At 37.0% G+C, this 230686-nt stretch carries 188 protein-coding genes and 1 tRNA gene (1 of these 189 cut by a window edge); 142 read left to right on the top strand and 47 right to left on the bottom strand.

The features are described from left to right. Positions 1–20 precede the first annotated feature (20 nt). From ACFS6I_RS18605 to ACFS6I_RS18570, 8 genes are all read left to right on the top strand, one after another. Positions 21–794 carry a DUF4843 domain-containing protein gene (locus ACFS6I_RS18605; RefSeq protein WP_380922913.1) on the top strand — a complete coding sequence of 258 codons (774 nt, stop codon included), beginning with the start codon at positions 21–23 and terminating at the stop codon, positions 792–794. A gap of 12 nt (positions 795–806) precedes the next feature. Continuing rightward, positions 807–2336, top strand: coding sequence for a PKD-like family lipoprotein (locus tag ACFS6I_RS18600; protein ID WP_380922911.1), 1530 nt, complete (start codon positions 807–809; stop codon positions 2334–2336). Between the two features lie 12 nt (positions 2337–2348). After that, positions 2349–3818 (top strand): aspartyl protease family protein, encoded by a 1470-nt coding sequence (locus ACFS6I_RS18595; protein ID WP_380922909.1) that lies wholly within the window; start codon positions 2349–2351, stop codon positions 3816–3818. 12 nt (positions 3819–3830) lie between these two features. Further along, on the top strand, positions 3831–5060 hold the full coding sequence (locus tag ACFS6I_RS18590; protein ID WP_380922907.1) for a thioredoxin family protein: 1230 nt from the start codon (positions 3831–3833) through the stop codon (positions 5058–5060). 39 nt (positions 5061–5099) lie between these two features. After that, complete coding sequence (locus tag ACFS6I_RS18585; RefSeq protein WP_380922905.1) at positions 5100–6440, top strand: TlpA family protein disulfide reductase; 1341 nt, start codon at positions 5100–5102, stop codon at positions 6438–6440. A gap of 117 nt (positions 6441–6557) precedes the next feature. Further along, positions 6558–7091 carry a 3'-5' exonuclease gene (locus tag ACFS6I_RS18580; protein ID WP_380922903.1) on the top strand — a complete coding sequence of 178 codons (534 nt, stop codon included), beginning with the start codon at positions 6558–6560 and terminating at the stop codon, positions 7089–7091. A gap of 313 nt (positions 7092–7404) precedes the next feature. Further along, complete coding sequence (locus tag ACFS6I_RS18575) at positions 7405–7926, top strand: hypothetical protein (RefSeq protein WP_380922901.1); 522 nt, start codon at positions 7405–7407, stop codon at positions 7924–7926. A gap of 403 nt (positions 7927–8329) precedes the next feature. Beyond that, positions 8330–9829 (top strand): S41 family peptidase, encoded by a 1500-nt coding sequence (locus ACFS6I_RS18570; RefSeq protein ID WP_380922899.1) that lies wholly within the window; start codon positions 8330–8332, stop codon positions 9827–9829. A 165-nt stretch (positions 9830–9994) separates the two neighbouring features. Here ACFS6I_RS18570 and ACFS6I_RS18565 read toward each other — a convergent pair whose 3' ends face one another. From ACFS6I_RS18565 to ACFS6I_RS18545, 5 genes are all read right to left on the bottom strand, one after another. Continuing rightward, positions 9995–10912, bottom strand: coding sequence for a hypothetical protein (locus tag ACFS6I_RS18565; protein ID WP_380922897.1), 918 nt, complete (start codon positions 10910–10912; stop codon positions 9995–9997). Positions 10913–10924: 12 nt separating this feature from the next. After that, positions 10925–12577, bottom strand: a complete 1653-nt coding sequence (locus tag ACFS6I_RS18560) for an ABC transporter ATP-binding protein (RefSeq protein ID WP_380922895.1) — start codon at positions 12575–12577, stop codon at positions 10925–10927. Further along, positions 12578–12847 (bottom strand): PqqD family protein, encoded by a 270-nt coding sequence (locus ACFS6I_RS18555; RefSeq protein WP_380922893.1) that lies wholly within the window; start codon positions 12845–12847, stop codon positions 12578–12580. Between the two features lie 61 nt (positions 12848–12908). Then, positions 12909–13367, bottom strand: a complete 459-nt coding sequence (locus ACFS6I_RS18550; protein ID WP_380922891.1) for a S24 family peptidase — start codon at positions 13365–13367, stop codon at positions 12909–12911. A 10-nt stretch (positions 13368–13377) separates the two neighbouring features. Beyond that, positions 13378–14286 (bottom strand): DUF5106 domain-containing protein, encoded by a 909-nt coding sequence (locus ACFS6I_RS18545; RefSeq protein ID WP_380922889.1) that lies wholly within the window; start codon positions 14284–14286, stop codon positions 13378–13380. A 349-nt stretch (positions 14287–14635) separates the two neighbouring features. On the opposite strand from ACFS6I_RS18545, the gene ACFS6I_RS18540 reads away from it, so the two are divergent. From ACFS6I_RS18540 to ACFS6I_RS18445, 20 genes are all read left to right on the top strand, one after another. After that, the gene (locus tag ACFS6I_RS18540) at positions 14636–15082 is read left to right on the top strand and encodes an adenylyltransferase/cytidyltransferase family protein (protein WP_021188618.1); all 447 of its coding nucleotides are present in this window, start codon (positions 14636–14638) and stop codon (positions 15080–15082) included. A gap of 256 nt (positions 15083–15338) precedes the next feature. After that, positions 15339–15764: an adenylyltransferase/cytidyltransferase family protein gene (locus ACFS6I_RS18535; RefSeq protein ID WP_380922887.1), complete on the top strand. Its 426-nt coding sequence runs from the start codon at positions 15339–15341 to the stop codon at positions 15762–15764. A gap of 140 nt (positions 15765–15904) precedes the next feature. Continuing rightward, the gene (locus ACFS6I_RS18530; RefSeq protein ID WP_380922885.1) at positions 15905–16903 is read left to right on the top strand and encodes a mannose-1-phosphate guanylyltransferase; all 999 of its coding nucleotides are present in this window, start codon (positions 15905–15907) and stop codon (positions 16901–16903) included. 636 nt (positions 16904–17539) lie between these two features. Then, positions 17540–19774, top strand: a complete 2235-nt coding sequence (locus ACFS6I_RS18525) for an LruC domain-containing protein (RefSeq protein WP_380922883.1) — start codon at positions 17540–17542, stop codon at positions 19772–19774. 140 nt (positions 19775–19914) lie between these two features. Then, complete coding sequence (locus ACFS6I_RS18520; RefSeq protein ID WP_380922882.1) at positions 19915–20280, top strand: response regulator; 366 nt, start codon at positions 19915–19917, stop codon at positions 20278–20280. Further along, positions 20280–21470: a sugar transferase gene (locus ACFS6I_RS18515; RefSeq protein ID WP_380922880.1), complete on the top strand. Its 1191-nt coding sequence runs from the start codon at positions 20280–20282 to the stop codon at positions 21468–21470. Before ACFS6I_RS18520 ends, ACFS6I_RS18515 begins: the two co-directional genes overlap by 1 nt. A gap of 24 nt (positions 21471–21494) precedes the next feature. Further along, positions 21495–22235, top strand: coding sequence for a TolC family protein (locus ACFS6I_RS18510; protein ID WP_380922878.1), 741 nt, complete (start codon positions 21495–21497; stop codon positions 22233–22235). A 4-nt stretch (positions 22236–22239) separates the two neighbouring features. After that, entirely contained in the window at positions 22240–24390 is a 2151-nt protein-coding gene (locus tag ACFS6I_RS18505; RefSeq protein ID WP_380922876.1) for a hypothetical protein, read from the top strand. A 12-nt stretch (positions 24391–24402) separates the two neighbouring features. Then, the gene (locus ACFS6I_RS18500) at positions 24403–25854 is read left to right on the top strand and encodes an O-antigen ligase family protein (RefSeq protein ID WP_380922874.1); all 1452 of its coding nucleotides are present in this window, start codon (positions 24403–24405) and stop codon (positions 25852–25854) included. Next, complete coding sequence (locus ACFS6I_RS18495) at positions 25835–26740, top strand: glycosyltransferase family 2 protein (RefSeq protein ID WP_380922872.1); 906 nt, start codon at positions 25835–25837, stop codon at positions 26738–26740. The genes ACFS6I_RS18500 and ACFS6I_RS18495 overlap by 20 nt, the downstream gene beginning before the upstream one ends. Before the next feature lie 8 nt (positions 26741–26748). After that, a complete protein-coding gene (locus ACFS6I_RS18490; protein WP_380922870.1) occupies positions 26749–27930 on the top strand; it encodes a glycosyltransferase in 1182 nt (393 codons plus the stop codon). Continuing rightward, the gene (locus ACFS6I_RS18485) at positions 27899–29038 is read left to right on the top strand and encodes a glycosyltransferase family 4 protein (protein WP_380922868.1); all 1140 of its coding nucleotides are present in this window, start codon (positions 27899–27901) and stop codon (positions 29036–29038) included. The genes ACFS6I_RS18490 and ACFS6I_RS18485 overlap by 32 nt, the downstream gene beginning before the upstream one ends. Further along, positions 29013–29618, top strand: a complete 606-nt coding sequence (locus ACFS6I_RS18480; protein WP_380922866.1) for an acyltransferase — start codon at positions 29013–29015, stop codon at positions 29616–29618. The genes ACFS6I_RS18485 and ACFS6I_RS18480 overlap by 26 nt, the downstream gene beginning before the upstream one ends. Further along, a complete protein-coding gene (locus tag ACFS6I_RS18475) occupies positions 29615–30550 on the top strand; it encodes a glycosyltransferase (protein WP_380922864.1) in 936 nt (311 codons plus the stop codon). The genes ACFS6I_RS18480 and ACFS6I_RS18475 overlap by 4 nt, the downstream gene beginning before the upstream one ends. Then, on the top strand, positions 30551–32002 hold the full coding sequence (locus tag ACFS6I_RS18470) for a lipopolysaccharide biosynthesis protein (protein WP_380922862.1): 1452 nt from the start codon (positions 30551–30553) through the stop codon (positions 32000–32002). Positions 32003–32084: 82 nt separating this feature from the next. Further along, positions 32085–33212 (top strand): hypothetical protein, encoded by a 1128-nt coding sequence (locus tag ACFS6I_RS18465; protein ID WP_380922860.1) that lies wholly within the window; start codon positions 32085–32087, stop codon positions 33210–33212. A 41-nt stretch (positions 33213–33253) separates the two neighbouring features. Continuing rightward, positions 33254–34432 carry a glycosyltransferase family 2 protein gene (locus ACFS6I_RS18460; protein ID WP_380922858.1) on the top strand — a complete coding sequence of 393 codons (1179 nt, stop codon included), beginning with the start codon at positions 33254–33256 and terminating at the stop codon, positions 34430–34432. Positions 34433–34445: 13 nt separating this feature from the next. Continuing rightward, positions 34446–36269 carry a PAS domain-containing sensor histidine kinase gene (locus ACFS6I_RS18455; RefSeq protein WP_380922856.1) on the top strand — a complete coding sequence of 608 codons (1824 nt, stop codon included), beginning with the start codon at positions 34446–34448 and terminating at the stop codon, positions 36267–36269. 8 nt (positions 36270–36277) lie between these two features. Beyond that, positions 36278–37336: an endonuclease/exonuclease/phosphatase family protein gene (locus tag ACFS6I_RS18450; protein ID WP_380922854.1), complete on the top strand. Its 1059-nt coding sequence runs from the start codon at positions 36278–36280 to the stop codon at positions 37334–37336. 166 nt (positions 37337–37502) lie between these two features. Continuing rightward, positions 37503–38621, top strand: a complete 1119-nt coding sequence (locus ACFS6I_RS18445; protein WP_380922852.1) for a hybrid sensor histidine kinase/response regulator — start codon at positions 37503–37505, stop codon at positions 38619–38621. A gap of 65 nt (positions 38622–38686) precedes the next feature. Here ACFS6I_RS18445 and ACFS6I_RS18440 read toward each other — a convergent pair whose 3' ends face one another. Further along, a complete protein-coding gene (locus ACFS6I_RS18440; RefSeq protein ID WP_380922850.1) occupies positions 38687–39622 on the bottom strand; it encodes a UDP-glucuronic acid decarboxylase family protein in 936 nt (311 codons plus the stop codon). Positions 39623–39814: 192 nt separating this feature from the next. On the opposite strand from ACFS6I_RS18440, the gene ACFS6I_RS18435 reads away from it, so the two are divergent. The 44 genes from ACFS6I_RS18435 to ACFS6I_RS18220 all read left to right on the top strand — a co-directional run bounded on the left by ACFS6I_RS18435 (position 39815) and on the right by ACFS6I_RS18220 (position 89476). Beyond that, positions 39815–41197: a nucleotide sugar dehydrogenase gene (locus tag ACFS6I_RS18435; protein WP_380922848.1), complete on the top strand. Its 1383-nt coding sequence runs from the start codon at positions 39815–39817 to the stop codon at positions 41195–41197. A gap of 322 nt (positions 41198–41519) precedes the next feature. Continuing rightward, positions 41520–41999 (top strand): hypothetical protein, encoded by a 480-nt coding sequence (locus ACFS6I_RS18430; RefSeq protein WP_380922846.1) that lies wholly within the window; start codon positions 41520–41522, stop codon positions 41997–41999. Between the two features lie 152 nt (positions 42000–42151). Next, positions 42152–43204, top strand: coding sequence for a dTDP-glucose 4,6-dehydratase (gene rfbB, locus ACFS6I_RS18425; RefSeq protein WP_380922844.1), 1053 nt, complete (start codon positions 42152–42154; stop codon positions 43202–43204). A gap of 117 nt (positions 43205–43321) precedes the next feature. After that, positions 43322–43882 carry a dTDP-4-dehydrorhamnose 3,5-epimerase gene (gene rfbC / locus ACFS6I_RS18420; RefSeq protein WP_380922842.1) on the top strand — a complete coding sequence of 187 codons (561 nt, stop codon included), beginning with the start codon at positions 43322–43324 and terminating at the stop codon, positions 43880–43882. Continuing rightward, positions 43869–44747, top strand: coding sequence for a dTDP-4-dehydrorhamnose reductase (rfbD, locus tag ACFS6I_RS18415; protein WP_380922840.1), 879 nt, complete (start codon positions 43869–43871; stop codon positions 44745–44747). Before rfbC ends, rfbD begins: the two co-directional genes overlap by 14 nt. A 106-nt stretch (positions 44748–44853) precedes the next feature. Then, on the top strand, positions 44854–45207 hold the full coding sequence (locus tag ACFS6I_RS18410) for a four helix bundle protein (RefSeq protein ID WP_380922838.1): 354 nt from the start codon (positions 44854–44856) through the stop codon (positions 45205–45207). Positions 45208–45390: 183 nt separating this feature from the next. Beyond that, entirely contained in the window at positions 45391–46251 is an 861-nt protein-coding gene (rfbA, locus tag ACFS6I_RS18405; protein ID WP_380922836.1) for a glucose-1-phosphate thymidylyltransferase RfbA, read from the top strand. 33 nt (positions 46252–46284) lie between these two features. Further along, positions 46285–48798 carry an SLBB domain-containing protein gene (locus tag ACFS6I_RS18400; protein ID WP_380922834.1) on the top strand — a complete coding sequence of 838 codons (2514 nt, stop codon included), beginning with the start codon at positions 46285–46287 and terminating at the stop codon, positions 48796–48798. A gap of 3 nt (positions 48799–48801) precedes the next feature. Next, positions 48802–49878: a lipopolysaccharide biosynthesis protein gene (locus ACFS6I_RS18395; protein WP_380922832.1), complete on the top strand. Its 1077-nt coding sequence runs from the start codon at positions 48802–48804 to the stop codon at positions 49876–49878. 153 nt (positions 49879–50031) lie between these two features. Continuing rightward, positions 50032–50892, top strand: coding sequence for an ABC transporter permease (locus tag ACFS6I_RS18390; protein ID WP_315401874.1), 861 nt, complete (start codon positions 50032–50034; stop codon positions 50890–50892). 12 nt (positions 50893–50904) lie between these two features. Continuing rightward, a complete protein-coding gene (locus ACFS6I_RS18385) occupies positions 50905–52149 on the top strand; it encodes an ABC transporter ATP-binding protein (protein WP_380922830.1) in 1245 nt (414 codons plus the stop codon). Next, the gene (locus ACFS6I_RS18380; RefSeq protein WP_380922828.1) at positions 52146–53450 is read left to right on the top strand and encodes a glycosyltransferase; all 1305 of its coding nucleotides are present in this window, start codon (positions 52146–52148) and stop codon (positions 53448–53450) included. Before ACFS6I_RS18385 ends, ACFS6I_RS18380 begins: the two co-directional genes overlap by 4 nt. Positions 53451–53560: 110 nt before the next feature. Further along, positions 53561–54688 (top strand): ATP-grasp domain-containing protein, encoded by a 1128-nt coding sequence (locus tag ACFS6I_RS18375; RefSeq protein WP_380922826.1) that lies wholly within the window; start codon positions 53561–53563, stop codon positions 54686–54688. A 2-nt stretch (positions 54689–54690) separates the two neighbouring features. Beyond that, positions 54691–55320 (top strand): acetyltransferase, encoded by a 630-nt coding sequence (locus ACFS6I_RS18370; RefSeq protein WP_380922824.1) that lies wholly within the window; start codon positions 54691–54693, stop codon positions 55318–55320. Positions 55321–55483: 163 nt separating this feature from the next. Then, complete coding sequence (rffA, locus tag ACFS6I_RS18365; protein WP_380922822.1) at positions 55484–56629, top strand: dTDP-4-amino-4,6-dideoxygalactose transaminase; 1146 nt, start codon at positions 55484–55486, stop codon at positions 56627–56629. Positions 56630–56676: 47 nt separating this feature from the next. Further along, positions 56677–57288: a DapH/DapD/GlmU-related protein gene (locus ACFS6I_RS18360; protein WP_380922820.1), complete on the top strand. Its 612-nt coding sequence runs from the start codon at positions 56677–56679 to the stop codon at positions 57286–57288. Between the two features lie 2 nt (positions 57289–57290). After that, positions 57291–58397: a glycosyltransferase WbsX family protein gene (locus tag ACFS6I_RS18355; RefSeq protein WP_380922818.1), complete on the top strand. Its 1107-nt coding sequence runs from the start codon at positions 57291–57293 to the stop codon at positions 58395–58397. Between the two features lie 17 nt (positions 58398–58414). Next, a complete protein-coding gene (locus tag ACFS6I_RS18350; protein ID WP_380922816.1) occupies positions 58415–59335 on the top strand; it encodes a glycosyltransferase family 2 protein in 921 nt (306 codons plus the stop codon). Further along, a complete protein-coding gene (locus ACFS6I_RS18345; RefSeq protein WP_380922814.1) occupies positions 59332–60507 on the top strand; it encodes a glycosyltransferase family 4 protein in 1176 nt (391 codons plus the stop codon). Before ACFS6I_RS18350 ends, ACFS6I_RS18345 begins: the two co-directional genes overlap by 4 nt. 8 nt (positions 60508–60515) lie before the next feature. Further along, complete coding sequence (locus tag ACFS6I_RS18340) at positions 60516–61343, top strand: glycoside hydrolase family 16 protein (protein ID WP_380922812.1); 828 nt, start codon at positions 60516–60518, stop codon at positions 61341–61343. A gap of 8 nt (positions 61344–61351) precedes the next feature. Beyond that, positions 61352–62176 (top strand): glycosyltransferase family 2 protein, encoded by an 825-nt coding sequence (locus tag ACFS6I_RS18335; protein WP_380922810.1) that lies wholly within the window; start codon positions 61352–61354, stop codon positions 62174–62176. Then, positions 62173–63216: a glycosyltransferase family 2 protein gene (locus ACFS6I_RS18330; RefSeq protein WP_380922808.1), complete on the top strand. Its 1044-nt coding sequence runs from the start codon at positions 62173–62175 to the stop codon at positions 63214–63216. Before ACFS6I_RS18335 ends, ACFS6I_RS18330 begins: the two co-directional genes overlap by 4 nt. 49 nt (positions 63217–63265) lie before the next feature. After that, entirely contained in the window at positions 63266–64348 is a 1083-nt protein-coding gene (locus ACFS6I_RS18325; RefSeq protein ID WP_380922806.1) for an EpsG family protein, read from the top strand. A gap of 3 nt (positions 64349–64351) precedes the next feature. Then, positions 64352–65434: a glycosyltransferase gene (locus tag ACFS6I_RS18320; RefSeq protein WP_380922804.1), complete on the top strand. Its 1083-nt coding sequence runs from the start codon at positions 64352–64354 to the stop codon at positions 65432–65434. After that, the gene (locus ACFS6I_RS18315; RefSeq protein WP_380922802.1) at positions 65421–66863 is read left to right on the top strand and encodes a right-handed parallel beta-helix repeat-containing protein; all 1443 of its coding nucleotides are present in this window, start codon (positions 65421–65423) and stop codon (positions 66861–66863) included. Before ACFS6I_RS18320 ends, ACFS6I_RS18315 begins: the two co-directional genes overlap by 14 nt. Further along, a complete protein-coding gene (locus ACFS6I_RS18310; RefSeq protein ID WP_380922800.1) occupies positions 66838–67635 on the top strand; it encodes a glycosyltransferase family 2 protein in 798 nt (265 codons plus the stop codon). Before ACFS6I_RS18315 ends, ACFS6I_RS18310 begins: the two co-directional genes overlap by 26 nt. Before the next feature lie 231 nt (positions 67636–67866). Next, entirely contained in the window at positions 67867–69021 is a 1155-nt protein-coding gene (locus tag ACFS6I_RS18305; protein WP_380922798.1) for a glycosyltransferase family 4 protein, read from the top strand. A gap of 890 nt (positions 69022–69911) precedes the next feature. Next, positions 69912–70859 (top strand): NAD-dependent epimerase/dehydratase family protein, encoded by a 948-nt coding sequence (locus tag ACFS6I_RS18300; protein WP_380922796.1) that lies wholly within the window; start codon positions 69912–69914, stop codon positions 70857–70859. Between the two features lie 183 nt (positions 70860–71042). Beyond that, positions 71043–71597: a winged helix-turn-helix domain-containing protein gene (locus ACFS6I_RS18295; protein WP_380922794.1), complete on the top strand. Its 555-nt coding sequence runs from the start codon at positions 71043–71045 to the stop codon at positions 71595–71597. A gap of 14 nt (positions 71598–71611) precedes the next feature. Next, positions 71612–72580 (top strand): SDR family oxidoreductase, encoded by a 969-nt coding sequence (locus tag ACFS6I_RS18290; protein WP_380922792.1) that lies wholly within the window; start codon positions 71612–71614, stop codon positions 72578–72580. A gap of 53 nt (positions 72581–72633) precedes the next feature. Then, positions 72634–73914 (top strand): nucleotide sugar dehydrogenase, encoded by a 1281-nt coding sequence (locus ACFS6I_RS18285; protein WP_380922791.1) that lies wholly within the window; start codon positions 72634–72636, stop codon positions 73912–73914. After that, on the top strand, positions 73901–75304 hold the full coding sequence (locus ACFS6I_RS18280; protein WP_380922789.1) for a lipopolysaccharide biosynthesis protein: 1404 nt from the start codon (positions 73901–73903) through the stop codon (positions 75302–75304). The genes ACFS6I_RS18285 and ACFS6I_RS18280 overlap by 14 nt, the downstream gene beginning before the upstream one ends. Before the next feature lie 3 nt (positions 75305–75307). After that, positions 75308–76300, top strand: a complete 993-nt coding sequence (locus ACFS6I_RS18275; protein ID WP_380922787.1) for a polysaccharide pyruvyl transferase family protein — start codon at positions 75308–75310, stop codon at positions 76298–76300. 1 nt (position 76301) lies between these two features. Then, positions 76302–77666, top strand: a complete 1365-nt coding sequence (locus ACFS6I_RS18270; RefSeq protein WP_380922785.1) for a hypothetical protein — start codon at positions 76302–76304, stop codon at positions 77664–77666. Then, positions 77663–78757 (top strand): glycosyltransferase, encoded by a 1095-nt coding sequence (locus tag ACFS6I_RS18265; RefSeq protein ID WP_380922783.1) that lies wholly within the window; start codon positions 77663–77665, stop codon positions 78755–78757. The genes ACFS6I_RS18270 and ACFS6I_RS18265 overlap by 4 nt, the downstream gene beginning before the upstream one ends. Further along, entirely contained in the window at positions 78750–80159 is a 1410-nt protein-coding gene (locus ACFS6I_RS18260) for a hypothetical protein (protein ID WP_380922782.1), read from the top strand. Before ACFS6I_RS18265 ends, ACFS6I_RS18260 begins: the two co-directional genes overlap by 8 nt. Beyond that, complete coding sequence (locus tag ACFS6I_RS18255) at positions 80160–81209, top strand: glycosyltransferase family 4 protein (RefSeq protein WP_380922780.1); 1050 nt, start codon at positions 80160–80162, stop codon at positions 81207–81209. It abuts the gene before it with no gap. Position 81210: 1 nt separating this feature from the next. Next, complete coding sequence (wecB, locus tag ACFS6I_RS18250) at positions 81211–82290, top strand: non-hydrolyzing UDP-N-acetylglucosamine 2-epimerase (RefSeq protein ID WP_380922778.1); 1080 nt, start codon at positions 81211–81213, stop codon at positions 82288–82290. Between the two features lie 4 nt (positions 82291–82294). Beyond that, the gene (locus ACFS6I_RS18245) at positions 82295–83497 is read left to right on the top strand and encodes a glycosyltransferase family 4 protein (RefSeq protein WP_380922776.1); all 1203 of its coding nucleotides are present in this window, start codon (positions 82295–82297) and stop codon (positions 83495–83497) included. Beyond that, the gene (locus tag ACFS6I_RS18240; RefSeq protein WP_380922774.1) at positions 83484–84383 is read left to right on the top strand and encodes an NAD-dependent epimerase/dehydratase family protein; all 900 of its coding nucleotides are present in this window, start codon (positions 83484–83486) and stop codon (positions 84381–84383) included. The genes ACFS6I_RS18245 and ACFS6I_RS18240 overlap by 14 nt, the downstream gene beginning before the upstream one ends. A gap of 325 nt (positions 84384–84708) precedes the next feature. Continuing rightward, positions 84709–85491, top strand: coding sequence for a polysaccharide biosynthesis/export family protein (locus tag ACFS6I_RS18235; RefSeq protein ID WP_380922772.1), 783 nt, complete (start codon positions 84709–84711; stop codon positions 85489–85491). A gap of 8 nt (positions 85492–85499) precedes the next feature. Next, a complete protein-coding gene (locus ACFS6I_RS18230) occupies positions 85500–87905 on the top strand; it encodes a GumC family protein (protein WP_380922770.1) in 2406 nt (801 codons plus the stop codon). Positions 87906–88083: 178 nt separating this feature from the next. Beyond that, the gene (locus ACFS6I_RS18225; RefSeq protein WP_380922768.1) at positions 88084–89040 is read left to right on the top strand and encodes an MraY family glycosyltransferase; all 957 of its coding nucleotides are present in this window, start codon (positions 88084–88086) and stop codon (positions 89038–89040) included. After that, positions 89030–89476, top strand: coding sequence for a WxcM-like domain-containing protein (locus ACFS6I_RS18220; RefSeq protein ID WP_380922766.1), 447 nt, complete (start codon positions 89030–89032; stop codon positions 89474–89476). The genes ACFS6I_RS18225 and ACFS6I_RS18220 overlap by 11 nt, the downstream gene beginning before the upstream one ends. A gap of 126 nt (positions 89477–89602) precedes the next feature. Here ACFS6I_RS18220 and ACFS6I_RS18215 read toward each other — a convergent pair whose 3' ends face one another. Beyond that, on the bottom strand, positions 89603–90703 hold the full coding sequence (locus ACFS6I_RS18215) for a nucleotidyltransferase domain-containing protein (protein WP_380922764.1): 1101 nt from the start codon (positions 90701–90703) through the stop codon (positions 89603–89605). A 235-nt stretch (positions 90704–90938) separates the two neighbouring features. On the opposite strand from ACFS6I_RS18215, the gene ACFS6I_RS18210 reads away from it, so the two are divergent. From ACFS6I_RS18210 to porN, 3 genes are all read left to right on the top strand, one after another. Then, positions 90939–91622 (top strand): outer membrane beta-barrel protein, encoded by a 684-nt coding sequence (locus ACFS6I_RS18210; RefSeq protein WP_380922762.1) that lies wholly within the window; start codon positions 90939–90941, stop codon positions 91620–91622. A 172-nt stretch (positions 91623–91794) separates the two neighbouring features. Then, positions 91795–93078, top strand: coding sequence for a T9SS ring complex lipoprotein PorK/GldK (gene porK / locus ACFS6I_RS18205; RefSeq protein WP_380922760.1), 1284 nt, complete (start codon positions 91795–91797; stop codon positions 93076–93078). 13 nt (positions 93079–93091) lie between these two features. After that, positions 93092–94042, top strand: a complete 951-nt coding sequence (porN, locus tag ACFS6I_RS18200) for a type IX secretion system ring subunit PorN/GldN (RefSeq protein ID WP_380922758.1) — start codon at positions 93092–93094, stop codon at positions 94040–94042. Between the two features lie 72 nt (positions 94043–94114). Here porN and ACFS6I_RS18195 read toward each other — a convergent pair whose 3' ends face one another. Continuing rightward, positions 94115–95284, bottom strand: a complete 1170-nt coding sequence (locus ACFS6I_RS18195; RefSeq protein ID WP_380922756.1) for a homing endonuclease associated repeat-containing protein — start codon at positions 95282–95284, stop codon at positions 94115–94117. 454 nt (positions 95285–95738) lie between these two features. Here ACFS6I_RS18195 and ACFS6I_RS18190 point away from each other — a divergent pair, with 454 nt between their 5' ends. Next, the gene (locus ACFS6I_RS18190; RefSeq protein WP_132846113.1) at positions 95739–96128 is read left to right on the top strand and encodes an MmpS family transport accessory protein; all 390 of its coding nucleotides are present in this window, start codon (positions 95739–95741) and stop codon (positions 96126–96128) included. 395 nt (positions 96129–96523) lie between these two features. Here the strand turns inward: ACFS6I_RS18190 and ACFS6I_RS18185 are convergent, their stop codons facing one another. The 3 genes from ACFS6I_RS18185 to ACFS6I_RS18175 form a co-directional block, all read right to left on the bottom strand. Continuing rightward, positions 96524–96664, bottom strand: coding sequence for an ORF6N domain-containing protein (locus ACFS6I_RS18185; RefSeq protein ID WP_380923073.1), 141 nt, complete (start codon positions 96662–96664; stop codon positions 96524–96526). A 128-nt stretch (positions 96665–96792) separates the two neighbouring features. After that, positions 96793–97458, bottom strand: coding sequence for a hypothetical protein (locus ACFS6I_RS18180; RefSeq protein ID WP_380922754.1), 666 nt, complete (start codon positions 97456–97458; stop codon positions 96793–96795). 381 nt (positions 97459–97839) lie between these two features. Beyond that, positions 97840–98472 (bottom strand): TetR/AcrR family transcriptional regulator, encoded by a 633-nt coding sequence (locus ACFS6I_RS18175; RefSeq protein WP_380922753.1) that lies wholly within the window; start codon positions 98470–98472, stop codon positions 97840–97842. Between the two features lie 1559 nt (positions 98473–100031). On the opposite strand from ACFS6I_RS18175, the gene ACFS6I_RS18170 reads away from it, so the two are divergent. The 8 genes from ACFS6I_RS18170 to ACFS6I_RS18135 all read left to right on the top strand — a co-directional run bounded on the left by ACFS6I_RS18170 (position 100032) and on the right by ACFS6I_RS18135 (position 105556). After that, positions 100032–100286 (top strand): hypothetical protein, encoded by a 255-nt coding sequence (locus ACFS6I_RS18170; protein ID WP_380922751.1) that lies wholly within the window; start codon positions 100032–100034, stop codon positions 100284–100286. A gap of 65 nt (positions 100287–100351) precedes the next feature. Then, entirely contained in the window at positions 100352–100609 is a 258-nt protein-coding gene (locus ACFS6I_RS18165) for a hypothetical protein (RefSeq protein ID WP_380922749.1), read from the top strand. Between the two features lie 59 nt (positions 100610–100668). Beyond that, positions 100669–100926: a hypothetical protein gene (locus ACFS6I_RS18160; protein ID WP_380922747.1), complete on the top strand. Its 258-nt coding sequence runs from the start codon at positions 100669–100671 to the stop codon at positions 100924–100926. A 58-nt stretch (positions 100927–100984) separates the two neighbouring features. Continuing rightward, positions 100985–101338 carry a hypothetical protein gene (locus tag ACFS6I_RS18155; RefSeq protein WP_380922745.1) on the top strand — a complete coding sequence of 118 codons (354 nt, stop codon included), beginning with the start codon at positions 100985–100987 and terminating at the stop codon, positions 101336–101338. 7 nt (positions 101339–101345) lie between these two features. Further along, the gene (locus tag ACFS6I_RS18150) at positions 101346–101726 is read left to right on the top strand and encodes a thiol-disulfide oxidoreductase DCC family protein (protein ID WP_380922743.1); all 381 of its coding nucleotides are present in this window, start codon (positions 101346–101348) and stop codon (positions 101724–101726) included. Positions 101727–101730: 4 nt separating this feature from the next. Beyond that, the gene (locus tag ACFS6I_RS18145; RefSeq protein ID WP_380922741.1) at positions 101731–102336 is read left to right on the top strand and encodes a DUF5819 family protein; all 606 of its coding nucleotides are present in this window, start codon (positions 101731–101733) and stop codon (positions 102334–102336) included. Then, positions 102336–103232: a hypothetical protein gene (locus ACFS6I_RS18140; RefSeq protein WP_380922739.1), complete on the top strand. Its 897-nt coding sequence runs from the start codon at positions 102336–102338 to the stop codon at positions 103230–103232. Before ACFS6I_RS18145 ends, ACFS6I_RS18140 begins: the two co-directional genes overlap by 1 nt. Next, positions 103229–105556 carry a TonB-dependent receptor domain-containing protein gene (locus tag ACFS6I_RS18135; protein ID WP_380922737.1) on the top strand — a complete coding sequence of 776 codons (2328 nt, stop codon included), beginning with the start codon at positions 103229–103231 and terminating at the stop codon, positions 105554–105556. Before ACFS6I_RS18140 ends, ACFS6I_RS18135 begins: the two co-directional genes overlap by 4 nt. Positions 105557–105866: 310 nt before the next feature. Here ACFS6I_RS18135 and ACFS6I_RS18130 read toward each other — a convergent pair whose 3' ends face one another. The 6 genes from ACFS6I_RS18130 to ACFS6I_RS18105 all read right to left on the bottom strand — a co-directional run bounded on the left by ACFS6I_RS18130 (position 105867) and on the right by ACFS6I_RS18105 (position 109632). Beyond that, entirely contained in the window at positions 105867–105977 is a 111-nt protein-coding gene (locus tag ACFS6I_RS18130) for a hypothetical protein (RefSeq protein ID WP_380922735.1), read from the bottom strand. Positions 105978–106057: 80 nt separating this feature from the next. Further along, entirely contained in the window at positions 106058–106168 is a 111-nt protein-coding gene (locus tag ACFS6I_RS18125) for an ORF6N domain-containing protein (protein ID WP_380923071.1), read from the bottom strand. Between the two features lie 79 nt (positions 106169–106247). Next, positions 106248–107855, bottom strand: coding sequence for a KGGVGR-motif variant AAA ATPase (locus ACFS6I_RS18120; protein WP_380922733.1), 1608 nt, complete (start codon positions 107853–107855; stop codon positions 106248–106250). Between the two features lie 4 nt (positions 107856–107859). Beyond that, positions 107860–108378: a helix-turn-helix transcriptional regulator gene (locus ACFS6I_RS18115; RefSeq protein ID WP_380922731.1), complete on the bottom strand. Its 519-nt coding sequence runs from the start codon at positions 108376–108378 to the stop codon at positions 107860–107862. Continuing rightward, positions 108375–108842 carry a DUF6932 family protein gene (locus ACFS6I_RS18110; protein ID WP_380922729.1) on the bottom strand — a complete coding sequence of 156 codons (468 nt, stop codon included), beginning with the start codon at positions 108840–108842 and terminating at the stop codon, positions 108375–108377. The genes ACFS6I_RS18115 and ACFS6I_RS18110 overlap by 4 nt, the downstream gene beginning before the upstream one ends. A gap of 382 nt (positions 108843–109224) precedes the next feature. Continuing rightward, entirely contained in the window at positions 109225–109632 is a 408-nt protein-coding gene (locus ACFS6I_RS18105) for a hypothetical protein (protein ID WP_380922727.1), read from the bottom strand. A 210-nt stretch (positions 109633–109842) separates the two neighbouring features. On the opposite strand from ACFS6I_RS18105, the gene ACFS6I_RS18100 reads away from it, so the two are divergent. After that, a complete protein-coding gene (locus ACFS6I_RS18100; protein ID WP_380922725.1) occupies positions 109843–111570 on the top strand; it encodes a hypothetical protein in 1728 nt (575 codons plus the stop codon). A 46-nt stretch (positions 111571–111616) separates the two neighbouring features. Beyond that, positions 111617–112177, top strand: a complete 561-nt coding sequence (locus ACFS6I_RS18095) for a hypothetical protein (RefSeq protein WP_380922723.1) — start codon at positions 111617–111619, stop codon at positions 112175–112177. A gap of 330 nt (positions 112178–112507) precedes the next feature. Here the strand turns inward: ACFS6I_RS18095 and ACFS6I_RS18090 are convergent, their stop codons facing one another. Beyond that, positions 112508–113011 carry a hypothetical protein gene (locus tag ACFS6I_RS18090; protein WP_380922721.1) on the bottom strand — a complete coding sequence of 168 codons (504 nt, stop codon included), beginning with the start codon at positions 113009–113011 and terminating at the stop codon, positions 112508–112510. A 47-nt stretch (positions 113012–113058) separates the two neighbouring features. Beyond that, positions 113059–113316 (bottom strand): hypothetical protein, encoded by a 258-nt coding sequence (locus ACFS6I_RS18085; protein WP_380922719.1) that lies wholly within the window; start codon positions 113314–113316, stop codon positions 113059–113061. Positions 113317–113927: 611 nt separating this feature from the next. Here ACFS6I_RS18085 and ACFS6I_RS18080 point away from each other — a divergent pair. The 4 genes from ACFS6I_RS18080 (at position 113928) to ACFS6I_RS18065 (ending at position 120137) form a co-directional block, all read left to right on the top strand. Next, positions 113928–114596, top strand: a complete 669-nt coding sequence (locus ACFS6I_RS18080) for a hypothetical protein (protein ID WP_380922717.1) — start codon at positions 113928–113930, stop codon at positions 114594–114596. A gap of 112 nt (positions 114597–114708) precedes the next feature. Then, entirely contained in the window at positions 114709–115512 is an 804-nt protein-coding gene (locus ACFS6I_RS18075) for a TlpA family protein disulfide reductase (protein WP_380922715.1), read from the top strand. Positions 115513–115532: 20 nt separating this feature from the next. Then, a complete protein-coding gene (locus ACFS6I_RS18070; RefSeq protein WP_380922713.1) occupies positions 115533–118766 on the top strand; it encodes a SusC/RagA family TonB-linked outer membrane protein in 3234 nt (1077 codons plus the stop codon). Positions 118767–118784: 18 nt separating this feature from the next. Next, positions 118785–120137, top strand: coding sequence for a RagB/SusD family nutrient uptake outer membrane protein (locus ACFS6I_RS18065; RefSeq protein ID WP_380922711.1), 1353 nt, complete (start codon positions 118785–118787; stop codon positions 120135–120137). 51 nt (positions 120138–120188) lie between these two features. On the opposite strand, the gene ACFS6I_RS18060 is transcribed toward ACFS6I_RS18065, so the two are convergent. From ACFS6I_RS18060 to ACFS6I_RS18050, 3 genes are all read right to left on the bottom strand, one after another. After that, complete coding sequence (locus tag ACFS6I_RS18060; RefSeq protein WP_380922709.1) at positions 120189–120656, bottom strand: hypothetical protein; 468 nt, start codon at positions 120654–120656, stop codon at positions 120189–120191. 264 nt (positions 120657–120920) lie between these two features. Beyond that, positions 120921–121526 (bottom strand): Crp/Fnr family transcriptional regulator, encoded by a 606-nt coding sequence (locus ACFS6I_RS18055; protein ID WP_380922707.1) that lies wholly within the window; start codon positions 121524–121526, stop codon positions 120921–120923. Between the two features lie 110 nt (positions 121527–121636). Continuing rightward, positions 121637–121948 carry a hypothetical protein gene (locus ACFS6I_RS18050; RefSeq protein ID WP_380922705.1) on the bottom strand — a complete coding sequence of 104 codons (312 nt, stop codon included), beginning with the start codon at positions 121946–121948 and terminating at the stop codon, positions 121637–121639. 155 nt (positions 121949–122103) lie between these two features. Here ACFS6I_RS18050 and ACFS6I_RS18045 point away from each other — a divergent pair, with 155 nt between their 5' ends. The 8 genes from ACFS6I_RS18045 (at position 122104) to ACFS6I_RS18010 (ending at position 126371) form a co-directional block, all read left to right on the top strand. Continuing rightward, positions 122104–122499, top strand: a complete 396-nt coding sequence (locus tag ACFS6I_RS18045; RefSeq protein ID WP_380922703.1) for a LytTR family transcriptional regulator DNA-binding domain-containing protein — start codon at positions 122104–122106, stop codon at positions 122497–122499. 308 nt (positions 122500–122807) lie between these two features. Beyond that, complete coding sequence (locus tag ACFS6I_RS18040) at positions 122808–123125, top strand: hypothetical protein (protein WP_380922701.1); 318 nt, start codon at positions 122808–122810, stop codon at positions 123123–123125. Between the two features lie 24 nt (positions 123126–123149). Then, positions 123150–123437 carry a hypothetical protein gene (locus ACFS6I_RS18035; protein WP_380922699.1) on the top strand — a complete coding sequence of 96 codons (288 nt, stop codon included), beginning with the start codon at positions 123150–123152 and terminating at the stop codon, positions 123435–123437. Positions 123438–123715: 278 nt separating this feature from the next. After that, entirely contained in the window at positions 123716–124285 is a 570-nt protein-coding gene (locus ACFS6I_RS18030) for a fibronectin type III domain-containing protein (protein WP_380922698.1), read from the top strand. After that, positions 124286–124747, top strand: coding sequence for a DUF5675 family protein (locus tag ACFS6I_RS18025; protein WP_380922696.1), 462 nt, complete (start codon positions 124286–124288; stop codon positions 124745–124747). A 102-nt stretch (positions 124748–124849) separates the two neighbouring features. Next, positions 124850–125146 (top strand): hypothetical protein, encoded by a 297-nt coding sequence (locus ACFS6I_RS18020; RefSeq protein WP_380922694.1) that lies wholly within the window; start codon positions 124850–124852, stop codon positions 125144–125146. After that, a complete protein-coding gene (locus ACFS6I_RS18015; protein WP_380922692.1) occupies positions 125133–125300 on the top strand; it encodes a hypothetical protein in 168 nt (55 codons plus the stop codon). The genes ACFS6I_RS18020 and ACFS6I_RS18015 overlap by 14 nt, the downstream gene beginning before the upstream one ends. 123 nt (positions 125301–125423) lie before the next feature. Next, positions 125424–126371, top strand: coding sequence for an Rpn family recombination-promoting nuclease/putative transposase (locus ACFS6I_RS18010; RefSeq protein ID WP_380922690.1), 948 nt, complete (start codon positions 125424–125426; stop codon positions 126369–126371). A gap of 269 nt (positions 126372–126640) precedes the next feature. Here the strand turns inward: ACFS6I_RS18010 and porM are convergent, their stop codons facing one another. Next, complete coding sequence (gene porM / locus ACFS6I_RS18005; protein ID WP_380922688.1) at positions 126641–128173, bottom strand: type IX secretion system motor protein PorM/GldM; 1533 nt, start codon at positions 128171–128173, stop codon at positions 126641–126643. A 30-nt stretch (positions 128174–128203) separates the two neighbouring features. Further along, the gene (porL, locus tag ACFS6I_RS18000) at positions 128204–129016 is read right to left on the bottom strand and encodes a type IX secretion system motor protein PorL/GldL (protein ID WP_380922686.1); all 813 of its coding nucleotides are present in this window, start codon (positions 129014–129016) and stop codon (positions 128204–128206) included. A gap of 470 nt (positions 129017–129486) precedes the next feature. Between porL and ACFS6I_RS17995 the strand changes: the two genes are divergently transcribed. After that, a complete protein-coding gene (locus tag ACFS6I_RS17995) occupies positions 129487–130584 on the top strand; it encodes a sensor histidine kinase (protein WP_380922684.1) in 1098 nt (365 codons plus the stop codon). A 20-nt stretch (positions 130585–130604) separates the two neighbouring features. On the opposite strand, the gene ACFS6I_RS17990 is transcribed toward ACFS6I_RS17995, so the two are convergent. The 4 genes from ACFS6I_RS17990 to ACFS6I_RS17975 form a co-directional block, all read right to left on the bottom strand. Next, the gene (locus ACFS6I_RS17990; protein ID WP_380922683.1) at positions 130605–131786 is read right to left on the bottom strand and encodes a hypothetical protein; all 1182 of its coding nucleotides are present in this window, start codon (positions 131784–131786) and stop codon (positions 130605–130607) included. 90 nt (positions 131787–131876) lie between these two features. Next, positions 131877–132248 (bottom strand): hypothetical protein, encoded by a 372-nt coding sequence (locus ACFS6I_RS17985; RefSeq protein ID WP_380922681.1) that lies wholly within the window; start codon positions 132246–132248, stop codon positions 131877–131879. A gap of 119 nt (positions 132249–132367) precedes the next feature. Next, a complete protein-coding gene (locus ACFS6I_RS17980; protein ID WP_380922679.1) occupies positions 132368–132754 on the bottom strand; it encodes a response regulator in 387 nt (128 codons plus the stop codon). Positions 132755–132811: 57 nt separating this feature from the next. Further along, complete coding sequence (locus ACFS6I_RS17975; RefSeq protein WP_380922677.1) at positions 132812–133006, bottom strand: hypothetical protein; 195 nt, start codon at positions 133004–133006, stop codon at positions 132812–132814. Positions 133007–133334: 328 nt separating this feature from the next. On the opposite strand from ACFS6I_RS17975, the gene ACFS6I_RS17970 reads away from it, so the two are divergent. Then, positions 133335–134573: a phage integrase SAM-like domain-containing protein gene (locus ACFS6I_RS17970; protein ID WP_380922675.1), complete on the top strand. Its 1239-nt coding sequence runs from the start codon at positions 133335–133337 to the stop codon at positions 134571–134573. Between the two features lie 502 nt (positions 134574–135075). Next, positions 135076–135324 carry a hypothetical protein gene (locus ACFS6I_RS17965; RefSeq protein WP_021190102.1) on the top strand — a complete coding sequence of 83 codons (249 nt, stop codon included), beginning with the start codon at positions 135076–135078 and terminating at the stop codon, positions 135322–135324. 361 nt (positions 135325–135685) lie between these two features. On the opposite strand, the gene ACFS6I_RS17960 is transcribed toward ACFS6I_RS17965, so the two are convergent. Then, positions 135686–136903 carry an enolase C-terminal domain-like protein gene (locus ACFS6I_RS17960; RefSeq protein WP_380922673.1) on the bottom strand — a complete coding sequence of 406 codons (1218 nt, stop codon included), beginning with the start codon at positions 136901–136903 and terminating at the stop codon, positions 135686–135688. A 609-nt stretch (positions 136904–137512) separates the two neighbouring features. Between ACFS6I_RS17960 and ACFS6I_RS17955 the strand changes: the two genes are divergently transcribed. Further along, on the top strand, positions 137513–138016 hold the full coding sequence (locus ACFS6I_RS17955) for a DinB family protein (RefSeq protein WP_380922671.1): 504 nt from the start codon (positions 137513–137515) through the stop codon (positions 138014–138016). Between the two features lie 248 nt (positions 138017–138264). Here ACFS6I_RS17955 and ACFS6I_RS17950 read toward each other — a convergent pair whose 3' ends face one another. From ACFS6I_RS17950 to ACFS6I_RS17930, 5 genes are all read right to left on the bottom strand, one after another. Continuing rightward, the gene (locus ACFS6I_RS17950; protein ID WP_380922669.1) at positions 138265–139497 is read right to left on the bottom strand and encodes a hypothetical protein; all 1233 of its coding nucleotides are present in this window, start codon (positions 139495–139497) and stop codon (positions 138265–138267) included. 11 nt (positions 139498–139508) lie between these two features. Continuing rightward, positions 139509–140750, bottom strand: a complete 1242-nt coding sequence (locus ACFS6I_RS17945; RefSeq protein ID WP_380922667.1) for a DUF4998 domain-containing protein — start codon at positions 140748–140750, stop codon at positions 139509–139511. A 33-nt stretch (positions 140751–140783) separates the two neighbouring features. Beyond that, entirely contained in the window at positions 140784–141980 is a 1197-nt protein-coding gene (locus ACFS6I_RS17940; RefSeq protein WP_183917773.1) for a DUF5000 domain-containing lipoprotein, read from the bottom strand. Positions 141981–142019: 39 nt separating this feature from the next. Beyond that, on the bottom strand, positions 142020–143948 hold the full coding sequence (locus tag ACFS6I_RS17935) for a RagB/SusD family nutrient uptake outer membrane protein (RefSeq protein WP_380922665.1): 1929 nt from the start codon (positions 143946–143948) through the stop codon (positions 142020–142022). Between the two features lie 118 nt (positions 143949–144066). Beyond that, entirely contained in the window at positions 144067–147270 is a 3204-nt protein-coding gene (locus ACFS6I_RS17930; RefSeq protein WP_380922663.1) for a SusC/RagA family TonB-linked outer membrane protein, read from the bottom strand. Between the two features lie 385 nt (positions 147271–147655). Between ACFS6I_RS17930 and ACFS6I_RS17925 the strand changes: the two genes are divergently transcribed. Continuing rightward, complete coding sequence (locus ACFS6I_RS17925) at positions 147656–151684, top strand: hybrid sensor histidine kinase/response regulator transcription factor (RefSeq protein WP_380922661.1); 4029 nt, start codon at positions 147656–147658, stop codon at positions 151682–151684. A 263-nt stretch (positions 151685–151947) separates the two neighbouring features. On the opposite strand, the gene ACFS6I_RS17920 is transcribed toward ACFS6I_RS17925, so the two are convergent. The 4 genes from ACFS6I_RS17920 to ACFS6I_RS17905 form a co-directional block, all read right to left on the bottom strand. Continuing rightward, a complete protein-coding gene (locus tag ACFS6I_RS17920) occupies positions 151948–153942 on the bottom strand; it encodes a RagB/SusD family nutrient uptake outer membrane protein (protein ID WP_380922659.1) in 1995 nt (664 codons plus the stop codon). A gap of 11 nt (positions 153943–153953) precedes the next feature. Then, positions 153954–157376, bottom strand: a complete 3423-nt coding sequence (locus ACFS6I_RS17915; protein ID WP_380922657.1) for a TonB-dependent receptor — start codon at positions 157374–157376, stop codon at positions 153954–153956. 250 nt (positions 157377–157626) lie between these two features. After that, complete coding sequence (locus ACFS6I_RS17910; protein WP_380922655.1) at positions 157627–158772, bottom strand: FecR family protein; 1146 nt, start codon at positions 158770–158772, stop codon at positions 157627–157629. Positions 158773–158838: 66 nt separating this feature from the next. Next, entirely contained in the window at positions 158839–159417 is a 579-nt protein-coding gene (locus tag ACFS6I_RS17905; protein ID WP_380922653.1) for an RNA polymerase sigma-70 factor, read from the bottom strand. 364 nt (positions 159418–159781) lie between these two features. On the opposite strand from ACFS6I_RS17905, the gene ACFS6I_RS17900 reads away from it, so the two are divergent. From ACFS6I_RS17900 to ACFS6I_RS17890, 3 genes are all read left to right on the top strand, one after another. After that, the gene (locus ACFS6I_RS17900; protein ID WP_380922651.1) at positions 159782–163048 is read left to right on the top strand and encodes a SusC/RagA family TonB-linked outer membrane protein; all 3267 of its coding nucleotides are present in this window, start codon (positions 159782–159784) and stop codon (positions 163046–163048) included. A 14-nt stretch (positions 163049–163062) separates the two neighbouring features. Continuing rightward, positions 163063–164511: a SusD/RagB family nutrient-binding outer membrane lipoprotein gene (locus ACFS6I_RS17895; protein ID WP_380922650.1), complete on the top strand. Its 1449-nt coding sequence runs from the start codon at positions 163063–163065 to the stop codon at positions 164509–164511. A gap of 290 nt (positions 164512–164801) precedes the next feature. Then, positions 164802–165980 (top strand): acyloxyacyl hydrolase, encoded by a 1179-nt coding sequence (locus ACFS6I_RS17890; RefSeq protein ID WP_380922648.1) that lies wholly within the window; start codon positions 164802–164804, stop codon positions 165978–165980. A 62-nt stretch (positions 165981–166042) separates the two neighbouring features. Here the strand turns inward: ACFS6I_RS17890 and ACFS6I_RS17885 are convergent. After that, positions 166043–166117, bottom strand: a tRNA-Val gene (locus tag ACFS6I_RS17885). 285 nt (positions 166118–166402) lie between these two features. On the opposite strand from ACFS6I_RS17885, the gene ACFS6I_RS17880 reads away from it, so the two are divergent. From ACFS6I_RS17880 to ACFS6I_RS17855, 6 genes are all read left to right on the top strand, one after another. Beyond that, positions 166403–167059 carry a Pr6Pr family membrane protein gene (locus ACFS6I_RS17880; protein ID WP_380922646.1) on the top strand — a complete coding sequence of 219 codons (657 nt, stop codon included), beginning with the start codon at positions 166403–166405 and terminating at the stop codon, positions 167057–167059. Positions 167060–167445: 386 nt separating this feature from the next. After that, positions 167446–168126, top strand: a complete 681-nt coding sequence (locus ACFS6I_RS17875) for a response regulator transcription factor (RefSeq protein WP_132840715.1) — start codon at positions 167446–167448, stop codon at positions 168124–168126. Further along, positions 168116–169489: a sensor histidine kinase gene (locus ACFS6I_RS17870; protein ID WP_380922643.1), complete on the top strand. Its 1374-nt coding sequence runs from the start codon at positions 168116–168118 to the stop codon at positions 169487–169489. Before ACFS6I_RS17875 ends, ACFS6I_RS17870 begins: the two co-directional genes overlap by 11 nt. A gap of 259 nt (positions 169490–169748) precedes the next feature. After that, a complete protein-coding gene (locus ACFS6I_RS17865; protein WP_380922641.1) occupies positions 169749–172955 on the top strand; it encodes a SusC/RagA family TonB-linked outer membrane protein in 3207 nt (1068 codons plus the stop codon). Between the two features lie 12 nt (positions 172956–172967). Then, positions 172968–174965, top strand: a complete 1998-nt coding sequence (locus ACFS6I_RS17860) for a RagB/SusD family nutrient uptake outer membrane protein (protein ID WP_380922639.1) — start codon at positions 172968–172970, stop codon at positions 174963–174965. A gap of 153 nt (positions 174966–175118) precedes the next feature. After that, positions 175119–176873: a family 16 glycosylhydrolase gene (locus ACFS6I_RS17855; RefSeq protein ID WP_380922637.1), complete on the top strand. Its 1755-nt coding sequence runs from the start codon at positions 175119–175121 to the stop codon at positions 176871–176873. A gap of 154 nt (positions 176874–177027) precedes the next feature. Here the strand turns inward: ACFS6I_RS17855 and ACFS6I_RS17850 are convergent, their stop codons facing one another. Both ACFS6I_RS17850 and ACFS6I_RS17845 read right to left on the bottom strand, forming a co-directional pair. Then, on the bottom strand, positions 177028–181074 hold the full coding sequence (locus tag ACFS6I_RS17850) for a two-component regulator propeller domain-containing protein (protein WP_380922635.1): 4047 nt from the start codon (positions 181072–181074) through the stop codon (positions 177028–177030). A gap of 487 nt (positions 181075–181561) precedes the next feature. Next, positions 181562–184291 carry a DUF5695 domain-containing protein gene (locus tag ACFS6I_RS17845; RefSeq protein WP_380922633.1) on the bottom strand — a complete coding sequence of 910 codons (2730 nt, stop codon included), beginning with the start codon at positions 184289–184291 and terminating at the stop codon, positions 181562–181564. 203 nt (positions 184292–184494) lie between these two features. Here ACFS6I_RS17845 and ACFS6I_RS17840 point away from each other — a divergent pair, with 203 nt between their 5' ends. From ACFS6I_RS17840 to ACFS6I_RS17705, 28 genes are all read left to right on the top strand, one after another. After that, complete coding sequence (locus tag ACFS6I_RS17840) at positions 184495–185358, top strand: AraC family transcriptional regulator (RefSeq protein ID WP_380922631.1); 864 nt, start codon at positions 184495–184497, stop codon at positions 185356–185358. 112 nt (positions 185359–185470) lie between these two features. Next, positions 185471–186373: a dihydrodipicolinate synthase family protein gene (locus ACFS6I_RS17835; RefSeq protein ID WP_380922629.1), complete on the top strand. Its 903-nt coding sequence runs from the start codon at positions 185471–185473 to the stop codon at positions 186371–186373. Between the two features lie 94 nt (positions 186374–186467). Then, a complete protein-coding gene (locus ACFS6I_RS17830; RefSeq protein WP_380922627.1) occupies positions 186468–187955 on the top strand; it encodes an aldehyde dehydrogenase (NADP(+)) in 1488 nt (495 codons plus the stop codon). Between the two features lie 21 nt (positions 187956–187976). Then, positions 187977–188978: a 4-hydroxyproline epimerase gene (locus ACFS6I_RS17825; protein WP_346580812.1), complete on the top strand. Its 1002-nt coding sequence runs from the start codon at positions 187977–187979 to the stop codon at positions 188976–188978. Between the two features lie 22 nt (positions 188979–189000). Then, positions 189001–190260 (top strand): NAD(P)/FAD-dependent oxidoreductase, encoded by a 1260-nt coding sequence (locus ACFS6I_RS17820; protein WP_380922625.1) that lies wholly within the window; start codon positions 189001–189003, stop codon positions 190258–190260. A 16-nt stretch (positions 190261–190276) separates the two neighbouring features. After that, complete coding sequence (locus ACFS6I_RS17815) at positions 190277–192052, top strand: DUF885 family protein (RefSeq protein WP_380922623.1); 1776 nt, start codon at positions 190277–190279, stop codon at positions 192050–192052. Positions 192053–192073: 21 nt separating this feature from the next. Further along, the gene (locus ACFS6I_RS17810) at positions 192074–193495 is read left to right on the top strand and encodes an APC family permease (protein ID WP_380922621.1); all 1422 of its coding nucleotides are present in this window, start codon (positions 192074–192076) and stop codon (positions 193493–193495) included. A gap of 76 nt (positions 193496–193571) precedes the next feature. Next, complete coding sequence (locus tag ACFS6I_RS17805; protein ID WP_380922619.1) at positions 193572–195815, top strand: S9 family peptidase; 2244 nt, start codon at positions 193572–193574, stop codon at positions 195813–195815. Positions 195816–195977: 162 nt separating this feature from the next. Next, positions 195978–199037: a beta-L-arabinofuranosidase domain-containing protein gene (locus ACFS6I_RS17800; protein WP_380922617.1), complete on the top strand. Its 3060-nt coding sequence runs from the start codon at positions 195978–195980 to the stop codon at positions 199035–199037. A gap of 188 nt (positions 199038–199225) precedes the next feature. Next, on the top strand, positions 199226–202363 hold the full coding sequence (locus ACFS6I_RS17795; protein ID WP_380922615.1) for a SusC/RagA family TonB-linked outer membrane protein: 3138 nt from the start codon (positions 199226–199228) through the stop codon (positions 202361–202363). 10 nt (positions 202364–202373) lie between these two features. Beyond that, a complete protein-coding gene (locus ACFS6I_RS17790; RefSeq protein WP_380922613.1) occupies positions 202374–203996 on the top strand; it encodes a RagB/SusD family nutrient uptake outer membrane protein in 1623 nt (540 codons plus the stop codon). Between the two features lie 31 nt (positions 203997–204027). Next, positions 204028–204735 (top strand): hypothetical protein, encoded by a 708-nt coding sequence (locus tag ACFS6I_RS17785; RefSeq protein WP_380922611.1) that lies wholly within the window; start codon positions 204028–204030, stop codon positions 204733–204735. A gap of 35 nt (positions 204736–204770) precedes the next feature. After that, complete coding sequence (locus ACFS6I_RS17780; RefSeq protein WP_380922609.1) at positions 204771–205790, top strand: hypothetical protein; 1020 nt, start codon at positions 204771–204773, stop codon at positions 205788–205790. A gap of 85 nt (positions 205791–205875) precedes the next feature. After that, positions 205876–207243: a DUF6055 domain-containing protein gene (locus ACFS6I_RS17775; RefSeq protein WP_380922608.1), complete on the top strand. Its 1368-nt coding sequence runs from the start codon at positions 205876–205878 to the stop codon at positions 207241–207243. Positions 207244–207421: 178 nt separating this feature from the next. Beyond that, complete coding sequence (locus ACFS6I_RS17770; RefSeq protein ID WP_380922606.1) at positions 207422–208381, top strand: ornithine cyclodeaminase family protein; 960 nt, start codon at positions 207422–207424, stop codon at positions 208379–208381. A 197-nt stretch (positions 208382–208578) separates the two neighbouring features. Beyond that, positions 208579–209541: a glycoside hydrolase family 43 protein gene (locus ACFS6I_RS17765; RefSeq protein ID WP_380922604.1), complete on the top strand. Its 963-nt coding sequence runs from the start codon at positions 208579–208581 to the stop codon at positions 209539–209541. Between the two features lie 337 nt (positions 209542–209878). Beyond that, complete coding sequence (locus tag ACFS6I_RS17760) at positions 209879–211081, top strand: porin (RefSeq protein ID WP_380922603.1); 1203 nt, start codon at positions 209879–209881, stop codon at positions 211079–211081. A gap of 115 nt (positions 211082–211196) precedes the next feature. Next, entirely contained in the window at positions 211197–211499 is a 303-nt protein-coding gene (ureA, locus tag ACFS6I_RS17755; protein WP_132769601.1) for an urease subunit gamma, read from the top strand. A gap of 18 nt (positions 211500–211517) precedes the next feature. Beyond that, positions 211518–211889: an urease subunit beta gene (gene ureB / locus ACFS6I_RS17750; RefSeq protein ID WP_132769599.1), complete on the top strand. Its 372-nt coding sequence runs from the start codon at positions 211518–211520 to the stop codon at positions 211887–211889. 2 nt (positions 211890–211891) lie between these two features. Beyond that, positions 211892–213742 carry an urease subunit alpha gene (gene ureC, locus ACFS6I_RS17745; RefSeq protein ID WP_132769597.1) on the top strand — a complete coding sequence of 617 codons (1851 nt, stop codon included), beginning with the start codon at positions 211892–211894 and terminating at the stop codon, positions 213740–213742. Between the two features lie 14 nt (positions 213743–213756). Beyond that, entirely contained in the window at positions 213757–214242 is a 486-nt protein-coding gene (locus tag ACFS6I_RS17740) for an urease accessory protein UreE (protein ID WP_380922600.1), read from the top strand. Between the two features lie 7 nt (positions 214243–214249). Next, the gene (locus ACFS6I_RS17735; RefSeq protein ID WP_168127706.1) at positions 214250–214936 is read left to right on the top strand and encodes an urease accessory protein UreF; all 687 of its coding nucleotides are present in this window, start codon (positions 214250–214252) and stop codon (positions 214934–214936) included. Between the two features lie 4 nt (positions 214937–214940). Then, the gene (gene ureG, locus ACFS6I_RS17730) at positions 214941–215555 is read left to right on the top strand and encodes an urease accessory protein UreG (RefSeq protein ID WP_132840731.1); all 615 of its coding nucleotides are present in this window, start codon (positions 214941–214943) and stop codon (positions 215553–215555) included. Between the two features lie 7 nt (positions 215556–215562). Then, positions 215563–216516, top strand: a complete 954-nt coding sequence (locus tag ACFS6I_RS17725) for an urease accessory protein UreD (RefSeq protein WP_380922598.1) — start codon at positions 215563–215565, stop codon at positions 216514–216516. Then, on the top strand, positions 216509–216862 hold the full coding sequence (locus ACFS6I_RS17720; protein ID WP_380922596.1) for a hydrogenase maturation nickel metallochaperone HypA/HybF: 354 nt from the start codon (positions 216509–216511) through the stop codon (positions 216860–216862). The genes ACFS6I_RS17725 and ACFS6I_RS17720 overlap by 8 nt, the downstream gene beginning before the upstream one ends. 81 nt (positions 216863–216943) lie before the next feature. Next, positions 216944–217402, top strand: a complete 459-nt coding sequence (locus tag ACFS6I_RS17715; protein WP_380922594.1) for an urease accessory protein UreE — start codon at positions 216944–216946, stop codon at positions 217400–217402. Positions 217403–217792: 390 nt separating this feature from the next. After that, the gene (locus ACFS6I_RS17710) at positions 217793–218410 is read left to right on the top strand and encodes a LuxR C-terminal-related transcriptional regulator (RefSeq protein ID WP_380922592.1); all 618 of its coding nucleotides are present in this window, start codon (positions 217793–217795) and stop codon (positions 218408–218410) included. Between the two features lie 89 nt (positions 218411–218499). Next, positions 218500–221322 carry an MSCRAMM family protein gene (locus ACFS6I_RS17705; protein ID WP_380922590.1) on the top strand — a complete coding sequence of 941 codons (2823 nt, stop codon included), beginning with the start codon at positions 218500–218502 and terminating at the stop codon, positions 221320–221322. On the opposite strand, the gene ACFS6I_RS17700 is transcribed toward ACFS6I_RS17705, so the two are convergent. From ACFS6I_RS17700 to ACFS6I_RS17675, 6 genes are all read right to left on the bottom strand, one after another. Continuing rightward, entirely contained in the window at positions 221319–222731 is a 1413-nt protein-coding gene (locus ACFS6I_RS17700) for a hypothetical protein (RefSeq protein ID WP_380922588.1), read from the bottom strand. The genes ACFS6I_RS17705 and ACFS6I_RS17700 overlap by 4 nt on opposite strands. Beyond that, positions 222706–223503: a hypothetical protein gene (locus ACFS6I_RS17695; RefSeq protein WP_380922586.1), complete on the bottom strand. Its 798-nt coding sequence runs from the start codon at positions 223501–223503 to the stop codon at positions 222706–222708. The genes ACFS6I_RS17700 and ACFS6I_RS17695 overlap by 26 nt, the downstream gene beginning before the upstream one ends. A gap of 25 nt (positions 223504–223528) precedes the next feature. Further along, entirely contained in the window at positions 223529–224065 is a 537-nt protein-coding gene (locus tag ACFS6I_RS17690; RefSeq protein WP_380922584.1) for a hypothetical protein, read from the bottom strand. Positions 224066–224241: 176 nt separating this feature from the next. Then, positions 224242–224877 (bottom strand): TetR/AcrR family transcriptional regulator, encoded by a 636-nt coding sequence (locus tag ACFS6I_RS17685; RefSeq protein WP_380922582.1) that lies wholly within the window; start codon positions 224875–224877, stop codon positions 224242–224244. A gap of 1284 nt (positions 224878–226161) precedes the next feature. Continuing rightward, positions 226162–226614 (bottom strand): carboxymuconolactone decarboxylase family protein, encoded by a 453-nt coding sequence (locus ACFS6I_RS17680; RefSeq protein WP_380922580.1) that lies wholly within the window; start codon positions 226612–226614, stop codon positions 226162–226164. A 73-nt stretch (positions 226615–226687) separates the two neighbouring features. Beyond that, positions 226688–227263 carry a Crp/Fnr family transcriptional regulator gene (locus ACFS6I_RS17675; RefSeq protein ID WP_380922578.1) on the bottom strand — a complete coding sequence of 192 codons (576 nt, stop codon included), beginning with the start codon at positions 227261–227263 and terminating at the stop codon, positions 226688–226690. Between the two features lie 271 nt (positions 227264–227534). Between ACFS6I_RS17675 and ACFS6I_RS17670 the strand changes: the two genes are divergently transcribed. Both ACFS6I_RS17670 and ACFS6I_RS17665 read left to right on the top strand, forming a co-directional pair. Next, entirely contained in the window at positions 227535–230099 is a 2565-nt protein-coding gene (locus ACFS6I_RS17670; protein WP_380922576.1) for a galactose oxidase, read from the top strand. Positions 230100–230345: 246 nt separating this feature from the next. Continuing rightward, on the top strand, positions 230346–230686 hold the 5' end (the start) of the coding sequence (locus ACFS6I_RS17665; RefSeq protein WP_380922574.1) for a SusC/RagA family TonB-linked outer membrane protein. 2857 nt of this gene lie beyond the right edge of the window; 341 of the gene's 3198 nt are visible here — the first part of the coding sequence; the start codon lies at positions 230346–230348; its stop codon lies beyond the right edge, outside the window.

Below are 230686 nucleotides of genomic sequence, written 5' to 3'. Positions count from 1 at the left end.
ATTTACATACAATTTTATGCATGATAACAATTTTGTTTTTGTTTTCATGTAAGCAGGAACCTTTGGAAGTGTACTCCGGAAATCCAGCGATATATTTTCAAGGAGCCATTCGAAATAATATTTATGAACCAAAAGATAACGGCAATTTTTCTTTCGGATATATGGATCCTGCGGAGAAAAATGCTGTTTATTCAATTATTGTAGCTTCTATGGGAGGCATACAGTCTACGGACCGACCCTATAAATTGTCGATCGATCCCAGTAGTGATTTAAAGGAAGGTCGGGATTTTGAATTCCTTGACCGCAGTTTTAACATTAAAGCCGGGCAGATGAATGATACCCTTTTTTTAATGTTAAACCGCACCGTAGAATTAAAAGAGAAAAACCTAACGCTCTTTCTGCAACTGGAAAGTAATGCGCATTTTAAGACGGCGATGAATAGCCAGCTGATTGGAACGGGAGCAAATGAACAAATAAAATATTTTACCACATTCACTTTTTGGGCCAATGATATCGCAGGTACCCCCTGGTTTTGGGATGCTACCCAATCAACGACAGCAAGTATTGTCAATGGCTATCTTGGTAAATTTTCAGGCAAGAAATTGAAATTATTAATCGATCGGTATGGATTGGATCTTGATGAAATAACTGCAATCGGCTATCAGGCTTCAGCATCAGCTATCCTAGCGTGGGGCTATGGGCTCAAATCCTATTTTGAAGAAATGCAGGCAGCAGGTACTCCTGTTCTAGATGAAGATGGTCTCCCGATGACAGTAGGTGTTTATTTACAGTAAAAAGATCGAATTATGAAAAAGAATCTTAAAGCAATATTACTGATGTTCCTATTTACATTCAGTCTTTTATCATGTAATAAGGATTTAGGGAACTATACCTACAGTGAATTAAGTGAAATTCAATTTACGGGTGTCGACTCGACTTATCAAGCTTTCAATCAAAAGGAATTTGTTATTAAACCCGTCATCAAGTTTTCGGATGGTGCTGCATTTAACGCCGATGAATATACTTTTGAATGGTTTACCATAAACGCAGCTTCCAATGTACTTAATGCGGACAAAAAGAAGTTTTTGGGGAATCAGCTCAATTTAGATACGACGATTACATTATCTCCAGGGGAATATGATTTGTATTTCCGTATTCAAAATAAGAAAAATAACTATCGCTATCAACACATCTCCAAGCTCAGTGTTACTTCCGAATTGAGTAATGGCTGGCTCGTGTTAAATGATATAGATGGTAAGGCCCGACTGGATATGCTAAACTACAACAGCATTCAACAAAAATATGTTCCTTATTCCGATATTTTGAGCACATTCAGCGATGTGCAAATGGAAGGAAAGCCAAAGCTGGTTTATTATCTCCATAACCGCGATCCTTTCACAAGTAAGTATTCAAACCGTGTTTATGTTGGGACAGATCAAATGACCTTGAGTTTTAATAATGAGATCCAAACTTGGACGGATTATCGTAACCTGCGTTTTGAAGTCAACCATCCTACATCTGCTACATACCATGCCGAGGTTATTCGATCGCAAAATCCCTTTCTATGCTATATTTTAGGTAGTGATGGCATCTTGATGGGTGAAAATGTCACACAGAACTTCTTATATGGACCGACGTTAAATCGAGTTAGTGGTGGAGCGCGGCTGAATATATCGAAATATATTGCCGAGTTTTACGGCGGATCAAGTGCCTATGCTGTCGTTTTTGATCAGGACAACAAAAGATTTCTCGTGCATTCTGGCACCAATTATACACTACTGCAACCTAGTTCTTCGCAACCAGAGATTTTTACGCCCGATCAAGTTGGTATGGACTTGTTGTACATGGAAAGAGCATTAACCGCTACCAATCAATTTTACGCCTTATTAAAAAATAGCAGTACCAGTCAAATCAAATTATTAAGGTTTGTACACAGCAGCTCCACCTTTACGCCCTTGGCATTTGATGTTGTAAGCAATACCCATCAGATTGATCAAGCGAATAGCTATGCTGTTGATCCCGTATTCGGATCTCTTATTTATACGATCGGAAGTCAAGTATATCAATATGATCCGTTCGGTAAAAAATACACGATGTTACTTGATTTAGGAAATCGGAAAATTAGCCTAATGAAATATCAAAAGTTGGTAAAAAGTAGAGCTGATCCACGGTATATCGATTTTTCAAAGAAATTGATGATCTGCAGCTACGATCCAAGTCAACCCAATACTTCAGGGAAGATGGAGTTTTATGAAATCAGTTTAGGCGGAACGGCAAAATTGACCGAATCCTATAGTGGATTTGGAAAAATTGCAGATGTTTCTTACCGCGAATAAAAAGGAATAGCCATGAAAAAATACATATTAACAATCCTATCCGCCTTCACTATCGGTATAGGATTCGCGCAGCCTAGAAGGCCTTTTGATGAGCAATTGCAGCATGCTTTTCTTAAAAAAGATCATACGGATCTCGTGGCCACATTGGCAGACAATTTCGCTGTGGCTGGGCACACAGGTACAGGTGCCCAATTTAGGTTGCAGCAGATCATTAAAAATTATCCTGCTGAAGCTATTGCTGTAATTTCCAACAAGAAAACGGATAAAGGGCAGCTTTATGCGGTGGAAATAACCGAAAAAGGGGGAAAGAAAACAAAAACGGATGTCTTGCTTAATAGCGAAGGCAAGCTGGTTCATATTACATTATTTGATCAGCTTTATGGAATGAAAAGGGCTACTAATCCCAGATTGCGGGCTGTCATTCCTTTTGAAAATAAAAATGGATCGATCTATCTGCAGGTCAAAATCAATGATTTTCGACGTCCATTAAATCTCCTATTTGATACCGGAGCAGATGGAATGGCTGTTAGCCAGCAACTGGCTGACGAGCTGGGATTAAAAGTAACGCGTGAAAACAATGCGTCGATGGTAGGTGGAAATGCAAAAATCAAAGTTTCGGACCAAAATACGATTCAACTGGACACGCTTCATTTGTCAGGACAGGGGATCGCAATTTTTCCGGAAATGGGGAGGGAAGGCGATGGACTGATCGGCAATAGTTTGATCCGTCAGTACATTACGCATATTGACTACGACAAGAATGTGATTTCACTTTATGATTTCGGCGATTTCGATTACAAAGAGAAAGGAACAACAGTGCCTGTCAGCATGCCTTCGGGTGTGATGATCGTTCCGGGGCAGCTCGATATTGTAGCAGGGAAAAGTCACCCAGGTCAATTTGTTTTTGATACGGGTGCATCTTATGATCTGATTTGTTTTCGACCATTTGTACGAAAAAATAAACTGCTTGTGAGTGGATTTAAACCCGAGGCACAGGCTTCTACCGTAAGCATGGGGATTTCATCGCCTACTTTTATTGGGAGAAGCCATCAGTTTGCAATTTCTCCCTTACCTGCAATGTCTGGATTACCAATCACCTTGATGGGGGGGAGTTCCCAAAATGAAAACTGGAATCCTGGCGCTGATGGTTCTATTGGTGTGCGTCTCATCAGTCGTTATAATATGACGATCAATCTGGCTGCAAATGAAATTCATTTCAGCCCCAATAAACTGCATGGGTTTCCGCAGGATTTTATCCTCAAAACGTATCAGTTCGGTTGGGACAATCAAGGTAAACTAAAGATGCTCGGAACACTTGGAGGGGGGGCGTCCTCCGAATTAAAACCCGGTGCACATATAGTCGCTATCGGGAGTTATTCTGTTGATCAACTTCAAAAAAAACCAGCTTTGATTGCGGAAATACAGGGAAAAGAAAGCGCGATCCATGTACAATTGGAAGATAAAAGTATTATTTCCATCTAAATCTCAACTCATATGAAACCCAATTATAGATTTTTAATGATCATTGTGCTACTGGTCCTTTGTGCACCATGTATCTATGCACAGGAAGTCGCTCCATTTAAGGGAAGTTTTGAGGCATGTAAGGCACAGGCTCAGAAAGAAAATAAATTAATTTTGATCGATCTCTATTTTGTCGGCTGTATGCCCTGCGCAGAGATGGACGAAAAGGTTTTCCCAGACCCTGCAGTTGCGAAGGAGATCGCTTCCAATTACATTGTCTTTAAAACCGATGTCATGAAGGAAATGGATGGTAAAAAACTGGCTCGTAAATATGGTGCGTCCGGCTTCCCAACTTTTGTCCTGTTGAATGGGGCAGGAAAAGCTTTATTGACCGAAGCTGGATATTTTGGAGCTGACCGTTTTGTTTCCTTATTACAAAAAGGGAAAGCATTGGAGAAACAACGTCAGTATTTGGCTTTTGATACCAATCTGGATCATGCTTATCCTGCTGCGTATAGCGAACGCTTTATCAAAACAGGTGAACAACATGATTTTGCGGAATTGGAGTCTTACTTAGCACAACAAAAAGATCTGACATCGGAAACCGCATTTTTAGCCAACACCGTGACCAATTTTCCTAGATATACCAACTGGGTCTATGATCATTTACCGCAATTGATTGATCTCTATGGCGGTTCGCTATTGTTAAATAAAGTGAATACGATCGCTAAACTCAAAAGCAAGCAATTTGGCGGTTTACAACAAGTCGATAGCTTGCGTCAATTGCTCAGCTACATTCGCCCGGTATATAATGAGCGCATGTGGTCTGTCTTTCTTCCCATTATTGTCACTAGCTATTATGAGCAATCCAAAGATGCGGCAAGCTATTTAAAATTAATAGATGAATATGACCTTTACCCGAATTGGGATCTAAGAAGTAATGCCCTGGGGCAGGTAATTTTTAGTCAGAAACAACAGCCAGCGATCTTGAAATCTATTCTAAAAGAATTTTTGGAGCAGCAGAAAAAAGGAGTATTAGATATTCCTGATCAATATAAACTGGTGGCCTTGTATCTGTATCTGCAGGATTTTGATCAAGCTCAAAAAGCGATGGACACCTTATTGAAATCGGACTTCTCAGATCCTTATCTCGCAACCAAGAAGGCTGATATTGAACAATTAAAACAGGCGATTGCGAATAAGAATACACATACCATCCAAATAAAAGACATTAAAAAAAGTATCCCAGTGCGCTTAGGCTAAGGGAATAAAAAACTAATCATAAATCGAAAATACATTTTAATGAAAAAAACAATTTTAATCGTTGCAGCAATAATGACATCCTTATTTGCTCTAGCGCAAAAACCGAGTAATATCAATGGGACTTTAGTCACTCCTGTAACCAAAAAAGTGGGTTTGTTCAAAGTCTTGAATGGACGGCTTGTTGAAATCGCTACGTCAATGACCGACTCCAAGGGGCGCTTTGCCTTTCGTTTCACTCCCGAGTATGAGGGCTTATATGCTGTTGGTGCTGGCAATCCTTTGAGCCAGCAAGGGCTTTACCGTTTTTATTTTAAAGGCGATGAAGTGTTGAATGTACAATTGGAAAAAGATAGTTATGCTTTGGTTGAAAAAAATACCCCTGAAAATGAAGCGCTTTATGCCTGGGATAAGCAGAGCAAAACTTTCCGTGACAAAGGTCTTACAGCTGGTGGAATGAGTACCTATGTGGATTTCTTTCCTGAGGTAGAAGCATTCAAAGTAAAACTTGATGGCATCAAGAAGGGTGTCAAAACTGGGAATGCAAAATTTGACCAATTCTTCCCTGAAATAGTGGATTATGATTTTGCGTATTATGCGACGTCATTTCTGCAGATGCCTCGTACAGCACACCCTAGTAAAGAGGAAATGAGCGACTATTACACCGAATTCAAATCGGATAAATATTTGACGTTAGAACTTTTAAAATTTCCTTATGGGGATCGTTTCTTAGGTAATCTGGTGTTTCGCAAAGTGGATTTAAGCAGTAAGCCTACATTCGATAAAATGGTGGAAGCAATAGGTCCAGATGAGCTGAAGGGGCAGTATGTATTGCAACGTTTGGAAGGCGCTCGTTCTTATCAGGATTTTCAGGAAATGAATACGACGTATAAGAAGTATTTTATATTGCCAGAACAACTGGAACGTGCCAAAACGGTAGAAACAAAATTAGTAGAGACCAAAACAGGTGTCCCTGCATTTCAGTTTAGCTTTCCGGATTTAAAAGGTAAGAATACCAGTTTGAGCGATTTGAAAGGTAAAGTTGTTTTAGTGGATATGTGGGCGACATGGTGTGGCCCATGTCGTGCGGAAGAACCGCATTGGGAACAGTTGAATGAGCTGTATAAGGATAAGGCTGTTGCATTTGTTGGTGTTTCTGTTGATCAGGATAAACCGAAGTGGGAGGAGTACCTTAAAACTAAAAACTTGAAAGGGATCCAATTGCACGCGGGTTCTGGAAATGACCTTTCTACAGCATATAAAATTAATAGTATTCCACGCTATATTTTAATTGATAAGGCGGGTAATTTGATCAATGCAGATAGTCCACGTCCGAGTGATGCAAAGCTGAAAGAATTGATCAATCAGTATTTAGCGAAGTAAATTTTCATCTTTTATACCACAGGCCTTTCCCTAAAACCATGGGGGAAGGCCTGTTTTTATTGCGATATTTTAAATCTCAGCGGATATTGTTTACCTTTGCTCGGATAGGAGTATAGCATGACATCAGATTTAACATTTACAGCGATCGATTTTGAAACAGCAACAGGGCATCAAAATAGTGCCTGTGCAGTTGGTATCGTTACAGTGGAATCGGGTATCATTACGAATGAATTTTATTCCTTGATCCAGCCACCTCGCAATGAATATATGTGGCAGACGACCCGTGTGCATGGCATCAAACCACGTGACACGCAACATTCCCCTACTTTTAAGGAGCTGTTTCCTTCCATTCAATCCCTGTTGACTAATAAATTGATGATTGCTCACAATGAGTTGTTCGATCGCAACGTTTTACGTAAAACAATGTTACATTATGGTTTGTCTTACGAGGAACTGCAGCTTGCCGAGATGTGGGAATGTACTTATAAGATCTATCGTAACAAAGGTTTTAAACCTGCTCGCTTAAATGCTTGCTGTGAAGTACTGGGAATCAATCTCAATCACCATGAGGCATTATCCGACGCGAAAGCCTGTGCTGAATTATATCTGCGCCATCCTTTTGTAGCGACATTGGTGGAGGATGGTAATTAGTACTTAGAAGGTAGTAATTAGATTTGAGAAAATTATTTCGTTACTCCGTCACTACTTTACTCCGCTACTCGATCACTGTGTTACTTAGTCACTACTTTACTCCACTACTCGATCACTATGTCACTCCGTTACTAGTTACTTCGTCACTTCATAACTAGTCCCTTCGTTACTTCTTGATAAATAAGGTTTTATTGCGAGTAGTGAACGATGTCCACCTCTTTGTCCCCCTTTTGTCCCCCCTTAAAACTCGTTCTTGCAGTAGGTAAGATTTATCTTTGCCTTTGTCAATTCAAAAACGCTTAAAAATTGTCTTTTGAAAAGATTTGTCGCAAATGGTTCTTATTTTTTTAATAATATGTTTTACGTCTATCTTTTACTTACTGCTTTAATTTTAGTATCTGGTTTTTATTACTGGCGCAGATCGCGCTTGTCTGCTGAGTTTTTAAAACGTGCTGCTTTACAGGTGCACTATCGGTTTCATCACTTAGAAAATGATGAACGAGAATACGGAAAATCAAAAAATGGAGCATTGTTACTTAAAGTAAAAAGAACAGATCAGGACACCCGTAATATTGTGGTAAAAGATGTGATCATGGATCACGCTTGTCTCAGTGTAAGTTTAGATCAGATCATTATGATCACTTTTCCTGCTGATTCAAACCAAGCCTATGAGGCTTCCGTACGTTTTCGAATACGGGGTGCGGTGCGTAAACCAGATTTCCTAAGCCACCACCATGCGACCGTTATTGGTTATATTACTTCCGAAAAATCAGGACGTGTGCCTTTCCGTATTAAAGTTGGGATGCTTGAGGCGGAGCAGGTTAGTCAAGTTTGATTTTAGTAGTTAGTCGTTAGATTTTAGAAAGTTAGTTTGTCTGTGGGTTAGAAAGTTAGTGCGTTACCGTGTTCGTATCGCATCCGTTACTTCCATCACTACTTTACGCCGTCACTACTTTATAGGTTCGTTTTTTTTGTTACATTCATACTTAAGAGGGGGAGACACACGGTAATGCACGTGCTCCCCACTCTTATTATTTATGGATTGGTAAGTTAGAATTCTTCTCCGTTACTGCTTCACTCCATCACTCGTTACTGCGTCACTACTTTACTCGATCACTTCTTCACTCCGTTACTCCATCACTTCATTAGCCGATTAAATAATTGTATTATATTCAGCATCATGTTATTGTTTATGAGATACTATTTATCTAAGTTTGTTTAATATTATATTAAAAAATATGAAGATAGCGCTACAGCAACCTTTCGGAAAGTGGGTTGTTTTTATTCTGGTTGCATTTTTTTTCGTTAGCTGTAAAAAAAATACACCAGATCCAGAACCGGAGCCTGAACCAATTGTACGAACCACGGATCAAAAGATCCGGGATAGTATCTATTATTATTATAAACTGTACTCGATATGGGAAGAGAAATCCATTCCAAAATATGAGCTTCCATCCGAATTTACAGATAAGTATAATTCTGCTAGTAGTGTTCTCAATGCCTTAAAAGGTATGACTCCTGCCTATGCCAACTATGCACAGTATGGTGGTGTATATGACCGTTTTTCTTTTATCGATGGACTTAATGGTTATAATATCAATGCTACGGCAAAGTTAAAAATGGATCGGAATGATGGTTATGGTTTATATATTTCCATGGGTACGGTCGATTCAAAAGTCGCAAGACCTGTTATCTATTTTGTCGAAGGTGGTTCACCTGCTGATAAAGCTGGGTTAAAGCGATCGGATATGGTAACAGCTATCAATGGCGAGACCGACTTTACTGTTGCGATCAACTGTGATGCTTCAGGATGTAAACCTGTTGATCCCAATGCGCTGACAAACATGAGAAACCGTGTAGCCAATGCGCTGGAAGGTGGTGGTCTTCAGCTCGCGCTTTTGCGTCAGGATGGAACTACTTATAATGTAAGCCTATCTTATGGATCATATACCATCGATCCGATTTATCACGAGGAGGTTTACGAATATCCAAGTAAAAATGTGGGTTATTTTGCCCTTTCTTCATTTGAAGAAATAGAACGTAATAATTATAATCAGCAACGCGTAGATGCTTCTTTTAAAACTTTTGAGGACAAGCATATCGAAGACTTGATCGTTGATCTACGCTATAACACAGGTGGCTATGTTGATGCTGCGGTATATATTGCAAACAAAATTGCGGGAACAAAAGTTCCGGAGAAAAAGCTAATGGTGACCTATATCTGTAACGCTTATATGGAGCGAACTCAGAAAGGTACCAATGGTATGTTCAGAGATACATACTTCAGTCAGACAAGTACCTTGAATCTGCGTAAAGTGTATTTTTTGGTCAGTGAAAAAACGGCTTCAGCGGCAGAGATGCTGATTAATGTCCTTAAACCTTATATGAACGTTCAGATTATCGCGACAGGAACACATACTTATGGGAAACCTGTTGGATTTTTCGAACAGATTATTGAAAACCGTGTTTCTTTCTGGCCAGCATCTTTCCAGTTGAAAAATTCTGCAGGTTTTGCTGATTACTGGGACGGATTAGTGGCAGATAAGCCCAATGTAAATGATTATATCTTTTTGCCGACAGGTGATACACAAGAGACGATGTTAGAGACGGCTTTGGAAGATGCTGTCCCGGGAAGTACAAAGAAAACGTCGGCCCGTGTTCGTGCAAGCCAACATGCCCGTATGTCAATCGGTGGTGCTGTCAATGCTCTTCCTGAAAGGGGTCTTTTGAAGAACTAGACGTGCTGTAACATATAGGGAATGATCGATTGATCATTCCGATTTTTAAAATGAAAAGAGCGGGATCCATATCGATCCCGCTCTTTTTTATAGGGGTGAATCAGATCACCTCATGCAATGTTCAATTGTGATACAGTAAGTTAGACTGCTCTGAGGCATTATGACTTATGACGGTGTCTCAAAAATATGTTGATGACAAAGTTGTGCAGCCGCTTCATCCGGTAAGCATTTTAGAAAACCAACAGGAACCTGGCTGATTACTTTTTCCAATGTACTGTTCATCATGGCAAAAAGATCTTTATTCCATCGAATAGCTGTACAACTTGGCAATACAGCAATGAAACCTTTCACGCCAGATAATGGTTCAAATATATTTTCAGGCCCCTGTTGCAGACGTACAAATGCTCTTAATGGTATCGCTTCATTTTTATAACAAGGCGTTTTACCGCTCCAAGGAGTACCATATATAATCACGCCATTTTCTGTAATCCGGATCGCCGGATTATCATCATTGAGCAATGATGTATCTGGGATATGTTTTAACCACAGACGGCTATGCGTACTTTTTCCTGTGCCGCTTTTACCCAAAAAAGCTATGCCCTGACCATTTCGGTTGATGACCGATCCGTGGATCATAATGACATCGTGCAAGAGAGCAGCTTGACCAAAAAGCATCATCAACATCCAGCAGATAACTGCACTCTGTTCTGTTTCGGTACTTTCTGGGATATAAATGGTTGACTGAGCAAAATCTCTTTCACTGTACAGATACCAAAAGTCGTTCCCCCGATCATTGGCTATTGTCGTGATAAATGTGTTTTCTTTTTCATAAAAACAGAAGCGGTCTCCCCATGATATGGACTGATCACTTAAGAGCTGCCCGAGGTCTTCACCTTGCGGAGCTTGCTCCATACTCAGGTTCACCTGGATGGTCCTGTTTTCTTTCGTTGTATTGTATTGAAAATCACGGAAAGAGGGTAATAATTTTTCCAGATCTAGGCTAGCCGGATAGTTGATCTCCAGTATTAGATCGGCTATTTTATACCATCTTTTCGATATTTCAGTAGGGTTTGTTAAAGTCATAGCGCGTTTTCATTAGTCGAGATAGATACGCTGTACGCATGTATCGGCCAAGTTTAAGTCGTGAGTTACAAAAAGGCATAATTTATCTTGCCCAAAATCTAAAAGTCTTTTGATTAGTGTGTCGGCCGTATTTCTGTCCAGTGCCGAAGTCACTTCATCAAATAACCAGATATCACCATTATGCATCAGCGCTCGGGCAATCGCAATGCGTTGCGCCTGCCCTTCGGATAGGCCCATTCCCGATTCACCGACCACGGTATCGACACCATCAGGCAGTTCCAGTACAAATTCTGCACAGGCAATCCAAAGGGCTTTTTCTAAAGCAATATGCTCTCCTTCTTTAACATGAAGCATCAGGTTTTCCCGAATAGTGCCACTGAAAAGTGAATTTCCTTGTGGAATATAGGCAAAATTGATGCGGTGTGCAGCAGTTAAGGGTCTTGAACCTTCGCGGTCCGTGAGTAATATCTGGCCTTTTTCTGCTTTGATCAGCGATAGCAATAAGCGTATTAGGGTTGTTTTTCCTTTACCGCTGGGACCCACGATCGCGGTAGGTTGACCCGCCATCAGGTTTAAATTCAGGTTATTTAATACCCATTTATCTTCATATCTAAAAGATAGATCCTGGATCTTTAAGACTGTTGTCCCCAATAACCGTTGCTGTTCAATCTGCGGTTCTATTTCACCTTCTTTAAGTTCCAAGAGGCGGTCCGCAGAAACTCTGAATCGGACAAAACCCGGTATATAGGTGATCAGTGCGAGAATCGGTGTTTGTATCCGTGCCACCAATTGCAAAAACGCTGTCATGGTACCAAATGAGATCTGTCCACTATGCAGTCTATAGATCCCCCAGATAAAGGTAAGCAGATAGCCCGCATTAATACAGATTTTCATGGCACTCTGGGTATAGGTCGAAAAATTGAGCTGTCTCATTTTCAACACAAAAAGCTCTTGCTGGCTGGCGGTAAGTTTTTGCCTTCTTTTTGGAAAGATACCCATAGCCCGGATCAAGAGTCGAAAGCGAAGATTTTCTTGCAGAATGTTAGAGAAATTACTCTCTTCACTTTTTACTTCCCGACTCAGCTTGCGCATTTTTTGGAAGTATATTTTCGAAAATAAAAATAGGGGCGATATGGCCAGTATCAGGAGTGCCAGCATCGGATCCATGTACCATAGAAATGCAAGAGATGCCAGTAACTGTATAACGGTAAGCAGAAATGAAAGTGCCGATTTTGCGATCATAGTGGCCACTTCTTCGCAGTCCGTTTGGATTCGTATCTGGATATCGCCTGTATGCCAGTTTTTGATAAGCTTCCAGACGGATAGCATCTGTGCGTCTAGCATATTTCGTTGCAGCTGGAAGGTCATCATCATTTTGATTCGCTCATTTAGCCAGCTGGTATATGCCCGGATACCTATCCCAACAGCAACACTCGTTACAATTCCGATAAGTGTCCACTTCAGCGGAAGGTCTTCCGGAGAGATGGCCATGTCTACCGCTTTTTTGGATAGGTACACAAAAAGTAAGGAGAGCACAATCGCAATGAGCTCCAATATAAAATACAGGAGCAGTTTCGATCGGTATCCCTGGCTTATCGACCAAGCCCAGCGGATATGCTGTTTCAAGTTATTATTATTGGTCACAGCTGATGGTTTTTTTGGCATTTATTTTTCCAGCAAACCCTGTTTTTCGAAATCCTGAATTAGAATTTCAGCGTCAGCTTGTGCCTGTGTTTCCGTTACATCATAGTGTTCGCATAGCAGATCAACAACAGTTGCACTTGAGAACTCAATACCCTGCAACTGCTCCCAAAGCCATGCTGCAGAATCATTTAATGTATATACTGTAGAAAGATCAACCATATCTTGACTAGGATCCACAATCATATGATCCGAACCTATTGTTCTTAAAACTAAATCCGTTCTTAATTTCATTTATGTTAAAGTTAAAAAATTAGTAAATTCAAAGTTAATCAATCCTTCGCATTCTAAGAAATTAGGTCAGAAACCTTCTTTTTAGTGCATTGATTACCCTTCTAACGATTCTTAGCCGGTACCAGCTCATGCCTCTAAACCGTGGCCAGGTGCTGTTGATATCTTTTGCTAAATCACTGTCTCCTGAATAATGTTTTGTGGCAATCGCTATAATATCGGATGATGTTACGTACTCGTGCAATGCGATATTTCCATCGCCGGCTAGAACAATGTTTCCATTCTTTTTACCTACATAGCGATGAAAAACAAACTTGCCTTCATGTTTAGCTAGGATGTTTGCTCCTGAACGTAAAGGAGCTCCTCGATAAGCTTCAAGCAATACTCGGTCTCCATTCTTGATAAAAGGTAACATACTATTGCCCTTTATGCGGATGCAGACCTCTTTTCCTTCATTGAGCAAACGTTGTACTTCCTCAAAATACAGCTCATTCGTGATGATACGTGGTTCTGTTTTATCCATCTTTCCTAAATTAGGTGAGCTGGACCACATATTGGAGTGCCTGTTGCAGATCGGTATCTTTTAATATCACCTTTTTGTCGGCATCTAAAAGATAGATTGTCGGCGAAGCTTTGGTATCGTAAAGTCTTTTTTTCTGAATGACAGATTCGGTATCAAAACCATTGATCCAATTTCCTGCCAGATGCGTTTGAAAGTTTTTCCATTTATTTCGGTCGCCCCAAGGTTCGATGGTTACCATCTGTATTTGTTTCTTTTCAAAAAGATCGACAACTTGTGGTGTATCTTTAAGCGCCGCAATCATTTGCTTACAGTGTGGACATTCGGTGTCGTAGAAAAACAAGAGCGTATATTTTGACTTCACATCCGACAGCTTTTGGGTTTTGCCATCGCTGGTTTCGAAATTAAAATCTTCGGCTAGTTGACCTACTTTATTCCGCTGTACCAATTTATAAACCGGGCGGTAGGCCTCTTTTTCAAGGTCTGTCAGCTGATCGGTTTTTATAAGGTAACGCAGTACAGATTCGTAGCGGTTATCATTACGCATAGGCGAATTACCTTCGTAAAGATAGTGTTCGTATAATTTAATAAAATGATCGAAAGTTACTTTGTTTCCTTTTGCTTTGTCCAACATGCGTGCTACAGCATGATCCGCTACAGTATCTGTTACCGAGTTGAGTGCCGAGATAAAATCAGCTAATTTCTGCTCGCCAATATTGGGATCTTTAATTTTTGCGGTATCCTGCATATCAATTTTGTCCCAGTAGCTCAATACTGCACTGTCCGCACCGGTGTAGACGATGGTTTTCTTGTCTTTATCTGCATTATCCTGTTGATCAGACTTCGGTTTCGGATTGCATGCTATGGACAGCAAAGTGATTGCTCCACCTATACATAGCACTTTAAAGGGTACACATTTCATTATAATTAGCTTAATGATAACAAACTTAGCGATATTGTGATTGATATACAATATTATTGAGGTGAAGTTAAAAACTATTGCTTGATTTTTTTCATCTTTAGCATTAAATTTTAATGTTAGTTAGCGTAACGATCGTAAGCACTCCATGTTTGATGTTTCTGTAATGAATTAATAAAGAGCGTGTTATTTTTCTTGTTGTAAAATGAAAAATTACTTTCTGTCCTGTTATTGTAATTCAATACGTTTTCTTCGAGAACTTTTCACGACAGCTTTTGTTTTATAAATAATCTCTATCTTTGAGATAGTAAAAAAACTGTGCTTAATTCATGTTATTATTATTATTTTAAATATGATTACCATACCTGCTAAAGAAATGCGTATCGGCATTACTTTCAGTGCGTTTGATCTGTTACATGCAGGTCATATCAAAATGCTGGAAGATGCTAAACGTCAGTGTGATTACCTGATCTGCGGACTGCAGACAGATCCTACGTTGGATCGTCCTGAGAAAAATAAACCGACACAAACTGTTGTGGAGCGTTATATTCAACTCAAAGGCTGTAAATATGTGGATCAGATTGTACCTTATGCGACAGAACAGGATCTGCAAGATGTACTGCGTTCGTTTAAGATCGACGTTCGGATTGTTGGTGATGAATACCGGGAACGTGATTTTACGGGGCGCCAATATTGCGAAGAGTCAGGAATCGAGTTGTATTTCAACAGCCGCGATCATCGTTTTTCAAGTTCAGGTCTACGTCGTATCGTTGCCGAACATGAGGTGGAAAAAGGGTAGAAAGTAACAGGTAAAAGAGTAACGAAGTAACCAAGTGAAGAAGTAACCAAGTGAAGAAGTAACGGAGTACTGAAGTAACAGGTTGCATATAACTCGTCACAAAAAAACTAGTCACTAGTTCACTATCGTTACTACGTCACTAAAGAACTCGTCACTCCAAAAAGAAAGAGCTGCGTTACTGATCACTAGTCACTACGTCACTTAAAAACTACGTCACTTAAAAACTACGTCACTAAAAAAAGAAAGAACACATTACATGAAAATAGGAATTACATTTGGTGTATTTGATTTGTTGCATGCCGGACATATCATGATGTTGGAGGAAGCACGCCGCAATTGCGATTATCTGATCGTTGGGCTCAATACCGATCCTTCAGAAGTTTCTCCTGAGAAGAACAAGCCGACACAAACTGTTGTGGAGCGTTATATTCAATTAGAAGGTTGCCGTTATGTGGACGAGATCATTCCTTACGAAACGGAGCAGGACTTGATCGATATGATCAAAGCTTTGCCTATTCAGGTGCGTATCATTGGAGAAGAATACCGTGATATGGATTTCACCGGAAAGAAATATTGTGTGGAAGAAGGTATCGACATCTATTATAATAAACGTAGCCACCGTTTTTCAAGTACAGGTTTACGAAAAGAAGTTGCCGCGAAAGAAGCGAAGAAAGTTAAGTAATCGAATAACGAAGAGAAGGAGTAACAGCGTAACGAAGTTAATAGGTAGCAGGTGACTCGTCACTACATTACTAAGAAAGGACTACGTTACTAATTTACTAGTCACTGCGTCACTAGAAAAAAATAATTTATAAAAATAGAATGAGCAATATCGTACATGTGATTTTATCGGGTGGAGTGGGTAGCCGCTTATGGCCACTGTCGCGTAAAAGTTTTCCTAAACAATATCTATCCTTATTTAAAGAGGGATCTTTGTTTGAGATGACTGTCAATCGTAATCGCGATTTATGCAACCAGGTTATTGTTGTGGGGAATAAAGATAATAATCAATTGAGCCGCGAAGTCATGGAGAACAGCGGGGTGGAGTATATTGATATCGTGGAATCTACTCCTCGTAATACAGCCGCAGCGATTGCATTTGCGGCATTTGCGGCTAATGCCGATGATATTTTAGTTGTTACTCCTTCAGATCATGTTATCGTGGGCGACGAAAGCTACAATAAGGCTATTCAAGAAGGAATTGAAAAGGCAAACCAAGGATATATTGTTACTTTTGGTATTCAGGCAACTAAGCCGGAGACGGGTTATGGTTATATTGAATATAAAGGGGATCAGGTACTGTCTTTTCGTGAGAAACCTAATAAAGAAACTGCAGAAGATTTTATTGAAAGGGGTAATTTCTTATGGAACTCGGGTATGTTCTGTTTTCGTGCGGACACGTTATTGCACGAACTGCAACAGTTTGAGCCCCGGGTTTATGCAACAGCATTAGCGGCATGGCAACATAAGAAAGATGGTATATTAGATGAAGCATTATCTAAAGAGATTCCATCGATCAGTATTGATTATGCTGTGATGGAGCGTTCCAAAAAAATTCGCGTTGTGGCAACACACTTTAACTGGTCCGATCTGGGTTCATTTGAATCGATGTATGATTACCTGAAACATACGGGACATCCTACGGATGAAAATGGTAATATGGTCATCGGAACAGATATTTACAGCGCCTTTGTTGGTTTGAGAAACACAATCTTGGTGTACACCAAAGATGCCATTTTGGTGCTGCAAAAAGAAAGCTCTCAGGATGTGAAGAAAATCTACAATACGCTGGAAAGACACCAGTCCAAATTGATCGATTAAAAATATACAAACTTAAAAAATATAGCGCTTTTTATATTTTTTAAACTTCTAATGGGAATTCTACTTATACAAGGATTCCCATTTTTTTAGCGATAAAATTCTTTCGTGAATGTATGTAAATTTTGTTGCGTGAATTATACATCTATCGCTTATTTTTTAGCATATTATTTCATGCTTATTTTCAGTAAAGTTGGAGTTCGTCCTATTAAAACTAATTTGGCAGATTCACTTTGTTTATGCTGAGATAATAAAAGAAAGGTCCCAAAGAAGAGCTTAACTTAAGCGTTTGAGGAGATCATATTATTAGTGTAATATTTATAATTACGGTAAAAGTTTCTCTTTATAAGATGTTTATTTTTGCTGATTAATGTGTTTTACATTAAATTATTGCCTAACAAAAATGCAGTGAATTGCATGTAACTCTACGATTTGTAGCTGTACAGCTACAAATCTGTAGTAATATAGCTACAACTACCATATTATTGCTCACTATCTTTATTTTTTAAATGTATGTATCTAAAATTAGTTCTATTTTTGTCCTAAATAGGTTGATGTTAAGTGTTTCTCATCAGAGATCAGTTATCTGGATCAGATTTATTATTAGCTGTTAGCCTGTTTATGTTAATCTACTCTATTATGTATAAAGGTAAAAGATTTAATCTTTTTTTAGTTGGTCTAGTTGCAATTTCAGTTATTGCCGCAAGCTGTTCAAAAGTGAAGGACTTGTACGAAGAACCAGAGGGGGACTCTTCAACATTATTTCCAGATGGAGGTAATGTATCAGGCGACTTTAAGTGGAATTCTGCCAAATCTATGGATATTCGCATAGCTGTTGATGATATTTTCAATGGTCAATATTTTTATCGCGTAGAAATCTTCGATAACGATCCGATGCTTGTAGCTGGAGCCAACTTATTAGCAGCAGGTCAGGCAAAAAAAGGTCAGGACTTTGTGGGTAAATTGATGTTACCTACGATGGCTAACTATTTGTATCTGAGAGAAACTTCTCCTTTGGGAGTTGCTTCTGTTACGATGATCGCAGTAGATGCTACAAAAAATAGTATCAATGTGACAGCTAATTCATCGTCAAATAAAGCGAGCGTTATACGAGCATCGTCCAATTCACCAATTTCAAGTACGAAAGCTACTACAGCTAATACTTTTTCGAATCCTACTGTTGTTGTTCCTAATGATGCCATTGCAATCACTGGAAATACCGCTGTTACCGTTGAGGCAAATAAATCTTATGTTATTAAATCTGGAACGACCTTTACAGGGACTATTAATGCAAACAATGGAACAAGTAATGTGAAGATTTATGTTCAGGGTACATGGAAAAACCCGAGCTATGAGTTAAATCTTGGTAACAATAATAATTTGACCATTACACAGACCGGATCCCTTAACCTGATCAATGTGACACAAAATACCACGGGTGGTTTTGTGAACTACGGTGCTACATCTTTATCTAAAATGGAGACCAAAAATAATGCACTTTATGTAAATTATGGGACATTAGATGCAGATAAAGCAGATATTACGAATGGTAGCTTTACTAACTATGGTGTAGCAACGATTCAAAATTTAAGTAGTACAACTAATGGTACAGTTATTCGCAATGAAGGCACACTTACAGTAAAGAATGCAACGTTAACCAATGCGATACTGGAGGCCGTTTGCCATACAACGATTGAATCGCTAACCACTAATGGTGCTAAGATATCGGTATCAACTGGTTCACTATTGAGTCTTGATAAATTGAACGCAGGTGGTACAGCATTTACTTTAGCGGCTTCCGCGATTTTAGATGTAAAAAGTTTAGCTAAATTTAACAGTCAGGCTAGCACCATGACAGGTCCATCATCTGGCCAGGCAGTTGCTCGCCTTAAGAAGGTTGATGTAAACAATCAACATATGGCGATTACCTATTCTGGTAATTTAGAGGTTGCTAGTTCAGATCATACTGCAAATGGACAATGGAATACCTACTACGTACTCAATAGTCCTGCAAAATTAGTTGCTTACGATAAATCTACTGTTGTTATAGCGGGAACCGCTTGTAATGCTGGTGGCAATAATGCCACTGGAGGAAATCCCAATGATCAAACGGTAACAGAAGTTAATCTGGGTACTTACTCCTATGCATTCGAAGACAACTGGCCAAATAAAGGAGATTATGATATGAACGACTTTGTTGTCGATATGAATATCTCCAAATTTCAAAATACCGCCAATAAGGTTACGAAAGTTGTTTTGAAAGGTAAGTTACGCTCTGTAGGTGCATCAAAACGTTTAGCTGCAGCTATTCAGTTGGATGGCGTTCCGGCAGGAAATGTAAAATCTGTTACCTATTCGAAAAAAGAATTGGTTGGCACCAACTTAACTTTAGCAGCCAATGGTACAGAAACTGGACAGGCTAATGCTGTGGTCTCTATCTGTGATGATGCCCATAAAGCTTTCGGCGTTACCGATACTCGTTTTATCTCGACACAAAATGGAGCTTATGCTCCTGTTGATGTGGTCATTACCATCGAATTTACAACGGCATTGGACAATTTTACTTATAGTACATTGAATATGTTCATTGTAAACTATGCACAAAACATTGGTGGCAGAAACGAAATTCATTTGGTGGGTTATGCAGCAACAGACAAGATCAATAAAAGTTTAATTTCGAGAGAAACAGGTAAGCTTTTATCGGCCACAGATCCTTTTAAAACGGGGAATAATGAACCATTTGCTTTAGCAGTTCCTGTTTCATTCCAATATCCGACAGAAGGTCAAAAAATCTCGGATGCTTATCCTAAATTCAAAAATTGGGTACTCAGTGGTGGACTTCAAAATGCGGACTGGTATTTAAATAAAAAATAATTGAAATAAAATTCCCTATATTAATGATTAAGTACTCCCAATTATCAGGAGTACTTAATTTTTTTGTGCCAAAATCTATTCAGATAAGTTCATTTGATAGATCTTAGGAAAATAGATACCTTTATATACTGATATAATTCATGAAAAAGAAGATCCTGATAATTGATGATAAACCGGCTATAGGTCAATTAATAACGTTATACTTAAATGCGGATTACGATTTTCATTATTTTGCAAGTGCGATTGATGCCTATAACTGGTTGAAAGATGGTCATACTGTAGATCTGATACTTTCTGACTATACCATGCCCGAAATGAATGGCTATGAACTGCTGGTCATGGTCAAACAAAATGAATTTTTAAAAAATATTCCTGTAATTATGCTTTCAGGTGAAGATAGTACGAGTACACGGATTAAACTATTAGAAGCAGGTGCTGAGGATTTTATTTTAAAACCCTTTAATCCTTTGGAATTAAAACTCAGAATTAAAAAAGCATTAAAATAATGCCACTATACAGCGATTATATATACTTTGGTAATAGTTTGCAAAATTTTGACTATTTCAAACTCCAGGTGCTTGATACATTGGGAGTGGAGTTAAAGTATTTTAGTTCTTTCGAAAGTATGGATCAGTATTTTCAGGACCATCGCGGGCAATTTCTTTCCGTTATCTTTTACGAACAAAGTCCAAGTTTGATGACTGATTTACGGCAATTAACCAAACTAAATTCATATGGTAAAGAAACGCTTCTTTTTCTAGTGGGTAATGGTTTTACTTTGCTCGAAAAGAAATCTTATCTGGAAGCTGGGGTAACTAATACCATCAGTGCAAATGCCAATAAGGATGTTTTTCAATCGATAAAAAAATATATCCATCTTTATTTTGAAGCTACAGCACAGACCGAAAGGTTCAGTAATCCGGCTTCATCTTTTCCTAAACTTCGTATTCCTATTGGCAAAAGGCTTTTTGACATTGCCGTTTCTTCTTTCTTGATACTGATGTTATCTCCTTTATTGATTACCGTATATCTGGCGATCATTATTGAAAGTAAGGGGCCTGCAGTATATCGGTCTAAACGCATTGGAGCAGGATATTACATGTTTGACTTTTATAAGTTTAGATCCATGTATGCCGATGCCGATAAGCGGCTTAAAGAGTATATGATGCTTAATCAATATGCAAAACAGGAGACAGTCATGTCGAGCAACTCGACATCGTATGCCAATGCAGACATCCCGCAATTTACAATCGATGAACTCAGGGATGTATTGATAGACGATAATACTGTAGTCAAAGGTACAGATGCGGGCGGGAAACAAAAGAAGGCGGCTTTTTTTAAATTAGAGAAAGATCCCCGTGTTACTAAAGTAGGACGGATCCTGAGAAAATATAGTATCGATGAATTACCGCAATTGTTCAATGCTTTGTTTGGCGACATGTCCATTGTTGGTAATAGACCGTTACCTTTGTACGAAGCAGAGATGTTGACAACAGACGACAGTGTGGAGCGATTTATGGCTCCTGCTGGAATTACTGGACTTTGGCAAGTTGAGAAAAGAGGCGATAACGGAAGTATGTCTGATCAGGAACGTATTAAATTGGACATTGATTATGCGAAAAACTATTCCGTATGGATGGATGTTAAGATATTGTTTAAGACATTTTCTGCTTTTATTCAAAAAGCAGATGTATAACTATACCGATAAATAATTATTTCAATGAATAAAGTATATAAAAAAATTTTTTTGTTTAGTTTATTAATGTCTACCGGGATTTTTTCCCAGGCTCAATCCAAGATCGATCACATGGATATGATTGATTTTACACGATTAATCCTTCCCCCGTTGGAAACGCTTTACGAAAATGCAAAGAATAGTCCAAGTGTTGAAATGTATCAGGCAAAAGTCGAAACAGAAGAGAGCAAAGTACTTACGGAAAAAAGAAATTGGTTAAAGTACTTTAAAGTAGGGGGATCGTGGCAATACGGTAATATCGCGATCAACTCTTCCTTTACAAATGAAAATACGCCCTTATTTTTTCAATCGTCTGGGCAATCCCAAAGTTCTTATTATGGTACGGTAGGTGTTAGTGTTCCTATAGATGATATCTTTGATCGTAAGAACAAAGTGAAACGGCAACAAACAGAACAGCGTTTCGCGGAATTAGAAAAAGGGAAATGGCTAGACGAGCAACGAATTCGTATAGTCAACGCTTATGTAAAGGCAAAAACTGCATTAGCGATGTTGAAAAAGAATGTTGAAGACCATAATGTTGCATTAACCAATTATAAGATGACTGAAAATGAGTTTAAAACTGGAAATGCAATTATAAGTGATTTGAATGCTGCAAAGAAATTGGAAACAGAAGCATATGAGTTACTAAAAACGAGTGAAGCAAATATTATAAGTGAGATTCTCACATTAGAGATTTTGAGTAGGACCAAAATAATCAGCCAATAACATTATGAATATTTTCCATTATATTTTTCGTGCTATCTTTAGGATCAAATGGTGGCTTTTGATCTTACCTTTGTTATTTGCGTTACTGGCCATTTACATGACACGTAATTTAGATAGGCGCTATAAAACCGATATCACAATCTATACCGGGGTGATCTCCAGCTATGGAAGCGATCCTGGAGAGTCCAATGCATCTTCAAATTGGAACGTGCTAAATAATTCAATTCAGAATATCATCAATACGATCAATTCGAAAGAGACACTGAAACGGTTATCATTACAATTGTACGCCCGTCTCATGATCCATGGCGATCCGAACAAGGACAATGTCTATATTTCAGCAAAGCATTATAAAGAATTATTGGCCATTACACCACAAGATGTACGTGTATTAATTGATAAAAGCTCGGAAGAAAATACCGTGCGAAATCTGGAAAAATATGAAAAGCCTGATCGTAATAATTTTGTTTATGGCTTGTTCAATTGGAATCATCCTTATTTTAGTTATGGAGCACTACAGGAGAATATTAAAATTTCCCGTATTGATAACAGTGATATCCTTCAGGTCAATTATCAAGCAAATGATCCTGGTATCGCTTATCAGACACTTGAGGTTCTGAGCAAAGTATTTTCTATAGAGTATACCAACCTACAATTTGGAAGTACAAACAATGTTATTCGCTATTTTGAAGCAGAACTTGCCCGTTTAGGAAGCGAATTACGTGGTCAGGAAGATTCATTGACCATGTACAACGTTGAAAATCGGGTCATTAACTACGATAAGCAAACTGAAGCAATTGCCGTATTAGATAAGGAATATGAATTGCGTTATCAAGATGTCGTTTTCGCTTTTAACAGTGCTCAGGCGGCGTTGAAGCAACTGGAGTCCGGTATGGATGCCAATATGCGATCAATCAAAAATAATTCGGAATTCTTATCCAGGATGAACCATATTGCCGATCTCAATTACGATATTTCTAAAATAAAAACATTAGGCAACGATTCTATAAATCGGCAACAGGGTGGAGAATTGAATTCGCTTTCTAACGAACTAAATAAGCAAGAAAAAGAATTTCGGAATTTTATGGACCAGTATTCTTCTGAAAAATATACTCGTAATGGGTATCCCAATGCCAATTATGTTAAGCAATGGGTAGAGGAGCTCCTGAAGTTCAAAAGTGCAGAAGCAGAATTGAATGTAGGGAAAAATTTTAAGCAGGAACTTGATCAAAAATATACGCAATATTCGCCCATAGGTTCAGTATTGAAAAGAAAGGAGAGAAGTATCAACTTCTCCGAACAGAGCTATTTATCAATTTTGACAAGTCTGAATGCAGCACGTCTTCGATTAAAAAGTTTGGAAATGAACTCAGCTACACTGAAAGTCATTAACCCAGCCACATTTCCGCTTAATGCACTTCCTTATGGACGCAAGATGATCGTGATCGGTGTATTTTTAGGCACGATATTCTTTATCTTGGGGATCTTGCTTATTTTAGAACTTTTTGATCGTACCTTACGCGATAAAACGCGTACCGAGCGTATTACCAGAGGAAAGGTAGTGGCGGCTTTTCCAAGATTATCGAAAAGTAAAAACCTTCCTCTCATCGAGGAGCGGGCTGTACATGTACTAGCCAATCGACTTTATGGTTTCTATGATAATGAAAAAGCAGTCAATTTTATCAATGTGATCAAGCTGTCCACTTCGCTAGATACGAGTCGCATCAGCTCGTTATTAACTGATTATTGGTCAAAGATGGGATTAAAAGTTCGCGGATATTATGAAGGACAGGATTTTGAACCTCAATCTCGCGCTTATCTTGTTGGTCAGGAATGGATCAATCAATTGGCCGATTATGATCTTTCCCTCGTGCAGCATGGCTCCATGGCCTTAACACCAATACCCAATGTATTTTTGGAAAAAGGAATGGCTACGTTGTTAGTATTACGTGCGGACACGGTATGGAAGACTGAAGATGAACTGTTATTTTCAGATCTATTGGAGCGGTCAGCGGGCAAACCTATTGTTATCTGTTTAATGAATGCACAAAAATATGTGGTAGAAGAATTTACAGGTATGTTACCTCCATTTACATTTTTACGCCGCTTAGAATATCAATTAGCCAATTTTGGTTTAACTTCTCTGAATAAATAAAAGAAGAGTGGTATGATGAGTTCTGATCATAAAAACTGGTCAACATTGATCACCGAGCGTCATATGTTGCTGCTGTTACTCACATTGGGTGGGTTAGCAGGAGCATACTTATTTGTGTTTGCAGGAACATCATTAGGCATGTTATTTTACATGCTACCACTAACGCTGTTATTTATCATTGTCTGTTTATCTTCACCGGTAAGATGCTTTTTCCTATTGTATCTCGCGTCTTATTTTGTAATGGGCTTAGCACGATACGTAACCTTTCCTATGCCTGCGGGTGTCATATTGGATATTCTTATTTTATTTAATTTTCTCTCTCTTTGTTTACATTATATTCGAGGAAATCCTATAGGAAATCTATACTTCAACCCATTCTTGATCATTTCCATATTTTGGATGCTCTTCTGTTTCTTGGAGATTATCAATCCCATGTCTACTTTTGGCAATTGGATCACAACAGTAAGAAATATTGGTATTCATATCGTTGTATTTCAGCTACTTGTTTTTCTCAATCTAGATAACCTTCCTAAGCTGCGCTTATTTTTTGGCTTTTGGGGTATGTTGATATTACTGGGGGCATTGAAAGCAATTGGACAAAAGTATATTGGTTTTGATCGTTTTGAGTCGGCATGGTTATATACCTTTGGTGCACATACACACGTTATTTATAGTGGTATCCGTTATTTTTCATTCTTCACCGATGCCGCAAATTTTGGCTGTCATATGGGGCTAGGAATTGTTGTTTTTACCATTTTATCTTTTTATGAAAAAGTAGCCAATAGACGTCTATTTTATATTATTGTCGCATTGATTGCTTTTTACGGTTTAATGATCTCCGGTACTCGGGCCGCGGTAGCAGTACCTTTTATTGGTTTTGCTTTTTTTATTCTTTTAGTGAAAGAATGGAAATGGATTGTCATTGGGGTTGCATTATTGGTTCTCGCATTTTCATTTTTTAATCTCACGACAATTGGAAATAGTAACGGTGATATCCGCCGTATGCGAACCGCTTTTTCTTTTTCTGATGACGCCTCCTTTAATGTACGTCTCGAAAATCAAAAGAAGATGCGCAGTTTTATGAGCGACCATCCATTTGGTATAGGACTTGGTGGCTCCAAGCATGCCAATGAAGGGGATCTCATCCATGGTATTGCTACAGATTCTTCTTTTGTCTTTATTTGGGTCGAAACAGGTATCGTCGGTTTGATCTTGTATATCATATTGTGCTTGACCATACTCGGTTTTGGTTCTTACTATGTATTGATTGTATTGAGAGACAATCGGATCAAATCAATTACGGCCGCTGCTACAGCTGGTCTTTCAGGTATTATGGTGGCGGGATATGCCAATGAAGTGCTTCATCAGATGCCTACCGGACAGACAGTTTATATTTTGATGGGTATTATTATGCTATCTCCTATAATTGATAAAAAGTTAGCCAATGACAATCCATCCGTATAAACTTTCTTTTATTACCGTCAATTACAATGGACTAGAAGACACCAGAGCATTTTTAGCGCGTATACAGAGTATTAGTTTCTCCTTTTCATTTGAAGTGATTGTGATTGATAACGGATCACTAAAAGATGAATATGCACTTCTAAAAACCGAATTTCCATTTATTTCAGGCTGTTACAGTACCGCAAATCTCGGCTTTGCAGGGGGCAATAATATTGGGATACGACTTTCCCAGGGCGATTTTTTGTATTTTATAAATAATGATACGCTTCTCCCTATGGAAGCCGATGCACAGATTTTGGCTATGTTTGCTTTTTTAGAGCAACATCCTGAAGTAGGTGGTATTACACCCAAAATTAAATATATGGAACCTCCGGATATGATCCAATTTGCAGGTTGTACACCATTGTCGAAAATTACATTGCGCAATGAGCAGATCGGTTATCGGGAGTTTGAGCATGGGCAATATAACCACAATCTACAAATTCCTTACTTGCATGGTGCGGCGATGTTGCTGCCAAGACATGTTGTCGATCAGGTCGGTCCGATGCCTGAAGCATATTTTTTATATTACGAAGAGCTTGACTGGTGCTGCCAGATCACAAAAGATTATCAGCTGTATTACTTTGCCGAAGCCTGTATCTATCATAAGGAAAGTGCTTCTACAGGTATTGATTCTCCTTTCAAAACTTACTACCTGACACGCAATAGATTGCTGTTTGCCTACCGCAATCGTGCTGGGATCATTCGAATGCTGTCCATACTGTACCTCGTATTTGTGGCAAATACATCAAAAATGTGTAGCTTTATATTGAAAGGGAAGTGGAAACATGTAAATTCTATATGGTCCGGAACTCGTGCAGCTTTTACGCTGTTTAAATCAAAATAATTTGAACTATGGAATTCCTGTTTCACATTCTAGAGGGAATATTTTTTATACCGTTTTTGATCTGGATCATCTATTTTTTGGTGTTTTCCATCGGTTATCGTATTCCCCGAAATCAGAGTTTCAAAAACACGGCTTTTCAACATCGGTTTTTAGTTATTTTTCCGGCTTACAAAGAAGACGCCGTTATTGTGGAAAGCATTCGTTCTTTCCTTAAACAAGATTATCCATCATATTTGTATGAGGTAGTGGTTGTTGCTGATAGCATGCAGGATAATACCAATGCTACCCTCCGACATCTGGGAGTTACAGTACTTATTCCAAAATATGAACATCGATCTAAAGCCGCCGCACTTAATCTCGCCATTAGCGCTACACAGGATAAGCAGTTTGATGCCGTAGTTATTTTGGATGCCGATAATTTGGTGTATCCCGATTTTTTACATCAGGTTAATCGAAGCTTTGCCTCAGGTTGCAAAGCAATACAGGCACACCGTATCGCCAAAAATGCTAATACGGATACGGCCTACTTGGACGGTATAAGTGAAGAGATCAACAATTCGATCTTTCGGAAAGGGCATGTCAATCTTGGACTCCCGGCGGCACTGACCGGTTCGGGTATGCTGTTTGAAATCAATTGGTTTAAACAGGTCATGCCCAAAATTAGTTCGATGGGGGAGGATAAAGAATTGGAATATCATCTCCTTTTAGATGGAATTTTTACCACTTATTTGGAAGAGGTATATGTTCTGGATGAAAAGGTACAGAACCGGAAAGATCTTTCCAATCAGAGAAAACGCTGGATTGCCGCACAGATCGATACATTTTTGCTCACATTTAAGAGTATAGGTACAATTTTCCGTACACGCAATTGGCCCATGCTGGATAAACTAGTACAGTGGTCCATCCCGCCCCGCATTATCCTATTGGGATTCGTTCCGCTCTGGATTTTCGTTTTATATATATTAGCACCTATATTAATATTTAAATGGTTGCTCTTGTATCTGTTATTTCTTATAGCACTTTGTTTAGCAGTTCCCAATCGATTTTACAATAAGCGGACACTGATATCCTTTTTAAAATTGCCGTTTATATTTATGGCTATATTACGTAGTTTTATGGGTATTAAATCAGGCCGCAGTACTTTTGTTCACACACCACATGGCGAAAAAAAAGAAGATTATAGTAATTGAGGCACAACGTATCTTTCGCAAGAATAAGCATGGAATGGACTTTGTTGCATTGGAAATGATTCGTAGCTTACAGCAGTTAGATTGGTTTAATCAGTATATTATTGCAGTCGGTCCAGGAGAAGACCATTGCCTAACAGCGACAGAAAACTTCCGCATTGTTGTATTGGAAAGCTCTAATTATCTGGTATGGGAACAGGTGTTATTGCCCCGTCTGCTTAAAAAAGAGCAGGCCCATCTTTTACACTGTACGTCAAATACAGCACCTTTACGCATGCATATCCCACTTGTACTCACCCTCCATGATATCATCTTTATGGAAAAGAAGATCGGTAACAATGCTTCGACTTACCAGAATCTGGGTCGCATCTATAGACGTTGGATCGTTCCTAGAGTTCTAAAAAGGGTGCACAAGGTGATTACCGTGTCAGATTATGAACAGCAAAATATTAAGGCCGCTTTTCCGCAGTTAAGTCAGCATATCATCACCGTTTACAATGGTGTTAGCCCACGGTTTCGGCAACTCAGCAGTTTTTCCGATTCCCGGTTTTCAGCGTTGGAAAATCGGAGTTATTGGCTTCTTTTAGGAAATACAGATCCTAAAAAGAACCTCAAAAATACATTGTGCGCCTATGCCTATTATTTGCAGGAGAGTGCCTTTAAGAAGAAAATGCTGCTGGCAGATCTGGATCAGGAGCATCTGGATCAGCTACTTGGCGAACTGGATTTACATGCCATAAAAGAGTACCTGATTTTAGAAGAATATATTGCCCATGACCTTCTGGTCGAAGTATATAATAAGGCTTTCGCATTTTTATATCCTTCCATTCGCGAAAGTTTTGGTTTACCGCTTTTGGAAGCGATGGCTTGTGGCACGCCCGTCATTACCTCCAATACTTCCGCTATACCGGAGGTCGCTCAAGATGCGGTTGTTTATATTGACCCCAGCGATATCAGTTCCATTGGCGACGGCATGTTAAAGCTGGAAAATGATGCTATATTATATAAAACTTTAGTTGGTAAAGGATTCGTGAGAAGTGCACAGTTTGACTGGAATCAAACAGCGGCAAAGACATTGGATATTTATGAAGCAGTACATCTATCAAAATAAATCATTAAAACGATTGGTTCACTGGCTCATTATGAGTCCAGTACGGACACGACCACGCTGGTACGTCCGTATGCTACAGTTCCTATATGTCAAAAGAGGTCGTGGTTCTGTTATTTACAACAGTGTACGTCGTGATCTTGTTCCGTTTCGTCAGTGTTCTTTAGGTGCGCGTTCTGTTGTCGAGTCCTTTTCTGTACTCAACAATGCCGTTGGCGATCTTTTTATTGGCGACCATACGCGAATAGGTATCGGTAATACGATCATAGGTCCTGTTACAATTGGAAACGAGGTTAATATTGGACAACATGTCCTCATTTCGGGCCTGAATCATAATTACGAAGATATCCAGAGTACTATTGCATCGCAGGGAGTTACTGTCGCACCGGTATCAATTGGCGATGATGTATGGATCGGTGGAAATGTGGTTATTCTATCTGGAATCAGTATCGGTCAACATGCTGTAATCGGCGCAGGCTCTGTTGTCACCAAAGACATTCCTGCCTATAGCGTAGCCGTAGGCAATCCCGCTAGAGTGGTGAAAGTGTATGATTTTAATTTAAATGCTTGGGTAAAGATATGAGGGAACAGTTGTTGATCAGTATTATTATGCCTGTTTATAATACAGAAGCATATCTTGATATGGCCATTCGAAGTATATTGGAGCAAACCTACAGCAATTATGAGTTGATTATTATCAACGATGGCTCTACCGATGGCAGTCCGTCGATTTTAGCTAAATGGGCAGAAACAGATAGCCGAATTAAGCTTGTTTCACAAAATAATGAAGGTCTTTCCGCCGCTCGAAATAAAGGATTGCAGTATGCCACAGGTGAGTTTATCTATTTTATGGATAGCGATGATTACCTGCGTCCCGATACCTTAAGTTCTTGTGCCCGCAGTGCACAAGATTTTGACTTGGATCTGGTGTTTTTCGATGCCGATATTATTCGCGATGGGAATACCGACAATCCTGTTTTACCGTCATTTCAATATATACGGAAAAATATGCCCCCTCATCAGCTGATGAAAGGGAGTGAGGCTTTGGTCAAGCTGTTGGATCATCATGAGTTTTTTTCTCCAGTATGGATGCTTTTTATCCGAAGAAATCTAATATTGCAAGAAAAGTTGCGTTTTGAGGTCGGAATTATCCATGAGGACGAACTGTTTACCATGATGTCTTTTTTAGTTGCTAAAAAAGTGGTTTACTTACCAGAACGTTTTTTTTCACGTCGTGTTCGAGCCAACTCCATTATGACAAGCACTTTTAAATGGTTCAATATCACATCTTATTTAAAAGTGGCCACGCAATTACAATTGTATGTTGATGTCCATCCCACTTACCGGGCTATTGTTGATCGGTATCTCGAACGCATGCTAAATGCGGCGGTATGGAAGTCCCATGTCTTACCTCGTGGTGAACGATTCAAGCTTTTTTATATACTCTGCTCCCGTTGGCGTCAGTATATCCATGCCCGGACTTATGGCGTGCTCTTATTCAAAAGAAAAAATTAGATGAAAGATATAAAAGGCCAGCTCATTTCAGGTGTATTTTTTACGGCAATTGCTAAATATGCTAATCTGATTATATCTTTAATCGTGACTGCAGTTTTGGCTAGACTCCTTGCACCTGATCAATTTGGGGTTGTCGCCATTGCAACAGTCACCATCGCTTTTCTTAATCTTATCGCTGATATTGGATTGTCTGCCACAGTTATACAGCATAAAGAATTAGACCAAAAAGCACTTAGTGCTTTATTTTCGCTTTCGGTTTATATTACTCTTTTGCTTTCGATCATATTCTTTTTATGTGCGAACGTATTTGCCGACTTTTACGGGCAGCCAGAACTGCAATCCATCTGTCAATGGCTTGCATTAAGTCTGCTCTTTTCAGGAATAACCGTAGTTCCAAATGCCCTTTTCTACAGAGACCGTTTATTTAAGGCGATTGCGCTACGGAGTCTGGCAATACAGCTAATAGGTGGGGCAATATCTGTCGTCGCTGCATACAAGGGATATGGCGTATATGCATTGATTATTAATCCGATTTTCTCTTCCCTATTGATCTTCGCTATTTCTTATGCTAAGTATCCGCTGAAGTTTAGATACCGATTTTCTTTGGAAGCGCTCCGGCCTATCTTTTCTTATTCTTTCTATCAGTTTCTATTTAACCTGATCAATTACTTTAGCCGTAATGCTGACACGCTATTGATCGGAAAATATCTGGGCATGATACCTTTAGGCTATTACGATAAGTCATACCGTCTTATGTCACTCCCACTGCAGAATATTACCCAGGTGATCACGCCGGTTATTCATCCTATCTTAAGTCTTCAGGGCAAAGATCTGGGGTATTTACATAACGTCAACTTTAAGTTAGCCAGTTTTCTGGCGTTGATTGGTTTCCCGCTTTCCATTTTTTTATACTTCTGTTCACAAGAGCTTATCCTACTATTTTTTGGTGACCAATGGGAACGGGCAATACCTACCTTTAAAATATTGAGTCTAACGGTGGGTATTCAATTGGTTCTATCCTCTTCGGGTTCTATATTCCAGACCGCTGGTGATACCCGGAGTTTATTTATTTGTGGATTGTTTTCAGCAGTAATGAATGTGACAGGAATTCTTTTAGGTGTATTTTATTTTGAGAGTATCGAAGCTGTGGCAAAATGTTTACTGCTTTCATTCAGCATCAATTTTTTACAGACTTACTGGCTTATGTACCGCATTATATTTAAAGAAAGCTTACTAGCTTTTTTGAGCTGTCTCTGGAAGCCGATACTTTTTGCAGGTCTTTTGGCGATCCTGTTATATCTGGGTGGTCTATGGCTCTCCTGGGAGCAGCAACTCTATAATTTTCTATTTAAAAGTTTGCTCTTCGTCCCATCATTTGCAGCCCTGGTTTGGTTCGGAGGGTATCAAGCGGCGATTAAACAATTTATCAACAGAAAAAAAACAACGCTGTAAAACTTGACTTTTACTTGCGCAATATGTTTATTTTTTTGTATTTTCTTGCAGTTAAATAAAAACCATTAAAAAAATAGATGTCATGGGTTTGAAGGTACTTTTTTTTATCTTTCATGGTTTTAGTGAACATAACGGTATCAGTAAGAAGATCTGGGGACAGATCCATGGTCTCAAGCAAAATGGAAACCAAGTTACTTTGTGTCACTATCATGTAGAAGCCAATGGCCATCGGGTCTGGAAGATCAATGATGAGGTACTGATCGATCTTGGAAAAGGAACGGGTGCAAAGATTCGTAAACGGATCGATTATAGGGCCATTGCAAAGTTTATCAGCGCAAGTAAATTTTCATTGATATATATCCGTTCCGATCATAATGCCAATCCGTTCACGATCAATTTAGTAAAAGCGATGCGGCAATCTGGAGCTAAAATTGTCATGGAAGTACCTACCTATCCCTATGATCAGGAATATAATACGGCTAAAATGAAGCTGGAGCTTTTCATCGATCGGTTGTATAGAAAACAATTAGCCAGTTATCTGGATGCTGTGGTTACTTTTTCAGATTATAACTTTATTTTTGGTCAAAAAACTATAAAAATTTCAAACGGTATTGACTTTGACGCTATCCCTATTCGTCATCCAAGTGTGGTAGAAAAGGAAGCCATCCATTTGCTTGCTGTAGCCGAGATTCATTACTGGCATGGCTTTGACCGTCTCATTAAAGGTCTGGCACTTTATCAGCAACAGCAACCTAGACGTCAGGTGATTTTTCATCTCGTGGGCCAACTTACTGGTGAACGTGAGCGGACGGATATTTTGTTAACTATTCAAGAGCATGCTCTTCAGCAACAGGTTATCCTACATGGCGCACTTTGGGGGCGAGCACTCGATGAGCTATTTGATTTGGCCGATTTTGCAATCGGAAGTTTAGGTCGGCACCGTACAGGAATTGATGTTATCCGAACTTTGAAAAACCGCGAATATGCTGCCCGCGGTATTCCTTTTATCTATTCAGAATCGGATCCCGATTTTGACCATCGCGATTACATCTTAAAAGCACCAGCAGATGAGTCTCCAATTGCTATTCAGGAGATTCTTAATTTTATAGATCAGGGTCTTAAATCTCCTGATGATATTCGGGCGAGTATTCAGAACCTTTCGTGGAAAGGGCAAATGAATAGCTTGTTACAAGCTGATCTCTTAATGTAAAATTTCTTTGCATATTTTTGTTTTAAACACAACGAATTCCCATGTTACAGTTCTTATTTTGGTGCAGTTTATTATTGGTCTTATATACTTATGTTGGTTATGCTCTGGTTATTTTTCTATTAGCAAAATATAGACCTTATAAAGCGAATGTAGCGTTCGAATCTTGGAAAGAAGACGAACTTCCCGAAGTTAGCCTCTTTATTGCGGCATATAATGAGGCTGATATTATTGCAACAAAGATGTTAAACTGTAGAGCTTTAACTTATCCTGCACATAAATTGACTATTGTTTGGGTTATTGACGGTAGTACAGACAGTAGCGAAAGGATATTGGAGCAGTATCCCGACGTAAAGCTTGTAAGTTCTCCGTTGCGTAAAGGAAAAACCGCTGCGATCAACCATGGCATGGAATACGTCAATACGCCGATTGTTGTCTTCAGTGATGCCAACTGTTTACTGAATACCGATGCATTGATGCTGATGGTCAACCAATTTAACGATCCCAGTATCGGCTGTGTATCGGGTGAAAAAAGGGTTGCCTTTACCGATGGTGATACCATATCCTCCAAAGGCGAGGGGACGTACTGGAAGTATGAATCGCTGTTAAAAAAACTAGATTATGAATATTATTCTACTGTAGGTGCTGCGGGAGAGCTTTTTGCTATTCGTACCTCACTATTTACGGTTATGCCCGAAGATACGCTATTGGACGATTTTATGCTCTCTATGGGGATTGCGAAAAGCGGTTATCGCATTGCCTATACACCTAACGCCTATGCTGTGGAGTCTGGTTCACTCAATATGGAAGAAGAAGCGAAACGGAAACGCAGAATTGCAGCAGGCGGTTGGCAATCGATCAAGAGGCTGTTACCATTACTGAATGTGTTTACTTACGGTAAATTAAGTTTCCAGTATATTTCCCATCGGGTGCTACGCTGGTCGGTGACACCATTTGCATTATTTGCTCTATTGCCATTATCGCTTATTATTGCGGTAGGATATCTGTCACCTTATAATGTGTTTTATGTCATTTTTGTCGCTCAGGTAGTTTTTTACCTTTGCGCGGGCATTGGATATCTGCAGCGCGATCATCCACATGTGTCAAAGTTGTTTTATGTCCCCTATTATTTTATATTTATGAATATAAATGTCCTATTGGGGATTTACTACCTATTGAGTAAGCAACACCGTGGCGGATGGGAAAAATCGCGACGGAAATAAATTAGCGAACATCATGGAGCAAAGAGCATTACATCACTTAAAATATTTGGAAAAGATCTTAGATCTTACCAGCGATACCTTATTCCTGATCGATCAGGACAATGTATGTGCCGATGCTATTATTAAAACTGATAATCCGATCATCAATTCGCGGATCCAGCTGGTTGGGAGTAATTTTCTTGATCTATTACCAGCTTACACCTCGAAGCTTATAGCACATGAATTTGCGAAATGTCGTGAAACGGGAGATACTTCTAACCTGAATTACGATTTACCAACAGAAGATCAGACATATTACTTCAAATTTATCATACATAAATTCGACGAGATGCATCTGCTGTGTCAATACCGTGATATCACACAACGCAGCAATATGAAAAATCGGCTCAAAAGCGCTTTAAAAGCACAGCTTGAAGTGGGGAAAGTTGCGAAGATCGGACATTGGCGCTTTAATTCAAAAGAGCAGGAATTTCTACACACAGGATATTCCAATCTTTTACGGATGAATCTACTCAATACCAAAATTACTTCCATGACGGAGCTTCTAGAGGCTATTCATCCTGATGACCGCAAGAAAATGCGTGATTTTGTGAACCAGGAGCGTACGGAATTCGGTACATTGGAATACCGTATGGTTCTTCCCGATGTGCCGATCACCTATATCCGTGCGACTAAATATGCTCGCTACCTTGAAAATGAACATTGGATTATTGATGGCTTTTCGCAGAATGTGAGTGATTTCATGAAAAACAGAAATGAATTGGAAATGGTGCTGGCTGTTGTTCATAATGCGCCATATAGTATTTTTGCATGCCATATCGATGGCCAATTAGCATTTGCCAATAAGGCCTGTCGCCAGCAGAATGGTCTGGATGAAGATGAAGAAATCGGGCATATGGTGGTCTATGAAAATCTAAAAAACTTTAATTCAAAAGTAGAATGGGAGGGATTTCTGCAAAAAGTACAAGATGCTTCCGGTTATCTGCAGTACAGATGTGATATTCCTTACCCAGAGATGGATATCATTGGTTCAGAATGCAGTTCACTAATTATTAAAAATGGTAATGGCGACAATATTGTCTGGACCATTCAGCGGGATATTTCCGATCAGATCAGGTATGAAGAGCAACTGCTGCGGTCCAAGGAGACAGCAGAAGAGTCTGAAAAATTGAAATCGGCTTTTATTTCCAATATGAATCATGAGATCCGCACGCCATTGAGTGCGATTATTGGCTTCGGAAATATCATTGCTGAAACACCGGATCCCGAATTGCGGAAAGAGTATGGACAGATTTTGACCACCAATAGTAGTCAGCTTTTGAGGCTCGTGTCAGATGTATTGGAAATGTCGCAGATGGAAGCGGGTAAAGTTCGCTTTGAATCCGCCCCCGTCTCGCTTAAAGGAATTTTTAATGAGCTTTCTTTAAGTTTTGTACCTTCCGACGAGCTGCCTGATCTTTTTTTTGATATACCTCAAAAAGAAGTTGTTGCCTATTTAGATCGTGGTCGGGTCATGCAGGTTTTGGTCAATTTGATCAATAACAGCATGAAGTTTACACCTGCAAAAGGTGCCATTCATGTTGGCTATACCCTGCAGGAGGATACTGTCGAATTTTATGTCAGAGACAATGGAATTGGAATTGCCAAAGAATTACAGGAATCGATCTTTAATCGTTTTTTTAAAGTCAATGAATCGGATAAAGGCAGTGGCTTAGGTTTATCGATCTGTAAGGGAATTGTCGAGCAGATGAATGGTACGATCTGGGTAGAGTCTGAAGAAGGGGCAGGAACCACCTTTACTATTAGGCTTCCTTTTAATACCTCAACTGCATTGTAAAAAAATAAATGAAAAACTATTCTGAGCCTCAGCCTGTACCTATAGGTACATTATTTTTCAAAGTTGCCTGTATTTTATTGATGGTCGTTACATCATTGTCTTTTATGGCACTTTATGTCCCTCCGGAGGTTTTTGTTCTTTTCCAATGGATAGGAGTCTTATTGCCACTATTGTTGCTCTGTAATTTATTATTTTTATTAATCTGTTTATATAAAAGGACTTGGTATAGTATTTGTCCGATTATTGCTTTATTGGCAAACTTTCATTATTACCCGCACAAATTTCAGATGCATCATCAGGAAAAAGAAAATGCATCCGAGATTAAGTTTGCGACCTACAATGTTCACGAATTTAAGATGATCTATAATATATCCTCCATTGAACAGATAGCGGCATATTTATTCACCAATAAGGTGAATACCCTATGTTTGCAGGAGGTGCCTGAAGATTATACAATTGCAGAACTTAAGAACAAATTTCCGAGTTTGCCTTATGTGGTTGTAACCGGAGGGAAGAGCAAAGAGCATCAACTTGCCATTTTAAGCAGCTATCCTTTAGATTCTATCGCTACAATATCCTTTCCTGAACGACCTAATTGTGCTTTATTTGCCGATATGACAGTCAATAATGAGAAAATACGTATTGGAAATTTCCATTTGCAGACGACCAATTGGAATCAGGTAAAAGGTAATCTGATAAATCCGAAAAATACATCAAGCAGTTGGGCCGATGCATTAGGTACCATCTCTTCCAACTTTAAATTCCGGGGGCGACAAGTCGATTCTTTAAGACATGTATTGGACCGTTCACCCCATCCTTTGATCATTAGCGGCGATTTTAACAATACTCCCGTTTCCTATGGTTATAAAACCATCAAAGGTGATTTAAAAGATGCTTATCGCGAGGCCGGTAATGGCTATGGATATACTTACCGTTATTTTATGAAGCTTTTTAGAATTGATTTTGTACTTTATTCAGGAACAAAAATTCATGCTGAAAACTATCGTACAGGAAGCATTGACTTTAGTGATCATTTACCTGTTCTAGTGGATTTGGGTATACAATGATCGCAATTATAACATATTTGAGACAATAAAGATTTGTATAATAAATCATAGCAAATTATTATTTAAAAATGATACTTTAACAGTATCGAATTAATGAATCTAAAATTATATTTACAAATGGAATTACGTCTTGATCCGTACTATTGTATTAGTTGCAAATTGACCTATGGAAATTAATTTTTCGCATTATAATATCCTCATTGTAGAGGATTCAGAGATCAACCTTTTGATGTTGAAGCGTATTCTCGAAAGAGAGGGCTTTCGTGTGCTTTCCGCTAAGGATGAATTTGAGGCATTTGAAATTCTGCAGCAGGAAAGAATCGATTTGATATTGATGGATGTGATGTTGGGCGAGTCAAATGGCTATGATCTTACACTGCAGTTAAAATCAGTAGATGATTATCGTCATATTCCGGTGATATTTATTACGCATTTAAATTCCCCAGAAGATGTAGTACGTGGATTTGACAGCGGAGGAGTAGATTATGTTACTAAACCGTTCAATAAAATGGAGCTTTTGCAACGGATTAAACATCAGATCCGGATTCTCGCTTCCAATGAAACGATTAAAAGGCAGACAGAAGAACTTAAGGAGGCTATACAAAATCGGGATCGTATGTATGCAATTTTAGCACATGATCTGCGCAGCCCTATTTCATCGCTTAAAATGATTTTTAATATTTTGACGGTGCAGACTGAATCCGAAACGAACGGATATAGTGCCATGGTCACCACCGGGAACGATATCGCTGAACAACTTTTTAGTGTGCTGGACAATTTGCTGAAATGGACCAAATCAAGCCTTGGCATGCTCAGTTATATTCCCCAGCAACTTGATTTGAATGAGCTAATCTTGGGAGTCGTAGAGACCTTATCGCCAACTGCTAAATTGAAAAATATTGATTTGGATCTCGATTTAGAGGAAGGGTTAGAAATCTTTTTTGATGTGGATATCATGAAAAGCATCTTACGCAATTTATTGATCAATGCTGTCAAATTTAGCCATGATGATGCTATGATAAAATTACGCCTGTTTCAAGATCAGGAATGGGCTGTCGTTGAAGTCATCGATACAGGAGTTGGTATGAGTGCGGAAGTTCAGGAACATTTGCATCGGCAGGTTTCTAGGCAGGGATCAGTAACACCCATGCACGATCAAGGTAAAGGACTTGGTTTATGGGTTGTTTACCATTTTATTCACAGTCACGGTGGTGCATTCTTTTTTGAATCTGAGGAGCACAAGGGATCACGTTTTGGCTTTAAAGTTAAGTTGGTCAACAACTAAAGAAGCACAAGGTTGTTTTCCTGCACATGCACGGTATATCAAAGAATAAACCGTGCATGCAAAAGTTACATAATGCTTTTAAAATAAGCAATGGTCTTTATCAATCCTTCTTCCAATTGGATTTTAGGCTCCCAGTTTAATTTTGCTTTTGCCAGATCAATATCTGGTTTCCTTTGTTTAGGATCATCAGAAGGTAGAGGCTGAAAGATAATTTTAGATTTGGAGCCTGTCAGCGCGATTACCCTTTCCGCCAGTTCACGTATGCTGAATTCATTGGGATTTCCCATGTTAATGGGACCTATCGTTTCAACAGGGCTTTCCATCATTTTGATCATACCATCGATAAGATCATCTACATACTGAAAGCTTCTGGTCTGCGAACCATCTCCATAGAACGTAATATCTTGATTGTTTAGCGCCTGAATGATAAAGTTCGATACCACCCTTCCATCATTCGGATGCATGTTCGGGCCATAGGTATTAAATATTCTAATGATCTTTATTTTAACATCGTTCATGCGGTGATAGTCCATAAACAATGTTTCTGCACATCTTTTGCCTTCATCATAACAGGATCGGATGCCGATGGGGTTGACATTACCCCAGTATGATTCCGTTTGCGGATGGATGATCGGGTCACCGTAGACTTCGCTTGTAGAAGCCTGCAAGATTTTAATGTTTAACCTTTTTGCCAGTCCCAGCATATTGATGGCGCCCATCACTGAAGTCTTGACCGTTTTGATCGCATTAAACTGATAATGTATGGGCGACGCTGGACAAGCTAGATTATAAATTTCGTCCACTTCGATAAAGTAAGGCATAGTCACATCGTGCCTGATCGCTTCAAAGTATGGGTTTGATAATAGTGGCGCTATATTTTCTTTAGATCCCGTAAAATAATTATCCAAAGAAATCACCTCGTTGCCTTCATCCAGCAGTCTTCTGCATAAGTGCGAGCCGATAAAACCCGCCCCACCAGTTATCAATATTCTCTTTTTCATGGATCTCTTTTTTATAAAAAGTTGAACATTACGAAGATATAGATCTCACCGTTGTCTGACAAATTTATTCCTCCTCTTATTGAAATTTAGTAAATAAATGAGTAATTTCGACATCCATATAGCTGCTTTAATATCCTTATATTTTGTTGGTTAGGACTATTATGTCATTGTTGCTGTTTTACATATATATAAATGAGAGAAATTAAGAGAATAGCCTGTGTCGGGGCAGGTTATGTCGGTGGGCCGACGATGTCGGTTATTGCGCAGAAAAATCCACATATCACGATTACAGTTGTGGATTTAAATCAAGCTCGTATCGATGCGTGGAATGATCCAGATTTAAATAATTTACCGATATATGAACCCGGTTTAGATGCGGTTGTTGGTGAAGCCAGAGGGCGCAATCTTTTTTTCTCTACAGATGTGGATAAAGCGATTGCAGAGGCAGATATGATCTTTATTTCGGTCAATACGCCCACCAAAACATATGGTAAAGGAAAAGGACAGGCTGCCGATTTAAAATACATTGAATTGTGTGCCCGTCAGATTGCACGAGTTGCAAAAGACGATAAAATTGTTGTTGAAAAATCTACTTTACCTGTCCGCACGGCAGCAACATTGAAGAGTATATTGGATAATACCGGAAACGGCGTCAATTTTCATATTCTATCCAATCCTGAATTTTTGGCAGAAGGTACCGCAATACCCGATCTGCATCATCCGGACCGTGTACTGATCGGCGGTGAAGATATTAGGGCTATTGAAGCTTTGGTACAGATCTATGAAGCTTGGGTACCCCGGGAACGTATATTGACCACTAACCTGTGGTCATCCGAATTATCCAAATTAGTGGCAAATGCCTTTTTAGCACAGCGCGTCTCTTCCATTAATGCCATTTCCGAATTATGTGAAGTGACAGGGGCCAATGTCGATGAAGTGTCGCGTGCCATTGGTTATGACTCCCGGATTGGATCTAAGTTCTTGAAGGCATCTGTCGGGTTTGGTGGTTCCTGTTTTCAGAAGGATATTTTAAATCTCGTTTATATCGCCCGTTCTTACAACTTAACTGCTGTGGCCGATTATTGGGAACAGGTCATTTTATTAAATGATCATCAGAAAGAACGGTTTGCACAGCATATCATTAAGACCATGTACAATACGGTCAATGGTAAGAAAATCGTGTTTTTAGGCTGGGCCTTTAAAAAAGATACCAATGATACCCGCGAGTCAGCAGCCATTTATGTGGCCGATCATTTATTAGAAGAAGAAGCGGAGATTGTTGTTTACGATCCTAAGGTGTCTGCTGAGCAGATCTACCGTGATTTGGATTACTTGGGCACGCGTTCTCCATCGGAAAACCGTCGGTTATTGACTGTTGTCAGCGATCCTTATGAAGCATTGGCGGAGGCACATGCTGTCGCGATATTGACCGAGTGGGATGAATTTAAGCATTATGATTGGAGTAAAGTAAAAGATAAAATGAAAAAACCATCCTTTGTATTTGATGGACGTAAGATTTTGAATAGTAAAGATTTGCAGGATCTAGGTTTTCAATATTATGCTATTGGCGAGTAATCGTTGCAGTATCAAGTATATCATAGTATTAAAGACGCGTTTATCGCGTCTTTTTTTGTTTATAAGCATTTTCGTCTTGCTAGTTTCATCGAAACTTAATTTTAAAGGAAAGTACAGTTCACTTTTGAGGCCTACATTTGTGCTATTCGAAATGTCGCTTACGTGATTTTAAAAGGGTATCCAAAATTGATCTAATTAATCTGTTAAAATTCATACGATGTGGCTTTTGATTACGTTATTATATGCAAATCATGTTTACTATATGCAAAACCATTTTGAGCATTATGGTGTTACTGTTTACAACCCTTAACCTTTACCCACAATGATTATTGTAATTATTTTAATTGTATTATTTTTATTTGGCAGTTATTACTTTTGGATAGCAAAGCAGGCAAAACAACGACTAGCACAGCACGGAGCTTTATCGGTCAGTTATCTTTTTCAAGAGCGGCCGGGACAGTACAGTGGCGATCGTAGTGTAAAAAGCGGTGTTATTGTGATCCATACCAGCAGCAATGATCAAAAATTAAAGCATGCTACACTAAAAAGTGTCAATTTAAAACACGCTGATATCAATATACAGCTTGATCAGTCTTTATCACTTCCTTTTCAGTATAATAGTTTAACGCAACCTGAGGTATCCATCCGTTATAAAGTATTGGATAAGGATATTAGCGCCTTAGACCTGACCGGGGTACTCACGACTATTTCCGGGAAATTACATTTTGAAGGGGGCAAGACGAAAACTTTTCGAGTGGTGGTGCCTATATCAGGTTTATACCAAGAACAAGTGGAAAATTGATTTTTAATAATAAAATAAGCTGAAAACCTCATTTTAGCTTGTTTTGCTTGGATACTGTGGTTGATTGTTCATAAAATCTTATTACTTTTGATGCTAATCCCTTAATTATCGTTAAGGGGCTTTAAGCTGTTAAGAAATATTTTGCTCATATTATGAATAAAACGATCCTAATTACAGGTGGAGCGGGTTTTATAGGTTCCCATGTAGTACGAAATTTTGTTACGAAATATTCGGATTACCATATTGTCAACTTAGATGCTTTGACCTATGCCGGGAATCTCGAAAACTTACGGGATATCGAAGAAAAATCGAATTATACCTTTGTTAAGGCCGATATTACCGATGCTTTGGATATGTTTCGTGTTTTTGAACAATATAAACCCGATGGTGTCATCCATTTAGCAGCAGAATCCCATGTTGACCGTTCCATTGCAGATCCTACTGCATTTGTGATGACTAATGTGATCGGTACAGTTAATTTATTGAACGCTGCGCGCAAGATCTGGAAAGACGATTTTACGGGTAAACGTTTTCATCATGTTTCTACCGATGAGGTATTTGGTGCATTAGGGGCAGAGGGTCTGTTTACAGAAGAAACGGCTTACGATCCGCATTCACCTTATTCAGCGTCGAAAGCAAGTTCCGATCATTTTGTTCGGGCTTATCATGATACCTATGGTTTACCTATCGTTTTGACCAATTGTTCCAATAACTATGGTCCCAATCATTTTCCTGAGAAATTGATTCCCTTATGTATTCATAATATATTAAACAATCAACCATTACCGATCTATGGTGATGGTAAATATACACGTGACTGGTTATTTGTTATCGATCATGCAACGGCCATTGATCTTGTTTTTCACGAAGGTAAGAATGGTGGTTCATATAATATCGGTGGGTTTAATGAGTGGCAGAATATTGATTTGGTAAAAGAGTTATGTAAACAGGTCGATGAGAAATTAGGCCGTCCAGCAGGTACAGCAGAGCAACTGATTACTTTCGTTAAAGACCGCCCTGGGCATGACCTACGTTATGCTATTGATGCGACTAAGATTAATAAAGAGTTAGGCTGGTACCCTTCTGTAACCTTTGAAGAAGGTCTTTCCAAAACAATCGATTGGTTCTTGAACAACAAGGAATGGTTAGAAAGTGTTACTTCCGGAGATTACCAAAAATATTACGATAAACAGTATAAGGATTAAGAAGTGACCGAGTAACAAGTAACGAAGTAACAAGTAAAGAAGTGACGAGTACTAGGTCACTAAAAATAACGACGTTACTAGTTCACTATCGTTACTATGTCACTAAAAAAATAAACCATGAAATTTACCGAAACTAAATTAAAAGGCTGTTTTATTTTAGAACCGACAGTCTTTGAAGACGAAAGAGGATACTTTTTTGAAGCCTTTAATGATCAAAAGTTCGAACAGATTATAGGATCAAAATCAATTTTTGTTCAAGATAACCAATCCCAATCCCAGTATGGCGTAGTACGTGGACTACATATGCAAACAGGAGAACATGGGCAAGCTAAATTAGTGCGTGTTTTGGAGGGTCGAGTTTTGGATGTTGCAGTCGACGTTCGTCCAGGTTCTGCTACTTATGGTCAGTATGTAGAAGTCGAACTATCTGCTATAAATAAAAGACAACTGTATGTTCCACGTGGATTTTTACATGGATTTTCGGTATTGTCAGAAAATGCTGTGTTTTTCTACAAGTGCGATAATCATTATCATAAAGTAGCAGAAGACGGCGTTCATCCGTTAGATAGAGAGCTAGGTATTGATTGGCAGATACCTCGGGAAGAGATGATTCTTTCTGTGAAAGATGAAGAGGCGCAGTCTTTTATGGTATTTAAAGAAAAAAATGGAATCGGTTAGTCAAAAAAAGCGTATTGTTATTACGGGGGCATCCGGACAGCTAGGTCAAGAATTGAAAGTGCTGTTGGATCAGGATGTATCGAAAGAATGTTTTTTCTTGGATCGAAAACAGCTTCCATTGGATCAGATTTCGATTATTCAGGATATACTAAGTATGTATCAGCCCGATTTGATTATTCATGCGGGAGCATATACTGCCGTCGATCAGGCAGAATCAGATATAGATCTTGCCAATCAGGTTAATCATTTGGCTAGTGAGGAGATTGCGTTGTATTGTCGTTTGCATAGTACAAAATTGATCGCGATTTCAACCGATTATGTCTTTGATGGTAGCTCAAGTGTAGCATTAACAGAGGATGCTGCAGTGAATCCAATTAATGTCTATGGTGCAACAAAGTTAAAAGGAGAGCAGGCCATACAGAAATGGTGTCCCGAGGCGATTATCATTCGAACTTCATGGGTATATTCCTCTTTTGGAAAAAACTTTGTAAAAACCATGCTGCGTCTGCTGTCCGAGCGTGAGTCGATTTCTGTTATTAACGATCAGATCGGTTCTCCGACCTCAGCACAAGATTTAGCACAGGCAATTGTGGATATTGTGAATTCAGATAAATGGAGTGGCGGTGTTTATCACTATAGCAACGAAGGCGAAATCAGCTGGTATGATTTTGCTGTAGCGATCAGGGATATTAAAGGTTTGAACTGTGAGATACAGGCGATACCGACAACAGCATACCCTACACCTGCAAAAAGACCAAGGTATTCGCTATTAGATAAAACGAAAATCAAAGCAACATTCGGAGTCGAAGTGCCATTTTGGAAAGATAGCCTAGTGAGATGTTTGGATAACGAAGAGTTAAAGTAACAAAGTAAACTAGTGACGGAGTAACAGAATTATCAAGTCACGAAAGTAACAATGTGAAGAGGAGGTGAAGAAGTAATCGAAAGATATAATCACTAAAATATAAGAGATGAGAAGTCATAAAGATTTAATTGTGTATCAACGTTCACTTTTATATGTTAAAAGTATATATGATTTATCTCATGATTTTCCTGAGGTGGAAAAATTTGGTTTAACCAGTCAAATTCGAAGAGCTGCCGTTTCAGTTCCAAGTAATATTGCAGAAGGAGCTGCGAGAAGATCTGCTAAAGAATTTCTCCAATTTTTATATATTGCTTTGGGTTCATTGAGTGAAATTGAAACCCAAATTGAAATAGCTAAATTATTAGGGTATACAATTGTCATTGATTCAGCTTTAGAAGAAAATGTTCAGATAAGAAGAATGCTGTTGAAATTAATAGAAAATATTAAAAATAAAATATAAAAGTATTGCGTCACTACTTTACTAGTCACTATGTTACTAAGAAAAACTACGTCACTAAAAAAGACTGCGTCACTACTTTACTAGTCGCTATGTTACTAAGAAAAACTACGTCACTAAAAAAGACTGCGTTACTACTTTACTAGTCACTACGTCACTAATTACTACGTCACTAAAATTAAAAAAATGAAAGGAATTATACTAGCAGGAGGATCAGGAACACGTTTACACCCAATGACATTGGCTGTAAGCAAGCAGTTGATGCCGGTATATGATAAACCGATGATTTATTATCCCTTATCCACTTTAATGTTGGCGGGAATCAATGAGATCTTAATTATTTCGACACCGCAAGATTTACCACAATTCCAAAGACTTTTGGGTGATGGTTCGCAACTTGGATGTAGATTTGAGTATATCGAACAACCTAGCCCAGATGGTTTGGCGCAAGCGTTCATTTTGGGAGAAGGATTTATAGGCAACGATAAAGTGGCGTTAATCTTGGGCGATAATATTTTCTATGGTTCAGGAATGTCTAAATTATTGCAGTCATGTGTTGATATTGAAGGTGGGATGGTCTTTGCCTATCAAGTGAACGATCCCGAGCGTTATGGGGTTGTTGAATTTGATGAGAATAAAAAAGCAATTTCGATAGAGGAGAAACCTGTAGTGCCAAAATCAAATTTTGCTATCCCAGGTTTATATTTCTACGATAATGAGGTGGTAGCAATTGCAAAACAAATTAAACCATCTCCTAGGGGAGAATTAGAAATTACCGATATCAATAAAGTCTATTTGGAGCGTGAGAAACTTAATGTGGCTGTTTTTGATCGGGGTACCGCTTGGTTAGATACGGGAACAATTCAATCCCTTATGCAGGCCGCCCAGTTTGTTCAGGTCATCGAGGAGCGACAGGGGATGAAGATCGGAGCGATTGAAGAAGTAGCTTATCGTATGGGCTATATTGATAAAGAGCAATTATTAAAAATTGCTGAACCGCTGCGTAAATCAGGTTATGGTGAATACCTGTGCCTCTCAATTAAATAAATTTACCTATTTTTGTGAAAATTTCAAATTAGAATGAAAAGAGTGATATTGTTGTTGTGTGTGATGAGTCTTTTGGGATCGATTCATGCACAAACTAATCCAGCAAATATAAAAGTTGACGATTTAACAGATGCGCAAATTGAGCAGTACTTAAAACGAGCTGAACTGATGGGCTATGGTGAAGGTCAGTTGGATGGATTTGCGCGCGCACAAGGTGTTTCTGCGGTTGAAACTCAAAAGCTGAAAGACCGCTTGCAAAAGATTAAAAGAAATAAACAACAACCAAAAGGAGTACAGAATTACCAAAATAACACACGCTTCACTACGAGTCGTCAGGTAAATGGTGTATCCCAAACAGATTCTTTAAAAAGTAATAAAAATAGTCAGGATTCTTTAAAAATTGATGACGGTAAGCTTAAAATTTTTGGCTCCGATTTATTTAGGAACAGTGAAATAACTTTCGAGCCAAATTTAAGAATGGCAACTCCAAGTTCCTATATTATTGGACCTGACGATGAAATTTTATTGGATATTACAGGAGATAATGAGGCATCATATAAATTGCCAGTTAATCCAGACGGAACCATTACAGTTGAATATGTTGGTAAAGTAGCTGTATCGGGATTATCGATTGCGGCAGCAAAAAGTAAAATTCAGCAGCGTTTGAGTGGAACCTATCCGGCCATTCGTTCAGGTCAGACACATGTCGATGTCAACATTGGTAATATCCGTAGCATCCGGATTACACTAACAGGTGCTGTTACAAAACCGGGTACTTATACTTTACCGTCATTAGCAACCGTATTCAATGCGCTATATGCCTCAGGCGGTCCTAGTGAAAAGGGAACTTTCCGTCAGATACAGGTCGTTCGCAACAATCAGGTTGTTACGACTATTGACTTATATGACTTTTTAGCGAATGGCATCCAACGCGGAAATATCCGTTTACAAGATCAGGATATTATCCATATTCCGGTTTATGGTAGCCGGGTACAATTTGAAGGCGAAGTCAAACGTCCAGCTATTTTTGAAACCGTATCTGGTGAATCATTATTGGATTTAGTTAAATATGCTGGTGGATTTAGTGAAAATGCATACACTGCAAAGGTCAAAGTATTGCAAAAGACAAATAGAGAACGTAGTGTCAAAGATATTTATGCCGATCAATTTGCTGATTATAGTCCCAAAGCAGGTGATCAATTTATCGTAGAGCCAATCTTGGAGCGCTTTGCTAACCGTGTTAGTGTTTTAGGAGCAGTCTTTCGTCCAGGCTTATATGGAATGGAACCAGGAATGACTCTGAAGCAATTATTAGAACAAGCAGATGGCGTACGTGAAGATGCCTTTTTGGAAAGAGGAATTATCAATAGATTGAGAGCAGACAATACGGCAGAATTGATTAATTTCAATGTTCGGGAAGTGTTGGCAGGAACAGTAGGTGATATTCCATTAAAAAGAGAAGACAAGATTGAGATTGCCTCAATTTTTGACCTACGGGACGAATATAAATTCACTCTACAGGGAGAAGTTCGTTTACCTGGAGATTTTCCTTTTGCAAGCAATGCGACATTAGGAGATCTGATCCAAAAGGCTGGCGGTCTGAATGAATCCGCTAAAAATGCACGAATTGAAATTGCACGACGGTTAAATAGTCGTGAAGTAGCAGATCCCACTTCGTCACAAACGATTGTGGTTGATATTAATGATGGTATTGTATCGGATTTAAGTATAGCATTGCAACCCTATGATGTGATTACCGTTTTAGGCGATGCCGGTTTCCGAACACAAAGACAGGTGAAGATTGAAGGTGAGGTTTTATTCCCAGGAATTTATACCATTTCGAGAGAAGATGAGCGTATTTCAGATATCATTAAACGCGCTGGTGGATTGACTTCTTATGCGTATACCGAAGGCGCTTCACTGAAGCGTACCGGTGAATCAAAATTAAAAGCCGAAGAAAAGAAAGAGAAAGAACGCTTAGAAAAAGAATTGTATAAGGCGAGTTTGCAAGATGGCGATACTTTAGATAGTTTTAGCAGCGATATTAAACAAGCAAATGTTGATGTTAAAACAAAAAATAAAGCATTAGCGAAAGTTTCACAACAAGGTGTTTCAGCCCCAGATATTGAACCAAGTGATTTAGTCGGAATTGAGTTAAATAAAATTCTGGCAAATCCTTACCAACGAGGAGATTTATTAGTATTAGATGGAGATATTATCACTGTGCCTAAAGAATTGGAAACGGTTAAAGTAATGGGTGAAGTGTTAAATCCCAATAATGTCGTATATGTGAAAGGTAAAAGCTTAAAATACTATGTTAATCAAGCTGGAGGATTTACCGACAATGCCTTAAAGAAACGTGTTTTTGTGCAGTATGCCAATGGAGCAGTTAAAGGAAAAGATGGCGGTTATCCCGAAGTAAAACCAGGAGCAGAGATTGTGGTGCCTAAACGCGCACCACGTGAGAAAATGAATGTACAAGCGTGGGTGGGGTTAGGTACAGGTATTGCTTCTTTAGCAGCCATTATTGTCAGTCTTTTAAGATAAATTATGATTGAGACAAATACTTCGCATGAAATTAGTTTAAAAGAGCTTATTCTAAAAATACAAGATTGGTTTAAGTTTTTATTTTCTAAATGGTATATTTTCCTAATAGCCATTATTTTTGGCTACGGTATAGGTTATTATTATGAAAGTAGGAAACCAATAAAATACACCGCTTCTACATCATTTATTTTGGAGGGTGAAGGTTCCGGGCAATCGAGCTTGCCCGCATTAGGAGCACTTTTAGGAAGTGATTTCTTAGATCGTGGATCTAATAGTTTATTTCAAGGTCAAAGTCTTATTGAATTATATAAATCAAGAGCTATTTTAAAAGAAGTATTATTATCTCCAATGGATGACGATAGCTCAACATTGATAATTCAGAAACTTTTTTTAATAAATGAAAAGTTAAAAGAAAAAGTTTCAGAGCCGAATAAAATCTTATTATCTAAAAAAGATTTTCTATTAAACCCCCAAATTGAAAATTTAAGAACTAGGGATAGTATAATTCAAGGAGCAATTAAAACCATTAATGGTGGTTACTTTTCCGTAGATTATCCTAATTCCCGAGCAAGTATTATTCAGGTAGATGTTCATGCTGAGGATGAAATTTTTGCGAAAACATTCAATCACTATTTAGTTAGTAAGGTGAATGATTTATACATGGAAATTAAAGCTGGTAAATCATATGAAAATGTTAAAGTTTTGCAAAAAAAAGTTGATTCTGTTAGGCATGTAATGGTAAGTTCACTCTCAAGAGTTGCTGTTTCACAAGATCAAACTCCAAATTTGAACCCAACAAAAGTAGCTATTAGAGCTATTCCGACCCAAAGTGCCCAGATGACTATTGAGGCAACAAAGGGAGTATATGCAGAGTTTAACAAGAATCTTGAAATGGCAAAATTAGGACTGAGTAAGGATGCTCCATTAATTAAAGTTATTGATGAGGCGACATATCCTTTAACGAAGAACATTCCTGATAAAAATAAAAAGGGAATCATTTTTTCTTTAGGTTTGTTCTTTTTATCGATAATATTCATGTCTCTATTATATATTTATAGATTATTAATGAAGGAAGTTTAAAGTCATATATTAAAGTTACAAATTGACTGAATTCAAAAGTTATGAGTGACCTACTAGTTATTAAATAATGAAAAGGTCAGGATTTATATTTGATGTCGAAAGATATTAATCAAGAAAAAAAAATGAAAGAGTTGGATTTTAAATATTATAAAATTGGAGAATAGAACTATTGAAAAGGAAACGAAGTGGGATGAAGTTATTAATTCCGATACTCAATTATTTGATCTAAAGTTACGAGAAGTTTGGAATTATAGAGACTTAATAGGACTGCTTGTTAAGCGTGATTTTGTGACTTCATTTAAGCAGACCGTGTTAGGGCCAATTTGGTTTTTTATTAACCCACTCCTAACCTCAGCCATTTATGTGATTATCTTTACAGTTATAGCTCGGATTTCTACAGATGGTATTCCACCCATATTATTTTATTTATCTGGGATTACTTTATGGAATTTTTTTTCATCTGCGTTAACAATTACATCTAATGTATTTACTTCAAATGCCGATGTGTTTGGAAAAGTATATTTTCCTAGGTTGGTTATGCCTTTGTCTATTTTAATTTCGAGGCTAATTCAATTTGGGGTTCAAATGCTCTTATTTTTATGCTTTTGGGTATATTATTGGATGCAAGGAATTGTTGAACCCAATCTTTGGCTTTTGATGCTACCTTATTTTATTCTATTATGTTCTGTAATAGCGATGGGTTTAGGTTTAATTTTTTCTAGTCTAACAACAAAGTACAAGGATATTGCAATGCTTTTAACATTTTGCATCCAATTATGGATGTATGCCACACCTGTTATTTATCCATCCTCCATTATGCCTGCTTCTATTAAACCTTATTTAGAATTAAACCCTTTATTAGGGATTTTTGAGGGATTCAAATATGCATTTTTAAATAATGGATATTTTGATGCTTCCATGCTAATATACCCAAGCTTATTTGCTTTGGTTATTTTAGTTTTTGGAGTATTGATCTTTAATAAGGTTGAAAAATCTTTTATGGATACAGTTTAATAGTAAAGAATAATGAGTAAGAATATAATTTTAGATGTAGAAAACGTTTCCAAGCAATATCGTTTGGGTATGGTGGGAACTGGTACTTTGTCGCATGATCTTAATCGTTGGTGGGCAATTGTTCGAGGTAAAGAAGATCCATATCTAAAAATAGGAGAAACCAATGATCGAACTAAAAAGGGATTTTCTGATTATGTATGGGCATTAAAAGATGTAAATTTCCAGATTGAACAAGGAGATGCAGTAGGTATCATTGGTCGAAATGGTGCAGGAAAGTCAACTTTATTAAAATTATTAAGCCGTGTTACCAAACCCACTACTGGTAGTATTAAATATAAAGGACGAATTGCTTCACTTTTGGAAGTAGGTACAGGATTTCATCCTGAGATGACCGGTCGGGAGAATATTTATTTAAACGGTGCTATTTTAGGAATGACTAAAAAGGAAATCAACCGTAAGTTTGATGAGATTGTTGATTTTTCTGGTGTGGAACGATACATTGACACTCCAGTTAAACGATACTCTTCAGGAATGTACGTACGCTTGGCGTTTGCAGTAGCTGCGCATCTGGAATCTGAAATTTTGATTGTAGATGAGGTGCTAGCTGTTGGAGATGCTGAATTTCAGAGGAAATGTTTGGGAAAGATGAATGATGTTTCTAAAGGGGATGGACGTACTGTCCTTTTCGTAAGTCATAATTTAGCATCAGTAAAGCAACTTTGTAATACAGGTATTCTTATGGGAAATGGTACGATGAAAATGCAAGGTCCGATTCACGAAGTTTTAGGAGCTTATATTTCTTCCGAGAGCAAAGAGAAAGAAAAATTTCGATACATAGAGGATATAAATAAAAAGGCTCAAATTAAGAGCTTTCATTTGAAAAATAGCACTGGTAATGATTCTTTTGAGTTTGCAGACTCTGATTGTCTTCATATAGAAATGGATATTGTAGTTCGTGGTGCGTTGAGCGCGAGAGTTAATTTGGCAGTACTCGACAGATACGATAACGTTTTATTTGTATCGAGAAAACCATTGTATCAAGGTGATAATAATTTTAAAGTCAAATTAGATGGAGATGTGTTAATTCCTGATGACTACGTTATTTCTGTTGCAGTTGATACTCCCGCTGTTGAACTGTATGATGTTATTCCTAAAGGATTTAGTTTTAAAATTATAGATACAGGGAACGAAAGTCTACTATATGGGGATAAAGAAAATGGTATTTTTATTTCTCCATTTAAATGGGAAAATTCATGAAGAATATTTTGCTAATATCAACAGGTGATTCAGGTGGTGCATATGAAGCTATGTATAAATTGAGTCAAATATTGATCGCATCTGGCCAATATGTTAAAATGTTAGTCAAGCATAAAACAAAGGATGATTCTTTTATTGTACCTTATCGTTATCCTGAGAATGTTTGGCATTCGCTTGATCGTGTATTCAATAAAATTGGAAAGCATTTAAATTTTAAGCATGATAAATTTTCAACTGCGGCAACAGATCCAAAGTATAGTTTTATTAGCTTGAATGAGAGTGAAGTAAATCTTGACTGCGTGGAAGTTTTGAAGCAAATAGAATTTGAACCTGATTTTATCTTTACAGGGATGACCAATAATTTTTGTAATTCCACAGATTATTATAATCTCGTGCGAGCTACTGGAGCACAACTTTACAATGTTACAGTTGATATGAATCATTTCACCGGAGGCTGTCATTTTGCTTGGGATTGTATGGGTTATATAACAGGATGTGATACACAATGTCCTGCGATCATTGACAAGCAGTTTGCAGATCAGGCACAAAAAAATTTTGAAGTAAAGTTTAAGAATGCAAAAGCGGGTAATTTTAAGATCCTCAGTGGTTCCGGGCATACTTTAAATCAAGCCCGTCTGTCAAAAATATATAAAAATCAAAGCGAAATTGAGAATATTAACAGTTTAATAGATACAGAGTTACTAAACCCCAAAAATAGGGAACATTCTAAATTTATTTTTGATTTTGACCCAGATAAATTTTACATCCTTACAGGAGCTCAAAATATGAATGATCCACGTAAGGGTTTCTGCTATTTGCTAGAATCTTTGCAGATTTTATCGCAAACGTTACCTTTTGAAATAAAAGAAAGAATTGTAATTGTTGTTGTCGCAAAGAAAAAAACCTCAGACTTTGATAAAATAGATTTTGAAAAGGTTTATCTGGATTATATTAAAGATTACAGATTATTGGCTCAATTATATAAAAGCGTTGATCTATTTGTCAATACCTCGGTTGAAGACTCAGGACCTATGATGGTTTCCGAAGCCTTAGCCTGTGGGACACCTGTTGTAGGATTTGATACTGGAATACTGATAAATATGATTGAAAATGGGAATAATGGTTATAAAGTTGAAGTGAAAGATTCAGATGGGTTGGCACAGGCGATTAAAACAATTGTTTCATTATCAGAAGCCGAGTATCAGCGCATGTCTCAAAATGCCGTATTACAGGTTCAGCGTTATTCTTCTTTCGACTATGCTTCTTTTGTTTTAGAAAAGATATTAAAAGGAAAAAATTGAGATATTAATAATTTTTAAATGTCAATTAGTTTATAATAGTCTTTGTTTTGAATAATACATACGTTACCTATAAGAAGTTTAGTTTCAGATATACAGGATAAGTGATAAATATGAAAAAAATAGCAATTTTAGGCGCAAGCTATCTTCAGTTGCCTATTGTAAAAAAAGCAAAAGAAAATGGTATTGAAGTCCATTGCTTTGCCTGGGATGATGATAAAGCAGTATGTAAAAAAGAAGTTGATTTTTTTTATAATATATCAGTGCTCGAAAAAGAGATGATATTAGAAAAGTGCCGTGAAATAAATATTGATGGAATTACAACCATTGCTACTGATATTTGCATCCCCACCATATCATTTGTTGCTAATCATTTAAATTTGAAAGGAAATTCCCTAAAATGTGCAGAACTCACTACAAATAAATCAAAAATGAGAGCGAGTTTTAACCAAAATAACATTCTTTCACCAAAATTTATTACGGTATCAGGTTTTAACGAATCGGATTTTAAAGATTTCCGGTTTCCTGTAATCGTGAAGCCGATAGACCGTTCGGGAAGTTTAGGAGTGGTTAAAGTAAATCATATCGATGAACTTGCAAGCTCAATAATAAAATCTATAAAATTTTCTTTTTCAAAGCAATGCATCGTAGAAGAATTTGTTTTTGGACGTGAAATCAGTGTCGAAACAGTAAGCTGGAACGGTGCGCACAGGATAATTGCTTTTACTGATAAGATTGTGACAAAGGCACCTTTTTTTGTAGAGTTAGAGCATCATCAACCTGCTGATTTACAGCCAAAATTACAAGGTCATATAGAGGACGTCGTTATTAATGTGTTGCAATCGACACAAGTTGAAAATGGCATTTCGCATGTCGAACTTTTAATAGATCAGAATAATAATATATATGTCATAGAGATCGGAAGCCGAATGGGTGGAGACTTTATAGGATCCGATCTTGTTTCATTATCGACAGGTATCGACTTTCTACAGATATGTTTAGATATTTCTTTGGATCAACTTACTTTTCCGATCAAACCGGGCAAACAGTCTTTTTCAGGTGTTTATTTTTTATCTGAAGAAACAAGCTACCTTTTGCCATATTTTAATGCTTCTAGTCCACCAGCTTTTATCGTTAAGAAAGAAAGGTTTGATCACTTGCTTAAAGCTGTCGAATCAAGTAACGATCGATCTGGATACATGATTTATCAGGCAGATAAGAAAATTATATTAAAAAAGTAATTATGCGGATTGCTATCATTGGATCAGGCGATCTGGGCCGCCAAATAGCCCACCTCATTCATCAAGATACAGATGATCAAGTGATCGGTTTTTTCGATGATTTCGAAACTAAAGGAACTATTATCCGTGGAATCCCTATTTTAGGAAATAGGACAGATGTATGTGTAGCTTTTGACAATGCTGTGTTTGATGCAACTGTAATTGCCATTGGCTACAAGCATCTCCATATTCGAAAAGAGGTTTTTGATGATCTCGAAGGTAAAGTCCAGTTCTACACATTTATACACTCTTCCTGTATTATTGATCCGACCGCCCGAATCGAAGAAGGAACGATACTTTTTCCAGGTTGTTTGATCGATCAGAATGTACATATTCATGCCAATTCGATTTTAAATATAGGTTGCACAGTAGCGCATGACACTATTATCGCATCTCATTGTTTTCTTGCACCTCGAGTTGCAATAGCGGGAGTAGTAAAAGTAGGTTTATGTTGCATTATAGGTATTAATGCGACAATTATAGATAATTTGGAAATAGTTTCATATGTTCAAATTGGTGCTGGTAGCGTCGTCATAAAACCTATAGTAAAGTTCGGGTTATATGTTGGTGTGCCTGCTCGTTTTGTAAAATAATAATATTGTATTAATTGTTCCGTATAATAATGATTTTTTGCTATTTAGTACATATGATAATTTTTTGGATATTTATGAAATATTCGCTGTTTGTAATTAAATAGATTAATTTTGAAAGCCTATTCATTAATTTTGGTATAGGCAAGCATTAATAAATTAGAGTATGATTCCTTTTAACAAGCCATTTATAATTGGCAACGAACTAAAATATATCGAACAAGCCGTTTTAAGCGGAAAGATATCTGGCGATGGATTATTTACGAAGAAATGCCATAGTTTTTTTGAAAAAAAATATGGTTTTCAGAAAGTTTTACTCACTACTTCTTGTACAGATGCCCTTGAAATGGCAGCAATATTATGTGATTTAAAACCAGGAGACGAAGTGATTGTTCCAAGCTATACATTCGTATCATCAGCTAATGCATTTGCCTTGCGGGGAGCTAAAATTGTATTTGCGGACTCTTACGAAGATAATCCAAACGTAGATCCTCAATCGATTGCTTCACTAATTACTACAAAAACAAAAGTAATAGTTCCTGTTCATTATGCAGGAGTGGCTTGTGATATGGAAGCTATTATGAAACTAGCTGGTGATCATAATCTTTTTGTCGTAGAAGATGCTGCTCAAGCTATTGATTCATATTATATATTTGCAGATGGAACAAGAAAAGCTTTAGGTTCTATTGGACACTTTGCGACCTTTTCTTTCCACGAAACCAAAAATATTATTGCCGGAGAAGGCGGTATGCTTGTTATAAATGACTCTTCATTTAATGAGCGTGCAGAAATAATACGTGAAAAAGGTACGAACCGGAGTGCGTTTTTTCGTGGTGAAATTAACAAATATGGTTGGGTAGATATTGGATCATCTTTTCTTCCATCAGAAATTATATCTGCTTTTCTTTATGGCCAATTGGAGCATTTAGACGAAATCCAAGGGAAAAGAATATCTATTTGGAATCGTTATTTGGAAGGTTTGAAAGAAATAGTATCACAAGGGAAAGTGTCTTCTCCGATAATACCCACTTACGGGGACAACAATGCCCATATGTTTTACATAGTCTGCCAGTCAATAGAAGAGAGAAACCAATTAATTGCACATTTGAAAAATAAAGATATACATTCCGTTTTTCATTATCTCAGTTTAAACAAAAGTGAATATTTTTTAAAAAATAACGTCGAGATTGATATCCCTTTTTCCGACAAGTTTACCGATCGTCTTTTGCGTTTACCATTTTATTTTGAGCTTTCAGAATCTGATCAAAATTTGATCATTAATGAAATACTTCAGTTTTATGAAAGTAAATAAAATAGCTTGTTCTGTGAGATAACTAAATTAGAAAAATAAGCTATCAAATGATGAAAAAATATATTGTAAATATTTTAGCACACATATTATTTAAAGTATTAAATAGTGAGAGCTACTCATTGTATGAGAAAAAATATTGGAAGGATTGGGGGAAAAAGTATTTTAAATCTTTCGGTGAAGGGGCAAGTTTACCAAAGCTTCATATTATAAAAAATGCGAAATATATTAAGATAGGAGATAATTTTAGTGCGTTATCAAACTTACGAATCGAAGCCTGGGATTTATTTTATGGGGAAAAGTTCAAACCTGAAATCACCATTGGAAACAATGTATTTTTGAATACAGATGTACATATCGGGGCTATAAATAAAATTTCCATTGGCAATGATGTCCTGATTGCAAGTCGAGTATTTATATCAGACCATTCGCATGGACAATCAACAGCATGTGATTTAGCAATAGCACCATCTCGTCGTCCATTGTATTCGAAAGGACCTGTTATAATTGGCGATAATGTCTGGATTGGCGAGGGTGTCTGTATATTACCAGGGGTAACTATTGGAGATAATTGTATCATAGGAGCAAATTCAGTTGTGAATAAAAGTTTTGCTCCAAATTCAATTATAGCTGGAATTCCAGCAAAGAATATAAAAAAATAACTATGTCTAAAAATATAAAACCACTTGCATTTTATCTACCTCAATTTCATCCAACAGCAGAGAATGATTCTTGGTGGGGAAAAGGATTTACAGAGTGGACGAACGTTGGAAAAGCAAAACCTCTATTTAATGGTCATCAACAACCCATATGTCCTGGTGAATTAGGTTATTATGATTTGAGATTATCCGAGGTTAGGGAGCAACAGGCGCAAATGGCAAAAGAATATGGAGTATATGGATTCATCTATTATCATTATTGGTTTGGAGATGGAAAAATGGTACTTGAACGTATTGCGGAAGAGGTACTACATTCAAAAAAGCCGGATTTTCCGTTTTGCTTTTGTTGGGCAAATGAAACTTGGTCAGGTATCTGGCATGGACTTACCAACAAAATTCTTGCTGAACAGACTTATCCAGGAGAAGCAGATATTAAAAAGCACTTTGCATATTTATTACCGTTCTTTAAGGATGATCGATATATAAAAGTGGATGGCAAACCTCTTTTAATGATATATGAATCTGAGAAATTCCCTAATTCTTCTGAATATTTAGAAATTTACAGAGGATTGGCTAAAGAAAATGGATTTAATGACTTATATATAATTGCAAGCAACAAAGGTGCTGACAATATCGATTACAGTGCTTTAGGCTATGATGCAAAAGTTTCTAATTCGTATAACAAATCTTTTGATGAGTCTAAGGAAACTTGGAATAAATCGCAGATTAGTCAAAGACTTAAGCGTAAATTATATTCTTATCTGGGAAAGAAATGTACCATTAAGGGGCCTGTCAGAATAGATGGTCAACAGGTCTTTGATAAAGTGATATATGAAAGATTGAATGTGGATACATATCCTATGGTTTTGCCCAACTGGGACAATACACCACGATCCGGAGAAAGAGGTGTGGTTCTGGAAAATACCAATGCCGTCATGTTTGAAAAAGAGGTTTGTAAAGCGATCCGGTTTATTAAAGAACAATCCAACACGGAACAATTTTTAATTATTAAATCTTGGAATGAGTGGGCAGAAGGTAATATTTTAGAGCCTGATTATAAAAATGGATTTTCATTTTTGAATGTGATCAAGAAATTGATTAAAGACGCTTAACTGCAGAACATATATATATGACCGAGGAGAAAAAACTATCAATTATTATCCCTTGTTATAATGTTGAAGAACATATTCTAACATTATTACAAACTCTTGTTGATCAATATAATGAGCATCTTGAAATTATACTGATTAATGATGGCTCCACAGATCAAACAGCATATAAGTTAGAAAATTTTATAAGAAACCATGTTGGTAAAAGTATTTATTTGTTTTCCTTTATTAATAGAGGAGCCTCAAAATCACGTACTGCAGGTTTGAGTTATGCTAAAGGTCAATACATAGCTTTTATTGATTCTGATGATTTAATTAGTGATGATTATATTATTAAATTGCTGACGGCCACCGCTCAAAATCCTGATTTAATTTATTATAGTTCTATTCAACAAAAGCGGGGAGAAACGGGTTATAATTATAAGATCAGTTTTGAGGAAAATAGTATTATTAGAGATAGCGATGCATTTTTAAATAATCAGTTAAAAAAGAATTATTGGACTGCTGCTGTCTGGACTTACATTTTTAAGCGAAGCCTTGTTCAGAAAAGTTGTGCTGTTTTTACTGACCGTAGCGCACATGAAGATCACTTGTTTTCTCTATCTTTATTAGCATATGCAAAAAAGATTGTGATCATTAAATCTATATTATATATCCAATTGATTACAAAGGGTTCCCTGACAAACTCAAAGAAAGATATTTCTTATATCCATAGCCGCTATCAAGCCTATCGAGAGTGTAAAAAGTTGGTTGAAGCTAATTTTACTAAACAAACAATTTCAACCTATCAATATTGGTCTCTAGAACAATGTTATGGCATTTGGCGAGAAATTTATTCATTACGAAGTCTGGTTTATAACTGGGAATTCTGGAAAATGTGCTTTAGAAATAAGGATTTTGGTCAATTTGTATTGAATAAAATATTACCGATTGGATTATGAACATATTATTTGTGGTCGGTGTATTTCCGACCTATTCCGAAACGTTTATTATCAACCAGATCAATGATCTTATTGACAGGGGGCATCAGGTATATTTATTATCAATGGTAAAAGGTAGCGCCACTATTTCGGATAGTTATAGCAACAAGTACCAGTTGGTTGAGCATTGTATGTATCAATTTTGTACAGATCACTTGTCTGTTAGGATTTCCAATAAATTAAAACGTTTATTACATCTTGAACCGCAGCTCGCTATAAAAGAGGTAGTCGCTCTTGAAAAGAAAATTGATATTGTCCACTGTCATTTTGGAGATCATGCTGTTCTTTTTCATAAAATATACTTAACAAAATATTTTAAAAGAGCGGCAATAGTCTGTACCTTTCATGGATATGATTTTGAGCCCTATCGTGCCGATTATTATAAAAAATATTATCGACATATAATTACCAGATTTGACGGGTTTTTGTATAATACATTATATTTTGGTCGTATCATTAAAGAAGTAATACCTACATCAAAATGTTATGAATTACCTGTTGGCTTTGATAAGGATTTTTTAGACCCATTTTATCAGAAGAGAAGAAACGTTTTGTACAATAATAAAACTATTTTTACAATAGTATTCTGCGGTCGTTTAATTGGTCTTAAAGGTGTATTATTGTTACCTGAAATTGCTAAGGTTTTAATTCAGAACAATTTGACCAATTTTAATATCGCTATAATTGGTGATGGTGATTTAAGAGAAGAGCTTATTGAAGTAATTCGTAAAAATGATTTTGATAAGTATTTTAAACTATACGGATCCTTAAAGCAGGAGAATGTGTTTGACGTCATGTCTCAGGGAGATATTTTTATTTTACCTGGTATAGACGATCTGGAAACAGGGCGGGCAGAAACACAAGGACTCGTAATTCAAGAGGCTCAATTTCTTGGTCTTCCGGTTATTACATCAAATAGCGGAGGAACTAAATTTGGCATGATCGATGGGGAAACAGGATTTGTCGTTAAGCAGAATGATGTCAATGGTTTTGCAGAAAAAATTATGTCACTAATGTTGAACAATTCGCTATACAATCAATTTTCAGTGGCGGCACACGAATTTGCAGCTCAATATTATACAAGTGATGTCTTAGGCCAGCGGTTAATGGATATTTATAAAAAATTAATGTAATAGGAACTATGTTCAATAAACTATCTTCAGTTTGTGTATTTGCTATACTAATATCGTTTCTGTGTAATTCATGCGGAAAAAAAGGTATTTCTCAATTAGAGAAAAAGGAAAAATTTAGCTTGCCACCGGAAGACTTTGATCTTGTATGGTCTGATGAGTTTGATGGAAATAAGCTTGATTTAACGAAATGGTTTTACAGGGCAAATGGTCCGCGTCGGGATGCGATTAATACCCCCGATGCGATTTCGATAGATACTGTAAACGGTACGTTAAAGATCTCCAATTATCTTAAGGATGATAAAATCTATACAGGGATGATTGGCTCTGTCATTCAGCGGGATCAGCGTTACGGTTATTTTGAATGCAGAGCAAAAATTTACCCTATTAATAAATCATTTTGGCCGGCCTTTTGGTTACAATCTCATAGTTACGGTAAAACAATGGATCCTGTAAAGGACGGTATGGAAATCGATATTATGGAGACATTTTTTGGTGATCCCAAATTTTTAAGTCATGCTATACACTGGAATGGATATGCAGAAAACAAACAATCGGTAGGGCAAAATACGTATTCAGAAACATTTAACGATGATATTTATCATACATTCGCCTTAGAATGGCTTCCCACTGGTTATCGGTTTTTTATTGACAATTATTTGGTTTGGGAATTAAAAAGTACTGATGTTCCTGTTTCGGACGCACTTCAATATATAATCTTGAGTTGTGAGGTTGGTGATAAAGCCGAATTTGTTAAATTATTTGGCAATAAAAGAGTTGATTTTGTGGTGGATTACGTTCGTGTATACCGGTGGAAAGGTACAGATCGTTTAAAATAAAAAGAGTATTGAAAAATAAATTGTTTTCGCTACTAATCGCAAATTATAATAATGGTCAATATATCCATAATGCGATAAATAGTATTCATTGTCAAACCTATTCCGAGTGGGAAATTATCATTGTAGATGACTGTTCTACAGATGATTCTCTTTCTATCATTCAATCCTTTATTGATGAAGGGGTGAGGATAAGATTATTTATCAACCCGGTTAATAGTGGTGTTGCTTATACAAAAAAGCGGTGCATCGATGAGGCTTCTGGCGATATTTTGGGTTTTTTAGATCCTGACGATGCCCTCATGGCGCATGCACTCTCTGTAATGATTTCAGCTCATGAAAAACAACCCGACGCATCCTTAATATCCTCCAATTTTTTCATTTGTGACAGCAATTTGGGTCGCAGACGTAAAATGGTCACCTATTTACCTGACAAAGGAAAGTCATTATTGGACATGTATAATGAGAAACCCTCAATTTCCCATTTTGCCTCATTTAAGCATTCGCTTTATAAGGAAACTATAGGTATGAATACTGATTATAAAAGAGCGGTGGATCAAGATCTCTATTTGCTTATGGAAGAAGTTGGGGAATTGGGACATGTTGACGAGTTTTTATATTTATATCGGGTTCACAGTGGTGGTATATCGTTAGGCAAGAATTACTATAAAGCGCTTGCTTCACATATTGAAATTATCTTGGATACCTGCAAACGTCGAGGAATAGATAAGGAAATGTATTTAGGAGAATTCTTAGAGCGTCGAGATTCATCTTTTAATATGACCTATATCATAAAGAAAAAAATCAAAGCACTTATACACAGAATAGGCTTATGAATAAAATAACTATTATTGTTCCAATCTATCAAGTAGAGGACTATATAGTTGAGTGCGCACGTTCGTTAGTATCGCAGACTAATCAGCAATTTGATGTGATATTTGTGAATGATCAGACTCCTGACCGCTCGATTTTGTTTTTGGAAGAATATTTGCAATCATCTGATCCAAAATTTAATTGGACTATCATTCATAATCAAAAAAATTTAGGCCTTTCTGCGAGTCGTAATAAAGGTATTTCGTTTGCTGATACGGAGTTCGTCATGTTTTTGGACAGTGACGACTTTATTGATCCTGTAATGTTTGAAAAGATATTAGGACAAAACGATCTAATCCATGGAGATATTGATATTATCTGTTATGGATTTCAGTTATTTAATGGTATTCATATTATCAATTCGGGAACTGTAAAGAGTACTGCACCTACTTTTTATACTTCAGACGAGGCGATTTTGGCCATGTTTGGAAATGGAGATATTGATATCAGTGCCTGCTCAAAAATATTTAAAAGTTCGCTATTTAAAAATACAAATATCCAATTTCCCGTAGGTGTTTACTATGAAGATGTGTTAACAGTTTGCAAACTTGTTCAAAAAGCTAATAAAATTGTTGTCATCCCATATAACTTCTACACTTATAGATGTGCTCGAGTAGGTTCAATTATGAATACCTATTCTGAAAAGCATTTAAGAGACAATCTAGGTTTGATGTATGATTTAGAATTGTTTTTCCAGGAAGAATCTTCTATTTTATTGTCGCAAGAATACAATTCAGATAAGTTTATAAATGTTATCGAAGAGTTGTTAAAATTATCGCAATTGTATAAGCAGATAGATAATAATGGTATGACACTTTTCAATCAGCTTCAGGGAGGGTTAGCACTTTACTATAAAAGGCTCGATAGTAATAGATACATTTCTCTTAAATTTACTTTATTTTATTATTATTTTAGGGGATCTCAGAAATTCTTAAAATGGAATTATTTTAGATTGAATTTGTGTTTTAACTTCATAAAGTTAGTTAAAAAGCTTAGAAAATAGATATATGGTTACATATTTAGCATTTTATACTATTTTTTTACTTTTTTGCATGTTGGACTATATTAACATTGACAAAATAACTAAAACAATATTATTGTTTGGATGCTTTGTTATAAGTTCCATTTTTTTAGGAACACGTGTGGTCGGTCCCGATTATCATACCTATAAGAGTTATTATGATATTATACCTGGCTTTCCTGAATTACTTTCTTCTTTCAAATTTAATATGATTCTTTCTCGTTTTGAGCCCTTATTTTTAGTACAAATAGGTGTTTTTAAGACGTTTCAGCTTCCTTTTACTGTCTTTCATTTTGTGTTTACAGCCAGTTTTGTTGCGTTATTTTTCCTAAGGATCGGTAAATATACACCTTACGTCTTTACCGCAACATTTATTTATATTGCATTTGCTTATTTGTCTGGTTGGTCTGCTCTTCGCCAATTTATGGCGACATCAATATTCTTTTATGCACTACAATATTTAGTGGAAGGGAAAAAAATGAAATATATCCTTTACATTTTAATTGCTTGTTTATTTCATGTTTCTGCACTAGTATTATTACCGATTGCCTTTTATGGGAACAGAAGGGTAAGTAATATTGTTGTTATCTTTTTACTATTGTTAGTTTCTTTTTTGAATCTTTCAAATATTTTGGAAAAGACAGCACATGTTTTACTTACAGTCCTACCGATTTTTAATGCGGAAAAAATTTCACTTTCTTTGGCGGGAAGAACCTCATTTATTAACACAATCGTCATATTTTGGTGCGTAATCTTATTTTTTATGATGTATTTCAAAAATATATTACGAAAACGCTATTTGAATTTTGAGCTGTTTTATAATATTTTCTGGATCAGTTTATTTGTCTACATCTTTGCATCGTCATTTGGTAGTTTTAATAGAGTTTTAATGTATTTTAAAATTTTATATCCGATTGTAATACCGATGTGTGTATTTGTTTTCAAAGAAACTTCTGGCCGCATTTTGGTTTTTTGTGGTGTAGCTATGATCAGTTATGTTCTTTTTGTAAGGACAATTAATGAAATGGATGGTTTTCAGATCTTTGATAATGACAAATTTATACCCTATAAAACTTTTCTTAAAGAAGGCTTAGAAGGTATACCCTTTAAATAGCATATGAATTATTATATTTTACATACATCATTCGATAAAATTGCAGGTATAGAGCGGGTTTTGTATTCAAATATGGAATACTTACGTAGTCGTCCCGATACCGAAAACATCTACTTATTGCTTTGTAGTTCACAAACTAATTTGGCATTAGACTTATCCAGATTTTCAGTCCATGTAATATTTTTGGAAATGCCTATTTATCAAGGTATGGGTACTGTCAAAATTGGTTTACAGCATTTAAAGATTGCTAAATTTTTAAAAAAACAAATTGATTTAAGGGGTAAAGCTACTCTTATTGGTACAAACGTTTTATTGGCAACCTGCTTTTATTTAGCTTTTGGCCGCAAAAAGAATGTTAAACAAATTATATCAACTGAGCATTTTTCCATAACGGAGCAGGGAAAATTTTCCAGTTTACTCAGGAAAGTGTTTTATAAGTATTTTACAGTTGTTACGCTTACGGAAGTAGACTTATGCTTTATACGCAAAGCCTATCACCCTAAAAGGCTTTTTTGTATACCAAACGCTATACCATTTGTACCCCGTCCTTATGTTTATGAAGAGACAAAGAAAACGATTATTGCGTTAGGACGATTTACACCACAAAAAGGGTTTGATCTGTTGATTCAATCTTTTGCTTCGATCGCCTTAAGGTATCCAGATTGGAATTTGCTCATCGTTGGGCATGATTATGGAGATAGAACCATGTTAGAAGCTTTGATTGCAGAAAACAAGATTTCGAATGTACAATTAAAATCTGCGGTATCAGATGTAAATTCAATTTATTCTCAGGCTGCATTTTATGTAATGAGCTCGAGATTTGAAGGTTTTCCGATGGTTTTATTAGAAGCGCTAGGATTTGGCCTACCAATTGTTTCATTTGATTGTCCAACCGGTCCTCGTGAGCTTGTAAATGATACGAATGGTATTTTGGTTGAGAATGGAAATATTGTAGCACTCGCAAGTGCAATGGAGCAGTTGATGAGCGACAGAGAGTTATTACAATTAAAATCAAAAGGCGCAGAGAAAGTTGCGCAGAATTATACAAAAGAAGTTATTAATACCTACTGGGATGAAATTATTTAAAATAGTAAATGTGGTATTATTGCTATTCATTTTTACTTCGATATCTGGACAGACGCGTGTAAATGTTCGAGATTTTGGAGCAAAAGGAGATGGTCAACATAATGATGCACCTAGTATTTTGGCGGCATTATCTAAAATTAATAAGTATGGCGGTGTTCTTTACTTTCCAAAAGGTCTGTATCTCACGTCTGTTATTGACATAAAGGCTACGACTACAGAATTGATTACGTTTGAGGGCGAAGATGGAGCTATTTTAAAAAAGGATTCACGAGACCCTGTAAAGGTGGCTGTTATATTTTCAGAAAAACCTAATGCAAACCTTGTCTTCAAAAACTTACAAATTGACGGTAATTATCTGTCAAATCCGAGAACCTGGAAAAGACAAGGGAAAAATGGGATTTTAATTACAAATGAAATCACTGGTATTTTTGTATACAATGCTAATCATGTTACTGTAGAAAAATGTTCCTTTTTCAGGATTCACGGTAATGGCATCGCTGCATTCAATACTAAATCATTTATCACTCGTGATAATAGCGTAAAAGATGTCAGTGGAAGCGGTATCATCGGTCATAAAGTCGATTCCATGTATGTTGAAGGAAATTCCGTAACAAATGCAGGTATTTTAACAGACCAGTTTATTGTAGACGGTACTGTTATCAAAATTGTGTCAAACCCCTATTTTACAATATACGGTGATGGTATCAGTGCATATTCTAATTATACCATTATCCGGAACAATAAAGTTTTCAATGGTGGCCGTTGCGCTATTGTCCATGATCTTGCCAAGGATTTGGGATACAAAAATAGTAAACTGATTGTAGAAGATAATATTGTCGAAGTTAATTCTGGAAAGATTCGTAATAATAACCCTCCATCAGGGATGTGGTTTGAACAGAGTGGTACAGTCGAATTGCACCGAAATCATTTGACATTAATTAAGTCAAATTCTCCGTTAGTTTCTGGAATACGTTTTTACGAAGTATTAAATGGGATCAATATGACGAATAATACAATCATAGCAGAGCAATATGCAAAAGTTTGTGACAATGCTATTGGTATATTTGAATCTAGTTTGTCTTTTTGTAATATCAATAATAACAGTATTACCGGAAATTTTAATTACGGAGTGAGAGTTTCCTATGAGAGGAGTGTCTCGAAAATCAACAATTTTAAAATTATCAACAATTCATTTAAAGGTACTCATAACTTAAAGATTGCACTATATATGACTGTATTTGGTGGAAATGAATTTCCTAAAAAGATGATTATTCAAAAAAATAAGTTTCATCATAACATAATAGAACCCTTAAAAATGGAATATTTTGGGACGGTAACCGCTAAACCAATAGTAAGTGAGCTTATAATTTTAGATCGCAATGTTAAATTAAAAAATTCACTTAATGGTGTTAGAGTCATCAATAAATAATCTTAGCTATTCAGTTGTCATTCCGATGTACAATGCGGAAAAAACAATTTTATCGTGTTTATCATCTGTTACCTGTCAGAATTTACTTCCCTTAGAAGTAATTGTAATTGATGATGGCTCAAGTGATAAGAGTGTACTTTTCGTGCAAAATTTTATCAGAGATCTGCAGAATTCGACGATAGAATTTATTCTTTTGACTCAGCAAAATTCGGGACCATCACAAGCGAGAAATAAGGGCGTTAGAAGAGCGAAAGCACAATATATTGCATTTATAGATGCTGATGATCGATGGGACTGTACAAAAAATTTTCAACAACTTAATTTCATTCAAAATCACTTGGATTATAAGTTAGTTGGTATGAGTGGAGACGATAAAGGTAAAAGATTTAAGCCTATTCTTTTTAAACATTTAATTTATAAAAATTATTTTCAAACGTCAACCGTACTAGCTAGTAGGGATGTTCTCTTAGAGTTTCCGTTTGATGTTGAGCAGAAGTACTCAGAGGATTATAAAGTTTGGTTGCAGATTGTTAAAAAATATCCTGCAGCATTAGTTTTGGGAAGAAGAGCAGAAAATGTAAAAGAACTTGATTTTTATTCAAACGGTGGTTTATCTGCAAACTTACAAATGATGATTATGTTTGAGCTTGCAAATTTTCGTTTTTTAAGATCAATGGGAGCCATGAATTCTTTTCAATTTCTATCGGCATATATATTTTCTCTAATCAAGTACTTAAAACGATTACTTTATAAAAAGTTTGGCAGACAATAATTATTTTATATAATAAAGCCCTTGATGAGCTGGTTGTTTTTGAAATAGTGATTATTAATTATGAAACGTAAATCATGCATATTGAATAAAACAGTTGTTCATTTGTGCTATATATTGTGTATTAATCAAAATAGTCTTTATTTGGAAAGTATTTCAGATAATTTCATAGTTATATTATAAGGTTAAGAGAAATTTTGAGAAAAGTTAATATTGCGTAGTCAACAGTTTTAAATGAGAAAAAAGAAAAGAAAAGAGATTAGACTTCTTCAAGTTGTAAATGATGCTTTTGTTTTACCTTACTTTATTGGAGATCAATTTGAATATTTTAAGAAGCGGGGAGTTATTCAATTTATTGCATGTCATAAGTCTGAATTTTTAGATAAATTTGCCAAAAAAGTTAATATTCCTTATTTTAATATTCCGATAAAAAGGAGCATAAATCCTTTTAAGGATTTGTCAGCTATTTTGAAGCTATTTATTATAATAAGGAAGTATAAGATAAATTATGTCTTTGGCCACACACCCAAAGGAGCTATGGTGGCTATGATTGCTGCGTATTTGGCAGGTGTTGACAATCGTATTTATTTTCGTCATGGTCTTGTTTTTGAAACTTCTAACGGGCTAAAAAAGAGAGTCTTAATGTTTATTGAACGTTTGACCGTGAAAATTGCCACAAAAGTTGTTAATGTAAGTCCATCTGTTTTAGAAAAAGTAAAATCTGAAAAGATAGACGTAAGTAAGGATTTAATCTTATCTAGTGGAACCTGTAACGGTATTGATATAAAAAGATTTAATAATTCAAAAAGTGAGGAAGTTAGTGATTTATTGAAGAAACAATTAAAGATAAACTCTGATCATTTTATTGTAGGATTCGTTGGACGCTTAGTTCGGGATAAAGGTATTGTGGAATTGATTGAAGCTTGGCAAATTCTAAGTATAAGCCATCCGAATATGAAGTTACTGATTGTTGGTCCGTTTGAAAAGCGGGATTCAATTTCAGAATCTTTCCGTAGACAGATCAAAAGTATGGACAGTATTATCCATATAGATTTTACAGAAGATGTAGTACCATACTATCGTTTAATGAGTCTTTTAATTCTGCCTTCTTACCGAGAAGGATTTCCTACAGTTGTTCTAGAGGCAGGTGCTATGGGTATACCGGCGATCGTTACTAAAGTTACAGGCTGTATTGATGCGGTTCGTGATCATATAACTGGATTACATATTGAAAATAGTACTGAAGATATTATAGAAAAAATTGAATTTTATTATTCTCATCCCAAGATATTAGCAATACATGGAAAACAAGCAAAAGACTATATTACAACTTATTTTCCACAGGAAAGGATCTGGAGAGAGATAGAAAACAAATTGTTAGACTCTTAGAGGGAAGTATCTTACAAAATTATATTAGGTTTTTGATTAATTCTTATCTAAAATTACAATTGCAAATCTTATTCTCAAATAATTAAGGCCATTTTTTTAAGACATCTGCTTAATGCTAAGATGCCTTTTAAATGAAAAATTAAAAGCTTTATTTTTTCATCTAAAAGAATTTAGGCTTTGGTTTTATCTTAATTTAAAATGTATATAAAAGTTTTACATATATACATTTTACAAATTGGAGATATTATTAATATTTGATGTAGCACTGGTAATCTAATTAACGTTAAGTAAATAACGTATAAAATAATACTGTAGATCATCTTATTCTTTATATAATATTTGGCAATGCATTTTAAGTAAAATTACATAAAACCTTTAAATAAGATTAAGTAAGCTATTTTTTTTGAATTCCAAATATTTAAAAAATTATAATTTCAAAATAGGGATTTATTAATTTTTACGTTATTAATATATATAAATGGTATGAATAATTGTAAGAAAGTATCAAAAAGCGATTGTACAAAACATAGAGACAATTTTATCATGGATTTTCATGGCCAGATTATTATTGTATTAATATTATAGCAATATCATTGATCCTGTTAGTGATAGGAATTACAATCTTCGATTTATCATTTAGTATTATATATCATAATTTTCCTTATGATTTGAAATTTAATGGATTAATTCGTATTTTCGCAAATATTAATTAACACATTTAAATTTTCTCAAAATTTATTTTTAATTGATTTTAGCTAAATATTAGATGGCTTTGGGGAAATAACTGATTTTTTCAAAATATTATTCATAGCTGAGCGAAGTAGTGTAAAATTTAAAGGGAAAGTTATGTTTAAAGAGTTTAAATTTAGTTTTGTAGTAGTCCATGTCCAATGGTAGAGGTTAATAAATTTACAAAAAAAGTATTCATTACTGGTGCTTCTGGATTCGTCGGTCGAAATCTTAAATCATTTTTAAATGGTACTGGCTGGTTGGTTGCGGGCATTTCTTTGAGAGATCCAAACTGGAAAACTCGAATTGAGGGCGCTTCCGCTAACAGTATCATACATCTGGCAGGAAAGGCGCATGACACTTCCAGTCATATAAAGGCAAAAGATTATTTTAAAATAAATAGAGATTTAACTATTGAACTTTTTGATTTGTTTCTGCAATCAGACATAAAAGATTTTTTTTATTTTAGTTCAGTTAAAGCGGTTGCTGATTCTGTTACAGGTGTTTTAGTGGAGGATATAAAAGGTAAACCCGTTACTGCTTATGGAAGGTCTAAATTTCAAGCGGAACAATATCTTTTAAAAAGTAAATTGCCTGCAGGTAAGCGTCTCTTTATCATCCGGCCATCTATGATACATGGGCCAGGGAATAAAGGGAACCTCAACCTTTTATATAAAGTGATTGAAAGAGGATTGCCTTGGCCTCTTGCCGCATTCCATAATCAGCGCTCCTTTTTGAGCATTGACAATCTTAATTATTTGATAAAGAGAATGATATTAGATCCTGGGATCCCATCAGGAGTTTATAATTTTGCTGATGATGAAGTTGTATCGACTAATGATCTAATTACTTTAATAGCAAAATCTTTGGGAAGACCCCCAAGATTGTGGAATATTCCAAAAAAATTTATTGAAGTTAGTGTTAAACTTGGGAATCTGTTCCCTTTACCATTGAATTCTGATCGCTTAAAGAAATTGACCGAATCATACGTTGTTACCAATCAAAAAATTAAATTGGCCTTAAATGTCAACAGATTGCCAGTTACAGCAAGAGAGGGCCTGGTAAAAACAATTGAATCTTTCGGTCCACTTGACGAAATCGAATTATAAATTAGACGGTATTTGTCCAATGTAAATCGATAATGTATAATTTTATAGTCACTGTTATTGTTGATATACTAATTATTCCTCATAATTAGTTGACAGATTACAAATCTTAGTTGATATATAAGCTAATTATGTGTACAAACTTCATTTTGTTAACAATTTTTTAATTTGGATTTATGATAGTCTATGAGTACTTTTGTTACTCAAACACTAATCAACCGTATGTTGGATTCGATAATTACCTCCAAAACGAGACTAAAACTTCTTATCAAATTCTTTGTTTCGGCAAATAACCAAGGTTATTTACGGGGATTAGCTGAAGAGTTTCAGGAATCAACCAATGCTATTAGAAAAGAGTTAAACCAATTGGAAGATGCGGGTTACCTCGAAAAGAAATCAGAGAAAAATAAAATTTTTTATCGTGCTAATACGCAACACTCTTTATTTAAGCCACTTCAAAAATTAATTCATACTTTTTTAGGCATTGAAGACGTCATTGATCAAGTTTTATCTAGATCTGGTGATGTTCAGTCCGTTAGTTTAATCGGTAATTATGCAAAAGGTCTCGATTCTGGTATAATTGAGGTGTTAATTTTAGGTGATGATTTAAATCAGGCATATTTATTGCAGTTAGCGGCAAAGGTTGCGAAAAAACTGAAGAAGGAAATAACACTTTATTTCAATACGTCTCCATTAGAGGCGCATTGTATTAATTTATACACACGTAACTTAGAATTATAATATTCTTTACACCTATGAGTAAAATATTAATAACAGGGGGAGCCGGATTTATCGGATCCAATTTGACAGAGCATTTCTTGAAAAAGGGTTTTCAGGTCGTTGTTTTAGACAACTTTGAAACTGGTCACCGTCATAACTTGGATCAGCATGTAGATAATCCTAATTTTTTATTAATTGAAGGTGATATTCGCAATATAGCTGATTGCGAGTTGGCTGTAAAAGATGTGAACTATGTTTTGCATCAGGCTGCATTAGGCTCTGTTCCACGTTCTATTAAAGATCCACAAACAACCAATGAGGTTAATGTAACTGGCTTTTTAAATATGCTGGTTGCTGCTCGTGATGCAAAAGTTAAGCGCTTTGTATATGCCGCATCTTCTTCAACATACGGGGATTCCGAAAATCTACCTAAGGTAGAAGATATTATTGGAAAACCCCTATCACCATATGCCATCACAAAATATGTCAACGAGTTATACGCTGATATTTTTTCGAAAACTTATGGGCTAGAAACTATTGGCCTTCGTTATTTTAATGTATTTGGTCGCCGTCAGGATCCAAACGGCGCTTATGCTGCAGTTGTTCCTTTATTTGTTAAGAAGTTTATGAATCATGAAGGTCCAGTTATTAACGGTACTGGTGATTTTTCACGTGATTTTACCTATATCGACAATGTGATTCAGATGAATGAATTGGCAATGTTGACTGAAAATTCAGATGCGATCAATACAGTATATAATACAGCCGTTGGTGATCGTACTACTTTGAATGAATTAGTAGGTTATTTAAAAGAATATTTAACAGAATTTGATTCATCTATTGCACAAGTTGATGTTTTTTATGGCCCGAATCGTCAAGGTGATATTCCACATTCATTAGCATCAATAGAAAAAGCAAAAAATCTGTTAGGTTATGAGCCCACTCATACTATTGATAAGGGCTTGAAGGCAGCTATTCAATGGTATTGGGAAAATTTAAAATAAATATCAAGAGTATTAGTTAATTAAAAATTAGAATACTAAAAATTATAAAATAGATGAAAAAAATTGCAGTTATAGGCTTAGGATACGTAGGATTACCTTTAGCCCGCTTGTTTGCAACAAAATTTCCAGTGGTAGGTTTTGATATCAACCAAAAGCGTATCGATGAATTACGTGCTGGAAAAGATTTGACATTAGAAGTTGAAGATAATATTTTACAGGCTGTTTTGTTAGAGAAAAATCCATTTACAGCTAATAGTAACGGTTTATGGTGTTCAAACCAATTAACTGATATTGATGATGCGAACTTCTATGTAGTAACGGTGCCTACACCGGTCGATAAAAACAATCGTCCTGATTTGACACCTTTATACAAAGCTTCAGAAACTGTTGGTAAAGTATTGAAAAAAGGTGATATCGTTGTTTATGAATCAACAGTGTATCCAGGTGTTACAGAGGAAGAATGCATCCCGGTATTAGAAAAAGTATCAGGTCTTAAATTTAACGTCGATTTCTTTGCTGGATATTCTCCAGAACGTATCAATCCAGGAGACAAGCAACATACGGTTGAAAAAATATTAAAAGTAACTGCAGGTTCAACACCAGAAATTGGTATTGAAGTCGATGAAGTTTATAAAACCGTTATTACAGCGGGTACACATTTAGCACCATGCATTAAAGTTGCTGAAGCGGCTAAAGTAATTGAAAATTCGCAACGCGATATTAATATTGCCTTTGTCAATGAGTTGGCTAAAATTTTCAATATCCTAAATATTGATACACACGCAGTTTTAGAAGCCGCTGGGACAAAATGGAATTTCCTTCCATTTAAACCAGGATTGGTAGGAGGTCACTGTATTGGTGTTGATCCCTATTATTTAGCACAGAAAGCACAAGAACACGGATACCATCCTGAAATTATTTTGGCTGGTCGTCGTTTAAATGATTCTATGGGCGAATATGTTGCTTCACAGGTGATAAAGACCATGATCAAAAAATGTATCAATGTTAATGGGGCTGAGGTTTTAATGTTAGGTGTTACCTTCAAAGAAAACTGTCCAGATGTTCGTAATACAAAAATTGTCGATGTCATTGCTGCCTTGGAAGACTATGGCGTAAAAGTTACTACTTATGATCCATGGGCAAATCCAGCAGAAGTTAAGCATGAGTATGGAATCGAAAGTTTTACATCCTTGCCTGAAGCAAAATTTGATTCAATAGTTTTAGGAGTGGCACATAACGAGTTCTTAAATATTGATCTTGATGCACTGAAAAAAGATTGTGCTGTTGTGTATGATGTAAAAGGAATATTGCCAGTTTCTGATGAAAAGTTATAAAAATAATAAAAGTCTTTTTTTTCTTTCGGCTATTTATGCAATAGGAAACTTTGGATCAAGAGTCTTAAGTTTTTTATTAGTTTTTTTTACGACTTATTATCTCACGAGTAGTGAGGTTGGGGAATTAGATTTAATTCTAATTTCCCTTAATATTTTAATTCCATTATTTTCATTACAAATTTCGGACTCAATTTTTAGATGGTTAATTACAGCAAAGAAATCTTCTGATAACAAATCCATTGTTAGTACTGGAATTATTTTTTATTTTTTTTCATCAGTCTTATTTATTTTCATCTGGCTGGGATTAGATTTTTTTAATCTTGTTTCTCTCCGACAGAGTAATTATTTTTTGGCTTTAGTGATCGTGCAAAGTTTGTATATCCTTCTTCAGCAGACGGTACGGGGGCTAGGATATAATAAGCTTTATGCAGTTAATGGTGTTATTAATTCATTTATTAATGTTGCTCTATCAGTTTATTTTTTAGTATTCACTAATCTAAAAATTGAGGGATTATTGATATCGATAATAACTGCATACTGCTTAACTATAATTCAATTAGTAGTAGTGTCAAAAATTTATAAATCGGTAAATCTAAAATTATTTGATATAAAGCTATTAAAAGAGATGCTTGCATACTCGTGCCCTATGGTTCCTAATTCGTTGAGTTGGTGGGGTATTTCATCATCAAACCGTTATCTAATATTACTTTTTTTAGGGGCTTCTTTTAATGGAATATTTGCTATTGCATTTAAATTGCCGACGATTGTTACTATGATAGTAGGTATATTTACTTTAGCATGGCAGGAGAAGTCTATTTTAACATTTGATGATAAAAATAGAAATGAATACTACACGTCAATTTTTGACAAATATTGTAGTTTATTGATTTGTTTTAGTGCTATTGTTCTTTCATTCAATAATATTTTATTTCATTATTTTATTGATAAGTCATTTAACGAATCAAAGTATCTAGTACCTTTATTAATGTTGTCCACAATACTTAGTTCCTTAGCAAGCTTTTATTCTTCGGGATTTTTGGGAGCTAAAAAGACTTCATCTTTATTTATTAGTACACTGTTGTCTGGGATACTTACGATAATTTTGTCATATCTTTTGATTCCTTATTTAGGTCTATATGGTGCGGCTATCGGAATTTTGGTTGGATATGTTTTTCTGTTGTTATTAAGAATATATCAATCAAAAGATATATTTCGTATACATGTTAATTATCAAAAGCTATGTGGTTTGTTTATGATTTTTTTTATTTCTTTCTTACCAACGTACTTTGATAATATTTTATTGCAAATAAGTGTTGTTGCATTTGTATGTGCAATTTCCTTATATTTTAATTTTAGTACTATTAAAATGTTGAAAAATAAATTTTTATAAATTATGAAGTTTGGATTATTAAATTATGAAGACGGCGCTTCCGGTAAATTTAATGTTGGAGATCATATACAGAGTTTAGCTGCAAAGCAATTCTTGCCACAAGTTGATGATTTGATTTATAGAGATAGATTAAACGAATATGATGGAACTGATGAAATAAAAATGATTATGAATGGCTGGTATACACATAAGCCCCTTAATTGGCCACCTGTTGATAATATCAAACCATTATTTGTTTCTTTTCATCTAAATTCAGCTCATGCCTCAATTTTATTAAGCAAAAAAGAGAATATCGATTATTTAAAAAAGCATTCACCGATTGGCTGTAGAGATTTTGGCACGGTGAAATTTCTTAAAGATAAAGGAATTGATTGCTATTATAGCGCATGTTTAACTACAACTCTGGGTTTAAAATATAAGTCGGAGGAAAAGAATGATAAAATTTATATCGTTGATGTTTTATATAAAGATGATTATAAGCAGCTTTACAAAGATTTCCCAATACGAATTTTAAGCCATCTTATTAAGGGGAAAATTTTTAAAATGTTTGACAGGGATAAAAAAATCGAAAAGATTATTCCCGAGAATATTTTGAATAAAGCGGAGTATTTAACTCACTCATATTGGAATAAAGATTATAACGAATCTGAAAGATTTGAAATAGCAGAAGATTTGTTAAGAAAGTTTTCTAAGGCAAAATTAGTTATTACTTCACGAATACATTGTGCTTTACCCTGTTTAGCGATGGGGACCCCTGTTGTTTTTATTGGAGGTGGAGGATTATCTCATAAACATGAAATGTCAAGACTTAAAGGTACAATCGAATTGTTGAATATTGTATTAACTGATAAAGTAGAATTATCAAAAGAAATTTCTAATAATCTTCATATTTTAGATCCTAAAAAGATGGATTGGGAAAATATAACAAACCCATCTTTTAACGATGAATATACAACGGATCTTATAAATAAATGTAGAAATTTCATTCAATCTTAAAATGTTGAAATTGAATTTAAAGCTGATTTTATCGCTATTATTTTTTTTAGTTGTATCATTTTATTATAACAATATTGCAATAATAGTTATTGCAATATTGTTGAATTTAATGGGAATGTTTTTTAATAACGTCTGTTTCAAAAATAATAAAGATAATTCTTTTGAGATTTTTCAACTTTTTTTTCTCATTTACAGCATATATGCGTTTATAATTAATGAGGTTTACATTGAAAGTGGATATGATGATTACTTTATAGCAATTGATAGTTCTAAATTTTTTGCAAATACGCAAAATCTTCTTGCTTTTAAATCCTATATAAATAGTATTACAAGTATAGAAGGTAATTATTTGTTAACTGAAACTAGGGGATTCTACTATATTAGTGTAACGGTTGGGTATTTAGCAAATTTTATTCAGACGAATACATATTATATTCAATTAATGATAATTACTTTTATAAGTTCATTATTAATTTCTACTGTATATAATTTATTAAATCTTTATATAGATCATAAGCAATCTTATTATTATGCAATTGTTTATGGACTTTTTAGTTTTACATTCGCATATTCTGCTAATATTTTAAGAGATGTTCATATTAGCGTCTTATTTGCTTTGGGATTTTATTATTTTTTAAAATATAAAACTCCAAATAATCTTATTCGATTAGGTATAATACTATATTTATTAAGTCTGTTTCGGCCAGAACATGCCGCTTTTTTTGGTGTAATTATTTTATTATATATTTATATTGTTATTTTCAATAGTAATTTAACCATTACTAAAAAACTTCTGTGGTCAGTTTTCGGAAGCACTATTTTGTTAATTATCTTTTTTAGATTTAACGTATTGTACATTTTGGAGCTTTTTAGCTCAACATCGCAACGTTATAGTGAATTAAATACTGAAGATGCAACACAGGATGGTCTTGGTGCTGCATTATTAAATTTGCCTCCTGGTATTAAACATATTGCTAGAGCTACTTATTCTCAAATCTTACCATTTCCAATTACTTCAGGCTTGAGTACGTCTCGAGGAATAATCAAACTTTTAGCTTTCCCCGTAATGCTTGGAGGTATATTTTGGTTTCTAGTTTGGGTTGTTAGTCTTTCAAGAATTAAAAACTTAAAGTTTTTTACAATTGATTATAAATATCTTTTGCTATTGTCATTATTGTTTTTAGTTTTCGCATCTGCGGCCTCGGGAGATTTTAGAAGGCTTATGGCAGTTTATCCTTTAATTTATTTGTTTGCTGTAAGCACATATATTAGTTTGAGTAAATCTCAAAAATTCAGAATAGTAGGGGGGGGGATAATAATTTATATTAGCCTGCATGTAGTTTATATTTCATTAAAATTTTTATGATAAAGGTTGTACATATAATTCCAAATCTATCAACAGGTGGTGCTGAAAGATTTGTTGTAGATTTAGTAAATGAGGGTGTTCGCAATAACTGGGATTGTAATTTAATTTTATTTGAAAAAAGCAATAATTTTTTTATTAATGAACTTGATCAAAAAGTTAAAATTCATATTTTGGAAAAAAAACGAGGCTTTGATATTTTATTTTTTTTCAAAATATTTAGCTTGTTAAAGAAAATTAAACCAAATATAGTTCAAACCCACTTATCCGCATTCAACTACATGGCTCTGACTTTTATGTTGAGTTCATATAAGTTTTACCATACGATTCATAGTCTGCCTTCAAAAGAGTACAAGAGTTCCTTAGGTAAAAATTTGCGCTTATTATTTTTCAAAGTATTAAAAAAATGTACTCCAATTAGTATATCACCTAAGGTAGATCAAGAGGCACGATCACTTTACGGAGAGGGGGTAAAGATGATTTTTAATGGAAGAAGTATGCCAAACTTGACTGCCCAAGCTGTTGACATAGAATCATATTTTGATAGTTTAAGGATGCAAGGATATAAAATATTTTTAAATATCGGAAGTCTTAAAGAGGCTAAGAACCATGCAAATTTAATTAATGCTGTTAAAGAAGTAAATACATTAGGAAACTATAAAGTTAAATTAATCATCTTGGGAGGAAATAAAAATTCAGATGAATACAATAGTGTGAATGTATTAGCGGATAAAAATATTGAATTAATGGGAAGTGTAACTAATCCACAGGATTACTTAGCCCATACAGACTTTTTTATCTTACCATCATTGTGGGAAGGTATGCCTATTTCTTTAATTGAATCTTTCGCACTTGGTAAAGTTTCATTAGGAACCGATGTCGGTGGTATTTCTTACATGATAAGAAGTGGTGTAAATGGATTTCTTATAGATGGCACAAACGTTGATGATATTAAAAGTGCTATAGAGAATATCTTAATACTTGATACCGATATTTTAAAAGAAATTTCGGAAAATGCTAGAAGTGCATTTGATCAAAAATATAGTATCAATAAATGTTATAATGCTCACAATAATTGTTATCAAGATGCGTAAAATTCATTTTCTCTTTTTAATTTTTTATTTCGGTATCAATGTTGCCAATGCGCAAAAGGCTGATTGGTATTTACCTTGGGAAAATGAAATCTCAAGATTGGCTGTAGATAAGGTCGAAGCGATTCCTATTTTGTTGAAAGGCTCCAATTATCGTATTTTGAAAATATCAGGTACGGATGCCAATAGAATAACTTTTAAATCTAGTTCAAAAAAAGTTAAAATATCTTTTAGCTATTTGCCATCTATTAAAAATTACAATAATCAATCAATTCTGGATGCAGTATTACCACTAGAAATGCAGGATTTATCTAGGGAAAGATTTTTTCTTGTCAAATTTGAAGGAATTTATTCTGGAAGTGAGAATGTATCAATAAGTGTATCAAATACTACCCTAAATTTGTCGAAGACGGTGATGGTGTCAAATTCTAGACCCTCCACTCAATTTGATATAAATGTATGGGCTTATTTCGATTATAATTTGGCCTTAAAGGGAAAAAGAAAGCAAATCGAAGATATGTTACATACTAATGGTGTTAATAACATTGTCATTCCACCTTTCGCTTTGCCAAGTATTAGCAACAAAATAGCAAGTTTTAGTAAATTAGAAAATTACCTTCCAATAGGTGCTGCAAAATTTAAAAGGTATTTTATATTTTTAGATTTAAATAAAAAGGGTGTAAAATTTGATGAAAATTTTAAAATATCTTATAAGAAGTGGGTGGATGGACTACGCGAAGTATTTAAAAGTCGATCAATACCTATTGAAAGTATATATATATATTTAATTGATGAACCCATGCCTGAAGGAATTCAATTTATAAATGATGTTGTTTCGCTAGATCAGGCTTTAGGATTCAATTCAAACTTTTATAGTACTTTTGGATCAAATACTAATCAAGTCTATTCAATTAAAAATAATAAAACTTTTTTAGCACAGATTGTTTCTAAGAAAATCAATTTTAAGCCAAAATTTATAAATAATACATATAATTATTGGACATATGATGTAGTTTCAAACAGTAGAAATGTTAAGCCACTTTATTTCATTTCAAAATCAGCAGAAGCTTATTATTCCAATTCAAATGGAATTGGCGTATGGAATTTTTGTGATATAAGTAAAGCTTACAGTAACGCCGATCTGGCAAAGGCGCTAAATGTTGGTAGCTGGAAAACAAAACCTACAAATCCCACTTATGATTATTCTTTGATTTATTTTGATAAAAATAAAATTTACCCAAGTCTTAGATTATTAGCGTTATCGTCCGCATGTGATGATTATATCTTCCTTAGTGACTTAATGAAAAATGATTTAGTGAGGTCAAAACGTTCTTCTGGAATTGACTTACGGAGCAACTATACAAATTGGGAAGTAAAAAAGTTAAATACTCTAAATGGTAAATAAATGAAAAATAATAAAAAGGTATTATTATATGGTTACCTGGGGTTTTTAACTAATCAGTTGGATGGCCAAACAATCAAAACGAGGTCCATATTGAAACTATTGGAATTAAATAGTAGCAATAATAATATGGTCGTTGACTTTTTTGATACCCAAAATTTCAAAAGTGATAAATTTAGTTTTTTTAAGTCGCTGAAAAAATTGTCAAAAAGTGATATTATATATTATGTTCCAGCTCACAACAATTTAAAGTATTTATTTCCAATTATTTTTTTCGTGAGTAAACTGTTTAATGTAAAGATTCATTATATAGTTGTTGGAGGATGGCTTCATGATTTTCTTAAGCGTTTACCTATTCATAGGTGGATGTTACGAAACATTGATGGTATATATCCGCAAACTGATGAACTAGTGAAACTTTTAATGGATGATTATGCTTTTAATAATGTTGTTAAATTACATAATTTTCGATTCTATGTTCCTGGAAAGAAAAGAGAACTGCATTTTGAAAAAACAACTTTTAATCTTGTATTTATGGCAAGAGTTCATCCTCAAAAGGGTATTAATACTTTAAAAATGCTATCGGATAAATTGTTTGAAAAGTTTGCTAATAAAGTAAGTATTAGTATCTACGGCCCTATTCTTAATGGATATGAAGGTGATTTTGAAAACATATTAAATAGCTCCAACGGAATTTTGACCTATAAAGGTATTCTGCCACCTGAAGATATAGTAGATACATTGAAAGAATATGATTTGTTTCTATTTCCTACTCAATACTATACCGAAGGTTTTCCGGGGTCTATATTAGAATCGTATCTCGCCGAAGTTCCTGTTGTAGTATCAAATTGGAAGTATGCAAAAGAATTTGTGGTAGATGGAAAATCTGGAATTATAGCAGAGTTCAACAATAGTAATGATTTTGTTGAAAAAGTAGTTTTTTGTCTAACAAATTCTTTCGTTTTAAGTACTTTAAAACAAGATGTTAAAAATATAAAAGAATCTTTTAGCCCAGAGGAGGCTTGGAAAATTTTAAGAAATAATATTAAATAATATGAAAATAACAATAGTAGCGGGAGCTAGGCCTAATTTTATGAAAATTGCACCAATTATTCATGCAATTCAAAAAGAAGATAAGTTAAGTTTTAGACTTATTCATACAGGCCAGCACTACGATAAGAAAATGTCGGGTGATTTTTTCGAACAATTAAATATACCGGAACCTAACACTAATTTAGAAGCAGGTGGTGGTAGTCAAGCAGAACAAACTGCAGCTATTATGGTTAAATTCGAAAAAGAGCTATTAGATAATTCTACTGATTTAGTTTTGGTTGTTGGAGATGTTACTTCCACTATGGCATGCGCTATCACTGCGAAAAAATTAAATTTAAAGGTTGCTCATGTTGAGGCGGGAATTAGATCAGGAGATTGGACTATGCCAGAGGAAATAAATCGATTGCTTACAGATAGTATCACAGATTATTTTTTCACAACCTCAAGTGTTGCCAATGAAAATTTATTAAATACTGGTGTATCAGAAAATAGAATCTTTTTTGTAGGAAATACTATGATTGATACTCTATTAAAATTTAAAGATAAATTTGAAAAACCAAAAGTTTGGAATGAGTTGAATTTGAAAGAGCAGAATTATATTGTCATGACTTTGCATAGACCTGGAAATGTTGATGAAGAATCAAAATTGAAAGATTTAATGAAAGAAATAATTTTGCATTCTAAAGATTTACCAATAGTTTTTCCGGTGCATCCACGAACAGCAAAGATGTTAGAACATCTTGGAATTTCAGATGAGCGCTTACATATGGTAGAGCCTTTGAGTTATTTTGAGTTCAATTTTCTAGTGCAGCATGCAAAAGCAGTGATTACTGACTCTGGCGGTATTACTGAAGAAACTAGTGTTATGGGAATTCCTTGTATGACATTAAGAGATAATACAGAAAGACCGGAAACTATTACGATGGGAACAAATGAATTGTTAGGATCAGATCCAAGGGCAATAAAATCTGCTATGGAAAGACTTTTCAATAATCAATGGAAAAAAGGACAAGATATTCCAAAATGGGATGGAAAAACATCTGAAAGAATTGTGGAAGTTTTAAATAGTCTGGCCAATTAATATTATGAAAATACTGTATTTCTATCAATATTTTTCCACCCCGAAAGGGGCGTGGGGAACAAGGGTCTACGAGTTTGCAAAAGAATGGGTGAAGGCAGGCCATGAAGTAACGGTTATTACAAGTGTTTATAGTAAATCGGATCTTAAAGCCAATAAACTTATCGAAGACCAGTTTTTTGATGGTATTCATGTAAAGGTTATAAATGTAAAAATTGATAATAAACAATCTTTTTTTAAAAGAATTTGGTCATTTTTATTATATAGTATAATTTCATCTTACTACGCAGTCAAACTTTCTGCCGATGTCGTCATCGCCTCATCTGGACCAATTACAGTTGGAATTCCGGGCTTAATTGCGAAATATATTAGAGGAAGAAAATTGGTTTTTGAAACGCGAGATTTGTGGCCTGAAGGTGCAATTGAGTTAGGAATTATTAAAAATAATACTTTTCAGAGGTTAGCTTATTGGTTTGAGAAAAAATGTTATAATGCGTCTTCTTTTATCATTACTCTTTCTCCAGGTATGACAAAAAATATTCAAAAGAGATTCGGAATTGAAAAAATTATTGATGTAACAAATGCTGCAAATATTGAACTGTTTAGTGACCTAAAACCGTTTCATGATAATAAATTAATTTCTAAAAGTTATGCAATTTATACAGGTAATATAGGATTAGTAAATAATTCATATTGGTTATATGAAGCTGCTAAAATACTAAAGAATAAGGGAAGAGAAGATATTAAAATTGTTTTGATTGGTGAAGGACAACAACGTGAAGAATTAGAGCAATTAGCAATAAAAGAAAATGTTAGTAATTTTGTTCGATTAAATTTAATGCCGAAAGCTGAACTTGTTTCCTATATCCAAAATTCTTTTGTTTCTCTAGTGCCTCTAAAAGGTACCCCCGTTTTAGACACTTCTTCACCTAATAAATTTTTTGAATCATTAGCGGCTGGTATTCCTGTTATTCAAAATACTCAGGGTTGGATGAAGGATTTTTTAATTGAATATAATGTTGGATATACATTAGATCCAAACAACCCAATTCAATTGGCTGAAACATTGATTTTTATGAAAGATAACTCTATTGAAACAGAATTAATGGGAAAAAATGCAAGTATAGTTGCTAAAGATAACTTTGATAAGGATTTTTTAGCAGGTAAAATGCTAGATGCTTTAAAACAGGTACACAATGATTTTAATTAGCGGATCTTCTGGGTTTATTGGCCAAAGTCTATTAAGTAATCTTAATGATTCTGAAGGTATCTCATTGAGGGAAAATGGTTGGGAAAGAAAAATTCAAATTAATAATCCTGAAGTAATTATTAATCTTATCGGAAAAGCGCATGATCATAATGGGATAGCAACTGAAGAAGAGTACAATTATGCAAATGTTGAACTAACCAAAGAAATATTTCATGAATTTACATCTTCTTCAGCTAAGTTATTAATTCATATTAGTTCATTAGCCGCAATTGAAGAATTTGAATCTAAGATTCCTCTTATTGAGAATGCTACATGTAGACCGTCCTCAATGTACGGTAAATCTAAATGCTTAGCGGAGAAGTGGTTATTGTCTCAAAAGTTGCCAGATGGAAAAAAAGTTATAATTCTTCGTCCACCCATGGTTCATGGTCCTGGGGATAAGGGAAATTTAATGCTACTCTATCGTTTAATATCAAAAGGTATTCCTTATCCATTATCTTCTTTTGATAATAAGCGTTCCTTTATTTGTATTGATAATTTTTCCTTTTTTATTGATAGAATAATTTCTAATTATGCAAGTATAGAATCAGGATTATATCATGTAGCTGATGATGAAGCCTTATCTACAAAAGATATTATTGCAATAATACAAAATACAACAGGAAAGAGAACAATAAATATTGCTATTCCTAAGATACTTATTAAATTTTTAGCAAAAATTGGTGATATCATCCCTTTTCCATTAAATACGAAAAGGTTAAAAAAGATGACAAGTGATTTGTTAGTTTCGAACAAAAAAATTAAAGTGGCATTAGGAATTGAAAAATTGCCTTTGACGGCCACAAAAGGTTTGGAAAAAACAATTCTTTCTTTCATAAATAGTTGATAAAGATATTTTTTTATTGAAGATAGGAATTGGAATTATGGAAAGTGAAATACTTATATGATAGTACGGAAGCTGTCTCTTTTATAAATTTACTATCTTTTTGATTTTTAATCATTTGATGATAAAAATCAAATGATAAATATGTTTAATTTTTTTTATACAATATATATAGTTTAAGAGTTATTAACAAGAATATTTTTTAGGCATTAAATTTGTTAAAATGAAATCGAATTTATGTTATCAATTTTTATGAAAATTAATAGTATAAATTGTTTAAATTAGCATATTTTTGCGCTTAAAATAAATCTATTTTATAATATATAACATGCGATTAATATCAAAGTATGGTTTTACAGTATTGATGCTTACTGTAACCATAATGTTCTTTAGTTCTTGTGGGTCCCGAAAAAATATGGTGTATTTGCAGTCCGATTCAACAAAAATTAATACAATTTACGAAGAGTATATTCCAAAAATACAGAATAATGATATCTTAACGATCGTCGTTACAGCTGCAGACCCTAAGGTGACTGCTCCTTTTAATCCCGTTAGTTCTATGACTACCTCTAATATGACGCAGTCAGTAGACATGGCACTTAGACCAACTTATACAGTTGATAATAAAGGAGAAATTACGTTGCCAATGTTAGGTAAGGTCCATGTAGCTGGATTGACTAGGGTAGAAGCTATTGAAAAAATCAGGAATGAGCTGAGCCAGTATATTAAAGATCCAGGTGTTAATATGAATTTTAATAATTTCAGAGTCTCAGTTCTAGGGGAAGTAGCTAAACCAGGATCTTTTACTTTACCCTCAGAACGTGTTACCGTTTTGGAAGCTTTAAGTATGGCTGGTGATTTAACAATAAGAGGAGTCCGTCATAATGTTTTATTAATTCGTGAAATTGATGGTCAGAAAACTATGCATCGCTTAGATTTGACTCAGCAGAATACATTAAATTCTCCCTATTATTACCTTGCACAAAACGATGTTATTTACGTCGAACCAAATAAATCTCAGATTAACAATTCTAAGCTTGGAGCCAATTCAAACATAATTATTTCTATTGCCAGCTTACTAATCACCGTAATTTCAGTTCTTACCCGTTAATTATATCCATGGAACAACAACATTCTAAACAAATAAAAGAGGAAAAAGAGGAGGAGATTAACCTAAGACAGCTTTTTGAACAATATGCTTACTATTGGAAATGGTTTATATTGTCAGTTGTGTTAATTCTCGGCTTAGCTGTAGTTTATTTACGTTATGCACAGAAAACTTATAGTACAACTGCAAAAGTTTTATTGAAAGATGAGAGAAGTGCTTCCGCTGGTGAATTAGCAGGTATTGCAGAATTGAGTAGTAGTATGGGATTTGGTGGTGGTGCTCGATCTTCGTTTGTTACTGATCAGATCGAAGTATTAAAGTCTCGTCGCTTGATGAGGAAAGTTGTTGATCAACATCATCTGAATATTAATTATGCGGTAAGAGGAAAGATTCGTTCAACTGAACTTTTGGAAAGTGATATGCCTTTTGTAGTATCTCCGCAAGGGGGGCAAGATACAACAAGGCTTAGAATACTGGTACGATTGAAAGATGGAAAAAATTTACAAATTACCAATCTTCCAAAAGGGGATAAGTTTAGTGCTGAATTTGACAAGTCAATTAAGATTGGCAATGATCAGATTATTTTTCGACGTAATCAAAGTAATTTAATTGAAAAAGATGCTGAATATGAGATTACAATTATACCAAAAGATTGGGCAATAGATGCTACACTAGGAACAATAGGTATTCAACCAAATAAAGAGGCCCAATCTTATATTGTAAATTTTGCGATGGTTTCAAGATTGAGCAAAAAAGCTGAACTAATTTTGAATTCTCTGATTGATATTTACAATGCTGATTTGACAAATGATAAAATGCGGATGACAAGAGCCACCTCCGATTTTATAAATAAACGGTTAATGTTGATCTCGAAAGATTTATCAGGAGCTGATGAACAAGTTTCAGATTTTAAATCTGCAAACTCTATGGTCGATATGGCCACTGAAGCGGGTGTGTTTTTACAGAATGCATCTGAAAATGATAAAAAAGTATTGGAATATCGTACCCAGCTACAGCTGGTCGATCATATGAATGATTTTCTTAAAGGAGAGAAACAAGGAAAATTGTTACCTTCTAATATTGGTTTACAGGATGCTTCGATAGGTACAGCAATTGCAGCTTATAATACATTGATATTAGAACGTGATGATTTATTAAAATCTGCTTCTGAATTAAATCCAACAGTCATTGCTCTAAATGAAAATATTGATGAGAGCCGTAATAATATCCGTCGTTCATTAGAGAACTATCAGCAAGTTACCAAATTGGCTCTGAACAGTATTGAAAGCAAATCCAGAGAAATAAAAGGAAGAATTAGTTCTATTCCAAATCAAGAGCAGGGCTTCAAGAAAATATCAAGACAGCAACAGATTGTGGAATCACTTTATTTGCTACTACTGCAAAAACGTGAAGAAAGTGAAGTACGGGCCGCGGCGACACCTGATAATTTGAAAATAATTGACGCCGCTTATGGAAATGGTGTCCCTGTATCTCCTAGAAGTAGTATAGTCTTATTAGGTGCACTTATTTTAGGTATATTAATTCCTTTTATAACTCTATATTTGAAGTTTTTATTAGATAATAAAATTCATTCGCGAAAGGATATTGAAGATGTTGTTAAAATTCCAGTCTTGGGCGAAATACCATCAGCAGAAGATACTATTGTTCATCAAAATGACCGTTCTTCTCTAGCGGAGGCATTTCGTATTTTACGTACAAATATGAACTTTATGTTCGGTTCTGATAAAAAGGACTCTTCCAAAGTGGTATTTGTGACCTCAACAATTTCTGGTGAGGGTAAATCTTTTGTAACTACCAATCTTGCTCAGATTTTATCTATGTCCGATAAACGTGTTCTTTTGATCGGTGCGGATATTCGGAGTCCTAAAGTTTTGGATTACTTAGGTCTATCGCATTTACAGCATACTAATGTAGGTATTACGCAGTTTTTGATCAATCCAGAAATGGATGTTGATAATATTATTATTAAGAAACCTGGAAACTATGATTTTGATGTGGTTTACTCAGGGTATATTGCTCCGAATCCTGCAGAATTATTAATGAATGGTCATTTTGATGATGTGATTAAGTATGCTCGTGATCACTATGACTATATCTTGGTTGATACAGCGCCAGTGAGTTTAGTGACCGATACATTATTGATCGCTCATAATGCTGATTTGACATTATACGTATCACGAGTGAATTATTTGGATAAGCGCTTACTTCAGGTACCTCGTGAATTGTATGTCGAAGGAAAATTGAAAAATTTAGCTTCTGTAGTCAATGATGTTGACTTTGCTCGTGGGTATGGTTATGGTTACGGCTATGGTTATGGCTACGGAGACAAAGGTCAAAAGAAAACGGGCTTGAGTAAATTGTGGTATGATTTACAAAGCAAGTTTAAAAAGAAATAAATCGTAAATAAATATCAATTGGCGCATTTCTTTATAGAAGTGCGCCAATTTTTTTGAAAGTGCAATTGTGTTAACCGTAATTTCGGATAATCATGATTTAAAAGAATAATAGATTGCAAGTTGCACTAAAACCAGATTTTTATATAATTGTACCGCTAATAAATATATTGCATAACAAATGACTTATATTATCGTATTCATTGTCTTAATAATCCTCGAGCTTCTTTATTTTAAAATAGCCGATCGTTTTAATATTATTGATAAACCTAATGAGCGCTCTTCACACACTACTATTACTTTACGTGGTGGTGGTATTATTTTTTATTTTGGCGCACTCATCTTCTTTATACTTTCGGGTTTTCAATATCCCTGGTTTTTTCTAGGCTTAACGTTAATGACGGCAGTTTCTTTTTTGGATGATGTCTTTACATTATCGAACAAAATCCGACTTCTGATTCACTTTAGCTCAGTGTTGCTAATGACCTATCAGCTTGATCTGTTTAATATGCCATGGTATTATCTGCTAATTACATTTATTATAGTAGTTGGCGTGATCAATGCCTATAATTTTATGGATGGTATCAATGGCATTACAGCCTGTTATAGCTTGGCTGTTGGTGTACTGTTGATGATTGTTAACGATAAAATCCATTTCATAGAACAAGATCTACTTATTTACTCTTTAATGGGCGTTCTTGTCTTTGCATTTTTTAATTTTCGAACCAAAGCAAAATGTTTTGCTGGAGATGTAGGAGCAGTGGCTATTGCTTTCATTTTATTATTTGCCTTAGGTGCCCTAATTATTAAAACAGGTAATGTCATCTATATATTATTTTTATCGATATATGGTATTGACGCAGTCTGGACAATCGTTCGTCGTTTAATAAAAAAAGAGAATATCTTTGAAGCACATCGTTCTCATCTTTATCAGTTTCTAGGTAATGAAGCGAAAGCTAATAAATTGGTGGTTTCTTTCTGTTATGGACTCATCCAATTTTTAATTGGATTATTAGTTATTCAATTCTCAAATCAGAATGTCACAGCTCAAATCATCTTTTCAGTAAGCTTACTTATTGGGTTGAGTGCAATTTATCTTATTTTGAAAACCTACATTATAAAAACCTATGTCAAATAGTATAGCGTCTATACAAAAAATACAAGGAGGGATAGCTCAAGATCAACGCGGGCATATCCGTTTTGTCAATGATTTTGATATGTCTCTGGTAAAACGGTTCTATATGATTAAAAATGCCGATGTGCAATTAGTGCGTGGTTGGCGGGCACATCGTATTGAACAACGCTGGTTTTATGTTACAGCTGGTGCCTTTGAAGTTGAGCTGATTCAGATTGATAACTGGGACGAACCGGCAAAGGATCTTCCTATTGAAAGAGTAAATTTAGATTCTGCTAACATGGAAGTTTTGCACGTTCCTAAAGGATATGGCACTACTTTTCGAGCTTTGCAGCCAGAGAGTGAGTTACTGGTATTTGCCGATCATGAAATAGAGCATGCTCCTTTGGATGATTATACCTGGCCTTTGGAATATTTTATAGGAAGGTTAGATCGTTAGACTGTTAGTTAGTTAGTTAGTTAGTTAGTTAGTTAGTTAGTTAGTTAGTTAGTTAGTTAGTTAGTTAGTTAGACCATTCTCACTTTCTAACCATTATCTAACCATTATCTAACCTTCTAACTCTAATTAATCTTTATCAATTCCTAGAAATTTAGAATAGGTATGAACAATAGGAAAAAAGAGTACTTCCTGCGGAGCATATCTTAAATAGCGTTTAAAATTTAACCACATACGAAGTCCTCCTTCTGGACGAGCAGATATCGCGGTAATTTTAGCGCCTTCGTATCGTTCATCATGTTGACCAAAGTTGCCTGAGTACCAAATTTCGTCCATCATCCACTGTGCATTCCAAGCTGGCGGATATGGAAAAGGAAGTAATTCTTTTTTTAAGCCTAAATTTTCGACTAATAGGATATGTAATAGATGGGTCCAATTGAGTATTCCTGTCTTTTTATAAATCTCTTTTAAAATCTTTGAATCAATTTGTGATGCGACATGATGATATAATCGTGCTGAATCACATATTTGTCTTAAACCGATTCCAAAATTAATTAAATGTTTTAAGATATGGGCATTGACCTGTAATAATTGCAGTTCAGGAGCGAGTAGTCTGATCGGTACACCATTAATAATCAGCTCCTTTTGTTTATTCTGATAACTTTTTTGAATTTCTTTAAGATAAGTAGATTTAAACGGACTTCGGATATCAAAAAGTCGTTTATGATGTTCGATATGGATGCCTTTCCAGTCATATTCTAAGCTGAAACCATGGGTGTCTTTAAAAGCTAAATTTTTATCCTTAAGCATCTGACGTGCTTTAGCATATCTGTCTTCTTCGAAATACCAATCGATATCTCCAGAAATACGATGTTGTGGTATTTCATAACAAGCTGCTACTCCTTGTCCTTTTTGTAGAATAGGCTGAAGCCCCTGTTTGATGAATGCTGTATATTGTGATGCGATTACTTCATTCATCTTGGCATTATGGCGTTCGATCTGATCAATTCGAATAGTCCATTTCAACCTTAGCGCCTGTGGTGGCAATTGGTTCTCCTCCAGATATTTAAAACTATCGTAGATAAGACCTTCGACGGTATGATGGATGGCATAAGACCTTATTTTCGACCAATCACTTTCTGATAATGGTGTTGTAAGTTGTAATGACTCTTTACCCCATAATCCGATACGCAATAATTGAAAAAAAACATCCCTAAGTCTAATGTCCATGTATTTTTATAAATATAGTGTCTATCCAAAAATAGGTTTTTTTATTGATTTTTGCTTTTTTTAAGACTGATGATTTTGCAAAATTTTGAAATTAAAAATTTTGCAATCACTTGTATGGCTTAAAAATTGCTAGGAACCTTCATGAAAAACAAAAGCTTGGTCTGCATAGGATTTTTGCAATTGCAACAACAATGTTACCAATAATTTCGTTTCTAATAACAAATCAACTTATACAATGAAAAAACTATTTTTTACCCTTATTATGTCAGGCTGTCTTGCGACTGCTTCAGCCCAGTTTTCTCGTCCTATTAGTATAGGAGCAGGGGCAGGAGTTTCTTATGGTTTGACAGATCTGAAAAATTCGAAAGTAAATTTTGCATGGTACGGAGAAGGGGATTATTTACTGACCCCATTTGTATCTGTCGGATTGCAGGCGCAAAAAGGTGAATTAACAGGTGAGAGTAATGATAATTCTTACAAGAATAGCTACTATGCAGGTAACGTGAACGCAAAGTTAAGATTAGGTCAATTTATGGATCTGCCCGATAATTACAGTTATTATACTTTGGGAGCAAGTACGTTTCAACGTATTTTATCGAATGTTTATATTGGAGCGGGAGCTGGATTGATGAAAAATCGTATTTCAACTGATTTTACAACGACCTATAGAGAAGCTATAGCTAATGTTGGTGGCGAAATTGCAGATGATCGTTCTGGCATTCATTTCGTCGTTCCCGTAAATATAGGTGTAGATATCCCTTTTGGAAGGACATTATACGGTCCAAAATGGGCGGTAAATGTGAACTACCAACATGGTCTAAGCTTTAATGATAATCTGGATGGCGTAATTAATAAAAATAATGACCAATATGGCGTGATGACTGTTGGTGTGAAATATGCCTTTTTCAACCGGAACTAATTTGATAATAAAAGATACTATTCTATAAATAATTAACAACCGCAATTATGAAATATCCATGTAGTACAGAATTCACAAATACGAATGCATATAGTTTGGATATTCCATATGACCTATTAAAAATCTAACCGAGCTTGCGAGCTCATGTAATAATTATATGCATATGAATAAAATGAGAAAACACTATCCGACATTTACATTCGGGCTGTTTATTTTAACAGTTTTAGTGTCTATGCAGGCTTGTAAATCAAGCTCATCTATATATAAAGCGCCTAAAGTTGCCGCATTTCGTGCTGGCAAAATGCCAGCGCCTCCGGGAATGGTGTATGTACCTTCTGGAACTATCCTTTTTAAGAGCTCTCTTGACACTGCTGATACAGGTAAAAACGTAAGCTTAAGTGCTTTCTTTATCGACGAAACAGAAGTGACCAATAAACAATACCGTGAATTTATCAACTGGGTAGCGGATTCAATTGCCGTAACAGATTACCTGAATGATGATCAGTACTTTCTAAATACTGGTGAACAGGGAGAGGAAAGAAGAATTGACTGGAAAAAGGTAAAGAAGGCTTCTCCAATTTGGAAAAGCAATGATCCTACTATCCGTGAGCGCTTAGCACCAATGCTCGAAATGAGAGGCTCTCAGCGCACTTTAAATCCAGAGGTGTTACGCTACCGTTTCTCTTATCAAAAGACAAAAGGTAATATTAATAAGGTCTATGTGACCGATACGGTTCCAGTGATGCCGGTAGAAGAAATCTGGTCTTCTGATTTTCCAAATGCACAACTCGCTTCGCTTGATGTCAACTATTTTACACATCAATCTTTTGATTATTACCCAGTAGTGGGTGTAACCTGGAGACAGGCACGTGCTTTTACAGACTGGAGAGGTAAAGAGATCATGGCGACTTTAATGAAAAACTCTTATTTGAGCGGTTACCAATTAACTTTGAGCCTGCCTACTGAAGCGCAATGGCAGTATGCCGCTGAAGGTAAATTGGATCCACGTGATACTTCTTCTACAAAACGCATGACAATCGATGGATCTGAAGGTAAAGAAAAGTTAGCAGTAAACTTTAAGCAGGGCGATGGTACCTATTCTCGTGATGGAGCAACTTTTACGCTTCCCGTGAAGTCTTATACTCCAAATGCTTTTGGAATATATAATATGGCAGGGAATGTTTCTGAATGGACATTGGATGCTTTTAGTCCTTCTGCAATGGTTTTTGTGAACGATTTAAATCCTGCTCTTTTGTATGATGCAGATGAAAAAGATGCGGATGCATTGAAAAGAAAAGTAGTTCGTGGTGGTTCATGGAAAGATAATGGTGAGCAATTGAATACCGATACCCGTAATTATTCGGTGGATTATGAGCCGCACTCTTACATCGGTTTCCGTTGCGTGATGTCGGCATTTGAGATGCCAACAATCCAAAGTAAGACTAGAAAATTTTAAAATATAAATTCAGATGAAGATATTTATAACAATGGCAATGGCTTTAGGATTTGTACCAGTCTTTGCGCAACAAGAAATACCGGATAGTTTGAAATCGCAACAGGTTACAACTGCCGTACAAGGAGACGTTTTAATGGATACCATACCGACAACGGATGGTTTTTATCAGGCCAATAATCTAGAGGATGCAGTTCCTTTCGCATATCCAGAGATTAACATGAAAAATATCCGCTTTTATAAGAGGGTATGGCGTGATATTGATCTGAAAGATGAAAAAAATGCGCTTCTCGCTACTCCTGGAAATTCATTAATGGAAATCATTATGAAATCTATCGAAACAGGTAAATTGTCTCTATATAGTCCTGATGATGATTCTTTTAAAGGTAGAATGAGTGCCAACGAAGGTATGGCCCGTTTTACGGATAGTGTATTGGTTCCAATTTTTGATGATGAGGGAAACCAGATCGATTCAAAGATGACTTTAAATGAATTTGATCCAACCCGCGTAACGAAATTCCGCATTAAAGAAGATATCTTCTTTGATAAACAGCGTAGCCGTTTGGAAAGCCGTATTATCGGCGTTGCTCCGCTAATGAATATTACAACTTCTGCTGAATTAGCGGAATCGGTTGGTTCTAGTCCTGCATTTTGGTTATATTTCCCGCAGTTACGTTACAGTCTGGTTAAAGTGGATATTACAGATCCGGATAAAGGTTTATACGATATGACAATGGATGATTTATTCGTTCAAAAGAAGTATGCAAGTACTATCATCCGTGAATCATCTGCCGGAGCGTTGAAATTGGGTGATGAAGCACAGCAAGCGCAAGATGCACAGCAGATCGAACAAAAGATCGATGCATATAAGAAGAAACTGTGGACAAGTCCTAAAGGGGTGAAAGAAGAAAACTTGGAAGAGTTTATTCCCAATGCTCAGAAACAGAAAAAAATAAAGAAAAAATAAGCGTAGCTTAATATTGCTATCATAAAAAAAGCATTCTCAATTTTTGAGGATGCTTTTTTTTATGTCTTGTCTTTAACGTTGTCTGACATATTTAGGTTTTTTCAATATGTTGCGTAATTCTTCTTCGGTATAGTGGCGTAGACCTACGGTGCTTAATTTAAAACCGCAAACTAGGCGTATGCCGTTCATGCAATGAAAACGCTTTTCATAAACTTCTCTGGAGTATCCTGTCAGTTCTAGCAGCTTACTACGGGGGATACCATTTTCAAAGCCATGTAAGATACTTTCTGTCTTGTAATGCTCGGCCAATTGTTTTTTACTGAGCTTGCAGCGCTCAGGTGTTTTGTTGCTTGGAATTTGGCCGATGGAGTGAATAAAATCATTTAAAGGTTGATTAAGCTTCCAGGTCATAGCTCCTGAAGTTACGCCCATTTTAGCTTCTAGTTCTTTTACAGTGGGCGTTCTTCCTAATTTCTTGGTCAAAAGGAGGTAATGATCTTTTATACTGAATTTCGTTAATGGGATTTTCGTTCCAGCTATATAGCATAGGTTATTCCACCCGAATTTTTCCTTAACGTACCATGCCGAAGGATAGTTTTCCGGTTTTAAACGTTGATAATCTTTTATAAATTTAATACGATGCTTTTTGATCAGTTTTATAACCTTTTCTTTAGCTTCTTCCTCGGTCAGCGTAGTGATCCTGAAGTATGGCGGTAACCCGACATATTCCAATACATCAGCCCAAGTGCTGACATTGAAATGGGTCAAATAAGATCGATCATTATAAAGCCCATTACTTTTTAGACATTCTGAGATCGCAGGCGACCGCTGGTGCTTGATGTAATAACGGACTAAGGAGTTTTTTAGTTTCCCTTTCGAAGGGATACGTCTGTCATTTGCATCGTATCCTGCTGCAATGATAAATTTATTCCAGGATCCGAAATACTTGTGGATACTTCCTGATTTTGAAGAAAATTCTCTACGCATGGGTATGCGCTTATTCGTTTGATAGAAATCATGTAATTGGGCAAATAGTTCAGCTTTGACGATTGCTTCTGTTTTTTGGATATGAGGCTGTAGTCCTGCAGCTGCAATAAAATTGTTCCAGGTACCGAAATAGCGTCGGGCTATGGTATTGATATGTTCCATTTCACGGCGAACAGGCGTTCTGCCAGTTTTATTGTAAAACTCTTTTACGATCGAAAATGCATTTGCAATGATTGCTTCTTGTGTAGGATTCAAATCGTCTAAAAATATTAGTTGTTAGAATTGGAAGATAATTGTAAATATTAAAGATAATATTTTTCTTTATTAAAATGAAATGTTGCTGTGAAATGGTTAGAAGGTTAGATAGTTAAAAAGTTAGTTGGTTACTCTAAAGTAATTAGATATTAGTATTTAGTAATTAGGCAAGGTAGACTTTTCCGTTACGGCAAAGTTGAGATAACTAAAAGGTGAGATGGTTAGAAGATTACGAGATGCTTTGGCAGGAATGCCACCAAACTGCGTTTTTTTTAAACACTTTTTTTGGAGGTTTGCGCAAAGGCGATATTAACGATTATCTAACGACAGGATATTTCCCTTATCATCCCTACTGTAGTGGATCAGTAATCTTAACAGCTAAATATGACTTTAAAAAGATAGTAAAATCTCCTAGGCACGAAAATTGTAAAAGCCTAGATTTAAAATTAAATATATGAAAAATCTTAAAAATTTATTTTTGCTAACGCTATTGGTTGGTGCTACAACATTTTCTTTAACAGGCTGTAGTGATAAAGATGATCCTGCTCCAGAAGGTGGGAAAGCGAAAGTTCAGTACAAGCTGGTTGCTTCAGAGGGAGTTAATATTTCAACAATTGTCTATTATTCTGATAATTCTGTTGTGACTAAAACAGGTGATTTTGGTTCTACATGGACAAGCGAAATTGTGACAAACAATGAAGAAACTACGATGATCAGTGCAAATGCTGTTGGACCATCTGACCAATCTACTTTAAAAGCGCAGATATTAATTGATGGAAAAGTGGTCAAAGAAAACCCAGTGTCAACAGGGAAGATATTGACAACTAATGTATCATTGAAATAAATTTCGCACAAAAACTATTATTCACCTTATCTAAGGTATAATAAGTTTGATATAGTATGATAATAAGAAGACCGAATGTTTCACCCATTTGGTCTTCTTTATGTTAGGGTATTCAATTTCGATACTTGTATGTTAAAAAAATGCTTAAAAACTTTTCTCCCATGCCTAAAAAATTTCTTTTTTATTACAGTTATGAAAGTTCATGCTATTATGTTCAGCTAAATGTTATCTTATTTTAGCAAAAATTATTATGATTTATATACTTACCTGAATTGATTGTTCATTGTTCATTACGCTAGATAAAATAAGAACACCCAATTCAGTAAATACATTTTGGTGCAGATCTTCTTCCTCCCCAACTTACTGTCGCATTTTGCGACTTCAAGTTCAAATTCTTAAATAATTAATGTGCACATGAAATCCTCAATGAATCTGATTAAGTTGAACCGTACATATTCATTTAATCTTTTCTTTTCAACCCCATGTAATTCTGTGAGATCCCTATCCAGCATTACTTCATGCCCAAGGAATAAAATATATCGCCTTTCGCATATTACGCGAACCTTATTCCCTCACTTTCCTTTCCCACATCTGCGACAGGTAATCCTATAACTGGCGTTCGCAAGTTTTGAACAGGTAGGAATGTTATCATACTGCGTTTTTTTTAAATACTATTTTTTAGTTTTGATTTTTTTTCGATGTTGGCGCTAGGGCGATAGTAAAGATTATCTAACGACAGGATATTTCCATTTTCATCCCTACTGTAGTAGATCACCATTTTTAGTAGGTATACCCTCGGGCTTCCTGCCTGCAGTGCGGGCCTCCAAACGCAGGCGTTTTTTTTTATAGCATGTAGTATGACTCCGTGGCCAGGGTTAGGGGTATTTGGTTCTCTGCTTGTTAAAGCAGCGATCCAACCATTCTGGAATATAAGAAATTGAACACTGATTGAGTCAGATTTTAGCCCTATATTGGGTTTAACTGCAGGCAGGCCCATTGTTGTAGCTAATTGCTGGAGGTAAACTTTTATTCCCTTATTTGGTGCGGGTGGTATCGTTGTGATTGTAAAAACACCCTCCTCCTCTTCAGGATCAATATTTAAAACATAACAGGGAGAAATCGAATCAATAATTAAAGGTCTTATAGAACGCTTCTTTTTCGTCTCAGTGGGGCGAGTGGAGAAAACTATACTCTTGGGTTGTTTAGCCTGTGGTAATGCCCGCAATCTGGATACATCCATTTTAATGACAGATGGAGCGACTGGGCTGTTGGATTGTCTAGCCTGTGGTAAAGCTGGTAATCCAAATTGCATCAAAAGTAAAAGTAGCAAATAGCCACGTATGGCAAACCTGTTGCACAGTGATTCTCTTTTCAAAATTGTAGGACGATCGTTAATTTTAGCAGTTTACAATAAAATTAAATTAAAAAAAATTATCTGTAATCTGTTGATATATTCTTGTGCTTCTTTAAGATAACTATCTTTCCTAAATTACATACAATCACCCCAATTTAAATGATTTCCACAATTTTAAATGGTGCATTTAACGAGCTTGGTGAATATTTTTATTAATGTATTTTATGTAATGCTTAAATAGAACTCAAATAAAAAGGATTCAGTAATAAAGGAGGCTCTCTATTAAATAAAAAATAAGTGGTTTATATCTTATCTTTTTGATATGCTAGAATTATAATTTAAACATACTTTCTAAAACTATACTTCATTATATAGTAAATCTATTATATTTTGAATGGCCTTTTTTATTCTTTTTGATCCATCAGATTTCGATATATCTATTTCGCAAAAATTTCCTCCTGTAGAATTGGAATGGAGAGATAAATAATATACCCCTGCTAGTAAAATGGAATAACAAGCACGTAAGTCTACTTCAGAATTCTCAAAGAAATAATCTGTTCTTTGAAATAGTTCTTTTCCTAATAATTCTCTTTCAAGGCTCAATTTTTTAAAATTATCATTACTTTCAGAAATTTCCCAAAGCAATATTTTTCTAGTGTCCTCTTGATGTTGTAGATATTCAAATAAATTAATTAAAGAACTAGATGCTATATTTTTTCCATGATCATTAAAAATGGTATTTATGTTTTCAAATACTCTTTCATTATGTCTAGTCCAAAAATCTCTTTCTCTAAAGTATCTACTAATAAGCCCATCAAAATTTCCAAAATATCTATAAATTAATTTTTTATCCACCCCAGCTAATTTAACAACTTTGCGCATATTCAATCCTGAATAGCCTTCTTCTTTTATAAGATCTCCTACTGCATTTATTAGTTTCTCTTCTGTTCTTTTTCTGTTTCGTATTTCACCATCTACTACTTTTCTCATCTAGTCTTATTTATTCTTAAAATAGTTTCTAAAGTATAATCAAATTGCTCCCTAATGTGTAATGAGGATAAACTCATTCTAATTCTAGCATCACTTTTAGCAACAGCTAGGTAGAAGATCGGGTTTGTATAATTTCCTTGTTCCATAAGTTCCTTGTTAAACTTTTATGTTTGAACCGTATTTCGAATTTTTATTGGAAATATTGCAGATTCCCCATTGCTAAAATTTACATTTAACTTATTTAAGCCTTTATTAAAATAGTGAATATTAATTTTTAATAATTCTAACCAAATTGGCTCTTCATCTATAAGTTCAATCGCTTAACGATATTCTGATAAATATATACAACAAAACTATTTTCTAGCCAACCAAAAAATCTGAGATTTTTTCCTCTAATAATTTATGATAGTCAGAAAAAACACCAATAAGTGGAGAGGCTCCTGCTCCATGTTTTACTATACCTTTAATTGCAACGTGTTTTATTTTTGAATGGTGAGTTAATCATAAGTAATCATTTGAAACATAACTTGTAAATTCTTTTACACACTTACTATCTAATATCATTTGTGATTAACAACCACCTTTTGCAATAATTCTATGACTTTCGTGATTATCATATCCTATATGTTTGAGATATTTTGAAAATAAATTTGACCAGCCATTTATATCAAGATAAGGAATGTTCTCAAAGTCTCTAAAAGATTTCTCATAAAATTTCATAATTCCTTTATCATTAAATACATATCAATTAAGTTAAGTTGTTGTTCCTTGTGTGCAATATAATTTAAATAAATAATTTTACAAATAATATTAGTATTATTTATTGAACATTTTTTATGCTATTTATTTTTCTTCTTGAAATTGCAAAATTTAGCATTCACAATTGATTAATAGGTGCAACTTAAAAAGCTGGTCTTAAATTAGTATTTAGAGTTGCTATATTTTAGTGGAAATTAAGTTAAGAGAAACAAAAAAGTATGCATAAGAATTCTAGTTTATAATTGTTGAATTGGTAATAAACGAACACGTCTGATTGATTTAGCAAATTAATTAGATATTAAATCATCATTATTATTCAGATTTTAAAAGAGTATTTTGAAAAAGCAAGCTTCCATCTTCATCAGTCCCATTAATCAATTTACCTTGAGGTAAGGTATGTAGTGGAGTTTAACTTTCTTGAATTTTAGGAATTTCCGACTGGTCTGACTTTTAATCCACTTAAATCTTCTTAGCTCTCCCTTTTAATAATCTAGCCCTTCTATTTTATAACTATTGCTAAATATCTTTTTATGTAATTTTAGTCTTGATAATTAGTGTTTTAACTCTAATTATTCGCTATAGTTACACAAATTATTTTCTTATCATAAGACAATATCCTTTTATAATGTTCATTAACACTAGGGTATAAGATGGTGCCCATATATTTGTTATGAAAAAAAATGGATTGTCATGGGAAAGTCATTACTAATTATTTCTTTTAAGAATATAAATATGTCACCATTTATATTAAAAAAATGCTTTACCTTTAAAATATTATAAATTACTTAAATATAAAAATTATGAAAAAAACTATTTTAGGAGTGGGTGCTATGGCATTTTTTTTAGGTTCAATATTTATGGCTAATGCTAATCAAAATTATTCAGTAAAAGCAGATACCAAAGACATATCAGTAATCTCACTCCCATTGACTAGTAATCTTTATAATGATGATGATGATGATAATGATGTTCCAGAAACTCGCTCGACTTCAACTGCTGATGTCACAACAAAAGTAAGGATGACTACAGGCTCTAAATCGCTAGCAAATTTATAGTTACTTTTCTTTTAGTGAAAAAACATACACCTTTATTTGTTCTAAATTACTTAAATATAAAAATTATGAAAAAAGCATTTTTTGGAATCGGAGCCATGACTCTTGTTTTAGGTTCGGTATTTATGGCCAACGCAAATCAAACCTATTCAGTAAAAGTTGATCCAACAGCAGTATCAATAATCTCTCTGCCATTGACTAGTAATCTTTATGACAATGATGATAATGATGAATATTCACCAGAGCCGGGGACAACTACGACTACAACCACTACGAGAACCACAACGAAAAGAACTACAACTACGCAATCATTAGCCAGTTTGTAATCGTTCAATTACTTTAAAATACACTTTTATTTATTATAAATAACTTAAATATAAAAATTATGAAAAAAGCAATTTTTGGAATTTCAGCTATGGCTCTTGTTTTAGGCTCTGTATTTATGGCTAACGCTAATCAAACTTATTCAGTAAAAGCTGATCCAACAGTAACATCATTAATCTCACTCCCATTGACTAGTAATCTTTATGATAATGATGATGATGATAATGATACATCAGAACCTGGAACAACTACGACTACGACTACTACGAGGACGACAACGAAAAGAACTACAACGACTCAATCATTAGCTAGTTTATAATCGTTCAATTACCGTATTGAGCCTATAATTAATATTATAGGCTCAATTTATTTTTATTATGAAACAGCAAATAAAATTTATATATATCTTAATTGGACTTTTAGTGTCGTGCATAGATAGGCCCGCTCAAAATAATCATCAGAAAGATTTTCACTTTACTTATGAAGTAAATTTAGAATTACCAGAAAAAAAAGATAAAAAAATTAAAGTATTTCTAGACAGTATTTTTCCAAACGCTTTTTCTAATACAAAGGAGCAAATTATATATCAAACAAAGGATTTTTGTAAAGAAGAATTTAAACCTGAAATAATTAAATCAAAGCGTACGTTGCATATTAAATATATGTATAATGAAGAAGATCGCTGCCTTAAAACATTAAAATCTATAGTAGCAAAAATATCTAAAATATAAACTAATTATGTATTATATCCTTTTTGATGGCGTTTGTGGTTTTTGCAATAAAAGTATGATTTGGATCGCAAAAAAAGATTATCAAGATAAATTTTATTTTATTTCATATCAATCTATGAAGGGCAAAGAGCTTATGGAGCAGTACGATCTAAGCACTGCTTCTATATCGCTTATAAAACAGCAAAAAGTGTATGTAAAAAGTGATGCAGTAATAGAAATACTTAGGCAAATAAAGAAACCCTTTTGTTATTTCACTTTTATCAAAATAATTCCATCATTCATAAGAAATTTTTTATATGACTTAATTGCTAGAAATCGTTTACACATTTCAAAACAAATAAACTATTGTGAGATTCCTGCGAAAGACATCAAAAGAAAATTTCTGTAATAGTATGAAAAAAGCATCGTTTTTTATAATTAGGATTGCGTTAATTATCCACTTATCTATAATTGGCTTGTATTTATCACAAAATTATATAAAGGGAATTATAAATCCTAAATTTTCTAATAAATATGTTGAGCCTATTTTTGAACAAAATTGGGGAATGTTTTCTAACGTACCTACAGGGAATATAAACTGTCTTATTAGATTTAGTAATAAAACTGACACTACAAGTTGGTACAACATAACCACCCCTCTATATGAAAGAAATGCTTTTTTATTATCGATAGATCAAAGACTTTCAAAATATTTAGATGGGGTATCAAATGAAATTATCGCTAAACACAGTACTGCAATAATAAATTCTAAAGATATTAAAGACTCAACTAAAAGAGTAACATATATTGATAATTATATAAAGAATAGCTTTTGTTTTAAATCTTTAATAAATTATAGTAAAAATATATATTACACTACGACGAAACATAAAGAAAACAGTGATAAAGTTCAGATTATGTTCATATATGAACCCATTCAACCCTACGACAAAAGAGAAAAGGCATACAGTGAAGAAGTTAAACAAATTATTTTGCCTCCAACTTATCTTTTTAAATAATGTATAAATACAGTTTAGGCACAACTATAACAAGGGTTATTATTGGCTTCCTTCTATTAAAAGATTTTTCAGTTTATTTACTATTTAGGGAAAAGCTATTTGGAAATATGTCCATTGTGCCCCAAGATATGTATACATCTATCCTGAAATGGTACAATATCTCTTTTTTGGAAATAAATTTCAGGAACGATTTATTGTTAACGTCAGTATTATTGACTTCCATTTTAGCTACATTTTTTTTTATTTTAGGTAAATATAAGACTATATCTGGCTTTTATATTTTCTATATACTTCTTCATTTAAAATTTAAAAATGTATATATACTCGATGGAGCGGATACAGTGATATCTGTACTCTTGCCTTTTTTAAGCTTATCCTATTCTAATCCCATATTTGGATTAAAAATGAGCAAATTTAATCTCGGATATAGATTAAATTATTTAAGGAGAATAGTACAATTAAACTGCTTACTAGGATTAAAGGTACAATTTGCCATAATCTACTTCTTTGCCGCATTAGATAAAATATTTAGCCCGGCTTGGCAGAAAGGTATTGCTTTATACTATGCTTTACAACTAAAAGATTTTTTAATTAGTGACATAAGTTTAGTGATTGCAAAAAATACCTTTTTAGTTAAGTTAGGAACATATGTAACTATTATATGGGAAATTCTTTTCCCTGTTCTAATTTGGTCTAGAAAATATAAAAAATGCATTATTATAATAAGTGTTATAATGCATTTAGGTATTTTATTCCTAATGAGGATTGATAATTATTCCATTTTAATGATTTCAGTTTACCCTATTTATCTCACAAATAATGAGATTTATTCCATTAAGAATACATTAAACTTTCGATTCTCAAAATTTTTTAATTTCCAAAAAGAACTACAATGAAAATTAGATTACTATTAGCATTAATTTTCAGTATTCATTCTTTTGAGATATTTTCTCAGCATTACAATATATTCAAGGGAATAATCCTTTCTGATAAAAATATTCCGTTGAATGGAGCAATCATTGAATTGTCTCCCGAAATTAAAACAACAACGAATAAAGATGGATCTTTTTACATTAATAATAATAATAAATACTCGAATAAAACCATTAAAATATCTTATATCGGATATATCGATTCATTAATAAACATCAGTAAATTAACAAAGACAGATAGCATTCTTGATATTGGAATTATAAGGTTAAAATACAAACAAATTTATATTGATACGGTTAGTGTAGAAAGAAATAGTATTACTTTTAAACGGGAGGCTGGAAAGATAACTATGAATTTAAATGATGCTATAACTCTGCCCGGGCAATCTGTAATGGACTTATTTAGAATCACGCCATTTATTAATATAGATATAAAAGAAAATATAAAAATAATAGGAAAAAGTGGTCTACAGCTTATGATAAATGGAAATTTAGAAAAAATGTCTTCCTCAGAGGTCCAAAATTTCATTAAAACATTATCTGTCGAAGATATTAAGAAAATAGAATTCATCACGTCACCATCATCTAAATTTGACGCTGAAGGAAATGCAGGAATTATAAATATAATATTTAAAGAAAAAATAAAAGGTCATAAAACTTCATTCAGAAGTAATTATACCCAAGGAAAGACTAGTTCTTACACATTAAATGGTAGTTTTAATTATGACAATAATAATTTTTCGTATTATTTGCTGCCTTACTATATGAATAATAAATCAATTGATTATACGAAGGAAAAAAGATCTCATAATAATCTCACGGTATTAGATGATTTAGAGCAACTAGTTGATCCTAAGGTATATAGTTTGAAAACGGGTCTTCGCTACACAAAAAACCTAAGTACATTTCATGCTTCACTGAATGGTAGTTATTTTGATGAGAGAATTAATCAAAACAATTCCTCATTGACAAAGAATTATTCCCTTAATGGATTAAACGTTAGCAAAAATTTTTTTAGTTCATTATCTGGCACCATACACTACACTTTGGACATAGATAGCATTAAAAAAGAGAATTTAAAGTTATCCATAAATAAAAGCAAATTTTCTGATAATCCTACTTCTTACAATTCTTATATATACAAATTTCCGCTATATGAGATTAATGAAAATAAAACTATAAAAACTCCTTATGCTATTCACGTTACTTCGTTTAATATAAACTATTCGAAATTACTTCTTTCTAAAATAGAATTTGAAACAGGTATAAAAGCCAATTTCATGAAATCCAATAGTGAAACAACGATCATAAAGCCCGACGATTATTCTAATAATATATTTAATTTTACTGAAAATATAGGGGCTGCTTATTTTTCCTTTAATACTAACATTACACCTAAATTAGATATCCAAGCTGGTATTAGGTCAGAGTTAACGTCAATTAATAATATATTTAATGATAGTCTTTATCTAAATATCTTCCCAAATATTAACACTAACTATTTATTTAATGATAAGTTGTCTATGTATTTTTCTTACGGAAAAAGAATAAATAGACCAAATTATAACAACCTTAATCCTTACGTTTTTGAAATTACACCTAATTACTTTTTAAAAGGGAATCCTTTATTAAAACCTGAAATAAGTGATAATTATGAAGTAGGAGTATCATTCAAGAGTAAATTCAATATAACTTATTACAACTCATTTACAAATGATTTTATTCTTGATTTTCCTATAATTCAAGATAGTGCGACGGTAATATTTAAAAAAAATTCAGGAACTCAGCAAACCCAAACACTTTCATTTATAGCCCCTATAAAAATAAATAGATTTCTTACTACAAACTTGTACTTAGGCTTAAGTTATTCTAGTTATAATCTACGTGAGAACAACATAAATAGTGACAACAAGAATTATAATTTCAATATTAATAACCTTGTAAAAATAAGTAATAACTTAAATACGAATTTTTCATTTTCATACAATTCTCCGACAAATAATGGTATTTATTCCACGAGTAAATATTATTGGTGTTACTTTTCTACTAATTACTCTTTTGGAAAAGACAAAGCATTTAAAACTAGCATATCACTAGATGACGTATTTAGAACATTTAAACAAGAAATAAATAGTAATTATATGCAACAGGAGATAACAACAAATTATTATAGAGATAGCCGACGATTTGGAATAAGTTTATCTTATACAATAAAAAAAGGAAAGCAAAAAACTACACAAAGAATGAAAGAACCAAATGAAGAAGAACAATTAAGGAGTAGTAAATAATAAAAAAAATATCCCTAAATCTTGTGCAATATTGTAGTCTTTCCATTTTGGCAGACTTCCCTATTTTTGAAGCCTTCCCTGTTTAATGGTAAGGCTTCACTCTCAAAGAAATTATAAAGTGTTTAGTAAATTTGACAATTTACTAAACACTTTATAATTAATGAATTAATTGGTTTTTTTAATTTGTATAGTTTTTTGTGTTCATAACGATCAAGAATTTTATATTCACTCATTTCCGTTACCTCGTATCGGTAATAAACCAATAATTGGACGCTCACCATCACCGTTGAATTGTCGTTGTGAAGACAGGTCAGTCTACCATGTCGCTTTTTAACACGGAAGATAGCATTGCGACTCCCTGTTCAGTGAACATCATTGGCAAATATCGACTACCACCTCTATTATCTGTTTTTGAGGTCACAAATTGTGACCTCAAAAGTTCAAATTCATTTTCTAATAACTAAACATAAATTCCTAACGGAATCAATTTCACAATAAATTTCAAGCAATTAAAATTAAATCATCAGGGAAACGGGGTATATTTTTTCGCACGTCCTGTTTTAAGACCTTAGTTCCAATGCCATATAATTTTTCGAGATCACTATCAAGCATTACTTTATGCCCTCGAAATACATATATTTTATTCATGACCACCTCTTCGGGAAGTATTGATAGCGTTTCCTGTTGCGGTTTAGTCTTTTAAAATTTCGTTTATATCTAATTGATATTTTTCTAATAGTTCAAGGAAACGTTCATCATCTTTTAGTTTGGCATACAGATCTTTTGCTGAGCGGAGCTGGGATTCATTTATGTTTTTAGATAATGCAAGGTTAAAGTTGAGATAGAACTCCTCCTTTTTGCCCATATTCAATAATATTTCAGCAAGTGTGGCAAACCAGATGCCTTTGTCGGGTGCTAGTTCGATGGCTTTGTAGATATCTATTAATGCATCTTCATAATTACCCTTTCGTCTGAGGATATCTGCACGGGCATTCCGAAGTTCAGGATCCTCAGGATTGTGCTGAATTCCTTCGGTAAAACATTCTTCAGCTTTTTGTGGATTTCCCTGGTTATTATAGGCCATACCGAGTAGAAGTGATTTCCATGCTAGTTGATAATCGATTTGTGTTAGGTATTCAATTGCTTTTTGATAATCCTGTTTATTGTAAAATAGATTTCCCAAATACAGCAAACAAATGGTGTCTCCGGGTTTTATTTCTAGCGCTCTGCTAAAATCGCCAATAGCTTGATCTATTTGTCTTGATAAGAAATAAGTAAAACCTCTTTCCTTAAAGTATTCGTATCGTGATGGATCTAGCAGTATTGCTTTATTTAATAGTTCTAATTTTAGCAAAGAGTCTTTTTCTACTAAAGCTTTATTAAACAGATGCTCGGCCTCAAATTTTGTTTCATTCTCAGAAGAGAGATTTCCATCAATTAATTTTTCAAATAAATTCAGATAATCATACGTAATTGTATTGACTTTGGCCTTGTCTCCAATTTTTACAATTTCTTTATGATTTACCTGTTTATCTGTATGTATAATAGAAACGTCCTGTATTTTTCCGTTACTACTTTTGAATATTTCTTTTTCCCAGCGCTTCAATATGGTAAATTCCTGTGCCTTTTCCTCAGGCTCCTTCGGAAAGGGCAGTCGAGTTAAGACAAAATGTATTTTGGGACTGTGATTTAACAGCTCATTTTCCGATGATGTTAAGCTTGTAATAATTTTATTTGTGCCAAATAAGTTCTCTGTATTATTGACCGCAAGGATTACGATCTCATCGGCAAATATTTTTAAAGTAATACCCGATATATCTGTAATTCCGGTTCTAGAATCTATTAAAAGATAGTCAGGATTATATTCTTTCTCAATTTTTGCTTTAAGGTCTAAAAAGAAACGTATACCGTACGAGTTTTTAGAATAAAATAGTTGAGACCACTTTGTCGTAGCCAGTTTTCTCCAATAATCATTCTGTTCAAAATTGCCTGCGGATAAGAATTGAATATTAGTATCGTTTATGTTCTTTGCCCTTAATTCGCATGTATAATCTTCGAGAGATTCTGGCAATATATTTTCATTAGCAAAACCATGGATATAATCTACGAGCCCAAGCTGGCACTTATTTTTTAAGTGCTCGTAATCTTCTTCAAATTTAAATTGAAGGCCAGGAGCTTCTAAGTCAAAGTCGATGACAAAGACTTTCTTGTTTAATTGAGAAAGCTTGATGGCCATATTACTTAAGGCCAGGGATCTTCCAACACCACCCTTATAAGAATAAAATGTAATCGTTTTCATATACTTAAAATACAAGAGAAGATCTTTCTTTTGTGATTTGTTCTGCCTTAGCGATGTCCCCTTCAATAATATTACTAGGAATTGAGAATTTTGGTCCCGATCCTACTATTACTGTTTTCTCAAATTCTACGCAAACACCTACAGCTTTTGTAATTTCAATCAATCTATCAAAAGAGATATTTTGATAATCATTTGCTTCATATCGCTGTATTTGTTGAGCTTGAATACCGATCTTTTTAGCTAAATCTGTTTGTGACAAATGTTGAGCTATTCGAGCCTTTATAATCAATTTTGGGAGTTCCTCTAATGATTTGGCTTCAAGTAATTTCAAATTTCCTGTTTTGAGAGATTCATATTCTTCCAGTTCTTCGTTCAATGAAGATATCATGGCATCAAAAGAATGTGATGAATATAATTTTTCTATTTCACTCATCTCTTGATTAGCAAGAACAGTGTTTCTGTGCACCGTCAATTCAGCTATCTTCTCTTTAGTCAGGTTTTCCTGTTGTGTGTTCTTAATCATGGCAGGTCAATAATTATAATACCTTTTGCTTGATTTGTATTTTTATCTCTTTGAAAAAAGTCTTTAAACATTAGGCCGCTAGCTCCTTCTGTCGTGTTCGCTGGAAATACATCTGCGCAAAATTGATCTTGGATAAGCTTTCTATTTCCAGCATCATTTAATAAAATTAGTTCCGGACATATTTTAAAAAGAGTTTCCAGTTGTATGTTTCTTTTCTCTCTATCTTCATCCATGTGCCAACATACGTCTATATCATTGGGATGTGGCTTTTTCGTTACAAAACTGCCATCCACATAAATGTGACTGCATGATATTTGCTTGAAAATTTCCAGTAATTTTCCAAATCTTTCAAAGATATAACGTCTGTGTTCATTGTGTGCAAATATTTCTTCAAATTTATCCAGGGCTAATCTGTGTTCCCCGACCACAAGAAGACCTGTATCTTCATCAAAAACAATATTCATTTCTAGGCTAATAATTCATGTTAGGTAAAACTACAACAATTTTGTTGTAGTTTTGTTTGGGTCAAGTAAAAATTATAATCATTTAACATTTATGTGGTTCCAAGCAGTATGCAAAAACATACCTATGAAATTTGAGTTGTCGTTATTTAAGTAAAACTGTTTTAATAAAAAAGGACTTCAAAAATTTCGAAGTCCTTTGCCTAATTATTAATGGCAGATAATAAATCTTTTTTAATAGTCTTTCTATTCAAAAGCCTTATCCTGAAAAAAGGGATAACTTGATTGTTAAACCTACAAATTTGAAGCGTATATAATCTTATGCTAAATAAACTAAAAAGTTTTAGTTTTCAAAGGAATGGAATTTTATGATAGACCTTATCCTTCACTTTCCTTCAGCTGGTTTCGGCAATAAGCCAATTATTGGCCGCTCACCATCTCCGTAGAAGTATTCGAAAAGTATATGTGGCTCTATGCCGAAAGCTATTGCTAATGCACAAACTTCATATGCATAAATACGATCAAACTTATTTTTAAATAATTCATTTAAGGTTGTTTCCATTATACATGATGCTGTAACTAGATATGTTTTTGCATTAAAGAATATTCCAAACAAGTCTTCTAATTTATTTTCTGACGGTTTTAATGATTTTAATTTCGTTGATGATATATTTTTAAAGAACTGTGTACAGATATAAGCTAAGCTTAAGCCTAGCGAAGTAGTTATAACAAAAAAAGTTTTTCCTGTTAACCTTGTAGTTTCTCCTTCTAATAAGGATTCAACCTGCTTCATCTTTTGATTTAAAATTGATTAGTCATTAAAAATTGAAGATTTTGGGATCAAGTTTGTTTAGCAGATTTATTTCCTATATTATTTTGCTATTTAATCTTTGATAATTATTTTATTTAATTGAGAAATAAAGTTGTTACAAAATTTTGTTGCAAGATTTAATTTTCCTATGTTTGGTAAAATTTTAAAAACTTATTTTAATTTACTATGAAGATGAAATTTTCATTTTTAACAATTTCCTTTTTATTGTTATTTAACTCATGTCAAAAGGATAAAAACTTTAATGATAATCTCAATGAATCCACTGAGATATCTCTAAAAGAAAATGGATTAGAAAAATTTTCTATTATTCTCTCAAAAGCTGTTATGAACAACAGTGATTTAAGGAAATTTATAAAAGATGAAGCTTTAAAGCAAAAGGATAACGATTATGATGTTATTTATGGGCTATGTAAGAACGAAATAGTATCTGGTCGTAAAACATTTAAAGAGATTCTGGAGAATTACGAAGGTACAAAAGGAGAGGTAGATTCGTTAGAAAATGTATTACCTACAATTACAATATTAGTTCCAACGTTGCCCAATGATTTTAATGCAGAAACCTGGTCTCCTAAGGATCAAATTCCTGTAATTGCACACGAGAAAACAAAATCAGTTGAACTTTATCTAGATGGTAAAAAAGAAATTTCTCTTAAAAGGGATCAAATTCCTGGTTTTCCAACTCTTGTAGTAAAGGAAAATGAACGCCTTAGAGTTAACGGGCCATCATTAAAATCTTCTTTAAAAGGACAGGAAAATAATTTAGTGTTTGCTCACGAAGCGTTTGATGGGATAAATAATAATCACCAAACCACAAAAAATATTCCTAGTAAAAAGTTAAAGGCAAGTTCCGTTGGTGGTCGCGGACTTGATATTAAGGATAAGTTTTATTTTGAAGTATCTCAAAAACTGACAGATGCATATAATAAGTTTATACCCAGAGATGGCGGTTGGCAACGCGATCATATCTATTATAATCTTGATAATGTCCCAAATGCCAAAGGAAGGTTGGACCAAACTTTTACTGAAAGCATTATGGCTATCAAGATTGAACCTGCCGCACTTTCTATTATGATGGATCAAAATGATCCTAGATACAATACAAATTATACCTGGCATTCAAAGAGTGGGCATTTACCCACGAAGAATATTTGGACTGATGGAAAATTTGAGATACAAATTGATATTATTACAAGTGACATAGACGGAGGCGGTGCAGCAACTTCAAGAGTACTAAGTGTTCATCCTTTGGAATTATTCGATGTAAATTACACTGAACAAATAATAGGACGACCAACTTCGGGTGATTATTCTGTAATTTATACTTTTAAAGATATAAAATCAAAATTTTATTATTGTAACTTACCGATTAAGGAATGGAACCTTGAAAAAATGGGTTATACGTGGAAATTTTCGGTTAGAGAAAATGATGATAATACTGTATATACGGATTCAGAAACAGTTACTGCAAAATATGCTACTAATTTTAGTTTTGAACCTGGCGGACTATTTAAAGAGAAATTAGGTCTTAAATTTGGAGGAAGTGCGGAAAAGAGTGAATCAAATACATCATCTGTACAGAGAACATTGTCAAATGATTTCCTTGGAGAAGCCTATGCAAATTTTGGAGATGCCATTTTAAAGACTGGTACAAAATTCGACATTGGAGATACAGAATATAATATTGTAGACCTTAAATCAGCTTTTTATAGAAAATCCGCAGTTGAATATATAAATTTCGTTCGTGTTAACAGTGGTAGAGAGCCAGTGCCATATCCAAATTGGTTCGACGAGCAAAAGGCTATTAGAAGTTCTGCAACAAACGTTTATCAAATTTCAAATTTTAATACCATTTTAAATAATAATTTTGAGATTCTAATGCTTCCAGTATATAAATACTAAATATTGTTAATATTCCAATGTTTATGCATGATAATATAAATAAAAGATGAAGAGATTTTTAATTCCGATGTCGCTTATTGTTCTTTTTGCTTGTGAAAAATCTGATAATAAACAGGTGACTTCACAGAGAGATAATATTTATCTTTTAGACTCTGTTAGAACAAGCGAGCAGTATGACTTTAATAAAGATGGTATAGTGGAAAATATTCTTAAGGAAATACCGCAATTAAAAGAATCTCTTGTTGAAATAAAAGATATTGATGATACATCGTATATAAATATTTTATGGGTGGAGCCAGTTATTAATAAAAGTGTATTGGTGTATCCGATAGAGAAAGCTTCTGAAATGAATTATGATATAATTGCTTATAAGGTAGTGCAGAATCAATTTTATGGATATTTCCTTAGTAAAGGTGTTGAAAGTACGATGTCTTTAACCAAAAGAATCTCAGGTAATGGAAACTTTTATACATATAAAAATCCAACTGATATAAGTTTTGATAATAATGAACAAAATATCGTTATTTCATCAAAACAGAAATTTTTAGTGAATAAAAATATCGTGTCACCAACAGTTATTTCTTATTATACTATAAAAAAGCGTTAAAGAATTTTAGATTATTTTTCAAAATTTAATTTTTAAAATTAGCGCTATTTATGTAGGTCAGTTGATACATGCTTTATATTCCAAGTTATTATAATGACTATTGATGTCTATTTTTCAGAGTCCTCAGAAAGTTAACAACTTTCTGAGGACTCTTTTTAAAATCTTCCTCCCCAGGTATATCGTTCTAACAGTTTAAAAATAAATACCTAATTATCTTTTTATATTCATAAACGTACATACTCCGACTCATGTACAATTTATAAGCTCTATGAAAACTGTTATTTTTCTAATCAATCATACCATCCATCAAGCTCTTTCCTTTCCCTCATTTTATTTTTCGTCAGAAGAACTAGGCAATCCTATAATAGGACGCTCTCCATCACCGTAGAAGTATTCGAAGAGTTTAGATGGGTTAATACCTACAGCAATGCTAAGCCCAAAAGCTTCATACGCATATAATTCGTCGAATCTCTTTTGAAAAAGTTCGCTCAATCGGGTCTCTTTAATAGCGCATGCTTTACTTAATTCTGCTTTAGAATTTAAAAGAGGAGAAAAGAGATTGTCTAATTTATTTGAATTTTGTTGTAAGGTTTTTAATATAAATGCTGGATGCCCTTTAAAAAATGCTTTACAAGATTTATCTAAATCTTCGTTTATTATCAATAATGTTTTAAAAAATGAAAGTGCACTAAGTCTGGATGTTTCATTTTTTAAAATTACATCTATTTTATCCTTTATTTCAGAATATATAAGTTTCCCTTTATATTTCTTATCTAAAATTTTTTGGATAAACAACTTAAACTCTTTTAAATTATATTGCTTATAATCAATCATTTGTGATTTTTATTTGAAAAATAAACTGTGTATGCTCGTTATTTTGATTAATTTTTATATATTTGTTTAGCAATCAATTTGTTTTGGTTGGAGTCTCGGAAGTGGAAACGACGAATTTTCAAATGATATGAGACCGTAGGGCTTGCTGCCCCCTCATCTTTTTGTATATTTACAAAAAAGGGGAAGGCTTCCCTATTGGATACCATGTCAAGGGCTCTTCGTCGTGCCTCACTGCCGGTTGAAAATAGTGGAGCCTTCTTCTTATATAAGCCTTCACTTCCTTCCGCACGAGACTTTATTTTCATTAACCAATGTTTTAGTAACCAAATAATGATGAAAAGAAAAGAATCAAAAAATCTATTTTTACGTCTGCCGATCCAGGATCGGGCAGGGCATAGCGCTATTAATGCGTTGATAAAAAACAAGCTCCGACAACCGGAATAGCTTGTATTCCATTAAAACCAAAAGGGCGTATCTACCTGTGATGGGCAATGAATAATGGCGATAATAATAAATAACCATTTTAACTGTCCGATCCCTTGTTGGTTTTACCGATTCATAGCTTCACAATCAGCGCAAAAGCAATAGAATTTCGATTCCTTAAAATTTCACACATTAAAAGTAACGAATATTTTATTGCTAAACAACGATTAAGCTTTTATTAGTATAGATTTTCTGTATAATATGAATCGGTTTTTATTCGAATTATATAAAATGCAATCACGAAGAAAAATTTTAATACGTACTGAAGACATATTATTGCATTTTTTCCATCTTATTTTTTAACTGTTAAGCTGTTAATAGCAGGTTGCTGGATTTCTAGAGTCCAGCCTGCTAAAATATGCTTAACGTAAGACTTAATCGAATGCTAAAAAATAGCAAAAGGGAAAGCTATGCGCTGTCCCCAGAGGAAGAAATGTTTTCGTACCAGTCTAAAAAACGTATTCCAATCCTCAAAAAACCTGTTATGATAAGCCTTTTACCGGAAGGAGCTTTTAAAAAGCGAGTCGTGGAATCGACAAAAGAGCCAGTCCGCAACCGACTTAAAGATAGAACTGACGAGCGCCCGAAAGATCGCTACTATTCGTATGTGATTGCTTCTAAAAAGGAGCACGAATCATACAGCGCGGTGGTTCGTGATGAACGCAAGGATGTGCTCCGCATATCACTGGTGAATATGGCTATTTATGAATGCTATTTATTTGCAGTGGGATTGCCGTTGAGTTTTCCGACGGAACACATTATCGTGCACGGTCAAGATAAATCCAAGTTGGTACGGCAAAGAACCAATAATGATCGGGAGCAGGTGTCTGCCAGTAATGATTTTTACGACTATGAGCTCACCGTACCTGCCGATACGGAAAGAGAGCAGTATAGTCAGCGGATATTGAACGACCTGAACGATCACTTTCAACTGGAAGTACATATCGAGAATCTTTCGGTCGTGAAAGACAGTAGGTCTTTTATGACAGATAAAGGTGAATCAATCGAGCTTATTTGGGAAAAACAGCCCACTATGATCATGAAAACGAAAATAGGGGCTAAAGTAGGGAAGACTTATCCAATATTAGCGGAGAGCAATTAAAAGTAAAGTTTCAGTGTTTATCGATCCCCTTTCTACCGAGGGCTAAAAAAAGACTTTAGAATCAAGTCTCCCTCGGTATGAAATGGAGTATGGACACATTATGTCTAAAAATATGATTAAAATACATATAAAATATATAAGCAAGCTCTGGAGCTATCTCCAAAAGTTGATGCGGTCTGGGGGCGAAGGTTTTCTGTTGGTTGGGAAGATGATGATGGTGATGCTGTTGGTAGGTTATCAAGAGGGGAGAGGGCAGGATATGGGCCAAGTAAATGGACTGGTCAAAATAGTGCACAATTATAAGTTTTATGAAGCGGTTCAAGTGCAGAATTTTGTTGATCCACGAGAGTTGACAAGATATCCGAAAGCGAATTTTGTGAAATATCCTTCGGCACGGTATAAAGTTGATTATACGAAGATAAATCAGTTACAAGCTGGTGATATGTTAAGTGATGAAATCTTGGATTTGCCTCTTTGGGTGACAAACGATGATTTTGGTCGCGATACGCTCACGCTGCGAAGTGAAATGGACAAAGAATGGCTGATACTTGATTTTTGGTCAGAAAGCTGTCCTCCTTGTATCAAATCGATGAACAAATGGGAGAAAAGGGTGGAAGAGCAAGAATTTAGTCTCAATTTATTGGGAGTGTACACAAATTATTATCCGCATAAAGCGATGTTAGAAGCGCGAAGGAAAGGGTATCGGAGTGTTCAGGTGATCGGTGCGTCGATGGCCATATTGAAGGCATTGTTCTTGGGAGAAAAAACTTATTTAGGTCCTTCGGTATGGATTAAAAATGGAAGATTATTTGGTATTTCGGACGCCGAAAAATTGTCTGAAGAAGAATATAGGGGAATACTTTCTGGAAAGATAATGACTATACCAGCACATGCGGTGTATAAAGGTCGATTGTAACATGTTTAGCTTGTAAGATTATGAAAAATTATGTAATGCTAAGCCTGTTGCTTTTGATTTGTTGTGGCGTTATAGGGCAGGAACGGATTTTTACAGTGAAAGGCAAGATAGTAGATGCGAATAATGCTGCGGTAGAGAATGTAACGGTTAGGAATTTAAGGTCTCAAATCTCCGTTGGAAGTGATGCTAAAGGTATCTTTTCAATATCTGTAATCCTTCAAGATACCTTATTTATTAGTTCAGTGGGTTATCAAAGTTTACGCTATCCGATTACAACTGCAAATAAGTCGATTGAGATTTCACTCCAACCCTCATTCAATCAATTGGAGGAAGTGGAAATCAATACGGGGTACCAACAATTAAAACCCAATGAGGTTAATGGATCTGTTGTCGTTATCGATAATAAGGCCCTGAATATGCAAACGGGAACCAATATTCTGCAACGACTCAATGGTATGACCAATGGGCTAACCTTTCAGGTGGGGAAACGAAATGTGAACCCACAAAATAAAACGGGTATTAACATAAGAGGTTATAGTACAATCAACGGACCGTTGGATCCTTTGATCGTATTAGACAATTTTGTGTACGAAGGGGATATAGAGAATATCAATCCTGATGAGGTCGAAAATGTAACGATCTTAAAAGATGCTTCTGCAACGTCTATTTATGGTGCCCGTGGTGGTAACGGGGTTATTGTTATCACAACCAAAAAAGGTAAATTCAATCAACCGGTGCGAGTGAGTTTGAGCGGTAACCTGACGATTAATGGGCTTCCGGACTTATCTCCGCTAAGGGGAATGAGCAACGTCGATTATATTGCTGTGGAGCGTATGCTCTACGATAGAGGTAATTTTAATAACGATATCAATGGTAGTGCCCGTATAGCATTGACTCCTGTAGTGGATATACTGAATCGTCGAGATAAAGGTTTTCTGACTGCTGAAGAAGCCGAAATGCAGATAAAGCGCTATGAAAATGTAGATCTGCTTGATCAATATCAACAGTTGTTTTATGAGAGGGATAAAACTCAGCAGTACAATGCGAGCTTTAGTGGAGGTGCGGATAAGCACAGTTGGACATTTTCGGGTAGTCTGAATAAAAGTAAGGGTAGTGGAACGCAAAATGATCGCATCAACTTACGGCTATCAAATACGATGAAAGTGTCTAAATGGCTCACAGTTGGTGTTGATGCAATGTTGAATGACCGTCATGTTGTAAATGGAGCAAAGGTTAGTATAGCAGATCTAGGTCGCTTTGGAAATAGAGGCGGCGTGCCTTATACCATGTTAATAAATGAAAATGGAGAAGCTGTTCCCGTTTATAATAAGTACAATACGCTCTATCTGGATACTGTGGGCCAGGGACGATTGCTGGATTGGAATTATTATCCAGGGAAAGAGATGGCATTGCAACCAAGTGCTAACAAAATCCAAGAAATGATAGGAGGGGTCAACGTGCAGGTTGTACCTATTGCAGATTTAAAATTAACAGGTTCGTATCAATACCAACGGCAACTTAATAATGGTGAAAATTTCTTTGATCAAGAAAGTTATGCCATGCGTGATCTGATTAATCGGTATGCACAGATAAATGAAAAAACTGGAGATGTTAGCTACCCAATTCCTCGTGGAGCGATGTTACAACGTAATAAAAGCGAAATTAATTCGCAGCAATTTCGTTTGCAATCTGATTACAACAGATCGTGGAACACCCATAAATTGAACGGCATGCTGGGTTTCGAAACCCGTGAAGTGCGGTCTTCTGGAGATAGTTATCGGTTTTATGGCTATAAAGAAGATCCATTAGCATTTACAACAGTTGATTATATCACGCGCAAAAGATTGCGCCCTTCGGGACAGACTACAATTCCGGGCGCGCCTAACTTGTATCCCGATATCATTAATCGTTTTGTAAGTCTTTATGGTAATGCTTATTACAGTTTCCGTGATCGCTATAGTATAAGTGGCTCTTTTCGCAAAGATGGATCTAATATCTATGGTGTGAGTACGAATGACAAATGGAAACCTTTATGGTCTGCGGGTCTGGGTTATGAGCTTTCGAAAGAACCGTTCTTTAAATCTAATTTTATCGAATATCTAAAGTTAAGAACCACATTGGGTTACTCTGGAAATGTAGATCTGAGGCGTTCGGCATTGCCTGTTGCAGGATTTTCTAATGGACCGCCAGAACTGGGAAGTTTGCCTATAGCTAATATTGGAACTTTAAACAATCCTTCGCTACGTTGGGAGCAGGTAGAACAATTAAATTTTGGTGTAGACTTCAGAGCTTGGAAAAATCGTTTTTCTGGAAGCTTGGAGTATTATCTGAAGGAGTCAACTGATCTGTATGGTCCTAGTCCTTTTGATTATACTACTTGGGGCGTTTTGCCCACTATTGTGATGAATGCAGCAGACTTGTCAGGTAAAGGGATCGATATACAATTGCGTGTAGTACCCGTAAAGAAGAATGTGAGCTGGATCAGTACACTGATTTTCAATTATAATAAGGCTGTAGTCAAGAAGTATCATTTGATTTCCGCGTCCGGAGAATCTGATATTAGCAGGATCATCGGTTCGGATGGAAGTTTGATCACGCCTATTGAAGGGATGCCTTTGTATGCGATAGCAGCTTACCGATGGGGAGGCTTGGATGCTGAAGGCAATCCGCAGGGTTATCTTAACGGTGAGCTAAGTAGCGATTATGTGGGAATCCGGGATCATGTTTTGAAAAATGGAGTAGATGGAAATAGTGCGCGATATATCGGTAATACCACACCTGCCTATTTTGGTTCATGGATGAATGAGATGAGCTATAAAAACCTGTCGTTATCTTTCAATATTACTTATCGGGCAGGTTATTATTTTAGACGTAATTCAATTGTTTATGCTGCATTGATTAATGGTGGTGGTGGTCATGCAGATTATGCAGATCGATGGCAACATGTCGGAGATGAGCTGAAAACACAAGTTCCATCTTTTATTTTTCCCACGGTGGTCGAAGGTAGGGATGAAATATATGCACTTAGTGATCTGCTGGTTGAAAAGGCTGACCATGTTCGCTTGCAGTTTGTTAATCTATCCTATCAAATACAATCAAAGCGTAAATATTTACCTAAAAGCACACGTCTTTTTGTGAATATGGCCAATCTTGGTATTCTTTGGCGGGCGAATAAGCATGGTATTGATCCTGATTATCCGTATGTGCCTAGAATGGGAAAGACTACTACTGTGGGCTTAAATGTTAGTTTCTAATCCTAAAATGATTAAATAATGAAGAAAATACAATTATTAATAATCGGGATAACATTAACTCTTTTTTTGTTTATTGGTTGTTCGGAATATCTTGATGTTAAAAGTGATAATCGGATCGAAGTTCCTACTACATTGGAACAATTACAGGCCTTGCTGAATGATCATGTTACAATGACAAATGAAACAACTCCGTCTATGATCGAAAACTGGTCGGATGATTATTTTATGTTGCCCAGTAAGTATGAAACTACAGATGCAAATTTCCAAAATATGTACGTTTGGAAAATAGATCTTTATAATCATGCTAATGATTGGTCAGCAGCATATCGCCCAATTTATAATGCCAATTTTTGTTTAGAGGGGTTACAAAAGATTGGACGTAATGATGAAAACAAAATACGATATGATCGTATAGCGGGTGAATCTCTTTTTTACAGAGCTTATTACTTTCAGCAACTGGTTTGGGCTTTTGCATCTGTTTACGACGAGTCGACAGCTATGCAGGATGTAGGCATCGTTTTAAAATTGGATACGGATTTTAATACGCCAAGTATCAGAGCGAGTGTGGCTGATTGTTATGCTAAAATTATCGAGGATGCGAAGCAAGCTATTGTGTTCCTGCCATCTGTTGCCGTTATTCCAACTCAACCTTCTAAGCAAGCCGGGCATGCTTTGCTGGCTCGAATATATTTATCTATGCGCAAATATGACCTTGCTTTGAAACATGCAGAAGAGGCGCTGGATATAAAATCGGACTTGATGGACTATAATAATCCTGCTGATGGTATATCGTCGACACAAACTTTTTCATTTGAAAAATACAATAAGGAAACTATCTTTTATTCAGAAATGAACGGTTTTCAAGGGAATATGTATATAAGTAGCAGAGGTGGTCGTATCGATACTTTACTTGTTCAGAGTTATTTACCTAACGATTTGCGTAAAAAGGCATTTTTCCGAAACATGGATCAGTATTTTGCATTTAAGGGAAGTTATGCAGGAAATCGGATGTTTACAGGCTTGGCATTAAATGAATTATTTTTGATTCAGGCAGAATGTAGAGTTCGTCTGAACGATGTACAGGGAGGGATGGAGGATCTCAATCACTTATTGAAATATCGATTTGATCACACGGTTCCTTTTATTGCTTTACAAGGCAGTAATGAATCTGAAGCTTTAAAGATTATTTTATTGGAGCGACGCAAAGAACTGTTATTTCGTGGTCTTCGTTTCATAGATATCAAACGTCTGAATAAGGAGGGGCACAATATTTCAATCAAACGAAAAATTAATGGAAATGAATACCTGCTAAAGCCGAATACTGATCTGGTAGTACCTATACCTACCGATTTAAAACCTTTTATTAAATAAAAAACAAGAAGCTCCTTTTGGGGGCTTCTTGTCTTACTTAAAGGTGAAAAATTAATTTAATTCGCGGTTTACTGGATCTGAATATCCGGATGAACCTGTTGGGGCTGCAACTTTAAATTGATTAATTGCAACGTTTGTTGTTTGAATACTGACTTGGGCAGGGTCAATGGTCGCGTTAGTTCCAGGTGTACCTAATGTGTGACTTTCTGGTACTCGGATCGAACACGGAATTTCTTCAGTAGCAGGACTTGGACATTGTTCTGATGCTTCTTTCCAATTCGATGGATTTTTAACGTTTGCATCAGAATAAGGAGTGAGTGATCCTAACGGTGCTTTGTACTCAAATGTTAGCATTGTTTCCGCTTTTTTCTCTTCGCTGACTTTGTTGTTCTCATTTTTCGTAAAGGCATTTGCTCCTAATACCATTCCTACTGCCAGGGCACACACACTTGTTGCGCCGATGGCTCTTTTTAATAATGTTCTCATACGTCTTTTTTTAATAGACAGTAACAATCCCAACTGTTGGTTTATTATGTCTCGGCAAATGCTCTTTTCGTACTATTAATTCCGCAATGGAATCTGTATATCTGGTATGTTGCAATTCCGAGAGGTAATACCACTTTCTAAGTTCTATTCTTCTTATTTTTTAGAACTTCTGAAGGCAGTTGAATACCGCATCTGTTTATATTTCAAATTTGTAGAATTATGTTGAGGTCAGCTGGATGCACTACTGCTACATATTTTGCTTGGTTTTTATTATTACTAGATTCATTTATGAAGCTTTTAAAGAATTCGTCGATTTGCACGCTGGATTGTACTGCGCGAGATCGATAAAAGCATCGCAATTTCTCGTTGTGAAAGGATAGCTCTTAAAATTGGCATGTGTGTGTAAAAACTGAGGTAACGCTCTGATGGATTTAGGATGAGTGACAAACGGCGTAGCTGCACCAGCTGCTTTTTCTTTTTACTGTTGAGGACATCGACTAAAGTCTCTACTTTAGCATCTTTTTTCTTGTGTTTATGTACCGTGGCATAGGGCAATGCAAGAATATGGCTAGGTCTTATACCAACGATATGTCCCTGACTGGGACTGTCTGAGTAGAGATGCTCTGTTGTCATCAGGGCCATTCCAGGAAGCGCGACGGAAAAGATTTTAGTTTTTTCAGATTCTTCATCTTCATAAATACGGGCAATCAATCCGTCACAAACAATAAAGACAAATTTGTCTCGGCTTCCTGCTTCATATAAAACTCCCCTGGTAGAAAGTCGATGATAGGTGCTATTGTTTAAAAGCCAGTTGAAATGTGATTTTTTTATTTTAGCATACTTACTCCAATGCTTTAGCAGGAGCTCTATGGCCTGTTGATGTAAAATTGTAGCGTTTTTCATTGTTTTGGTTGTTAGTTGGTTACAGAGTTAGAAGGTTAAGTGGTTAGAGAGTTAGAAGGTTAAGTGGTTAGAGTTAGAAGGTTAAGTGATTAGAATGTTAGATTACTGCGTTACTTCGTACCTCCTTTCGTTGTATTGACTGTCTCTTTCGCGATGGGCACCTGCCGCTTTGGCTTGGAGCGTTCAAGAGGTTTTATTTTTGGCTTGGCGATATTCAATAATGGATAGTTCCGGGTGTAGTGCTTGAAACGAAATAAACATGGTGTAAAATATAGTAAGACTGAGATTGGGAGGGGACTGATAAATGGCAACAGAATCCTAATCAGCATCAACGGTTTGGATACGATATTGATGCCGATATACCCTTCAGATATAACAATAAAAGTAATGTGGCTGTCGAATTGAGGACAATTGTATCTCATCTTAATTAAGAAATTTTGACATGCAAGATCAGTAATTTCGTGTAGGGAGCAAACAGTACTTGTGTATCGCTCATTCCATAATAAATATTCTATTTATTATAATATTTATTATATTTGGTTTAATAATTAATTTTTCAGTTATATAAAATTATTTTATGAATAAATCCTTATTAGGGTACCTTATGATGGATGAGATCCCTGTTTCACAACCTCAGGCTAGAGGTAAGAAAAGACGGAGTCTAAGACAGGTCAAGATTGATGATATCAGGTACTTTAAGAAATCAGGGAATTACATTTATGCATATGGGCCCAATATAAATGGTCAGCTTGTAGAACTGGCAAGAACCGCACTTACTGTTGAGGCATTCAAGAAAAAATATTCGTTTCTAGAAAATCTGATTCGCATCAATCAGTCCGTCATTTTAAATATGAACCATGTGGAGGCTTATCAAGGAGAATATCTGATAGTAGGTAAGGAGCTTTTTTCTGTCAGCAAACTAGGAAAAGAGGCTGTTGCTGCTTTCTTGGCTAAGCATGATCCTAATTACTAAATGAATGTGCTCATTGCCGACAATTGAGAGGCCCTATTCTAAGCGAAAGATAGTTGTTTATTGTTACTGTAGTAACATGAGCTACACTGAGCTCATAAGTATCATTATTGTGGCAGTTGCATAATTTGGTCATCCCGCGAGCATAAATTTCTGGATAATTATTATCTTAAAGGTAATTATAAACTTTACCATCCCGTTGGGATATTTCCATTGTTTTTAGGGGCTTGGCGGACCTTTGAACTTTTTTTTGCTTTCTAGGTTTAGGAAATTGCCCTACCTGTACGCTGATGGTCTTAACTCAATAGACCATGCATTTAAGTATCTTATTACATACACTTATTGATAAAATTGAAAAACTAACAGAAGCTTTACTACTGATCTGTAAACTGCTCTCTCTACTCACCGCTGCTTCACGAGGCAAAAAAGCCGAAACTAGGTCGCTGTCTGAACGCAAGCTTTGGACACACCTTGATGTGATGCGTTACCTGAATATAAGCCTCTCCACCTATAAAAGACGGGTGAAGGAAGGTCTGCTTAAACCGATGACGCTGACCGGTGATGACCGCTACTTTGAAGAGGATCTGACCGAGGCTATGGAACGAAGCCGCATAAAGGGTAAAGTTTAAAGCTGCCGTTTCGCGCTATGGCACATGGTCAATGACGGTGGCTTTACCTATTTCGCAACAGGGGGAAATGCTCCACTTACACAGCAAATCTGCATTTCTAACAGACAATTTCATTTAATGCCCCGCCAGTATCATGTTGATCTTGGTAATAATCAATTTATCCATGAGGTGCCGATGGCGCGGATGGAAAAAATGAAAATGACGGGTAGGGAAATCAGACGCTCTTGTAAAATAATACGATGGACGGGCGACATTACACTTTTTCTCTTGAGCGATGCCGCTGTTATAGTTGCCAGATATGCTGCGCCATAGTGCGAAACATGCCTTTTTTTGAAATGCTTATATCAAATAAGATCAAATGAAATCAATACGACTCAATCTAGCTCAAAACTTCATTTTCGGTCGGTATCAAGATATGTTTGTCTTATTAAATAAGCTCGCGAGGAATATTTAATGTATTAATTAACAGGTTTTTAAGCGAATAGACTAATGGGTTAGAATAGTTTATTCAAGTAATTAAATGAAACATTATGGCAACAAAAATGAAGGCCCTGATCGGGTTTGCAAAAATGAGAGACGATGAATTGGTGATGTCCTGCAGAACAATAATCGGTGCAATGACCGGAAATCCCAAATACCCAAATCCGACGCCTGATCTCCTAGATCTGGAGTCAATTTTGGAAGATTTTATCACCAAACTTGCGGTATCTAGAAAAAGAGGATCGCCCGAAGATACTGCGCTTAAAAATGAAAGCCGGGAACCTTTAATTGTTGCACTGCAACAGTTGGGTTATTATGTAAACGGCGTGGCGCAGGGGCATCTTTCAACCTTGCTGAGTTCCGGATTTCCAACGAACAGCGCATCGTTCGGTAATCAGGTACCGCTTAAAATCGATAATGTGAGGCTTTCGGATGGCCGCCAGTCGGGACAGGTAAAACTGGAATTTGCTCCGCAGAAAATAGCAACCATCTATGAATACCGCTACCGTATCCGTGATGATTTTGAGCAGTTGTGGGGCGATCGTTTTACAACGACATCATCGCGCGGCAATATCATTGCTCCTCTGGAAATCGGTAAATTTTACGAAGTGCAAGTACGTGCGGTCAACACGCAGGGTACTGGTGACTGGAGCGATGCGGCAAGTATACTGGTTCGATAGATGATAAAAGTAGTACGAGCGAGACAGGGGAAGCAAAGTACCCTGTCTTACATTTTTGTCGATGGAGAATTCATCTGTTATGCACTAGAAGATGCCATTCGCGATGTGAAAATCAAAGAGGAAACGGCAATTCCAACTGGTCAATACTCTCTGATTTTGAATGCCTATGGTGCCATGAATGCCCGGTATAAACGCCTGTTTCCAGAGTTTCACAAGGGCATGGTCGAAATCGAAGGAATTCCTAATTATAGCTATGTCTATATCCATATCGGAAATAATATTGGTGATACTTCTGGTTGCATCCTGGTCGGTAACAGTTATGAATTGATCGATGGTGACTATGAATTACGAAAATCGAAGAAAGCATATATCTCTTTATACAAAATGCTGATCGACAAAATGGCATATGATGCAGTTTGTGTGCAAGTTGATAACCAAATGCTAGACACAGTGACGGAGTAATCTAGTAATGATGTTAGAGAGTGAGAAGGTTAGTAAGTGAGAAAGGTTTAACTAACTAACTAACTAACTAACCTCTAGCTTTCTAACCTTTTAAAAAAAACAATGAAAAAAATTATAAAAAAAATAGGCGGTGCTATACAGATCATCTTGCTGGCGCCGGTGAAGTTACCTGTTAAAGTGTTGAATATCCTTAAATACATCGGACTTGGAATGGGTATTATTGAGTCTGTTATGGTAGAAGATGAAGAAGTAGGAGCGAAAAATAATGCGCAAGCACGCTCTTCAAATGGCCTTTTGGATGGTACAGAAGATGATGTTGCCGGTACTATAAAACCTCCAGGTCCCACCGTAAAATATGATCTGGAAACTGGAAAGGAGATCAGGAATGAAACTAAATGATATCCGAATTTCGGCACTTGGAGGTACGATCTGCTCCATATGGGCAAGTTTCTCCTTTGGTGATCTTTTTCAGACAGCACTCCTCGCTGCGGTTGGGACAGTGGTGAGTTTTGTGACGAGTAGACTATTAGGGAAGCTCAGGAAACGCGAGTAGGATGATAATAATAGAGCCGTACGGTTAGGTACGGCTCTGTTGTAAAAAATCTAAAATGCTAAATAAATTAGTATTTTAGATTTTTTATAATTATATTTGCCTTATAACCAATACTTAATAATTATGGCGAAGTCAAATCGACATCTTGGTAAATACGTTGACCCTAATACAGACTTTGGGTGGAAATTTTATTTTGGTCGAGAAGAAAATAAAATTTTATTGATTGAATTTCTTAACAGTTTATTTGAGGGGCAAAAAGTAATTTCTGATTTGAGTTATAAAGCGGTTGAACATGATGGAGATCATCAGGATATGCGTCGTGTTGTCTTTGATCTGCTTTGTAAGGGGAGTAATGGCGAGTACTTTATTGTAGAGATGCAACAACTATTTCAAGAATTCTTTAAAGATAGAGCAGTGTATTATACTTCTCGATTGATCAATAAACAGCTGGCACGAGGTAAAAAAGGCAACGATTATTTTCTTCCTGAAGTTTATTTCATCGGTATATTAGAATTTAGAATGGATGGAATTAAATCTGCTCTACCTGTTCATGAGACGGAAAGTCGCTACTTTTATGATGTCGCATTATGCGATAAGTATACGCATGAAGTTTTTTATGACAAGCTGGGATATAAAATGGTTTCCCTTCCGTCTTTTACAAAGAAGCCAAATGAACTGAATAGTGTCATGGATCAGTGGTTGTATCTACTTAAACACTTGAGCACCATGGATAAATTGCCGTATTTTTTGGATAAAAGGATATTTGGCCTTATCTTTGAAATAGGAGAGATAGGTAAATTAACAGAGGAGGATCTCATGTCATACGAAGCAAGTTTGAAACATAAGCGTGATGCTGAGAGTGTATTTAATTCAGCGTTGAAGGCAGGTAGAATATCTGGTCATGCTCAAGGAGTGATTGAAGGAAAGATTGAAGGAAAGATTGAAGGAAAGATTGAAGGTGAGCGAAAAAAAGCTATTGAGACGGCCATTAATTTGAAAAAAATGGACATTTCGATTGAAAAAATTTCTAAAGCCACGGGGCTTTCTATAGAAGAAGTTGAACAGCTTTAGCTATCTTCATATTTTATAAAATGAGCTTGCTAAAGCTTTGTTATAAATATATTCTAATGACGAATAAAAAGTAAATTCGTAAAAATCAATATTAATTAGACTTTGAATAAAATAGAAAAGGTTGCAACTGTAAAAAGTTACAGCCTTTTTTTGAAATAGTTCGTGTTCGGATAGTATCATTTGATACTATCAAGCGGTAAAAGATTATCATAAAAAAGCCTCCCCCGATTAAGGAGAAGGCATGTGTAAATAGGTAGGTATTAGTTTCTTTAGTTCGCTGTTAATGCTACTGCATTTAACTGTCTTGATGTTCCATCTGGACCTACAGCAACAATGTTATCAAAGATAACCCTTGTGCCCGGTGTGATACCGTTTAAGGCAGATGCCATGCTTGAACTCAATTGATTGCCAGAAGTTGATAATACAATTGCATCGGCACGTGGCTTAGCAATGATCATCGTAAATTTAGTCACCTTAAAGTTCGCATCAAAGTCAAAGTTGTCCAGTTTCGCAAAGATTGCATTCTGTGCTTTAAGGGCTACGGTAGCCATGCTGCCACCTGTTTTACCGGCAAATTTTGCAATTGGATCTGGAATACGTTTAACACGGAATTCGGTGGTACTCAAGGTCTGCATTTTGCCCGGTGCTACTTCAGCACTAATAGAAATGCGCGCAGTACCTGGAGAGGAAACGCGGGCATTATATTTACCACCCGATCCTGAAAGGCTACCGCCTGTCATGCTAACTTTCACCTTATCTGTTGGTGTTCCTGCAGCAGAAACGGATAATGGGTTATCAACACCAATGTAAAGCACATTCATCTTGTCCGGTGATACAACTGCCGAAGGGCGTGCCACCTGATAGGTCTGTGTCGCTGTACGGTATTCCTTCATCGAACCATCCGTTTGTTTCACCTGCACAACTCCGGTCCAAGAGAAGATACCTTCCTTGCTTGTCGATACATTGTACACTCCTTTTCCATCAACAATCTGTAATGGAGAACCATTGACACTGATGGCTGGTTGTGATTTAGAATCTGAAGCGGTTAAAAATACTTCTGCTTTATAGGGTTGTCCCTGTACTAAGTACGATGTTGGAGCAACAGCCACTGCGGCAAATTTATCCAGATTCACAACCGCCTGATCCATTTTGCCTAAGATTAATTTCACCATATCCGATTCTGCATTTTGAGCATCGGTCTGGATTTTGGTCAAAATAGTCATCGCGGCTGTTAGGGGAGTGCCACTTCCGAAATTGATTTCTTCCCAGCTTTTCTTGCCGTTGACAGATTTTTCAGGATCCTTTGCTTCCAATGAAAAGGAAACACTTTTTTGTTCTTCAGGAGTCAATAAAGCGAGGAGCTTCGCTCTTGTTTCATTGATCTTATCCTTTAAGACGGTTCCTTTTTTCTCATTGATCATCATGTTAACGGAGATGTCTTCGTTTTCTCTTTTAACAAGATCTCCTTTTTCAGGATCAATACCGCCACCTTGCTTGGTGAAATCTTCTTTTAGTGAGCTGATATAGGTGTTCAGTTCTCCGATGATCGCCTGTGCTTTTTTAGCTTTATCGTAGATCGGTTTTGCACGAGCAGGCTCTTCCTTTAATTTGGTGCTTTCAAATGCCGAAAACAATTGCTGTACGGCAGTGTTGACATTTGAGCGAGATGATTCGAGGCTATTGTTGATGTTTTTAAATGCATCCAAGATCGTATCGGGCACATTCAATGCAAGTAATGCAAGCAGTACCAGATAAAGAATGCTGATCATTCTCTGTCTTGGTGTCTCTCTTCCTAATGCCATTTTTATTGATTTAGATTATACATGGATGAATTAAACACGCGGTTGGTTCATGGCACTCAACATATTGCCATAGATCGCATTTAAAGCGTTTAGGTTTTTTGCCAGCTTACCAACTTCTTCTTTGAATGCTTTAGAATCATCCAATGACTCATTGAAGTTTTGCATCGTATAACTTAAATTTTCATAAAACTGGTTCATCGATTTTAAGTGCGTAGCAGAATCCTGTAGCTCACGCTCGTACATACCATTTAATTGTTGCAGGTTTGTGGTCAGCTTATTCACCTGTTCGTGGTAGCTGGCAGTATCTGCAGATGAATTGGACATCTGTACCAAGTTAGCAGAAGCCTGCTCAAAAGCAACACTCATGCTGTCGAATTTGGATGTTGCCAATTTCAGCTTTTGTGTGAAATCTTCTGTTGCCAAGGAAACATCTGAGATTTTATTGATCGCAGACATTTTCTCGCTGAAATCACGTAATCCTCTTCCTAAATTGCCAATACTTGTCTCGTCAATATGAGCATCTGCAAACATTTTGTCAAGTGCTACAGTAGCAGATGGTCCCGCAGGTGTATTCACGACAGTTGCACTTCTGGTAGGTAGTTCACCGGTATAGTTTTCATCCAATTCTGGATATACGCGGCTCCAATCTGGTTCTGGTGCAGGAGGGTTGAGACCCATTAGAAAAAATAAGAAGGCTTCAACTCCTAATCCGATTCCGATCATGTAATTGGCATAGGAACCGCCGATGTGGAGAATCTTGAACAGTACACCGATGATGACAATACTCGCTCCCCAAGAGATGGCGACATTTAACCATTTCGAATTGTCTTTTTTCTTACTCATAGTTTTTGTTGTTATAAATGTATTTAAATTGATTACGACTTCAGTTCGTGAACGCTCTTATGTAAAACGTATTATTCACCGTTTTTATATAAAAGATTTCACAAAAGAAATTGTTTGCTTCTCTAGCTACAAAACCTGCTATTTGCGATCTTATTCAGATAATACTAAATGCGATGGCAATATTATGAAAAGTTATATACAAAAATCAAACCTTTGATACAAAAATCAAACCACATCTCTTGTTGAGATGAAATTTAGGTAGAAAAGCGACTGATTTTTTGTTTTTTTAATATTATATTTATATAATTTTGTCCCATCGTTCTGTATTGGTGAATGTGATTCGGTTTTATGCTGCTTTGGGTACTTAAAAATACCAAGGCTGAGTGATGTCACTAAATCTTGCTCTTGCGATAAAAGTTTCTTTTGAATACGATATATGCATTTTTTGTTCACTTTTTTCGCCTCCATCAATGATCGCTTTTGATAGCTATATTTTGTCGGTGCTACACCATTCGCCCCAAGCAACCGCTATTTATAATAATGGTGAGTTGAATATTGCTTATGCTAATCAGGGTATGCTGGATATTTGGTGTGCTGATGAGTCCATCATTGGAAGAACCTTATGCGCCTGTTTCCCAAATTTTGTACAGGAAGGTTTTTGTTCTATACTTAAAAATGTTTGGAAGACAGGGATTACTTATAATGCTACCGAAGTTGCAGCCACAATTGTTGTTGGAGACAAAAAAATCAAACGTTATTTCGACTTTGAGTATAAAGCGATACTTGATGAGAAGGGAGAGACTTACGCGATATTGCACACGGCAAGTGATGTGACCGAAAGAAAATTGGCTAATAACCGAATGGAAAGACAGCGTGAGGAGCTTTCTTTAAGTTATAAATTGGACCGTTTGGCCAGTACCCTCTCACATGATCTTAAGAATCCACTCTCTGTTCTCAAGATGGGCAATGATTTTCTGCTTAAAAATGAAAATCTTTCAGTTCACGTGGCTAAAAGATGGTATAAAAACTTTTCTGAATCCATACAGAATATTGAATCCATCATCAACCAGACTTTACAGCTTAATAAAGTACGTGGGTCAAAAAATATGGCTGATTGTGTCGAAGTCGATAAAAAGATCGGAGAATGGATTAATGAAGTGAAGCTGAATTTTCCAGAACAACAGATCGAATTTCAGTTGGGACATCTTTATTCTTTAAATGCAGACAGTGGTGCGGTATATCAGATTTTTGTTAATCTGATTGGTAATGCTGTGAAATTTGCCAACAGTAAAGGGGCATATCTGCATATTGATAGTGAAGAGACAGATCAAGGTATTGTTTACATTTTTGAGGATAATGGAATTGGTATTCCTGAAGATGAATTGACCAAAGTATTACTCATGGAAGTTCGGGGTAGCAATTCGTCACATATAGTAGGATCAGGAATTGGATTATCATTGGTAAAAGATCTAATGGAATTTATGGGCGGCACGATCAACCTTTCCAGTGCTATAGGAAAAGGTACTGTGGTCCGGTTATTTTTTCCACAAAGTGTGGAGGATTGTTAGGAGGGGGTGAGAAGGTGATTTCAGTCGTTCCTGCTCATTGGCCAATATGAGGCAGGTTTAGTTGTGTCGCGATACTCCAATCTACCTGCATTCATTAGTTTTTGGAGCTGGAATTCAAGGGTACGTACTTTGATATTCGATATTGTTAAATAAAAAGACAATGGTTGACCAGGGTTATTCGCAATAAGTTCATACAATTTATCTATTGCTTCCATTTCTGCCTTTTCCTTTTCTTTATCGTTTTTTAGTCTGGTGTTCTTATAATTAGTAAACTTAACTACTCGTGACCGATCTTCAGGTTTAATATAACGAACGACTTCGTTTATTGCCTCACGTTTTTTAGAGGCTTTGGTATAGATGAATTTTTCTTTTTTTGAGATCTCTCCATTAGTTTTAATCGTATTTATTTTGATCCTATTCAATTCTGTGCCCACGAATTTATTCATCAAATTATTGATATTTAAGGGAGATTTAAAATACTGATAATTATTTTCAATTTCCTTTGTAATTTCTACGGCAGTACGATCTGTGAGAAAAAAATCTGTATAGTTGATCATATAGTCAAGGATACTGTAGAGCTGTCCTTTTTGTTCTCTAGATATGTTTTTTTTACGGATAAACTTCTGGACAGGTAAGTCTACTGGAATTATTTCGTGATCAGGTAGTGAATTGATCTTCTCTTTACTATTCATTCCATGATCGATAATTTCAAATCTCAATATGAGCTTCTTCTTTTTCTTGCCATATAGATAATCAAAAAGAATAGGTGTTTCTATTCCAACGGCAATAGCTAAAGCATATACTTCATAGGCCAGAAGATGGTCATAATTTTTATTAAATATTTCGCTTAATGGTGATTCTTCTATATGTGTTGATGCCGTAATATTTATATTGGTCTTCAAAAATAAATCAGATAGCTTTTTAATTTCATATTCCGGATATTTCAATCGGATAATAGGCATATCTTTAAAATAATGTTGACATATGAGCGCTAGATCTAATCCGAGTGTATGTATTATTGTGAAAAAGGCTTTTCCGGTTAATTGTATGTTTTCATTTTTAAGAATAGTATCAACCTCCTGCATCTTTCGGTTGATGATGGATTGATCATAAAATAGCGCATTTAAAAGCTTATTTATAAAGGTATAGAAATTGGCTACATTGGGTAATTTTTCTTGATCTTTTTCCATTTGAATCTTCATAATTATAGCTTTGGTGTTTTAAAATTTGCATTAAATGTTGAATTGAATGGAGACTTGCTTAGGATTGTGTCAGTTTCATTCAAAAAATAATCACAGCGAAGTAACCGAAATAATTAAAGGTCTTTCTGCCGCTCTATCATCAATAAGACCTATGTTAAACGTTCCTCCGCTTTTGGATATCGTGTTATTTGAGTAGGCATTTTGATCTCTTGCTGATGAACATTGACGAACTGTAATCATTGTGCGTGCATTATCTGATATTTTTGGAATGACTATATTGCTCATTTCTTGACCGTTACTGCTTCTCATCACCAATTGATATGGACCTGTAGAAGTTATTTGTAATGGAGTATAGTTATGTTCTTGTACACCAGGGTTTTGCTCCTTGTTTTCAGATAGAATAGCTATGGATAAAAAAGGTTTGAGGTCAATTTTTATCGTCGCAGAGACAGATTGAGCCATAATTTCTGATATGCCTAGTATATTCAAGAGGAAGAATATCCCTAAAAATAGCCGCAAGGTTTTATTCATTATTTATTCAGATTAGAAAATTATCTCTATAAAGGTTCTATTTCTATCACTTATTCATTGTTTATAGTTAAGCAGTGATGTATTTCCTGTAGCACCATATTAAAATTGGTCTTATTGAATATCAATTGTACTCCGCTTTTATGGAAGATTTCTATTTCAGAATCCTTAATTGAGCTCGTGTAGCCAAATAGCTTAATAGAAGGAAATTTTTCTCTAATTCTGTTAGCTGTTTCTATCCCATCCATCAAAGGCATATGTAGATCCATAATGCATACTTGAGGTAATTCGGTACAAGCCTCCAGTTGATCAACTAGCTCTTGGCCATTGCTGCAATTATATCGCAGATCGAAAATATTGTTCTGGGCGACAATGGCTCTTACAAGAGCGCGCTGCAAGATACTGTCGTCCGCAAATGCAATCTTAATTTTTTTAGCCATAATTTCTATCGATTTCGAAACGTCTATATTAGTCGGTCTTTTTTATTTGATTGAATGTTAGTGTTTTAAATTGTTTTTTGTGGTTTGCGTAACTGTTTTTGTTTTATTCGTCGATAACGAACTTTTTATTTCACCTTTATCCTCGTAGGATAATTTTTCTGGATAAAAACCGAAGCAACTTTCCATTTCTATTAATATCCATTCTATTTTTGGAGCTACATATAGTTCTTTCTGTAATCTTTTCTCATTCATCGTTGGTAAGCGTTAGTTTATTAACAATATCTAAAATGGAGCAAATTAATAGTCCAATTCAGACTGCTTTTTATGTGCAATTGTTTGGTTTACAGTTTAAAATATTTTTAACATATTGTGGAGTTATGTAATAGAGGAAGTTTTATTTCTAAAATTTGAATTTTTAGCATAGATGATAATTTATATCGATTTCCTAAGAAAATAATAAATACCATATTTTTTTTCTTAGGAAAAAGTTATTACATTTGAGTAGGGTGAATGTAGTCTGAATTGGACTTCTGCGAATATGGTATTATCTTTATTCACAGATAAATAACGAGACAGTTCAATGATTAATTTTGATTTTACCCTGCAGACTTCCAACCCAACAGCCACGATTTTTATTAGAATTTTTGATGAGTTTCAGAAAGAACATCTACTGAAGACTCCACTAAAAATATGTCCGTCCATGTGGGATGAGGAGAAGCAAAGACCTAAGAACATCTATTTAAAGAAATTTAAAAAATTGAATAATAAGCTGGACAATCTGAAAATTGCTCTAGCTGAATATTTAGAAACTATTAAAAATACGATGCTTCTTTCTCCAAATAGGTTGCAGCAGATTATAAAAAAATGTAGCTCAAGCTCAAAAATTGGCTATCCAAAAGATAGTTTGTTAGCGCATATGGAGTCCTATATCAATAGTCGATTGCATTTAATTTCTTCCTCTACATCAAAACGTTATATGGTTTTTCTTCATTTGCTTGAACGTTTTGAAGGTAATCGAAAGAGGCATCTTCTATTGCCCGAGGTTAATGCTTCTTTTGTAAAAGAATTTCTAGAATTTGGAGATTTTGAAGCATATAATAAAAGTACCATCCATCGCACCATCTATTTTGTTAGGACTATTCTTAATTTTCTAGAAAAGAGAGGTGTTCGTACGTATGTTTATGAATTGGAACTACCGAGGGAAAAGAAAACAAACTTATTTGTCACGCTGAGTGAGGATGAATTAATCAGAATCAAAAGAACTGAGGTTCCGGAAGATCTCAAGGCAGCAAAAGATTGGCTTATTATCAGTTGTTATACCGGCCAGCGTGTTTCTGATTTTATGAATTTCAACATGGAAAATATGGAAATTATACATGGAAAACCCTGTATGTCCTTTGTGCAGCAAAAAACACAAAAAGATATCCTATTGCCTTTACATCCCGTTGCATTGACAATTTTATCTCAAAATGCTAATATTTTTCCAGAAAAACTTTCTGCCCATAAATACAATCTCCAGATCAAAGAGGTCGCCAAATTGGTAGGGATAAACAATCTCGTTAAAGTGCGAAAAAGGAAGGGATTTAGGTCAGTTGAAATGCTTGTACACAAATGGGAGGCAATTGCCAGCCATATCGGACGTAGAAGCTTCGCTTCGAATTTTTACGGTAAGATCCCGACATCTTTATTAATGGAAGCAACCGGACATACCACTGAACAGATGTTTCATCGCTATATTTCTACAATTGACACCGAAAGAACCCGGTCTTTAGGGCAATATTTTGAGAAATCATATAAAGAGAAATTTTTAGTAGCATAAGTGTTTAGGTTAGAAAGTTAGATGGTTAGAAAGTGAGTTGGTTAGTTAGTTACTTAATAGTATTTAGATTGTAGTACTTAGTATTTAGATAAGGTTAGAAATTGAGGTGGTTAGACCTATTGTTACTCCGTTACTGGTCACTTGTTACTTAATAGTATTTAGATTGTAATACTTAGTATTTAGATAAGGTTAGAAAGTGAGGTGGTTAGACCTATTGTTACTCCGTTACTGGTCACTTGTTACTTAATAGTATTTAGATAAGGTTAGAAGGTGAGGTGGTTAGACTTTGTGTTACTCCGTTACTGATCACTTGTTACTTAATAATGTTTAGATAAGATTAGAGGTGACTCCTGTTACTTCTTTTGTTACATTGGTAATTTTATTTTTTTTAGGCTAAATAGATGCTTTTTTGGATAAAAACAGATGTTTTTTCTGATTTTTAAGTGTTTTTTGCCCGTTTTTAACATAGTGCTTAAAATTATTTTTTGTACATTAGTATAATATGGAATTAGCAAATATTACAAAAGAGAGACTTGTAGAAGCTCAAAAAAATGGATATACTGCAATTATTACGAAGTACAATTCAAATCCTTTAGATCCGATCTGGATCTTTGAAAAAGTAAAAAAAGATCAGTTTTTTCAATTTTCAGAAAACCTTCAGGATACCTATCAGTTATGCTACCAGATTTCGGAAGCAATTGATACCGTAGAGGAATACCCTTTTATCGGAAAGGTTACTTTACCAGATTAGGATGGAGAAGCAAAAAACGAAAAATATACTTATTTAATAAAAAAGCCGATTAGGAAAAATCTTGTCGGCTTTTTTATTTGTATATTCTAAGGGAATTAAAGCTAGTTCACATCTTATGTATTGTTATATTCTTTTAAAATGTCAACAAATCGTGATGTTTTCAATCTGTTCCTATATCATCCTATTCTGTTTTAGAAGTATAGGCATATATACAGATCTGTCCATATTGATCTTATGTGCGGCTTCGGCTGTACTATTATCTTACATTAAAGATAAAAGGATAATCCCCCACATTACGATGATGTGGGGGATCGTTAAAAGAAAAGATCATTTATCAATTTAAAAGTCATAACCAGTTTTCTTAGATCTTTTTCAGAAGAGGCATGCCAAAACCCGCTGTAGACGGTGGAACCAACTGACCATTTTGTATCTTATATCCGGATAGATCAACATCTTCCGATGTACTTGTTACTCCTTCTATAGTGATGGTATTGCCCAGTCCTCCTGTGAGATGTGCCGTATAGTATGTCTTAAGTAAAGATCCCCATGCGTGGGGCGATGCCTGCACACCCAATTTCTTCAATTCGGGCATCAGCTTTCTCCAGTTTGTAAAACCGAGACCTTCGATATCGGTTAGATGTACATCCAATAGTTTCTTTTCAAAAAGCTCTTGTAAAAGCTTTGGATCCGGATCGGCTTCGCCATCTGCCAATAAGGTAATTCTGCCTGTTTTTTTTATATAACTTCTCAATTTTTGATAATCAGCAACGGTTTCATGGAATGGTTCTTCTATCCAGAATAACTTTACTGAAGGAATTCCTTCGAGATACTGGATAAATTGGTCAACGGAGAAACCGTTGTTGCCATCCACTAAAATACCGCAATCTGGAAAAGCTTTTGCGACGGCATTGGTAACATCGATATCACGCTGTAGACCTTCTTTATAGGGCATCCATTTATGACCTCTACCGATTTTGAGTTTGAATTGTCGATATCCTACTTCGTAATCATACCGACATTCTTCCAGTATACGGTCGATACCTGCAGGCTTTTCCGAGGGCTCGAGATCGTCAAAGTAGATCATACCACTATAGTAATCGGTCAGATACGGTGTTTTTCTTCCTAGTAACTCATAAACCGGTTTCTGCAATATAATACCCGCGAGATCATGGAGAGCCATGTCAAAAGGGATATGTCTAGCTTCTAAAGTTCCGATATCAGCTACAAAAATCTCCGATACTTTTTTACCCAGTAGTTCTTTTGCGATCTGCTCTGCATCTCTTCTTGATCCGCGGAGTGAGGCCCATCCCATCGCACCTTTGTCTGTTGTGATACAGCAGATCTCGACATTAGGGCCATATCCATGAAGGTCAAGGCGTGCATTTTTTCCGACAAGCCGGGGATATTTCATATGAACAGTAGAATATTTGATTTCCTGGATACGATGATAGGACAATTCTTTATGCTGTGTTTTATTGTCCAAGAGAGAGGTCAGCGTCATGGCTTGTCCTGCTCCATTGTACAGCGTTGCAGAGGCAATGCCTAGGTTTAAGGCCTGTAAAAAAGTTCTTCTTTTCATATTTGGTTTATTTTGAGTTTAATACACTAACCAAGGATTTTTCTTCGCTTTTTAACTGATTCTTTCATCAACTCATAGCAAAATGTAATGGAGGAACGATAAAAGCAGTATCATACCTGGAGCAATGACCAGAACCATTTAAGTTTATCAGTTCTTTTTAATACCATAAACGACTCAATTAAAGTATCATCGTATTTTTTGAAAGTTACATCAAAATATAAAAATCATTATAGCACATTTGTTTCAATCGATTTCCAAATCGTATCATTATTAGCTAAAGTGAGTTGGTGAAGAGGTTAGAGGGTGAGTTGGTTAGATAGTTAGTTGGAGAAGAGGTTAGTGGTGAGTTGGTTAATCGATGATGTGATAAGAAAGTTAGTAGGTGATATTTTATAATTCTTTTTTTTGGTATCTATTTAATCAATAGTCTGTTATATTTAAAATTTTACTAAATTTAAGTTAGTAAATAACCAAACTTCCAGTAGATGTTGACCTGATTGAATTATTGAAGAACATCTTAATTTGCAAAGGTTTTGATTAATAAAGACGTAATGGTAAAACAGATTTATTGAAGGACCAGCATTATTATAAACTAAAAAAGAATTTAAAATGAGTTTAAAAACATTAATGACCAACAGTGTTGATTACAATATCTGGGTTACAGAACAATTGATAAATTGGTTGGGAAACTACCCTGTGGAATTGTTGCAAAAGGAATGTCCGTCGAGTTTTAACAGTATCGCAAAGACAGTAAAACATATCAGTGATACGCAGTTGTACTGGTCATCGATGATCCGTGAAACACAGACACCAAGTTTTGAGTACATGGCCACAACGGTAGATATTGAACGTGAAATGGAAAACTTAGTTAATGAAGCTAAACTCTTAGCCGCTTATGTAAAGGGAAATTATGAAGCGATGAACGATCCCCTATTAATAGAGTCAGAATGGTTTTCGTCAAACTTTCCAAAGTACGAATATCTCCAGCATCTCATCATCCATACGACCTACCATCGTGGACAGATTGTAACCATCGGACATCATGTAGGTGTTTCAAAAGCACCCATGATGGACTATAATTTCTGGAACGTGATGCGGCAACAAGCTGGATAGCATGTTGTTCATGATGTCACTTTGAGATGAATAAAAGGGAATTAGATATAGGCGATCAATATATTGGACATTGGAAAGGCACTCACGGTTTGATTCGAAGTTGACTGCCCCGACCTGATTTTTACTATGTGTCAAACACCTGTGTTGAAAAAATGAAAAAGTTCGATAATTTAAAGCCTCAATCCGCAGACTGAGGCTTTAAGATCTTAAACTTGATTTTATTGTTGACTTAACTCATTAAGCATTAATCATGGTGAATAACTTCCGCTATGGCTCGTCATCCCATCTTTACGCATCGCTTCAATAAGCAGACAATTGTAAACGTAATCCCAACTTGAACTGACTTCTGAATTTTGATTCAGACCATATGGCCACCAATGCTGGCTATCACCACTTATCACCGCATTTTGATCGGAATTGATCAATTTTAACATGTTGTTTCCATTAGCAAATTGATATTTTCCAGCACTTATTGCTTGCTGTGACCACCAGCTTGTTGTGCCTGTTCCAAATGTATGGTTCATTTCATGTAGCATCGTGCGGATATTTTGGTAAGAAGTATTTGTTCCAAATCTCATCCATCCTTCATTATTCGCATCAGCGGTAGCAACCCCGGGAACATAATTGAGGTATACATGCTTAGTTGCTGATGTATATTGATTCGCATACCAAACGGCACTGTCAATCGCTACTTGCAGGCGTGAGTAAGCGGCAAGCTCTTCCGCTGTAGGGCTACTTGCTTTGTTGAATGTATACGTGACGTTACCTTTCTTAATTGTTCGAAAGGCAATATTGGTTCCGTAGCTCACCCCGGTTTCATTGATAGCATATGCGCGAAGATGATAGTTGGTCTGTGGCGTTAAATTTGCTAATCCGATTCGAAATTTGCCAATACCGTTTGCTCCATGTGCCGATTTGTTTTGCGTGATCGTCGGATTTTCTTCTGTGCCCCAACAAACACCACGCTCCGTGACCGCTCCTCCGCCACTGCTCAAAATCTCTACGTCGTAATACGCTTGCGATGACCCGATAATAAACATCGGTGTCTGGGCGAAATTGACAGATTGTATATCTGCTGTTTTTAAAATAATCTGATCTCCGTACGCAACACCACCTTTGTTTTTGGCATATGGTCTGATGTAGTAGGTTGTAGACTGTACGAGGGAATTGAGCTGAACACTAAATTCTCCTGATCCTTTACTTACCGTAGCTTCGTGCGGATTGTTTTCAATCGTAGGATTAGGACTTGTGCTCCAGCAAACACCTCGATTGGTGACTAGTGCTCCGCCTTTACTGGTTACCATTCCCTTAACCATTGCTCCGGAGGTAGTGATATTGGAAAAGGTTAATTTTCCCAAGCCTGGAAGAGCAATTCCTTCCGAATTTTCGATTGGCTTCACGGGTAGCAGATCTGATGTTGATTTGGCGCATGCCTGCACGGTTAAACCGAGCATAAGCAGATAGAAATATCTTTTTTTCATATTTTCTTTTTTTATGGTAAAACTTCAAAAGTCATATTGCCAGTTATCTTGATATATGATCCATCACTCGCTGTTCCAGGCATGTTACCCAACAGTCCGATGGTGACGGCACTTGCTTCGGATAAATTAAATTCCAATACAGCATCGGTTCCTGAAATAACCTTATAAGCTAAACTTGCAGCTGCTAAATTAGCCTGGTCAGGTAATTGTGTTCCCTTAGCAGCAACTAAATGGACTGTTCCGGCAGCTCCTTTGTCCAGTTTCGTAATGGTAAACCGATATTTTCCAGGCTGAAGGTTGGTCGTTTGATACATTTTTCCATTGACAATCGGAGCTAGATTTGGCGATGGTGTAGCCCACTGCCACCATCCTGCTTCCAGCGATAAACAAGCTTGGTTGGAGCGGATCTCTATTCCACCATAGAACTTATTGTCGGTATGTTTAAAGTTTTTTGCGGCATCATTCAATTGCCAATCTGCTGGAGTACCCCATCTACTGCCTGCCATGGCAGAAGTCTGGAACGGGAAATTCATATTTTTCAAATAAATTTCTTTGGGCAATATCTGTGTGACATAGTTGGTATAAAATGTATCGACACTTAAGGTATCGGGTATAAATAGGGTACGATACCGGTACGGTTTTCCAGGAAGGTAGTTTTTTAATATACTTTCACCGATATGGATAGAATCACGCTGTATGACCAGCTTTCCTGCAGTATTGGTGTACTCGACTTCTGTAAATGTTGCTCCGCTGGTCAGATCAATGCCACCCCAAGCAATGGTTGTGTTCTGATCGCCGGCAAAATATCCGGTCGTGTAGTAAGGACGGTTGAGTAAGCCAGATGCATAACGTTCACCATAGGAAATACCTGTTTTAAAAACGCTGAGTGATTTGTTCCCTTGTCCATCAAAAGTGATAAATTCAAAATTATGTACCCCTTCTCTGATGGGTAAAGATAGCTTTAATGTATCCACTCCTGATGTTCTATTGATCGTAAGCTCGGCAGAGTCCTGTCGATTGTCCCAATAGACTTTCAATCGTTCGATTTTTGGATCAGCCATAAACAGACCGGTGATATATACCCTTTCTTTTCCAGAATAAACTTGTATTGAATCTATTTTTCCAGTGTAGCTTATTTCTCCGTCCTTTAGATATTTTTTATAATCATCACTTTTTGAGCAGCTGAAAAGATGAAGTAGCGCGACGCCAAGCAACATGCTCTTACCTATTATTTTAATGAGTTGTGTTTTCATAATTTTTGTCTTAAAAATAAATGGTGGTCCCCGTTAGCGAGGGTCTCCATATACCTGAACTTCTGCGATTGCCATAAATGAAGAACCTTGCCAGTTTTTTGAAGTTTTTATGCGGAGATAGCGCACCTTTGGAGCACTGACATCAAAATCGAAGCTAAGTCCCGAATTGGCGAGCTGGTAATCTTCATCGGTCTGCTGGCCCATCGGTAATCCGGAGGGCTTTTTGCTTTCAAAGTTTCCGAGTAGTTTCCAATTATTCCAGCTGCCATCTGAAGGAGGATTGTCTGAACCCCAGATTTCGAAAGTTTTCACATTTCCACCATAATAATACATCCGGCCATTATTGGTGTATTCCGGATAATTCCAGATGACGATCCGACTCATTTTGGCTAAAGTTCCTGTATCAAAAGTGATCCATTGCGGACCATTGATCGTGACATCGGTAAGTGATATATTGGGCCAATTGATGATATCGCCATCCCACATTTTTGATAATCCTGTCGAGGTATACTGTTGTTTTGCATCAGTAGGTAAACTAATGGCATTATAACGGGATTTTGGCAATGCAGTTTCGAATAGGGGTGTAATGGTGGTCACCATGGTATCCGTAAAATTCATGTACTTATCGCGTATGGTGATCGCAAATTGTTTCGGATTAGGGGCAAATCCGCGAATGGTTCTATTGATCTGTTTTGTCGATGTATAAATATTGTCTACAGATGGAACCCACTCGCCTAAGGAATCCACCATGACCATAATGGTCAGATTTTTTTCCTTTTCATTATCAGCGGTTATCCGTATTCCGCCGAAGGCTCCAATTGCTTCTAAACTTCTAAAAGTATCCCAGATCGGATTTTCCAATGGAGTGACCGGGACGGTTACCGGTGTTGAACTAATTTCACTTCGGTTTACGGTAGAGAGCTTAATATCATGAGGTTTCATATCCGCGAATCCTTCTACAAGCAACGAGTTGTTGTAATAGGATGATTTTACCTCCATTTCTTGACCAGATGCCAACGTGTAGGTCGCGCGTACATAAAGCAGATCCTGATCTTTGGGAAGTGTGTAATGGATACGGGCTGCTCCCGGTAAATTTTCGACCTGGACATTGCTTACTGGTTGTGGAGCAGCAGCATTAGTTACCTGAGCTGTCTTAAACTCCTCCTTACAACTACTCAATGCTGCTGTCAGCAGGAGTAATGTGAAAATATACAGTTTTGTTTGATTCATGTTCATAATTATCTTGTATCAGCTATAATGAAATAAGGGCTACCAACCCAAATTTTGCATCAGTGAAGGGTTTACGGTTAATTCTCCTTGTGCGATCGGCCAAAAGTAATCACGTGGGGCGACGAATGTTTGTGCATAGAGTGTGCGTAAGCGGTAGTAATCACTGGTCACCTCTTGGTTAACACTCCATCCCGTGATATTTTGGTTGAAATAATTAACCGCCAATTTCCAACGACGGAGATCCCAATAACGCTTTCCTTCAAATACCAATTCGATCATGCGTTCACGCTGAATGATTTCGCGTAGACCATCTTTCGTATTTGGTTTGCTGGGATTGGTTGAAAATGAACTCCAAGACTCGACGATCCCGGGCAATCCCGCACGTTCACGGATGCGGTCCAAATAGGTGTAGACCTCTGTAGATGGCCCATTGGCTTCATTTAAGGCCTCGGCATACATCAGGTAAATATCACTCAAACGGATCGTTGGCCAAGGGTATGATTTGTAACTCACACCACTGCTGGCAAAAGCTTGTTCCCAGTTGACCAGTTTTTTTAAGAAATACCCTGTTTCATTGATCCATCCGTGATTATTTGCCCCTGCAGGTTGATTGAGTTTTGCCTGTACATAATAAGTATCTTCATCGGATAAGCTTTTGGTATCAAATTTAAACCAGATACCGCCATCAAAACCTAATGATGCATAAAATCGCGATTCACGGTCATAATTTAGCCGGGCTGTTGTATAGCCTTCTTTAATATGAAAGCGTTCTTCATTCTTAGCTGTTCTTAAGGTAAACCTGTTGGTAAAGTCTAAGGTCTTATCTTCATTGATGGGTACGCCATTTTTGGTGTAAAACATTTCGGCAATTTTGATTGGAGCGCTTAAATGCTGTCTTGCAGTACCTACTACAGCATCAATGGTGAGTAATGGCATGGCATCACGCTGGATATTCCAAGCTTGATAATTAGGATTTGCCCAGATGTGCTCGGAAGACCAGCGCTCATTGAAACCTAAGTTTATACCCAGTACTTGTGCAGTTTCATCACTCATCTTAAACTGTCCATATTCCGTTTTCCGAAAGGGGAAAAATGTGATACCGGCTGATTCTGCGGCTGTAATTGCGGCTTTGGCCGCTTCGGCGGCACGCGCCCATTTAGAAGCATCATATACGGGATTAAAAAGAGGTTCCCCATCCTTGTTACGGACTGTCTGAAAATCTGAATTACCATTGAATAAGGGACTGGCAGCGGTCAACAAAACTTCTGCTTTTACTGCTTGAATAATGGGCTTGGTGACGCGGCCTAATTCAGAAGCCTGATCCGGAATGATCAAGGGAACAGCACTGTTTGAAGCCGAGTCTAATAATGATACGATGTAGTTCACGACTTCGTCGACAGGTCGTTGTGTTACCCGTACTTCTTGTTGGTTTGCATCCAAAGGAATATTGGTACGTGCCAAGGGTATTGGGCCATATTGGCGCATCAAGATATAGTGGTAGTAGGCTTTTAAAAACATGACTTCTCCAATCCATCTCGAACGATCTTCACTGGATAAATCGGGTACTTTCGATGTGTTAGAAACATTTTCTAAAAAGATATTGCAATCACGGATAGCGGTCCACATGCCGCTGCGCCAGGTATCTACTAAGGGAGCATTCACATTTTGCCCTCCACGTGCAATCCGCCAATTATTGGCTGGATAGATCTCGCGCTGCGCTACAGGAATCCATACTTCATCGCCTGCTAAAAAACCGGTATTGCTCTGCGCATCGGCATTGTTGGGTAGCCATGCATAGCAGGTAAATAAGAATTTTTCAGCTTCGTTGCGCAATGAAAACGCATTGTCTATAGTCGCGACATTGTCGGGAACAACATCAATATAATCTGCACATGCGGAAAAACCGATGGTACTAACAGATAGATATATAAGGTAGCGTTTTATCTTTTTTATCTTTAAATTTTTCATTTGGATAATTTTTTATAAATAATCATGAGTTGCTTGTCTGCAATCGATATGATTGCGCAGGGTTCAAATGATGAAATCCTGTGCTGTAGTTCATGAGCGTTTTATCATTTTGTAATGTTTAAAAACCAAGCTGTAAGCCAATGTTATAGGTGGCTTGAATCGGATAACCGATACCTCGTCCACCCATTTCTACGTCCCACATTTTAAAGGAACTGATCGCGAATAGATTCATTCCATTGGCATAAATCCGCAGGTTTTTTGCTTTTAGTCTATTCATTAAACTTTCTTTGAACGTGTAGCCGATTTCAACAGTTTTTAATCTTAAGAATGATCCATTACGCATCCACCATGTGGATCTTTGGTTGTTGTTGGCAACAATATTTTCACTTAATCTTGGCCAGAAGGCATATAGATCTCGATTTTCTTCACTCCAGTAGCTATCAGCGATCACGCTTAGAAGTCCATTTTGAGAACCTCCGTTGAGGTAGAAGGGAGAGATGTTTTCAGGATTGATAAAGAATGAAGATCTTGCTGAACCTTGAAAATAGAAGCTGAAATCGAGTCCTTTACCGCCCACTGTACCTCCAAACCCATAAATCAGTTCGGGTGTGGTTGGGTAGCCAATGGCTACACGATCTAAATCGGTAATTTGGCCATCGCCATTGATATCTCTGTATTTGATATCACCACCTAAATAATCAATACCAGGTTTGCCAAATTGAACGGGAGAATTTAATACTTCCTGATCGTCAACAAAGAGTCTTTCAGCTATATATCCGAATTCTTGTGAGGCGGAGGTTCCGACGGTATAGCGGCCAGGCTCTTGATAAGCCGGTTCATCAACGATCAAGCGTTTACTGACGGCATAGGTTAATGTGCTTCTTCCTTGAAGATACCAACCGTTCATCAAGTTTTTATTATAACTCAATGTCACATCCATACCTTTGCTTTCTGCTTTATTGGTATTTGCCACGATAGGGGCTCTCAGGCCCATTGTACTAGGGATATAAGACCGATTTGTGAGTATATTGCTACGGATTTGTTTATAAATGTCAATATTTAATTCAATTGCATTAAATAGACTCAGATCCATCCCGAAGTTGGTCTGGCGAGATCGCTCCCATGTGATGGCTTCATTGGCATATCGGTTGATCGCAATAGTAGGTCTCTTATAGCCCCCCAGTTCTCCGAAAGAAATTTCACCGGCATTCATGTTAACTTCTGAAAGATAGAAGAAACGATCCTGTGCTCTACCGATCTGATCATTTCCGGAGTATCCATGCGTAGCACGTAGTTTGAATTTATTTACCACGTCACGTAGTGGTTCAAAGAACGATTCGTTTGAGATGTTATAAGATAGACCAAAGGAAGGGAAGAACCCCATGCGTCTTGCTTTTGCAAATCGCTCGGATCCATTATAACCGAAATTAAATTCGGCAATATAACGATCATCAAAATTGTAGGTAAACCTACCCGAAAGACCGATATTACGCGCTGGTAAAGACAATTGTAGCGATCCGGCATTGCCACTTAATGAATTTTGAAGTAATCCAATGAGGGTGGCTCCGACATTATGCTTCCCAAATCCGCGGTTGTAATTGGCAATAGCATGCGCATAAAACATTGAATTGACCTCTTTGTCAGACTCCGAATAATCGAGATATTCTGTTCCAACAGGGCCTATTGAGCCTTGAGATCCGTCGTTCATGACACGCAGTGTCAGGTCGCCATCAGCATTTGATGATGCCGAGTAATAAAATGGATTGTACCTTCTGCTCACTTCAAAATAAGCATAGCGTTTTAAGTAGGTCATCGCAGTTAAGTTCAGACCTGGTACGATAGCACTTAAGTCTTGACGTAATTCAATCTGTGGCATAATGGTCGAGGTGTTGAATTCCTGATAGCCACGTACCATTTCGGCATAAGGATTCACAAACAGACCTCCGTTTCGATTTAGTGCATTGCCAAATAGCGGATGGTTCATGTAAGGCATATACGAAGACGGATATAGCGCCGGAAACATCACGGGGTTTGACCATATTGCGCGTCTAAAGGTGACGGCACCACCATTGATACGGTTGTTATTCTCGTCCAAACCACCTATAGGACCGTTATAATCATCAAATTGAGCGTAGACCCGTACAATCCCTGTAGTGCTGGGAGTAAAGTTGATATCGACATTGGAGCGGACCGAATAATTTTTCAATTTAATGTTGTTATTGAAATTGTTGATGCCATCAACCTTCAGAATACCGTTGTCGATATTGTACGTTCCTGCTAAGTAGTACCTTGCTTTGGCACCGCCTCCTGAAATATTTAAATTGTTTCGCTGATTGAGGGTATAATCTTTGATCAGCTGATCAATCCAATTATTATTAGGATAAAATAGCGGGTTATCTCCAGCGCGGGTATGATCGATTTTACTTTGCCAATAGGGCAATCCCTGGCCGCTCGAAGCATCTGCAGGTCGTGTCAGATAAGCTTCATTGGCCATTTCCATATACCGAATGTTATCGGCAAACTGAAAATTTCTGGTATTGGTGGAAATGTTGTTTTCTGAACGAAATTCAAATTTTGTTTTTCCTTCGGAGCCTAGTTTTGTGGTGATCAGTACGACACCATTCGCACCGCGCGCGCCATACATCGCGGCGGCATTGGCATCACGTAGGACTGAAAAGCTGGCAATGTCGTCCGGTTGTAAACGTGCCATATCGGTTGGGGATGATTCGACATTATCTATCAAGATCAGCGGATCTTGTTTACCGGTACCAAATGTACCCAGCCCTCTGATAAAAAAATTGGCATTATCAGATCCGGGTTCTCCACTGCGCTGAAATGCAATCATACCAGCTACACGTCCTGCCAACATGGTCGTCAGATTACTCGTTGGCCCTTTTAATTCTTTTGGATTGATCGTCGTTACTGAACCCACAACGGATGTTCTTTTTTCGCGTTGCCCAAAACCGGTGACAACTACATCTTCTATCACATTCTCATTCATCTGAAGGATGACATCCAGTAAGATGGTATTATTGGATTCCACTTTTTTTTCTGCTAATGCTATTTCTTGACGTGTATAGCCTACACTTGTAAAAACCAAGGTTGCGGTTTTACTGGCACTTATAGCATACATCCCCTGTGCATCTGTCAGTATTTTTGATTCGCTACCTAGAACTCCTACAGTAACCCCTTGTATTGGGGTGCCACTACCCGAGACCTTTCCCGTCACACGGACTTGTTGAGCGGTGGCAACATAGCAGCTTAACGTCATTAGAAATATCCAAATTCCAAGACGCTTTTTAAGCACTTTACCTCTTTTCATTAATAATTAGTTTGGTTATAAATTGGTGAGTATTTTTACTCGATGTACAATTATCGCAACTATCTTTTGATTAAATTGGGGGGGATTTGGTCAAAAATAAGGGGGGAAATCAGCATCATCGGTATGGTTAGATTTTCATATGAAGATTTTCTCTACCTCAATTTCACGTGCTAAATGGTTTTTTTAGCTGTTTAGAAGACTGGGGAGACCTATTTCTCTAAAAGACAGCTAAAATTGGTTTTATAATTATTAAATGTTAATTTAACACTTGTAAAAAGTCTGCTTTTTTACACAGATTTATACCTATACAAACCAATCATTTACGCCAATAATTATGAGGTACAACTTATTATGCCTTCTTATTTTTTTATTGCTATGTTTTGATATGCGAGCGCAGTCATCCATCGAATATCTGGGGATTGATCATGGCTTGTCCAATGATTTTGTGACCGATATTTATCAAGATAGGGATGGATTTCTGTGGTTTGGAACTTTTAATGGCCTCAATCGTTTTGATGGCTATGAATTTAAGATTTTTAAAAATAATCCATTGGCGAATAAATCCCTTCCAGACAATCGCATCACCGATATGCTTGAGGATCAAACTGGTAATCTCTATGTTGCAACCAAGGGCGGATTGGGTTTTTTTGACATGGATCGCAACCATTTTACTCGGATAGATCTTGTTAGAGGCGGGGAGGAAGTGCAGCCTATTGATTTTTCCATCCATCAGCTGGAGAAAGATAAGGATGGTCAACTCTTTGCGACTTCAGGAAAAGCGGGTTTATTGATGATCAAGAAGACCGGAAAAGGTCTCAGGGCGCATACTGTCCCATTATATATTTCAGGAAAAGTAAGTGATCAAGCATACAGTGTCAGTTCAATCTGTAAAACTTTCGATGGAAGATTAATGTTGATGATACATGGGGTGGGCTTAGCGATGTATGATCGTAAAAACAACGGTATTCAAGTTCTTGTAAAGGGAGATTTTAATGCAACATTGATGACTGCTTCTAGTGATGGAGGTATTTGGTTTTCAAATGGCTGGTCGGTCACTCACTACGATTGCCATGCTAATGCCTTTCAATATTACGGTTTGGAAAATGGCCTCAGTAATAAGCGGATTGTTAATCTTTATTTTGGCCAGGATCGTAAAATTTGGGTATGCACAGATGGTGATGGCATTCAGAAGATTAATATGGACACCAAAAAAATTGAGAAGAATACGGGGTTTGATGAAAAAAAACTTGCCGGTAATGCTGTTGTTGCTATATACGAAGATACTCAAGGCCGCAAATGGTTAGGAACGATTCGCGGGGGAGTGCATGTGATCGATCCGCAGAAGGGTAAATTTCAATTGGTTAAACATCATTCCCTAGATAACCAGACGAGTGCACGAGATTTTATTTCTGTGCTGGAGCAAGCAGATCATGATCATATTTGGGTCGGTACGGACGGTTCTGGCTTATTAAAGTGGAATATAAAACAGAAAGTGTTTGTTCCGTACCCCAATACTTCACGGCTATTATCAGAGCGTGCATTTGTCACGGGACTTATTCAGGATGATCATCATCAATTATGGATCGGGACGTATGATTCCGGTATTTTTAAATTAGATATGACTAGCGGTCAAATCAAATCTTATACCTGTTATTATCCCCATACCGAATATGTCAATGCAGCCGCTTGGCGTTTGTTTAAAGATAGCCGAAAACGCATCTGGGCATCGACTTTAGGCGGAGGAGAGGTTTATCTTTTTGATGTAAGGGAAGATCAGTTTAAACCTTTGAACTTACCGATATATGATGTGCTTACTTTTTTTGAAGAAAGGGAAGATATCCTCTGGATGGGTTCCTGGTCTGAACTGATCCGCTTGGATCTGCAAACAAGACAATTTAAAACATATGCAGTGGGTACACCTGTCCGGTTTATCAAGCAGGCTGATCGTCATCATTTATGGATAGGCACCGAGGGGGGCGGGCTACGTTACTTTAATATAGCGACGGGTCAATCTAAAATTTACACAGAAAAAGAAGGATTGCCAAGTAATACCTTATTAAATGCATTAAAAGATGATTTTGGCAATTTGTGGATATCGACTTACCATGGTCTATCGAAATTTGATACCAAAACGCGCTTATTCCAAAATTTCTATAAATCCGATGGATTGCAAAGCAATCAATTTAATTACAATGCCGCGCTGAAACTGTCCGATGGACAATTGGTGTTTGGAGGTATTCGAGGATTCAATTTGTTTCATTCCCGTGATCTTTTAGTCCAAGCAGTCTTTCCTCCACTCAAATTGACGCAACTCCAGATTAATAATAAACCATATGGTACTGATCAGCATTATGGTACAGGCTCTCTCAATGAGGTTAATAAATTGACCATCCCTTATAGCCAGGCGGTATTATCCTTTTCATTTGCTGCATTAGATTATAGTTTTTCGGATCGGATTAAATATGCTTACTTTCTTGAAGGTTGGGATAAGGACTGGAATTATGTGGGTAAACAGCGAGCAGCATATTATTCACACCTTAAAGAAGGAATTTATACTTTAAGGATTAAATCGACGGATGCAAATGGTGATTGGAATTCAAGTGAGCGCACTATTTTGATCCAAATCTTACCGCCATGGTGGCGTACAGGCTGGGCTTATGCAGGCTATGGAATGGCTGTTGTTGCCGCATTATATCTTTATTTTCTGTATGTACGGCATCGCGCATTGTTGTTAACCAAATTGAAGACTGCTGAATTTGAACGCGATAAAGAAAATGAACTGACAGAGAAAAAGGTTACATTTTTCACGCATATCGTGCATGAAATACGTACACCACTTACCCTTATTATAAATCCAATCAAAGAATTGCTGAAGGATAACAAAGATCAGATAACAGATTATGAAGAACTTCAGGATGTATATCGTCATTCCAAGAGATTGCTGAATCTGGTCGATAAATTATTGCTCTTCAGAAAATCCGAAGGAAACTTTGATGAATTATCTCTTGTTCATTTGGATATCGTACGTTTGGTTAGAGAAGTTTTTCTATGCTTTCGGCAGATCGCACATGCGCAAAATATAAGCTATTCGTTGGAAACGGATATCGAATCTTATCCATGTTATGGGGATCATGAAAAATTGGAAATCTGTTTTTTTAATCTCTTGCAGAATGCCTTAAAATATACACAAGATGGTGGTATGGTAACCGTACATCTGAACAGGACGGTTACAGGTATTCGCATTGAAATATCGGATTCGGGCAAGGGTACTCCGACTTTGCTGAAGGAAGATATCTTTAAGCCGTTTCAGCGTGATTTCTCTTCTTCCAATATGGTAAAGGAAGGTTTTGGAATAGGCCTATTTTTAGTCAAAAAATTTGTGGAAATACACCAAGGTGAAATCAGATATCACCCCAATGCTGATCGAGGTATGACTTTCTGTGTTGACCTGCCCCAGCATGCTATTCTGAATGATGAGGATCATATTTTAGAAGTTTCGAATAGTGCTTTTTCTTCCCGGGAAACGATGGGACTAAATGATCCGGTTATGGCAGAAAAGGTCGACCGTAAAAATAGTCATTATGTCGAGGTCTCAGATCGATTGATCCCGATAGAACGAGAAATCATCCTATTGGTAGATGATCATGCTGATATTCGAAATTATATCTATAAACTTTTTCAGGATAGGTTTCATGTCGTACAGGCTGAAAACGGTGAGCAGGCAATAGCAATTTTACAAAAAATAGAACCGCATATCATCATTAGTGATATTATGATGGAGGGAGGTACGGGGATTGATCTTTGTCATAAAATTAAGAAAAGTAATCAATGGAGTCATATCCCTTTAATTCTTTTGACGGCAAGTTCCTCATCCGAAATAAAGCTGAAAGGGATTGAAGAGGGGGCTGATGATTATATTACTAAACCTTTCGATAAAGATATGCTGGTGGCACGTGTGGACAATCTGATTCAGAATAGGAATCGTCTGCATGAATACTTCCATAGCCATATAACGCTGCAATCGAATGACCACAAAATTCCGGTTGAATATAAAGAGTTTTTGGAGAAAGTGATCCAAGCGGTTGAAGCACACTTGTTGGAAGAAGATTTTACGGTAAAAGTGCTCGCCGAAACAATGGGTATGAGCCATTCAAATCTCTATAGGCAAATTAAAGCGATATCAGGAAAATCTGCTAACGAATTTATCCGGTACATCCGACTTCGTAGGGCGGCGCAACTTTTAATTACGACCAAAGCGAATGTCAATGAATCTGCTTATCAGGTGGGGTTTCGGGATGTTAAACATTTTAGACAACAGTTTACGAAGCTTTTTGGCTGTACACCATCAGAATATCGAAAACGCTATCCTCATTTAAAGAAATCCTATGCGCTAGATGGACTACTAACTCATTAAGATCTGTGTCGATGAGAAAAGTTGACTGTGGAAATATATGGACCATCAAAAGTTCAGATGGTTCATCATGAGAAAGTGAAGTAAGTCTGTTAAATAACCATTTAAAGATAAATCACGTTTCTTTTGCTGAGATGGGAAGATTAGGTATTCAATTATCTTGGATCATCTCCGTTGACATACTCGTTCTTTTATAAGCTTAGATTGATTTTTTGTATCTAAACAAGTACCATACTGCTGGTATGCAGTATGGTGCTTTAGTATGTTTAATTTGTTGCTCCTTGATTGGCCATTAATGGCCAGCCTGGATTTTGGTATATACTTGACGATTCCGGCGAGCCGTCTGGTGAAGTTATGGTAAAGTGGCTCATGGCAATTGGATTTAAATAATGTGCACTGATCCATTTATACCCGTCGAGGACTAAATTGGTTGCCGCTAAGTTGATGCGGTAGGGTCTAAGATAATTGCTTTCAGACTGCAGGGAAACATTAGCTGTTTTTCCTGAAGTATTTGGCTGTATCAACGATGAAACTCCTTTTTCATCTTTATACCATTCTTGCATAGGTCCCCATATTTTCATGCCTTCAACAATATAAGGTTTTGCCGTAAGTTGGTCTAATGCTCTCCAGCGTTTTAGATCTGCAAAGCGCATGCCCTCAGCGACTAATTCCAAGCGTCTTTCTCTCCGGATATTGTATAAAACTTTATCCGATAATAATTGTCCGGCAGAATAGGCCCCGAAATCACCTTTTGCTTCCATATTCATATCGGTATTATTGACTGTATTTATATAGTCGGTGTTGACTCCAGCACGCTCCCTGATTTGCGTCCAGTATGCCTGCGCCTTGGCATTGACCGAACCATTTTTAAGGTAACTGGCTTCGATATAATTTAAGTAAGCTTCAACGGCTCTGAATACAATAGAACCGGTAGTGCTTGTTGCCCCTTCGGATTGTGCGATTAGGTAATTGAACCCTTTCTTAAGGGCATAACCTGTCACATATCGAGTTTCAGCAATGCCCAAAATATCCGGTTTTCCCTCTACGATATCTTGCCCATTTGTATTCTTTCGATCGGTGTAGCTTAACTCTCCCGGAGCTTTCATAAAGATCTGTAAACGGTTATCGCGGTCAATTTTTACATCGCTGATTAGATTATCGCCTTTATATCCTGAATTTGCTGCATAAATCGGTAATCCGTTTGCCATGGTGAAATTTTCTACTAATCCTTTTGCATAACCCGAATTCCCTGCATTTCGGTTCATGTAATGATTGACAGTATGCGTAACATTTAAGGGTAGGCTATATTGCCTCCAAAGAAGCACTTCACTATAGGAATTGAGGTCAAAATCACCAAACATTTTGAAATAAGGATTATTGGATGAGTTAAAGCCATTATCTTTTGTATTGTTAACCAAAGCTACTCCATCTGCTACCAACTGCGCAGACTCCATGGCCTGTGTCAGGAAGTAGTCGATTTCCTGATCGATGTTCATGGTGAAATTAGGGTTTGATTTTGCTCCTGGCCATCCCGGTCCGCCGGGTACTAAAGCAGTTCCTTTATGGTATTTCAACCAGGTAGCTTCATGCAGTGCCACACGGGATTTTAACAATAGTGCCGCATTTTTGGTGATCCGAGTTTTTCCGGAAGCAGTTGTTGTACTGAGTAAAGTAGCTGCTGAATCCAGATCTGCGATGATAAAACGGGCAACTTCATTTCGGGGTTTACGAGTAGAAATGGCGGTTAATTCCTCCAGATTATCTTTTACGGTATTTTTTAAGATGGCGAAATCTCCCAATGCCTGTACTTTGTTGAAGTATTCGTAAGCCCGTAAGAAATAGGCTTCACCGATATAATGCTCAATATTGAGCTTATTGCCGGTTATGCTGTTACTTTTCCATTTGGGAAGTACCGATTCGAGGAAATAATTGACCTGACGGATATTCGTAAAATCCCAGTCTCCACCTGTAGCGCCTACCCGCCATTCGCCAGGTACCCAACGTGTCGCATAGCCCGAAGTCACTTGATTGTCTGTCCCGTTATCATTAGCAAATGTACCCAATCCCCAACCTCCATGTGTTGGGAAATTGTAACGGGTAATGGTATATGCCGCGAGATCAGCTTCTGTATTTAAGTACTCTGAGGGTGTTACATCGGATAAAGGTGCTCTATCCAAATATTTATTACAGGATAATAATGTACTAAAGGCAAGTACTGCTACGCAGAGTTGTTGTATCTTATTTATATAGCTCTTTTTCATTATTCAAATCATTAAAAATTCACACTTAATCCAAAAGAATAGATGGTTGAGAACGGGTATGATTTACCATCGTTCCATCCTCCTAAACCAACCGTCTCCGGGTCAAATACTTTTGCCATTTTTGTAAATGTCAATAGATTCTCTCCGGAAGCATATACACGGATTTTTGACAGTCCGATCTTTGATAATAAAGCTGGGTTGAAGGAATAGCCGAGCTGCGCATTTTTTAACCGTATATAAGCGGCATTCTGTATATATCGTGTCTGGGTCTGCTGGTTTTTCTGGGTGTTGAAATAAGGTCTTGGTAGGTAGGCATCGGTGTTGATCCCCAGCACATCGTTCTGTACCATCACTGAATTCTCGTCCCTAAAGAAATCCATGTTTTCCTGGAAACCTGCCGATTGCCACATACCGCCATTGGCACCCCAGAAATAAGGTCCGTTGGGCACGTGATCCCGTTTTCCAATTCCCTGAAGAAATACCCTAACGTCAAAACCTTTATAATTGGCAGTAAGATCTAAACTGTATCTAAAGCGGGGTAGGCTATTGCCGATAATGCTCATATCACCTGGATTGGCCAAGGTATTTGCTCCGTTGTTTACCTGTCCATCTCCATTTTTATCCAAATACATAACATCTCCTGCTTGCCATTTGGTAGCGAAGGATTGTTTGGTATTGGCAATATGTGCATCCATCTGCTCCTGAGTCTGTGCTATACCTAGCGTTGTATAACCCCAGATCTCTCCATTCTTCTTACCGTTATACCATTGGGTAAAATTTCCGGTTGAATTCGGGTATTTTGTGATGGTCTGTTGATCGTCTGATAATACAGCACGTACGCCATAGTTGAAATCTCCGATATCGTCTTTCCATGAAAGTTCAACTTCAAACCCCTTAGAGTACATTTCTGAATTATTGATGCGCGGTACCGCTGTTCCTAAAATCGCGGGTAGATCGGGTGCTGGACCAATCATGTCATAGGTATTTCTTTTATAAAGATCAAATGCGAGTCCTAAACGATTATTCAGGGCCGCGACATCCAATCCTAGATTCCAGCTGGAAACACGTTCCCAGGTTAAAGAAGAGGAGATTAAATTTGGAGCACTTGCCGAATTTGGTTTCACGCCATTGAGTAACCAGCTACCCTGTCCTGCTGTAACCGGCATGATGGAATAGAAAGGATACCAGTTGTCTGTTCCTTGATTCCCTAATTCTCCATATGATCCTCTAAGTTTGAATAAGGATATTTCAGATTTTAGAGGCCAAAAGGCTTCGTTGGAAATATTCCAGCCTGCAGAAAATGAAGGGAAGAGATTCCATCTTAGGTCTTTCGGAAATCGGGATGAACCATCATAACGGGCATTTAATTCCAATAGGTAACGGTCTTTATAGCTATAATTGACCCTGCTAAAAAATCCTGCAATAGCCCAGTGCTGATAACCACCATTGGTTTTAGGATCTAATGTTGCGGTATTTAAAGTCGGGATATCGTCTGTGATCAAACCACTCATACTTCCCCCTAGCGTTCTGTACTTATTCAATTCTGAATTGAATCCTGCCAGAACGGTAAACTGGTGGTCTTCGGCAATATTGAAACTATAATCTGAAAATAAATTGGTACTGAAATATTCATCTTTTCGTGCAGTTTCGCTTACACTGGTCCCGCCAGCACTGTTGTAACCGACTGGAACAAGGAAAGGTTCTCTGTTTACAGCATAAGCATAAGCTTTTAAGATTTCCCCGTGATCATTCCTATTGGTGATTCTGTAATTGACATTACCGGTGATATTCCAGCCTTTGATCGGTTGATATTTCAACTGAATCTGCTGGTATAAAAAGTCTTTTTGGTAGTTGGTACGTCCTCCGTCCAATAATTGATTTATTTCTGAAGGTTCTGAAAAGAATCCATTATCATCGCGTACAGGAACTGTTGGCCAGCGTCTGGCAATATTATGATAATAAAGATCATTCATATGCGTCGCTTTATCAAAATCTTCTCTTACAAAACGGGTATTTGTTAATAGATCTAGCTTATCGGAAATTTTGACATCTAATTTTGTAGCAAATGAAAAACGTTTGAAATTATCGTTTGCATATTTATTTAAACCATCCTGATCCATATAATTCAGTGAAGAATAATATTTAACACGGTCTGATCCACCGTTCACACTCATGGTATGTTCATGTGAAGTGGAGAAGTTTTTATAAAATTCTTCAAACCAGTTGGTATTGGCGTTCGATCCGGTATAGTACTGCCATTTTCCATCTGCACCTGCTGTGGACACGGTACTGATCTCCCCATTTTGATAGGCAATGATATTATCGAGGACAGTTTGTGAAAATTTGGCTGCTTCGCCATCATTGGCCGCGACCTCATTGTAATAGTAAGCAAATGTTTTAGAATCCAGCATGGTTGGTAAACCTCGTGGTGCACTTAACCTGATATTATTGTTGTAATTGACCACTGGTTTTCCAATTTTACCTGCCTTTGTGGTAATTAAAATAACACCGAAAGGAGCTCTAGATCCATATATAGCGGCTGAAGCGGCATCTTTTAAAACGGAAATATTTTCAATATCCTGAGGATTTAGTGCATTCATATCACCCTCCATTCCATCGATCAATACCAATACAGATGAAGAGGAGCCAACACCGATTGTACCTGCTCCGCGTATATTGACACTCATGGTTTGATTGAGCTCGCCTCCAAGCCCGGCAGTCTGTAAATTTAATCCAGGTACCATACCTTGTAGGGCCTGTCCTAAGTTTTGCACAGGTCTGGACTCGAGTTGTTTTGCGCTGACCGTAGAGACGGAACCCGTCAAATTTATTTTTTTCTGTGTGCCATATCCAACGACCACAACTTCGTCCATGGCAGAAGCGTCTTCCTCCAAGGTGATACTCATCTGCGCTGAAGCGATATTTTCGATGGTTTTAAAGCCGACATAACTAAAAACTAAGGTCGATCTGGAATCCTTTACTGTTAATGTGAATGTGCCATTTTCATTTGTAGTTGTACCATTATTTGTCCCTTTTTCTCTGATGCTTACTCCCGATAAAGGACTATTACCGGATTTATACACTTTACCGGAAACAACTAATTGTGTTTGTACTGGTTCTGTTATCACGGTTTTAACGGTTTCCAATTTGGGCTTAATCAAAATTGTGTTGCCATTCCATTCGTAATCAAAGGGTTGTTCTGCTAATACCAGTTCCAGGGTACGTTGTAGCGACAGTCTTTTTATATCTACAGATACCGGTTTTGCTTTGCCGATTAATTCGGTATTATAGACCATCCGGATTCCTGTCTGTTTGCGAATACTCACGAGTACTTCTTTTAAGCGGGCTTCTTTTACGCTTAAGCTTATTTCTTGCGACAGTACATTGGCGGAAACCTGTAAGCTCACAATAATAAGGAAAGTTGTTATTTTCATTTTTAGGAAAAAACCATTACATAAGATTGCAGGGATTTCCTTCAAAAAAATGAAAAATAATTCCCTACAATGCATCATTTTATTTATACATTTGTTCATTAGGTGATTGATTAGTAATACTTTAAGTTTATTTGGTTACCTTTTAATTGGTTCAGTTGCATGGCGGTGCAACTGGATTTTTTTGTTTTTAGGTGTTTGTTTAGTTGTTTTTTATCATAGGCATATTTCTAAGTAGGTTTTGAATGGATAATTATTTTTCAACTTTTATCGTATTTTGCTCGAATTGGAATTTGACCGGTCCTGTCTTTTCCAGCATTTTCAATACATCTGAAAGTCGTACTTGCTTGGATAATTGTAGTGTATATCGTGTTCTTGGAAGTGAATTATAATCCACTTTTACATCATACCATCTTGCAATGACACGTAATATGGACGCCAGTTCTTGATCTTCAAATAGAAAATCACCATTTTTCCAAGCCATAACAGATTCTATATCGGCTATGCTCTGTTTTGATAGGCCAGAATGATGATCGGTCGTTACTTTAAATTTGGGCCCCATGAGAATGGTTTTTTCATCTTTTCCATGTAATGATCGAAGTGCAATTTGCCCTTCTAGCAGGGTTGTTTCTGAATAGCTTTCATCTTCATAAGCATTTACATTAAAATGGGTTCCTAAAACCTGGATTTCCTGCATGCCGTGCTGCACAGTAAAAGGAACTTTTTTCTTTGCCACTTCAAAGTATGCCTCTCCCTGCAGCTGTACTTTTCGTTGGTAGCTAAAATCTAAATTGTACGAGAGAGAAGATGCAGAATTTAACCAGACATGTGTTCCGTCTGGAAGTAAAACTTCATATTTGCCCCCACGAGGTGTTTCTATGCTATTGGTACCTTTCAATCCTTTTGCTTTTGTATCTGCAATGATATACAAGAGCTGGCCATCATGATTGCTTTTTACCGTCAATCCTTTTTCTTTTAACAATGTCCGATTACTGCTATTGCGATCATCAAGTGAAATAATGGTTCCATCCGCAAGTCTTAAGATGGCTTTATTCGTTCCTGGCATGATCTGTTCAGCTTGTTGAGATAGGTCTACTTTGGAAATATTTTCAAGCTTTTGATTGAAATAAAGCATTCCAGTAATACTCAGCATGATTATTACTGCCGCAGCTACCGGCAACCATCGTTTCCAATTTATAAACCTGCTCTTTTGAAAATGGATTTGATCTTCAATCTTGGATAAAATCGCCAATCGGCGCTCATCTGTAAAGAATGCTTCGTCCAATTCTTTTCCCTTACCATAGGTCTCATGAAATCGGGACAATAGCTGTTCTTCTTCGAAAGATGTTTCACCTGCGAGATACCTATCCAGTAATGCTAGAATTTCTTTTTGTGTCAAAATTTATGGTTATATGTATATATGAGTAAAAGGGATGATCTATCCCTAGGCAAAAATTGATTTTTTTTAAGGATGGAGTAGAAGAACCATAAATAACTCCACGCTAAGGGTTTTTCCCATATTACTCCTTAAGAATAGTAGCGCATTTGATATATGATATTCAACTGTTTTCGTGCTAATGGCCAATTTTTCAGCAATTTCTTTATGTGAAAGATGCTCCAGACGGCTTAACTTGAAAACTTCTTGGCAACGGGAGGGTAGTGCATCGATAATCTGATTGATCTGTTGATCGAGTTCCTTATATTCCAATAGTTCTTGGCTGCTATCGGTGCTCAGCGTATCCATAAAATTTACAATATCTTCTGTAATGGTATTACGCCTCAATTGTCTCAACACCTCATAACGTACAGATGCGTATAAATATGATTTTAAAGATATTTTAATGAATAGTTTTGAACGGATTTCCCAGAGGTTAACAAACATTTCCTGAATGGCATCTTCGCATTTGTCATGATCTTGTAGTATACGGTAACTGGATTGATATAAGTTTTTCCAGTACTTATTGTATATAGCGGTAAGTGCTGAATGGTCATTATCCCTCAACTTTATCAATAGCTCGTCATCCCCAAATTGAGTGTTTTTCATAAAGCGGTTTTCTAGACACCCAATATATGTAGTATTTTTATAAATCACAAATTATGTAATACATAATATGGGTTATGCAATCTTGTTATTGCTTTGAAGCCTAGTTTTTTATAGATGATTAACGAACGGATATGAACGATGAGTCAATGTTCATATTTAGATTGATTTCGAGCGATAGCGTCTGATATTTATTATTATAATCAACTTAATAATTTTCCTTGTTGTCCACGTTCGTTTTCCTCTATGGTCAAACATAATGTTATGTTAACACAGTCTTAACCCGCAATTGATCTTACATGCGTAGTATTGCAACAGTTTTAAACAACCCTGCAATTGCTTGCTGTGTTTTGAAGACTTATGAAGAATGAAAAATAAAAAAACTAAATTTTATCGGTATCCTGTATCTAAAGCTACCTCTTTGCTATTGATCGCAGGATTAGGAATGACTACTGCTGAAGCGAACAATAATTTCTTTGCTAAACAGGAAATTTTAGCGATCAAGCAACAAGGTATAATCGTTTCCGGACGTACTGTGGATGCAAAAACTAATGTTCCTGTTATAGGCGCTACGGTATTGGTGGATGGTAAGGCGGTAGGTACGACAGATGCACAAGGAAAATTTGAAATTAAGGCTCTGCCGAATCAACAGATAACTTTTAAAAGTGTGGGCTACCAACAGGTACAGCGCAGTTTTACATCCAATTCACAGCAGGTTGTCATTGCTTTAGAATCTTCAGATGTTGCAATTTCTGAAGTTGTCGTGACGGCTTTGGGAATTAAAAGAGAAGCAAAATCACTAGGTTATGCAGTCAGTACCATCAGCAGTAAGCAGATGACCGATGCAGCATCCAGCAACTGGGTGGATGCGATGAAGGGCAAAGTTGCGGGCCTTAATATTACGCAAGCGAGTTCCGGTCCTTTAAATACGGCAAGAATTACACTTCGCGGCGATCAATCCTTAGATCCTACAAAAAATGAGGCTTTGATTGTTGTTGATGGTGTGCCTATGGTAAATGGTCGCTTTAGTTCTGGCGTAACGGATGCTTACGGAGCTGGCTCAAGCGGAGCAGATAAGGATGTACCGGTCGATTTTGGGAATGGTCTGGGTGATATCAACCCAGATGATATTGAGTCGATCTCTGTGTTAAAGGGTGCAGCTGCGACCGCATTATATGGAAGCAGAGCAGGTAATGGTGCATTAATCATTACGACAAAATCGGGTAAGCGGAATGCTAAGGGAATGGGCGTTACGGTCAATTCAAATACAAGTTTTCAGGATATTCTGAAAATGCCCGATTTGCAGTATGAATATGGTCAGGGAAACCTAAACCGGAATGCGGCAGGAGAGCTTTACTATTCGTACGGACTGAGTGAAGATGGTGCAAGCACCGGTGGTACTTCTAGTGCTTGGGGACCTAAATTTGACGGACAGTTGTTTTACCAATATGATCCTGCTGTTGAAGGTCAGGGTGCTACGCGTACGCCGTGGGTACCTTATAAAGATGGTGTAAAAGGTTTTTTTAAAACCGGCGCGACTTATATGAACAGTGTGGCATTGGATGGTGGAAATGATAAATATTCGGCCCGCGGTTCCATTACGCATACCAAAAATAATTGGATCATGCCGAATACAGGCTTTGAACGTCTGGTAGCATCGTTCAATACAAGTGCTCAAATTAGTGATAAATTGAAATTAAATTTAAAAGCTAATTATACCAATAAGACGAGTGATAACCTTCCTGCGACAGGTTATAATAATCAGTCGATTTCCTACTTTATGATCTTTCAAAATCCAAGTATTGATTTGGATTGGTACCGCCCGATGTGGCAAAAAGGCCAAGAGAATATTAAACAGATCCATCCTTTCAGTTCTTATATTGAAAATCCATTTGTTATCGCCAATGAAATGACCAATAGCCTAAATAGCAATGGTTTTGATGGAATGGTACAGGGGGTATATACGTTCAATCCGAAATGGGAATTGATGGTGCGTTCTGGTATGAATATGAACTCTAACCTGCGGGAGCAACGCCGTCCTTGGGATACAGCAAATTTCCCTAAGGGCTACTATAAACAACAGGATATCTTCTATTTAGAGTCTAATACTGACGCCTTATTGACGTATAACGATCAACTTACACCTGACTTTAAGATCCGCGCTACGATGGGCGGTAACTTGATGAAGCGGAATATCAAAGAAGCTGCAGGGATAGCTCGGGGTCTAAATATACCCGGAATATATAAATTGAGCAATGCCCTGACCAATAGTTTGGCCGACGGTAATAGTTTAACACGCAGAGAAATCCAAAGTATGTTTGGTTTGGTCAATTTATCATGGCAGGATAAAATTTATGTGGATGTTACCGCTCGTAATGACTGGTCTTCAACATTACCCGCCGATAACCGTTCTTACTTCTATCCTTCGGTAAGCAGTAGTTTTGTATTAAGTGAATTGATGGCTTTACCAAAGGCAATATCATTTGCTAAACTACGTCTATCATGGGCACAGGTTGGTAATGATGCAGATCCTTATCAAACGAGTAAATATTATTCAAGTTCTATTTTTCCAGGATCAGCAGAAGCTCCTTCAAAATTGCATAATGCGGAACTGAAACCCGAAATTTCGACTTCTACGGAGGCTGGATTGAATGTTGCATTCCTGAACAATAGATTGACGGCTGATATCAATTTTTATTACAACCGTTCTAAGAACCAGATCTTAACGGTGCCTTTAGATCTGACGACGGGATACAGTTCTGCCATCATTAATGGTGGGTTAATCCGAAATCAAGGGCTTGAAATCAGTTTAACCGGTACACCGATTAAAACTCAAGATTTCCAATGGAACTCGACCTTGACTTGGTCAAAGAATGATAACAAAATCTTAGAATTAAGTGAGGGAGTTGATACACCGCAACAGATCATTGCTTCTAGTGGGTCTGGCGCTGCACAGATTATTGCAACGGTTGGTGGATCTACGGGTGACCTGTGGGGATACGGTCTGGTAAGAAATGATGCCGGTCAGGTTTTGATTGACGGAAAGTCAGGGCTTCCTGTACGGCCTTCGGATAAGGTGAAGATAGGAAATGCCTATGCCGATTGGCGGGGTGGATTCAGCAATGAATTTCGATATAAAAACATCAGCCTAAGTGCTTTGATTGATGGGCAATACGGTGGCATTGTGTATTCACAGACGCACCATAAAATGTCCGAACAGGGTAAACTGACCAATACCTTAAAAGGACGAGAGACAGGAATGATTGCTGGTGAAGGTGTGATTGCCAATGCTGACGGAACTTTTAGTGCGAATACAAAAGAGATTCCTATCAATACTTGGTATGGTGATTATTACCGTCGTGCGAATGTGGAGACGAATAGTTTTAATGCTTCTTATTTAAAACTTCGCGAAGTACGTTTTGAAGTTGCATTACCCAAAAATTTAGTTTCCCGTTGGAAAGTGAATAGTGCTTCGATCGCCTTTTTCGGAAGAGATTTATTTATGATCAGCAATTTCCCGATGTTCGATCCGGAGACTGCCGCATTAAACGGTGCTACGATTATGCCGGGAGTGGAAATGGGACAAATGCCGAGCACAAAAACATATGGTGTTAATTTGAGAGTGAGCTTTTAAGGAGGAATTTAGAGATGAATAAAAAATATATCGGTATCGCATTTTTAGTTGGACTTACTAGTCTTGTAAGCTGTACTAAGAATTTTGATGAGTTAAATACTGATCCTAATAAAATTGAACAGGTGACACCCGGTTCTTTAATTACGCCTACGGTCTACGGCATGAGTACGTATTTTACGGTAAGAAGTAATGACTTTACTTGGGAAATCATGCAGACAGGACTGGCAAACCCAAGTGCTGCAAATGGTATTCATCGCTATTATTTTACAGAACAATCTGGAGATGGGACTTGGAATACAAGTTACGCCTATTTGCGTAACATCCGGGAAATGGAAGCGGCCGCACTAAGCAGTAATAATGAAGCTTACCAAGCTGTTGCAAAAACTTTGAAAGCCTATATTGTAGGTATTCTAACGGATAGCTTTGGAGATGTTCCTTTGTCTGAAGCTTTGCAGGCTGAAAGCGGCATAACGAAACCTAATTTTGATACGCAGGAGCAGATTTATGCGGATATGGTAAAGGGATTGGAAGAGGCGAATAAGCTTTATCAGGGTGAGTCTGTCATGAACGGGGAAGATATCCTGTATAAGAATGATAAAAAGCTATGGCGTAAATTTAATAATTCCATATTATTACGCTATTATTTACGTCAGTCTAAACGCATAGATGCTTATTCAAAGATAAAAGCGATTTTAGACAATCCAATCGATTATCCGATCTTTCAATCGAACGCTGAAGCTGCGGTAGTACAGGTGACGGGTTTAGCTCCTTATGATTATGCGTGGGGAAGAAGACAGGATTACGTGAATTTTACGGCAATGGCTGAATTTTTTGTCGACAATCTGAATGCTTTGAATGATCCTCGCCGTCCCTTTATCATGAAAGAGGCGACACGTTTAGTAGATGGTAAAGTGGAGAGCATAGGCTATCGTGGAATCCCGGCAGGGCATTCCGGCGATCTTTCTGCCTATAAATTCAATCCGAGTACGCCCAATGGAGATTTAGTATATCCTGAAGCGGTGGGTACTCCAGTTAAAGAATTGATCATGCCTTATGCTGAGGTTGAATTTATCAAAGCAGAAACTTACTTAGCATTAGGATTGACAAATGAAGCAAAAATAGCGTACGAAAAAGGTGTAAAAGCTTCGATAGAACAATATGGTGGTATTATGCCGGCAACTTATTTTGAAAATGAATCAGCAAGATTTAACGGTACTCAGGAGCGTATCATGATGCAGAAATACCTGAGTTTATTTATGGTGGATTATCAGCAATGGTTTGAATATCGTCGCACGGGTTTTCCGAAACTGCCTAAAACACCTTATATGTTTTATGATGGGGTAATGCCATCGCGTTTTATGTATAAAAATGAGGTCAGAAGATTTAACCCAGATAATTATGCAAAGGCTGTTGCGCAAATGGGGGGAGATACTTACCACACGAAAGTATGGTGGGAAAAATAGTTTTTTAGAGCGATATCATATCGTTTTATTTTATGAGCCGATTACATTACGTAATCGGCTCATTTTTTGTGATGGATGGAAGGTTAGCGTGTGAGAAGATTAGAAGTTCATGCCTTTAGACTTTTAGATTACTCATTCACTATATGACTATTCGGAGGGGGAGAAAGTGATTGATACACTTGTTTCCATGTGAGCGATAAACTGAAATTTTGTGTATAGTGTTTGCAATTGGTCTTGGAGTTGCTACTTTTGCAAACAAATTAATCTTTATTTAAATTAACATCCCTTTAATGATCATACGAATTCTGATTTTTATCACGCTCACATTTAGTTCCTTTGCCTTAACGGCGCAGGTCAGCCCCCGCGTTTCCAGCTCCTTGGATTCCAGTAAATCAGTTGGTTCTGGAAAACCTCGATTGATCTTTCAGCTTGAACATGAAAGTGGCGGTGAATTGAAGATGAATGAACGTACAAAGGAAACGCTTGCAGATTCGTATTACAGTGGTATTAATTTCCGCGTTGGCTTTCAGATTCAGTACCGTGACTCTGTCACGAGTGTATACAATGAACTATACAATTACCCGATCTATGGTATTGGAGTGTATAGCAGTACTTTTGGACAGGAGCATCTTGGTAAACCTTTTGCAGTCTATGGTTTTGTTGCCATTCCTATTGCACCAAAAGTAGATAGCAAATGGAATTTTAATTACCGAATTGGTCTGGGACTTTCTGGGCGGTTCAATCCTTATAACGAAGAGGATAATCCTTTAAATCTGATTATTGGCAGTAAGAACAATGTTTACATCGATCTTGGGGTACAGGCAAATTACCGGTTGAGTCAAAAATTCCAACTTGGAGCAGGAATTGCTTTTCATCATTTCAGCAATGGTGCGCTGGCATTGCCCAATACAGGAATAAACTTATTACCGCTCAGTCTTTCTGTGGCATATAGCCCTTCAAGCAAACCTTTTGATTTTAGAAAATCGACAATTCCGCCAATGGAAGATAAGCAGGAACTCCATTTTAATTATGCTTTTGGATTTAAGCAGATTGATCGTGAAAATGATAAGCAATACTTTAAATCAACACTTGGCGCTTATTATAGTAAACATTTGGGTTATAAATGGCGTATCGGTGCCGGAATGGATGCTTTCTACTCAGCTAGCGGTAACGATAAACAAGTTGCAGGCGATAAAGCGGGGTCATTTTCAGCGTTATTTTCTTACGGACCGGCATTTTACATTGATCACGTTCTGAATTCAAGATTATATCTTAATGGTAATGTTGGAGCCTATTTACACCGTAATAAATTTAATGGAGAGAGTAGTCCGATCTATTTGAGAGCAGGGGTGCGGTACAAAGTTTACCGCGATATTTTTACAGGTGTTTCTATTAAAGCCCATGCCGGAAAAGCGGACTTTATCGAATGGACTATGGGGTATGGATTGCAGTTAAAAAAGAAAAAGTAGCATTATTATAAAAATACATCATAAAAAAGAGCATCTGAATAGCATTCAGATGCTCTTTTTTGTGGAGACTACTGGGTTCGAACCAGTGACCCCTACCTTGTCGAGGTAGTGCTCTAAACCAGCTGAGCTAAGCCTCCATTGTTGTTCCTATAGGTCACGGAAAAGGATTGTTTCCTCTGCCTGAATGAACTGGTGCAAATAAAGCAATTTTATTTGTAAAATAAAAGTTAGTTATTTAAAAGCAGTTCGTTTTTAGTATTTAGATGCTAGTAATTGGTAGTTAGATGGTAGAAGGTTAGAAAGTTAGTCGATTAGAACTTTTGTTGCCGGGTTATTTAATAGTATTTAGACGATATAAGATTACCCGGTCATTATTTAAAAGTTTTTTAATTATTTTTGAGAGAATTGACATTTGAGAAACTATGAAACAAACGGCTTTACCTCAGAATGTGAAAGGACTTAATGCGGTAGTGTTAATCATAATGGCTATCGTTACCTTGGATTCTATTGAACCCTGGACCGCCTGGAATGGAGATCCTACATCGCCTGGTTATGGCTGGAACAGATTCAGTTATTTTACAATCCAGAGTAATTTTATTGCGATGGTTACTTACCTGATTGCGGCGGTGGCAATTTTTAGAAATAAGCAACTTGGTGAATGGTTCAGATTTCTTCGCGCGGGAGCAGTTCTTTATATGATGGTAACCGGGATTGTATTTGCCGTTCTGCTTCGTAACACGCAACTGGATCCAGACCATTTTAGCTGGAGCAATTTTATTTTGCATGAATTTGGTCCATTTTTTATTACTGTCTGGTGGTTGTTATGGCCTTCACGAAAACTGATTACATCCGGCAAAGCCTTTTATTTATTGATATTCCCGTTTTTGTGGGTCATCTACACGTTTATCCGAGCTTCGATAACGGGTTGGTACCCTTATCCGTTTTTAGATCCTGAAACTGCCGGAGGTACAGCGGGGGTTATGACCTACGTATGCGGTTTAACAATATTCTTTGTCGTTCTCTGTCAACTGCTCGCATGGATTAGCCGTGCAAGGGAAAATAATAATACACTTTATTAAGTATTGAGATAATAGTAGTTAGATCGAAGTATTTAGTATTTAGATAATAGTAGTTCGTAACTATACTAGAGCAGATTGCTTCGAATAAATTGCCTATTTTTGTAAGTTGTGAGATCCTTTTTATTGCGACGTTTAACAGAAGGTGAGATGGTTAAAAAGTTAGTGGGTTAGATAGTATGTACTGGGGCACCTAACAGAAGGTGAGATGGTTAAAAAGTTAGTGGGTTAACTAGTATGTTATTGCGTTACTTGTCAATCGTTTACTATGTCATTTATTACTGGGGCACCTAATAGAAAGAGAGATGGTTAAGAAGTTAATGGGTTAGAAAGTATGTTACTGCGTTACTTGTCACTCGTTACTGTTTTTACATTAAAATTAAAAAGAATTGGAAATACTACTTGTAGAAGATGAACCATCTGTAATTTCGTTGATTGAAAGGGGATTGAAAGGAGAAAACCATTCGATCAGTGTCGCTATGGACGGATTTACGGGATTAAAAATGGCGGGTCTTAACCAATATGACTTGATTATTTTGGATGTGATGCTTCCGGGGATGAATGGTTTGGAAATCTGTAGAAATATCCGAAAAACGAATAAGGATGTGCCGATCTTGATTTTAAGTGCACTAAATCAGACAGAAGATATTGTTGAAGCATTTAATCGTGATGCTGATGATTATCTGACGAAACCGTTTAAACTGGACGAACTTCGGGCACGAATCAATCGTCAGTCCCGAAAGGCCAGACAGCAGACCACGACCAGTAACACCATTACTATTGATAATCTCGTTATGGATAGGGACAGTAAGAATGTGCAACGTGGAGGTAAATCCGTAATCTTGACGGCTACTGAATACCGGTTACTGGAATATCTAATGGTCAATAAAAATAAGATTTTGTCCCGGGTTGATATTCTGGAAGAAGTGTGGGGTATGGATTTTAATATGAGCACCAATGTGGTGGATGTTTACGTAAATTATCTGCGTAAAAAAATAGATCATCCTACTGAAAAGAAACTTATTCATACCGTAATCGGTATGGGCTATATACTGAGAAATGAAAATTAGAACGAAGGTCATTGTACTTTTTTCAGCGATTTCGATCGCCTATATTGTATCCTTCGCCCTATACGTTTCTTATTTTACGAAGGACAGTCTGCAGACCAAATTCTATCACCGGCTGGAAGAAAATGCCACTATTGTTGGTAATCATATCATACAGAATGATGCGTATAATAATAAGGTGTACTACGAAGTAACCCGAAAATATCTGCGCCAGCTTTCTGAGGGAAAGGATTATCTGCTTCGAATTGTTAAAGGACATACTGATCTCCGCTATAAACCCAATCTACCATTGCCTGAGGGATTCTATGAAGAAGCTATTGTAAACGGGAAAGCACAGTTTTTACATGATAGAACTTCATATGTAGCCCAATTTTTCGTGGATTCTTTACATAAAGAGAATTTGTTGGTTATTTCTGCGGGAATTGATGAGTACGGACATGAAGAACAACAAATACTGGATCATACTTTGATTTCAGGTGGATTATTGGCCATTATGGTGGTGATTCTGCTATCTTTTTATTTCGCCAATCGACTTCTTGCGCCGATCAAAGCCATTAATACTGAATTGACACAGGTGGATATATCAAACCTGAACAAACGGGTTAAAAATAAATATTCGAATGATGATGATGAAATCGGAATATTGATCTCTAATTTCAACGCCATGATGAAACGACTGGATATTTCGGTCAAATCACAGCAGAGCTTTATCGGCAATGCATCCCACTCGTTACGTACACCTTTAACGATTATTGGTGGGGAAGCTGAGCTGGCCTTGCATCATCTGGATAAAAATCATGAAGCGTATTATTCGGTCGAGGCAATTGCTAAACATGCTTCAAAGATGAATCTCATCATCAATAATCTTTTGCTCTTGTCACGCACCGGATTTGAGGGTAAGATCGAAAGCAAACAGTGGATCCGGATCGATGAGCTCTTATATGATGTACAGAAGAGTGAAAAAAGCATGAACCCGGACTGTGAGATTTTTCTGGATTTCTCGCATATTCCTGAGGATAGCAGTGAGATGAATATCTTTGTGAATCCGGATCTCTTTTATATTGCCTTCAGTAATATTGTATCTAATGCCTGTAAGTACGGGGATAAAAAAATGGTCACGATTTCACTGGTCTGTCATGAGAATCTTGTCGTAGTCAAAATTTCAGATCATGGTATCGGTATCCCGTTACACGATCAACCCCATATTTTTGATTCTTTTTATAGGGCCTCCAATGTGGGTGCGATCTATGGAAACGGATTAGGATTAGTGCTGGCCAAGCATATTTTTGAATTGCATCATGCCATACTTTCGGTTTCCTCGATTGAAAATAAGGGGACATCTGTAAGCGTCTATATTCCTAAGTAAATTTTTTCATTTAGTTCTCCGAAGAGGAAATTAGTTAAAAAAATTTTGTTTTCATGCGCGTTTCATCGGCATAAAAATAGATCGGATGAAGTATTTTTTTGTTATTCTCCACACTTCTTAAACTGCTTGATTTTTAGATGTTTACAATTTATATATATGTTTAAACTAATTACACCCTCAAAAATTACGAATTAGCCCCTCTCTTTCATTAGCCCCCTTTCATAATATTGGACTGTTTAAAACAAACCAATTATAAATTATGAAAGAAAATGTACTTTTTTGGAAAAGGAAAGGTTTTTTTATCTTTTTTTTTCTGTTGCTAGGCTTTAATTATGCCTCTGGACAAATCACCAAGATCCAGGGAATAGTTAGTAATGCCGCAGGTATTTTACCTGGAGTGACGGTTGCAGCCGAAGGATCTTCATTAAAAACGCAAACGGATGGAAATGGTCAATACAGCTTAAATATTAATGGTGCCAACGCTGTTATATTTACCTTTATTGGTTATGAAAAACAACGTATTGTTCTACAGGATATCACCGATTCAAAGAATGGTATTTATACTTTAAATGTGACATTAAAGGAGTCTGAGGGAGACCTTTTGGATGAAGTTGTTGTTGTTGGATTTGGAACACAGAAAAAAACAAATCTAACAGGGTCGGTTGCTGTTGTTGATGCGAAGCAATTAGAAAATAGGCCGGTGAGAAATGCGATTCAAGCGTTACAAGGTCTTGCTCCCGGATTAAATATTTCGCAAAATGGTGGAAGTCTGGAAGCTAACCCAACGATAAATATTCGTGGTGTAGGGACGATCGGAACTTCTTCTTCTTCACCTTTAGTTTTGATCGATGGATCAGAAGGTTCATTAGCTGCTCTCAACCCTCAGGATATTGAAAGTGTATCTGTACTCAAAGATGCGGGCGCTGCTTCTATTTATGGCTCTAGAGCCGCATTTGGTGTTATTCTGGTTACAACAAAATCGGGAAGGGTTGGAAAGACTACTGTTAATTATAACAATAGCTTGAGAATGAATAAACCGACCTTGATGCCGAAGATGATGGATTCCTACACGTTTGCCCAATATTTTAATCAGGCGGAAGTCAATGGAAATGGTACGCCTCATTTTTCTGAGGAATACCTGAAGCGCATTTTAGATTATCAAAACGGATCAAATAAAAATTCAATTATTGTATCACCGGACAATCCGCAATATTGGGCAGATGGCTATGCATACGGAAATGATAATGTAGATTGGTTTAAGGCGATGTATCGGGATCAAGCCTTTTCACATGAGCATAACTTAAGCCTGAACGGAGGATCGGATAAAACTACGTATTATCTGTCAGGAAATTTTATGAAACAACAGGGATTGATGGCCTTCAATACAGATCATTATGATCGTTATGCGATTTCGGCAAAGATAAACTCAAAAGTATCCGACATTTTTCAAATTGGCTATAATGCGCGATTGGTAAGAGAGGATTATGAACGGCCAGCCGCACTGACCAACAGTTTTTATGATGATTTAGGCCGTCAAGGATGGCCCACGCTCCCGTTATACGACCCGAATGGATTTCTATATAGTTCGCCTTCCCCTGCTTTGGTTATGAAAGAGGGCGGGGTGGATAATTCAACCAAAGATTACATTTATCAGCAATTGCAATTAACATTGGAGCCTTTAAAAGGTTGGAAAACGATTGCTAATCTCAATTATCGTACGACAACACAATTTCGTCATTGGGATTCTCAAAAACTGTATAATCATGATGTCAATGGTAATCCTTATTTATATAAAAATACGTCGAATGTCTACGAATTTGGATTGAAGGAGAATTACTACAATATTAATATTTTCTCAGAGTATGATAAGCGCATGGGCGATCATCATTTTAAAGGGATGGTCGGATTTCAAGCGGAACAAACAGCCTTCCGTAATTTAGGTGTGCAAAGGGATGGAATTATCCTACCGGATCAACCGGTTATTAATATTGCTTCAGGAACAGATATCAATGGCAATCCTGTAGTACCATCGGTTTCAGGGGAATATCAAAAATGGGCTTCGGCAGGTTTTTTTGGTCGATTAAATTATGATTTTAGGGATAAATATCTTTTCGAAGCAAATTTGCGCTATGATGGATCTTCTCGATTCAGAAGTGATAGTAGATGGGGATGGTTTCCTTCTGTTTCTGCTGGTTGGAATGTGGCTAAAGAGACCTTTTTTGAAGAGGCTTTACCCTATATCAATATGTTTAAGTTCAGAGCTTCGTATGGAGAATTGGGTAATCAGAATACAGAAATATGGTATCCAACTTATGTGGTGCAACCTACGGGAACAAACAATGGCGGTTGGTTAATCAATAATGCTCGTCCTAATACAGCTTCGGCTCCGGGATTAGTCAGTGCGCTATTGACATGGGAGTCTATTAACACCACCAATATTGGTGTTGACTTTGCCGCTCTAAATAACAAACTTTCAGGTTCATTTGAAGTATTTGATCGTAGAACTTACGATATGGTAGGCCCAGCTCCGCAGTTGCCTGTTACCTTGGGTACTCAAGTACCAGAGACTAATAATACGGACTTGAAAACACAGGGCTTTGAAGCGACTATTGGCTGGAATGACCGGACAAAAGGCGGATTAAGTTATGGTGCTAAGTTTTTGATTTCGGATAACGTAACAACAATAACACGATATCCAAATGAGATTGGTGTATTAAATAAATACCGTAAAAACCAAAGGTGGGGTGATATCTGGGGTTTGCAGACGCTTGGGATAGCAAAATCACAAGAGGAAATGGATCGTCATCTGGCATCGCTTCCTAATGGAGGTCAGACCGCTATCGGTACACAATGGGCGGCAGGTGATGTGATGTATAAAGATATAAATGGAGATGGTAAAATTGATAAAGGTGGTAATACCGAAGGAAATCCAGGGGATTTGAGCGTCATCGGAAATAACACACCAAGGTACACTTTTGGTTTAAATCTAAATGCAGAGTATAAGAATTTTGATTTCAGTATTTTCTTTCAAGGTGTCATGAAACGTGATGTATGGCAAGGAGGCTATTATTTCTGGGGAGCGACAGGGAATAAATGGTGGTCTACGGGTTTGGTCGATCATTTAGACTATTTCCGTACTGCAGATAATGTACTTGGTGAAAACCTGGATGGATACTATGCTCGTCCGACTTTTGGTACGTCTAAAAATCAAGAAATACAAAGCCGCTACCTGCAAAATGCTTCTTATATCCGAATAAAAAATGTGCAATTGGGATATACGTTTCCTAAAACGACGACCAATCGTATCGGTGTCGAACGTTTACGGGTGTATATCGCAGGAGAAAACGTATGGACGGGATCGAAGGTGGCGGGAATGTTTGATCCTGAAACGATTGACGGAGGCAGTAACGGTACTGTGTACCCTTTAACAAAAGTATGGTCAGCGGGTTTAAGTGTAACCTTTTAAAAATAATTCATCATGAAATTCAAGCATAAAATTTTTAATATATTTCAATTGGGATTGATAACTGCGGTCGGTCTTTCTTCTTGTAATAAATATTTGGATATTAATCCACCTTCCCAAATCATCCCGGAAGTTTACCTGACAGAAGAATCTCAATTAGCGGCTTATACCATTGCACGTTATACGGATGTATTTCCTTCACACGGTTCCTGGTCATTTGGAACATTTGGAATTGATGGTAATACGGACAACATGGCCATGCCAAATCTAGATAACCGTTTTATTCCAGGTCAATGGCGGGTTGGAGCGGAAGGTGGAGATTGGGATTTTTCAAATATTTACCAAATGAATTATTTCATAAACACCGTGGTGCCAAAATGGAAGGAAAAAAAATTACTGGGTAATGCATCTAATGTGGAGCATTATATAGGAGAAGCTTATTTTCTGAGAGCTTATGTTTACTTTACAAAACTGCAGGCATTGGGTGATTTTCCGATCATTAAAAATGTCATGTCCGATAAGGATAAAAATATATTAATCGAAGCGAGTAAACGAGCGCCTCGAAATGAGGTAGCACGTTTTATCCTGTCTGATCTGGATTCCGCAATAACTTTATTGAAGACAAATTCTCCCGATGGAAAGAAACAGCGAATATCACAACATGTTGCACAGCTTTTAAAATCGCGCGTTGGTTTATATGAAGGTACCTGGTTGAAATATTTTAAAGGAACTGCTTTTGTACCTAAGGGTGCGGGTTGGCCAGGGGAATCGAAAGATTATTTGAAAAGTTATACGTTTCCTTCTGGAAGTATTGATGGGGAAATTGACTTTTTCTTGTCAGCATCCATGACTGCTGCCGCCGCGGTTGCGGATGCGGTTGCTTTGGTCAATAATACTGGAATCATTGAATCGGCCAATAATGAAAATCCTTATTTCAGCATGTTTGGTGCGGTGGATATGTCCAACTATAGTGAAGTATTGTTATGGCGTCAGTACAATCAGAATCTGGTTACCCATAATGTTCCGGTGTATCAACAACGAAGTAATTATGCGGTTGGTTTAACGCGTAGTATGGTCGAGAGTTTCTTAATGAAAAATGGACTTCCGGTATATGCTTCCGGCAGCGGATATCATGGGGATGATTACATTGCAAATGTGCGGAAAGACCGTGATGGTCGATTGCAGTTATTTTTGAAAGAACCGGGACAGAAAAACGTGCTGATCAATGTTGGCGCAGGTACACATTATACTTTGGTGGAACCGTATCCCAGCATATGGGAAACAGATTGGGAACGTCGTTATACAACAGGATACACCATCCGTAAAGGTATTTCCTATGATGGTCTACAGACAAATAATAATGGCGGATATACCGGAAGTATTACGTTTAGAGCTTCGGAAGCTTATTTAAATTATATTGAGGCTTCTTATGAAAAAAACGGTAATCTGGATGGAAAAGCGGAGGCTTATTGGCGAGCAATCAGAACCCGGGCAAAGGTGGATCCTGATTTTAATGCAACTATTGCGGCAACAAATATGAGTTTGGAAAAGAAAGACTGGGGCGTTTATTCTGCTGGAAATTTTGTTTCACCGACCTTATATAATATCCGCAGGGAGCGAAGAAACGAATTGATGGCCGAGGGTTTACGATTAATGGATCTAAAACGCTGGAGAGCAATGGACCAGTTAATTACGACTCCCGATCATTATGAAGGGTTTAAACTCTGGGGACCTATGAAGGAATGGTATACGGCGGCACAGTTGAAATATGGTGCTTCGAGTGATCAATCTGTTGTTTCCGATCCGGCTTTAAGTATTTATCTGCGTCCTTTGGAAGTCCGCAGTAATGCGTTGTCATATGCAGGAATTAAATTTGCGATGGCGCATTACCTATCTCCTGTAGCCATTGAGCATTTTCAACTTACTTCGGTAGACGGTAGTATTGAAAATGCGGTTATTTACCAGAATCCGGGATGGCCTTTGGTTGCCGGAAATGGGGCAACAGGGTATTGATAGGTTAACTTACTTGTCGACATCAATTAAAGAATTGTTTTTTTTGCCTAGTATCCCCCTCCATGACACGATGAGATGGGGGATCTTTTATGCAAAGCGCGATCTAAGGAGAAAGAGGCTTAAAAGGATTTTACTAAATAACGTATTTTATTCATGAAAAAACTATACTACTTGATTTTTCTATTGCATGTTACTATACAGGTAAGTGCACAACATGTTTCTAAGACAGGGTATACATTGGTCTGGTCTGATGATTTTGATGAAAACGGATCTGTGAATGATCAAAATTGGAAATTTGAGGAGGGGTTCATGCGTAACCAGGAAGACCAATGGTATCAGAAAGAAAATGTATCCTGTAAGGACGGAATATTGACTATCGAAGCTAGACGAGAGATTAAACCTAATCCTACTTATAAACCGGACAGTCCACATTGGGCGCTTTCGCGATCAGGTATCAGCTATACGTCTGCATCGATTAATACATCTGACAAGCATAACTGGAAGTATGGCATCTTTGAAATGCGCGCCCGTATTCCCGTGGGTAACGGGTTGTGGCCTGCATTCTGGACGCTAGGAATCGAAAAAGAATGGCCTTCTAACGGAGAAATAGATATTATGGAATACTATAAAGGTAATATTTTAGCAAATATTGCTTCTGGGACGGAGAAGAGATGGCAGGCAAACTGGCATAGTCAGAAAAAAGCGGTTTCTATTTTAGGGGGAAAAGAATGGGCCGAAAAATTTCACGTTTGGACTATGTACTGGGATGAACATGAGATCGCTTTGTATGTGGATGATATACTGATGAATAAAGTGAAGCTGGATAAATTGACAAACCGTGACGGTACAGGATTTAATCCTTTTAAACAGCCACATTATATCTTGCTTAATTTAGCTTTAGGCGGTATCAACGGAGGAGAAGTTGATGAAAATCTCTTACCGGCCAAATATGAGATTGATTATGTCAGGGTATATCAAAAGATTGATAAACAGCAAAAGAAAGCAAAATTCGTACCTGGGGAACTTTGGCAGGATAATCAAGGCAATCACATAAATGCACATGGTGGTGGAATTGTACATCATAATGGTACTTATTATTGGTATGGTGAGAAAAGAGGGGGAACTGAATCACAGGGCGTCAATGTTTATTCTTCTAAAGATCTCTATAACTGGACTTTTGAGAAATTGGCCTTTTCTCCGTCAGATGATAAGGAGAGTGATATTGCTTGGGGTTGTATTATAGAACGACCAAAGGTTATATATAATAAAAGGACTAAAAAATTTGTAATGTGGTTTCATCTCGAGTTAAAGGGTCAAGGTTATGCCGCGGCGCGGGCTGCGGTTGCAATTAGTGATTCTCCCACAGGTCCATTTAAATTGGTAGACAGCTTTAGACCTAATGGTCATATGTCTAGGGATATGGGACTTTTTGTGGATGAAGATGATACTGCATATCATATCTATTCTTCAGATGAGAATTACGAATTGAGATTATCAAAGTTGACTCCTGATTATTTGGCTCCTACAACATCGGATAAATTATTATTCAGAAATCATCGCGAAGCTCCTGCATTGTTTAAATACAATAAAAAATATTATTTGTTTACAAGCGGTTGTACAGGCTGGGCACCCAATAAAGCGGAATTGCATGTTGCAGATGATCTTTTTGGACCCTGGACTTCTTTAGGAGATCCGATGCGTGGCCACGACGCGCAAATTACCTTTGACGCGCAATCTACTTTTGTTTTACCTGTTGCGGGAAAGAAGGACGCCTTTATTTTTATGGCGGACCGTTGGAAGCCTAAAAATTTGTTGGATAGCCGCTACATCTGGCTCCCGATTGATCTTAAGGATAGTCAGATAACCGTTTCGTGGAAAGATCAATGGAAGCTTGATGTATTTAAATAAAAATTTGACGTTCATCAACCGCATTGCTTTGAGGTTTAGAAAATTGATATCAACCAATCAGCCTGTCTGGAACATTAAAAGTCTGTTTTAAATTTGTTATAAACAATTTGAAACAGACTTTTTTACCTTAACATGCTGCTTTAAATTGAACTGTCTAATCGGGTAGCCGATTTCTATTTTGAAATGCTTTTCGGTATTTTTTCACATAATCGGAAGGATTTGATCCAAATAGCTTTTTGAACTGTTCTCGAAAATATTTAATATCGTAAAACCCAGTCATATCAGCAGCTTCATTAATTTTTGCGTCCGTATTGATTAGTATTTCTGCAGCTTTTTTGAGTCTGACCGATCGGATAAATTCATTTATTGTTTGTCCGGATATGGCTTTTATCTTTTTGTAAAAATTGGAATGGCTCATACCAATTTTTGCAGATAATGATGTTACATTCAAATCTTCTAATAAATTCTCTTCGATGATGCGAATACACTTTTCAATGAAATCTTTGTCTTTGTCGGTTATTTTTAATGCATTGGACTGAAGGGTAATTGCATTGAAGAAAAACTCTTGTAGATGCTGACGATTTTTGACTAGCGTATTGACTCTGGCCCGAAGTACAGCCGCATCAAATGGTTTGCTCATATAATCATCTGCCCCAAACCGGATCCCCTCTAATTTAGTGCTTGAAGAAGCACTGTTGGTGAGTAAGATAACTTGAATATGACTGGATAATGAATTGGATTTTATAGCTTGACAGAGCTCTATACCGTTCATGCCATCCATCATTACATCGCTGATCACAACCTCGGGCTGCTTACTTTTAATGGTAGATAATGCATCGATGCCGTTTGCTTCATGATAGACCATATAATCATTTTCAAAAAGCTTAACCAAATAATCTCGCAGCTGATCATCGTCATCAACAACTAATAAACCTACTTTTGGACCAACAGAATGAAGCTTATTAGACGAGTTTGTTGTTTCTGTTGGTGAAGAGATCCATGTTTCCATTAGCGATGAGGAATAATTACTAGCTGGATTGGATGAATGGTCTTGTTGATAGTTTTCGTTTAATAAAGGAAGCTTTAGCTCGAAAACAGTTCCTTGGTCCTGCGAACTTTGATAGGAAATATGTCCTTTGTGCATCGCTATAAAAGTTCGGGTCAAATACATGCCAATTCCAAATCCAGTCTGTTTTTTTGTTCCATTGCGGTTGTCGGAATAAAATTTTTCAAAAATCTTATCGCCGATATGATCCGGAATTCCGATGCCGGAGTCTTTGATCAATATTTGTATATGCTGTGGATGACATTTTATAGTAAAAGTGATTTGACCATGTTCTGGTGTAAACTTAAAGGCATTGGAGATTAAATTACAAAGAACAATTTCTATTTTTTCTTTATCTGCTTGGATGATAATGTCGTTATGATCTGCAGAAAATTGATAATCAATATGCTGTAGTTTTGCTTGTGCAGAGAAATAGAAATAGATCTCTTCTGCAAAGTGGTGCAAGTTAAATTGACTAATGTGAAGTTTCTCACCTTGTTCCTCCGCTTTTCTAAAAATTAATAATTGATCGACAAGACTTAGAAGGCGTTTGGCATTCCGGTGCACCACTTGTAATGTGGTTGAATTCCGGTTATCTTCATCGCTTTGCAACAGGTCTGTTATAGGATTAATAATTAAAGTAAGTGGAGTCCTGAATTCATGTGATATGTTTGTGAAAAAGGCTTGCCTTTTTTCATAAATTTCCCGTTCCTTGATGACATGCAATTGCGAAACTTCAACCTGGTATTGGAGTGCCGTTTGTTTGGTTCGATAGCGATTGTAGTAATAAAAGGCACATGCTATCCCTGATAAATAAATGAGATAAGACCACCAGCTGCGGTACCAAGGGGGTAATATACGGATCGTTAGTGTTACAATGTTTTTTGTCCACTTGCCTTCAGTATCTGTTGAATTGATCAGTAATGTATACTTTCCTTCGTATAGATTATTATAATTAATGGAACGGGAGACTCCTGCATCATTCCAATTTTTATCCCAACCTTTCAGCATATACCTGTACTTGATCTTGTGGGGTGAGGCGAACTCTAAGGCTACATAGTCAATGGATATTGATGATCCATAGGATAATGTTATTTGGGAAATCTGATGTTTATCATTGAGTTGAACCTGATGAGTGGAGTCATTCAGTTTAATATTATTAATTTTGATGGCAGTCAATGCCAGTGATGGTATGTGTTTTCTGGCTTGGATCTTGTCTGGATCAAATAAGTCAAATCCATTGATACCGCCAAAGATGAGTTGTCCGTCGCTTAGTTTGTGAGCTGCACTATACGAAAATTCATTGTTCAGCAGACCATCTGTTTGATCGTAATTTGTGAATGTTTTTGTCGTTGTATTAAATCTTGACAGACCATTAAAAGTACTTAACCATAAATTTCCTTTCCGATCTTCTAAGATATTTAAAACAGAATTGTTCGAGAGTCCATTGCTCTGGGAATAATTAACTTTTATTTTTTTGATGTTTGGATCAAATTCAATCAGTCCACGACCTTCGGTGCCGATCCACATACGACCTTTGCTGTCGATATAGATTGAACGGACGGGTTTTCCAATGTGATAAGATTCAAAAGCTTGCGATTGTTTATTAATCTTTATTAATGTGTTATAATTTCCAGCCCAAAGACTTCCTGATTTATCTTCGATTAAGCAGTTCAGATCGATTAAGGAATCATTGAATTGCTCGAATCGATCTGTGATTGGGTTATATTTGTAGAGGTATCCATTTGAAAAAGTAGTTGCCCAAATATTTCCTGCAGCATCTTCTAATAGAATCTGTACGCTACTATTGATCAATCCACTCTTAGGAATACAGCTGTAGGTTTTAGATTTACCATTTTGCTCATATCGGACAATCCCATTGTCGGTTGCTGACCAGATGTTACCCTTACGATCTGCTAAAATATTATTAATAACATTGTCCGTTAAGTTCTGATCCCCTTTTTTTATAGTTCGAAATAGGTTTGTGGAACGGTTCCATATATACAGTCCATTTCCTTCTGTGCCTATCCAAAGTGTGGATGGATCAACTTGAGCAAAGGAGCGTACAAATTTTGGATAGTTAGTACTGTTTTGTAATGATATATCCTGCTGTGATTGGAAATTAAGTTGCTGATCATCAATCAAATGAATACCTCCCTTAGCAGTTCCAATCCATTTTTTGTTGTCTTGTCCTACATAGGTCGTATAGATCGCATTGCTCGTTAAGGCATGCGGAGCTAAGGAAGACTGATTCAGATAGCGCACATTATCGGTTTTTAAATCGATGATGGATATGCCATTGTCTTGGGTAGAAACCCATAACTGATTGTCATTGACTAGGGTTATTTGATTGACCTGATCTGAACTTATTTTTTTTTGAAATACTTTTGATATTTTTCGAGATGCGTTATGAAAAGTGTATACACCGTGGTAGTTTGCTATAAAAATATCGCCTGTTTGATTACTGGCCATACTTGTTGCTTCTAGAATATCATGATTGATAAGTTGTAATTCTTGACTTTGAATATCGAATCGATATAAGCCTCTGTCACTAATAAATACCCAGATTTGATTTTTTTTATCAATATGAATTACAGGAACGGAGTAATCCACTACCGATTTTTCTTCGTCAAATTTTAATGGAATACGGATGGCATTATCCCGGTTATTTTCTTTGAGTAATAGTCCTAATCCGTTTGTCCCAATATAAATATTGTTTTTTTTGTCAACTTGAATCGTCTTTGTGTCAACATTCATGATATATTTCGTTTCAGGATTGTCATAGTCTATGAAAGACAAAAGGGAAAAGGTATCAAAATTTCGGTCATAAATAGCAACACCTTGTCCTGTGCCGATCCATAATTTTTTTAATTGATCTTCTACAATGCAATAAATATAATTGTGGGGAAGACTATTGGTCTGATTCAGCTGATTGCGGTATGCTTTGATTTCGTAACCATCGTAACGGTTTAATCCATCAAATGTGCCAAACCACATGTAGCCTTGGCTATCTTGAAAGATTGATTTAACCGAACTGTTCGATATTTGTTGATTGATATTCGAATTCGTGATTTGGCTTACTGCACTCCACGGTTGTGTACAACACAATAGAAGCAGTATTGAAATTAATAGTTGATGAAATTTATGACTGTTCATTGTTGTGATTTTTCCATTCAACAGCATTTATATTGGTTAAAAATGGCTTTTTATTTACCAAAACAAATGCTGCTATTTCCCTTGTCATCAGATTTTTAAATATCAAATATTTTTAAATATCATTTATTTATAGATAGACATTATACGCTAAACGACACCTCGTTTGGAGACATATTTTATATTTAAAACCGGTGATTTTTTAAAGATATAGAATGTTTAATAAATAATAAGTGTTTGCTTTACATTTATCAAGCTAACAGATCTTTTAAAATGAAGATACAGGTGGGTAATATTGATCGATAAAGCAACGATATTCGGACGAAAATAGTTAGGTTTTTGTAAAACTCATCTACGTAGGAAGAATGCTTTATTCGATGTTAAATAATAAATGAGTCTTCATCAAAATTAAGGGAGAAATATGAAACACTAAAAAGCCCTGTTTAATTCTAAACAGGGCTTTTCTGCAAGAAGATAAATAACCTTGCTATTACTTTATTTTTACAAGTTTCACGGTATTCGTATTTGCGGGTATTTCGTAACGGTTGTATTTATCCTTGTTAAACCCTTCAATTTCATAGCCACTTTCCGGATTGATATTCAGCAAAATATTTGGTACTATCGCGGATTGACTTGTATTAAATTTTAAGAAGACAGTTTTATCTTTTTGATTGTAGGTGAAGGTTTCAATTTCTCCGGCATCGGACGTTAACCATAAATTTTCTTTGGCAAGAAAAACACGACCTTTGGAAGCTGTTTTTATTGCTACTTCGATGTTATTTTTATCGGCTTTCAGGTTACCACTAAATGCCAACCAGCCAAATTCTGGATGTTCTATGATGTAAGTGCCTGAGTTTACGGCATAGCCATAAAACCCAGTCCCGTAATCGCCAGATATACCATCATTAGCTAAGGTAGAGGGGTAAGAATGGAATGCTGCGGGACCAAAACCATCTGCAGTTACATTGGCTAATGCTCCCATCATACCTGCATGACCTACACGGAGCAGGTAGAAATCATCAGGGTGATCTCGGTATTCTGTTAATACAGGGATAGCATTTAATGCGGAACCATAATGATGAAGTTGACGCTCGATCCGGGATAGTTTTCCCCCATATACAAAATCCCAATAACGACGGGCACTACCATTGTATCCCCAATGTGGTACTGTAGGCATATACGCGAGAATGGCATTTAAGGTAACTTGAGTTTTATCGTCAAAACCAAAGTATCGAGACCATAAATATACTTCTTCTTGTCCTGTAGAGTCCCAGGGCATCTCACTTCCAAATGGATAATCAAGACTTTTCCAATGTTCGGCACGTTTACGCATCGCCGCTTCCAATTTATTGGCGGCATCTGTTAATCCCTCACGACGCAAATCATGGAGGATAAGCAAAAATATACTGCCTTCCATCTGACCGAATTGTGCATAGTAGGGGGCTTTTTCAATCATCGCCATACTGGTTTGAAAAGCTCGGTCTAAATAGACATCCCAGTTTTCTTCTTGCACCAGATTGCGATAATCGCGAGCGAGTCGATACATAACCCAATGTGCCGCCGCAACATGGGGATAGTTATAGGAGCGCCCAATGTTATCCGCTTCTTTTTTAGGCCATGCCGACCAAGTCTTCCAGTTGATATCTGTTTGGTAAGTACCTGCTGGCAGGGAATCTGGTTCGTAGTAAAATAGACTTTTGACCACACCATATTTTTGATCACCTTCCTTATGTTGGATACGACCGTACATGGTTTCATTGACAAAGCGTTTTAACTTGGCGATCTCTTTGGCATTAGGCTGTAAGACCTGCTTCATGATTGCAGCTAGCCAACTAGCTGCTCCGGCCTCATCACTTAAGCCTGCATACCAAGCTCGCTGTTCTTGCGTGACTAATTTTTTCTCTTCATAATCGTAACTGATCACTGCGGGAGACCTTCCAAAAAGATCGTTGTCATTTTCGTACCACTGTGCCGTCGTTAAGAAGTTGCCAAGATCATTGACCACATCTTTTTCTGACTTGATGACTTTATATTGGATGGTTTGTTCGATGCCATCCTGGTAGGTAATGGTCAATCGTGCACGACCCCATTGTTGACCTTTGACCTCATATTGATGCCATTTCTGAGGCGTATCTTTTTGCTTAGTAACAAGTAAAGAGCCCTCCGGATAGACAGAAATATTTTTAATGGCCTTGTTATGTTTGATAAACAACTTGACAGGGTTATCTAATGGAACGACATACCCGGGAGCTCCAACTGCCACAGGTCTGTTATTTTTTAAAAGCGTATTTTCGATTTCTTTGATACTTGGCGCGAGTACAAACTTGAGTGCAAATGTTTTGGATTCATCCGGTTTTAATAGGGTCGAAGTTGGTATATTCCATTGTTCTACTCCTTTCCATTCTGTTTCAGCTAGTGCTTTACTATGGATCATCCATTCATGGAAACCCTCGAAAGTAATACTTTTTGGTGTAGGATCAGTATTTAAAGGGTTGTATGCCTCAAATCCTGCATTGGCATAGGGTAGAACCAATAAGCTAGGGCCATTTCCATGTAAATGGTTCACTTGCATATAACCTGCATCTTTTCCAATGTAGGGGTCGAAAAACACATTTTGTGCGTGCGCCTGATTCAGGTTTTTCCAATCCATATTGTTATTGAAGGGTAGCGGTATTCCTAAAGCACCGATTTCAATAGGTTGATCGGTAGAATTGGTGATTTGAAACTTTAAGATCAGATCGCCGTTTACTTTTTCCCAACTTCGCACAACTTTTAAAGGAATATCTCCTAATGTCGGAGTGATATCGGCAGCAGCCAGAACTGTTTTTGAGGGCGTTATTTCAATGACTTTTTTACGTTCTCTGGCCGAAGAATAACTTGACCAATGGGTCTCTCCCTGTCGTTTAAGACTTATGTTGATATCGCCAAGATGGAAAAAGTTATTACGGTCACGTTTATGGAGCATTTCAACAGGAGTATAATCGAAAGCATCATCACCATTTACTTGTTGGAAGGCTGATAAAGTTTGTGATGTACGTAGCACTTTAATTTTTAGCCCATCTAAGTCAAAGCTTTTGGCTCCCTGGTCTATGCCTAAAGTCGCAGGCTGACTTTTTGTTGCCTTCCATACCGGATGTTCATCCTGCTGACTGAATGCCGGGATGCTATATTGGAGGTAAAATAAGGTATATAGGAGATAACAACTTTTCTTTAAATTCATTTTGCAAAGTTTAGAGATTCATTATTCTTTAATAGGGTATCAGGTGAACTGTTACAAATTTGACTTATTAAGTCCTTTATTTATTACCAGATTTTAACAATGTGTAGCATGTTTTTGATATATAGCAACAAAATATTTGTTTTGTCAACAAGTAAACCATAAATTTAATGTACAAATGACATTTATTACAAACCAATCTATTTATGAAACCAATTCAATATCGGGTTCCTGTTCCCAAAGATAGGAGCGTTTTTATTCAGGAAGATTTTTTGGATAAGTTTTACCCTCATTTGCATTGTCATGAGGAGTATCAGTTAATTTGGATTAAGGCGGGAGCTGGACAATTGCTAGTAGATGATAATGTACATTATTTTGAAAAGGATGATATCTTCCTTTTAGGGTCTAACCAAGCACATGTGTTTAAAAATGATTTATTACACGGGTATGTTCAATCTATTTCTATTTTCTTTAGTTTAAAAGGAACATTGTCAAAGATTTTGAATGTCCCTGAATTAAGCACATTACTTGATTTTATTGACAATAACTGCCGGGGTTTTAAAGTTCCTAAAATATACTTGCCACAAGTGAGCCGAAGAATAGAAGCGCTCAAGAATTCGGATAGTTTGGGACAGTTGGTCAGTTTTTTTTATTTGTTGAAGTCTTTGAATAAACTTTCATTTAATCTTAAACCACTTTCGGGAATAGCATCTAATGGATTGGGAGAAGTTGGATCTTTTAGGATTACAACCTTGTGCAATTTTCTTGAAAATAATTATAAGAACAACATTGGTTTGAATGAAATAGCAGAGAAAGCGAATCTGACACCGCAGGCCTTTTGTCGTTATTTTAAGAAAAGTACTGGCAAAACGTTCATTTCTTATTTAAATGAATTGCGGGTAAGGGAAGCCTGCCGTTTACTTGGAGGAAAAGATTATGACTGCATTTCGATCGTTGCTTATGACTCGGGGTTCAATAGTATTACAAATTTTAACCGCGTTTTTCGAAATATACTAGGAATCTCACCCAAGATGTATGTTGCTAATTATAAGAATTTACTTTACGGGTAATTGAAAATGTTAATATCCAATAAGTAATTATTAAAACCCGGTTAGTTTACTTCTTTTATAGTTGGTTTCTTTGATAAAAGAAAATATTAAACTAATTAAGTAAAAACCAACTATGGCTGAATTAAATTGGAAGGGTGTTTACCCCGCAGTATTGACCCCCTTTAAAGAGAATGGTGAGATTGACTTTGATATGTTTGCTAAGAATACCGAAGCACAGATTAAAGCAGGGGTGCACGGAATTATCATTGCAGGATCATTGGGTGATGCAGCAGTTCTGGATACGAATGAAAAATTTGAATTATTGACTTATGCAATCCAGGTTATTGCAGGCCGAGTACCTATTATATTGAACATCGCAGAAAATACAACTGAACATGCTGTTAATTTTGCTGTTAAAGCAAAGGAATTAGGTGCAGACGGTTTAATGTTATTGCCTCCGATGCGCTATAGAGCTGATGACCGTGAGGTAGTTACTTATTTTAAGGCAGTAGCCAATGCGACAGATTTACCTATTTTGATCTATAACAATCCTGTTGATTATGCTGTGTTTGTGTCAACAGTAATGTTTGATGAATTGAAAGACTGTCCAACGATCGTTGCGGTTAAGGAATCTACTAGAGATTTGACTAATATAACCCGGATGAAAAATAAATTTGGAGACCGGTTTAAGATATTAGGTGGTGTGGATACCATCTCGTTGGAGTCAATTTTAGTGGGTGCTGATGGATGGGTCTTTGGATTAGTGGATGCTTTTCCAAATGAAACTGTTGCGATGTACAATTATGCCGTAAATGGCGAATACGATAAGGCATTAGAAATTTATCGTTGGTTTATGCCTTTGCTGGAACTGGATATTCACCCTAAGCTTATTCAATATATTAAGCTTGCGGCAACAGCCGAAGGAATAAGTACGCCGCATCTTCGTGCACCTAGACTTCCGTTGATAGGTGAGGAAGCGGAGAGAATCAATAAAGTTATTGCTGATGGTATTGCTAATCGTCCTCAGTTAAATTAGGATCTGCTCGTTGAATAGCGTTAAAGTACTGTGGGCGATTGGTGAATACTATTCGCCTACAGTTCGTTTTTACATAAAAAAATTGGATTAAAAAATGAATCAATCACAAGTTTATTTGGATGAGCGTATTCGCATAGCGGCAGAAGCATTTCAATTTTTGAAATCTACGACGATTGCACAACGGGCAGCATTTATGCATGCCGTTGCAACTGAAATTGAAGGATTAGGTCCGGAACTTTTGGAGACTGCTCATGCGGAGACGGCATTGCCTTTGCCTCGCCTTACAGGAGAAAAGGCCCGAACGGTAGGGCAATGGCGCAGTTATGCCAATGCGGTTGCATTGGGTATTTATACGGAAGCCCGTATCGATTTAGCAAATACTGAAACGGGTAAAAGTGATATCCGCAAATTCAATTTGGGTATAGGACCTGTTGTTGTATTCGGGGCCAGTAATTTTCCATTTGCCTTTTCTACGGCTGGAGGTGATACGGCTAGTGCCATTGGTGCAGGTTGTCCGGTGATTGTGAAAGGCCATTCGGGACATTCCCAAACATCGACAATTATGGCCAATACGATATCTACTGTTATTAAGAGATTCGGCTGGCCTGAAGGGGTATTTAGCCATATTCTCGGAGCCAATATTGAGGGGACGGATACCAAGATAGGCGCTTATCTGACTGCTCACCCTCTTGTGAAAGCGGTCGGCTTTACGGGGTCGTACTGGGGTGGAAAAGCCCTGTTTGATATTGCTAACCAACGGGAAGAACCGATACCGGTATTTGCCGAGATGGGAAGTATCAATCCGGTATTTGCTTTTAGCCATCTCTTAACGGATCGTGCGGAAGCGCTCGCCAAAGAATATGCTGCTTCGTTAACCTTGGGTGTGGGGCAATTCTGTACCAACCCTGGGGTATTTATAGCTGTAAAAGGTGATGCTCTAGAACGGTTTAAAAAAGCATTGGCATCGGAAATAGCTGTTATTGCACCGGGTACCATGCTCAATAAGGGGATCTATGAACATTTTGAAAAAAATAAAATAACGTTAAGCAGCCAAAATGCGGTAGCGGTAATCGCCGAATCACATATTGAAGCTACTCTAGGTCAGGGACGTCCAAGAATTATTAGGACTACAGCAAGCAATTTTTTGAAAAACCAGGTATTGAGTGAGGAAGTATTTGGTCCTTTTGCGGTATTGGTAGAAGCGGAAAATAATGCAGAGGTATTGGCTATTGCGCAACAGCTTAAAGGGCAACTGACCATTACAATTGCAGGGACTACGGAAGATGTGAAGGAGCATCAAGATGTTTTCAATGTGGTAAAAGATAAAGCGGGACGTCTGCTCTTTAATGGTATGCCTACTGGAGTAGAGGTTGTTTATGCTATGCAACATGGCGGTCCTTTTCCTTCTTGTACTGATCCCCGGTTCACCTCTGTTGGGCCAGATGCAGTGAAGCGTTTTGTACGCCCATTATCTTTTCAGAATTGGCCCGATGAATTTTTGCCAGAGGAGTTGAAAAATGAAAACCCATTAGGCATTGCACGGATCGTAGATGGTGCTGTCGTAACAAAAACAAGTATTTAGGACAATTTTGTATAGCAATTGATGAAGAAAACATTTTTTTGTATTGATTCCCACACCTGTGGTTGCCCTGTGAGGCTGGTAGCAGGAGGAGGACCAGTGTTGCGTGGAAACTCAATGATGGAGCGTCGGCTGCATTTTATGGAAGAATATGACTGGATTCGTAAAGGACTGATGTTTGAACCGCGAGGTCATGATATGATGAGCGGCAGTATTCTGTATCCGCCTACAGATCCGAATAATGATACCGGTGTACTTTATATCGAAACCAGTGGTTGTCTTCCGATGTGTGGTCACGGAACCATTGGGACTGTGACGCTTGCGATCGAGGAGGGCTTGGTCATTCCAAAAGTCCCAGGTAAGCTGCGATTAGAAACTCCGGCCGGTTTAATCCTGATCGATTATGTGCAAGAAGGTCCGAAGGTTAAAACGGTTAAACTGACGAATGTAAAGTCTTTTCTTTATAAAGAGGCGCTGACCGTACTGTGTCCAGACTTGGGAGAGATCGTGGCCGATGTCGCCTATGGTGGAAACTTTTATGCCATCATAGATCCTCAAAAGAATTTTAAAGATATCAGCGATTTTTCGGCTAGTCAGCTCATTCATTATGGAAAGATTATTCGTCGTCTCCTTAATGAGAAGACGGATTTTATTCATCCTGAAGATGAAAATATATATGGTCTTAGCCATATACAATGGACGGGAAAACCCACTAAAGAAAATTCTACAGGAAGAAATGCAGTGTTGGTGGGTGAAAATGCACTGGATAGGTCTCCTTGCGGTACCGGAACCTCTGCCCGTATGGCACAATGGTATGCTAAAGGGAAGTTGAGCAGAGGGGAGGAATTTGTTCATGAGAGTTATATCGGTTCGCAATTTGTCGGTCGTATTGAAGAAGAAACGAAGACAATATCGGGCCAGCCAGCAATCATTCCTTCGGTAGAGGGATGGGCAAGAATTACGGGCTATAGTCAGATCATTATTGATGACGAAGATCCGTACAAAGAAGGATTTCAGGTTATGTAATTATTATTAAAATATCAAAAACGTGTCAACACATAATAAAGGAAAAGTTGCTATCATAGGAGCGGGGATTGCAGGCTTATCCACCGCTTATTACCTCATACAGGATGGTTGGGAAGTTCAGATTTTGGAGAAGGGTGACGGGCAAGATAATTGCTCCTATGGCAATGCAGGAATGATCGTTCCCAGCCATTTCACCCCATTGGCAGCACCGGGTATCGTAGCACAGGGTGTAAAATGGATGCTAAACAGTAAAAGCCCGTTTTACGTTAGACCCTCATTGAATTTTTCATTGATAGACTGGGGTTTGAAGTTTTTGAAACATGCCAATGAAAAACATGTAAACCGAAATGCAGCAGCTATACGTGATTTGAATCTTGCAAGTAGCCGCTCATATGATGAATTGGCGCAACAGGAAGGTTTTGATTTTGAGCTAAGACAGAACGGTATTATGATGCTTTATAAATCTAGCCATGTCGCACATGAAGAAATTGAATTGGCAGAAAAGGCTCAAAACTTGGGATTGGATGTGGAAGTTTTTGATCAAGCAGGAATTCAGGCTTTAGAACCTAATCTGCGAATGGATACGATCGGTGGTATTTTATACAAATGCGATGGTATCTTGTATCCCCCAAAATTGATGAAAATATTGACCGATTACCTGCTCGCTCATGGGGTGAAATTCAACTATCAAACAGCGGTGTCAGGATTCAAGTTTTCAGGTAAAAAGGTGTCTGAAATCGTTACTTCAAAAGGGACATTTCATGCGGATGAAATTGTCGTAACAGGTGGAGCTTCTCTCCCGGAATTAGCCTCTAAGTTACAGTTAAAGTTGCCTTTGATGCCTGGAAAGGGATACTCCTTTATGCATAATACAACGGGGAATAACCAGATGGTGCATGCTGCGCTGTTGCTGGAAGCACGTGTGGCGGTGACGCCTATGAATAATCAAATCCGCTTCAGTGGAACCATGGAATTAGGTCCGGCTAATGATAAAATATACAGCAACCGGGTAAAGGGCATCGTCGAGTCAATACCAAAATATTTTCCTGATCTGCAAGTTGATTATCCGAAAGATATTTGGTTTGGCTACAGACCATGTTCACCAGATGGGCTTCCATATTTGGGCAGGACTTCCAAATACAGTAATGTCAGCATTGCTGGTGCGGGTGGTATGATGGGCTTGAGTCTAGGACCTGCTTACGGAAAAGCGATCATGGCCTTACTGTCCAACAAAGCCACCGAAACAGATATCACGGGCTTTAATCCGGATCGGTTTCAATAGACAAAAATAAACCTAAATGATGAAGAAAAACAACAATTACCCTAACGTAAAGAAATTTATAGTCCTTGGAGTGCTTTGTATGGCTTCTTCGCTAACAGATGCCCAAAATATGGATTTGTATCAGCACACAACACCTATTGAGCCTTATATCATACAATATCGACATGATCTGCAGGCTGTCAATTATTTTTATGGGCCAATGCCTAAAAATTGGGGATTTCAGCAGTCGGTAGCCTCTCCCGAGCAGATCAATAGACTGGTCAAAATCGATGAAGACTATTTAGCTAAATTAAAACAATTTGATTATAATAGACTGAATACAAACGGTCAGGTTGATTATATTCTGCTGAGCCAGAAAGTACAGCGGCACCAAGAAGAGCTTAAAGAAACATTCTCTTCTTACAACCGACTGAAGGCCTATTTACCCTTTGCCGAAAATATTCTTCAATTTGAACAGAAACGTCGTCGCGGTGCCGCTGTGGTCGGAAAGGATGTTGCCATAGTGTTAGAAAAAACGACTGATCAGGTTTCTGAATCGATTCAAAAGCTAGAAAATGTGGCCGCGATTGAATCTGCTGATGTCAATTTTTTGGTCAATATGGTGGAGTCATTGCGAGTCCGTTTGGAGAGTGCGTTCGATTTCTATAATGGATATGACCCAATGTTTACCTGGTGGGTACCTAAATCTTATGAAAGTTTAAATGAAAAACTGATTCAATATAAAACTGCTTTGCAGGGAAAGAGTAACTGGAAAGTCTTTAATGATGGCAGTAATATTGGTGGGCAACCGATCGGAAAATCTGCACTCAACAAAAAGTTACGTGAAGAAATGATTGCCTATAATGCGGATGAGTTGTTGCGTATCGCTGATCAGGAATGGGAATGGTGCGTGGCAGAGTTATTAAAAGCTTCTCGTGAGATGGGATTTGGAGACGATTGGAAGGCCGCGCAGGAAAAGGTTAAAAACACCTATGTGCCAGAAGGGCAACAACCTGGTCTGATCAATGATTTGTATGATCGAGCCCAAGCATTTATCAAGGAGCACGAGCTAATTGCAATTCCTGAATTGGCGGATGAGACCTGGGGAATGATTATGATGACTCCTGAACGGCAGTTGGTGAATCCATTTTTTACCGGAGGACGTGAGATCAGTATTTCGTATCCAACCAATACCATGACTTATGATCAAAAAATGATGAGCATGCGTGGTAACAATCCACATTTTTCTTTGGGTACGGTGCAACATGAACTCAATCCAGGTCATCATCTACAGTATTTTATGAATAAAAGGTATAAACCCTACCGGGAGCAGCATTTCAATACACCATTTTGGACGGAAGGTTGGACTTTATATTGGGAATTGCTTCTTTATAGAATGGGTTTTGCCAAGACTCCGGAAGAACGTATCGGGATGTTATTTTGGCGAATGCATCGTTGTGCCCGGATCACCTTCAGTATTAAATTTCACTTAGGTGAATGGACACCACAGCAATGTGTGGATTATTTAGTCAATCAGGTCGGTCATGAACCTGCAAACGCACATGGAGAGGTGAAGCGATCATTTGAAGGTTCTTACGATCCTTTATACCAATTGGCTTATTTAATCGGTGGTTTACAGCTGCTGAGTATCAGTGATGAATTGGTGGGATCGGGGAAAATGTCCTACACTGAATTTCATGATCGGGTCATCAAGGAAAATTACTTACCGATGGAGATGGTGAGGGCGATATTGACAAACCAAAAGCTTGAATCTAACCATCAAGCAAAATGGAAATTTTATCATTTTAAATAAGTGCAATCCAACCTTAAATCTATGAGTAATCAAGAAAATAGTCAAGATTTCAAAAAGTCACTAGGTTTGTTGGATGCAACAATGCTCGTTGCGGGAAGTATGATCGGTTCGGGGATCTTTATTGTGTCGTCGGATATCGCCCGAAATACGGGGTCTGCTGGCTGGCTGATGGTGGTCTGGTTGATCTGTGGATTTATGACTTTAGCCGCAGCTTTGAGTTATGGCGAACTCAGTGCTATGTTTCCGAAAGCTGGTGGTCAGTATATTTATCTCAAAGAAGCCTATGGACCGGTGGTCAGTTTTACGTTTGGATGGACTTTTTTTGCCGTGATCCAAACGGCTACGATTGCAGCTGTGGGAGTTGCTTTCGCTAAGTTTACCGCTTATTTATTTCCGGTACTGGATGAAGATGTGTATTTGCTGGTACTGGGTGACTATCATATCTCATCTGCTCAAGTGTTAGCTATCGCTGTCATTGTGCTGCTTACCTTTATTAATACAGGCGGTGTAAAGAATGGTAAAACAGTACAGACAGTGCTGACATTGATCAAAATATTAAGTTTGGTGCTTTTGGTTATTTTTGGTTTTGCAGCTTTCGATCTGGAGGTGTGGAATCAAAACTGGTCTTCAGAGCATATGTGGAATCTACAACGATTAAATACGGATGGATCGACGGCAGATTATGCCACTTTTGGTGCATTTGGAGCTATATCTGCGGCATTGGTAGGAGCATTGTTCAGCAGCGATTCCTGGCACTCATCTTCTGCTGTAGCAGGTGAGATCAAGAATCCGCAACGTAACATTGGGTTGAGTTTAGCACTGGGAACGCTAATGGTAACCGTGATCTATATTTTGACCAATCTGATGTATACAGGTGTGTTGACAATCGAGGAGATGGCCAGCGCTCCTAAGGATCGTGTTGCCATGCTCGTAGCGCAAGAGATTTTTGGTCCTGTTGGCATTGCCATCTTGGCGATTATGATCATGGTCAGCACTTTTGGCTGTAATAATGGGCTGATTTTGGCTGGGGCAAGAATCTATTATTCCATGGCTAAGGATGGTTTGTTTTTTAAGAAAACGGGCACCTTAAATAAGAATGCCGTACCGGCTTACGCGTTATGGTTACAGGCGGTGATAGCTTCAATATGGTGTTTAACAGGTAAGTATGGCGATTTGTTGGATATGATAACCTGTGTGGTTGTCATGTTTTATGTTTTGTGCATCATCGGAATTTTTTGGTTGCGATATAAGCGCCCCGATGTACCGAGACCTTATAAGGCCTTTGGCTATCCTTTTATACCAGCTATCTATATTTTGATGGGGATCTCGTTTATTATTCTGTTGGTGATCTATAAACCGCAATTTACCTGGCCAGGTATTATCATCACACTTTTGGGGATCCCATTATACTATTTTGTGAAACAGAAAGATGTAAAGACCTAGTCTTACTTAATTTTTTATCCTGTCTGTATAAACTAAAGATAGATCGACACATACGATATAAAAAAATAAAATACATATGAAGATAACATTAACAGCTGTTTTATTACTGATATTTCAGCTTACGACATTGGCGCAAGGGACATTGGAGGATTATAAACGTGCCAAAGAGATCAGAAGCTCATTCGGCAAGGTGTATCAAGTGCCGCAACAGATTATTTGGTCTGAAAAAGGAGATAGTTTTTCTTATCGGCTGCATAAAAAAGACGGCAAGAGGAGCTTGTATCTGGTAGATGCGGTTACGCATAAAAAGATAGATACCGATGTTGCTGCAATTGAAAAACAGCTATCCGCTCAATTGGGTAAAGAAGTGAAATTGGGTGTTTTGTGGGGGAGGGATCTAAAAGTATTGACGGCAAATGAAGTTGAATTTACGGAAGAGAAAGTGATTTGGAAGTGGAATGCACAGGAAAATAAGTTGAGCAAAACGCGCGATATCGCAACTACAGGTATGGACCGTAGATCGGATGGCTACTGGGGAGCACGTTGGGATGATAGTAAGGGGGAATCTGTAGAGTCGCCCGATAAGGCCTATACTGCTTATATTAAAAATAGTAATGTATACATTAGCAAAAAAGGGGATCCAAATAGTGAACGACAGTTGACCTTTGATGGAAGTCCCGGGGAGTATTATAGCGCTCGTATCCAATGGTCCAATGATTCAAAGAAATTGGCAGCTTCAAAAGTGAGAAAGGCTGAAATCAGACAATTGACCTTATTGGAATCTTCTCCTACCGATCAATTGCAGCCTAAATTGCAAACCAGAGACTATAACAAACCTGGAGATGCTTTATCACAATATTATCCAACGATTATTGATGTCATGGGGGGGCGGGTGATAACGGTAGATCCTGCTCAGATACCCAATCAATTTTCACTTTCTGCACTGGTATGGAAGGCGGATAATAGTGGAATCACATTTGAATATAACCAACGTGGCCATCAACGGTACGATGTGATGGAATTGAGTGCTGTGGACGGGAAAACGAAAACCATTATTTCAGAACGCAGCGCGACATTTATTGATTACAGCGGAAAGAAATATCGGAATGATCTCAAAAAAACAGCGGACATCATATGGGCTTCGGAACGTGACGGATGGAATCATCTGTACCTTTTTGATGCAAAAACAGGCGCATTGAAACAGCAGATTACCAAAGGAAATTGGGTGGTACGAAAAGTTGTTCATGTCGATGAAGATAACAAAAAGATTATTTTTGAGGCGAGTGGCATGAATAAAGAGTTGGATCCTTATTTAATCCGTTATTACACTATTGGTTTTGACGGTAAAGGCTTGAAAGAACTCACTCCAGAAACAGCCAATCATCAAGCGACATTTAATCCTGACCATTCTTTATTTGTAGATCTTTACTCGCGGGTTGACCAAGCTCCACAGGCCGTATTGCGACGTGTAGCAGATGGGCAGATCGTGATGGATTTGGAAAAAGCGGATATTTCGGATCTGGAGGCGACGGGATGGCGCAAACCTGAAGTGTTTAAGTCACTTGCTAGAGATGGTAAAACCGAGATCTGGGGTATTATTGTCCGTCCACGAAATTTTGATCCGAATAAAAAATATCCTGTCATTGAGTATATCTATGCAGGCCCACATAGTGCTTTTGTCCCTAAATCATTTTCGGCTAATCCGTCAGGACTAGCTGAGCTCGCTGAACTGGGCTTTATAGTCGTGCAAATCGACGGAATGGGAACATCCAATCGTTCGAAGGCATTTCAAGATGTGGCATGGAAAAATCTAAAAGATGCCGGTTTTCCCGATCGCATTGCCTGGATGAAGGCAGCTGCGCTTAAATATCCTTATATGGACATCGAAAAAGTCGGTATTTATGGTACTTCTGCCGGAGGACAGTCTTCTGCTGGCGCTCTTTTGTTTCATCCTGAATTTTATAAGGTGGGGGTTTCGTCTTGTGGTTGTCACGATAACCGTATGGATAAAATATGGTGGAATGAGCAATGGATGGGCTGGCCGATCGGCCCTGAATATGCCGCTTGTTCTAATATCGAAAATGCGTATAGATTAGAAGGGAAGTTGCTATTGATCGTTGGTGAATTGGATGACAATGTGGATCCTGCTTCCACTTACCAGTTCGTCAATCAGTTAATCAAACATGGTAAAGATCATGATTTCATTATGGTTCCAGGAATGGGACATGCTTCTGGTGGTGATTTTGGAGAAAAGAAACGTCGCGATTATTTCGTGAAACACTTGCTAGGGGTAGAGCCTCCTGCTTGGAATGCTTATTAACGAAGGTATAAAGATGAGCAAGAGTTCTCAAACTGAAGCAAGAACATCGTACAGTCATGCCGATCGTTTAGGAAGATATGAACTGTTCAAATCTTCTTGCTTGCCGTTTAAACTAAAATAGAATTTAAACCGAGCTCGCGAGCTCACAGTAATGATACATCAATGAAAAGTTATAGAGTTTTTTTACGTTTTATCCTCATTGCCACGCTACTATCTAAAGGGGGCAGTACCGTGCAGGCGCAAAGTGGTGATCAGATATTGGATGGAATCGGAGAAACGGGAATGATCGCAAGATATGTATTTGATGGAAATCTGAAAGATTGGTCTCGGAATAATTTGCATGCTACTGCTGGTCGGGATGTTACTTTTATCAATGACAAGCGGTTTGGAAAAGTGCTGTCATTATCGGGTGAGAAAAATGATTTTATCCAAATCCCTGCCGATGCATTGACCGATATGGAATCATTGAGTATTTCGGGCTGGGTGTATCTTCGTTCGGAAAAAAAAGGTCAAGTTTTTTTTGACTTTGGAAAGGATGTGCATAAACATTTCTTTGCTGCTCCTTTTGGAACAAACCTTCAAGATGGTTTTCAAAGTTTAATTACTGCAGGCAAAAATAATCAAAAAGGTGCTGTTTCTCCAGCATTACTGTTGAATAAGTGGGTTTACTTGACCATTGTGGTGGATATTCCGGCTAAGAAGATGATGACTTATGTGGATGCTGTACTCGTTGGTGAATCGCAGCAGATACCGCGTGAGTTGACCGAAGTGTTTGGGTCTTCTGGAGATAAGAATAAGTTGTATATTGGAAAATCACTATTGACAGGATCACCGACATTGGATGGCTTGTTGTATGATTTTCGGATCTATCGTGTTCCATTAAGTAAAAATCAGCTTACTGGAATTTATACCAATTCGCAACGTGGAGTAAGTAATCGCTCCGTAAATGTGACCAAAGTGGAGGATAATCTTCCTGAGTTTCCATTGACCCAAACGCAGCTCTATAATGCTTACTTAGTTGCTGTGCCAGATGTGCAGGTGGAAACCGCATTGGGAGATTTACCACGTTTGCCAAGTTATATAAAGGGAATATATAAAGAGGAGATGGTTGGCCCTAAAGTCAGGGTATTGTGGCCTTCGCCAAACGACAACAGTACGGTCTTGGAAGCTGGCCGATATACCATTACAGGAAGAGTTCCCGGAACAAATTTACAGCCTAAAGCGATCGTAACTGTTAAAGGGGGCAATAAGACTACCGCACCACGTTTGAAATTAGCAGCTTTTGATCTTAGTCAGGTTTCCTTGCAAGCTGATGCGCAAAATCAAGAAACAAAATTTATTGAAAATCGGAATAAATTTATCAAAACCTTGGCGGCCACTGATCCCAATTCTTTTCTCTATATGTTTCGTGATGCATTTGGTAAACCACAGCCTGAAGGGGCTAAACCTTTAGGGGTATGGGATAGTCAGGACACCAAACTTAGAGGACATGCTACAGGTCATTATTTGACGGCTATCGCACAGGCTTATGCAAGTGCCGGATATGATAAAACTTTGCAAGCTAATTTCGCAGAGAAAATGACCTATATGGTCAATACGCTTTACGAACTGGCACAATTATCGGGTAAACCGCAGCAAGCAGGAGCTGTGGCAGTAGCGGATCCGACAGCTGTACCTTATGCTCCGGGCAAATCAACCTATGATTCAGATCTGAGTCACGAAGGTATCCGTACGGATTATTGGAATTGGGGTTTAGGCTATATCAGCGCTTATCCGCCCGATCAATTTATAATGTTGGAAAAGGGTGCGAAGTATGGAGGCCAGAAAACGCAAGTCTGGGCTCCTTACTATACCTTGCATAAAATTTTGGCCGGATTAATTGATATCTATGAAGTAAGTGGCAATGAAAAGGCACTGCAAGTGGCAACAGGAATGGCAGACTGGGTGCATGCGCGTCTTAGTCAATTGCCTAAAGAAACCCTGATACAAGTTTGGAATACGTACATAGCCGGTGAATTTGGAGGGATGAATGAGACGATGGCACATCTCTATCGCATCACCAATAAGGATCACTATTTGAAGACAGCGCAATTGTTTGATAATATTGATATGTTCTTTGGCAATGCGCAGCATACACATGGATTGGCGAAAAATGTCGATACTTTTCGTGGATTGCATGCCAATCAGCATATTCCACAAATTGTGGGTAGTATCGAGCTATACCAGGTTTCTAATCTTCCGGAATACTATCGTGTAGCAGACAATTTCTGGTACAAAGCTGTTAATGATTATATGTACAGTATAGGAGGAGTTGCGGGCGCTCGAAATCCGGCTAATGCGGAGGTTTTTACAGCAGAACCAGCAACCTTATATGTAAATGGTTTTTCTGAAGGGGGACAGAATGAAACCTGTGCGACTTACAATATGCTTAAATTAACGAGCAACCTGTTTCTTTTTGATCAACGGGCTGAATATATGGATTACTACGAACGTGGATTGTATAATCATATTTTAGCGTCTGTTGCTGAAAATACTCCGGCTAATACGTACCATGTGCCGTTAAGGCCCGGTGCGATCAAGCAATTTGGTAATCCCAATATGACGGGCTTTACCTGCTGTAATGGTACTGCAATTGAAAGTAGTACCAAATTGCAAAATAGTATTTATTTTAAAAGCAAGGATGATCAGGCTCTATATGTAAATCTATTTATTCCTTCTACTTTAGAATGGACAGAGCGCGGGGTATCTGTGGAACAGAAGACAAGTTTTCCAAAGCAAGACGAGTCGGAGCTGATCATTAAAGGGAATGGCAAATTTGATCTTCATGTCCGTGTACCCAGCTGGGCAACCAAAGGCTTTTATGTGACGATTAACGGTAAAGATCAAAAAGTACAGGTAACGCCGGGTTCTTATTTGAAATTGAGCCGTAACTGGAAGAATGGCGATCGCATTATGCTGAAGATGCCTTTCCAATTTCATTTAGATCCGGTCATGGATCAACAGAATATTGCCAGCTTATTTTATGGACCTATCTTGTTGGCAGCTCAAGAACCGGAAGCAAGAAAAGATTGGCGTAAAGTGACGTTGGATGCGAAGGATATCAGTAAATCTATATCAGGTGATCTGCAAAATTTAGCGTTCAAGATTGATGGGATTGATTTTAAACCATTCTATGATACTTATGGACGGCACTCAGTATATCTGGATGTTACATTAAAATAATTACAATAGGTGCTAAAAATTTTGAGGGGTACTTTGCTTGGCGAAGTACCCCTTTATTATTTCTTTCCAATTCTAATTTTTGGTCACAATCGAAGTGCGATTGGTTAAATTCGGACTGAATTTGGACCTCATTCTACTTTATCTTCGGTTATCTATTAACAACTAATATTAACTAACCAAATTAATTTATGAAAAACGCAGGTCTTTTATTAGTCCTCGTGGTTCTCCTTTCGTTTGACTCATTTGCTCAACAGGTAACAGGCGTAGTTCGGGATGTTTCAGGAAGTGCAATGGTCGGAGCTACGCTGAGAAATTTGTCTACGCAGATCAGTGCACAAACCAATAGCAAAGGAGAATTTACGATCGTAGCAAAGCCGGGAGACGTTATCGAGGCAAGCTTACTTGGATATGAATCAAAGAGATTAAAATTCAGTTCGGAGTCTCCGCTCAATTTCGAATTGAATACGACATTTTCCACCTTAGATGAAACCGTTGTCATCGGTTATCAGAAAATCTCCCGAAAGAAATCTACCGCCGCAATTTCGAGTATCTCAGGAAAAGAATTGGCAAATCTGCCAGCGGCCAGTTTTGACCAACTCCTGCAAGGACGTTTATCGGGGGTAAATGTACAGAATTTTACTGGAGAGCCGGGCGCATCTCCTACGGTTCAAGTACGGGGCAATACCAGTTTGAATAGAGAGTACGATGAGTTTAGTGTCGGAAATGCACCGCTATATGTTGTGGATGGAGTTCCTCAACCACCACAACAGTATACTTCTCCTGTAACAGGCACGGGTACAAATTTTATAGCTGGAATAAATCCGCAGGACATTGAAAGTATTGATATACTGAAAGATGCTTCTGCCGCTGCTATTTATGGATCAAGAGCTTCCAGTGGTGTGATCCTGATCACAACAAAAAAAGGCATCAGCCGAGAGCCACAAGTAATGGTTTCGGCGTATACAGGATTGACACAGCGACCTGAGTTGCGGGATGTGGCCTTAGGAGCAGAAGAGAGAAGGCAAAAAATGCGTATCTTAGAAGAATTACAGCAATATCGGCCTGATATCGAGAATCGAAACATTTCTTTTCTGCTTACGGATAGTTTAAATCCGGCTTTTAACGGATCTACCGATTGGCAGGATATGTACTATCGGAAAGGAATGGTTAATAATGCAGATCTGAGTTTAAGTGGAGGAGGAGCAGGAGGTTCTAATTATCGTTTCAGCGCCGGATTATATGATGAGAAAGGGATTGTCAAGGCTACAGGATTTAAGCGCTATTCAACCCGCTTGAATTTAATGGCAAAAGCGCTGCATGAACGTTTGATGATCAACCCGATTGTTGCTTATTCGCGTACAGAACGTACTCGAGCGGGTGGTGGCGGAGTTGGTGTGACGGCTCGATACACGCCGGCATCTTATTTCAATCTAAGTGAGACGCGAAAAAATTATCTTCTTGGGATGTATAATGATGATTCGGATGTGAATACGGGTAATCAATTTACATTTAACCTAAATCTAGGATATGATTTTTCAAAAGCGTTGAAATTTACGTCCCAAACGTCATATATCTATTCAAACAGTAGACGTGATGTGAGTACCCCATCTTCAGTAGCAAATTTTACAGGTAACAGACAGGATGTGTTTTCGGACAATCAAGTCAATGTGTTGGCTTCTAATTACTTTAGTTATAATAAAGAATTTAATAAACATAGCCTGAGTATGATCTTGGGAAGTGATCTGGAATATAATCAATACCGGTCAGTAGGGGCTGGAGCTTCGAATGGTGCTTCAGACCAAATCAAAGTGATACAAGGTTTTCAGCAACGCTATTTAACGGCTTCCTCCGATTATCAAGCTTACAGTATGGCTTCTTTTTACTCACGGTTGGCCTATGACTATGACTCCCGGTACTTACTGTCAGCCAGTATACGTGGCGATGGATCATCTCGTTTTGGAATAGGCAATAAGTGGGGTTATTTTCCTTCTGCATCGGTAGCATGGCTCGTTTCGGAAGAATCTTTTATGAAAGAAGAGGAGTCCCCATTCTCCCTGTTAAAACTCCGTGCTAGTATAGGCACAACAGGTGGATTGCCAGGAAATAATTATCTACAGTACAATCTTTACAGGGTCAATGCTGGAAATTTCTGGGGAAATGACAATGGGACTTCTTATAATGGTGTTACTGCGATAACTCCCAATCTGGTAGATGGTGTGGCGCAACCTAATATTAGTTGGGAGCGCTCTATGCAATGGAATATTGGTCTGGACGGTGAGATTGCTAACGGTCGTTTTTCTTTTGCACTGGACGTTTTTAATAAGGAAAATAAACAATCTTTATTTGACGTGGCACTGCCTGTGACAACCGGATACGACCGGGCATTGACCAATTCAGTCGGCGTACGTAATTATGGGGCTGAAGTGGTTTTGATGGCCAATCCGCTTCCAAGGACCAGTCCTGTTCAGTGGTTTAGCCGGTTGAATGTTTCGTATGTGAGGAATAAAATTATGAACCTTCCTAATTCGGGACGGGACTTAGTGGTCGCGGGTTCGCGATTTGATAAAACACATATTCTGTCGGTGGGTAGCCCGATTAATACCTTCTACTTGTACCAAACTTTAGGGATTTACTCAACACTTAATGATATTCCGATAAATCCCTTAACAGGTGACCGTTTTAATGCTGGAGGCAGTCCCTATGCTCCGGGTGATATGTGGATCAGAGATGTGGATGGAGATTACATGATCGATCCTTTTAATGATGGTATAAACCCGGACAAACTTCCGCTCGGTGATCCAAATCCCAAATTCACGGGTGGTTGGACAAATAATGTGACTTGGAAGAATTTTAATGTTGGGGTACTCTTCACTTTTTTGTTCGATCGTGATGTGCTCAATCTGTATCAATCAGATCTATTTGAGAATGGTGCAGCAACCAATTCAACCAGTAGTTTTGCGCAGTATGCGACACCCGATTTTAGTAAGATCAATATCTGGCGCCAACCGGGCGATCGAGCAGATTATCCGGCTTATCCTTTAGGGTCTTGGCGTTATTATACCGTTGCTGGTCAAACATTTTTCATGGATAAAGGTGATTATTTCAGAGTGAAAAGTGTGAGTCTTTCGTACAGTCTGCCTAATCGTTTAGTGTCGGGATGGGGAATGAAAAGTATTCGGATGTATGGTATCGTTGATAATTTAATGATGTTCCAGCGTTCGAAAAGATTACCGGATGCCGAGGCTGTAAATTATTATGGTGAATATGAAGGTAATGGTTATCCTATCCCGCGGAAGTTCACGTTTGGTGTAGAGTTACAATTTTAATTAGAGCATCATGAAAACATTATTTATAATCAATTATTGGAAATGGGTCCTATTTGCAGCTATCGGCTTGAGCACGATGTCATGCAACAAATTTTTGGAAGAGGAGCCTCGAAATTCGACCTATAAGGAGGTGTATTGGAAAGATCCAAAGGCAGGAGAAACTGCGATAGCGGGTAATTATGCGCTATTAAGAAATGCCTTGATGGATGGTTTCTATGGAGTTGGAAACCGCTATTATATCTATGGGGATATGACTCCGGATATTTATATCGGCATCAATCGGGATAGCTACAGCCATCCAGAAATTGGAAAAGGAAATTGGACCAGTAATTATTTTGCACAGTCTTATGGCAATTGGACCGTGTTTTATAAAACAATAGCGATGTCCAATATCATTCTCAAAGAAATGCCTTTGGTATCGAATGATATTTTGATTTTAGAACAGGCAGATCCGGAGGCTTTCCGAAAGAAAATCATGGGACAAGCTTATTTTATTCGTGCTTTTTCTTATTTCATGTTGACCAAAATTTGGGGAGATGTGCCTCTTGTTACAGAGGCATATGATGATCCGATCAGTGCACCTCATCTGGGAAGAACCTCTCGGATAGACGTGATGAAGCAGATCGAGGAAGATTGTCGTCATGCTATAAATTTTTTGAGCTGGGGTTACAAAACAGCGGCAGAACGCGCTGTCACAGCAAACAGAGGTTCGGCTTATGCTCTAATGGCACACCTGTATCTGTGGCGGGCAACGACAACTGATTTAACATCTAACAATCCCATTTTGAGTGATGTCCATAGTGCGGATACTACCATCAATACCTTGCTTGCGCAAGGTGGCTACGCGCTTACCGATACCGCAAAATATGGTGATATTTTTAAGGGCAGATCGAGCGAGGGTATTTTTGAATTGAATGTCAGTGAGAATACGTTAGAAGGATCGAGCGCACATATTGGGATGAAATTTTTGAATAATAACTATATCCCAACGTACGGTGCAGCAGCCGATTTTTTCACCAAACCAGCTTATTTGAGTAGTCATTTTTATAAGATCGAAGAAAAAGAGGATTGGGTATGGCATGAAGATATCAGACAATGGGTCTGGGAAGCTGTCCAATCTCGGGGGCTAGATACATTGGATGTCCGCTTCAAAAATAATTTTGTCAATTATACCACAGATAAACCCGTATGTATAAAGTATAGCAATATAGTTTTTAGGAACCCGGGACAGCAACTTGAACCCTATAATAGTAATAATTTGATTTTGTTTCGGTTGAGCGATATCAAATTGTTGCAGGCGGAAATAGCGCTCTACCAAAATAATCCTAGTCGAGCGATTACCATCATCAATGCATCAAGAACACGTTACGGAGGTGATTCCTCAAGTTTATTAAAGCCGGGGCTGGCAAAAACGGAAGTGATGAAAGAATATATGATCGAACGGGGAAAAGAGCTGTATCTGGAAGGTCATCTATTTTTTGATATGATCCGTACACGAACTTACTCGGAACATATCACTTGGCTGACAGAAGCTCGCTTTAAACAAGGTGGTTTTTTCTGGCCGGTAGATCCTCGTTTATTTAGTGAGAATAGACTTTTGGTTCAGACAGAATACTGGCGAGGAAAGATTTAATGACATATTTAGAAACATAAATTCTTTAGAAATGATGACTAAAATAATAAATAAAACTTGTGCACACCTATTATTTGCGCTGCTGTTTTTTCATCTATTGACCTCCTGCACGAAAGATGATTACATCAACGATGGGGGGATACATCAGGCGAAAGTGAATATGACAACTTATGATTTTCTGGCATCGCATCCAAAATTTGATTCTTTGGTACGGATCATTGACCGAGCGAATTTAAAAGAGCTGGTGAACAGTGATATTACGTTTTATGCGACAACAAATTGGGGAGTAGCGGAATATGTAAGTGCTAAAAAACAGCAGCGTATCGCAGAGGTTGGCGATGAGAATATTTCTTTTACGATTGATGATATTGACCCAAAACGATTGGATTCGTTGAAGATATATATGTTTAATGGAAAAATAGAGCGTGCTCAGCTGGATGTGAATGGAGCCTATTTTACCAATTTGTATGGTCCTATTCCTGGTGTGCGATTTCAGTTGGGGTTGAGACGAACAAGAGATTACAGTTCCTATGTCGATTATGTTGATTATTTATATTATACGAGAGTACGTGGAACGCTGGATTCGGAAGAACCAAACCAAAATGCTATCCCGGAAGCAGAGCGTGATGAGCGAATAGATGTACAGACTTCAGGAATCATTACGACAACGGGTATCATACATGTATTGCACGGTGATCATCGGTTATTTTTTAATAAAGAAAGAATGGCTTCCAATTAATTCGGAGGGATTTTAAAAAATATAGGCTAATGAAAATGAATAATATAACAAGGTACGCGATCTTATTAGGAATAATGATCGGTATAATTATATCTTCCTGTTCCAAAATAGAGGAAGGTTTCTTGAGTGATACCATTCGATATCGGGACAGTGTGATCTACTGTAAGCGAGGGATGACACTCACACTTTCGGATCGGATCAATGCAGATGGATCGACTCCACCATTTGAATTTAAAATGTTAAATCTGCGGAATAAGTTGACGGGAGAGCCTGCACCTGAGGAATTTACTAAAATGTACGAAATCGAAGTTTTTAAGGAAGGTATGACTTTCAATGCGGCAACGGATACCACTGTTGCACTTCTGAAAGCTAAGCGGGAAACGAAGAAGGTGACGCCAATGGAATTTAGTCCGATCAGTGGACAGATCAGTTTTAATCGCGCATCTGCAAATCTACCTTTAGGTATCTATACGTTTGATTTGCAGGCAACAAATCGTAAGGGTACTAAAGTTTACAAATCATTTGCAGAAATTCATGTCATTGAACCGTTTTTGGAGGATGTTTTCGAGTTGACTTATGCCGCAATGACAGGATCAAATGCTTCGGAGACTTTTACACCTGCTTATAATAGTAATATCAAATTGACCTGTACCAAAGTTTCCGATGAGGGGGCGCGTGTGATCTTAAAAGTTGTTGATAAAAATGGTCGTGCATGGGATCCAAGTGCAGGTCAGGTGATCAAACGTGGCGATCGTCCAACGTTTGAATCCCATGTTCGCTTCAATCCGGTAGTTGCAACAAATACATCATTATTGTGTGATTATGAAGTGGCTCCTTTTCCTCTAACAAAATTCAATGATGGTAAGACAAATTGGGATTACAATATTTATTACCGTATTCCAATGCGTTTTGCTGCGATGGATGGTCATCCTAACCATAATATCAATCCTGTTTTTGGTTTTCGTATCCTGATGGAAGGAACATTTGAGGTGGAAGTAAAGCTGACAAATGTGACGGCAATTAACTCGTCTGGGCCACCTACGACAGGATTGTAAATAAGTGTTAGAAAATTTATTGCCAAAAATCCAGTTGCTTTGGCAACTGGATCGTTTTAAAAAGTATATTAATATAAGATACAAAATGCAATCAAGATTAATATTTTATATGGTGTTTATGGGAAGCTTGCTTTTTGCGCATCAGGCTTGTTCTCAGCTACATGATCTGGTACAGAAGAGCAAGCAACTTTATCTCCCTGCCCAAATATATCGAGTACCGGAAAACAACGATTATAATAATAAAGAAAGTGAATTTAGTCATTCCCGAAAAGTAGAGTCGGATAATATTGCGATATTTTGGGCTAAAGAATACGGAGAGCGTCCACAAGAACACGCGCTAGCGTCCAAGCGGTTTGATCCTGAGGCTATTTTGCAGGAGTGCGAGCGTTTTTATGGCCACTACCTTGATGTAACCAAAATGGTGCAACGAGGTAATTCATTATCAGACCAATATAAGCTGCTTTTCTTTGTCATTGGAGGTGACGAGGGAACAGCTTTTGGCGGTGGGGCAGCCGATTCAGTTGGTGTCATGTGGGCCTCTTCTCTTCGTCTTCAATATAAGCCTTTTGGTGCCGTTGCCCATGAAATGGGGCATTGTTTCCAATATTTGGCCAAATGTGATGGCAATTGGGCATTCTCCTCACCAGTAGAAGGGAGTCAAGGACATTCCATTTTTGAAATGACTGCGCAATATTTATTGTGGCAAGTTTATCCTGAATGGATGACCTTTGAAAATTACCATTTAAAGAGTTATATGGATAAAACTCATTATGCATTTTTACATGAGACCAATATGTATCATGCCGCTCAGGTATTAGAATATTGGTCATCGAAAAGAGGAACAGACTTTATGGGACGGCTATGGCGTGAAGCAGTTCCTGGTGAAGATCCGGTGAGAGCATATAAAAGGTTGACTCATACTGATCAAAACGTATTTAATGATGAAATTTTTGATGCAAGTAGAAAATTTATCACCTGGGATTTGCCTCGTATAGCTCAAGTGGCCAAGCCCTACGCCAATCAGCATATCACGAAATTAGTAGCTGCGGATGATGGATGGGTACAAATTGCGATCAGTCATGCTCCACAAAATTATGGGTATAATGGTATCAAACTAACTTCTTTTTTACCCGGTAAGCCTGTTGAGTTAGACTTTAAAGGAATAGCTGGTGCAGCTGGTTATAGAGCTATAAATGTTCAAAATGCAGGTTGGCGCTATGGTTTTGTTGCTCATCAAGCAGATGGAACGCGCATATATGGAGATGTTCTTAGTGCCAAAATCGGAAAATCTACTTTTACAGTTCCTGAAAATACCACAAATCTCTGGCTAGTTGTGACAGGTGCTCCAGAGGAACATACCGTTCATATTGTAGATGGAAAAGATGAGAATGACGAGCAGTGGCCTTACGCGATTAAGTTAAAAGGTGCAGCAGTTGATGCCAAGATGTTGTAGTTAAGAACTCTATATTTAAGCGCACAAACATTCATACTTAATGTGAAAAAACCGATTAGAAATTATTTTATTAATTTCTAATCGGTTTTTTGGTAAAATACGGTTATCATAAGTTAGTTTGTAAGGACTCGACGATCTTTTTTTTAATTATGTTTATCGTTTTATTAAAGAACACGGTATGATGAAAATTATAAAAAAAGAAACGATTGATGCAATACTTGAATATAGTAAATTGATTGATGCGTTACGTCATGTTTTTCAATCCAGATTCACAATGCCTGTTCGGCATCATCACTTTTATCAAAATGCTGAGGGAATTGAAAATACGCTTATTTTGATGCCTTCGTGGACGGACAATTATATCGGAATCAAGCAGGTTGTTGTCGCTCCCGAGAATCACAGAAAAAACCTCCCGGCTATTCATGCCTTGTATACGTTGTTGGATGCGGTCACTGGAACACCTTTGGCACAGATGGATGCGGCAGGGTTGACATCCCGAAGAACAGCCTGTACTTCTGCTTTAGCGGCTTCTTATTTAGCTCGAGATGATTCAAAAATCTTACTGATTGTCGGAGGAGGGAAAGTTGCGCAACATCTTGTGCAAGCGCATTCGGCTGTGCGTGCGTATGAGCAAATTTTGATCTGGACAAGAAATGAATCGAAAGGTGGAGATCTGGTATTGAACTTACAGCAGGCGGGATTTCGTAATGTTGCGTATGCCGATAAGCTGGAAGAGGCTGTGCGTAGGGCAGATGTGATCTCCTGTGCGACGCTTAGTCATGAACCTTTGATAAACGGGGAATGGATTAAGGCTGGAACACACTTGGATCTGATTGGATCCCATACGCCTAAAACGCGTGAAGTAGATGATAGCGCCATTCTTAAAAGTAGCATTTTTGTGGATTCGCGCGCCGGAGCGCTCCACGAGACGGGAGAACTTGCGATCCCCATTGCAACCGGTATACTGGATCCTGCAAGTATAAAAGGTGATATCAAAGAACTTTGTTGTGGTGAAATTATGGGAAGATCATCATCAGATGAAATCACTTTATTTAAATCGGCGGGATTGGCAATTGAAGATTTGGCGGCAGCTCTGCTCGTGTATAGGAATGTGGAAAAGGAGACGACATCGGTTTGATCATTTCAGAAAATGAAAAAGAGTAGGACTTTGTCAGTCATCATACCGCAAAGAATATTTTTTGATTCTTTGGGAAGCATAGTAGGTTGATTTGGATTTCTGTCGAAATTATGATCGTTCTTTAGATAGATTTTGTATGTCCATAAATTGGAATATTAAGTTATATTTCCTACTTTCAAGGTTACTAAAACCTTTTAATGATGAAAATATTTTTTTATTTCCTTGCAGGCTTCGTCCTCTACATTTCACAACCTGTCTATGCGCAACAAAATCCTGTATTTCCAGGTTGGTATGCCGATCCTGAAGGTATTATATATAACAATGAGTATTGGGTTTTTCCGACCTATTCTGCGCGATATGAAGATCAGATATTCTTTGATGCGTTTTCATCAAAAGATTTTGTCACCTGGAAAAAGCATCACCGTATCATTGATACGGCTGAAGTAAAATGGGCTAAAAAAGCGATGTGGGCACCAAGTGTTTTTCAGAAAGACAAGAAATACTATTTATTTTTTGGTGCGAATGATGTGCATAAAGGAGAAATTGGCGGTATCGGCGTAGCTGTTGCTGACAAGCCGCAAGGTCCTTATAAAGATCTGCTTGGGAAACCGTTAATTAATGATATTGTGAATGGGGCACAACCTATTGATCAATTTGTTTTTAAAGATAAAGATGGACAATATTATATGTTCTATGGTGGCTGGCAACATTGTAATGTGGTCAAATTAAGCTCTGATTTTAAGAGTTTAGTTCCTTTTGATGATGGAACGATCTATAAGGAGGTAACTCCTGAAAATTATGTAGAAGGTCCGTTTATGTTTATTCGCAATAATAAATACTACTTTATGTGGTCTGAGGGAGGTTGGGGTCTTCCGAATTATAAGGTAGCCTACGCTATTGCGGATTCTCCTTTTGGTCCCTTTAAACGAATAGGTACCATTTTGGAACAGGATCCTGCAATCGCAACTGGGGCGGGACATCATTCGGTGATCAAGGTACCAAATAAAGATCAATATTATATCGTGTATCACCGCAGGCCATTAGGAAAAACGGGTGCGAATGAACGAGAAACTTGTATCGATGTGATGACATTTGATGCGAATGGTTATATTAATCCCGTAAAAATGACTTTTGAAGGTGTGAAGCATAAATTGAAGTAAGTTCAAGCAACCTCATTAAGAAATTTCTAATATAAAATCCCGGTAGTGCCTAACAACGCTATCGGGATTCTGCATTTATAGACATTTTTGTCTCTTTTTTGTAACAATTTGTGCTCTTAATCAAATAAATAGTCGAAAAATGAGTGTATAGATAGCGAATGGAAAGATTGATTAAGTTTTCTAATCTCGCTCTAATTTCGCTCTTATCACATTTTTATCTCTTTGTGATATACTTGTGCGAATGTACAGATAATGAACATGTCATGAGTACGCTGTTATCCTGCAGCATTTCATATGCTCATGCATCTTCATTGTTATTGAAAAACAAGTTATTCTCATGAACATAAAAGCATTAATCGCGACGACGTTATTTTTTTTTCCTGCTATCTCGTTACTGGTCACAGCACAGGAGAGGCCTGCGGCATTGCTTATAGAACAAGAGGCTGACTCCTTGAAAAGCAAGGAACCTGCCCGTGCAGATCTTTTTAAACTGGATGTGCTTTTACGCGCAGGATTAAATGTTGAGTCCATGGGCGACAATGAGCACAGTAATAAGGTCAATTTGGATGAAGCACGTATTTTGCTTCACGGTGATTATAATGACCAATTGTCTTATCGTGTTCGTTTTCGTTTAAACCGTCCGTTTACACCCACAAGTCAGGACAATGCTTCGCGGGCCTTGGATATGGCTTACATCAAATATAAATTTGGAAAGGATTATAAATGGTCTGTTACTGCCGGAAAGCAAAGTGCTTTGGTCGGAAGTTACGAGTTTGAAAATAATCCGATCTATGAATTTATGTTCACGGATTATGTGGACCGTATTCTTAATCTTTTTGTGGTCGGGGGAACGCTTTCGTATGAGCTTAATCCTGACCACTCACTAAACGTACAGGTTTATAATACAATCAACGATAGTTTTGTGGATCTGCATACCAAAAACGGTTATGCAATGGGTGACTTGAAAGCGTCTAAAACACCAATTGGGGTTTATGCTACCTGGATCGGATCGTTCTGGAATAAAAAGATCAGTACAAAGTGGTCTTATAATATTTCGCAGTTTGCTCAAAATAAAACCAATCACGGGATCTCTTTGGCTAATAAATTTAAAACAGATAAAGACATGCTGTATGTGGATCTGCAGTATAGTTATCTGGCGGTAGATCATGCTTTGATCGCATCTGCTGCGATGAATGACTTTTATGCGCGTACGAATTCCGATCGTGTACTGGCTCAGGATGTGACTTACAAGTCTATTGTGGTCCGTTACGATAGAATGCTTACGGATAAATGGGAGCTTGCTCTGAAAGGAGCATATGAAACAGCTGGAATGGATAAGGATGCAAACATTGATGCTAATTTCCGTCAAAACTGGACCTATTTTGCGGCTTTACAGCATAAACCGTTTAAAAAACAGGATTTGCGGTTTTATCTGGGTTACGTCGGTAATACGGTGTCTTTTGATCGTCAGTTTGATCGCGCTCAACAACAGTTTAACCGCCTTACATTAGGAACTTATTTTACGATACCGGCACTATAAATTTTTTACACATCGATAGGGTGGGTTCAGGTGATAGGTAATGCTATGATTACTGTAATTGAACATATCCAAGATGTTTTTATTAATAAAAAGCTTTGAATTTAAATCAATCAATATGCATTTAACACCGAGAGAAACAGAGAAGCTCTTGCTCCACTTGGCAGGGGAACTTGCTGCTAAGCGATTAAAAAGAGGGGTAAAATTAAACTATCCGGAATGTATCGCTTACATCAGCGGACAGATTATGGAAGAAGCACGTGACGGTAAGTCTGTGGCATCACTGATGCAGTATGGTACGACATTATTGAAGCGTTCCCAGGTGATGGAGGGTGTTCCAGAAATGATTCACGATGTACAAATTGAAGTAACCTTTCCCGACGGAACGAAATTGGTTACGGTTCACAACCCAATTCGTTAATTTAATAACGTATACGATATGATACCAGGAGAATATATCCTTAAAAAAGGAGAAATAAAAGCGAATGTCGGCTATAAAACGACAAGTGTTACCGTGAAAAATGTAGGTGACCGCCCGATTCAGGTTGGCTCTCATTATCATTTTTTTGAAGTGAATAAAATGTTGTCTTTTGATCGTGAGGAAAGTTTTGGAATGCGTTTAAATATTCCTGCGAGTACAGCGGTACGTTTTGAGCCCGGAGAACAAAAGAAAGTGATCTTGGTCGAAATGGGAGGTAATAAAGAGATCCACGGGTTTAATGGCTTGACCAACGGTAAATATACCGATCCAAAGGTTAAGAAAGCCGCACTGGAGAAAGCGAAAAAATTGGAATTTAAAGATTCGAAATAGTTATGGCAGGTTGGAATAGAAGAGAGTGGATTAAAGTAGTCGGAATGGGTACTTTAGGTTCGATTGTAGGACTTGACGCTCTTGGTTTAGATAAACTGGGTTTAGATAAATCGTCGGTTAAGTATATAGATGGTGAGCTTTATATCCCTCGTGATAAATATGCTGCATTATTTGGCCCAACGACGGGCGATAAGGTGCGTTTGGCAGATACAGAACTTTTCATTGAAATCGAGAAAGATTTTGGTGTATATGGTGAAGAAAATAAATTTGGTGGCGGTAAAACAATCCGTGATGGTATGGGCCAATCTGCCCGTGCGATGCGCGATGAAGATGTACTGGATTTCTGTATCACCAATGTAATTATCATCGATCACTGGGGTATTGTGAAAGGTGATATCGGTATTAAAGATGGTAAGATCGTGGGTATAGGTAAAGCGGGTAACCCGGATGTTCAAGATGGTATTACCAAAGGCATGGTGATCGGCGGGTCTACAGAGGTGCATGGAGGTGCTGGACATATCTTAACTGCAGGTGGTATTGATACACACATCCACTTTATTTCGCCACAACAGGTAGAAACAGCACTTTATAGTGGTGTCACTACTTTTATTGGTGGTGGAACCGGTCCTGCTGATGGTACCAATGCAACCACGGTGACTTCTGGTAAATGGTATATGGAGCGTATGTTTGAAGCATTTGAAAATTTGCCAATTAACGTAGGTTTCTTTGGTAAAGGTAATATATCGACTACTGGACCTATTATTGAGCAAATTGAAGCGGGTGCACTAGGGGTGAAAATTCACGAAGATTGGGGTGCTACTCCAGCGACAATTGATGCTGCGCTTACTGTTGCGGATAAATACGATGTACAAGTTGCCATCCATACGGATACGCTGAACGAAGCGGGATTCTTAGAAGATACAGTTGCGGCTATTGATGGCCGTGTGATCCATACGTTCCACACGGAAGGAGCGGGCGGTGGTCACGCGCCGGATATCATCAAAATTGCGATGTATCCTAATATTTTACCCGCATCGACCAATCCAACAAAACCTTTTACAGTAAATACGGTAGAAGAACATTTGGATATGTTGATGGTTTGTCATCACTTGGATAAAAACGTGAAGGAAGATGTGGCGTTTGCCGATTCACGTATCCGCCCACAGAGTATTGCTGCAGAAGATATTTTGCAGGATATGGGGGTGTTCTCGATTATGAGTTCAGATAGCCAGGCGATGGGACGTGTAGGTGAGGTAATTTCACGTACTTTCCAGACGGCACACAAGATGAAAATTCAGCGTGGTGCATTAGCGGAAGATAAAGGAAAAGACAATGATAACTTCCGTGTGAAGCGTTACGTTTCTAAATATACGATCAATCCTGCTAAAGCGCATGGTATCGATCAATACATCGGTTCTGTTGAACCGGGTAAGATTGCCGATTTGATATTATGGAAACCTGCAATGTTTGGTGTGAAGCCAGAAATGATCATTAAAGGGGGTATGATTGTAGGTGCTAAAATGGGTGATATCAATGCGTCTATCCCTACACCGCAACCCGTTTTATACCGCCCGATGTTTGGAGTGCACGGTAAAGCATTACAGAAGTTGTGCTTCAACTTTGTTTCCAAAGTTTCTTTGGAAAATGGCAACATCGCGAAATTAAACTTGTCACGTGTGAGTCTACCGGTTGAAGGTTGCCGTACAGTACGTAAAAAAGATATGGTGCATAATGATGCAACACCAAATATTGAGGTGAATCCAGAAACTTACGAAGTGTCGGTAGATGGTGTTTTGGCCATCTGCGAACCTCTACATGAAGTGCCAATGGCACAACGTTTCTTCTTATTTTAAAGAAAATCGGATTTATGCTACTGGCAAGAACAATCTTGGGCAATATCGCTAGCGGATCCTTCCAACTGGAGGTGGACTTCCTTCAGTTGGAATGGTTCGACACCACAAAAAAAATCATTCGTGCAATTACAGTAGGGGGACGTGAAATCGGTTTCAAAAATTTATCCTCCCGGCAACTGTCGGATGGTGATGTACTCTACCGTGATGAAAAGGCTGGTTTTTGTATTGTGGTCAAGATATTGCCCTGTTCTTGTCTTGTATTTCGTGCAAATGGCCCAAAGCAGATGGCCTACGCTTGTTTTGAAATCGGAAATCGACATGTTCCCGTTTTTATCAACGATCGGCAAGAAGTCATAACAGCATTTGAAAAACCTTTGTTTGATCTGCTCTGCCGTAGGGGGCTAGAGCCGACGATCGAAACGCGGGTGATAGAAAAAACGAGTACTCTGGTGATCCATCAGTATACTTCAGGAAAAATGAAAATAAAACTAGGACTATAACAAGCATATGAATCCATTATTAACGCTGTTGCAGATCAATGACTCGGTATTTCCTATTGGAGGATTTACGCATTCATATGGATTAGAAACCTACATTACAAAAGATATTGTAAAGGATAGCAAATCTGCCGAAGAATATGCAAGAACCATGTTGGAGCATAATTTTTATTATAATGACGCCGCTTTTTTTTCAAAGGCCTGGACACTCTGCGTGAAGCGTGCTTCTAAGCAGAAAATCGCAGCGCTTGATGAACTGGTTACGGTGCTAAAAGCGCCTTATGAAATAAGGGAAGCCAGTAAGAAACTTGGAATTCGCTTTTTAAAATTGACGGAAAAACTACATCCTGTAAAACGCTGTTCTAATTACCTGCAGTCGATAAGTAGCAATGAGCTGCATGGTCATTATGCGTTAGCATTCGCCATGTATGCGCAGGCGTTAAAAATAAGCTATCAGGATGCGCTCAGTGCATTTTACTATAATGCACTTAACGGCATGATGACCAACTGTGCGAAACTTGTTCCGATCAGTCAGATGGATGCACAACAGATTCTTTTTAAACTTCAGCCTTTAATTAACCGTTTGGTTGCTGAGCAACCGAATATGGATGAGGGGCTTATCGGTAATTGCTGCGTGGCGCAAGATATACGCTGTATGCAGCACGAAAAATTATATACACGAATTTATATTTCATAATCATATGGAAACAAGAAACTACGTCAAGGTAGGTGTAGGCGGACCTGTAGGGTCTGGTAAAACTGCTTTGATTGAACGACTGGTAAGATCGATGTCTACTGATTACAGCATATGTGTTGTGACAAACGACATCTATACGCGTGAAGATGCGCAATTTCTTCAAAAAAATTCGGCTCTTCCGGCAGAACGTATTATCGGAGTGGAAACAGGCGGTTGTCCGCATACCGCGATCCGTGAAGATGCATCGATGAATATTGAAGCAGTGGAAGAACTGGCCACCCGTTTTCCGGATACGGAACTGATCTTTGTGGAGAGTGGAGGCGATAACCTGACTTCTACTTTTAGCCCAGACCTTGCTGATGTCAGTATTTTCGTCATCGATGTAGGTGAAGGAGAAAAGATGCCCCGTAAAGGCGGTCCGGGTATTACACGTTCCGACTTATTGATCATTAATAAAATCGATCTGGCTCCTTATGTACATGCCGATCTGGAAGTGATGCGTCAGGATACCTTACGCATGCGTGGCGAAAGACCTTTTATTTTTACAAACCTCATGACCCTGGAAGGATTGGAAGATGTAAAAGGCTGGTTGAAAAAATATGCATTGTTAGAGCAATAAGAATAAGATGGAAAGTGTAATTCAGCTAAACGTAGCTAAAGAGGGAACCTATAGTGTATTGAAAGAAAGCTGTCACAATGCTCCTTATAAGCTCACACATTATGGTGCCCCAAAGCTACAGGAGCATCTGGAAATGATTATCATGAGTGCTTCTCCCGGTATTATGGATGATGATACTTTGGATATTGAGATCAATATGAAAGCTGACACGCAATTGAAGCTTTTTACACAGTCTTTCAATAAACTTCATCCGATGAAACGCGGAGCCCGACAGACAACTGTTGCTCGTATCGCGCAAGACGCGGTCTTTCATTATATTCCACATCCAGTTACTCCTTTTAAGGATTCGATATTTAAAAGTGAAAACAGTGTCTATCTTGAAGGTAATGCAGTTTTGATCTGGGCGGACGTTATCGGTGCTGGGCGTATACACATGAATGAGGCTTTTTTGTTCAACAGCCTACACAGTACGACGAAGATATACCGCAACAACAAGCTGATCCTGATGGATAACCAGTTCCTGTCACCTGCAAAACAACCGATAACGGGCCTGTTATTCTTTGAAGGATATACGCATCAGGCAACTTTTATTTTTTCGGCCCTATTTGCGAAGGAACTGAAGGAAGAGCTGGATGAAATTATGACTTTGGATTACAGTGATATTACGTACGGTTTCACAAAAGCTGCGGATGATATTGTCATGTTGCGGGCTTTAGGAAATGATGGCGAGCTGCTTTACGATTTTATGGGTATGCTCGGACAATTGTGCTGGGATTTTACACAACATATCAAGGAAGAGTCTAGACCTGCAGGTATTGCTGAAGATCAACTTGAGGAAAGTACTAGGGAAGTTGCTCCAGTACCGGTTGTTAAAGAGGTGAAAAAACGGCCTGCTCTTAAAAAAACGAATGCGGTTAAGGCTCGTCCTAAGACGAAAAAAAAGGAGGTTGTGAATGCATGAGCTATCGATCGTAAGGGATATTTTTAGCACCTTGGAGGAAGCTTATCCGGGTCGGATGCAAGATATTATCAAAGTGGAGATAGAGGCTGGATTGTTATGTAATATTCAGCCTATCCTGATTCAGAATGCTTTTGAAGCCTACGTGCTTGATGAAGCGTTGTTTCAGGATCTGGAGCTAGAGGTGAAATTATTACCCATCATTGCTTACTGCAAAGTATGTGCAATGAATTTTGAAGTATATTATCACCGGTTTGTATGTACTTGTGGACAGCCCTCTGACCAGATTATACAGGGTGAGGAACTGCGCATCAGTAAGGTGATGTTTAATAATAAAACTGGTCAATAAAAATCAATGATATAAAAAACAGATGGCTGTCTTGATTAAGGGAAAAATCTTAAAAATTGCGATCTGTTAATCCGATCTGATATGCTTGTTATAGAAAGAAATTTAATCACTCCATCTGAAATTGATCCTTCGGTCATAGACCTACTGGGGATTGATTGGTATGAAGTCAACAAGACTGTCTTGAGTCGTGAGACAAGGGATGGCCGATTTGTGCGCCTCCATCGGACAGGCGGTACTGCTCTTGATGATGGAGAGTTCGTGTATGCTTCTCCTGAGGTCGCCATACAGATATATATCAAACCATGTGCTTGTATCGTTCTTAAATCGACAGATCTTAATGCTATCGGTCATTTTTGTTTTGATGTTGGCAATCGACATTTACCTCTATTTTGGTTTGATGATGGGCTAGCACTTGCTTATGATGGACAGCTCTATCCAGCATTAAAAGGGCAATACGGCAACAATGTTGTTATAGAAACGCGCACACTTTCACCAGCTTCTACTTTACAGGCGTTTGGCGCATCATGGTTATTAAGTTAGAAGGTCAAATGGCCTGACTGCTATCCACATTCTGTTAAGCGCTCCCTCCGTTTACTAGCCCATGCCGCTACTTTCGTGTCAGGTCACTTTATGTGAGGCTGGAAAATAGAAAGTTAATAGTTAAGATTCTTTCTGATTAAAGTTTTCATTTGTTGCTCAGGCAAATGATTGGTATTTGCTGAATATAAGTTAAGTAATTCTTTACTTCTGAAGAATTAGTTTGCGAAAATACTGATATGACAACAGTATTTATACTTAATATTGAAAAAAATGAACTATTTTATCCTTATAAAAAGTTATCTTTAATCAATAGTATAGATGTTCAATAACAAGTTTAAGTTTTGAATATTTTTATAAACCGATCACCTAAATTTTAAGTACAACTGTATTATGATTAAAGTGGGAATTATTGATAACAACGCACATACTCGAGAGGCTATTAAGCGTATTCTTGTAACACACACGTTGGGGAGCACCGCTATTCCTATAACAATTCTTTTTGATTTGGAATACTGCAATTTAACGAAGGAGGAGAAATTTCCAGTTCCTGATGTGTTGCTGCTCGATATTGAACATCAAGATACCTTGATCATGGAAAAAGTAAAAAAGCTTTTTCCAATGTCTGAGGTGATCATATTGACTAATCTAACGGATGTAAAAATTGTTCGTAAATGTTTTCGAAACGGAGCCGTCAGTTATCTGCTGAAGGATACGTGTATGCAGGATCTTGTGCATGCCATACTTATTACGCTTAATCAAGGTTCTTTTATCAGTCCTACAATCAATAGGGCATTGATCAACCAGGCTTTTAGTTCAAAAAAATACGAAGATCTGCTCACGGCGCGTGAGCTTCAGGTAGCCAATGGTATCGTTGAAGGGTTGAGTTATAAGCTGATTGCTGAAGAATATAAAATATCATTAGATACGGTACGTATTTATATCAAACGTGTATATCGAAAATTAAATATCAACAGTAAAGGCGAACTGATTTCGCAATTGTCGATGTAAAGATTATTTTATAACATGAAGATGTGACTTCATATATTTTTCACTGACCGAATTAAGACTGATTTTTGTTATAATTTGAATTTCCTGATATGCGCATAAAATGTCTGTGGAGTTTCTTGTTTCTGATGTGTTGCTCATGTGTTTTCTTATCCGAAGCGAAAAGTCAACAGGTTGCTGATGTGGTAATAAGCTTTGATCAGGATACAGTAAGCGTAACAGGAGGTCAGACATTTTCTAATAAAATCAGTCTCCATAATTTAACGGATAAAACCATCGAACTGATCCCTTCAGCGGTTGAGACGATGTCTTTATCGGGATTAATAAAGCTGCCGCAGCGAATTATATTACAAGCTCGGGAGCAAAAAAGCTACCCATTAAAGTATATGGGTGATCGGAATACCTTAAAAAACAATCATCAATCTTTTTCAATCGGTTTTTCTAGTGATGATCAATCCATCCGTTTACCCAAACCGGTATCTTTTTTCATCAAATTGAATGATGAAAAAACACTTGTGTTACAAACGGAACAGCCAGCATATTATTTGGATCTTTCCACCAATCAGGTACAATTGCTCGTGCAGGCATCAAATTTTGGACTTGTACCGATTACATTTAAGCTTCTTTTTTCAGGCTATCCTCAAGGCTTTACCATTACCGGAGACGTTATGCAGGTTACCTTACAGCCCGGGGGGCAGACACTACTTCCTTTAACGGCTACTATGCGGTATAAAAGTAGTTTTCAGGATTTTGACTTTGTCATGCAAGGGATTGATGACGAGGGCCGAATCTTGGCGGCTAGTCGTGTCCGAATTATGCGGGTTGGAAGTGTTAAGCGGTTTGGAGCTATTAACAATCTTGAAAATGATTTTAATAATAATACGGTTGCCTTGCAGTACCTCAGTTTAGGACAAGGTAATTCTATTTATCAGTTCCAGGCTTATGGAGATATGGAGCTCGAAGAAAACAAAAACCTGAACTACAGACTGAATATCGATTATTATCAGGAACAAAAGGCGTTAAATGCTTATGACACCTATATCGATTATCAAGATAAAGACTGGGGCGTTAAAGTCGGGAATATTTATGAAAATCTGGATCAGACGATTAGTGGAAGAGGAATTAAAGCGAGTTATAAATTTAGTAAAAATCGCTCGATCAGTCTTTATGGAGTCGAAAATAATTATATGCTATTCAGTCAGCTGAATAATTTGATTCCTGGCGCGAAGATTATCGGAGCTAATTATGCTGTTCGATCAGAGGATAATCAGGAAAGTTACCTCACCTATTTACATAGTGAACACAGTTATCGTGAGATCAAGAGCGATCAGGTAAGCGGAAAGACTACAGTCCGGTTCAATGCGCAGCAACAATTAGCGCTGGAAGGAGGGTACAGTGTGGAGCGTACAGATTATAATGGAAGCAAACATGCCTTTGCAATGGGCCTTAATTATAACTATGGCACAGAACAATATCAGATAACGAGTATGAATTATTACAGCTCTCCCTATTATACGGGTTTGCGGAGGGGGTTAATTCAGAGTGATACCCGTATCAGTATGGTATTAGAAAATAATCAAAGTATTGCCGCCCGGATCAGTTATCTGGATAATAATCCCAAATTTCAGGAAAGGTATAAAGATTATTACATTAATAATCCTAGTCGGATACAGATTTATGAGCTTGGTTATCATACCGGTTTGGGCAAATTTCAACTGGATTTTAGGCCTTATTTTATTTTTCAGGAAGTGGATTACCAAGGCTTTGGAATTCCAGGTATCGGTCCTGCAAATTGGGAATCAAATGCCATTAGAGGAATCGGTGATATCAATTTTTTTAGTATGGGACATCGGTTTTCCCTGCGCACAGATTATGGCTATACGTATAAGAATACTTCCAATAAGCCGCTTTCTCCCTTTCATTCGTTGCGTGTGACGGGTACCTATGGATATCGGTTTATTGGTTTTAATACCTATATCCAAATAAACCCTTATTACTTAAACGATTTGCTTGCTACGGCATCGGATGCAAATTTTAGAATTTATTCTTTTGGACCCAATATGCAGATCAATAGTTTTAAGGGAACGCTGCAGGCACAGGTAGCGGGTATGTATAGCTATTATGGATTTTCCCGGAGTAATAATTTATCGGTTAACGGAAATGCTAAATGGCATTTAAAAGGGAACTGGAGTCTCACGGCTGACATCTTTTATAATTTTATGCGCAACCGCCTTCCTCTCAATTATCTATCTGAGGCAAATGCTGTAGAAACCATATCGTTTAATAATCGACAGTTTCGAGTAGGTATTGAAAAGAAATTTTCCAAATTTAATAGTGCGAAAGGACATATGTTGCAGTTGTCTTTTTTTGACGACAAGAATAAAAATGGCGTTAAAGATCCTGATGAAGCAACTCCCGAAGCAGTTGTGGTTAAAATTGCTGAAGATGTAGCGAGTACCGATGGAAAAGGACGGGTGAAATTTTTAAATATGGCTAAGGGTTCATATGCTGTCTTTGTTGAAAATAATCAAGGCTGGGTAGCTCAGGGACCCATCAGTATTGTTCTAACAAAAAATCAACGGCTAGCTATTCCTTTGGTGAAAACACGAATTTTAAAAGGTAAAATTAAGCCTATAGCAGGTAAATACCTGCAAACAAATCCGGAGCTATCTGGTATTCGGATTAATGCAGTCGATAAGGAAAGTAATACGTTTACGACATTGAGTGATGCTGATGGCAACTTTACCTTTTTTCTGCCATTAGGGAATTACAAGGTAACAATACCGACAGTAGGTATGCCTTTTTCGATTGAAAATCCCAATCAGGAAATTGATCTAAGTGAAAAAGGAACCGTTTATCTCCAAGATTTTAATTATAAAGATGAACGTAGAAAAGTGGGTATTAAGCGTTTTTAAGGAGCCACAAAACTAAAGATGATATTCGTTGTATATGTTCCTGCCGGTTTGTTGAGCAATTTTGAAGTTTCTGATGCAGGAATGCTGTATCTGATATTTAAGGATCTGTCGATTACAGGGTCAGCTCCATTAATAAGCTGTTGCGCGGTGGCAGACAAGGTTACTGTCTGCATACCGGTTTGACCTGGCATCGGTCCTATCCGCATGACATTTAGTGGAACGCTATTAACTCCAGAGGCAAAGTTTGCCGAAGTGGCTCTTACATACACGTTATAAGGCGTGGTTTTACTCAATTTTAAGTGCGCTGGCATATCTTGGTTAACACCGTTCTGGTAATGACTAGCTGTTGAAAAGGTTAAGTTAACTGTTGATTGGTTTGCTATTATTTCACTTAGATCGCTGACCACAACCTCCAGACTGCCAGCATCCTGCGCTTGTAAAGTTCCTGTAGGATAGGTAGCAGTTGGCTTGTTCCAGGTGTAAGTGATCGGTACTGAATAGGTTCCTGCCTGTAAAAATCCAGCTTTAAGTTTTGTCGCATCAATTGAGAATGCATAATTCAGTGTCTGCGAATTATTTGTCGGTACAGCAAGTCCAGCAACGGGTGTTAATCCCTGAGCTGTGGTTGATAATGTTATAGGTGTTGCTGTAGGGATTGCCGTTAGAGTGGTTGCCACTGAAGAAACAGGAGTGACCGGCAGACTGTTATGCGGTAATGCGGTACTAAAACTGAAATTTGAATTACCTGTCTGTAAACTTGGTCTATAATTTACGGTGTTTGTAAGACTAATGGCTTTACTTGTACTAATACCTGCGGGTGTACGATAAAAACTCAAATTGTTAACTAAAATGCTGGTCGTTCCTGCTGTGGTTAATGGCGTTATGAAAGAAGGAACAATAATATTCATCGTATGGGTTGCTGGAGTGATCACATTCCCTAGTCCTAAAAGACCTGGAGCTAAAAAAAATAGTTCAGCAGTATATGTTCCTGCCACCCAAGTGAAGCCAGCTGTAGCCAATCGTAAGTTGTTGAGGACAGTGCCCGAAGCAACACTGGCAACTGCTGCAAATATATTTTGATTGGTCGTGGAAAGTGCAATTTCTGTAAAAGTACCCAGAACTGTGAGATTATTAATAGAGACCAACTTGATATGTGCCAAATTGAGTGGAGCAGGACCATTACCTCCAAGCGTATTACTGAAATTAGCGGTATTGGACTTGACACCGATTGTAGGTAATAGGCCGAGTGCAGATGTATAGGTACCGGATGTGAAATTTTGTTGATAATCTGTTCTTGCGGTGATATTTGCTGCTGGTAGATTCACATTGATTTGAGCCTGTACATGTATGGTGTACAAGCTTGTTGCTAGTGTGAGGGCGCTCTTAATATGTAATTTCTTTTTCTGCAATTTTCAAGTCATATTGAGTTCCGGCATCTAGGATAGCTACAGCGAGGTAGCGTCCTTTGAGTGTTGCTGGTAAATCCAGTTGAATCCATTGTTCTGCCTCGGGCAACATTGCTATTGCAATTGATTTGACCGGGACTTCTTCCCCAGTTTCAATATTGGTCAGCTCGAAACGAACATAGGCATCTTTATTTATTTGACCCGTGTTTTTCACTTTAACAAGCATCTTCCGGATGCTAGTGCCCGTTTCCTGTGTGGTGAGGCCTTTATCTTCAAAAGCTAAAAATTCCAAATCTCCAGTTGACAATCCAGTAGGAACATGATAAATTTGGATGCCCATTTCAAGGAGGACGTTCATATTTACGCCTTTTTCAAGTTCGCCTTTCTGTTCCTTCACCTGAGTGAAAAATAGCATGCTATTGGTTAACACAAGTGAGGTGCCGTCATTCGGAATAGTCATATTGAGGTTCACATTTTTAGTTTCGCCCGGCGCTAACCGGACAGAGTTTTCCGAGAGCAATAACCATGAGGCATTGGATTGCTTGCGCTGACCTATAGGGTAATATTTTTTAACACCTACGGAATCACGATCCCAGTCTTTTATATTTGCTACAAAATAGAATTCGGATGTTGAGGTGTTGCTAAAGGAAATGGTTTGACTGACCGTCTGCCCAGCCTCTCCTTTAAAAAAAATACGAGAAGGCGAAACAGAAATACCCTGAGCATAGGTCAGGGTATTTAAGTATAGAAAAACTAGCGTTAAATAAAATTTCACAGATTAAGATAAAGTGTGCTATTGTTTACAATTGTGTTGCGGTATACGTTACTGTTGTTGTATAAACCTCCAAAGGTAAAGAAATTAATGAGCTTGGGTTTGTAATGGTATAATTTACATTGTATGCCGCATTTATTTCTGCAACTGCGCCCGACACCAGCACTTGATCTACCTGCGTTAATGCTGTTACAGGTGTAGGAGAACCCCCATGTAGTGTTGCAGGATCAATATTGATTCCGACTATTCCTAGCGCAGGAAGGTTTGTAGTATTGGTTGAGTTGGAAGAAGTAAATAACCCATCGGCACTAACAGCAATTTCGTATGGCTTGTTGCTGATCACCGTGAGATGTCCAGGTTTTGCTACTGTCTTTGAAGCCGTATATTCGGCTGCTGTTCCATAAACAAAGTTGACCGTTGGTGACGCGTCTAAAGCAATGGACAAGACAGCTGCCTGCAAATCAATGTTGACCGTTACGGGTGCTGTACTTACTTGAGCTTTGGCTTGTTGTCCTAGACATAGCGCGACCAGGGCAAATAAAGATAATATTAGGTTCTTTTTCATAATTCTCATAATTATTATATGCTTAACACTGATTAAAATTAGTGATTATGAGAGGTATATCCAATGTAATGAAGTCACATAATGATGTTATAAAGAACGTGATACTTTTAGGTCGTTGGAGCGGGAGTAGGTTAGAAAGTTAGGGTTCTGTTCCGTCACTTCGTGACTTGGCCACGCTAAACTATGCTATAGGTATCTTCTAAAATTTTTTTAATTGTTGTTTTAATTCTTCCTATTCCTTGGTCTGTTGTAAGGTCTATTTCGCAAAATGTGCTATTAGTTGTTTTGGTATGCAGGACAAGATAATAAATACCGGCAACCAAGATACTTGAAATCGCTCTTAGATCTACTTGTTGATCTTTTAGTTCCTGATCGGCTTTGGGAAAAAGCAAGGGGTAAATTTCCTCTCTGTTTGCTGTCACATGAGCCATGAGCTCTGTATTTTCACTAATCTGCCAGAGCACAATTTTTTGCATTTCTTCGTCGTTCGTGAAATGTTCAAGTTGCGTCAATAGTAGATTTTCAAGAATGAGGCGTGTACTTGTTTCGGGAGCAGTAGTTAAGAGGTTTATCGCACTTTCGTTAATGGTATCCCAATAGTTTTTACCTTTAATATAGGTTTCAATGAGATTGTTTACGGAACCAAAATAAACAGAGACGAGTTTTCTATCTACACCAGCTTCGGCCGTAATATTACTGACCGTTAATCCGGTATATCCTTTATTTTTTAGAACAATTCCAACAGCCTGAATCAGCTTATTCATCGTTCTACTTTTGTTGTTTTTTTCTCCTTGGTAAGTTTTTCTAGCCATTGAAATATCTTAGGTCCTCATCATATAGCTATGCAATATAAGTATTTTATCTGTATAAAAGTTAACCAATGGCTAATTTTTTTTGGCTTAAAGCGTTTAAATTCTCGTAAAAGCGTCTATTGACCCAAATAAGGCGGTTTGTATGTGGTAACATGCATCTCGATGTTTTTAAAAATTATTGTAATTCAATCATAATTATCCTTTATTTGGGATAATTATGATTTCAAACACTAATCGGTAAGTCCAATAAATTCTTATTGCCACTCTCATTTTTTAAATAAATATAATTTTTAACGCTCCTTAATTCTTAAAAAATGAATTGGGTTTCATTTTGCTGTTTTATCTATTTGTATAAGCTTAACGCAGCGTATTATTTGCTTGGCAATTTTTTTTAAATTTTATAGATCTATACCTCCATGCTTCGCATTCCTTTAGGAATGTTAATTACTTTTTCCACATGCTGTTCACAAAATGGTTAATTGACCACTAATTTTCTTTTTTTTGAATATCAATACTTTTATTTTATAAAGGATGTTTATAAAATGTGAATAACATGTTAATATAAGTGGAAAAATTGTATGCTGGACGTTGTAAATAATCTTGAGAGACTTTAGTTGTAAATGATAAATGCCAAGATATCCACATATTGTGAGTAATAGTTGTTTTTGTGTGAATGGAATTGGATGTTGAAGAGATGTTGATTACTTTTTCCACATAATTTAGACAATGTTCGATTTTAGTGTTATTTGTGCATATTTTTGACGAATTCAAATTTTCCGATAATTAAACGCTAATAAAGTGTGGATAACATGTTGATAACTCAATAAGTTGAAGCTTTGTGTTAGGTTTTAATAGTTTGAATCTTGTCTGCTATCTGCGTTTTGTGTTCATAAGTGCATATCTTGTTGATAGAAATTGAATTTTTGGTAATTAACATTATTGCACTAACAATGTTAATTACTTTCTCCACATATTGTCAGTAAAACTGTGGAAAGAGGTTTTTTTGAGGTTGTTTTAGTTCAAATTTCCATTTTGGTTTTCTGTGTTGTTAACAAAATGTGGAAAACGTGTTGAAATGTGTGAATAAGTGTGTTGCAGGAGACTGTATTTTTGTTTAAATGTTAAAAACTTATGAGATGAGTAGGTTTTAAACAATTTACTACGCCGATGAATTACGGAGTCTCTTGCTAACAGGTTAGAAAGTTAAAGTGTTAGCAGATTAAAAGGTAAGTGGGATGGAAAGAAACCGTAGATAATAAAATATACGGTTTCTTTTAAAGAGCTTTATCCGTGGACTTCTTCGATTTTTAGATGGCCACTGATTGCAATTCTGTTCCAGGCATTAATAACTACAACTGCCATAATGATTTGAGCGATCTGATTATCCGAAAAGAACTTTAAAGCTTTGTCGTAGGTTTCGTCAGTTAATCCGTTTTTATGAATTAATGTTACTTCTTCTGTTATTTTTAGCACCACCTTTTCCTCTTTGGTAAAAATATCATGTGTTTCATGCCATGCACTTATCAGAAAAATACGTTGGTTTGTTTCTCCGTTTTTCAACGCATCCTTGGTGTGCATATCGATGCAATAAGCACATCCATTAATTTGAGAAGCACGAATTTTAATAAGCTCTTTTAGCGATTTTGAAATCGGAGCCTGAGCGATATATGTTTCAAGGCCCATCATTGCCTTTAATGCATTGGGTTCTACCGAACCGATATTAATACGATTTTGCATAGTTTTATTTGTTAATATTTATTGTTAACAGTACAAAAATGGGTATTGTAAAATTTTAAAAAGTTAAACTGGTTTAAGAAACACTTTTCTTCCGGATTTCACTTAAATATTCTGGCGTAAAACCGAGAAAAGAGGCAATAAGATATTGAGGTACTCTTTGCACAAATTCAGGATGTTTATGCGCTAAATTTAAATAAAACTCTTCTTTAGATAATGAAAAAAGATAGTGTACCCGTAGCTGAGCCGCTGCATATGCTCTTTGATAGATAAATCGAAAATAGCGTTCCATAACCGGAAATGCAGCTAGAAGTTTTTCTTGACTTTCCTGATCTATATACAGCACTTGCGTTTTTTCTACTGCTTGAATGTAACAGGACGTCGTTTGTTTATGCTCATATGCAATATTATCGGTGAGCCACCAGGTTTCGATAGCAAATTCTGTCGTTTGTTCGGTACCTTTTTCATTGATAAAGAATTTACGGAGTAAACCATGAACAACAAAATAATGGTGTTTGCAAACTTGTCCTTCCTGCAGTAAATTTTCTTTTTTGGCTACCTGTTTTGTGTTAAAATACTTCAATATTTCATGAAACGTCTCATCATCAATCGTGACGAATTTTTCTAAATGTTTTCTGAATAACTCCGACATGGTATGCTTATATATTTTATATTAAAGTTAGGAATTTAAATATGTACTCTTGCTTCTCGATTTGACCGAGCATTATTTTGTATTAAATCTCTTTTTTTTGATGATTTCATATAAATGTCCTCATCTACCCATGCTACACAAGAGGTTTTTGACTTAAAGAAATTGTGTTACAGCAATAACATTAATGATGAAGCAAATTGGTCAAATTTGTCTTATATTGTTATATTTCATTTATAATTTTATATTTTTGAGATAAGGCATAAACCAAATTGTGAAAGGAAAATCAAAACATTTTCTACTATTTCTATTATTCATACTGATCTATCAGATTGGATCGGCGCAGTATGGTTTGGAATTTTCCAGTCATAATATGGAGGCTGATAAGCGTACAGGTCTGCTTATTGGATCAAAAGAATATATTTCCTTTCAGCATAAAGTTTCTGTATCATTTGACCTATCTTTTTTGCCATTTCAGCAAGATTATTTTGGATATATCTTTCGGTTAATGACTGAAGATGGTCTGAATATAGATTTAATTTATGATAGGCGCCTTGATCAGGGTAATCATTTTAAGCTAGTGGTTGGAGAGGATTTTACACCCATCTCTTTTAATATTGCTCCCCCTGATTTATACTACAAATGGACATCTATGCGACTGGATCTAGATGTGGATAAAAAAGAATTAAATTTTCAAGTAGGAGGTAAGTCCTATCCTTATAAATTGAAAAGAAATATCAAGACACAGTTCAAACTGGCATTTGGCGCCAATAGTCTGAAAAGTTTCAAAACGATGGATGTACCCCCCATGCGTATAAAGGATATTCGGATAGCTGACAATTCCAAACCTAAGTTTTATTGGCCTTTGGATGAGTATTTCGGTATAAAAAATCTGGATATTTATGCGAAAAACCCTGCAGAAATCTTAAATCCAATCTGGATAAAACAGTTGCGTAGCGAATGGAAGATGCAATCTTCTTTTAAATTAGAAGGACAGGCGAGTGTGGCTTTCGATGCTGATGAGGAAACACTATTTTTTGTTGGAACTAATCGTTTAATTGTCAATAAGGTCGGAAGTGACTACTTGCGTTCTCAGGAATACACCAATGGGAAACTTCAACTTGTTAATGGGAGCCAATCTCTTTTTGACCCTATTCGGAAAAAAGTACTTAACATCTCGGTGGATCAAAAAATTGTAGCAAGCTATGATTCAATAAGTCGAAGCTGGGACAGACAGTTTGACTATCCAGCGGTTGGAACAAATTACTGGTGGTTCAATAAATGTTATAATATAAGCGACAGCAGTATTTATATGATCGGAGGTTATGGTCACTTTAAGTATAAATCAAGTGTACTCCGATACCATGTCCCAAGTCAGCAGTGGGATAGTGTAGCTTTAAGTGGCGATGAGATTTTTCCACATTATCTTGCTGGTATGGGGCAAGATAAAGATGGAGTTTATCTTGCTGGAGGATATGGGAGCTCAACAGGTAATCAGATGCTCAATCCACGGGTCTCCAATGAATTTTTAAAACTAGATTTACAGCACAAGAAGATCATAAAGCGCTATGAGTTCCCTAATAGCCTGGCAGAAATGGTGTGGGCAAACAGTTTGGTGGTGGATGAACATAATGGGCTGTTTTATGGATTAGTATTCTCCAATTCTAGATTTAAGTCTAAGTTGCAATTGGTCGCGAGTAATTTGAACAAAACACAAAGCCAATTTTTAGGAAACAGTATCGCTTTCCCTTTTCACGATATCCGATCATTTGCAGATCTCTATTTTGCGCCAAATTCAAAAACTTTTGTGGCTGTCACTTTACTGTATGATGATAAGACGGATCTGACCAATGCTACAGTATATACGCTTATGGCACCACCTTTGCCATTTCAACCACAAATCTCCTTAACATCTAAATCTGTCGTATTAAACTACATACTCGCTTTTGGGGCAACAATAGTACTCTTGCTATTGTCTTGGTTCTTATATCGTAAAAAAATATCTAAAGGGGTTAAAAGTAATATGAGTGTTAGCCCAGAAAAAGAAGAGAAAGTCGTTGTGACTGGTGAAATCATATCTATTCCCGCTACACTATCGGAGCCGCATGAAACAATGGATACTGCTGGTATTTATCTATTTGGTGGAGATCTGCAGGTTTTGGATCAGAATGGGAAAGAAATTACAAAAAAGTTTTCACCACTGCTAAAAGAATTGCTTCTGATTTTTATTCTGTATACTGTCCGTTGGGAAAGAGGGATCAGTTCGGAAAAATTAACTGAATTATTTTGGTCAGATAAGACACAATCGAGTGCCCGAAATAATAGATCAGTCAATATTGCCAAATTGAATAGTTTGCTGGAATTGCTAGGGGATTTTAAAGTTTCCAAAAAAAGTGGCTATTGGTGTCTTGAACCTTTGGATAGCATTTATATCGATTACTTAAGATTCAATCATCTCGTATCAAATAAAAAAGTTTTCAGTGAAACTGAGATCAGGGAGCTGCTTGACATTATCGATAAAGGAGGCTTTTTGTTTGAAGTGGATTACGAGTGGCTTGACCACTTTAAAAGTGAAATTTCTATTCAGGTATTAACCACTTTAGGAAATATTATAGAACATATCCAGATTTCGGACAACGCCTCGTTAATTATCGAGATCTGTAACAAGATTTTTTATTTTGATGAAGTCAATGAAGAGGCCATGATTTTTAAATGCCGTTCTTTACTTCAGTTAGGATATTATAGCGTTGCCCTGCAATGTTATGAAAACTTTTGCCAAGTATATGCCCGTATGTACGGGGAGCCTTACCCAAAGAGCTTTAAAGAAAGTATAAAATAAAAATATTTTATAGCGCTGATATACAGGTGTTAATATTTGTTGTGGCCCGTTGTTAATGTTCTGTTAATCTTCTGTTATACCCTCCAATTCTATATTCGTTCTCATATTTAATAACCAAAATTATGAGAACGAAAATACCACTTAGATTTTTCCTAAGGGAATAATTGCTATGGGTTACTTTTCCAAGTGACCACCCCTTTGAATACACCATTATGAGTCTTTCTATAACCAATTAAAAACCAATTAATGAAAACAAACTTCATTTTTAGAGGAAATGTGGCGCCTTGGTCCAGGCTCCGTAAATACCCTTGGCAATGGGCACTTTCCTCGCTTATTTTACTTTCGCCCATGGCATCAGTTGCGCAGCAAAAATCTATTGATGGTAAAGTACAGAGCTCAAACGAAAAACCTATCATTGGTGCTTCGATTACAGATGTACGGACTGGCCAGACCACCTCAACAGATGCTCAAGGAAAATTCAAGATTAATGCTTCACCTGGTGACAAATTGATCATCAGTTATGTGGGGTTTCGGAAGTCAGAAATTATTGTTGGCCAGCAGTCTCTTTTAGAAGTACTGCTCGATGA

The organism is Sphingobacterium anhuiense (genome assembly GCF_042686355.1).
Classification (GTDB): Bacteria; Bacteroidota; Bacteroidia; order Sphingobacteriales; family Sphingobacteriaceae; genus Sphingobacterium; species Sphingobacterium anhuiense.
This window is presented reverse-complemented; position numbering and strand designations above follow the sequence as displayed.

Bases quoted from the DNA above. Each gene is read 5' to 3' on its own strand.
- ACFS6I_RS18605 (WP_380922913.1), top strand. From the start codon at position 21: ATGATAACAATTTTGTTTTTGTTTTCATGTAAGCAGGAACCTTTGGAA.
- ACFS6I_RS18600 (WP_380922911.1), top strand. From the start codon at position 807: ATGAAAAAGAATCTTAAAGCAATATTACTGATGTTCCTATTTACATTC.
- ACFS6I_RS18595 (WP_380922909.1), top strand. From the start codon at position 2,349: ATGAAAAAATACATATTAACAATCCTATCCGCCTTCACTATCGGTATA.
- ACFS6I_RS18590 (WP_380922907.1), top strand. From the start codon at position 3,831: ATGAAACCCAATTATAGATTTTTAATGATCATTGTGCTACTGGTCCTT.
- ACFS6I_RS18585 (WP_380922905.1), top strand. From the start codon at position 5,100: ATGAAAAAAACAATTTTAATCGTTGCAGCAATAATGACATCCTTATTT.
- ACFS6I_RS18580 (WP_380922903.1), top strand. From the start codon at position 6,558: ATGACATCAGATTTAACATTTACAGCGATCGATTTTGAAACAGCAACA.
- ACFS6I_RS18570 (WP_380922899.1), top strand. From the start codon at position 8,330: ATGAAGATAGCGCTACAGCAACCTTTCGGAAAGTGGGTTGTTTTTATT.
- ACFS6I_RS18565 (WP_380922897.1), bottom strand. From the start codon at position 10,912: ATGACTTTAACAAACCCTACTGAAATATCGAAAAGATGGTATAAAATA.
- ACFS6I_RS18560 (WP_380922895.1), bottom strand. From the start codon at position 12,577: ATGCCAAAAAAACCATCAGCTGTGACCAATAATAATAACTTGAAACAG.
- ACFS6I_RS18555 (WP_380922893.1), bottom strand. From the start codon at position 12,847: ATGAAATTAAGAACGGATTTAGTTTTAAGAACAATAGGTTCGGATCAT.
- ACFS6I_RS18550 (WP_380922891.1), bottom strand. From the start codon at position 13,367: ATGGATAAAACAGAACCACGTATCATCACGAATGAGCTGTATTTTGAG.
- ACFS6I_RS18545 (WP_380922889.1), bottom strand. From the start codon at position 14,286: ATGAAATGTGTACCCTTTAAAGTGCTATGTATAGGTGGAGCAATCACT.
- ACFS6I_RS18540 (WP_021188618.1), top strand. From the start codon at position 14,636: ATGATTACCATACCTGCTAAAGAAATGCGTATCGGCATTACTTTCAGT.
- ACFS6I_RS18535 (WP_380922887.1), top strand. From the start codon at position 15,339: ATGAAAATAGGAATTACATTTGGTGTATTTGATTTGTTGCATGCCGGA.
- ACFS6I_RS18530 (WP_380922885.1), top strand. From the start codon at position 15,905: ATGAGCAATATCGTACATGTGATTTTATCGGGTGGAGTGGGTAGCCGC.
- ACFS6I_RS18525 (WP_380922883.1), top strand. From the start codon at position 17,540: ATGTATAAAGGTAAAAGATTTAATCTTTTTTTAGTTGGTCTAGTTGCA.
- ACFS6I_RS18520 (WP_380922882.1), top strand. From the start codon at position 19,915: ATGAAAAAGAAGATCCTGATAATTGATGATAAACCGGCTATAGGTCAA.
- ACFS6I_RS18515 (WP_380922880.1), top strand. From the start codon at position 20,280: ATGCCACTATACAGCGATTATATATACTTTGGTAATAGTTTGCAAAAT.
- ACFS6I_RS18510 (WP_380922878.1), top strand. From the start codon at position 21,495: ATGAATAAAGTATATAAAAAAATTTTTTTGTTTAGTTTATTAATGTCT.
- ACFS6I_RS18505 (WP_380922876.1), top strand. From the start codon at position 22,240: ATGAATATTTTCCATTATATTTTTCGTGCTATCTTTAGGATCAAATGG.
- ACFS6I_RS18500 (WP_380922874.1), top strand. From the start codon at position 24,403: ATGATGAGTTCTGATCATAAAAACTGGTCAACATTGATCACCGAGCGT.
- ACFS6I_RS18495 (WP_380922872.1), top strand. From the start codon at position 25,835: ATGACAATCCATCCGTATAAACTTTCTTTTATTACCGTCAATTACAAT.
- ACFS6I_RS18490 (WP_380922870.1), top strand. From the start codon at position 26,749: ATGGAATTCCTGTTTCACATTCTAGAGGGAATATTTTTTATACCGTTT.
- ACFS6I_RS18485 (WP_380922868.1), top strand. From the start codon at position 27,899: ATGGCGAAAAAAAAGAAGATTATAGTAATTGAGGCACAACGTATCTTT.
- ACFS6I_RS18480 (WP_380922866.1), top strand. From the start codon at position 29,013: ATGAAGCAGTACATCTATCAAAATAAATCATTAAAACGATTGGTTCAC.
- ACFS6I_RS18475 (WP_380922864.1), top strand. From the start codon at position 29,615: ATGAGGGAACAGTTGTTGATCAGTATTATTATGCCTGTTTATAATACA.
- ACFS6I_RS18470 (WP_380922862.1), top strand. From the start codon at position 30,551: ATGAAAGATATAAAAGGCCAGCTCATTTCAGGTGTATTTTTTACGGCA.
- ACFS6I_RS18465 (WP_380922860.1), top strand. From the start codon at position 32,085: ATGGGTTTGAAGGTACTTTTTTTTATCTTTCATGGTTTTAGTGAACAT.
- ACFS6I_RS18460 (WP_380922858.1), top strand. From the start codon at position 33,254: ATGTTACAGTTCTTATTTTGGTGCAGTTTATTATTGGTCTTATATACT.
- ACFS6I_RS18455 (WP_380922856.1), top strand. From the start codon at position 34,446: ATGGAGCAAAGAGCATTACATCACTTAAAATATTTGGAAAAGATCTTA.
- ACFS6I_RS18450 (WP_380922854.1), top strand. From the start codon at position 36,278: ATGAAAAACTATTCTGAGCCTCAGCCTGTACCTATAGGTACATTATTT.
- ACFS6I_RS18445 (WP_380922852.1), top strand. From the start codon at position 37,503: ATGGAAATTAATTTTTCGCATTATAATATCCTCATTGTAGAGGATTCA.
- ACFS6I_RS18440 (WP_380922850.1), bottom strand. From the start codon at position 39,622: ATGAAAAAGAGAATATTGATAACTGGTGGGGCGGGTTTTATCGGCTCG.
- ACFS6I_RS18435 (WP_380922848.1), top strand. From the start codon at position 39,815: ATGAGAGAAATTAAGAGAATAGCCTGTGTCGGGGCAGGTTATGTCGGT.
- ACFS6I_RS18430 (WP_380922846.1), top strand. From the start codon at position 41,520: ATGATTATTGTAATTATTTTAATTGTATTATTTTTATTTGGCAGTTAT.
- rfbB (WP_380922844.1), top strand. From the start codon at position 42,152: ATGAATAAAACGATCCTAATTACAGGTGGAGCGGGTTTTATAGGTTCC.
- rfbC (WP_380922842.1), top strand. From the start codon at position 43,322: ATGAAATTTACCGAAACTAAATTAAAAGGCTGTTTTATTTTAGAACCG.
- rfbD (WP_380922840.1), top strand. From the start codon at position 43,869: ATGGAATCGGTTAGTCAAAAAAAGCGTATTGTTATTACGGGGGCATCC.
- ACFS6I_RS18410 (WP_380922838.1), top strand. From the start codon at position 44,854: ATGAGAAGTCATAAAGATTTAATTGTGTATCAACGTTCACTTTTATAT.
- rfbA (WP_380922836.1), top strand. From the start codon at position 45,391: ATGAAAGGAATTATACTAGCAGGAGGATCAGGAACACGTTTACACCCA.
- ACFS6I_RS18400 (WP_380922834.1), top strand. From the start codon at position 46,285: ATGAAAAGAGTGATATTGTTGTTGTGTGTGATGAGTCTTTTGGGATCG.
- ACFS6I_RS18395 (WP_380922832.1), top strand. From the start codon at position 48,802: ATGATTGAGACAAATACTTCGCATGAAATTAGTTTAAAAGAGCTTATT.
- ACFS6I_RS18385 (WP_380922830.1), top strand. From the start codon at position 50,905: ATGAGTAAGAATATAATTTTAGATGTAGAAAACGTTTCCAAGCAATAT.
- ACFS6I_RS18380 (WP_380922828.1), top strand. From the start codon at position 52,146: ATGAAGAATATTTTGCTAATATCAACAGGTGATTCAGGTGGTGCATAT.
- ACFS6I_RS18375 (WP_380922826.1), top strand. From the start codon at position 53,561: ATGAAAAAAATAGCAATTTTAGGCGCAAGCTATCTTCAGTTGCCTATT.
- ACFS6I_RS18370 (WP_380922824.1), top strand. From the start codon at position 54,691: ATGCGGATTGCTATCATTGGATCAGGCGATCTGGGCCGCCAAATAGCC.
- rffA (WP_380922822.1), top strand. From the start codon at position 55,484: ATGATTCCTTTTAACAAGCCATTTATAATTGGCAACGAACTAAAATAT.
- ACFS6I_RS18360 (WP_380922820.1), top strand. From the start codon at position 56,677: ATGATGAAAAAATATATTGTAAATATTTTAGCACACATATTATTTAAA.
- ACFS6I_RS18355 (WP_380922818.1), top strand. From the start codon at position 57,291: ATGTCTAAAAATATAAAACCACTTGCATTTTATCTACCTCAATTTCAT.
- ACFS6I_RS18350 (WP_380922816.1), top strand. From the start codon at position 58,415: ATGACCGAGGAGAAAAAACTATCAATTATTATCCCTTGTTATAATGTT.
- ACFS6I_RS18345 (WP_380922814.1), top strand. From the start codon at position 59,332: ATGAACATATTATTTGTGGTCGGTGTATTTCCGACCTATTCCGAAACG.
- ACFS6I_RS18340 (WP_380922812.1), top strand. From the start codon at position 60,516: ATGTTCAATAAACTATCTTCAGTTTGTGTATTTGCTATACTAATATCG.
- ACFS6I_RS18330 (WP_380922808.1), top strand. From the start codon at position 62,173: ATGAATAAAATAACTATTATTGTTCCAATCTATCAAGTAGAGGACTAT.
- ACFS6I_RS18325 (WP_380922806.1), top strand. From the start codon at position 63,266: ATGTTGGACTATATTAACATTGACAAAATAACTAAAACAATATTATTG.
- ACFS6I_RS18320 (WP_380922804.1), top strand. From the start codon at position 64,352: ATGAATTATTATATTTTACATACATCATTCGATAAAATTGCAGGTATA.
- ACFS6I_RS18315 (WP_380922802.1), top strand. From the start codon at position 65,421: ATGAAATTATTTAAAATAGTAAATGTGGTATTATTGCTATTCATTTTT.
- ACFS6I_RS18310 (WP_380922800.1), top strand. From the start codon at position 66,838: ATGGTGTTAGAGTCATCAATAAATAATCTTAGCTATTCAGTTGTCATT.
- ACFS6I_RS18305 (WP_380922798.1), top strand. From the start codon at position 67,867: ATGAGAAAAAAGAAAAGAAAAGAGATTAGACTTCTTCAAGTTGTAAAT.
- ACFS6I_RS18300 (WP_380922796.1), top strand. From the start codon at position 69,912: ATGGTAGAGGTTAATAAATTTACAAAAAAAGTATTCATTACTGGTGCT.
- ACFS6I_RS18295 (WP_380922794.1), top strand. From the start codon at position 71,043: ATGAGTACTTTTGTTACTCAAACACTAATCAACCGTATGTTGGATTCG.
- ACFS6I_RS18290 (WP_380922792.1), top strand. From the start codon at position 71,612: ATGAGTAAAATATTAATAACAGGGGGAGCCGGATTTATCGGATCCAAT.
- ACFS6I_RS18285 (WP_380922791.1), top strand. From the start codon at position 72,634: ATGAAAAAAATTGCAGTTATAGGCTTAGGATACGTAGGATTACCTTTA.
- ACFS6I_RS18280 (WP_380922789.1), top strand. From the start codon at position 73,901: ATGAAAAGTTATAAAAATAATAAAAGTCTTTTTTTTCTTTCGGCTATT.
- ACFS6I_RS18275 (WP_380922787.1), top strand. From the start codon at position 75,308: ATGAAGTTTGGATTATTAAATTATGAAGACGGCGCTTCCGGTAAATTT.
- ACFS6I_RS18270 (WP_380922785.1), top strand. From the start codon at position 76,302: ATGTTGAAATTGAATTTAAAGCTGATTTTATCGCTATTATTTTTTTTA.
- ACFS6I_RS18265 (WP_380922783.1), top strand. From the start codon at position 77,663: ATGATAAAGGTTGTACATATAATTCCAAATCTATCAACAGGTGGTGCT.
- ACFS6I_RS18260 (WP_380922782.1), top strand. From the start codon at position 78,750: ATGCGTAAAATTCATTTTCTCTTTTTAATTTTTTATTTCGGTATCAAT.
- ACFS6I_RS18255 (WP_380922780.1), top strand. From the start codon at position 80,160: ATGAAAAATAATAAAAAGGTATTATTATATGGTTACCTGGGGTTTTTA.
- wecB (WP_380922778.1), top strand. From the start codon at position 81,211: ATGAAAATAACAATAGTAGCGGGAGCTAGGCCTAATTTTATGAAAATT.
- ACFS6I_RS18245 (WP_380922776.1), top strand. From the start codon at position 82,295: ATGAAAATACTGTATTTCTATCAATATTTTTCCACCCCGAAAGGGGCG.
- ACFS6I_RS18240 (WP_380922774.1), top strand. From the start codon at position 83,484: ATGATTTTAATTAGCGGATCTTCTGGGTTTATTGGCCAAAGTCTATTA.
- ACFS6I_RS18235 (WP_380922772.1), top strand. From the start codon at position 84,709: ATGCGATTAATATCAAAGTATGGTTTTACAGTATTGATGCTTACTGTA.
- ACFS6I_RS18230 (WP_380922770.1), top strand. From the start codon at position 85,500: ATGGAACAACAACATTCTAAACAAATAAAAGAGGAAAAAGAGGAGGAG.
- ACFS6I_RS18225 (WP_380922768.1), top strand. From the start codon at position 88,084: ATGACTTATATTATCGTATTCATTGTCTTAATAATCCTCGAGCTTCTT.
- ACFS6I_RS18220 (WP_380922766.1), top strand. From the start codon at position 89,030: ATGTCAAATAGTATAGCGTCTATACAAAAAATACAAGGAGGGATAGCT.
- ACFS6I_RS18215 (WP_380922764.1), bottom strand. From the start codon at position 90,703: ATGGACATTAGACTTAGGGATGTTTTTTTTCAATTATTGCGTATCGGA.
- ACFS6I_RS18210 (WP_380922762.1), top strand. From the start codon at position 90,939: ATGAAAAAACTATTTTTTACCCTTATTATGTCAGGCTGTCTTGCGACT.
- porK (WP_380922760.1), top strand. From the start codon at position 91,795: ATGAGAAAACACTATCCGACATTTACATTCGGGCTGTTTATTTTAACA.
- porN (WP_380922758.1), top strand. From the start codon at position 93,092: ATGAAGATATTTATAACAATGGCAATGGCTTTAGGATTTGTACCAGTC.
- ACFS6I_RS18190 (WP_132846113.1), top strand. From the start codon at position 95,739: ATGAAAAATCTTAAAAATTTATTTTTGCTAACGCTATTGGTTGGTGCT.
- ACFS6I_RS18175 (WP_380922753.1), bottom strand. From the start codon at position 98,472: ATGAGAAAAGTAGTAGATGGTGAAATACGAAACAGAAAAAGAACAGAA.
- ACFS6I_RS18170 (WP_380922751.1), top strand. From the start codon at position 100,032: ATGAAAAAAACTATTTTAGGAGTGGGTGCTATGGCATTTTTTTTAGGT.
- ACFS6I_RS18165 (WP_380922749.1), top strand. From the start codon at position 100,352: ATGAAAAAAGCATTTTTTGGAATCGGAGCCATGACTCTTGTTTTAGGT.
- ACFS6I_RS18160 (WP_380922747.1), top strand. From the start codon at position 100,669: ATGAAAAAAGCAATTTTTGGAATTTCAGCTATGGCTCTTGTTTTAGGC.
- ACFS6I_RS18155 (WP_380922745.1), top strand. From the start codon at position 100,985: ATGAAACAGCAAATAAAATTTATATATATCTTAATTGGACTTTTAGTG.
- ACFS6I_RS18150 (WP_380922743.1), top strand. From the start codon at position 101,346: ATGTATTATATCCTTTTTGATGGCGTTTGTGGTTTTTGCAATAAAAGT.
- ACFS6I_RS18145 (WP_380922741.1), top strand. From the start codon at position 101,731: ATGAAAAAAGCATCGTTTTTTATAATTAGGATTGCGTTAATTATCCAC.
- ACFS6I_RS18140 (WP_380922739.1), top strand. From the start codon at position 102,336: ATGTATAAATACAGTTTAGGCACAACTATAACAAGGGTTATTATTGGC.
- ACFS6I_RS18135 (WP_380922737.1), top strand. From the start codon at position 103,229: ATGAAAATTAGATTACTATTAGCATTAATTTTCAGTATTCATTCTTTT.
- ACFS6I_RS18125 (WP_380923071.1), bottom strand. From the start codon at position 106,168: ATGCTTGATAGTGATCTCGAAAAATTATATGGCATTGGAACTAAGGTC.
- ACFS6I_RS18120 (WP_380922733.1), bottom strand. From the start codon at position 107,855: ATGAAAACGATTACATTTTATTCTTATAAGGGTGGTGTTGGAAGATCC.
- ACFS6I_RS18115 (WP_380922731.1), bottom strand. From the start codon at position 108,378: ATGATTAAGAACACACAACAGGAAAACCTGACTAAAGAGAAGATAGCT.
- ACFS6I_RS18110 (WP_380922729.1), bottom strand. From the start codon at position 108,842: ATGAATATTGTTTTTGATGAAGATACAGGTCTTCTTGTGGTCGGGGAA.
- ACFS6I_RS18105 (WP_380922727.1), bottom strand. From the start codon at position 109,632: ATGAAGCAGGTTGAATCCTTATTAGAAGGAGAAACTACAAGGTTAACA.
- ACFS6I_RS18100 (WP_380922725.1), top strand. From the start codon at position 109,843: ATGAAATTTTCATTTTTAACAATTTCCTTTTTATTGTTATTTAACTCA.
- ACFS6I_RS18095 (WP_380922723.1), top strand. From the start codon at position 111,617: ATGAAGAGATTTTTAATTCCGATGTCGCTTATTGTTCTTTTTGCTTGT.
- ACFS6I_RS18090 (WP_380922721.1), bottom strand. From the start codon at position 113,011: ATGATTGATTATAAGCAATATAATTTAAAAGAGTTTAAGTTGTTTATC.
- ACFS6I_RS18085 (WP_380922719.1), bottom strand. From the start codon at position 113,316: ATGAAAATAAAGTCTCGTGCGGAAGGAAGTGAAGGCTTATATAAGAAG.
- ACFS6I_RS18080 (WP_380922717.1), top strand. From the start codon at position 113,928: ATGTTTTCGTACCAGTCTAAAAAACGTATTCCAATCCTCAAAAAACCT.
- ACFS6I_RS18075 (WP_380922715.1), top strand. From the start codon at position 114,709: ATGATTAAAATACATATAAAATATATAAGCAAGCTCTGGAGCTATCTC.
- ACFS6I_RS18070 (WP_380922713.1), top strand. From the start codon at position 115,533: ATGAAAAATTATGTAATGCTAAGCCTGTTGCTTTTGATTTGTTGTGGC.
- ACFS6I_RS18065 (WP_380922711.1), top strand. From the start codon at position 118,785: ATGAAGAAAATACAATTATTAATAATCGGGATAACATTAACTCTTTTT.
- ACFS6I_RS18055 (WP_380922707.1), bottom strand. From the start codon at position 121,526: ATGAAAAACGCTACAATTTTACATCAACAGGCCATAGAGCTCCTGCTA.
- ACFS6I_RS18050 (WP_380922705.1), bottom strand. From the start codon at position 121,948: ATGAGATACAATTGTCCTCAATTCGACAGCCACATTACTTTTATTGTT.
- ACFS6I_RS18045 (WP_380922703.1), top strand. From the start codon at position 122,104: ATGAATAAATCCTTATTAGGGTACCTTATGATGGATGAGATCCCTGTT.
- ACFS6I_RS18040 (WP_380922701.1), top strand. From the start codon at position 122,808: ATGCATTTAAGTATCTTATTACATACACTTATTGATAAAATTGAAAAA.
- ACFS6I_RS18035 (WP_380922699.1), top strand. From the start codon at position 123,150: ATGGTCAATGACGGTGGCTTTACCTATTTCGCAACAGGGGGAAATGCT.
- ACFS6I_RS18030 (WP_380922698.1), top strand. From the start codon at position 123,716: ATGTCCTGCAGAACAATAATCGGTGCAATGACCGGAAATCCCAAATAC.
- ACFS6I_RS18025 (WP_380922696.1), top strand. From the start codon at position 124,286: ATGATAAAAGTAGTACGAGCGAGACAGGGGAAGCAAAGTACCCTGTCT.
- ACFS6I_RS18020 (WP_380922694.1), top strand. From the start codon at position 124,850: ATGAAAAAAATTATAAAAAAAATAGGCGGTGCTATACAGATCATCTTG.
- ACFS6I_RS18015 (WP_380922692.1), top strand. From the start codon at position 125,133: ATGAAACTAAATGATATCCGAATTTCGGCACTTGGAGGTACGATCTGC.
- ACFS6I_RS18010 (WP_380922690.1), top strand. From the start codon at position 125,424: ATGGCGAAGTCAAATCGACATCTTGGTAAATACGTTGACCCTAATACA.
- porM (WP_380922688.1), bottom strand. From the start codon at position 128,173: ATGGCATTAGGAAGAGAGACACCAAGACAGAGAATGATCAGCATTCTT.
- porL (WP_380922686.1), bottom strand. From the start codon at position 129,016: ATGAGTAAGAAAAAAGACAATTCGAAATGGTTAAATGTCGCCATCTCT.
- ACFS6I_RS17995 (WP_380922684.1), top strand. From the start codon at position 129,487: ATGATCGCTTTTGATAGCTATATTTTGTCGGTGCTACACCATTCGCCC.
- ACFS6I_RS17990 (WP_380922683.1), bottom strand. From the start codon at position 131,786: ATGAAGATTCAAATGGAAAAAGATCAAGAAAAATTACCCAATGTAGCC.
- ACFS6I_RS17985 (WP_380922681.1), bottom strand. From the start codon at position 132,248: ATGGCTCAATCTGTCTCTGCGACGATAAAAATTGACCTCAAACCTTTT.
- ACFS6I_RS17980 (WP_380922679.1), bottom strand. From the start codon at position 132,754: ATGGCTAAAAAAATTAAGATTGCATTTGCGGACGACAGTATCTTGCAG.
- ACFS6I_RS17975 (WP_380922677.1), bottom strand. From the start codon at position 133,006: ATGAATGAGAAAAGATTACAGAAAGAACTATATGTAGCTCCAAAAATA.
- ACFS6I_RS17970 (WP_380922675.1), top strand. From the start codon at position 133,335: ATGATTAATTTTGATTTTACCCTGCAGACTTCCAACCCAACAGCCACG.
- ACFS6I_RS17965 (WP_021190102.1), top strand. From the start codon at position 135,076: ATGGAATTAGCAAATATTACAAAAGAGAGACTTGTAGAAGCTCAAAAA.
- ACFS6I_RS17960 (WP_380922673.1), bottom strand. From the start codon at position 136,903: ATGAAAAGAAGAACTTTTTTACAGGCCTTAAACCTAGGCATTGCCTCT.
- ACFS6I_RS17955 (WP_380922671.1), top strand. From the start codon at position 137,513: ATGAGTTTAAAAACATTAATGACCAACAGTGTTGATTACAATATCTGG.
- ACFS6I_RS17950 (WP_380922669.1), bottom strand. From the start codon at position 139,497: ATGAAAAAAAGATATTTCTATCTGCTTATGCTCGGTTTAACCGTGCAG.
- ACFS6I_RS17945 (WP_380922667.1), bottom strand. From the start codon at position 140,750: ATGAAAACACAACTCATTAAAATAATAGGTAAGAGCATGTTGCTTGGC.
- ACFS6I_RS17940 (WP_183917773.1), bottom strand. From the start codon at position 141,980: ATGAATCAAACAAAACTGTATATTTTCACATTACTCCTGCTGACAGCA.
- ACFS6I_RS17935 (WP_380922665.1), bottom strand. From the start codon at position 143,948: ATGAAAAATTTAAAGATAAAAAAGATAAAACGCTACCTTATATATCTA.
- ACFS6I_RS17930 (WP_380922663.1), bottom strand. From the start codon at position 147,270: ATGAAAAGAGGTAAAGTGCTTAAAAAGCGTCTTGGAATTTGGATATTT.
- ACFS6I_RS17925 (WP_380922661.1), top strand. From the start codon at position 147,656: ATGCGAGCGCAGTCATCCATCGAATATCTGGGGATTGATCATGGCTTG.
- ACFS6I_RS17920 (WP_380922659.1), bottom strand. From the start codon at position 153,942: ATGAAAAAGAGCTATATAAATAAGATACAACAACTCTGCGTAGCAGTA.
- ACFS6I_RS17915 (WP_380922657.1), bottom strand. From the start codon at position 157,376: ATGAAAATAACAACTTTCCTTATTATTGTGAGCTTACAGGTTTCCGCC.
- ACFS6I_RS17905 (WP_380922653.1), bottom strand. From the start codon at position 159,417: ATGAAAAACACTCAATTTGGGGATGACGAGCTATTGATAAAGTTGAGG.
- ACFS6I_RS17900 (WP_380922651.1), top strand. From the start codon at position 159,782: ATGAAAAATAAAAAAACTAAATTTTATCGGTATCCTGTATCTAAAGCT.
- ACFS6I_RS17895 (WP_380922650.1), top strand. From the start codon at position 163,063: ATGAATAAAAAATATATCGGTATCGCATTTTTAGTTGGACTTACTAGT.
- ACFS6I_RS17890 (WP_380922648.1), top strand. From the start codon at position 164,802: ATGATCATACGAATTCTGATTTTTATCACGCTCACATTTAGTTCCTTT.
- ACFS6I_RS17880 (WP_380922646.1), top strand. From the start codon at position 166,403: ATGAAACAAACGGCTTTACCTCAGAATGTGAAAGGACTTAATGCGGTA.
- ACFS6I_RS17870 (WP_380922643.1), top strand. From the start codon at position 168,116: ATGAAAATTAGAACGAAGGTCATTGTACTTTTTTCAGCGATTTCGATC.
- ACFS6I_RS17865 (WP_380922641.1), top strand. From the start codon at position 169,749: ATGAAAGAAAATGTACTTTTTTGGAAAAGGAAAGGTTTTTTTATCTTT.
- ACFS6I_RS17860 (WP_380922639.1), top strand. From the start codon at position 172,968: ATGAAATTCAAGCATAAAATTTTTAATATATTTCAATTGGGATTGATA.
- ACFS6I_RS17855 (WP_380922637.1), top strand. From the start codon at position 175,119: ATGAAAAAACTATACTACTTGATTTTTCTATTGCATGTTACTATACAG.
- ACFS6I_RS17850 (WP_380922635.1), bottom strand. From the start codon at position 181,074: ATGAACAGTCATAAATTTCATCAACTATTAATTTCAATACTGCTTCTA.
- ACFS6I_RS17845 (WP_380922633.1), bottom strand. From the start codon at position 184,291: ATGAATTTAAAGAAAAGTTGTTATCTCCTATATACCTTATTTTACCTC.
- ACFS6I_RS17840 (WP_380922631.1), top strand. From the start codon at position 184,495: ATGAAACCAATTCAATATCGGGTTCCTGTTCCCAAAGATAGGAGCGTT.
- ACFS6I_RS17835 (WP_380922629.1), top strand. From the start codon at position 185,471: ATGGCTGAATTAAATTGGAAGGGTGTTTACCCCGCAGTATTGACCCCC.
- ACFS6I_RS17830 (WP_380922627.1), top strand. From the start codon at position 186,468: ATGAATCAATCACAAGTTTATTTGGATGAGCGTATTCGCATAGCGGCA.
- ACFS6I_RS17825 (WP_346580812.1), top strand. From the start codon at position 187,977: ATGAAGAAAACATTTTTTTGTATTGATTCCCACACCTGTGGTTGCCCT.
- ACFS6I_RS17815 (WP_380922623.1), top strand. From the start codon at position 190,277: ATGATGAAGAAAAACAACAATTACCCTAACGTAAAGAAATTTATAGTC.
- ACFS6I_RS17810 (WP_380922621.1), top strand. From the start codon at position 192,074: ATGAGTAATCAAGAAAATAGTCAAGATTTCAAAAAGTCACTAGGTTTG.
- ACFS6I_RS17805 (WP_380922619.1), top strand. From the start codon at position 193,572: ATGAAGATAACATTAACAGCTGTTTTATTACTGATATTTCAGCTTACG.
- ACFS6I_RS17800 (WP_380922617.1), top strand. From the start codon at position 195,978: ATGAAAAGTTATAGAGTTTTTTTACGTTTTATCCTCATTGCCACGCTA.
- ACFS6I_RS17795 (WP_380922615.1), top strand. From the start codon at position 199,226: ATGAAAAACGCAGGTCTTTTATTAGTCCTCGTGGTTCTCCTTTCGTTT.
- ACFS6I_RS17790 (WP_380922613.1), top strand. From the start codon at position 202,374: ATGAAAACATTATTTATAATCAATTATTGGAAATGGGTCCTATTTGCA.
- ACFS6I_RS17785 (WP_380922611.1), top strand. From the start codon at position 204,028: ATGATGACTAAAATAATAAATAAAACTTGTGCACACCTATTATTTGCG.
- ACFS6I_RS17780 (WP_380922609.1), top strand. From the start codon at position 204,771: ATGAATAATATAACAAGGTACGCGATCTTATTAGGAATAATGATCGGT.
- ACFS6I_RS17775 (WP_380922608.1), top strand. From the start codon at position 205,876: ATGCAATCAAGATTAATATTTTATATGGTGTTTATGGGAAGCTTGCTT.
- ACFS6I_RS17770 (WP_380922606.1), top strand. From the start codon at position 207,422: ATGATGAAAATTATAAAAAAAGAAACGATTGATGCAATACTTGAATAT.
- ACFS6I_RS17765 (WP_380922604.1), top strand. From the start codon at position 208,579: ATGATGAAAATATTTTTTTATTTCCTTGCAGGCTTCGTCCTCTACATT.
- ACFS6I_RS17760 (WP_380922603.1), top strand. From the start codon at position 209,879: ATGAACATAAAAGCATTAATCGCGACGACGTTATTTTTTTTTCCTGCT.
- ureA (WP_132769601.1), top strand. From the start codon at position 211,197: ATGCATTTAACACCGAGAGAAACAGAGAAGCTCTTGCTCCACTTGGCA.
- ureB (WP_132769599.1), top strand. From the start codon at position 211,518: ATGATACCAGGAGAATATATCCTTAAAAAAGGAGAAATAAAAGCGAAT.
- ureC (WP_132769597.1), top strand. From the start codon at position 211,892: ATGGCAGGTTGGAATAGAAGAGAGTGGATTAAAGTAGTCGGAATGGGT.
- ACFS6I_RS17740 (WP_380922600.1), top strand. From the start codon at position 213,757: ATGCTACTGGCAAGAACAATCTTGGGCAATATCGCTAGCGGATCCTTC.
- ACFS6I_RS17735 (WP_168127706.1), top strand. From the start codon at position 214,250: ATGAATCCATTATTAACGCTGTTGCAGATCAATGACTCGGTATTTCCT.
- ureG (WP_132840731.1), top strand. From the start codon at position 214,941: ATGGAAACAAGAAACTACGTCAAGGTAGGTGTAGGCGGACCTGTAGGG.
- ACFS6I_RS17725 (WP_380922598.1), top strand. From the start codon at position 215,563: ATGGAAAGTGTAATTCAGCTAAACGTAGCTAAAGAGGGAACCTATAGT.
- ACFS6I_RS17720 (WP_380922596.1), top strand. From the start codon at position 216,509: ATGCATGAGCTATCGATCGTAAGGGATATTTTTAGCACCTTGGAGGAA.
- ACFS6I_RS17715 (WP_380922594.1), top strand. From the start codon at position 216,944: ATGCTTGTTATAGAAAGAAATTTAATCACTCCATCTGAAATTGATCCT.
- ACFS6I_RS17710 (WP_380922592.1), top strand. From the start codon at position 217,793: ATGATTAAAGTGGGAATTATTGATAACAACGCACATACTCGAGAGGCT.
- ACFS6I_RS17705 (WP_380922590.1), top strand. From the start codon at position 218,500: ATGCGCATAAAATGTCTGTGGAGTTTCTTGTTTCTGATGTGTTGCTCA.
- ACFS6I_RS17690 (WP_380922584.1), bottom strand. From the start codon at position 224,065: ATGAAAAAGAACCTAATATTATCTTTATTTGCCCTGGTCGCGCTATGT.
- ACFS6I_RS17685 (WP_380922582.1), bottom strand. From the start codon at position 224,877: ATGGCTAGAAAAACTTACCAAGGAGAAAAAAACAACAAAAGTAGAACG.
- ACFS6I_RS17680 (WP_380922580.1), bottom strand. From the start codon at position 226,614: ATGCAAAATCGTATTAATATCGGTTCGGTAGAACCCAATGCATTAAAG.
- ACFS6I_RS17675 (WP_380922578.1), bottom strand. From the start codon at position 227,263: ATGTCGGAGTTATTCAGAAAACATTTAGAAAAATTCGTCACGATTGAT.